At 57.1% G+C, this 225,599-nt stretch carries 224 protein-coding genes, 1 tRNA gene and 1 other RNA gene (1 of these 226 only partly in view); 94 read left to right on the top strand and 132 right to left on the bottom strand.

Going from position 1 to position 225,599, the window contains the following annotated elements:
- The first annotated feature begins 19 nt into the window (after positions 1-19).
- The 8 genes from ahcY (at position 20) to trxA (ending at position 13,125) form a co-directional block, all read left to right on the top strand.
- Positions 20-1,306 (top strand): adenosylhomocysteinase, encoded by a 1,287-nt coding sequence (gene ahcY / locus ACFO5Q_RS13045; RefSeq protein WP_068143315.1) that lies wholly within the window; start codon positions 20-22, stop codon positions 1,304-1,306.
- A gap of 42 nt (positions 1,307-1,348) precedes the next feature.
- A complete protein-coding gene (metK, locus tag ACFO5Q_RS13050) occupies positions 1,349-2,515 on the top strand; it encodes a methionine adenosyltransferase (RefSeq protein ID WP_068143317.1) in 1,167 nt (388 codons plus the stop codon).
- Positions 2,516-2,629: 114 nt separating this feature from the next.
- Complete coding sequence (locus ACFO5Q_RS13055) at positions 2,630-4,999, top strand: PAS domain-containing sensor histidine kinase (protein WP_231727095.1); 2,370 nt, start codon at positions 2,630-2,632, stop codon at positions 4,997-4,999.
- An 11-nt stretch (positions 5,000-5,010) separates the two neighbouring features.
- A complete protein-coding gene (gene tsaE / locus ACFO5Q_RS13060; protein WP_068144056.1) occupies positions 5,011-5,487 on the top strand; it encodes a tRNA (adenosine(37)-N6)-threonylcarbamoyltransferase complex ATPase subunit type 1 TsaE in 477 nt (158 codons plus the stop codon).
- A complete protein-coding gene (locus tag ACFO5Q_RS13065) occupies positions 5,484-6,233 on the top strand; it encodes a nucleotidyltransferase family protein (RefSeq protein ID WP_068143321.1) in 750 nt (249 codons plus the stop codon). Before tsaE ends, ACFO5Q_RS13065 begins: the two co-directional genes overlap by 4 nt.
- A 3-nt stretch (positions 6,234-6,236) precedes the next feature.
- Positions 6,237-9,206 (top strand): double-strand break repair protein AddB, encoded by a 2,970-nt coding sequence (gene addB / locus ACFO5Q_RS13070; protein ID WP_068143322.1) that lies wholly within the window; start codon positions 6,237-6,239, stop codon positions 9,204-9,206.
- Entirely contained in the window at positions 9,199-12,642 is a 3,444-nt protein-coding gene (gene addA / locus ACFO5Q_RS13075; RefSeq protein ID WP_068143323.1) for a double-strand break repair helicase AddA, read from the top strand. The genes addB and addA overlap by 8 nt, the downstream gene beginning before the upstream one ends.
- A gap of 84 nt (positions 12,643-12,726) precedes the next feature.
- Positions 12,727-13,125 (top strand): thioredoxin, encoded by a 399-nt coding sequence (gene trxA / locus ACFO5Q_RS13080; protein ID WP_331709186.1) that lies wholly within the window; start codon positions 12,727-12,729, stop codon positions 13,123-13,125.
- A gap of 166 nt (positions 13,126-13,291) precedes the next feature.
- Here the strand turns inward: trxA and ACFO5Q_RS13085 are convergent, their stop codons facing one another.
- From ACFO5Q_RS13085 to ACFO5Q_RS13130, 10 genes are all read right to left on the bottom strand, one after another.
- On the bottom strand, positions 13,292-14,611 hold the full coding sequence (locus ACFO5Q_RS13085; RefSeq protein ID WP_156431840.1) for a bifunctional folylpolyglutamate synthase/dihydrofolate synthase: 1,320 nt from the start codon (positions 14,609-14,611) through the stop codon (positions 13,292-13,294).
- A gap of 64 nt (positions 14,612-14,675) precedes the next feature.
- Entirely contained in the window at positions 14,676-15,548 is an 873-nt protein-coding gene (gene accD / locus ACFO5Q_RS13090) for an acetyl-CoA carboxylase, carboxyltransferase subunit beta (protein WP_068143327.1), read from the bottom strand.
- 47 nt (positions 15,549-15,595) lie between these two features.
- Positions 15,596-16,423 carry a tryptophan synthase subunit alpha gene (gene trpA / locus ACFO5Q_RS13095; RefSeq protein WP_068143329.1) on the bottom strand — a complete coding sequence of 276 codons (828 nt, stop codon included), beginning with the start codon at positions 16,421-16,423 and terminating at the stop codon, positions 15,596-15,598.
- A 3-nt stretch (positions 16,424-16,426) separates the two neighbouring features.
- Positions 16,427-17,635: a tryptophan synthase subunit beta gene (trpB, locus tag ACFO5Q_RS13100; RefSeq protein WP_068143331.1), complete on the bottom strand. Its 1,209-nt coding sequence runs from the start codon at positions 17,633-17,635 to the stop codon at positions 16,427-16,429.
- Between the two features lie 36 nt (positions 17,636-17,671).
- Positions 17,672-18,316, bottom strand: a complete 645-nt coding sequence (locus ACFO5Q_RS13105) for a phosphoribosylanthranilate isomerase (protein ID WP_068143333.1) — start codon at positions 18,314-18,316, stop codon at positions 17,672-17,674.
- A 43-nt stretch (positions 18,317-18,359) separates the two neighbouring features.
- Positions 18,360-19,193 (bottom strand): crotonase/enoyl-CoA hydratase family protein, encoded by an 834-nt coding sequence (locus ACFO5Q_RS13110; protein WP_068143335.1) that lies wholly within the window; start codon positions 19,191-19,193, stop codon positions 18,360-18,362.
- Between the two features lie 76 nt (positions 19,194-19,269).
- The gene (locus tag ACFO5Q_RS13115; RefSeq protein ID WP_068143336.1) at positions 19,270-20,766 is read right to left on the bottom strand and encodes a hypothetical protein; all 1,497 of its coding nucleotides are present in this window, start codon (positions 20,764-20,766) and stop codon (positions 19,270-19,272) included.
- Between the two features lie 91 nt (positions 20,767-20,857).
- Positions 20,858-21,499 carry a B3/B4 domain-containing protein gene (locus tag ACFO5Q_RS13120; protein WP_068143339.1) on the bottom strand — a complete coding sequence of 214 codons (642 nt, stop codon included), beginning with the start codon at positions 21,497-21,499 and terminating at the stop codon, positions 20,858-20,860.
- 88 nt (positions 21,500-21,587) lie between these two features.
- Entirely contained in the window at positions 21,588-22,241 is a 654-nt protein-coding gene (locus ACFO5Q_RS13125; RefSeq protein ID WP_068143342.1) for a TVP38/TMEM64 family protein, read from the bottom strand.
- Between the two features lies 1 nt (position 22,242).
- Positions 22,243-22,977 carry an SDR family oxidoreductase gene (locus ACFO5Q_RS13130; RefSeq protein ID WP_068143345.1) on the bottom strand — a complete coding sequence of 245 codons (735 nt, stop codon included), beginning with the start codon at positions 22,975-22,977 and terminating at the stop codon, positions 22,243-22,245.
- Positions 22,978-23,057: 80 nt separating this feature from the next.
- On the opposite strand from ACFO5Q_RS13130, the gene ACFO5Q_RS13135 reads away from it, so the two are divergent.
- Positions 23,058-23,597, top strand: coding sequence for a Crp/Fnr family transcriptional regulator (locus ACFO5Q_RS13135; RefSeq protein WP_068143347.1), 540 nt, complete (start codon positions 23,058-23,060; stop codon positions 23,595-23,597).
- On the opposite strand, the gene ACFO5Q_RS13140 is transcribed toward ACFO5Q_RS13135, so the two are convergent.
- The 7 genes from ACFO5Q_RS13140 to ACFO5Q_RS13170 all read right to left on the bottom strand — a co-directional run bounded on the left by ACFO5Q_RS13140 (position 23,594) and on the right by ACFO5Q_RS13170 (position 32,641).
- Complete coding sequence (locus ACFO5Q_RS13140) at positions 23,594-24,388, bottom strand: formyltransferase family protein (protein WP_068143349.1); 795 nt, start codon at positions 24,386-24,388, stop codon at positions 23,594-23,596. The two genes, ACFO5Q_RS13135 and ACFO5Q_RS13140, sit on opposite strands and share 4 nt — an antisense overlap.
- Entirely contained in the window at positions 24,388-25,743 is a 1,356-nt protein-coding gene (locus tag ACFO5Q_RS13145) for a DUF4910 domain-containing protein (RefSeq protein WP_068143351.1), read from the bottom strand. The genes ACFO5Q_RS13140 and ACFO5Q_RS13145 overlap by 1 nt, the downstream gene beginning before the upstream one ends.
- A 125-nt stretch (positions 25,744-25,868) precedes the next feature.
- On the bottom strand, positions 25,869-26,771 hold the full coding sequence (locus ACFO5Q_RS13150; RefSeq protein WP_068143353.1) for a hypothetical protein: 903 nt from the start codon (positions 26,769-26,771) through the stop codon (positions 25,869-25,871).
- Positions 26,772-26,877: 106 nt separating this feature from the next.
- Positions 26,878-29,094, bottom strand: coding sequence for a 3-hydroxyacyl-CoA dehydrogenase NAD-binding domain-containing protein (locus ACFO5Q_RS13155; protein WP_068143355.1), 2,217 nt, complete (start codon positions 29,092-29,094; stop codon positions 26,878-26,880).
- A 24-nt stretch (positions 29,095-29,118) separates the two neighbouring features.
- Positions 29,119-30,324, bottom strand: a complete 1,206-nt coding sequence (locus ACFO5Q_RS13160) for an acetyl-CoA C-acetyltransferase (RefSeq protein ID WP_068143357.1) — start codon at positions 30,322-30,324, stop codon at positions 29,119-29,121.
- Between the two features lie 30 nt (positions 30,325-30,354).
- Entirely contained in the window at positions 30,355-32,148 is a 1,794-nt protein-coding gene (locus ACFO5Q_RS13165) for an acyl-CoA dehydrogenase C-terminal domain-containing protein (protein ID WP_068143359.1), read from the bottom strand.
- A gap of 49 nt (positions 32,149-32,197) precedes the next feature.
- A complete protein-coding gene (locus tag ACFO5Q_RS13170; RefSeq protein ID WP_068143362.1) occupies positions 32,198-32,641 on the bottom strand; it encodes a MerR family transcriptional regulator in 444 nt (147 codons plus the stop codon).
- A 217-nt stretch (positions 32,642-32,858) separates the two neighbouring features.
- Here ACFO5Q_RS13170 and ACFO5Q_RS13175 point away from each other — a divergent pair, with 217 nt between their 5' ends.
- The 4 genes from ACFO5Q_RS13175 (at position 32,859) to ACFO5Q_RS13190 (ending at position 35,299) form a co-directional block, all read left to right on the top strand.
- On the top strand, positions 32,859-33,224 hold the full coding sequence (locus ACFO5Q_RS13175; protein ID WP_068143364.1) for a DUF962 domain-containing protein: 366 nt from the start codon (positions 32,859-32,861) through the stop codon (positions 33,222-33,224).
- 110 nt (positions 33,225-33,334) lie between these two features.
- The gene (locus ACFO5Q_RS13180) at positions 33,335-34,276 is read left to right on the top strand and encodes a sulfite exporter TauE/SafE family protein (RefSeq protein WP_068143367.1); all 942 of its coding nucleotides are present in this window, start codon (positions 33,335-33,337) and stop codon (positions 34,274-34,276) included.
- A complete protein-coding gene (locus ACFO5Q_RS13185) occupies positions 34,276-35,043 on the top strand; it encodes a TIGR02186 family protein (protein WP_068143368.1) in 768 nt (255 codons plus the stop codon). The genes ACFO5Q_RS13180 and ACFO5Q_RS13185 overlap by 1 nt, the downstream gene beginning before the upstream one ends.
- A gap of 7 nt (positions 35,044-35,050) precedes the next feature.
- Entirely contained in the window at positions 35,051-35,299 is a 249-nt protein-coding gene (locus tag ACFO5Q_RS13190) for a hypothetical protein (RefSeq protein WP_068143370.1), read from the top strand.
- Between the two features lie 3 nt (positions 35,300-35,302).
- On the opposite strand, the gene ACFO5Q_RS13195 is transcribed toward ACFO5Q_RS13190, so the two are convergent.
- The 5 genes from ACFO5Q_RS13195 to ACFO5Q_RS13215 form a co-directional block, all read right to left on the bottom strand.
- Positions 35,303-35,557 carry a sulfurtransferase TusA family protein gene (locus tag ACFO5Q_RS13195; protein WP_068143371.1) on the bottom strand — a complete coding sequence of 85 codons (255 nt, stop codon included), beginning with the start codon at positions 35,555-35,557 and terminating at the stop codon, positions 35,303-35,305.
- Positions 35,558-35,718: 161 nt separating this feature from the next.
- The gene (locus ACFO5Q_RS13200) at positions 35,719-36,501 is read right to left on the bottom strand and encodes a helix-turn-helix transcriptional regulator (protein ID WP_068143373.1); all 783 of its coding nucleotides are present in this window, start codon (positions 36,499-36,501) and stop codon (positions 35,719-35,721) included.
- Positions 36,502-36,763: 262 nt separating this feature from the next.
- Positions 36,764-36,988 carry a hypothetical protein gene (locus tag ACFO5Q_RS13205; RefSeq protein ID WP_068143374.1) on the bottom strand — a complete coding sequence of 75 codons (225 nt, stop codon included), beginning with the start codon at positions 36,986-36,988 and terminating at the stop codon, positions 36,764-36,766.
- Positions 36,989-37,203: 215 nt separating this feature from the next.
- The gene (gene bioD / locus ACFO5Q_RS13210; protein ID WP_068143377.1) at positions 37,204-37,890 is read right to left on the bottom strand and encodes a dethiobiotin synthase; all 687 of its coding nucleotides are present in this window, start codon (positions 37,888-37,890) and stop codon (positions 37,204-37,206) included.
- A 1-nt stretch (position 37,891) separates the two neighbouring features.
- Positions 37,892-39,082, bottom strand: coding sequence for an aminotransferase class I/II-fold pyridoxal phosphate-dependent enzyme (locus tag ACFO5Q_RS13215; protein WP_197420910.1), 1,191 nt, complete (start codon positions 39,080-39,082; stop codon positions 37,892-37,894).
- A 130-nt stretch (positions 39,083-39,212) separates the two neighbouring features.
- Here ACFO5Q_RS13215 and bioB point away from each other — a divergent pair, with 130 nt between their 5' ends.
- Entirely contained in the window at positions 39,213-40,193 is a 981-nt protein-coding gene (gene bioB, locus ACFO5Q_RS13220) for a biotin synthase BioB (protein ID WP_068143379.1), read from the top strand.
- Between the two features lies 1 nt (position 40,194).
- Positions 40,195-41,457 carry an adenosylmethionine--8-amino-7-oxononanoate transaminase gene (locus ACFO5Q_RS13225; RefSeq protein ID WP_068143381.1) on the top strand — a complete coding sequence of 421 codons (1,263 nt, stop codon included), beginning with the start codon at positions 40,195-40,197 and terminating at the stop codon, positions 41,455-41,457.
- A gap of 3 nt (positions 41,458-41,460) precedes the next feature.
- On the opposite strand, the gene ACFO5Q_RS13230 is transcribed toward ACFO5Q_RS13225, so the two are convergent.
- The 5 genes from ACFO5Q_RS13230 to ACFO5Q_RS13250 all read right to left on the bottom strand — a co-directional run bounded on the left by ACFO5Q_RS13230 (position 41,461) and on the right by ACFO5Q_RS13250 (position 48,207).
- Positions 41,461-42,645 (bottom strand): DUF547 domain-containing protein, encoded by a 1,185-nt coding sequence (locus ACFO5Q_RS13230; protein WP_068143383.1) that lies wholly within the window; start codon positions 42,643-42,645, stop codon positions 41,461-41,463.
- A gap of 182 nt (positions 42,646-42,827) precedes the next feature.
- Entirely contained in the window at positions 42,828-43,913 is a 1,086-nt protein-coding gene (locus ACFO5Q_RS13235) for a DUF547 domain-containing protein (protein ID WP_068143385.1), read from the bottom strand.
- Between the two features lie 154 nt (positions 43,914-44,067).
- A complete protein-coding gene (locus ACFO5Q_RS13240; protein ID WP_068143388.1) occupies positions 44,068-44,796 on the bottom strand; it encodes a Bax inhibitor-1/YccA family protein in 729 nt (242 codons plus the stop codon).
- A gap of 139 nt (positions 44,797-44,935) precedes the next feature.
- On the bottom strand, positions 44,936-47,470 hold the full coding sequence (locus tag ACFO5Q_RS13245; RefSeq protein ID WP_068143391.1) for an ABC transporter permease: 2,535 nt from the start codon (positions 47,468-47,470) through the stop codon (positions 44,936-44,938).
- Positions 47,467-48,207 carry an ABC transporter ATP-binding protein gene (locus tag ACFO5Q_RS13250; RefSeq protein WP_068143393.1) on the bottom strand — a complete coding sequence of 247 codons (741 nt, stop codon included), beginning with the start codon at positions 48,205-48,207 and terminating at the stop codon, positions 47,467-47,469. Before ACFO5Q_RS13250 ends, ACFO5Q_RS13245 begins: the two co-directional genes overlap by 4 nt.
- A 74-nt stretch (positions 48,208-48,281) precedes the next feature.
- On the opposite strand from ACFO5Q_RS13250, the gene ACFO5Q_RS13255 reads away from it, so the two are divergent.
- Positions 48,282-48,959 (top strand): arylesterase, encoded by a 678-nt coding sequence (locus ACFO5Q_RS13255; RefSeq protein ID WP_082719640.1) that lies wholly within the window; start codon positions 48,282-48,284, stop codon positions 48,957-48,959.
- A 68-nt stretch (positions 48,960-49,027) separates the two neighbouring features.
- Entirely contained in the window at positions 49,028-49,630 is a 603-nt protein-coding gene (gene thpR / locus ACFO5Q_RS13260; protein ID WP_068143395.1) for an RNA 2',3'-cyclic phosphodiesterase, read from the top strand.
- Here the strand turns inward: thpR and ACFO5Q_RS13265 are convergent.
- Entirely contained in the window at positions 49,599-50,483 is an 885-nt protein-coding gene (locus ACFO5Q_RS13265; RefSeq protein WP_068143397.1) for an alpha/beta fold hydrolase, read from the bottom strand. The two genes, thpR and ACFO5Q_RS13265, sit on opposite strands and share 32 nt — an antisense overlap.
- Positions 50,484-50,665: 182 nt before the next feature.
- Here ACFO5Q_RS13265 and ACFO5Q_RS13270 point away from each other — a divergent pair, with 182 nt between their 5' ends.
- Positions 50,666-52,222 carry an alkaline phosphatase D family protein gene (locus tag ACFO5Q_RS13270; RefSeq protein WP_068143399.1) on the top strand — a complete coding sequence of 519 codons (1,557 nt, stop codon included), beginning with the start codon at positions 50,666-50,668 and terminating at the stop codon, positions 52,220-52,222.
- Here ACFO5Q_RS13270 and ACFO5Q_RS13275 read toward each other — a convergent pair.
- Positions 52,219-53,091, bottom strand: coding sequence for a fructosamine kinase family protein (locus ACFO5Q_RS13275; RefSeq protein ID WP_082719641.1), 873 nt, complete (start codon positions 53,089-53,091; stop codon positions 52,219-52,221). The genes ACFO5Q_RS13270 and ACFO5Q_RS13275 overlap by 4 nt on opposite strands.
- 7 nt (positions 53,092-53,098) lie before the next feature.
- Complete coding sequence (locus tag ACFO5Q_RS13280; protein WP_068143402.1) at positions 53,099-53,572, bottom strand: low molecular weight protein-tyrosine-phosphatase; 474 nt, start codon at positions 53,570-53,572, stop codon at positions 53,099-53,101.
- 82 nt (positions 53,573-53,654) lie between these two features.
- Between ACFO5Q_RS13280 and cobB the strand changes: the two genes are divergently transcribed.
- From cobB to ACFO5Q_RS13295, 3 genes are read left to right on the top strand one after another with little or no spacing between them, the layout of a single operon-like run.
- On the top strand, positions 53,655-54,368 hold the full coding sequence (cobB, locus tag ACFO5Q_RS13285) for a Sir2 family NAD+-dependent deacetylase (RefSeq protein ID WP_068143403.1): 714 nt from the start codon (positions 53,655-53,657) through the stop codon (positions 54,366-54,368).
- A 1-nt stretch (position 54,369) separates the two neighbouring features.
- Positions 54,370-54,669, top strand: a complete 300-nt coding sequence (locus ACFO5Q_RS13290; protein WP_068143405.1) for a 4a-hydroxytetrahydrobiopterin dehydratase — start codon at positions 54,370-54,372, stop codon at positions 54,667-54,669.
- A gap of 10 nt (positions 54,670-54,679) precedes the next feature.
- Positions 54,680-55,093 carry a cupin domain-containing protein gene (locus ACFO5Q_RS13295; RefSeq protein WP_068143408.1) on the top strand — a complete coding sequence of 138 codons (414 nt, stop codon included), beginning with the start codon at positions 54,680-54,682 and terminating at the stop codon, positions 55,091-55,093.
- Between the two features lie 43 nt (positions 55,094-55,136).
- Here ACFO5Q_RS13295 and ACFO5Q_RS13300 read toward each other — a convergent pair whose 3' ends face one another.
- Entirely contained in the window at positions 55,137-55,577 is a 441-nt protein-coding gene (locus ACFO5Q_RS13300) for a PAS domain-containing protein (protein ID WP_068143410.1), read from the bottom strand.
- Positions 55,578-55,626: 49 nt separating this feature from the next.
- The gene (gene nudC, locus ACFO5Q_RS13305) at positions 55,627-56,604 is read right to left on the bottom strand and encodes an NAD(+) diphosphatase (RefSeq protein WP_068143412.1); all 978 of its coding nucleotides are present in this window, start codon (positions 56,602-56,604) and stop codon (positions 55,627-55,629) included.
- Positions 56,605-56,689: 85 nt separating this feature from the next.
- On the opposite strand from nudC, the gene ffs reads away from it, so the two are divergent.
- The 10 genes from ffs to ACFO5Q_RS13355 all read left to right on the top strand — a co-directional run bounded on the left by ffs (position 56,690) and on the right by ACFO5Q_RS13355 (position 62,986).
- An RNA gene (ffs, locus tag ACFO5Q_RS13310) (signal recognition particle sRNA small type) lies at positions 56,690-56,786 on the top strand.
- 135 nt (positions 56,787-56,921) lie between these two features.
- On the top strand, positions 56,922-58,712 hold the full coding sequence (locus ACFO5Q_RS13315; RefSeq protein ID WP_068143414.1) for a DNA polymerase III subunit gamma/tau: 1,791 nt from the start codon (positions 56,922-56,924) through the stop codon (positions 58,710-58,712).
- A gap of 122 nt (positions 58,713-58,834) precedes the next feature.
- The gene (locus ACFO5Q_RS13320) at positions 58,835-59,158 is read left to right on the top strand and encodes a YbaB/EbfC family nucleoid-associated protein (protein WP_068143416.1); all 324 of its coding nucleotides are present in this window, start codon (positions 58,835-58,837) and stop codon (positions 59,156-59,158) included.
- 17 nt (positions 59,159-59,175) lie between these two features.
- Positions 59,176-59,895, top strand: a complete 720-nt coding sequence (locus tag ACFO5Q_RS13325; protein WP_082719643.1) for a CatB-related O-acetyltransferase — start codon at positions 59,176-59,178, stop codon at positions 59,893-59,895.
- A 56-nt stretch (positions 59,896-59,951) separates the two neighbouring features.
- Positions 59,952-60,494 carry a hypothetical protein gene (locus ACFO5Q_RS13330; protein ID WP_156431842.1) on the top strand — a complete coding sequence of 181 codons (543 nt, stop codon included), beginning with the start codon at positions 59,952-59,954 and terminating at the stop codon, positions 60,492-60,494.
- A gap of 139 nt (positions 60,495-60,633) precedes the next feature.
- Positions 60,634-61,287 carry a DUF5671 domain-containing protein gene (locus tag ACFO5Q_RS13335; protein ID WP_068143422.1) on the top strand — a complete coding sequence of 218 codons (654 nt, stop codon included), beginning with the start codon at positions 60,634-60,636 and terminating at the stop codon, positions 61,285-61,287.
- The gene (locus tag ACFO5Q_RS13340) at positions 61,277-61,726 is read left to right on the top strand and encodes a hypothetical protein (protein WP_068143425.1); all 450 of its coding nucleotides are present in this window, start codon (positions 61,277-61,279) and stop codon (positions 61,724-61,726) included. Before ACFO5Q_RS13335 ends, ACFO5Q_RS13340 begins: the two co-directional genes overlap by 11 nt.
- Positions 61,707-61,988 carry a GIY-YIG nuclease family protein gene (locus tag ACFO5Q_RS13345; protein WP_068143428.1) on the top strand — a complete coding sequence of 94 codons (282 nt, stop codon included), beginning with the start codon at positions 61,707-61,709 and terminating at the stop codon, positions 61,986-61,988. Before ACFO5Q_RS13340 ends, ACFO5Q_RS13345 begins: the two co-directional genes overlap by 20 nt.
- The gene (gene recR, locus ACFO5Q_RS13350; RefSeq protein WP_068143430.1) at positions 61,989-62,594 is read left to right on the top strand and encodes a recombination mediator RecR; all 606 of its coding nucleotides are present in this window, start codon (positions 61,989-61,991) and stop codon (positions 62,592-62,594) included.
- Positions 62,594-62,986, top strand: a complete 393-nt coding sequence (locus ACFO5Q_RS13355; protein WP_068143431.1) for a GFA family protein — start codon at positions 62,594-62,596, stop codon at positions 62,984-62,986. Before recR ends, ACFO5Q_RS13355 begins: the two co-directional genes overlap by 1 nt.
- A 255-nt stretch (positions 62,987-63,241) precedes the next feature.
- On the opposite strand, the gene dapE is transcribed toward ACFO5Q_RS13355, so the two are convergent.
- From dapE to ACFO5Q_RS13370, 3 genes are all read right to left on the bottom strand, one after another.
- A complete protein-coding gene (dapE, locus tag ACFO5Q_RS13360) occupies positions 63,242-64,381 on the bottom strand; it encodes a succinyl-diaminopimelate desuccinylase (RefSeq protein ID WP_068143433.1) in 1,140 nt (379 codons plus the stop codon).
- A gap of 3 nt (positions 64,382-64,384) precedes the next feature.
- Complete coding sequence (dapD, locus tag ACFO5Q_RS13365; protein WP_068143434.1) at positions 64,385-65,224, bottom strand: 2,3,4,5-tetrahydropyridine-2,6-dicarboxylate N-succinyltransferase; 840 nt, start codon at positions 65,222-65,224, stop codon at positions 64,385-64,387.
- Between the two features lie 109 nt (positions 65,225-65,333).
- Positions 65,334-66,026: a pyrimidine 5'-nucleotidase gene (locus ACFO5Q_RS13370; RefSeq protein ID WP_068143436.1), complete on the bottom strand. Its 693-nt coding sequence runs from the start codon at positions 66,024-66,026 to the stop codon at positions 65,334-65,336.
- 116 nt (positions 66,027-66,142) lie between these two features.
- On the opposite strand from ACFO5Q_RS13370, the gene ACFO5Q_RS13375 reads away from it, so the two are divergent.
- Genes ACFO5Q_RS13375 through fumC form a run of 3 tightly spaced genes read left to right on the top strand, consistent with a single transcriptional unit; the run spans position 66,143 to position 70,496 of the window.
- A complete protein-coding gene (locus ACFO5Q_RS13375; protein WP_068143438.1) occupies positions 66,143-67,810 on the top strand; it encodes a sensor domain-containing diguanylate cyclase in 1,668 nt (555 codons plus the stop codon).
- Entirely contained in the window at positions 67,810-69,090 is a 1,281-nt protein-coding gene (locus ACFO5Q_RS13380; protein ID WP_068143439.1) for a DUF2336 domain-containing protein, read from the top strand. Before ACFO5Q_RS13375 ends, ACFO5Q_RS13380 begins: the two co-directional genes overlap by 1 nt.
- An 8-nt stretch (positions 69,091-69,098) precedes the next feature.
- A complete protein-coding gene (gene fumC, locus ACFO5Q_RS13385; RefSeq protein WP_068143441.1) occupies positions 69,099-70,496 on the top strand; it encodes a class II fumarate hydratase in 1,398 nt (465 codons plus the stop codon).
- A 56-nt stretch (positions 70,497-70,552) separates the two neighbouring features.
- On the opposite strand, the gene ACFO5Q_RS13390 is transcribed toward fumC, so the two are convergent.
- The 5 genes from ACFO5Q_RS13390 to ACFO5Q_RS13410 all read right to left on the bottom strand — a co-directional run bounded on the left by ACFO5Q_RS13390 (position 70,553) and on the right by ACFO5Q_RS13410 (position 75,436).
- Positions 70,553-71,413, bottom strand: coding sequence for a hypothetical protein (locus tag ACFO5Q_RS13390; protein ID WP_380084381.1), 861 nt, complete (start codon positions 71,411-71,413; stop codon positions 70,553-70,555).
- A 290-nt stretch (positions 71,414-71,703) separates the two neighbouring features.
- Positions 71,704-72,612, bottom strand: coding sequence for an acetylglutamate kinase (argB, locus tag ACFO5Q_RS13395; protein WP_082719644.1), 909 nt, complete (start codon positions 72,610-72,612; stop codon positions 71,704-71,706).
- Positions 72,613-72,664: 52 nt separating this feature from the next.
- Positions 72,665-73,390 carry a lysoplasmalogenase gene (locus tag ACFO5Q_RS13400; protein WP_068143445.1) on the bottom strand — a complete coding sequence of 242 codons (726 nt, stop codon included), beginning with the start codon at positions 73,388-73,390 and terminating at the stop codon, positions 72,665-72,667.
- Positions 73,391-73,491: 101 nt separating this feature from the next.
- On the bottom strand, positions 73,492-74,796 hold the full coding sequence (locus ACFO5Q_RS13405) for an MFS transporter (protein ID WP_068143447.1): 1,305 nt from the start codon (positions 74,794-74,796) through the stop codon (positions 73,492-73,494).
- A gap of 10 nt (positions 74,797-74,806) precedes the next feature.
- The gene (locus ACFO5Q_RS13410; RefSeq protein ID WP_068143449.1) at positions 74,807-75,436 is read right to left on the bottom strand and encodes a cation transporter; all 630 of its coding nucleotides are present in this window, start codon (positions 75,434-75,436) and stop codon (positions 74,807-74,809) included.
- A gap of 174 nt (positions 75,437-75,610) precedes the next feature.
- Between ACFO5Q_RS13410 and ACFO5Q_RS13415 the strand changes: the two genes are divergently transcribed.
- Both ACFO5Q_RS13415 and hemH read left to right on the top strand, forming a co-directional pair.
- The gene (locus ACFO5Q_RS13415; RefSeq protein ID WP_068143451.1) at positions 75,611-76,693 is read left to right on the top strand and encodes a succinylglutamate desuccinylase/aspartoacylase family protein; all 1,083 of its coding nucleotides are present in this window, start codon (positions 75,611-75,613) and stop codon (positions 76,691-76,693) included.
- 114 nt (positions 76,694-76,807) lie between these two features.
- Positions 76,808-77,830: a ferrochelatase gene (gene hemH, locus ACFO5Q_RS13420; RefSeq protein ID WP_068143452.1), complete on the top strand. Its 1,023-nt coding sequence runs from the start codon at positions 76,808-76,810 to the stop codon at positions 77,828-77,830.
- A gap of 2 nt (positions 77,831-77,832) precedes the next feature.
- Here the strand turns inward: hemH and ACFO5Q_RS13425 are convergent, their stop codons facing one another.
- From ACFO5Q_RS13425 to ACFO5Q_RS13465, 9 genes are all read right to left on the bottom strand, one after another.
- Positions 77,833-78,384: a TIR domain-containing protein gene (locus ACFO5Q_RS13425; RefSeq protein ID WP_068143454.1), complete on the bottom strand. Its 552-nt coding sequence runs from the start codon at positions 78,382-78,384 to the stop codon at positions 77,833-77,835.
- Positions 78,385-78,386: 2 nt separating this feature from the next.
- On the bottom strand, positions 78,387-79,223 hold the full coding sequence (locus tag ACFO5Q_RS13430; RefSeq protein WP_068143455.1) for a macro domain-containing protein: 837 nt from the start codon (positions 79,221-79,223) through the stop codon (positions 78,387-78,389).
- Between the two features lie 79 nt (positions 79,224-79,302).
- Positions 79,303-79,752 (bottom strand): copper chaperone PCu(A)C, encoded by a 450-nt coding sequence (locus ACFO5Q_RS13435; protein ID WP_068143457.1) that lies wholly within the window; start codon positions 79,750-79,752, stop codon positions 79,303-79,305.
- 212 nt (positions 79,753-79,964) lie between these two features.
- On the bottom strand, positions 79,965-80,930 hold the full coding sequence (gene pip, locus ACFO5Q_RS13440; protein WP_068143459.1) for a prolyl aminopeptidase: 966 nt from the start codon (positions 80,928-80,930) through the stop codon (positions 79,965-79,967).
- 124 nt (positions 80,931-81,054) lie between these two features.
- Positions 81,055-81,723, bottom strand: a complete 669-nt coding sequence (locus ACFO5Q_RS13445; RefSeq protein WP_068143461.1) for an HAD family hydrolase — start codon at positions 81,721-81,723, stop codon at positions 81,055-81,057.
- Positions 81,724-81,725: 2 nt separating this feature from the next.
- Entirely contained in the window at positions 81,726-82,523 is a 798-nt protein-coding gene (locus ACFO5Q_RS13450; RefSeq protein ID WP_068143464.1) for a nucleotidyltransferase family protein, read from the bottom strand.
- Entirely contained in the window at positions 82,490-83,680 is a 1,191-nt protein-coding gene (locus ACFO5Q_RS13455) for a hypothetical protein (RefSeq protein WP_068143466.1), read from the bottom strand. The genes ACFO5Q_RS13450 and ACFO5Q_RS13455 overlap by 34 nt, the downstream gene beginning before the upstream one ends.
- 346 nt (positions 83,681-84,026) lie before the next feature.
- Positions 84,027-84,839, bottom strand: coding sequence for a nucleotidyltransferase family protein (locus ACFO5Q_RS13460; RefSeq protein ID WP_068143468.1), 813 nt, complete (start codon positions 84,837-84,839; stop codon positions 84,027-84,029).
- A gap of 41 nt (positions 84,840-84,880) precedes the next feature.
- Positions 84,881-86,281: an MmgE/PrpD family protein gene (locus tag ACFO5Q_RS13465; protein WP_068143470.1), complete on the bottom strand. Its 1,401-nt coding sequence runs from the start codon at positions 86,279-86,281 to the stop codon at positions 84,881-84,883.
- Between the two features lie 158 nt (positions 86,282-86,439).
- Between ACFO5Q_RS13465 and ACFO5Q_RS13470 the strand changes: the two genes are divergently transcribed.
- The 4 genes from ACFO5Q_RS13470 to ACFO5Q_RS13485 are packed head-to-tail and all read left to right on the top strand — an operon-like array spanning position 86,440 to position 89,995.
- Complete coding sequence (locus ACFO5Q_RS13470) at positions 86,440-87,579, top strand: ABC transporter permease (RefSeq protein WP_068143472.1); 1,140 nt, start codon at positions 86,440-86,442, stop codon at positions 87,577-87,579.
- Positions 87,580-87,582: 3 nt separating this feature from the next.
- The gene (locus ACFO5Q_RS13475) at positions 87,583-88,359 is read left to right on the top strand and encodes an ABC transporter ATP-binding protein (protein WP_068143474.1); all 777 of its coding nucleotides are present in this window, start codon (positions 87,583-87,585) and stop codon (positions 88,357-88,359) included.
- 32 nt (positions 88,360-88,391) lie between these two features.
- Entirely contained in the window at positions 88,392-89,363 is a 972-nt protein-coding gene (locus tag ACFO5Q_RS13480; protein WP_068143477.1) for an MlaD family protein, read from the top strand.
- Positions 89,360-89,995, top strand: a complete 636-nt coding sequence (locus tag ACFO5Q_RS13485; RefSeq protein WP_068143478.1) for an ABC-type transport auxiliary lipoprotein family protein — start codon at positions 89,360-89,362, stop codon at positions 89,993-89,995. Before ACFO5Q_RS13480 ends, ACFO5Q_RS13485 begins: the two co-directional genes overlap by 4 nt.
- Here ACFO5Q_RS13485 and ACFO5Q_RS13490 read toward each other — a convergent pair.
- Together ACFO5Q_RS13490 and phaR are read right to left on the bottom strand one after the other, a co-directional pair.
- On the bottom strand, positions 89,992-91,194 hold the full coding sequence (locus tag ACFO5Q_RS13490) for an MFS transporter (RefSeq protein ID WP_068143481.1): 1,203 nt from the start codon (positions 91,192-91,194) through the stop codon (positions 89,992-89,994). The genes ACFO5Q_RS13485 and ACFO5Q_RS13490 overlap by 4 nt on opposite strands.
- Positions 91,195-91,328: 134 nt before the next feature.
- Positions 91,329-91,922, bottom strand: a complete 594-nt coding sequence (gene phaR / locus ACFO5Q_RS13495) for a polyhydroxyalkanoate synthesis repressor PhaR (RefSeq protein WP_068144066.1) — start codon at positions 91,920-91,922, stop codon at positions 91,329-91,331.
- Positions 91,923-92,108: 186 nt separating this feature from the next.
- Here phaR and ACFO5Q_RS13500 point away from each other — a divergent pair, with 186 nt between their 5' ends.
- The 6 genes from ACFO5Q_RS13500 to ACFO5Q_RS13525 all read left to right on the top strand — a co-directional run bounded on the left by ACFO5Q_RS13500 (position 92,109) and on the right by ACFO5Q_RS13525 (position 95,640).
- Complete coding sequence (locus ACFO5Q_RS13500) at positions 92,109-92,273, top strand: hypothetical protein (RefSeq protein WP_156431843.1); 165 nt, start codon at positions 92,109-92,111, stop codon at positions 92,271-92,273.
- Positions 92,270-93,541, top strand: a complete 1,272-nt coding sequence (locus ACFO5Q_RS13505; RefSeq protein WP_068143485.1) for an alpha/beta fold hydrolase — start codon at positions 92,270-92,272, stop codon at positions 93,539-93,541. Before ACFO5Q_RS13500 ends, ACFO5Q_RS13505 begins: the two co-directional genes overlap by 4 nt.
- On the top strand, positions 93,531-94,253 hold the full coding sequence (locus ACFO5Q_RS13510) for a class I SAM-dependent methyltransferase (RefSeq protein WP_068143486.1): 723 nt from the start codon (positions 93,531-93,533) through the stop codon (positions 94,251-94,253). Before ACFO5Q_RS13505 ends, ACFO5Q_RS13510 begins: the two co-directional genes overlap by 11 nt.
- Before the next feature lie 158 nt (positions 94,254-94,411).
- On the top strand, positions 94,412-94,624 hold the full coding sequence (locus tag ACFO5Q_RS13515; RefSeq protein ID WP_068143488.1) for an SMc00767 family acetate metabolism repressor: 213 nt from the start codon (positions 94,412-94,414) through the stop codon (positions 94,622-94,624).
- 5 nt (positions 94,625-94,629) lie between these two features.
- Positions 94,630-95,136, top strand: a complete 507-nt coding sequence (gene rraA / locus ACFO5Q_RS13520) for a ribonuclease E activity regulator RraA (protein ID WP_068143490.1) — start codon at positions 94,630-94,632, stop codon at positions 95,134-95,136.
- Positions 95,137-95,640, top strand: coding sequence for a hypothetical protein (locus tag ACFO5Q_RS13525; RefSeq protein WP_197420912.1), 504 nt, complete (start codon positions 95,137-95,139; stop codon positions 95,638-95,640).
- 69 nt (positions 95,641-95,709) lie between these two features.
- Here the strand turns inward: ACFO5Q_RS13525 and ACFO5Q_RS13530 are convergent, their stop codons facing one another.
- The 5 genes from ACFO5Q_RS13530 to metX form a co-directional block, all read right to left on the bottom strand.
- Positions 95,710-96,531, bottom strand: a complete 822-nt coding sequence (locus tag ACFO5Q_RS13530; protein ID WP_068143492.1) for a flagellin — start codon at positions 96,529-96,531, stop codon at positions 95,710-95,712.
- Between the two features lie 248 nt (positions 96,532-96,779).
- The gene (locus ACFO5Q_RS13535) at positions 96,780-97,967 is read right to left on the bottom strand and encodes a flagellin (protein WP_068143494.1); all 1,188 of its coding nucleotides are present in this window, start codon (positions 97,965-97,967) and stop codon (positions 96,780-96,782) included.
- 136 nt (positions 97,968-98,103) lie between these two features.
- The gene (locus ACFO5Q_RS13540) at positions 98,104-98,973 is read right to left on the bottom strand and encodes a helix-turn-helix transcriptional regulator (RefSeq protein ID WP_380084383.1); all 870 of its coding nucleotides are present in this window, start codon (positions 98,971-98,973) and stop codon (positions 98,104-98,106) included.
- 104 nt (positions 98,974-99,077) lie between these two features.
- Positions 99,078-99,677, bottom strand: coding sequence for a methionine biosynthesis protein MetW (gene metW, locus ACFO5Q_RS13545; RefSeq protein ID WP_082719648.1), 600 nt, complete (start codon positions 99,675-99,677; stop codon positions 99,078-99,080).
- Positions 99,670-100,830, bottom strand: coding sequence for a homoserine O-acetyltransferase MetX (gene metX, locus ACFO5Q_RS13550; protein WP_068143499.1), 1,161 nt, complete (start codon positions 100,828-100,830; stop codon positions 99,670-99,672). The genes metW and metX overlap by 8 nt, the downstream gene beginning before the upstream one ends.
- A 214-nt stretch (positions 100,831-101,044) precedes the next feature.
- Here metX and hisC point away from each other — a divergent pair, with 214 nt between their 5' ends.
- Together hisC and ACFO5Q_RS13560 are read left to right on the top strand one after the other, a co-directional pair.
- Positions 101,045-102,151 (top strand): histidinol-phosphate transaminase, encoded by a 1,107-nt coding sequence (hisC, locus tag ACFO5Q_RS13555; RefSeq protein WP_068143501.1) that lies wholly within the window; start codon positions 101,045-101,047, stop codon positions 102,149-102,151.
- Entirely contained in the window at positions 102,148-103,071 is a 924-nt protein-coding gene (locus ACFO5Q_RS13560) for a prephenate/arogenate dehydrogenase family protein (protein ID WP_068143503.1), read from the top strand. Before hisC ends, ACFO5Q_RS13560 begins: the two co-directional genes overlap by 4 nt.
- A gap of 40 nt (positions 103,072-103,111) precedes the next feature.
- On the opposite strand, the gene ACFO5Q_RS13565 is transcribed toward ACFO5Q_RS13560, so the two are convergent.
- From ACFO5Q_RS13565 to ftsE, 5 genes are all read right to left on the bottom strand, one after another.
- Positions 103,112-103,978 (bottom strand): SDR family oxidoreductase, encoded by an 867-nt coding sequence (locus ACFO5Q_RS13565; RefSeq protein WP_068143506.1) that lies wholly within the window; start codon positions 103,976-103,978, stop codon positions 103,112-103,114.
- Between the two features lie 138 nt (positions 103,979-104,116).
- Positions 104,117-105,067 carry a DUF2125 domain-containing protein gene (locus tag ACFO5Q_RS13570; protein WP_068143507.1) on the bottom strand — a complete coding sequence of 317 codons (951 nt, stop codon included), beginning with the start codon at positions 105,065-105,067 and terminating at the stop codon, positions 104,117-104,119.
- A 2-nt stretch (positions 105,068-105,069) separates the two neighbouring features.
- Entirely contained in the window at positions 105,070-105,684 is a 615-nt protein-coding gene (locus ACFO5Q_RS13575) for a YdcF family protein (protein WP_068143509.1), read from the bottom strand.
- Positions 105,685-105,693: 9 nt separating this feature from the next.
- Positions 105,694-106,572, bottom strand: coding sequence for a cell division protein FtsX (locus tag ACFO5Q_RS13580; RefSeq protein WP_068143510.1), 879 nt, complete (start codon positions 106,570-106,572; stop codon positions 105,694-105,696).
- Between the two features lie 2 nt (positions 106,573-106,574).
- Positions 106,575-107,261, bottom strand: coding sequence for a cell division ATP-binding protein FtsE (ftsE, locus tag ACFO5Q_RS13585; protein ID WP_068143513.1), 687 nt, complete (start codon positions 107,259-107,261; stop codon positions 106,575-106,577).
- A 252-nt stretch (positions 107,262-107,513) separates the two neighbouring features.
- Between ftsE and ACFO5Q_RS13590 the strand changes: the two genes are divergently transcribed.
- Genes ACFO5Q_RS13590 through ACFO5Q_RS13600 form a run of 3 tightly spaced genes read left to right on the top strand, consistent with a single transcriptional unit; the run spans position 107,514 to position 109,755 of the window.
- Positions 107,514-108,650, top strand: a complete 1,137-nt coding sequence (locus ACFO5Q_RS13590; RefSeq protein WP_068143515.1) for a zinc-ribbon domain-containing protein — start codon at positions 107,514-107,516, stop codon at positions 108,648-108,650.
- Between the two features lie 28 nt (positions 108,651-108,678).
- Positions 108,679-109,233, top strand: coding sequence for a phosphoribosyltransferase (locus ACFO5Q_RS13595; protein ID WP_068143516.1), 555 nt, complete (start codon positions 108,679-108,681; stop codon positions 109,231-109,233).
- A 54-nt stretch (positions 109,234-109,287) separates the two neighbouring features.
- Positions 109,288-109,755 carry a response regulator gene (locus ACFO5Q_RS13600; protein WP_068143518.1) on the top strand — a complete coding sequence of 156 codons (468 nt, stop codon included), beginning with the start codon at positions 109,288-109,290 and terminating at the stop codon, positions 109,753-109,755.
- Here ACFO5Q_RS13600 and lysA read toward each other — a convergent pair.
- Genes lysA through argH form a run of 3 tightly spaced genes read right to left on the bottom strand, consistent with a single transcriptional unit; the run spans position 109,695 to position 112,538 of the window.
- Positions 109,695-110,966, bottom strand: a complete 1,272-nt coding sequence (lysA, locus tag ACFO5Q_RS13605; protein WP_068143520.1) for a diaminopimelate decarboxylase — start codon at positions 110,964-110,966, stop codon at positions 109,695-109,697. The two genes, ACFO5Q_RS13600 and lysA, sit on opposite strands and share 61 nt — an antisense overlap.
- Before the next feature lie 23 nt (positions 110,967-110,989).
- Positions 110,990-111,103 carry an LPS translocon maturation chaperone LptM gene (gene lptM, locus ACFO5Q_RS18865; protein ID WP_407928202.1) on the bottom strand — a complete coding sequence of 38 codons (114 nt, stop codon included), beginning with the start codon at positions 111,101-111,103 and terminating at the stop codon, positions 110,990-110,992.
- Positions 111,104-111,113: 10 nt separating this feature from the next.
- Complete coding sequence (argH, locus tag ACFO5Q_RS13610) at positions 111,114-112,538, bottom strand: argininosuccinate lyase (RefSeq protein ID WP_231727054.1); 1,425 nt, start codon at positions 112,536-112,538, stop codon at positions 111,114-111,116.
- Between the two features lie 72 nt (positions 112,539-112,610).
- On the opposite strand from argH, the gene ACFO5Q_RS13615 reads away from it, so the two are divergent.
- Entirely contained in the window at positions 112,611-113,201 is a 591-nt protein-coding gene (locus ACFO5Q_RS13615) for a TlpA disulfide reductase family protein (RefSeq protein ID WP_068143522.1), read from the top strand.
- A gap of 103 nt (positions 113,202-113,304) precedes the next feature.
- Positions 113,305-113,907, top strand: coding sequence for a TlpA disulfide reductase family protein (locus ACFO5Q_RS13620; RefSeq protein ID WP_068143524.1), 603 nt, complete (start codon positions 113,305-113,307; stop codon positions 113,905-113,907).
- Here the strand turns inward: ACFO5Q_RS13620 and ACFO5Q_RS13625 are convergent.
- The 8 genes from ACFO5Q_RS13625 to ACFO5Q_RS13660 all read right to left on the bottom strand — a co-directional run bounded on the left by ACFO5Q_RS13625 (position 113,904) and on the right by ACFO5Q_RS13660 (position 122,616).
- Positions 113,904-114,581: a glutathione S-transferase family protein gene (locus ACFO5Q_RS13625; protein WP_068143525.1), complete on the bottom strand. Its 678-nt coding sequence runs from the start codon at positions 114,579-114,581 to the stop codon at positions 113,904-113,906. The two genes, ACFO5Q_RS13620 and ACFO5Q_RS13625, sit on opposite strands and share 4 nt — an antisense overlap.
- Before the next feature lie 110 nt (positions 114,582-114,691).
- On the bottom strand, positions 114,692-115,354 hold the full coding sequence (locus ACFO5Q_RS13630; protein ID WP_068143527.1) for a glutathione S-transferase family protein: 663 nt from the start codon (positions 115,352-115,354) through the stop codon (positions 114,692-114,694).
- A 20-nt stretch (positions 115,355-115,374) separates the two neighbouring features.
- Positions 115,375-118,827 (bottom strand): DUF3857 domain-containing protein, encoded by a 3,453-nt coding sequence (locus tag ACFO5Q_RS13635; protein ID WP_068143529.1) that lies wholly within the window; start codon positions 118,825-118,827, stop codon positions 115,375-115,377.
- A gap of 168 nt (positions 118,828-118,995) precedes the next feature.
- Complete coding sequence (locus tag ACFO5Q_RS13640) at positions 118,996-119,868, bottom strand: 3-hydroxybutyryl-CoA dehydrogenase (RefSeq protein ID WP_068143531.1); 873 nt, start codon at positions 119,866-119,868, stop codon at positions 118,996-118,998.
- 127 nt (positions 119,869-119,995) lie between these two features.
- Positions 119,996-120,925, bottom strand: coding sequence for an electron transfer flavoprotein subunit alpha/FixB family protein (locus ACFO5Q_RS13645; RefSeq protein ID WP_068143533.1), 930 nt, complete (start codon positions 120,923-120,925; stop codon positions 119,996-119,998).
- Positions 120,925-121,671, bottom strand: coding sequence for an electron transfer flavoprotein subunit beta/FixA family protein (locus ACFO5Q_RS13650; RefSeq protein WP_068143535.1), 747 nt, complete (start codon positions 121,669-121,671; stop codon positions 120,925-120,927). Before ACFO5Q_RS13650 ends, ACFO5Q_RS13645 begins: the two co-directional genes overlap by 1 nt.
- Before the next feature lie 179 nt (positions 121,672-121,850).
- A complete protein-coding gene (locus ACFO5Q_RS13655; protein ID WP_068143537.1) occupies positions 121,851-122,417 on the bottom strand; it encodes a cob(I)yrinic acid a,c-diamide adenosyltransferase in 567 nt (188 codons plus the stop codon).
- A gap of 10 nt (positions 122,418-122,427) precedes the next feature.
- Positions 122,428-122,616 (bottom strand): twin transmembrane helix small protein, encoded by a 189-nt coding sequence (locus tag ACFO5Q_RS13660; protein WP_068143539.1) that lies wholly within the window; start codon positions 122,614-122,616, stop codon positions 122,428-122,430.
- 231 nt (positions 122,617-122,847) lie between these two features.
- Between ACFO5Q_RS13660 and ACFO5Q_RS13665 the strand changes: the two genes are divergently transcribed.
- Positions 122,848-123,372, top strand: a complete 525-nt coding sequence (locus tag ACFO5Q_RS13665; RefSeq protein WP_156431845.1) for a hypothetical protein — start codon at positions 122,848-122,850, stop codon at positions 123,370-123,372.
- Here ACFO5Q_RS13665 and gluQRS read toward each other — a convergent pair.
- Together gluQRS and ACFO5Q_RS13675 are read right to left on the bottom strand one after the other, a co-directional pair.
- Positions 123,356-124,207, bottom strand: coding sequence for a tRNA glutamyl-Q(34) synthetase GluQRS (gene gluQRS, locus ACFO5Q_RS13670; protein ID WP_068143543.1), 852 nt, complete (start codon positions 124,205-124,207; stop codon positions 123,356-123,358). The two genes, ACFO5Q_RS13665 and gluQRS, sit on opposite strands and share 17 nt — an antisense overlap.
- 60 nt (positions 124,208-124,267) lie before the next feature.
- Positions 124,268-126,451: a hybrid sensor histidine kinase/response regulator gene (locus tag ACFO5Q_RS13675; protein ID WP_197420913.1), complete on the bottom strand. Its 2,184-nt coding sequence runs from the start codon at positions 126,449-126,451 to the stop codon at positions 124,268-124,270.
- Between the two features lie 242 nt (positions 126,452-126,693).
- On the opposite strand from ACFO5Q_RS13675, the gene ACFO5Q_RS13680 reads away from it, so the two are divergent.
- Together ACFO5Q_RS13680 and ACFO5Q_RS13685 are read left to right on the top strand one after the other, a co-directional pair.
- A complete protein-coding gene (locus ACFO5Q_RS13680; protein WP_068143547.1) occupies positions 126,694-128,856 on the top strand; it encodes a TauD/TfdA family dioxygenase in 2,163 nt (720 codons plus the stop codon).
- 176 nt (positions 128,857-129,032) lie between these two features.
- Positions 129,033-129,605: an HNH endonuclease gene (locus ACFO5Q_RS13685; protein WP_068143550.1), complete on the top strand. Its 573-nt coding sequence runs from the start codon at positions 129,033-129,035 to the stop codon at positions 129,603-129,605.
- A gap of 152 nt (positions 129,606-129,757) precedes the next feature.
- Here ACFO5Q_RS13685 and ACFO5Q_RS13690 read toward each other — a convergent pair whose 3' ends face one another.
- From ACFO5Q_RS13690 to ACFO5Q_RS13700, 3 genes are read right to left on the bottom strand one after another with little or no spacing between them, the layout of a single operon-like run.
- Positions 129,758-130,354, bottom strand: coding sequence for a demethoxyubiquinone hydroxylase family protein (locus ACFO5Q_RS13690; protein ID WP_068143552.1), 597 nt, complete (start codon positions 130,352-130,354; stop codon positions 129,758-129,760).
- 10 nt (positions 130,355-130,364) lie between these two features.
- The gene (locus ACFO5Q_RS13695) at positions 130,365-130,850 is read right to left on the bottom strand and encodes a disulfide bond formation protein B (protein WP_068143554.1); all 486 of its coding nucleotides are present in this window, start codon (positions 130,848-130,850) and stop codon (positions 130,365-130,367) included.
- 10 nt (positions 130,851-130,860) lie between these two features.
- On the bottom strand, positions 130,861-131,439 hold the full coding sequence (locus ACFO5Q_RS13700) for a YqaA family protein (RefSeq protein WP_068143556.1): 579 nt from the start codon (positions 131,437-131,439) through the stop codon (positions 130,861-130,863).
- A gap of 199 nt (positions 131,440-131,638) precedes the next feature.
- On the opposite strand from ACFO5Q_RS13700, the gene ACFO5Q_RS13705 reads away from it, so the two are divergent.
- Together ACFO5Q_RS13705 and ACFO5Q_RS13710 are read left to right on the top strand one after the other, a co-directional pair.
- Positions 131,639-131,723, top strand: a tRNA-Leu gene (locus ACFO5Q_RS13705).
- Between the two features lie 343 nt (positions 131,724-132,066).
- Entirely contained in the window at positions 132,067-132,612 is a 546-nt protein-coding gene (locus ACFO5Q_RS13710) for a hypothetical protein (protein ID WP_068143558.1), read from the top strand.
- A 21-nt stretch (positions 132,613-132,633) separates the two neighbouring features.
- On the opposite strand, the gene ACFO5Q_RS13715 is transcribed toward ACFO5Q_RS13710, so the two are convergent.
- The 3 genes from ACFO5Q_RS13715 to ACFO5Q_RS13725 all read right to left on the bottom strand — a co-directional run bounded on the left by ACFO5Q_RS13715 (position 132,634) and on the right by ACFO5Q_RS13725 (position 134,693).
- Positions 132,634-133,125: a YybH family protein gene (locus tag ACFO5Q_RS13715; RefSeq protein ID WP_068143559.1), complete on the bottom strand. Its 492-nt coding sequence runs from the start codon at positions 133,123-133,125 to the stop codon at positions 132,634-132,636.
- An 89-nt stretch (positions 133,126-133,214) separates the two neighbouring features.
- Positions 133,215-133,841: a class I SAM-dependent methyltransferase gene (locus ACFO5Q_RS13720; RefSeq protein WP_068143560.1), complete on the bottom strand. Its 627-nt coding sequence runs from the start codon at positions 133,839-133,841 to the stop codon at positions 133,215-133,217.
- A gap of 135 nt (positions 133,842-133,976) precedes the next feature.
- Positions 133,977-134,693 carry a hypothetical protein gene (locus ACFO5Q_RS13725; protein WP_068143562.1) on the bottom strand — a complete coding sequence of 239 codons (717 nt, stop codon included), beginning with the start codon at positions 134,691-134,693 and terminating at the stop codon, positions 133,977-133,979.
- Between the two features lie 148 nt (positions 134,694-134,841).
- Here ACFO5Q_RS13725 and ACFO5Q_RS13730 point away from each other — a divergent pair, with 148 nt between their 5' ends.
- Entirely contained in the window at positions 134,842-135,201 is a 360-nt protein-coding gene (locus ACFO5Q_RS13730; RefSeq protein WP_068143564.1) for a GFA family protein, read from the top strand.
- A 27-nt stretch (positions 135,202-135,228) separates the two neighbouring features.
- On the opposite strand, the gene ACFO5Q_RS13735 is transcribed toward ACFO5Q_RS13730, so the two are convergent.
- On the bottom strand, positions 135,229-136,962 hold the full coding sequence (locus ACFO5Q_RS13735) for a sensor histidine kinase (protein WP_068143566.1): 1,734 nt from the start codon (positions 136,960-136,962) through the stop codon (positions 135,229-135,231).
- Positions 136,959-137,855, bottom strand: a complete 897-nt coding sequence (locus tag ACFO5Q_RS13740) for an ABC transporter substrate-binding protein (protein WP_197420914.1) — start codon at positions 137,853-137,855, stop codon at positions 136,959-136,961. The genes ACFO5Q_RS13735 and ACFO5Q_RS13740 overlap by 4 nt, the downstream gene beginning before the upstream one ends.
- 273 nt (positions 137,856-138,128) lie before the next feature.
- Between ACFO5Q_RS13740 and ACFO5Q_RS13745 the strand changes: the two genes are divergently transcribed.
- Entirely contained in the window at positions 138,129-139,421 is a 1,293-nt protein-coding gene (locus ACFO5Q_RS13745; protein WP_068143571.1) for a serine hydrolase domain-containing protein, read from the top strand.
- Between the two features lie 87 nt (positions 139,422-139,508).
- Here the strand turns inward: ACFO5Q_RS13745 and ACFO5Q_RS13750 are convergent, their stop codons facing one another.
- The 12 genes from ACFO5Q_RS13750 to pabB form a co-directional block, all read right to left on the bottom strand.
- Positions 139,509-139,925 (bottom strand): ExbD/TolR family protein, encoded by a 417-nt coding sequence (locus tag ACFO5Q_RS13750; RefSeq protein ID WP_068143573.1) that lies wholly within the window; start codon positions 139,923-139,925, stop codon positions 139,509-139,511.
- Between the two features lie 11 nt (positions 139,926-139,936).
- Positions 139,937-140,560: an energy transducer TonB gene (locus ACFO5Q_RS13755; RefSeq protein WP_068143575.1), complete on the bottom strand. Its 624-nt coding sequence runs from the start codon at positions 140,558-140,560 to the stop codon at positions 139,937-139,939.
- 70 nt (positions 140,561-140,630) lie between these two features.
- Positions 140,631-141,221, bottom strand: a complete 591-nt coding sequence (locus ACFO5Q_RS13760; RefSeq protein ID WP_068143578.1) for an NAD(P)H-dependent oxidoreductase — start codon at positions 141,219-141,221, stop codon at positions 140,631-140,633.
- Positions 141,222-141,375: 154 nt separating this feature from the next.
- On the bottom strand, positions 141,376-142,734 hold the full coding sequence (locus ACFO5Q_RS13765) for a tetratricopeptide repeat protein (protein WP_068143580.1): 1,359 nt from the start codon (positions 142,732-142,734) through the stop codon (positions 141,376-141,378).
- A 15-nt stretch (positions 142,735-142,749) separates the two neighbouring features.
- Entirely contained in the window at positions 142,750-143,367 is a 618-nt protein-coding gene (locus ACFO5Q_RS13770; RefSeq protein ID WP_068143582.1) for an energy transducer TonB, read from the bottom strand.
- A complete protein-coding gene (locus tag ACFO5Q_RS13775; RefSeq protein WP_068143585.1) occupies positions 143,364-143,768 on the bottom strand; it encodes an ExbD/TolR family protein in 405 nt (134 codons plus the stop codon). The genes ACFO5Q_RS13770 and ACFO5Q_RS13775 overlap by 4 nt, the downstream gene beginning before the upstream one ends.
- Positions 143,769-143,831: 63 nt before the next feature.
- Complete coding sequence (locus ACFO5Q_RS13780) at positions 143,832-144,248, bottom strand: ExbD/TolR family protein (protein WP_068143586.1); 417 nt, start codon at positions 144,246-144,248, stop codon at positions 143,832-143,834.
- Positions 144,249-144,271: 23 nt separating this feature from the next.
- A complete protein-coding gene (locus tag ACFO5Q_RS13785; RefSeq protein WP_068143589.1) occupies positions 144,272-144,799 on the bottom strand; it encodes a MotA/TolQ/ExbB proton channel family protein in 528 nt (175 codons plus the stop codon).
- Positions 144,786-146,153: a MotA/TolQ/ExbB proton channel family protein gene (locus ACFO5Q_RS13790; protein WP_068143590.1), complete on the bottom strand. Its 1,368-nt coding sequence runs from the start codon at positions 146,151-146,153 to the stop codon at positions 144,786-144,788. The genes ACFO5Q_RS13785 and ACFO5Q_RS13790 overlap by 14 nt, the downstream gene beginning before the upstream one ends.
- A 2-nt stretch (positions 146,154-146,155) precedes the next feature.
- The gene (locus ACFO5Q_RS13795) at positions 146,156-146,923 is read right to left on the bottom strand and encodes a DUF3450 domain-containing protein (protein WP_197420915.1); all 768 of its coding nucleotides are present in this window, start codon (positions 146,921-146,923) and stop codon (positions 146,156-146,158) included.
- Between the two features lie 644 nt (positions 146,924-147,567).
- A complete protein-coding gene (locus tag ACFO5Q_RS13800; RefSeq protein ID WP_156431847.1) occupies positions 147,568-147,774 on the bottom strand; it encodes a hypothetical protein in 207 nt (68 codons plus the stop codon).
- Positions 147,775-148,019: 245 nt separating this feature from the next.
- Positions 148,020-149,879 (bottom strand): aminodeoxychorismate synthase component I, encoded by a 1,860-nt coding sequence (gene pabB, locus ACFO5Q_RS13805; RefSeq protein WP_197420916.1) that lies wholly within the window; start codon positions 149,877-149,879, stop codon positions 148,020-148,022.
- A 180-nt stretch (positions 149,880-150,059) separates the two neighbouring features.
- Here pabB and ACFO5Q_RS13810 point away from each other — a divergent pair, with 180 nt between their 5' ends.
- The 3 genes from ACFO5Q_RS13810 (at position 150,060) to ACFO5Q_RS13820 (ending at position 154,679) form a co-directional block, all read left to right on the top strand.
- The gene (locus ACFO5Q_RS13810) at positions 150,060-152,420 is read left to right on the top strand and encodes a transketolase (RefSeq protein WP_068143597.1); all 2,361 of its coding nucleotides are present in this window, start codon (positions 150,060-150,062) and stop codon (positions 152,418-152,420) included.
- Between the two features lie 95 nt (positions 152,421-152,515).
- Positions 152,516-153,418 (top strand): TIGR02285 family protein, encoded by a 903-nt coding sequence (locus tag ACFO5Q_RS13815; protein ID WP_068143599.1) that lies wholly within the window; start codon positions 152,516-152,518, stop codon positions 153,416-153,418.
- A gap of 103 nt (positions 153,419-153,521) precedes the next feature.
- Positions 153,522-154,679 carry an acyltransferase family protein gene (locus tag ACFO5Q_RS13820; protein WP_068143601.1) on the top strand — a complete coding sequence of 386 codons (1,158 nt, stop codon included), beginning with the start codon at positions 153,522-153,524 and terminating at the stop codon, positions 154,677-154,679.
- Positions 154,680-154,725: 46 nt separating this feature from the next.
- Here ACFO5Q_RS13820 and ACFO5Q_RS13825 read toward each other — a convergent pair whose 3' ends face one another.
- Positions 154,726-155,115, bottom strand: coding sequence for an MAPEG family protein (locus ACFO5Q_RS13825; RefSeq protein ID WP_068143603.1), 390 nt, complete (start codon positions 155,113-155,115; stop codon positions 154,726-154,728).
- Positions 155,116-155,183: 68 nt separating this feature from the next.
- Between ACFO5Q_RS13825 and ACFO5Q_RS13830 the strand changes: the two genes are divergently transcribed.
- Entirely contained in the window at positions 155,184-155,771 is a 588-nt protein-coding gene (locus ACFO5Q_RS13830) for a hypothetical protein (protein ID WP_068143605.1), read from the top strand.
- Between the two features lie 88 nt (positions 155,772-155,859).
- Here the strand turns inward: ACFO5Q_RS13830 and ACFO5Q_RS13835 are convergent, their stop codons facing one another.
- From ACFO5Q_RS13835 to ACFO5Q_RS13850, 4 genes are all read right to left on the bottom strand, one after another.
- Positions 155,860-156,039 carry a hypothetical protein gene (locus ACFO5Q_RS13835; protein ID WP_068143608.1) on the bottom strand — a complete coding sequence of 60 codons (180 nt, stop codon included), beginning with the start codon at positions 156,037-156,039 and terminating at the stop codon, positions 155,860-155,862.
- 122 nt (positions 156,040-156,161) lie between these two features.
- The gene (locus ACFO5Q_RS13840) at positions 156,162-157,298 is read right to left on the bottom strand and encodes an acyl-CoA dehydrogenase family protein (RefSeq protein ID WP_380084399.1); all 1,137 of its coding nucleotides are present in this window, start codon (positions 157,296-157,298) and stop codon (positions 156,162-156,164) included.
- Between the two features lie 231 nt (positions 157,299-157,529).
- Positions 157,530-157,880, bottom strand: a complete 351-nt coding sequence (locus ACFO5Q_RS13845; protein WP_156431848.1) for a hypothetical protein — start codon at positions 157,878-157,880, stop codon at positions 157,530-157,532.
- A gap of 156 nt (positions 157,881-158,036) precedes the next feature.
- A complete protein-coding gene (locus tag ACFO5Q_RS13850) occupies positions 158,037-158,822 on the bottom strand; it encodes a hypothetical protein (RefSeq protein WP_068143614.1) in 786 nt (261 codons plus the stop codon).
- Between the two features lie 244 nt (positions 158,823-159,066).
- Here ACFO5Q_RS13850 and ACFO5Q_RS13855 point away from each other — a divergent pair, with 244 nt between their 5' ends.
- Together ACFO5Q_RS13855 and ACFO5Q_RS13860 are read left to right on the top strand one after the other, a co-directional pair.
- Positions 159,067-159,540 carry a hypothetical protein gene (locus tag ACFO5Q_RS13855; protein ID WP_156431849.1) on the top strand — a complete coding sequence of 158 codons (474 nt, stop codon included), beginning with the start codon at positions 159,067-159,069 and terminating at the stop codon, positions 159,538-159,540.
- A 54-nt stretch (positions 159,541-159,594) separates the two neighbouring features.
- The gene (locus ACFO5Q_RS13860; RefSeq protein ID WP_068143618.1) at positions 159,595-160,074 is read left to right on the top strand and encodes a GrpB family protein; all 480 of its coding nucleotides are present in this window, start codon (positions 159,595-159,597) and stop codon (positions 160,072-160,074) included.
- Positions 160,075-160,082: 8 nt separating this feature from the next.
- On the opposite strand, the gene ACFO5Q_RS13865 is transcribed toward ACFO5Q_RS13860, so the two are convergent.
- From ACFO5Q_RS13865 to ACFO5Q_RS13875, 3 genes are all read right to left on the bottom strand, one after another.
- Positions 160,083-160,610, bottom strand: a complete 528-nt coding sequence (locus tag ACFO5Q_RS13865) for a hypothetical protein (protein WP_068143620.1) — start codon at positions 160,608-160,610, stop codon at positions 160,083-160,085.
- A 21-nt stretch (positions 160,611-160,631) separates the two neighbouring features.
- Positions 160,632-160,931, bottom strand: coding sequence for an SCP2 sterol-binding domain-containing protein (locus tag ACFO5Q_RS13870; RefSeq protein ID WP_068143621.1), 300 nt, complete (start codon positions 160,929-160,931; stop codon positions 160,632-160,634).
- Between the two features lie 73 nt (positions 160,932-161,004).
- Positions 161,005-161,730 (bottom strand): DUF748 domain-containing protein, encoded by a 726-nt coding sequence (locus tag ACFO5Q_RS13875; RefSeq protein WP_068143623.1) that lies wholly within the window; start codon positions 161,728-161,730, stop codon positions 161,005-161,007.
- Positions 161,731-161,904: 174 nt separating this feature from the next.
- Here ACFO5Q_RS13875 and ACFO5Q_RS13880 point away from each other — a divergent pair, with 174 nt between their 5' ends.
- Together ACFO5Q_RS13880 and ACFO5Q_RS13885 are read left to right on the top strand one after the other, a co-directional pair.
- On the top strand, positions 161,905-163,419 hold the full coding sequence (locus ACFO5Q_RS13880) for an EAL domain-containing protein (RefSeq protein WP_068143626.1): 1,515 nt from the start codon (positions 161,905-161,907) through the stop codon (positions 163,417-163,419).
- 65 nt (positions 163,420-163,484) lie between these two features.
- Positions 163,485-164,372 carry a TIGR01459 family HAD-type hydrolase gene (locus tag ACFO5Q_RS13885; protein ID WP_068143627.1) on the top strand — a complete coding sequence of 296 codons (888 nt, stop codon included), beginning with the start codon at positions 163,485-163,487 and terminating at the stop codon, positions 164,370-164,372.
- Between the two features lie 67 nt (positions 164,373-164,439).
- On the opposite strand, the gene ACFO5Q_RS13890 is transcribed toward ACFO5Q_RS13885, so the two are convergent.
- Both ACFO5Q_RS13890 and ACFO5Q_RS13895 read right to left on the bottom strand, forming a co-directional pair.
- The gene (locus ACFO5Q_RS13890; RefSeq protein WP_068143629.1) at positions 164,440-165,414 is read right to left on the bottom strand and encodes a protein phosphatase CheZ; all 975 of its coding nucleotides are present in this window, start codon (positions 165,412-165,414) and stop codon (positions 164,440-164,442) included.
- Positions 165,414-165,800: a response regulator gene (locus ACFO5Q_RS13895; RefSeq protein WP_068143631.1), complete on the bottom strand. Its 387-nt coding sequence runs from the start codon at positions 165,798-165,800 to the stop codon at positions 165,414-165,416. The genes ACFO5Q_RS13890 and ACFO5Q_RS13895 overlap by 1 nt, the downstream gene beginning before the upstream one ends.
- 257 nt (positions 165,801-166,057) lie before the next feature.
- Here ACFO5Q_RS13895 and ACFO5Q_RS13900 point away from each other — a divergent pair, with 257 nt between their 5' ends.
- The 13 genes from ACFO5Q_RS13900 to ACFO5Q_RS13960 all read left to right on the top strand — a co-directional run bounded on the left by ACFO5Q_RS13900 (position 166,058) and on the right by ACFO5Q_RS13960 (position 178,574).
- Positions 166,058-166,186: a hypothetical protein gene (locus ACFO5Q_RS13900; RefSeq protein ID WP_269448945.1), complete on the top strand. Its 129-nt coding sequence runs from the start codon at positions 166,058-166,060 to the stop codon at positions 166,184-166,186.
- A 214-nt stretch (positions 166,187-166,400) separates the two neighbouring features.
- Positions 166,401-167,429: a bifunctional riboflavin kinase/FAD synthetase gene (locus ACFO5Q_RS13905; RefSeq protein WP_068144071.1), complete on the top strand. Its 1,029-nt coding sequence runs from the start codon at positions 166,401-166,403 to the stop codon at positions 167,427-167,429.
- A gap of 36 nt (positions 167,430-167,465) precedes the next feature.
- Positions 167,466-168,188: a TerC family protein gene (locus tag ACFO5Q_RS13910; RefSeq protein WP_068143633.1), complete on the top strand. Its 723-nt coding sequence runs from the start codon at positions 167,466-167,468 to the stop codon at positions 168,186-168,188.
- 146 nt (positions 168,189-168,334) lie between these two features.
- On the top strand, positions 168,335-169,591 hold the full coding sequence (locus ACFO5Q_RS13915) for a hypothetical protein (protein ID WP_068143635.1): 1,257 nt from the start codon (positions 168,335-168,337) through the stop codon (positions 169,589-169,591).
- Between the two features lie 145 nt (positions 169,592-169,736).
- Positions 169,737-170,240 carry a response regulator gene (locus tag ACFO5Q_RS13920; protein WP_068143637.1) on the top strand — a complete coding sequence of 168 codons (504 nt, stop codon included), beginning with the start codon at positions 169,737-169,739 and terminating at the stop codon, positions 170,238-170,240.
- A 107-nt stretch (positions 170,241-170,347) separates the two neighbouring features.
- Positions 170,348-170,881, top strand: a complete 534-nt coding sequence (locus ACFO5Q_RS13925) for a response regulator (protein WP_068143639.1) — start codon at positions 170,348-170,350, stop codon at positions 170,879-170,881.
- Positions 170,882-171,106: 225 nt separating this feature from the next.
- Positions 171,107-173,959 carry an isoleucine--tRNA ligase gene (ileS, locus tag ACFO5Q_RS13930; RefSeq protein ID WP_068143642.1) on the top strand — a complete coding sequence of 951 codons (2,853 nt, stop codon included), beginning with the start codon at positions 171,107-171,109 and terminating at the stop codon, positions 173,957-173,959.
- A gap of 8 nt (positions 173,960-173,967) precedes the next feature.
- Positions 173,968-174,501 carry a signal peptidase II gene (gene lspA / locus ACFO5Q_RS13935; protein ID WP_068143644.1) on the top strand — a complete coding sequence of 178 codons (534 nt, stop codon included), beginning with the start codon at positions 173,968-173,970 and terminating at the stop codon, positions 174,499-174,501.
- Positions 174,498-174,923, top strand: a complete 426-nt coding sequence (locus ACFO5Q_RS13940; protein WP_068143646.1) for a DUF3035 domain-containing protein — start codon at positions 174,498-174,500, stop codon at positions 174,921-174,923. Before lspA ends, ACFO5Q_RS13940 begins: the two co-directional genes overlap by 4 nt.
- A 242-nt stretch (positions 174,924-175,165) precedes the next feature.
- Positions 175,166-175,525 carry a hypothetical protein gene (locus ACFO5Q_RS13945; RefSeq protein WP_156431850.1) on the top strand — a complete coding sequence of 120 codons (360 nt, stop codon included), beginning with the start codon at positions 175,166-175,168 and terminating at the stop codon, positions 175,523-175,525.
- A 5-nt stretch (positions 175,526-175,530) separates the two neighbouring features.
- Complete coding sequence (locus tag ACFO5Q_RS13950; RefSeq protein ID WP_068143650.1) at positions 175,531-175,965, top strand: hypothetical protein; 435 nt, start codon at positions 175,531-175,533, stop codon at positions 175,963-175,965.
- Positions 175,966-176,046: 81 nt separating this feature from the next.
- Positions 176,047-177,969 (top strand): DNA mismatch repair endonuclease MutL, encoded by a 1,923-nt coding sequence (mutL, locus tag ACFO5Q_RS13955; RefSeq protein ID WP_068143652.1) that lies wholly within the window; start codon positions 176,047-176,049, stop codon positions 177,967-177,969.
- Positions 177,970-177,980: 11 nt separating this feature from the next.
- Complete coding sequence (locus ACFO5Q_RS13960) at positions 177,981-178,574, top strand: hypothetical protein (protein WP_068143654.1); 594 nt, start codon at positions 177,981-177,983, stop codon at positions 178,572-178,574.
- Here the strand turns inward: ACFO5Q_RS13960 and ACFO5Q_RS13965 are convergent.
- The 5 genes from ACFO5Q_RS13965 to ACFO5Q_RS13985 form a co-directional block, all read right to left on the bottom strand.
- Positions 178,558-179,694 carry a DUF2891 domain-containing protein gene (locus ACFO5Q_RS13965; RefSeq protein WP_068144072.1) on the bottom strand — a complete coding sequence of 379 codons (1,137 nt, stop codon included), beginning with the start codon at positions 179,692-179,694 and terminating at the stop codon, positions 178,558-178,560. The genes ACFO5Q_RS13960 and ACFO5Q_RS13965 overlap by 17 nt on opposite strands.
- A 112-nt stretch (positions 179,695-179,806) precedes the next feature.
- Positions 179,807-180,028 (bottom strand): hypothetical protein, encoded by a 222-nt coding sequence (locus ACFO5Q_RS13970; protein WP_068143656.1) that lies wholly within the window; start codon positions 180,026-180,028, stop codon positions 179,807-179,809.
- Positions 180,029-180,080: 52 nt separating this feature from the next.
- Complete coding sequence (locus ACFO5Q_RS13975; protein WP_068143659.1) at positions 180,081-180,461, bottom strand: phage tail protein; 381 nt, start codon at positions 180,459-180,461, stop codon at positions 180,081-180,083.
- Between the two features lie 205 nt (positions 180,462-180,666).
- On the bottom strand, positions 180,667-183,054 hold the full coding sequence (locus ACFO5Q_RS13980) for a patatin-like protein (RefSeq protein WP_068143661.1): 2,388 nt from the start codon (positions 183,052-183,054) through the stop codon (positions 180,667-180,669).
- 134 nt (positions 183,055-183,188) lie between these two features.
- Positions 183,189-183,902: a phage tail protein gene (locus ACFO5Q_RS13985; protein WP_068143662.1), complete on the bottom strand. Its 714-nt coding sequence runs from the start codon at positions 183,900-183,902 to the stop codon at positions 183,189-183,191.
- A 296-nt stretch (positions 183,903-184,198) separates the two neighbouring features.
- Between ACFO5Q_RS13985 and ACFO5Q_RS13990 the strand changes: the two genes are divergently transcribed.
- The gene (locus ACFO5Q_RS13990) at positions 184,199-185,209 is read left to right on the top strand and encodes a hypothetical protein (protein ID WP_380084388.1); all 1,011 of its coding nucleotides are present in this window, start codon (positions 184,199-184,201) and stop codon (positions 185,207-185,209) included.
- Between the two features lie 73 nt (positions 185,210-185,282).
- Here the strand turns inward: ACFO5Q_RS13990 and ACFO5Q_RS13995 are convergent, their stop codons facing one another.
- The 3 genes from ACFO5Q_RS13995 to ACFO5Q_RS14005 form a co-directional block, all read right to left on the bottom strand.
- Positions 185,283-188,303: a TonB-dependent receptor gene (locus ACFO5Q_RS13995; protein ID WP_082719654.1), complete on the bottom strand. Its 3,021-nt coding sequence runs from the start codon at positions 188,301-188,303 to the stop codon at positions 185,283-185,285.
- A gap of 640 nt (positions 188,304-188,943) precedes the next feature.
- Positions 188,944-189,495 carry a 16S rRNA (guanine(966)-N(2))-methyltransferase RsmD gene (gene rsmD, locus ACFO5Q_RS14000; protein ID WP_068143666.1) on the bottom strand — a complete coding sequence of 184 codons (552 nt, stop codon included), beginning with the start codon at positions 189,493-189,495 and terminating at the stop codon, positions 188,944-188,946.
- A complete protein-coding gene (locus tag ACFO5Q_RS14005) occupies positions 189,492-190,538 on the bottom strand; it encodes a pseudouridine synthase (RefSeq protein WP_082719655.1) in 1,047 nt (348 codons plus the stop codon). Before ACFO5Q_RS14005 ends, rsmD begins: the two co-directional genes overlap by 4 nt.
- Positions 190,539-190,716: 178 nt before the next feature.
- Here ACFO5Q_RS14005 and ACFO5Q_RS14010 point away from each other — a divergent pair, with 178 nt between their 5' ends.
- The 4 genes from ACFO5Q_RS14010 to ACFO5Q_RS14025 are packed head-to-tail and all read left to right on the top strand — an operon-like array spanning position 190,717 to position 194,530.
- A complete protein-coding gene (locus tag ACFO5Q_RS14010) occupies positions 190,717-192,249 on the top strand; it encodes a serine hydrolase domain-containing protein (protein ID WP_068143668.1) in 1,533 nt (510 codons plus the stop codon).
- A gap of 9 nt (positions 192,250-192,258) precedes the next feature.
- Positions 192,259-192,711, top strand: coding sequence for a nucleoside deaminase (locus ACFO5Q_RS14015; protein WP_082719693.1), 453 nt, complete (start codon positions 192,259-192,261; stop codon positions 192,709-192,711).
- Between the two features lie 9 nt (positions 192,712-192,720).
- Entirely contained in the window at positions 192,721-194,058 is a 1,338-nt protein-coding gene (locus ACFO5Q_RS14020; protein WP_068143670.1) for a mechanosensitive ion channel family protein, read from the top strand.
- Between the two features lie 43 nt (positions 194,059-194,101).
- The gene (locus ACFO5Q_RS14025; RefSeq protein ID WP_068143672.1) at positions 194,102-194,530 is read left to right on the top strand and encodes a hypothetical protein; all 429 of its coding nucleotides are present in this window, start codon (positions 194,102-194,104) and stop codon (positions 194,528-194,530) included.
- Here ACFO5Q_RS14025 and ACFO5Q_RS14030 read toward each other — a convergent pair.
- The 4 genes from ACFO5Q_RS14030 to ACFO5Q_RS14045 form a co-directional block, all read right to left on the bottom strand.
- Positions 194,527-195,384, bottom strand: coding sequence for a D-amino-acid transaminase (locus ACFO5Q_RS14030; RefSeq protein ID WP_068143675.1), 858 nt, complete (start codon positions 195,382-195,384; stop codon positions 194,527-194,529). The two genes, ACFO5Q_RS14025 and ACFO5Q_RS14030, sit on opposite strands and share 4 nt — an antisense overlap.
- Positions 195,385-195,389: 5 nt before the next feature.
- Positions 195,390-196,625, bottom strand: coding sequence for an MFS transporter (locus tag ACFO5Q_RS14035; RefSeq protein WP_197420917.1), 1,236 nt, complete (start codon positions 196,623-196,625; stop codon positions 195,390-195,392).
- A 78-nt stretch (positions 196,626-196,703) separates the two neighbouring features.
- Positions 196,704-197,630, bottom strand: a complete 927-nt coding sequence (locus ACFO5Q_RS14040; protein WP_082719656.1) for an alpha/beta fold hydrolase — start codon at positions 197,628-197,630, stop codon at positions 196,704-196,706.
- A gap of 46 nt (positions 197,631-197,676) precedes the next feature.
- Complete coding sequence (locus tag ACFO5Q_RS14045) at positions 197,677-197,967, bottom strand: HNH endonuclease (protein ID WP_068143684.1); 291 nt, start codon at positions 197,965-197,967, stop codon at positions 197,677-197,679.
- Between the two features lie 134 nt (positions 197,968-198,101).
- On the opposite strand from ACFO5Q_RS14045, the gene ACFO5Q_RS14050 reads away from it, so the two are divergent.
- On the top strand, positions 198,102-200,729 hold the full coding sequence (locus ACFO5Q_RS14050; protein ID WP_231727059.1) for a M14 family zinc carboxypeptidase: 2,628 nt from the start codon (positions 198,102-198,104) through the stop codon (positions 200,727-200,729).
- A gap of 151 nt (positions 200,730-200,880) precedes the next feature.
- Positions 200,881-201,642 (top strand): MipA/OmpV family protein, encoded by a 762-nt coding sequence (locus ACFO5Q_RS14055; protein WP_156431852.1) that lies wholly within the window; start codon positions 200,881-200,883, stop codon positions 201,640-201,642.
- A 3-nt stretch (positions 201,643-201,645) separates the two neighbouring features.
- Here the strand turns inward: ACFO5Q_RS14055 and ACFO5Q_RS14060 are convergent, their stop codons facing one another.
- The 9 genes from ACFO5Q_RS14060 to cysG form a co-directional block, all read right to left on the bottom strand.
- The gene (locus tag ACFO5Q_RS14060) at positions 201,646-202,305 is read right to left on the bottom strand and encodes a hypothetical protein (RefSeq protein WP_068143689.1); all 660 of its coding nucleotides are present in this window, start codon (positions 202,303-202,305) and stop codon (positions 201,646-201,648) included.
- A 97-nt stretch (positions 202,306-202,402) separates the two neighbouring features.
- A complete protein-coding gene (locus ACFO5Q_RS14065) occupies positions 202,403-203,143 on the bottom strand; it encodes a GGDEF domain-containing protein (protein WP_068143690.1) in 741 nt (246 codons plus the stop codon).
- Between the two features lie 65 nt (positions 203,144-203,208).
- Positions 203,209-203,973, bottom strand: a complete 765-nt coding sequence (locus ACFO5Q_RS14070) for a substrate-binding domain-containing protein (RefSeq protein ID WP_068143691.1) — start codon at positions 203,971-203,973, stop codon at positions 203,209-203,211.
- A gap of 4 nt (positions 203,974-203,977) precedes the next feature.
- Positions 203,978-204,901 (bottom strand): transcriptional regulator GcvA, encoded by a 924-nt coding sequence (gene gcvA / locus ACFO5Q_RS14075; protein ID WP_068143693.1) that lies wholly within the window; start codon positions 204,899-204,901, stop codon positions 203,978-203,980.
- Positions 204,902-205,020: 119 nt separating this feature from the next.
- Positions 205,021-205,773, bottom strand: a complete 753-nt coding sequence (locus ACFO5Q_RS14080; protein ID WP_068143695.1) for a phosphoadenylyl-sulfate reductase — start codon at positions 205,771-205,773, stop codon at positions 205,021-205,023.
- Positions 205,770-206,279 (bottom strand): DUF934 domain-containing protein, encoded by a 510-nt coding sequence (locus tag ACFO5Q_RS14085; RefSeq protein ID WP_068143697.1) that lies wholly within the window; start codon positions 206,277-206,279, stop codon positions 205,770-205,772. Before ACFO5Q_RS14085 ends, ACFO5Q_RS14080 begins: the two co-directional genes overlap by 4 nt.
- Positions 206,266-207,921 (bottom strand): nitrite/sulfite reductase, encoded by a 1,656-nt coding sequence (locus tag ACFO5Q_RS14090; protein ID WP_068143699.1) that lies wholly within the window; start codon positions 207,919-207,921, stop codon positions 206,266-206,268. The genes ACFO5Q_RS14085 and ACFO5Q_RS14090 overlap by 14 nt, the downstream gene beginning before the upstream one ends.
- Before the next feature lie 12 nt (positions 207,922-207,933).
- Positions 207,934-208,266: a DUF2849 domain-containing protein gene (locus ACFO5Q_RS14095; RefSeq protein ID WP_082719658.1), complete on the bottom strand. Its 333-nt coding sequence runs from the start codon at positions 208,264-208,266 to the stop codon at positions 207,934-207,936.
- Between the two features lie 17 nt (positions 208,267-208,283).
- Positions 208,284-209,699 carry a siroheme synthase CysG gene (cysG, locus tag ACFO5Q_RS14100; protein WP_068143704.1) on the bottom strand — a complete coding sequence of 472 codons (1,416 nt, stop codon included), beginning with the start codon at positions 209,697-209,699 and terminating at the stop codon, positions 208,284-208,286.
- A 473-nt stretch (positions 209,700-210,172) separates the two neighbouring features.
- On the opposite strand from cysG, the gene ACFO5Q_RS14105 reads away from it, so the two are divergent.
- From ACFO5Q_RS14105 to ACFO5Q_RS14115, 3 genes are all read left to right on the top strand, one after another.
- A complete protein-coding gene (locus tag ACFO5Q_RS14105) occupies positions 210,173-210,862 on the top strand; it encodes a hypothetical protein (protein ID WP_068143706.1) in 690 nt (229 codons plus the stop codon).
- Positions 210,863-210,928: 66 nt separating this feature from the next.
- Positions 210,929-211,636, top strand: a complete 708-nt coding sequence (ung, locus tag ACFO5Q_RS14110) for a uracil-DNA glycosylase (protein ID WP_068143708.1) — start codon at positions 210,929-210,931, stop codon at positions 211,634-211,636.
- 83 nt (positions 211,637-211,719) lie between these two features.
- Positions 211,720-212,445 (top strand): sterol desaturase family protein, encoded by a 726-nt coding sequence (locus ACFO5Q_RS14115; RefSeq protein WP_068143710.1) that lies wholly within the window; start codon positions 211,720-211,722, stop codon positions 212,443-212,445.
- On the opposite strand, the gene ACFO5Q_RS14120 is transcribed toward ACFO5Q_RS14115, so the two are convergent.
- Entirely contained in the window at positions 212,442-213,197 is a 756-nt protein-coding gene (locus ACFO5Q_RS14120) for a hypothetical protein (RefSeq protein WP_068143711.1), read from the bottom strand. The two genes, ACFO5Q_RS14115 and ACFO5Q_RS14120, sit on opposite strands and share 4 nt — an antisense overlap.
- A gap of 95 nt (positions 213,198-213,292) precedes the next feature.
- Complete coding sequence (locus ACFO5Q_RS14125; protein WP_068143713.1) at positions 213,293-214,693, bottom strand: M20/M25/M40 family metallo-hydrolase; 1,401 nt, start codon at positions 214,691-214,693, stop codon at positions 213,293-213,295.
- A gap of 184 nt (positions 214,694-214,877) precedes the next feature.
- On the opposite strand from ACFO5Q_RS14125, the gene ACFO5Q_RS14130 reads away from it, so the two are divergent.
- Positions 214,878-215,540, top strand: coding sequence for a Fe2+-dependent dioxygenase (locus tag ACFO5Q_RS14130; RefSeq protein WP_068143716.1), 663 nt, complete (start codon positions 214,878-214,880; stop codon positions 215,538-215,540).
- A 3-nt stretch (positions 215,541-215,543) separates the two neighbouring features.
- Here ACFO5Q_RS14130 and ACFO5Q_RS14135 read toward each other — a convergent pair whose 3' ends face one another.
- From ACFO5Q_RS14135 to gloB, 3 genes are all read right to left on the bottom strand, one after another.
- Positions 215,544-216,593 (bottom strand): hypothetical protein, encoded by a 1,050-nt coding sequence (locus ACFO5Q_RS14135; protein WP_068143718.1) that lies wholly within the window; start codon positions 216,591-216,593, stop codon positions 215,544-215,546.
- Between the two features lie 150 nt (positions 216,594-216,743).
- Positions 216,744-218,807, bottom strand: a complete 2,064-nt coding sequence (locus ACFO5Q_RS14140) for a prolyl oligopeptidase family serine peptidase (protein ID WP_068143720.1) — start codon at positions 218,805-218,807, stop codon at positions 216,744-216,746.
- A gap of 58 nt (positions 218,808-218,865) precedes the next feature.
- Positions 218,866-219,630: a hydroxyacylglutathione hydrolase gene (gene gloB / locus ACFO5Q_RS14145; RefSeq protein WP_068143722.1), complete on the bottom strand. Its 765-nt coding sequence runs from the start codon at positions 219,628-219,630 to the stop codon at positions 218,866-218,868.
- Positions 219,631-219,766: 136 nt separating this feature from the next.
- Between gloB and ACFO5Q_RS14150 the strand changes: the two genes are divergently transcribed.
- Positions 219,767-221,488: an N-acyl-D-amino-acid deacylase family protein gene (locus ACFO5Q_RS14150; protein ID WP_068143724.1), complete on the top strand. Its 1,722-nt coding sequence runs from the start codon at positions 219,767-219,769 to the stop codon at positions 221,486-221,488.
- Between the two features lie 9 nt (positions 221,489-221,497).
- Here ACFO5Q_RS14150 and ACFO5Q_RS14155 read toward each other — a convergent pair whose 3' ends face one another.
- Both ACFO5Q_RS14155 and ACFO5Q_RS14160 read right to left on the bottom strand, forming a co-directional pair.
- Entirely contained in the window at positions 221,498-222,262 is a 765-nt protein-coding gene (locus tag ACFO5Q_RS14155; RefSeq protein WP_068143727.1) for a hypothetical protein, read from the bottom strand.
- Positions 222,259-223,644 carry an FAD-binding oxidoreductase gene (locus ACFO5Q_RS14160; protein ID WP_068143728.1) on the bottom strand — a complete coding sequence of 462 codons (1,386 nt, stop codon included), beginning with the start codon at positions 223,642-223,644 and terminating at the stop codon, positions 222,259-222,261. The genes ACFO5Q_RS14155 and ACFO5Q_RS14160 overlap by 4 nt, the downstream gene beginning before the upstream one ends.
- 135 nt (positions 223,645-223,779) lie before the next feature.
- Here ACFO5Q_RS14160 and ACFO5Q_RS14165 point away from each other — a divergent pair, with 135 nt between their 5' ends.
- Positions 223,780-225,599, top strand: the 5' portion of a protein-coding gene (locus ACFO5Q_RS14165; RefSeq protein ID WP_068143730.1) for a putative bifunctional diguanylate cyclase/phosphodiesterase. It continues 604 nt past the right edge of the window; only the first 1,820 of its 2,424 coding nucleotides appear in the window; it begins with the start codon at positions 223,780-223,782; the stop codon falls past the right edge of the window.

A 225,599-nucleotide genomic window follows, 5' to 3' on the forward strand; every position in this document is an offset into this window, starting at 1 on the left:
GTTAAGCAGGATCAAATTCATGACCGACTATAAAGTTGCCGATATTTCGCTCGCCGACTGGGGGCGCAAAGAAATCAAAATCGCAGAAACCGAGATGCCAGGCCTGATGGCGCTTAGGGAAGAGTTCGGTGCAAGCCAGCCCCTCAAGGGTGCGCGCATTGCCGGCTGTTTGCATATGACCATCCAGACTGCGGTTCTCATTGAAACACTGACGGCGCTTGGCGCTGAAGTGCGTTGGTCCAGCTGCAACATCTTCTCGACACAGGATCACGCGGCGGCGGCGATGGCAGCTTCCGGTATTCCTGTCTTCGCCTGGAAAGGTGAAACCGAGGAAGAAGCCGTTTGGTGTATCCACCAAACCATCAAAGGCCCTGACGGCTGGGTGCCGAACATGATTCTGGACGATGGCGGCGACCTGACTGTCATCATGCACGAAGACTATCCAGAGCTGATGGATGGTGTGAAGGGCATTTCCGAGGAAACAACAACCGGCGTGATGCGTTTGTATGAAATGGCGAAGGCCGGCACGCTCGCAGTTCCTGCAATCAACGTCAACGACAGCGTGACCAAGTCCAAGTTCGACAACCTCTATGGGTGTCGCGAAAGCCTGGTCGACGGCGTGAAACGCGCCACCGACGTAATGATCGCAGGCAAGGTTGCTGTTGTGTGCGGTTACGGCGACGTGGGCAAGGGCTCAGCCGAATCGCTCCGTAGTCAGGGTGCGCGCGTGATGGTAACGGAAATCGATCCGATCTGTGCGCTGCAGGCTGCTATGGAAGGCTATGAGGTCGTGACAATGGATGATGCCGCGAAGGTTGGCGATATCTTTGTCACCGCCACAGGCAACAAGGACGTGATCACGCTTGACCACATGCGCGATATGAAAGACCGCGCGATTGTGTGCAACATCGGCCACTTCGACAGCGAGATCCAGATCGCAGCGCTTTCCAACATGAAATGGGAAGAAGTGAAGCCGCAGGTGGACGAAGTTGTGTTCCCGGACGGCAAGCGCCTGATCGTGCTCGCTAAAGGTCGTCTCGTGAATCTCGGCTGTGCCACCGGCCACCCAAGCTTCGTGATGTCTGCCTCCTTCACCAACCAGGTGCTGGCGCAGATTGAGCTTTGGGAAAACCATACCAAGTACGACCGCAATGTTTATGTGCTGCCAAAGCACCTGGACGAGAAAGTGGCCGCGCTGCACCTTGGCAAGCTGGGCGCCAAGCTCACGCAGCTCAGTGAAGACCAGGCCAAATACCTGGGCATTCAGGTTGCAGGCCCGTTCAAGCCGGAACATTACCGTTACTAGGGGCGATTGGGGGCGGTAGCCCCCTGTCTCGAGGAGAGAAGAATGAGCGAATATGTTTTCACCAGTGAATCCGTCTCAGAAGGCCACCCGGACAAGGTAGCCGACCGGATTTCCGATAGCGTTGTGGACCTCTATCTGGGTGCAGACCCAGAAGCCCGCGTTGCGTGCGAAACCATGGTTACGACCAACCGGATCATCCTGGCGGGTGAGGTACGCGGCCCTGAAAGCGTTCAGGCGCATATCGAGGAAGTTGCCAGGAACGCTGTGCGTGAAATCGGGTACGAGCAGGAAGGCTTCCACTGGAAGAATGCCGTTTTTGAGAACCACCTGCACGAACAGTCAGCAGATATCGCCATGGGCGTTGACGCCGCTGGCAACAAGGACGAAGGCGCGGGCGACCAGGGCATCATGTTCGGCTATGCCTGCGACGAAACCGAAAGCCTGATGCCGGCACCGATCGATTTCTCGCACCGCATCCTGAAGTCCCTTGCTGCTGCGCGTCATTCCGGTGAGGCGCCAGAATTGGAGCCAGACAGCAAAAGCCAGGTGACGCTTCGCTATGTGGACGGCAGGCCTGTTGGTGCCACATCTGTTGTGGTTTCCACTCAGCATAAGGAAGGCGTCACGCAGGAAGTTCTGCGCGCCCTGGTGCGCAAGCACGTGGAAGCGGTGCTGCCGGAAGGCTGGATGTGCCCTGAAGGTGAGTTTTATGTGAACCCGACCGGCAAGTTCGTGATCGGCGGGCCAGATGGTGACGCTGGCCTCACGGGCCGCAAGATCATCGTGGACACCTATGGCGGCGCAGCCCCACATGGTGGCGGTGCCTTCTCGGGTAAGGACCCAACCAAGGTGGACCGCTCAGCCGCTTATGCTGCCCGCTATCTGGCGAAAAACGTGGTGGCTGCGGGCTTGGCCAACAACTGTACGATCCAGTTGGCTTATGCCATCGGCGTATCCAAGCCGCTCGCGGTGTATGTGGACCTCTGGGGCGATCAGCCGCGGGTGGACCCGCAGCATCTGTCAAACGTGCTGCAGCAGATGGTGAACCTGAGCCCCCGCGGCATTCGCGAGCATTTGGGCCTCAACAAGCCGATCTATACCCGCACGTCGTCCTACGGTCACTTTGGCCGCAAGCCGGCGGAAGACGGTGGCTTCTCCTGGGAGAAGACCGATCTCGTGGACGCGCTGAAAAGCGAATTCGGCGTTTAATCAAATTGGGCCGGTTCGCCGGCCCAATCTCGTCTTGTGCCACCTCGGGCAAAGAGGCTACTCTCTCCTAGTTCAAGATGATTTTCTGTCTTGGTCCAAGGGGAGATTTTGGCTGTGCCGTTTGGTGACCTGCCATCATATGTAATCTGGATCGTCATTGGTGTTGCTGCAGCCGCGTGGGTTGGTCTGGCGCTATATGCCTTGTGGCGCACCGGGCGGGCGACAGACAGGGCGCGGTCGCTGCAGGACCTTGCCAACTTCCTTGATAGCATGATCCAGACAGACCGCCGTCACCCCATCTGGCTGTGGGCGGATGGGCGCATGCAGGCTGATGCCGATACGCTGGATCTTGTGGGCCTGGACGACAGCGCGCGTACCCTTGATGAGCTTGTCACAGCAGAAAACGGCATTCCGGACCGCACAGTCGCGGATATCAAGCGCAGCCTCTCTTCCGGTGGGGATATTTCCACACCGCTGATCATTGATCGCGGCAAGAACCAGCCGCGCCTGATCCTTGATTTTCAGTGGCTGCCTGCCCGCGATGACCGCTGGCCCGCGAGCATCCTGTGGATCGAAGAAAGCATGGACCGCGCAACGCGGACCAACCGCCAGGGCGTGCGGGCGCTTGAATTGAAGCTCAAGGACCTCACGCGGGTTTTCAACAACCTGCCGTTCCCGGTGTGGGTGCGGGGGCCGGACTATGGCATCGTGGATGTCAATGAAGCCTATGTGAAAGCCGTGGACGGCAACAGCGTCTATGATGTGACCGAACGCAACCTGGAGCTCTTTGACCGTGGCAGCCTGGCTGCTGCCCGCAAGGCGCGTGACAAAGGCGAGCGGGTGCGCGAACGCCGCTTCGGTGTCACGGACGGCCAGCGCCGGGCCTTTGCCGTTACCAATATTCCGCTTGATGATGAAGGCCATGTCATGGGCATCGCTGTGGATGTCACAGGTGAAGAGGAAGCCCTCTCGGAGCTCGCGCGTGTGCTGGAGGCTCAAAACGAAACGCTCAACCGGCTTCGAAGCCCGGTAGCGATTTTCGGACCGGCGCAGACGCTGAGGTTCTACAACAGTGCGTTTGCCCGGCTGTCGCATCTGTCCGAAGACGTGCTCTCAAGCGAGCTTCGCCACAGCGAAATCCTGGATGCCATGCGTGAAAAACGCCGCCTGCCAGAGCAGGCTGATTTCCAGCAGTGGAAGAAGAATATCCTCAAGCATTACACCACGCTTCTGGAGCCGTTCGAGGAAATGTGGCACTTGCCTGACGGCACGGCCCACCGGGTGGTGACCCAGCCGCACCCGTTCGGCGGGCTCCTGATCCTTTTTGAGGATGTTACCGACCGGCTGGCGCTTGAGCGGTCCTACAACACGCTGATGGCGGTGCAGCAGGAAACGCTGGATAATATGGTTGAAGCGATCGCCGTGTTCGGCACGGACGGGTTGTTGCAGCTTTCGAACCCGGCGTTTCGGTCTTTGTGGAACCTGACGGCAGACGATATTGACGGCAACCCGCACCTGACCGAACTGACTGCCAAGGTGCCTGCGATTGCGGACGAAAAAGACCCACGCTACAGCGATTTCAAGGATCGTCTGGTCAGCTGGATCAGCGAACATAAGCACCGGAGCGGCCGTTGGTACCGCACCGATGATGCGGTGATCGACTTTGCCATCGTGCCGCTGCCGGACGGCGGCGTGATGCTGACGCAGTCGGATGTGACCGACAGCTTCAAGGTGGAGCAGGCGCTGAGGGAACGGTCCTCGGCCCTTGAGGCAGCCGATCGGCTCAAGAGCGAATTTATCACCAACATGTCCTATGAGCTCAGGACGCCACTCAACAGCATCATCGGCTTCGCTGAAATGCTGGACCAGAAGATGTTCGGTGAACTCAATGACCATCAGGCGGACTATGTCAAAAATATCCTGACAGCGTCGGGCGAGCTCAAGGACCTTATCGCAGACGTGCTTGACCTGGCGGTGCTGGATGCGGGCGAGGCACACCTGACGCTCAAGCCCATGAATGTGACTGAGGCAATCAACGACACAGGCCATCTGGTGGTTGAACTGGCGCGCAAGTCGGAAATCCAGATCAAGCTGGACAAACTGCAGGATGTCGGTGTGATTGAAGCCGACGAGCGCCGCATTCGGCAGGCATTTTACAATATGGTTTCCTCCATGCTCAACTTTGCCCGCCATGGCGGCAAACTGTCGATTGAGCTTTCAGGGAGTGATGATCTGGTCACCATCAATATCAGCAACCCGGATTCCGGGCTGACCGAGCGGGAACGCGACCGGCTGGTGACCACCGTGCGCATGGGCGCTTCCCCGGGCGGCAAGCTTGCGACAGGCCTTGACCTGGCGCTGGTGCGTTCCATCGTCAATCTGCATCATGGCAGCATTCGGCTTGACCCGCTTGGCGAGGAAGGGCTATCGCTGAGCTGTGATCTGCCGCGTACCCAACCGGCTGACGCCGAACCCGCCAAATAGACTTTATGACCATGAGCGACACAGTTTCCCGGACCATAAAATGCCGAACCGAAGCAGACACACTGAAGCTGGCCGAGGCCCTGGCGGACCGCGTTCCCGCGGGGCGTCTCATCGCGCTTGAGGGCGACTTGGGGGCGGGCAAAAGCACGCTCGCCCGCGCCTTCATCCGCGCGCGCCTGCATGACCCGGAAGCCGAAGTACCAAGCCCCACCTTCACGCTGGTGCAAACCTATGGCTGCGATGATGGTGTTGAGGTCTGGCACGCTGATCTCTACCGCCTCACGGACCCCGAAGAAGCCTTCGAGCTTGGGCTGGACGAAGCGCGGGATGAGGCCATCTGCCTGATCGAATGGCCGGACCGCATGCCACAAGACTGGTGGGTTGGTGCGCTTACGGTGCGGCTGACGATTGGTGAGCGCGGCGAACGCACAGTCGTTCTGTCGGGCGATGCTCGCTGGCAGCCGCTCGTGGAAGGGCTTGAGGCATGAGCGCACCCCAAAACGCCATAAAGAATGCCATGGTGCTGGCGGCGGGCAAGGGCACACGCATGGGTGCGATCTCTGACACCACGCCGAAACCGCTTGTGCGCGTCGCTGGCGTGCCGCTGCTGGACCGCATTCTGGCGCACCTCTGGAAGGTGGGCTGTGAAAAAATCGTGGTCAATGTGCATCATCTGGCTGACCAGATCGAAAGCCACCTTGCCCCGCTTGTGGCAGAGGGGCATGTGGCTATATCTGACGAACGCGACGCGCTTCTTGAAACCGGCGGCGGCGTGAAAAAAGCGCTGCCGATGCTCGGGCGCGACCCGATCTATGTGATCAACAGCGACGCCCTTTGGGTCGATGGGACGGGCGGCACACTCACCCGGCTTGCGCAGGTGTTTGACCCCAAGCGCATGGATGTGCTGCTGTTGCTGGTGCCCACAGCGGAGGCGCTTGGTTATCATGGTGCAGGAGACTTTATTCCGGACGGTGATCCGTCTGGTCCAACACCTATTCGTTTCCGCGGCTCCGCTGCGTCTGCGCCTGTTATGTTCGGCGGCATTCAACTGGTGAACCCCGCGCTTTATGATGATATGCCGGAAGGCAGGTGGTCAAATGTGGAGATTTTCCGCAAGGCTGAAAAGGCTGGCCGGCTGTTCGGACTTTTGCACACCGGGCACTGGATGCATGTGGGCACGCCCGAAGCCATCAAGGCGGCGGAGGACAAGCTGGCCTCCCTGCGACTGGGCTAGGCCATGGCTGATCGCGACCCCACTATTTTCACGGTTGATCCCGCCTATCCCTTCGTGGATGCGCTCGCAGCGGGCCTGATCAGCCGCGCAGGCGGGGACCCTACAGCGCTCGCGGACATGACAGTGTTGGTGCCTAACCGGCGGGCCGGGCGGTCGCTCCGCGAAGCCTTCCTGCGCCAGCTTGGTCAGAAGCCCACGCTCCTCCCCGCCATGCGCCCGATCGGCGATGTGGACGAAGACGAAATCACTTTCCTTGGGGCTGGCTTGGGCCTCGACCCATCTGACCTTAAGCCCGCCATTGGTGGCACGCGGCGACAGGTTCTCTTGATGCAGCAGGTGATGCGCTGGATTGCGCTCAAAGGCGAGCGGCTCGCTCCCGCACAAGGCTGGCGTCTGGCCGGCGAGCTTGCCAAGCTGATGGACAGTATCGACACGGAAGGCCTGTCGTTTGACGGCCTCAAGGACCTGGTGCCCGAAAATCTGGCGCACCACTGGGAAGATACGCTCGCCTTCCTCAAGATTGTGTCAGAGCACTGGCCTGCGATCCTCGAGGCAGAGGGTGCGATGAACCCGGCGGCCCGGCGCGATGCCATGCTGGATATTGTCGCTGAAGCCTGGGCCCAGCGCCCGCCTGTTGGGCAAGTGTTTGCGGCCGGTTCCACGGGCTCGATTCCGGCAACAGCGAAGCTTCTCTCAGTTGTCGCGCGGATGCCGAACGGGGCGGTGATCTTGCCGGGGCTGGACCGCGACATGCCCGACCGCGCCTGGGACGCCATCGATGCCACGCACCCGCAAGGCGTGCTGAAAAGCCTGCTTCTTACCATGGGCGCAAATCGGCACGAGGTAGCCCACTGGCCTGTGCCCAGTCTGCCTGTCGGGCCGAACCGGGGGCTCCTTCTCAGGCACGCGTTGCTGCCTGCCAAGGAAACCGATGGCTGGCGGGGTCTTGGCCTCGCGGATGCTGATGACCCCTTCGCGGGCCTGAAGAAACTGGTGGCGCCCACGCGCCGCGAGGAAGCCGACGCCATTGCGGTGATGATGCGTGAGGTTCTTGAAGAGCCATCAAAGACCGCGGCGCTTGTGACGCCTGACCGGGCGCTTGCCCGCATGGTGCGCGCCAGCCTGTCGCGCTGGGGCATTGAGGTGGACGATTCCGGTGGTGACCGGGTGCTGAACACACTGCCCGGTCGTTTTATGGGGCTTTTGGCATCTGCCGCATCTGAACAGTTTTCGCCTGTTGCGCTGCTCTCGCTCCTGCAGCATCCGTTTGTCGCTGTGGGGCTGGATCGCCCGGCGTTCCTTGCGAGCCTCCGGCGGCTGGATACCTTTGTTCTGCGCGGCGTGCGGCCGGCGGGTGGCCTCCATGGCCTGATGGCCCGTGCCCGCGTTGTGGCCCAGGACACTAAGGCTGGCTTCAACGACGATGACATTGCGGTGCTTGAGTGCGTGATCAAGGCGCTTGCGCCGCTTGAACAGGGCCTCGCGGAAGAATTGCCGCTCGATGCGCTGCTGCGCCGCCATGTGGGTGTGGCCGAAGCGCTTGCCTCGACCGAGGCTGAAGCTGGCGAAGCCATCCTGTGGAAGGGCGAGGAAGGCCAGGCGCTGGCGGATGCGCTGGCGGACCTGATTCAGGAAACAACGCCAGTGACCGGTGTGATGGCAGACGGCTATGCCGCCCTGTTCGATGAACTGCTGGCTGGCGTCAGCGTGCGGCCCGTGTGGCGCCAGCACCCGCGCCTGTCCATTTGGGGGACGCTGGAGGCCCGTCTGCAGCGGGCTGACCTGATGATCCTTGGCGGTCTCAATGAAGGCACCTGGCCGGGCGAGGTGAAGCCCGAGCCCTGGATGAACCGCCCGATGCGGGCAGAGTTCGGCTTGCCGCCGCTTGAACGCCGGATTGGGCAGTCTGCCCACGATTTCGTGCAGGCGGCTTCAGGCGGTGATGTGGTGCTGACGCGCGCGGAAAAAGTGGGCGGCGCGCCAACGGTGCCAAGCCGCTGGCTGTTCCGTATTGAAGCCCTCGCAGGCCGCGAGGTCCCAAGTGCAGGGCCTTATCTTGATTGGGCGGCAGCGCTTGACCGCAGCGCGGTGGTGACACCCTGCCTGCCGCCGCGGCCTACGCCGCCACTGGATGCGCGCCCCTCCAAGCTTTCGGTTACACAAGTGGAAACCTGGATGCGTGACCCATATGGCCTTTATGCGCAGAAGGTGCTGGGCTTCCGCCCGCTTGACCCGGTGGACGACCGACCGAATGCAGCCACCAAAGGCACGCTGCTTCATGAGGCGCTTGAACGCTTCCTTCTTGAAGACGGCCCCACGCGCGGTGATGCGGGGCTCAAGCGCCTGATGGAAGTAGGCCGTAAGGTGTTCGAAGACGTCCTGACCATGCCCACGGTTTATGCTTTTTGGTGGCCGCGGTTCGAGCGTATTGCCGACTGGTTCGTGAAAAATGAGGCCGAGCGCGCGGAGCTTTATGACGTGGCAGCGGTGGAAAGCTGGGCAGAGGCGAAGCTGCCGGGCGCCGATTTCACGCTGATCGCCAAGGCAGACCGGATCGACCGCCGGCGGGAAGGCGGCGCGCTGACCATCATAGACTATAAAACCGGCAACATTCCCACCAAACGCCGCATGGAAGCGGGCTTCGCGCCCCAGCTGCCGCTTGAGGGCTGGCTAGCTGAGCGCGGCGCGTTCGAGGGCGTGGACGGGACAGAGGTTGAAGACCTTGTGTTCTGGGAACTGAAGGGCGGGGAGCCGGTGCAGAAACAGCACCGCCCCATCAAAGACGTGCCGGATATTATTTCGGACGCGGAACAAGGCTTAACCGGCCTGGTGAAAGAGTTCTCGAAGCCCACGACACCATATCTTTCCAACCCGCGGCCCAAGGAAGCCGGTTATGGCGACTATGACCATCTTGCGCGGGTGAAAGAATGGCGTAACGCCGATGATCCGTTCGGGGGAGGCAAAGATGGCTAAACCCCGCATGACGTTTGAACAGGCGCGTGCCACGCACCCGGAACTGACAGCCTGGGTGGGCGCATCTGCCGGAACGGGCAAGACCCACGTTCTGACCGCCCGCGTGCTTCGGCTGATGCTGACGGGTACAGACCCTGAAAACATCGTCTGCCTGACCTTCACCAAGGCTGCGGCAGCGGAGATGAAAAACCGTATCTTCGAGGAACTCGGGCGCTGGACCCTGATGGCCGATGACGTGCTGGCCGCAGAGATCAATCGCCGTACCGAAGAATACCCGGACGCTGACATGCTGACCCGCGCGCGTCAGCTGTTCGCAAAGGTGCTTGATCTGTCTGGTGGACTGCAGATCCAGACGTTCCACAGCTTCTGTCAGGCGCTTCTGGGCCGTTTCCCGCTGGAGGCTGGGATGGCACCGGGGTTCGAGGGCATGGACGAAGCGGACGCCGCAGAGACCATGGCGTCGGCCAAGGACCAGATGCTGGCTTACACCCAGACGCCAGCTGGCGCGGCGGTCAAGAAGGCGCTCGACAAGGTCGCGGGGCTGGTAACGGAAAACACCTTCGATGAGGTGATCGAGCGGCTGTCGTTCGAAGCCTCCACCCTCCGCCGTGCGGAGCAGGCATACGGCAGCATGGGGCTGGTGCCCGCCCTATACCGCGCGCTTGACCTGACGCCGGGAGAAACAAAAGCCGCAGTGCTTGAGGCGGCGATAGCGGACGACGCGTTCGACCTTGGGGGCATGCGCACTATCGGGCCGGTTCTGCTTGCAGGCAGCAAGACGGAAGCGAAAGCAGGGGAAGCGATCACCGCATTCACGGCAGCGGAAGGGGACGCGCGCAAAGCATTGTTTGATGACTATGCGCTGGCCTTTCTGACTGCCACCGGTACGCCCCGCGCCCGGATCGCGGTCAAGAAAACGCTAACAGACCATCCCGAGTTTGAAGCGATCATTGAGAAAGAACAGACGCGCCTCATGCGCGTGACGGACCGTATGGCACGGATCGAGGCGGCAGAGGCCACAACGGCGCTGTTGCAGCTTGGGCTCGCGCAGCTTGGGCGCTATCACGATATCAAGTCTGAGCGCGGGCTTGTGGATTTCGACGACATGATCGACCGCACGGTGGGTCTTCTGAGCCGCGGGGACGTGGCGCCGTGGGTGCTCTTCAAGCTGGACGCGCAGGTGGACCATATATTGGTTGATGAAGCGCAGGATACCAACCGCGACCAGTGGCGGGTGGTGGAGGCGCTGGCGGCTGAGTTTTTCTCAGGCGAGGGCGCGCGTGACCGGGATGTGGTGCGCACCATCTTTGCCGTGGGGGACGCCAAGCAATCGATCTTTTCTTTCCAGCGCGCCGACCCGCGCGAGTTCGTTGCTGCGCGCGACCGGGTGTTCCACCGTGCCTGGCAGGCGGAATGCGAGGCCGAACCTGTACCGCTTAATCTGTCGTTCCGCTCGGGTGGTGCTGTACTGTCGCTTGTGGATGCTGTGTTCCACCGGGAAGCAGACGCGTGGCACGGACTTTCCGCGGACCTTGAGCATGTGGAACACCAGTTTATCCGTTCTGGCCATGGCGGCCTTGTGGAGCTGTGGCCGCTCGAGGCACCAGCCGCGGATAATGAGGGCGACGAGGAAGCCACATGGGTGCCGCCTACCGTTCAGGAACAGGCAGATGACGCGGAAGGCCGCACGGCCTGGCGCATCGCCCGACGTATCAATGACATGATCCGCAACCGTGAGATTCTGGAAGCGCAGGGCCGCCCCATTGAGGCAGGCGACGTGCTGGTGCTGGTGCGCCGCCGGACGGCGTTTGTCGACCATCTGGTGCGCGCGCTCAAGTATCTGGGCGTGCCGGTGGCGGGCCGCGACCGGATGGTGCTGACGGACGAGCTGCCGGTGATGGACTTGCTCGCGCTGGCGCACGCGGCGCTTCTGCCCACCGATGACCTGACGCTGGCGACCGTGCTCAAAAGCCCGTTCGTGGGCTTCGATGACGACTTGTTGTTTGATCTCGCTTACGGCCGTAAGGGTGCCTTGTGGCACGCGCTCCAGAAGAAAGCGGGGGAGAGGCCGGAGTTCGCCCGTGCACTGAAGTTCATGCAGGACGTGGTGAAGGGCGCGGATATCCTGACGCCGTTCGAGTTTTTCTCTCATGTGCTCACTGACCTGGGCGGTCGGAAAAAGCTGACATCCCGTCTCGGGGAAGAGGTGCATGACCCGATCGATGAACTTCTGGAGGAAGCGCTGCGGTTCGAACACACGCAGGCCGCCAGCCTGCAGGCCTTCATTCACCGGGTGGAGCATGGCGGCACCCAGATCAAGCGGGATATGGAAGCTGCGGGCGGTGCCGTGCGCATCATGACAGCCCACAGCGCCAAGGGCCTTCAGGCGCCGATTGTGTTCCTCTCGGACCTTGTGAGCATGCCGGATGTGAGCCGTGACGGACGCGTGCTGCCCTTGGAGGCAAAAGACCCGGATATGCCGCCGCTATTGCTGTGGACATCGCCTGCCAAGAACCTGGCGATCGTTGAGGAGATGAAAGCGGCGCTGAAGGAGAAGCAGGTTCATGAATATAGGCGGCTTCTTTATGTGGCGCTGACGCGCGCCGAGGACCGGCTTTATATCGCGGGCTGGCAGGACAGGCGGGAGCCGAACGAGCACAGCTGGTTCAAGGCCATCGAGGCCGGTTTTGAGCGCATCGGGGCGGAGGACGTGACGCTTGCGGACGGGCGTGAGGTGAAGCGCCTGACGGTCGAGCAAACTGCCGAAGTGCCACCCGCGAAGGCGAAAGCAAAAGCAGACGCTGTGGCTGCGCTGCCGGATTGGATCACGCAAAGAATGCCCGATGAGCCTGATCCGCCGCGACCGCTGGCGCCCAGCCGCCCGGACGAGGACGAACCTGCCGCCACAAGCCCGACTGCGCGCGGTGACGGCAAGCGGTTCGAACGCGGACGCTTGATCCACACACTGCTAGAGTGGCTACCTGACATGCCTGTGGATACCCGGGCAGACGCCGCGAAAGCCTATCTGCGGCGCTCGGGCGGCTTGCCCGAAAGCGATGTGGATGCCTTCTGGGGCGAGGTGGAAAATATCCTGAATGATCCGGTCTTCAGCCCCTTGTTTGCACCAGGCAGTCGCGCCGAAGTGCAGGTGGCCGGCAGCGTGGGCAGCCGCATCATTTCTGGCCAGGTGGACCGCCTTGTGGTGACCGAATCAGATGTGCTGATTGTCGACTATAAGACCAACCGCCCGCCACCGAGGGATGCCGCGGGTGTGGCGCCAATTTACCTCAAGCAGATGGGGCTCTATAAAAGGGCACTCGAGGGCATATACCCTGGGCGCACGGTCCGTACTGCCCTTTTGTGGACGGACATCGCGCTTCTGATGGAACTCAGCAAAACCCAGATGGATGAAGCACTTAATACCATGGGGCTTTAGCCCATATCTGGTTTGTTTTCACGACCGTGTTACTAAACCTTGACCCCGCGCGGGCCTGTTCTTACGTTAGCTTTCAAGCCGCCAGTGAGGCGGACAAAAGAGGCAACATTCCGCTCGGGCCTTGTAGCGTTCCGGCCCGGCGAGCAAAAGAAAGAAGACAGAGTTATGGCGACTATCACCATCACCGACGACAATTTTGAAGCTGAAGTGCTGAAATCCGACAAGCCAGTTCTGGTTGATTTCTGGGCGCCATGGTGCGGCCCCTGTAAAATGATCGGCCCGGTTCTGGAGCAGATCTCCGGCGAGCGTGACGACATCGTGATCGCGAAGATGGACATCGACGAAAACCCAGAGACGCCAACGTCTTTCGGTGTGCGTTCGATCCCAACCATGCTGATCTTCAAGGGCGGCGAAGCCGTGGCGACCACCATGGGCGCCAAGCCGAAAGCCCAGCTTGAGCAGTGGATTGACAGCGCGCTCTAAGCGTTCGCTTCATCGAGACTTGAGAAAGGCGCCCTATCAGGCGCCTTTTTTTGTTGCGGAAGGCGTCACCCTGAACTTGTTCCAGGGTCCATTGCTTTAGGTGTCAGCGCGGAAGACGAACTGTATGGATACTGAAACAAGTTCAGCATGACAGTTTTTATCCTATTTAGCTCGGCAGGATGCCTGCTTCGCGAAGCACCTGGCCCGCGAGATAGAGCGAGCCTCCGATCAGGACAAAAGGCGGGCGTTCGTCCTGGGCCTTTTCACCCGTCATCTTGAGCGCCGCTGTTACGTCCTTGGCCACCAGTCCATTGATGCCTGCGTCGGTAGCCGCACCCGCAAGGAAGCCGGGTTCCGCGGCACCCGGCTCACCCGGGATCGGCACGGCGATCACTCGGTTGACGATGCCCGAAAGGGGCTTCAGGTAGCCCTTGGCATCCTTGTTCCCGAGCATACCAAGGATCAGAATGATCTCGCGCTCCACCGGGTCCACTTCTGATAGGAACGACCGGATCACTTGCCCTGCCGCCGGGTTATGGCCACCGTCCAGCCACAGGTCATGGCCTTCCGGCAGCATGGCGTTAAGCGGGCTGTTCTTGATCTCCTGGAGGCGCGCTGGCCAGCGCACCCAACCAAGCCCCGCCTTGATTGCGGCATCGGGGATGGTGATGGCCTGTTGCGCGTGCGCAAGGGCAATGGCCATGCCCGCGTTTGTCACCTGGTGTTCGCCCACAAGGTTCGGCATGGGCAGGTCAAATTCGCTTTTCCAGTCACCATAATTGAAGCCGTCACCGCGTGGTTTGATGCTGGCCTGCCAGTCACGCTCAAAAAGTTTCGGCTGTACGCCTTTTTTCTCGCACACGCCCAGGATGGTCCTTGCTGCTTCACCCATTTGTGGGCCAACGACCGTGGGGACGCCTTCCTTGATGATGCCGGCTTTTTCAAACGCGATTTTGGCGAGCGTGTCGCCCAGGAACTGTTCGTGATCCATGCTTACGGGCGTGATGCCCACGGCGGCAGGCTTTGCCACGACATTGGTGGCGTCAAGACGCCCGCCAAGGCCGACCTCGAGGATGCAGAGGTCTGCCGGCGTGCGCGCGAACGCAAGGATGGCAGCGGCAGTGGTCACTTCAAAGAAAGTGATCGGGTCTTCGCCGTTCGCTTGCTCGCATTCTTCCAATAGTTCCGTCAGCGCGTCTTCGGAAATCAGCTTGCCTGCAACACGGATGCGCTCTGCGAACCGAACCAGATGAGGGCTGGTGTAGACATGCACCCGGTGCCCGGCGGCCTCGGCAATCGCGCGCAGGGTAGCGGTGGTGGAGCCCTTGCCGTTTGTGCCGGCGATATGGATCACGGGTGGCAGCTTGTCCTGCGGGCGACCAAGTCGTTCGAGCAAGCGTTCCATGCGGCCAAGCGACAGGTCGATCTTCTTGGGGTGCAGGCGCATCAGGCGCGCCAGAACAGCATCGCTGGCCGATGTATCCACGAATGGGCTCCCTAAAGAAAGGCCGCCTGGCTGGATGCCGGCGGCCGGTCAAGACTTACAAAATTTATTCGGCGGCCTTTTTCTTATGCCGCCCGCCCATCAGGAGGCGGATCATAGTACCCAGCTTTTCGCCCAGCTCATGCCGGTGCACAACCGCGTCCACCATGCCGTGTTCCTGCAGATATTCTGCTGTCTGGAACCGTTCCGGCAGTTTCTCACGGATGGTTTGTTCGATTACACGCTGGCCTGCAAAACCGATCATGCAGCCCGGCTCAGCGATCTGAACGTCGCCCAGCATGGCATAGGATGCAGACACGCCACCTGTTGTCGGGTCTGTCAGCACAACAATGTAAGGCAGGCCCGCGTCGCGGAGCATCTGGATCGCGACCGTGGTGCGCGGCATCTGCATCAGGGAAAGAATGCCTTCCTGCATGCGTGCGCCACCCGAGGCGGTCATCATTACATATGGCGCGCCGATCTTCAGTGCATGGCGAGCGCCGGCAATGATGCCTTCGCCCACGGCCATGCCCATGGAACCGCCCATGAAGAAGAAGTTCTGAACCGCGACGACAACCTGTTCGCCGCCGATCTTGCCCACAGCAACCTTGATGGCATCTTCATCGCCGGTTTTCTTGCGCGCGTTCTTGAGGCGCTCGGAATATCTTTGCGTGTCGCGGAACTTCAGCGGGTCCTGCGTCACGTCTGGCAGGTCGATAAGATCGTAGGTGCCATGATCGAAAAGATTGTCGAACCGGTCGGTGGGCGGTACGCGGTCGTGATGGTCGCAGTGCGCACACACATATTGGTTGGCGACAAATTCTTTCTGGAAGATCATCTGGCCGCAGCTTTTGCACTTGTGCCAAAGGTTGTCTGGTGTTTCCTTTGGGTTCAGTACTTTTTGCAGCTTCGGTTTTACATAGTTGGTGAGCCAGCTCATGCGTCTCAACCCCTTCTCTTATCTGCCTTTTTGGCGCTTGGCGCCCTTCAGCCTTTTGTCCCGGCCCGCACACCTTCTGCGAGTTTCCCGGTAAAGTCCAGCACGTCCTTGACCATACCCTCTTTCGGCATGTGGGTGTCATCGAGCCCGGTTTCAATCAAGGAGACGATTGCGGACCCGACCACAGCCCCATCCGCCACGCGGGCGATGGCTTCGGCCTGTTCAGGCGTGCGGATACCGAATCCGACGGCAACTGGCAAGTCTGTATGTGACTTGATACGCATTACCGCCGATTCGATATCATCTGCCGTAGCAGATTTGCCGCCCGTCACGCCGGCTACGGCTACATAATAGACGAATCCGCTCGCGCCATCCAGTACTGTAGGCAAACGGGCGTCATCGGACGTTGGTGTGGCAAGGCGGATCACGTCGATCCCGGCCGCATTTGCGGGCAGGCGAAGCTCCTCATCTTCCTCGGGCGGCAGGTCGACGACGATCAGCCCGTCAACGCCCGCGGCGGCTGCGTCCGTGCAGAATTTTTCGGTTCCATAAGCATAAATGGGGTTGAAATAACCCATCAGGACAATCGGCGTACTGTTGTCGTCTTTGCGAAACTCACGCACGATTTCAAGGGTCCGATTCATGTTTGCGCCAGCCTTCAGCGCGCGCTGGGCCGCTTTGTCGATTGCTGGGCCATCGGCTGACGGGTCGGTGAAAGGCATCCCCAGTTCGATGATGTCGGCACCTGCGCCGGGCAGGCCTTTCACGATTTCCATCGAGGTCTCATGCGTTGGATCACCGGCGGTTACGAAAGTAACGAAGGCAGCGCGTTTTTCTGCGGCCATGCGCTCAAAGCAATTTGAAAGTCTGCTCATGCTTTAAATCTCCGCACCCAGGGCGTCTGCCACTGTGAAGATGTCCTTATCGCCGCGACCAGACAGGTTCATGACGATGATATGGTCCTTTGGCAGGTCTGGCGCCATGCGGATGACTTGCGCCAGCGCGTGGCTGCTCTCGAGCGCTGGGATGATGCCTTCCGTGCGGCACAAAAGCTGGAAAGCCTCAAGCGCCTCATCATCGGTGGCGGAAACATAGTTCACCCGGCCCGCTTCATGCAGCCACACATGCTCCGGCCCGATGCCAGGGTAATCGAGCCCGGCCGAGATCGAATGCGCTTCGGTGATCTGGCCGTCATCGTTTTGAAGCAGGTACGTGCGGTTACCGTGCAGGACCCCGGGTGTGCCACCGGCGATGGAGGCAGCGTGCTTGTCTGTATCCAGGCCGTGGCCTGAGGCCTCGACCGCATACATCTGCACGTCCGGATCATCAAGGAACGGGTGAAACAGCCCCATGGCGTTCGAGCCGCCACCCACACAGGCCACAAGGCTGTCGGGCAGGCGGCCTTCCTGGGCTTGCAGCTGCTCGCGGGTTTCGCGGCCGATAATGGATTGGAAATCGCGTACCAGCATAGGGTAGGGGTGCGGGCCCGCCACTGTACCGATGATATAGAAGGTGTCATGCACATTGGTGACCCAGTCGCGGAGCGCATCATTCATCGCGTCCTTCAGGGTCGCGGAGCCGCTGGTCACCGGTTTCACCTCTGCGCCCAACAGCTTCATGCGGAACACATTCGGCTTCTGGCGCTCGATGTCCACCGCACCCATGAAGACAGTGCATTCAAGGCCGAAGCGGGCGGCCACGGTGGCGGTGGCAACGCCGTGCTGGCCCGCGCCAGTTTCGGCGATCACGCGGGTCTTGCCCATGCGTTTCGCCAGCAGTACCTGGCCGATGGCGTGGTTGATCTTGTGCGCACCGGTGTGGTTGAGGTCCTCGCGCTTCAGGTAAATCTTGGCGCCGCCCAGATGCTCGGTCAGGCGCTCAGCAAAATAGAGCGGGTTCGGACGGCCAATATATTGGCGGTTCAGTTCGTCCAGCTCGGCCAGATAATCCGGGTCCTTGATGGCGTCGCGGTATGCCTTTTCCACCTGGTGCACCAGTGGCATCAGGGTTTCCGAGACATAGCGTCCACCGAATTTTCCGAAGTGACCCTTTTCATCAGGGCCGGTACGATAACTGTTAAGCGACATTGGTACGTCCTAACTCACATAAAACCACCGGAAACCCTACCTTACGGCTTTCGCAGCACTAAGGAAGGCTTCAATTTTCTCACCGGACTTCTTGCCCGGCGCATCTTCAACGCCCGAGGAGACATCCACGGCGTGGGCACCACTTTCCTGAACCGCCTGCCGGACATTCTCTGGCGTCAGGCCACCTGCCAGCAACCAGGGGTACGGCAGGTCCCTGCCCGACAGCAGGTTCCAGGGGAAGCTGTGCGCGTTGCCGCCCGGGCGGTCAGACCCTTTCGGCGGCTTGGCATCAAACAGGATCGCGTCCACGTGGGGGGCGAACATGTCAGCCTGATCGATATCCTCTGCCGTTGATACCCCGATTGCCTTGATGATTGATACGCCAAGGCGGTTCTTCAGGATCAGTGCCTCATTGGGGTATTCGTCGCCGTGCAGCTGCACCCAGTCCAAATCCAGCGCGTCGCAGGCATCCTCAATGAAATCATGATCCGCGTTAACGAACAGGCCCACCCGTTCAGTTGAGGACGGCAGCTGACGGCGCATGGCAGCAGCGTCCTTGAGCGTCAGGTTCCGGGGCGACTTATCGAAGAAAACAAAGCCAAGCCAGCGGGCGCCATAAAAGGCTGCCAAGTTGGCGTGTTCAGGCTTTGTAATGCCGCAAATCTTTACCGAAACAGACATGCCCCATGGGTTCCTCAAAACCGGCGTGGGGCAGGGTGCGCCCTTAGGCCGGATCGTCGCTTTTCATCAGATCGTCGAATTCCACGCTTTGGCGCGTCAGCGCAGCCGTTGCGGCCTTCATCAGATCTTCGCCAAGGAGCATCCCGCTGTTCCAGGTGGCGACATAATCAAGGCCGTCCGCAACCGAATGATCCCGTGCATGATTGAGTACAGCTTTTGTGCCTGCAACCGCAAGAGGACTTTTGGAAGCAATTTCTTGCGCGATCCGTAAGGCCTGCTGGTGCAAGTCGTCACGGTCTTTCGCGATATGATTGAGGAAACCTAACCTGTGGGCTTCGTCCGTGTGCATCTTGCGGCCCGTGTAGGCCAATTCCTTGACGATGCCGAACGGGAGCACGTGCGGGGCACGCTGCAGCGTGCCCACATCCGCCACGATTCCCACGTTGATTTCCTGGATGGTGAAATAGGCGTCCTCAACCGCCAAACGGATATCGCAGGCGGTGATCACATCCACGCCCGCGCCGATGCAGGCACCGTGGACAGCGGAGATTACAGGCACGCGGCAAGTGTCAATGGCGGTGAAACAGTCCTGCAGCCAGAGGATATGACGGCGGAGCTTTTCACGGATGCGCGCGGGGTCGCCTTCTGTTGCCCCCAGCACCGCGCCGCTTTCCTTCAGGTCCAGCCCAGCGGTGAAATGCTTGCCGTTGCCGGACAGGATCACTGCCCTTACGGAAGGGTTTTCATCAAGCTCGCGGAAGGCTTTGCCGATCTCGCCGAACATGGTGCCGTTCATGGCATTAAGCTTGTCTGGCCGGTTGAAGGCCACATGGGCGATATGGTCCTTGATCTCAACAGTGATGGTTTCAAACGTCATGCGTGGCTCCTCCCGGCTGTTCTGCTCCATTATATTGGGCGAAACAGCCGGGGGGCCACCTTGCTGCCGTGATTTTTTACCGGTAGAGCGCGACCAGCTCTTCGAAGCTTCCGGCCTTGGCCATATCCTTGCCGATGCGGCCTTTCTGGAACCAGTTGTTCGCGAATTTGCGGGCCTTTTTGTCTTTGATGTGCATATCCAGATGGTCTGCGACAGACTGCATATCGGCATAGCCGACGCTCAGGTCCGCGCGCATACTGCGCACCAGGGCGAAGAACTCGTCGCGGCCGAGGAGTTCATCTAATACATTGAAGGTAAGTGTGCTGACGGTATTGATCTTGCTGTCAAATCCTTCAACTGCATACTCGGTCAAAGGTGTCTTTGAAAACATTGGGTCTTTGGACGCGAATTCTCTGACGGATCTGTAAGCGCCTTTTCTCAAGTGCGGGAGGGCGACCTCTTCATTCAGTCGAATCTGAAGATACCGATCAATCCCAACAGCCCAATGATCCTGCTTGCCTCTTGGGTTCAAACGCCATAGGTCGATCAAGTTTGATCGTACAAATCCTTCGGACAGGTGACCAGTGACACCATTGGCCTGAAAGATATCGTCTGTATTGTCTTCAATTGGATGGACCCGTCCTGTTTTTTGCGCCAAATCAGGGACATTGATCTGATCCAGAGTTAGCAGGGCAAGGCCGGTGTCGCGCGGGTGTTTAAATCCATCGGGGATTTCGGCGATTGTAAGGTGTTTGGAATTTGGCAGTGGACCCAGAATATTCGACAGGCTCGATATTTCCCTTTCCAGAGATACGGCCACAGCTGCTGCAGATGATTGGTCCATAGTCATATACGCCAGGCTTGCCGCTGGTTGCGGCATGAACTTATAAGGCCCTATGGCGAGTGTCATCAGGCCGGTGGGTTGCTCGCTTTTCATTTCGAACTTGGTGATGTCGCCATCGGTGGTTTTCTGGGCAATCTTCAGGTTGCCGACCACGGAGTTCAAGCCGGGCACGTCAAGGAAGGCGACCTGATAAAAGGGTTTGTGGGTCCACGCCTCTTGGATGGACAACCTATCTGCGTCTGCGAACACAGGATAGCCGAAGCTTTGGGCGCGGATCATGGTGAAATCTGGGTGCAGCGTTTCCTTGACCCCCACGAGGCCGGTCTGCGAGAGGTCCTGCAGATACCCGCGGTAATGCACTACGATCTCCAAGCGGCTTTCACCCTTGCGCAGCGATTTTGGCAGGGTCACCTCGGCGACGTTCAGCTCTAACGGACGCATACCCGTTGCGGACGCAACCCGGCTGGTCAATTTGAGCGTCTTGCCGCCTGGACCCACAACTTTGTCGAATTGCAGGCCGGGGTTGAGAAGGAGGGAGATCTTGCTTACCGGCGTGTCGCCAATGTTGCGGAAGCTGACCTGATAAGCCCCCACCATCTGGCCGTCAGGTGCCTCTTCCGCGAAATGGAACTTGGCCACCAGTGTGGCGTTCAGAAGCTCGATATCGCTTTCCGCCCTGGCGCTGACAGCCCCCAGCAACAGCAACAATGCCCCAACCAACAATCGCATGATGTTCCCCAACTTCATTAACGTAATAGAATAACATAATGATAATTGGAGGGAAGGATCAAGCTAAAAAATGCGGGTGGTTGCCCTGGGGTCAGTCCGGTGCGCAGAAACGGGTGATCAGCGTATCGCCGATCTCGGCTGCCGCTTCCACGTGCGCGATATCGATATTCAGGCCAAAAAGCACCATTACGATGTGCGTGGTGTCTTCCGTCACCGCCGTGCGGGCGCTGTCGGAAAAGGGGGTGCCGAAGGGGCCTTTGTCGTCCTTCAGGACCGGTAGGCCCTCAAGGTTGATCGGCCCGCGGCCGATGCCTTCGTATGTGTCGCCTTTCGCACCGATGGTCAGCGTCATATCGCCATCGATTTTGGCGGTGTCATAGATGCCGATCGGGATGCCGGTCATCAGCGACACAAGGTTGCCGCTGTCGACCACATTATTGACCTGATATAAGGGCTTGCCCGCGATCACTCGGCGGGTCAGGGATTCAGATGACGGGCGGTAGCGGCTCGGGTCCTTGCCGCAGGCCTTGAAGGCGGCTCGCACGTTCGCGATCACCGGGTCGCTCGCCGCCGCTTCGCCCAAAAGTTCCTGCAGCCGCATCTCTGCGCCGTCCTCAATGGAGGTAACAAGGCCCGGCGGTGACGGCCGCACAGCGACATCATAATCAAGCGCGCCCACATGGACGGCAAAACCAAGTTCCTGAAACCGGGGATCGATGGATAGCTGCGGCATAATATACTCCCTGACTACCTCCATCTTAACGGGCGGTTTCCGTAAAGGCCATAATCTCCGCAGCACAAATTTCCGGCCGCGTGTGGGCTCAGATTTTGGCCCATATCCGCCGGTGAAAATAGAACCAGGCGCCCCAAAGGGTGGCCGAGAGCGTAAGCGCGGCATAGATGGCGGGCATGGGGTCATCCACCGTGCTGACTGAACCGGCATAGGCCGCGATCAGGCAATAGGGGACGGTGCCCAGCCACCATGCTGTCAGGAAGCGGCTGAAGCGCATCCGCGTGATACCCGACATGCAGGCTGACACTTCCGGGATGATGGGCATGGCGCGCCCGATCAGGATCATCAGGAAACCGTGCTTCTGGAACATGTCCTTGGCTTCAGCCACTTGCTGTGGGTTTCGGGCAATGCGCGCGAGAAGCTTGTCGCCATACAGGCGGCTCAGGCCGTGGCCCGCTATGCCTGCCAACGTCAGGCCGGTGATAGACGCCATGCTGCCGACGCCAAAGCCCAGAAAATAGCCCGCGAGCAGGCATAGCGTCAGGGTTGGCATGGCGATGAACAGGTCTGCAAACAAAAGGGCGGCGATGATGGCGGCGACAAGGCCCGGCGACAGGTTCGAGGCGGCATCAAGCCAGCCTTCGATCTGCGCGACAGAAAGAATGCCAGTGGCTTTCAGCACCACAAATGTTGATGCGAAGGCGAGCGCCAGCATCAGGAATATTTTCACAAGGGCTGCCATGTCATGCTCCCTTCAGGATGCGTGCGGCCAGTGCCGGGCTCAGGCGGCGGATGAACATCAGCAATTTCACTTTGCCAATGAAGTTGTCCGGAGTCCCGCGCTCAAGCCCCTTTAGGATGCCCTGCGCGGCCTCCAACGGGGATATCTTGCCGCTGCCCCGGCCTGTGGTCATGGCCGTGTCAACAAGGGGCAGGAAAGCCTGCTGAATCTCAACCCCCGTGTCTTCAAGCTGATACCTCAGCGACTGCGTCAGGATGTTGAGCGCGCCTTTGGTGGCGCAGTAAACAGCAGAGCTTTTCTTTGGTACCAAGCCGAGGGCTGAGTTGATATTCAGGATGCGGGCGTCTCCTGCGGCCTCAAGGCAGGGCAGCAGGCCATGGATCAGGTAGCAGACGCTGGTGAAATTGGTCGTGACCTCTTCCGCGATGGATGCTGGGTTGAAACCCGGGTCCGTGAACAGGGGCGTATGCTGGATGGCGGCATTGTTGATCAGGACATCAATTGGCCCCAAAGTTTGCAGGTGCTTGATTGCGGCGCGCAAGGCCTGAAGGTCTGTAAGGTCGGCGCGGATGGTCGTAACATTTGGCGCGGCCTGTGCCAGTTTCTGAAGTTTCTCTTTGCTACGGCCCAGTACGATCACCTGGTTTTCATGGCAGAGCATCTCCACAAGCGCGCGCCCCACGCCCGACGTGCCGCCCGTGACCAGAATCCGCTTATCCTTCAATTGAAATTGCATTTTCGCCTCGCTTGTTCCTTATTTGTGTGCGGACCATAAGGCGCGGCCAATGGGGCGGCATTAACCTGGGTTAAGAGGCGATGGATTTTTCCGAATTCCTGAATGAGCATGCAGAGACGCGCCAGTTTGTGCGGGGTGACCATGTCTTTCGGCAGGGCGACGCGGACCGCAGCCTTTATTTCGTGAAGGCGGGTTTCCTCAAGGCCTATTACCTGACAGAAAGCGGTGGGGAGCAGATCAAGTCTTTCATGGATCAGGGCAAGGTGATCGGCAGCCTGACGGCAGCGGTTGCGGCGGAACCCAATACCTTCAGCCTTGTGTGCCTTGAGGATTGCACATTGATGCGCTTCTCTTTTAGTGCCCTGCGTGAGAAGGCAGCGCATTCGCCCGCATTATCAGACATGGTGACCGGCCTGCTCCTGGAACTTGCGATGAAGAAAGAGCGCCGGGAATATGAACTTCTGTGCCTGTCGGCCGAGGAACGCTACCGACGCCTGCTAAAGCGCATGCCTGAGCTGACGTCACGCGTGCCCCAGCAGGACATCGCGCTTTATCTTGGCATCACGCCTGTGGCCCTTAGTCGGATCAAGAAGCGGCTTGCTGAACGGGGCGCGACTTAAAGAGGCTGGCGATGCAGGCTCGGCGCGCGCTGTTCGATCTTGCCGTCTAGATACATATCGACAATCCGATCACCGTACACTTCATAGACCATCCTAAGGTGTTCGGGCCTCCAATCTCCGGATGGCCAAAGCTTGCCGGATGTCTTGTGGTCTTTTTTGGCAATCTCGTGCCCGGCCGCGAGGCGCGCGACAAGCGCAGGCAGGTCGGCTGCCAGGCTCAAAACGGCGCGACAGGCCAGGTCATGCAGGCCATCGCCGCGAACCAGTTCGGCGACGCATTGGTGAACTACGGCACCAGCGTCCAGTTGGTTGGTCAGATCATGCAGTGTCATGCCGGTCATCTGCGGCTCCAGCATGTAACTGGGCCAGAAATGAGTAATAGCGCCCTTGTACCAGGGGGACAGGCCGCCATGGATGTTCCAGCGCTCGCTCGTGGCACAAGCCAGCGTTTCGTCCGACAGCTTGTGGCAGCCATAGGACAACAAGAGATCGGGTGCCTGCTTCTTGATGAAAGCCTGCACTTCTTTGCTATTACAGTCGGCCGGGTCAATGGACATCAGCGGCACATCGGGCCATTCGGCCAGGCCGTAGAACTTTTCTTCGCTGGCGATATGGCGTTCGAAATGCGTTCGGTACAGGGCCTGCAGGTCGGGTGCGAGATCTTCCGGCGGCTCCGGCAGGAACAAGGCGCGCTCCTCGCGAATGATGGCTGCCAGGTGGCCGGTGGCGGCTAGGGTGCGAGCCATGAAGGCGTGACGCCTGTGATTGCCGGTGAAGAAAACGATTTTCATCAGACAGGGTCCTTCTGGTGATAGGAAATCAGCTTTTCTTCTTCCAACCGTTCAATGATGCCCTTCAACTCGCCAATGCTGCAACCGCACTTGTCGGCAATTTCCGCAAGGGAGGTTTGCCCGTCCGCCATATTGAGAACCCACAGAAGCCGCTCCAGGCTGGTTCGACCGTCTGACAAGGCATCGTTTGAATCCGATCGTGTCTTTTCGGAATTCATGTTGGGGTAGAGATTACGTTTCCCAAGCTGTGGTTCGCCAAAAGGCGAATGATTGACCGGGTTGCCAGCAATCTCACCAAGTGACAGGAAGTGTTCTAGCGCGTCAACGCTTTCCACAAGATTGTCGATGCCCATGAAGTCTTTGGTGTCGTGCGAATTGTGGTAGCCGTCATAAAATCCATATGCTGCGCGTGCCACCTGTCCCATCGGCAGGTTAAAGCCGGGCGCACAATATTGCCGTTCATCACTGCCGCCGGTGGGGGTGAAATCCATATAGCTGAATGGCAAAGGGCCTTCTTCTTTCCCATTCGTGAAGCGCATGGCCAACGAATCAAAAAGGCTGTTGCCGCGTCGGCTGGCCTTATAGCGCAGGCCGGGTGCGCCGCCGCCGATACAGGTCACAATCAGGCCCGCTTCCAGCTTTTCCCGAAGGTGGTTGTGATAATCATAGAGGAAGCAAAGAGACCCGATGGTCTCTGGATTTAGCACGAAGCGATAGCTATAGCGCCGCTTGGGCCAAGCCTTGATGCGGCGATAGAGTGCGAGAAGCGTCAGCGGACCGCTCAGCTCATTGTTGGCCAGCGACGGGTGGCACAGATAGCTTGTCAGCATGATTTCCCTGTCGCTGTCGCCGGGCAAAACGCACGTGGCGTAGGGAACGCCGCCGTCCTTGAAGTCGCTCTCGATCAACACACGGTACTGGCCGGGCTGCAACGATTGCCGCGTCTCGTGGCTCATGCAAAAGCCCCAGGTGCGCTTATAGTAGCTTGTCACATACGGGATGGCGTCGGGAAGATCGGGCAGGCTGTGGAGATGCGGCTCTAGTTCTTCAAGGCTGAAGGTGCCGTCCACCGGCTCCGCATAGTTCACGACCGACAGGTTGTTCACCTCTGTGTCGCATAGAAGCGTGCCGTCGGGCGCCCAAAGGCGGGCTCGCTTGCAGTGCCACTCAGGCGGCACCGTCCAGTCGAACACCTCCGAACCGGTAGGAATCTTTTTGACTTCCAGGGGCATAAATTGCCTGAAATAGTCGATGGACGCCTCAATTCCCGGCCCGGTGATCGAACGGAAAAGCGGAAAAAGGTGGTCGAAACTCTGGTCAAGGAGGTCGAAATCCGTCTGAAAGCGGTCAAACATGCAAGAAGCCTACACTCAAATTTCTGAAAAATATGGTTTTCTTCGATCTAAAGCTCAGCAAGCACCATGCCAACGATGTCGTAAGGTCAAAACAAACAACTAACAGGGCTGTCCTTCCCTAGGGCTCACTTTGTCTGAATGGCGGCCAAAAACTCAGAGAAATGGGGCCGATTATGCTGGTATGTACCGTTTATCCCCATATATGCGACGCCGATAACGCCATTCGATGTAGGCCAAGATACAAATTCTTTGTGCAAAGCTGTGGCCTCATCCAGAATATGATCGCTGGTAAGTGGTGTGCTTGGGATTTTCAGTTTGGTTGTCCCAGCGGACATTCCAAATTGCTGCGTCCAGAAAGACTTGAACTTTTCTTCGTCAGAATCTGCGGTGTAGATAAGCATCAGGGTCGCTTGTGAATGCCCGTCTTTGCCTTCATGGTGCGCCGAGCCCGTGGATATAATCGCCAATTGGGTCTGTTGGCCATTGTTGGCTGTGAAATCGCGCAAGTCGCCAACCATAAAATAGTAAGGAACTCGCGTATGCCATGCTCCTGTTTTGGAGCCAACTTGAAGCATGCCATTTTCAAAGGTGAGAGTGAATGAATCTGGTACATGGCGAGAAGAGGGGATTGGTCCCATCTTCAATGGCTTGACTGCTTCATAAACCATAGACCCACCATAAACACCTAACCGCTCCGCCCATGAAAAGAGCGTGGCCAATATAAGGTCCGGTTCGCCTATTGGTGCGGTTGCAACCCCGCCATATTGGTTCTTATTGTGAGAATTGATCAGGTAATACAGGTGTTCACGAATTTGGGGTAGGCGATCTTCTGAGATTCTATCAATGTTTGCGTTGAGCCAATTATTGAGTTTCGCTGTGTAAACTGCGACCTCGGCCTCAGAATAAATTGCTTTGAGCGGTGTTATAGCTGTGTAGTTAATTTGTTCTAGCGAGGCAGGGTTTTGTGTCGCGGTGGCGGGCGAGTTTGTGATCAGAAAACCGGCGATCAGAAAGAGCAAGAATTTCATTATTTCCCCCATGGTTTCCAGCACGCTAACAAAAAGGGGCCGCCTAAGCGACCCCTTTGATACTCGATACAGCGCCAGAAACTGACATTTAACTGGCTGATCTGTTTTACGCAGCCTTGGCCGGGATTTTCCCGCGGCTGTCGCCCTTCGTGTAGAAGGTCTCGCCCTTGTCGGCCATGTCGCGCAGAAGCTGCGGCGGCGTGAAGCGGGCACCGTAGGCTTGCGCCAGGCGGTCGGCTTCTGCCACGAACTCATCCACGCCCATGGTGTCGATGAAGCTGAACGGGCCGCCGGTGAAGGGCGCGAAGCCCCAGCCGAAGATGGCGCCGATGTCGCCCGAGGCCGTGTCGCGCAGGACGCCTTCCTCGAAGCAGCGCGCGCATTCAACAGCCATGCGCACCATCAGGCGGGATTTCACCTCGTCAACGCTTGGCTGGTCGTCCGCCAGCGGGAAGTGCTCGGCAAGGCCAGGCCACAGGTGCTTGGGGCTACCGTCGGTCGGATAGTCATAGGCACCCTTGCCGTTCTTGCGGCCGAAGCGCTCCAGCTTTTCCACCATGGTTTCAACGAACCCGTCAGCAGGGCTTGGGACATATTTGTCGCCAAGGGCTTTCCTTGTCGCCATGCCCACTTTGTAGGAAAGGTCGATCGCCACTTCGTCGCCAACCGCCAGCGGGCCAACCGGCATGCCGGCCATCTTGCCTGCGTTCTCGATGAGCGCCGGGTTCACGCCTTCCTTGACCATCGCATAGCCTTCCTGCACGTAGGTGCCGAAGCAGCGGCTGGTGTAGAAGCCGCGGCTGTCGTTCACGACAATCGGGGTCTTCTTGATCTGGGAGACATAATCGAGCGCGAGCGCAAGCGTTGCGTCGTCGGTCTTTTCACCCATGATGATCTCAACAAGCGGCATTTTGTCCACCGGCGAGAAGAAGTGAATGCCGATGAACTGGTGCGGGCGGGTGAAGTTTTTCGCCAGGCCCGTGATCGGCAGTGTGGAGGTGTTCGAGGCGAACACTACATCCTTGCCGATAACCGCTTCGGTCTTTTCCGTAACGTCCTTCTTGATGTCTTCGGCCTCAAACACGGCCTCGATGATCAGGTCGCAATCCTTCAGGTCGTCGTAATTGTCGGTCGGGATGATGCGCTCAAGAAGGGCGTCGCCCTTTTCCTGGGTTACCTTGCCGCGCTCCATGCCTTTCTTGACCAGGTTGCGGCTATAGTCCTTGCCTTTTTCAGCAGCGGCCATGTCGCGGTCCAGAAGCACCACTTCCATGCCGGCTTTTGCGGAAACATAGGCAACACCTGCGCCCATCAGGCCCGCGCCCAGCATACCAAGGCGCTTCACTTTCTTGCGCTCAAACCCAGCGGGGCGGAGCGAACCCTTTTCAACGGCCTGCTTGTTGATGAACAGGCTGCGGATCATGTTCGGTGCCACAGGGCCCGAGAGGAGCTTCATGAAATATTTGCTCTCGATCCGGATTGCGGTGTCGAAATCAACAATGCCTCCTTCATAAAGGCACGAGAGAATCGCTTCCACAGCTGGGTAGTTGTGCTGTGTCTGCTTTTGCGCCATGGCGTTCGCGCCAATGAAGGTCTGAACGGCCGCCGGGTTCATGGCACCTGCACCGCCCGGATATTTGAAGCCTTTCTTGTCCCATGGGGCAAGCGCGGATGGCGTTTTCTTGACCCATTCCTTGGCCTTAGCGACAACCTGGTCGGTGGGCACCATTTCCTGAACGATGCCAAGGCCCATGGCGATCTGGCCATTATATGGCTTGCCGGTGGTGATGGCTTGCGCCGCTGCCTGAATGCCCGTCAGGCGTGGCAGGCGCTGAGTGCCGCCAGCACCAGGCAGCAGGCCAACCATCACTTCTGGGAAGCCAAGTTGCATGGCAGGGGTGTCGGAGATCACGCGGTGGTGGCAGGCAAGCACCAGCTCGAACCCGCCGCCGAGCGCGAGGCCGTTCACGGCTGCTGCGAAAGGCTTGGTGCCTTCCTTCATCAGTACCTTGCGGTCTTTGTCGCCAGTTTCCATTTTGCGGAAAATTTTGTTCAGACGGAAAGCGTTCTCAAACGCCTGCTCAGGCGTCTGGTTGGCGTCCGCGCTGCCGAGCATATTGAGGTCAGCGCCAGCGAGGAACGCATCCTTGCCGGAGGTGATTACAGCGCCCTTGACGTTTTCGTCGGCCAGCACTTTGTCCACACACGCGTCCAGATCTTCAATGAGTTGCGCGTTGAAAACATTCATGTTGGCGTTTGGCAGGTCGATCGTCAGAAGCGCGATGCCGTCGCCGTCTACTTCATAGCGGATGGTCTCAGTCATTGGTTTAAACTCCCCTTGCGCTTCTTAAACACGTTCGATGATGGTTGCGGTGCCCATGCCGGCGCCGATGCAAAGTGTTGCGAGCGCGGTGGATTTGCCGGAGCGCTCCAGCTCATCGAGAACCGTACCCAGGATCATTGCGCCGGTCGCGCCGAGCGGGTGGCCCATGGCGATTGCGCCGCCGTTCACGTTGATGTCGCTATGGTCGATATCCAGCGCTTCCATGAAACGCAGAACAACAGACGCGAAGGCTTCGTTAAGCTCCCACACATCAATATCGGATTTGTCCATGCCGGCGCGCTTAAGGGCTTTCTGGGCCGCGAATTCAGGGCCTGTCAGCATGATAGTTGGCTCAGAGCCGATAGACGCCATTGAACGGATGCGGGCACGAGGCTTCAGGCCGAACTTCTCCCCCATTTCCTTGCTGCCGAGAAGGATAGCAGCGGCACCGTCCACGATGCCGGAAGAGTTGCCCGCATGATGCACGTGGTTGATGCGCTCATACTCAGGGTATTTCTGTAGGGCCACATTGTCGAAGCCGAACTCGCCCATCTGCACGAAGCTTGGCTTCAGGGCGCCAAGGCTTTGCATGGTTGTCTCTGGGCGCATGAACTCGTCATGGTCCAGCACAGTCATGCCGACAACGTCCTTGACCGGCACGATGGACTTGGAGAAACGGCCTTCGTCCCAAGCCATTTTCGCACGCTTCTGGCTTTCAACAGCATAGGCATCTACGTCATCGCGGCTGTGGCCGTATTTGGTGGCGATAAGGTCAGCCGAAACACCTTGCGGTACGAAATAGCTGTGGAAAGCGACAGATGGGTCAACTGGCCATGCGCCGCCGTCGCTGCCCATAGGCACGCGGCTCATGCTTTCGACACCGCCGCCGATGGCCATGTCGGCCTCGCCTGACATGATTTTTGCGGCCGCGATGTTGGTTGCTTCAAGGCCAGAGGCACAGAAGCGGTTTACCTGAAAACCAGCTGTCGTCTCAGCGTAACCTGCGTTGATCGCGGCAACGCGGGCGATATCCGCCCCTTGCTCACCTACAGGGGAAACACAGCCAAAAGCGATGTCATCCACATTTTCAGTGTCGATCTCGTTCCTGTCACGCACCGCCTGCAGAACCTGTGTCGCCAGCTGGATCGGTGTGATTTCGTGAAGGCTGCCATCCTTGCGGCCACGGCCCCGTGGCGTCCTGACGGCATCATAAATATAGGCTTCGGTCATTTTGGATTAACTCCCCTTGGATCCCTATGCTTAGAAGTTCGCTGCGTCGAGCGCCATGACGTCGTCGGCGCCAGTCTCAAGCTCAGCGAGCAATGCTTTGATCTCTGGCATGCGGCGCTTCATATAGTAGCGACCCGTGGCCAGCTTGTTCTCATAGAAGGTAGGATCGGATGTGCCCGCGTCCAGCGCATCAGTGGAAACTTTTGCCATCTGGGTCCACATCAGGCCCAGAAGCACATGACCAAAGAGGTGCATGTAAGGCGTGGAGGCGGCCCCGGCATTGTCCGGGTTGGCCATGCCGTTTTGCATCAGCCACATGGTGGCTTGCTGAAGGTCTTTCAGGCCAGAGCCAAGCGCGTCAGTGAATGGACGCAGGCGGTCGTCGCCCTTGGCGCTTTCGCGGATTTCACCGGCATATTTGAAGAAGGCCTGCATCGCGCGGCCACCGTTGGCTGGCAGCTTGCGGCCCACCAGGTCAAGCGCCTGGATGCCGTTTGCGCCTTCATAGATTTGTGCAATGCGGGCATCGCGCACGAACTGTTCCATGCCGGTTTCAGCGATATAGCCATGGCCACCAAAGATCTGCTGGCTGGACACGCAATACTCAAAGCCGCGGTCGGTGAAGACGCCTTTGATGATTGGCGTCAGGAGGCCGATCATATCGTCCGCCCATTGGCGCTCTTCTTCGGTTTCGGCCTTGTGCACAAGGTCAACGAGCAAGCCACACCATAGGCTGGCGGCGCGGGATGCCTCATTGAACGCCTTGGCGTTCATCAGCATGCGGCGCACGTCAGGATGTACGATAATCGGGTCCGCCGGGCCGTCCGGGTTCTTCGGCCCCGTGAGCGAGCGGCCCTGGATGCGGTCGCGGGCGTATTCAACAGCGTTCTGGTAGGCGACTTCAGAGTTCGCAAGGCCCTGCATGCCAACGCCGATCCGTGCTGCGTTCATCATGATGAACATGGACTTCAGACCCTTGTGCGGCTCGCCGATCAGATAGCCTTCGGAGCCCTCATAGTTCAGAACGCACGTGGAGTTGCCGTGAATACCCATCTTTTCTTCGATGGAGGCCACATTCACATTGTTGAATTCACCCGGCGTACCGTCTGCGTTCAGCTTGTATTTCGGCACAATAAAGAGGGAGATACCCTTCACGCCCTTCGGGGCATCGGGCAGGCGCGCCAGCACCAGGTGGATGATGTTTTCCGCCATGTCGTGGTCGCCGGCGGAGATGAAGATTTTCGTGCCGGAAATGGCGTAGGAGCCATCTGCATTGGGCTCGGCTTTGGTGCGCAGCATACCCAGGTCGGTACCGCAGTGCGGTTCCGTCAGGTTCATGGTGCCGGTCCATTCGCCGGTGATCATTTTCGGCAGGTAGGTCTGTTTCTGTTCGTCCGACCCGTCGATGCTGATCGCAGCTTGCGCGCCGGCGGCCAAGCCTGGATACATGGCAAAAGCGTGGTTCGAGCTGATCATCATTTCTTCAAAGCAGAAGCCCAGCACATGCGGCATGCCCTGACCACCATATTCAGGGTCAGACGTCAGGCTTGGCCAGCCGTTCTCAATGAACTTCTGATAGGCTTCCTTGAAACCCTTGGGCGTGGTGACAGAGCCGTCTTCATGACGGGTGCAGCCTTCGCGATCGCCGGAATAATTGAGCGGCTGAAGCTCGTTCTCACAGAATTTGGCGCCTTCCTCAAGGATGGCGCTCACAAGGTCTGGGGTCGCTTCCGAATAGCCCGGCAGGTTGGAATATTTGCCGATATTCAGCACTTCATTCAGGATGAAGAGCTGGTCTTTCACAGGGGCGCGATAGATTGGCATTTTAGGTCCTCAACTATGTTGTGTGTTCTGATGAATCGATGAATGTCTGTTACGGCTGATATTTACCGAGCGGTTCACCGGTGTCCCGGCGTACCCAAAGGCCGCGGTCCTTGTCGCGGACCAGATTGGAGATCAGCTCGCTGAATTCTTGAAGCTCCTCGATGGTGGCGTTGATGTCGTCCCGCTGGGCTTCCAGTGCGCGAATACGCTCGCGGCAGCGCTCAGCCGTCACGGCGCGCTGGGTCTCGCGGCCATCGCCGACATTGTAGAGATCAAGCATCTCGCCGATCTCTGACAGTGAAAAGCCCACGCGCTTGCCGCGCAAAATCCAGGCAAGGCGCACGCGGTCCTCAGCGCTGTAGATGCGGTTCTGGCCCTGGCGCTCGGGCGAAATCAGGCCCTGGTCCTCATAGTGACGAAGCGTTCTTGGCGTCACGCCGAAGTCGCAGGCCAGCTCTTTGATAGAGTATGTTTTTGGCTTGTCTGCAGGCATGAAAGGTTCCCTCTAATGTGCCCCATTAGATAGTTGACGTTTACGTTAACGTCAACCTTGATCCGATCACAATTGCTAGACTCTTGGAAATCCTTTATATTTTCTGGACGCATGAGTTTGATTTCGGCCGAAATGGTATATTTCAATGGCTGAAGAAGGTGCGACTCGAGGCCTTGGGGGAGGCTTTGGCCGCAATAGCCTGCGAAGGGGAGAGAAAATGGCACCAAAATTTGACAGTTTCCGGGAGTTTTTCCCTTACTATCTGGCCGAACACGCCGACCCGGTGTGTCGGGCGCTCCATTATATGGGCACAACATTGGCGACACTGGTTTTGCTTTATGCCCTTTACAGCCAGAATTGGTGGCTGCTTCTGGTGGTGCCGCTGTGTGGCTACAGCTTTGCCTGGGTTGGCCATTTCGTGTTTGAGAAGAACAAGCCTGCGACATTTGATTATTGGAAATGGTCCCTGATCGGGGACTATAAAATGTACAGCCTTTGGATCACTGGAAGGCTTGGCCCGGCACTTGAAGATGCGCTTGCACAGTATGGTCGCCGCAACAGCAAAGGCGTCACTGGCGCGTAAAGGCACATAAAGGCCCTATTTCGTTAGGCCTTTGTTTGCATTTTACAATTAGTTTCGGTAGGTCTTAGCCTTAAGTCGTCCGCGGTCCATCTTTTGGAATCCGAAGCAGCATGCCTCTGTATCTACCCATTGCAGAACTGTCGATGAATGTCTTTGTTGTCATGGGCATGGGCGCCCTTGTGGGCCTTTTGTCCGGCATCTTTGGCGTGGGCGGCGGCTTCCTGATGACACCGCTACTGATTTTCGCAGGCGTGCCGCCGGCCGTTGCTGTGGCGACCCAGTCGAATCAGATTACCGCAGCGAGCGTATCGGGCGTGATTGCTCATTGGCGCCGTCAGGGCGTCGATGTGAAAATGGGCGTTGTGTTGATTGCGGGCGGCGCGGTGGGCGCTTTCATCGGCGCTGAAATCTTCACCTATTTGCGATCGCTCGGGCAGGTCGATCTGATGATCTCGATCGCCTATGTAGTGTTCCTCGGGCTCATTGGCGGCCTGATGTTCTGGGAAAGCATGCGGGCGATCATGCGCCAGCGGCGCGGCTATGTGCCGCCGCGGAAACCCCGCGAGGAAAGGCACAAGGCCTGGATTCACGCGCTACCTTTCAAGATGAGGTTTCGCAAATCCCGGCTCTATATTTCGGCGCTGCTGCCGCTGTTGATCGGCTTCTTTGTTGGTGTGCTTTCAGCCATCATGGGCGTGGGCGGCGGTTTCGTGATGGTGCCCGCCATGATCTATATCCTTGCGATGCCAACCAACGTGGTGATCGGCACCTCGCTGTTCCAGATCATATTTGTGACGGCCCTGACCACCATTTTCCATTCGGTGAATACCCAGACGGTGGACATCTTTCTTGCGATCCTGTTGCTGCCGGGGGCCGTGATCGGCGCCCAAATCGGCGCCCGGATCGGTATGAAGCTGAAAGCTGAACAGCTTCGCGCGCTTCTGGCGCTGATGGTGCTACTTGTGTGCGCAAAGATGGCTGTGGCGCTGGTGGTTGAACCGCCAGAGCTTTATTCGGTCGCAGACCTCGAGGAAATCGGGGAGCGGCACTGATGGCGATCAGGAAGGCAATGGCCCTCATGTTGCTGCTTGGCCTGGCACTGGTGCCAAGCTCATCTGCGCATGCCCTGGTGACGGATCTATCGAACAAGCGGATCGAAATTCGCTACAGCTTCTCTGGCGCCGAACTGATCCTTTTCGGCGCTGTCGGGTCCACCAACATTGATGTGCGGCAGGAAGACTATGACGTGGTCATTGTGGTGCGTGGTCCTGAAGCGCCTGCGGTTGTGCGCAAGAAGGCCAGGGTAGGCGCCATCTGGGTCAACGCAGATGATATGCGCTTCCCAAGTGCGCCTGGTTATTATGCGGTGGCGGCCACGCGCCCGCTCAATGAAATTGCCAATCCGGTTGCTTTCGCGTCATACGGCATTGGTTTCCATAACTTGCCGCTGGTGGCAGACAGTGGCAATGGCCTGATGATGCCTGATCCAGAATTTCGCGAGGCGCTTTTCCGTCTCAGAAGCGGTGATGGCCTTTACCGGCAGGAAAAGGACGAAGTCGCGATTATCGGCCAGGGTCTGTTTCGCACCAATGTGCACCTGCCCGCCAATGTGCCGGTTGGCGAGTTTATTGTGGAAACCTTTATTTTCCAGCACGGTAGCATGCGGTCCAGAAACCGGATCAGCCTGACTGTGGACAAAGAAGGCTTTGAGCGGGCGGCCTATAATTTCGCTCACGGCTATCCCTTCTGGTACGGCATTGTGGCCGTTATTGTGGCGCTTGCTGCCGGTTGGCTTGCTGGTGTGCTGGGCAAGAAATAGAATTTTCATGAGCCGCGCGAACAAACTTTTTTTCTTGCTGTTGCTGGTGATTACGGTTGCTGGAGTATCACACTGGCCCTCTGTTTGGTTTGCGGTTTTTTGCTTCTTTGCGTGGGCGGCACTGTTTGCGCGTCTATATGCCGAGCAACAGAAAAAATGCCCGGCTTGTGGGCTTGAGGTTTACAAAGATAAGAACGGTATCTTGCACGCCTGGAACAAACGCTTTGCCTGCCCCCATTGCGGCGCAAAGCTATAGCGATTAACGCTCGCTACTGCCTTTCCTGATCTCAAATAAATATTTGTCACCTTCAACGCGTGCCATCACCAGTGTATGGCCAGCCATTGAACAAAAGGCTGGCATATCCTGAACCACGGCCGGATCAGTTGCGGTCAGCAGCAGCATATCGCCGGGGGCAAGATCATCCAGCTTTCGCCGGGCGCGAAGGATCGGCATCGGGCATAACATGCCTGAAACGTCCAGATGAGCTGCGAACCGTTCGTCGGTATCATCCATTATTCATAACCCTAACCCAATGGGTGACAGGATCGCCGCGGTTTAACCGGGCGCTACCTTGGCTTTGAGTTTAATGGCCATTTCTCAATAGCGCGTTAACAGGCGCGCTATATAGAAGCCGGGCGGGGGTATGGCAAGGCGGTCTTCGCCGTTTGATGAGGTCAGTCTTCGAGAATGCCAAGGCGAAGGGCGCTTGGTAGGATCTCGCGGGTGGAGGTGACCTCAAGCGCGTCTTTCAGTTCCTTGATGTGAAAGGAGACCGTTGGTGCGCTGACGCCAAGGCGTTCGGCGATCTGGCCGTTTGTAAGGCCCGCGTTCAGTTGCTGCAGGACTTCGAGCGGGCGTCCCTTGATGCCGACGCTTGCGGCACGCTCGGTGCGCTCCAGCGGCTGATAGAAGGTGTGCATATAAAGGCTTGCCAGATGCACCTCGTCGCCGTGCATTCGCATGATGTTCTTGAGGTCACCAATCCGCTTTTCGCAGTGCAGTGTCACTTCCCCATGGCCGCGCCCAAACGGATGCCTGAGCGGGAAGCCGACGGCAGAAAAGATGCCATAATGCTCGGCTCGTTGCAGAATGAAATCGAAGCCTTCGAAATTGGGATCGCGAGGGTCCAGAAGGTCGCGCGCCATGTAAAGTGGCTGCATGGACCGGCGTTCGATCTGGTGGATCATCGGGTCCACCTTTTCGTATTTGCGGCTCAGATATTCCTCGACGCCTTCTTTGGGCATGCTGGTGATCCAGGTTCTGCCTGCCAACGACACCCGGACGTGTGTATCTTTGCCGTTTTCAGTTACAATTCGGGAATTGATGGGTGCATAGCTATAGCCATAAGTGGCGCATTTAAAGCCACGCTCGCCAACAAAATCAAGAAACAGCTGCCATACATCATGGCTGGTATCGACCGCCTCCAGTTGGCCGATCAGGGTGCTGACACTTTCCACAAAAGAGTCTCCGTTTGGTGATCGGTATTGCTTTATTATTTGTAACAATGAGCAGAACAGCCGCCAATTAAACGAAATATATACATTTCACCGAACAATGTCGCCCCTTGATCGTGATTATTTCTGGTGGCCATAAATAAAGCCCGCCCTGGGTGAGGGCGGGCTTTTACCGGGTTGGGTGTTCCCGGTAAAACGGACGGAACGGTTGGGTGCCGGGTGCTGAGAGATGTTCCGTCCGCAAACTCAAAACTGAAACTGGTGCCTAGTGAACAACGGCCCGGTTGGGTTTGAACGAACCTGCTGCGATCGTGGTCAGATGCTCATGAATCGATAGCCACAGGTCGAAACCCTCGTCGTCACCAATTGCCTTCATCTTGGAAAGCGCCTCATCCGCATAGTCGAGCGCCTTGGGGCCCAAATTCTTCAAAAGGTTCTCGGCGACGAGACCAAAATAAAAGTTTGGGTCGAATGGCTGGGACTGTTGCATCTGATTAACTCCTCGAAGCGGCGTTTGAAACTTGCCCTCCTTATGAGCAACAGGCGTGCCAACTTTTGGCCTTTAGGGTTTTCAAGGGGTTGGGGGGATATGCCCGCTATTGTGTCACCCGTCAGGCGTGAGAGCGGACAAAGCTGCCGGGTGAAAGCTGCCGCCTGTTGGTAAGGCTTGCCGTGTCAAATTGGGGCAGGAGGGTGCTTGCCCGTTCAGGCCTCAAGCAGATGCAGTAGTGCTGGCGCATGGCGCCACGGGTCGGTTGCCTGAATACGGGGAATAGTCGCAACCGGTAGGTTGGTCAGGCCCTCGATCTCCTCTGCCGTCTCGGACAGGTCAGGGTTGTCATAGATCGTGCCGGGCGCGCTTTCACTGACAATGATACCCCGCACCTTTAGCCCGCGCGCCTGCATGGCCTCCACTGTACTGATGGTGTGGGAAATGGTGCCCAGGTAACTGCCGACCACCAGCAGGCTTTCAAGCCCAAGGTCCGCGATCCAGTCGGCCACAAGCCGGTCGCCGGTGAGCGGCACAAAAGATCCGCCAACGCCCTCGATAAGCGTGAAAGTATCAGCCTCAAGGGCTTTCCTGCATGTGCTGATCACGGCATCATATTCAAGCGTGCGGCTTTCTGCCTTTGCCGCCATCGTAGGGGCCAGCGGGGCCTTGAAGCGGAACGGTGAGATCTGGTCCAGCGTGTCGGCGTGGATGGGCAGTCCAAGCGCTTTGGCGATCACAGCCGTGTCGCTTTCAGCCATGGTGTTGTCGTCAAAGCCGCTGATAATGGGCTTCAGGGCTGTCAGATCCATGCCCATTTCGCGGGCCTGATGGCACAGTGCTGCGGTCACAAGTGTCTTGCCGATCTCAGTGCCGGAGGATGTGATGAAAAGTCCAGCCATATCAGTCTCCCAAACCAAGTTTTTTGCATACGGCAATCAGCCTGTCGACGTCAGCATCCCGGTGGCTCGCGGAAAAGCTGAACCTGAGCCGCGACGTGCCTTCAGGCACAGTGGGCGGGCGGAAGGCGATCACCTTGAAGCCTTCAGTGGCCAGTGCGTCGGATGCCCCTAGCGCGTCAGCCTCTGTACCAATCACAAGGGGAACGATGGGCGTGTCGGGTGCTGGAAGGCCAAGTGCAGCCGCAAAGGTTCGCGCCAGTTTGACGGGGCGCGCGACCTTTTCCTGGTCGTTTTCGATGAGTTCAAGCGCTTTCAGGCTGGCACCAACGGCGGCAGGCGGCAGGCCCGTCGTATAGATGAAAGACCGTGCGCGGGTCTTGATCAGGTCAATCACAGGCTTTGATGCAGCCAGGTATCCGCCGTACGAGCCAACAGCTTTCGAGAGCGTTCCCATCTGCAGCGGCACCAGGCCTTCAGCGCCAGTGGCGTGCATGGACCCGCGCCCGCCACCGATGGTACCCAGTGCGTGGGCGTCATCTGCCAGAAGCCAGGCATCATGGTTTTGTGCAAGCAGGCCAAGTTCCTTCAGGGGGGCGATGTCGCCGTCCATGGAATAGACGCCGTCCACAACCATTAGGCAGCGGCCATGAGCTGCTCTGTGCTCCGCCAGCAATTCTGCCGCGTGGCCCACGTCATTATGGCGGAAGAATTTCACGGTGGCGCGTGAAAGCTGGACGCCCGCGTGGATGCAGGTATGCACCAGCTCATCTGCGATGATCAGGTCTTCCTTGCCCACAAGGGTTGGGATAATGCCCACGTTCGCCAGATAGCCTGACCCGAACACGGCAGCATCTTCTGTGCCTTTGAGGGCAGCGATCTTCTGTTCCAGTTTGCGGTAAAGCGGGTGATTGCCGGTCACGAGGCGGCTGGCCCCGGCCCCGGCCCCGAACTGGTCTGCGGCTGCCTTGGCAGCGTCGATAACGTCTGGGTGGGTTGACAGACCCAGATAGTCATTGTCCGTGAAGCTGATAAGCGGCGCACCACCATCAACTGAAAGCGCCATGGCCATGGACCGCGCCGTGTCCACAAGCGTGCGCCGCTGGTTTTTTGCTTCAAGTGAAGCCAGCTTTCCAAGGGCAAAATCTGACAGGCTGTCTGGCATGGCGGGGTGGGGCTTTTTGATCTGTTGCATGGGGGCTGACTTAAGGCCTGCGGAAGGCCCAGTCAATGCCCGTTTTTCCTTGACTTCCCAGCCTATCCCTTCACATTAGCGCCCGCAAAAAGACCACCCGCACACAGGCGTGCGGCAAGGAGAGAAACGCATGAACGCCCCAGCTAAAATCGACACTCAGGACGCCCCGATCCGCCATGACTGGACACGGGAAGAGGTTATGGCCTTGTTTGAAAAGCCGTTTATGGATCTGGTGTTTGAGGCCGGGCGTGTTCACCGCCTTTATCATGACCCCAACAAGGTGCAGCTTAGCCAGCTGATTTCGATCAAGACGGGCGGTTGTGCCGAAGATTGCGGCTATTGCTCCCAGTCAGCGAAGTACAAGAACGGTACCGGCCTTGACGCGACCAAGCTGATGGAGGTCGAGCGCGTGGTGGAAGCCGCGAAGAAAGCAAAAGCCGGTGGTGCGTCACGCTACTGCATGGGGGCGGCATGGACGAGCCCCAAGGACCGCGACATGGACACCATTGTCGCTATGGTCGAAGGCGTGAAGGAATTGGGCATGGAAACCTGCATGACACTGGGCATGCTCTCCGATTGCCACACAAAAAAGCTGAAGGACGCGGGCCTCGATTACTATAACCACAATGTGGATACGTCCGAGGAATTTTACGGTGAAATCATTACAACACGGACCTATCAGGACCGCATCGATACACTGAATCGCGTCCGTGAGGCGGGAATCAATGTCTGCTCCGGCGGTATCGTCGGCATGGGCGAGCGCGTTGAAGACCGTGCGGGTATGTTGCAGACGCTCGCGAACCTGGACCATCACCCGGACAGTGTGCCGATCAACATGCTGGTGGCTGTGCCGGGCACGCCGCTTGAACATGTCGAACGGCTCGATCCGCTTGAGTTCGTGCGCACCATCGCGGTCGCGCGCATCATGATGCCGAAATCTGAGGTGCGGCTTTCTGCAGGCCGTCAGGAAATGACGGAAGAGGCGCAGGCGCTGTGTTTCCTCGCGGGCGCCAGCAGCATATTCTATGGCGAGCAGCTTTTGACCACGCCGAACCCGGAAAACAACAAGGATATGGCCCTGTTCCAAAAGCTCGGCCTCAGCCCGGCATAAGATGACAGGCCAGCCAACATGGTTTGACGAGGGTATCGGGCATATATGGCTGCCCTATACCCAAATGAAAACCGCTACCCCACCGCTGCCGGTGAAGGCGACAAACGGCGTGCGGATCACGCTTGAGGACGGGCGCCAACTGATCGACGGCATCTCCAGTTGGTGGGCTGCGGCGCACGGCTATAACCACCCGCATATCATTGAAGCCATGAAAGCCCAGCTGGATACCATGCCGCACGTGATGTTTGGTGGTTTGGTGCATGAGCAGGCGCTGAAGTTGTCGAAGCGGCTGGCCGATATGCTGCCGGGGGACCTGAACCGTGCATTCATCGCCGAATCCGGTTCTGTGTCGGTCGAGGTGGCCATGAAGATGGCGGCGCAATATTTCATGAACCGCGGTGAAAAGCGCACCAAGTTTGTTCATTTTCGCGGCACCTACCACGGTGACACGCTTGGCACCATGGCAGTGTGTGACCCGGAAGAGGGTATGCACGGCCTCTTCAAAGGCATGCTGGCGGAAAACCTGCTAACGGATTTGCCGCGCACCCCGGAAGATGCCGAACGCTTCGCCGCCTTCCTCAAGGTGAATGCCCCCGACGTGGCCGCGGTTATTACAGAGCCACTGGTGCAGGGTGCGGGCGGCATGGTGTTCCACACGCCTGAAACGCTCAAGTGGATCCGTATGGCGTGCGATGCAGCGGGCGTGCTGATGATCGTGGACGAGATTTTCACAGGCTTTTACCGCACAGGCACCCGCTTCGCCATCGATCAGGCCGACATCGTGCCTGATATGGTAACGCTGTCGAAAGCCTTGTCTGGGGGTGTGGCGCCGCTCAGCGTCTGTGTGGCCCGGGACGCAATATTTGATGCCTTCTATGACGACGATCCGATGAAGGCGCTGATGCACGGGCCCACCTATATGGCGCATGCGCTTGGCTGTGCGGCGGCCAATGCGTCGCTTGATCTGTTCGAGCGGGAAGATTACGCCGCGCGGGCAGAAGCTATCCAGCATCAGATGATGGCGGAGCTGGCGCCGTGCGGGTTTCTGGACAATGTGAAAAGCGTGAGGGTGAAGGGTGCCATCGGTGTTGTGCAGCTTGAAGACGCGTCAGGCATTGAAGCGCTGAAGCCGAAGTTTGTGGCAGAGGGCGTGTGGATCAGGCCTTTCCGCGACATTGTCTATCTGACGCCGCCACTTATCATTGAGCCGGCGGACTTAACGAAGCTCACCGGCTCAATCTACAAGGTATTGTCTGAGGTTTAAGGCTTAGCGGCCATCTGGTTCGCCATCCTCCGCCTTGGTTGGCGCAACCTCGATTTCCTCATCCATTTCTGTTTCAGGTGCTGCTTTTGGATCCAGCTTTACTTGCTGGATGCTGACATTTCCGGCGCGATTCATGTTCCGCCTGACAACGTCCACTAACAGGCGCTGCACATGTGGCGGATACATGCTGACATCAAGGTTTCGGCCATTTCGACCAACTGACTGGAAGTTGGCGCCGCCGTTGGCAGCGCTAAGATAGCCATTATAGAGATCGGCGATATGCCAGTCCTCCAGCTTCACCTCGATGCTGGTCACGGGACCAAGCAGGAAGCCGAAATCACGTCGGGCGTATTTGTTGATATGTGCCAGAAGGTCGCGTTCGAAATTCGGGAACTTTTGCGCGACATCCCGATAATAGGTAGAGACGCGGAGAATATAATCATCCTTGATACGGGTGCCGCGAATGCTGTTCACAAAGTCTCGCGCGTTGTCTTCAAGGTCGGCATAGACGGTCTCTCCAGTGTAAGCTTTGGTACGCAGGTTGGGCGAACCCACCGAGCCCAGGAAGAAGCCGTAAATGACAACCGGGTCATCCCAGTTATCGAGCACATGCTGGCGGATGTCATAAGGTGAAACCATGGTGCCCATGACATCAAATTGGCGGTCGCAATAGAAACGGTCTTCATGGTCTGGGTCTGTGCAGTCACCATACAGGCGGTCAACAAGCGTGACCGGATAGCGGTCAGCAATCTTGGCATAGACAATCGCGTTGTGCAGGTTCAGCCAATAGGCCAGTTGCTCGTTTTTGTTCAACCTTGTGAGGTCAATTTTCTCCGGCAGGTCCAAGAGCACGTCCCGCACCTCGCGTACCACGAACTCCTGCTCGCTGGTCTTGATGTCATGGAACATGATCCGGTTGCCCTCAAGGCGCGAAGGTTCGGGGTTGTCGCGCACGAAACGTGTCCCGGTGCCAGAGCCCGGCCAAACGCGCCGGGCTGGCTTATGGTCGGACCGTCCCAGTGGCAGGACTGTCTTTTCCAGAAGATAGTCCATGTCCTCATACTTGAGGGCAGTTTGTGAATTCGGATTATAGGCTGTCGGCAAAAGCGGCTCAGAAGCCGTTGCAGAGATGCTTACGGTCAGAATTGCGCCGGTGATGGCCGCGCAGGCACCCTTGATGATGTTCATTGAAATTCCCCACTATCTCGCGTCAATGAAGTTGTTTTAATTATAAGAAAAATATAGGGGCAGTATTCCAAGTCTACAAGTATGACTGGTCTGAAACTATGCTTTGCGGAGTATTTTTATAACTTTAGCTCGGTGTAGTAATCGGTCAGGCTGCGGGTGTCACACCAAATACGGGCTATGAGCTATTGATCTGCAATCTCTCCTGGGTCGAGCTCTTCAATCCCAACCTCTGCTTCCCGCAGGTGTCGCTTCCGCTCAACCAACTCTGTCAGGAATTCCTGCACATGCCTGGGGTATTTTCCGGATGATGAAGTTTTTCGGATTATAGCAGCGATGTCTTGTGGGGACGCATTTGGGTTTGATGCGGTGGCTAAAACAATTCTTGCCGGGTTCGTGTTGGCGGAGGTCGTCAGACCGAGATGTCCGTTATAGAGATCGGCTATGTACCAGTCTGAAATGTCAGGCTCGAATGTGCTCAGATTGGCAATCAGGCTGGTCATGCGAACGTCTGTATAGCGCATCAGGTGAGCTTTCAGGTTCCGGTCAAAGTCGGGAAATAAGGAGGCATAATTGGCATAAAGCGTTGAGACGCGCGCACCTTCATCCCACAACTGGATGCCGCGCAGGCTGTTAACAAATTCGCGCGCATTATCTTCAAGGTTGGCCCAAACATTTTGCGCGGTATAAGCCTCGCGTCGCAGGTTTGGCCCGCCGATGGTGCCCTGGTAGAAACCATAAAGCACCCGGGGATCCTGCCAGTGGTTTACCACATAGGTTTCAATATCCTTGAGCGACATCCGCTTGCCTGCAACGGTTAGTATCTTTCTTGTCCAGTTTTCTTTGTGAAAGCCCTTCAAGTTTGATTGGGGATACACTTGGGCGATCTGGGTGAAGGCCGTGGCGTTATGTAGGTTCAGCCAGTAGGCGAGCTGCTCATCTGGTGAAAATTCGGTCAGCGGAACATCATCTGGCACGCGGGACAGACCGTCTACAATCGCAGCCACATAGGCTTTGTTGCTGTCCCCAAGTGCATGGAAAAACACTCTGTTGGCTTCAAGTCGGGTGGGGTTGGGGTTGGTTTTTGTGAGCCTTGACGCTGGGGCGGTTTTAATACGCGCTGCGGGTTTGCGGTCAGACCGCCCTGTATCCATCACAGTTTCCTTCAGAACCATGTCCCAGTCGGCATAGCTGATGGATAGTTTTTCCTCTGCGAGTGCAGGGTGCGCGAATAATAATGCGATTGTCAGTATGGCTAAAAGCGGTCGCATGCAAAGTCTCTCCCCCAGTATCGAGTTGAAGAGATGTTAGCCTTAAAGTGTTATTAAGACAACTATTGCGATGAGGAGCTGTCTACACGCACAGGCCAAAGAAAAAGCCCGGCGGTGAGGCCGGGCTTTGTGTGTTTCTTATGCAGCTTTTCGCCTATTCGCGATTGCCAAGGAAGCTCAGCAGATACATGAACAGGTTCACGAAATCGAGGTACAGGCTTACAGCACCCATGATCGCGCCTTTGGCGACAGCTTCGCCCGTGGCCATCATATAGTAGCTGTGCTTGATGCGCTGCGTGTCATAGGCAGTGAGGCCAGCGAAGATCAGTACGCCTGCAACAGAAATAACGAACTGCATCATCGAAGACTGCATGAACATGTTCACAACGCTTGCGATGATCAGGCCAATCAGGCCCATGAACAGGAAGGTGCCCATGCCGGACAGGCTTTTCTTCGTGGTATAGCCGTAAAGGCTAAGCGCACCGAAAGAAGCTGCAGTGATGAAGAAAGTCCGTGCGATACTCTCACCGGTGTAAACTAGGAAAATCGACGCCAGCGACAGGCCCATAACGGTGGCGAACGCCCAGAAGACCATCTGCAGTGTGCCGGAGCTCATTTTTTGAACACCGAAGCTCATCACCATAATGAAGGCTAGCGGCGCGAGCGCCAGAACCCAACGAAGCGGCGAGCCGTATACAGTTTGAACCAGCTCCTGGCTGCCCATCAGCATGTTGCCAAAAACCATGGCAACAATGCCGGTCAGCAGAACGCCGGACGCCATATAGTTATAGACCTTGAGCATGTAGGCGCGCAGGCCTTCATCGAACTCAGCAGTTTGGGTGGCAGAGCCAGCCCGGAAAGTAGTATTGTATCGTTCCACGATAGTTGCTCCCCATGGGGTTACAGTCAGTTGCAGCTAATATGGGCATTCGCCCTTTTGCTTGCAACCGTATTCGCAAGAATTTGATCGCAGAATTTCCAAGGCGATAGACTTTATCTATCACTGAAAATCCTGCATTTGATCACTCGGTCCGCAGGACCGCGTTCGGCTTGATCCCCAGTGCCCTGTAGCTAGAGCCCAAACCGAACAGAATGGTCACCAACAGGCTTGTGACCACGGTGAAAATCATCGGCGCGGGCAGGAAGCTGAATTCCATATCCATGACGAAATCCACCACGATCCATCCCGTAAGGCTGCCAAGCCCCAGCGCGATGGCGGCTGTAATCAGGCCGATAAGGGTATATTCCAACAGGTATGCCCTGAGAATCTGGCCCCTGACGGCGCCCACCACCTTCAGGATCACGCTTTCATAGACCCGCTGGCGGAAACCGGCAGCAATCGCGCCCGCCAACACCAGAATGCCGGCGATGATGGCAACAGCGGCTGTCGCCCGCACGGCAGTGCCGATCTGGTCCATCATGGTGTTGACGCTTGAGAGCACCTCTTTCATGCGGATGGCCGTGACATTGGGGAAAGCGTTCGTCAGCACTTTGTGGGCTTCCACTTCCGCTTCGTTCGACGCCTTCAGTGTTGCCATATAGGTGTGCGGCGCGGCCTTGAGCGTGTTCGGGTCAAACAGGATCACGAAATTGAAGCCGAAGGTGCCCCAGTCAATCTCCCTGAGCGACCGGACTGTCGCTGTGATCTCACGCCCCAGCACAGAAACGCTGATGGTGTCGCCTATTTTGAGGCCGAGGCCGTCTGCAGCTTCCTTGCCTAGGCTGACTTCAGGTTCACCTGCATAGCCAGCGGGCCACCAGTCGCCTTCAACCAGATGGCTGCCGTTGCCCAGCTCTTCCATATAGGAAAGGCCGCGGTCCCCGCGCAAGATCCAGCGCACATTCTGGGCCACTTCAACTTCAGACGCGTTCACGCCGTTCAGTTTGGTCACCCGGCCCCTGAGGTTCGGCACACTCACCAGCTCCTCAACCCCGTCGATGCCCTTGGCTTTCGCTTCGAATTCCGCAAGCTGATGGCCCTGAATGTCCAGAAGGAAGAAGGCCGGGGCCTCTTCCGGCACCTGTTCAGTCAGGCGTTCTGACAAGTTGCCTTCAATCAGCGCCAGCGTGGAAAAGAGCGTCAGGCCAAGCCCGAGCGAGATCACGACCGCACCCGTGGCCGCCCCGGGCCGGTGCAGGTTCGCAACGGCCATGCGGATCAGTGGGTTTCGTGACCGCGGCGCCTTGGATGCCAGCCGTTCAATCAGCCAACTGGTGAACCTTAGAAGGCCAAGTGTCAGCCCAGCGCCGCCCATGAAGCCTGCCGCGAGCATACGGTTGTCTGACATGCCAACCGCCAGCAGCACTACAACGGTGGCGGCACCGAAGATGGTGGCAACATAGATGAAGCGCGGCCAGCGGCTCTCAGGTGCCACGAGCGCCCGGAACAGGCGCACCGGCGGCAGGTCCCGCGCTTTGCCAAGCGGCCAAACCGCGAAGGCGACGGTGATCATCAGGCCATAAAGGGCAGAGAGGAAGAGCGCCAAAGGGTAAACCCCGCCATCGGGGCGGACCGGGAGCGTGTCAGGCAGGAACATCGCCAGCACGCTCGGTAGCATTGAACCCACGATCATGCCAACCGCGATGGCGATCAGGCCAATCAGCAGTATCTGGAAGAAATAGGTTTTGAAAACTGTGCTGCCGTCCGCACCCAGTATCTTGAAGGTGGCGATGGTCTTGGTCTTGCGGTCCATATAGCCGCGCACCGCATTGCCCACACCCACACCGCCAACAACCAGCGCGGAAATGCCGACGAGCGTGAGGAAGATACCCATCTGGTCAATGAAGCGGCGAAGTCCCGGCGCACTCGTGGACCGGTCACGCACCCGCCAGTTGGCGTCCGGGAAAGCTTCCTTCAAATCTTCGCGCACGGCCTTGATATCGGTGCCTGCAGGCATTTTAAGTTTGTAATAGAAGTTCACCAGGCTGCCGGTTGTGATCAGGCCGGTTTCTTCAAGGGCTGCGCGGCGGATCATCACGCTGGGGCCAAGCTGGAAGCCCATGTTGGCCTTGTCGGGTTCCTTCTCAATGAACGCGCGGATATCGGCTTTCACGTTGCCGAAGATCAGTGTGTCGCCGGGTTCAACGCCCAGGCGGTCAGCCAGCAGCGGGTCAATCGCCACGCCCCATTTACCCGCGCGCTTTTCAAACAGCGCTTCGTTATCGAGCATTGGTTTGGTGACGAAATCCCCATAAAGCGGGTATAGGCCATCGACCGCCCGGAGTTCCACAAGGGTGGACCGGGGCGCGCCGTCAACCCGCGCCATGGTGCGAAGGCGCGCGCTATCGGAAAGCGTGCCGCGTTCATTCAGCCATGTTCTGGCTTCAGGCCCCAGTTGAGCCTGGAAAATGTTGATCTCCATGTCGCCGCCAAGGATCGATTGTCCTTCGCGCTCCATGCCTTCCTGGATCGCGCGGGTGAGCGAGCCGACGGCGGCGATGGCAGTCACGCCCAAAATCAGGCAGGCCATGAAGATGCGGAAGCCCGAAAGGCCGCCACGAAGTTCCCGAAGCGCCAGCCTTAACGCCACTGGCAGGGCGGGGTTGCGGCTGATCATTTGTTTGACACCTTGCCCATAACGCCCATGTCGCCAGTGACGGACTTGGTGTTGCCCGTATCGTCCACCACTTTACCATCGGCCATTGAAATCACACGGTCGCAGCGGTCGGCGAGCTCCGGGTCGTGGGTCACCAGCACAAGGGTGGACCCGCGCGCTTCGGCGAGATCGAAGATCAGTTTGATGATGGCATGGCCGGTCTTGCCGTCCAGGTTGCCTGTGGGTTCGTCACCAAACAGGATTGCGGGCTCAGGGGCCAGTGCGCGGGCCAAAGCCACTCGCTGTTGTTCGCCGCCCGAAAGCTGCGCCGGGTAATGGTCCATCCGGTGCGCAAGGCCCACAGCCTCAAGTTCCTTGGCCGCGCGGTCGAAGGCGTCGTTGACGCCCGCAAGTTCAAGTGGCACGGCCACGTTTTCCAATGCCGTCATGGTGGGGATCAGGTGGAAGGCTTGCATCACGATGCCCACGCCCTTCAGCCGGTGGCGGGCAAGCGTGTCTTCGTCTGCGCCCTCGAATGTCAGGCCGTCAACTTCTACTGATCCGGTCGTTGCCTGCTCCAGGCCGGTCATCAGGCTCATCAGCGATGATTTGCCGCTGCCCGATGGGCCAACAATGCCCACAGTTTCGCCTTTTTCGATGCCGAAACTGATGCCCTTCAGGATATTCACAGGGCCCGCGCCGCTCTCGAGCGTCAGCGTGACATCGGATAATTTGATGATGCTGGAAGTGTCAGCCATTGTAATTGTCTCTCTTCGCTGCCAGATATTCTGATTATGGTTTTAAACGTCTCTATAAGCTGGGAGTTTGCCTCGTGAAGGTCAATCAAACGCTCAAACTTTTTTTCTATACGCTTACTGCGGTCATTTGGACGACTTTTGCGCCCGGAAGCACCGTAAGCGCGACGGATGGCGAAAGTGCGGCAGATACGGTTGAAATACTGGCGTTTGGCGACAGCTTGACCGCAGGCTATGGCCTTGAGGCAGGAGACGGTTTCACGGACCAGCTTGAAGACTGGCTGAATGCCAATATGAATGTCCCGGTAAAGGTGACGAATGCGGGCGTGTCTGGTGATACCACATCGGGCGGCCGGTCACGGCTTGAGTGGGGGCTTGCACCTTTTGAAGGCGGCAGGCCGGATCTCGTGATCCTGACACTGGGCGGCAATGATGGCCTTCGGGGGATCGACCCAAAAATCACTCGCGACAATATTGATGCCATGGTCGGGCTTCTGACCGAACGCGGTATCCCGGTGTTGATTGGCGGCATGATGGCGCCGCCAAACCTGGGCCCGGATTATGCTGAAATCTTCAATCCATCCTACAAGGCAACGGCGGAAAAATACGGCCAGCCGCTTTATCCCTTCTTTCTTGAAGGGGTGGCAGCCGATCCGGCGCTTAACCAGACTGACGGAATTCACCCCAACGCCGAGGGCGTAAAAATTATCGTGAATAATATCGGACCAGTAGTCAAAGACCTGATTTTACGCTAGAGTTAGTGTGTCGTGGGTATGTGACCCACGAAATCTTGTCGCTTACGACTCTTTTAGGGAGGTCGACCATGGTTCGTTTATTTGTCGGCCTGGAAATTCCCGAAAATGTGCGATCTGCGCTCGATGAGGCGCGCGGCGGTGTGGAATGTGCACACTGGCAGCGGGATGACCAGCTCCATCTAACCCTTGCTTTTATCGGCGATGTTCCCAAGCGAACAATGCATGAAATCGAAAGCGAGCTTTCCCGGATAATTGTGACGCCCTTTGAGCTCGACCTCAGGGGCGTTGGTCTTTTTGGGAAGCCCAAACAGCCCAAGAACCTGTGGGCCGGTGTGTCTGACAGAAAGCCACTTGTACATTTGCATGAGAAGATTTGCTTCGCGCTGGAAAGCGTGGGGGTGGATGTGGAACGCAGGAAATACAAGCCGCATGTTACGCTGGCGCGGTTTCGCCGGGGGGCGCAGGCTCGCATCGGCGACTGGCTGACGGAGCATGAAATCCTGCGGACACCCGCGTGGACGGTGGATCATTTCACGCTGTTTTCCAGCCAGCTGACGTGCGAGGGGTCCTTCTACACCGTCGAAAGCCGGTTTGGCCGTGCCTATGAGGGCGAGACCGAGGACGAGGATTTCACTGCCTTCAGCGGCTTTGAACTGGAACCAGCCTGGTAGCAGGCAGCCTGGACGCCATGTCGGTTATGGCGTCCAACAGCGCGCCGCGCGCATTCCAGGGCAGGAAATGGTTGGTGCCTTCAAGGGTAACCAGCTTTGGCACCGTGTCCGTAAATTCCCGCAGCATATAATCCGTGTTGGCATAGGGTACCAGCTCGTCTGCCGTGCCGTGCACGATGGTGACCGGCACATGGATGTTCTTGAGGCGTGGCTCAAGGGCGCGTAGTTCATCTTCAAGGCCGATCAGCTCAAGATTGGCATTCCTGAGTTCCCGTTGCAGCAGCCAGGAAAAGGGTGGCACGGCCCCCAGTCGCTGTATCCACATGACTTCTTCAAGGTCAGGATCCAGTGCACCCGCTGCGATGATGATACCGCCAACCTTGTCACCATACAGCGTGGCCGCTGCAGCCACAATCGGGCCGCCCAGCGAGTGGCCGACCAGAATGGGCTTGCCGCGTTCCGGCATGGTAATGAGCGGCCCCAGCGCCTGGGCCTGTGCCATGATGGATGTCTGGGCACGGTCAGGTCGGGTCTGGCCAAAGCCGGGCCGATCAACGGCGATAAACTGAAACCCATCGGGTGCGTTCTTCAGCATGTCATACCAGTCTGATGAATCGCCGGGCGTGCCATGCACAAAAATAACCCGCTGACCCGTAGGGGCTCCGCCCTCAAGATAGCTGAGCTGGTAGAGCTCCTCGGCCTTGGTGGCAACAGCCCGGCGCATGGCGAATTCGTCATGATCGAACCGCGGCTGCATGGAGATATAAGCGGAGGCGCAACCAACCAGAAGAAAGGGAAGCGCCAGGAGACAGCACCAGAATTTCTTTGATTTCAGGATCGCCAGTATGCGCATGGGTAGTCCTCGCTTTATGCCTTTATGCCTGCCCCATTCAAATCATAGGCGGTCAGGACCATGCAGCCAGTGACATCATCTCAACTTTGCGTGACGCGATTGCTTCCCATTTGGTCATAAATCTGTGACACTCGCCGCGTAATCCTGACTGTTCAGACAAGATTTTCCAGAAGGGGGCTTTCATGGGCAATTTTTCACGGCGTCAGATTTTGCGGGGGGCTAGCCTTCTTGGCTTGGCGGCATTTTCGAAACCGCTCTTGGCTACGCCAGCATGGTTGACGGGTAAACCTCGTTTTGCCAGCTATCCCTTCACATTGGGCGTGGCATCGGGCGACCCGCTTCCCACGGGTTTTGTGATCTGGACACGGTTGGCCCCCAACCCGCTTGACGCGATGGCTGTGGGCGGCGACCCGGTCCCTGTGCGCTATGAAGTGGCTGTGGATGACCGGTTCAGGAAAGTGGTGCGACAGGGAAGCGCCATTGCTTACCCTGAAAATGCGCACGCGGTGCATGTGGATGTAACGGGGCTGGAGCCGGGCAGGCCATACTTTTACCGCTTCATGGCGGGGGATGAGGTCAGCCCGGTGGGGCGGGGCCGCACCACGCCAGCCTTCATGGCACCAACAGACTGCTACCGTTTTGCTTTTGCCTCCTGCCAGAATTACACTGTCGGTTATTTCAAGGCATACCGCGATATGATCGCGCAGGATGTCGACCTGATCGTGCATCTGGGCGACTATATCTATGAGCACTCCTATGACCCGATATTGCGGCATGTGCCGACGATGCTGGCCCGATCGCTTGATGACTATCGCGCGCTGCATGCGGCCTATAAGCTTGATACAGACCTGCAGGCCGCCCATGCCCATACAAGCTGGCTGCTGACATGGGATGATCATGAAGTCGCCAATGATTATGCCGCAGACCAGGATGCGCTTTATGAAGACCCGCGCACCTTCCTGATCCGAAGGGCGGCTGCCTATAAAGCCTATTTTGAGCATTTGCCGCTGCGCCGGGCAGCCACGCCGGCAGGGCCCGATATGCATCTCTATCAGCGGGTCAATTTCGGTGACCTGATGGAAATCAGCATGCTGGATACGCGCCAGTACAGGTCAGACCAGCCGTGCCAGACACCGGAAGACGGGGGTTGGCAGCAGGTGAATTGCGCGGAGCGGTTTGACCCCAATCGCACTATTCTGGGCGAGGCCCAGGAAAAGTGGCTGGGCTGGGGGTATGGCCGGTCCGGGGCGAAGTGGAATGTGATGGCCCAGGGCATGCTGTTTTCCAAGCATGACTATCAGTTGGGCGAGGGCGAGCTGATTGGCAGCGAATATTGGGACGGCTATGTGGCCTCGCGCGACAAGGTGCTTGACCTGATCGAACAACGGCCCGTCTCAAACCCGATCATTATCGGCGGCGATGTGCATGCGTCCTACGTGTGTGACGTGAAGCAGGACTTCAGCGACCCGGCATCGAAAACACTGGCCAGTGAATTTGTCGCAACCTCGATTACAAGCGGCAACAGCCATTGGCCGAAAAACGTCAGGTCCTTGCCGGAAAACCCGCATATCAAGCTCTATGAAGGCAGGCACCGTGGTTATACCCTGTGCGACCTGACAAAGGACACATTCACAGCCGACTTGCGCGTGGTTAACGATGTGCTGAAGCCGGACCTGGAGGCCAGCAGTTTCAAGCGATATGTGGTGGAAGACGGCGTGGCTGGCCCACAGGAAGCTTAAACGCCGAAGCGCTCCAGAATGTTGGCTGTTTGGTGAACGTACCCGCCACCGAACAGCCGTACGTGGACCAGAAGCGGCCATAGCTGATAGAGCGCCGTGCGTTCTTCCATAAAGCCGGGCTCGATGGCGAAATGCGCGTGATAAGCATCGAAGAAAGCCGGGTCCATTCCGCCCATCAGCTGAATGAAGGCCAGGTCCATTTCGCGGTGGCCATAGGATATGGCGGGGTCGATAAAGCCAGCGGCACGGTCACCATCAATCAGCATGTTCCCGGCCCACAGGTCACCATGCAGCAGGCTAGCGCCGGGGTCGGCAGGGATTAGGTCTGGCAGTTTGACGGCCAGCGCCTCAACCCTTTTCATGAAGGCTGCGTCAATGCGGCTGGTGTTGAGGCATGACCGCGCCATGGCCAAGAGGCGGTTGTCACGGAAAAAAGTGATCCAGTCTGCGCATAGCGTGTTCTTCTGCGGCAAGGGGCCGATCACGGTGTCCGCCTTGAAGCCATAGGGCTTCTTGCCTGTGTCTATCACGCGGTGAAGTGCCGACACGTGCTTTGCCACATCCTCAGCCGCCGCGCGCGGGTCAATGATGCCCTTGTGGTCTATATGGCTGATCACCAATATGCCGGCTTCCTGGAACAACACGTCCGGTACCGGCAGATCGCTCGCGGCCCGAAGATGCTTCAGCATCATGGCTTCAAGCTTGGTGGTGTCACCCTGATCGGCGCGTGGGCGCTTGGCCACTACCTTGCGTCCGTCCCCCAGTGTCAGGCAGGAGACATCGGCGATGTCGCCGCCGCGCATGGGTTTTGAGGCCGTCACGGGGCTACCAAGTGCTTTCGCGAGTTTCTGTGCGAGCGGGGAAGCCATGGCGCGTCTAAAGGTGTCGCGCTTTGATGGCTTCAAGAAGGCCCGCGGCAGCTTCCGCTGCTGCCTCAAAGCACAGGTCGAACTGGTTCACTTCACCATAGTATGGGTCTGGCATTTCTTCATAAGGGTGGTCGGGCGCGTAGCTCATGAACAGCTCGATCCGGCCCTGGTGTTCAGGTGCTGCGCGGTCCATCAGGTTCTGCAGGTTGTCGTGGTCCATCACCAGGATATGGTCGAAGGTGTGGAAGTCGTCGTCGCGCACCTGTCGTGCCCGCTGGCCGGAAATATCGATGCCGTTCTTTTTCGCGGTGGCCTGGGCGCGACGGTCGGGCGGGTTGCCAGCGTGATAGCTGATGGTGCCGGCGCTGTCGATTGTGATGCGGTCTGAAAGCCCCGCTTTGTCGACGGCAGCACGGAACGCACCTTCCGCCATCGGGGACCGGCAGATGTTCCCCATGCAAACAAACAAAACTTTCACCATCTGGATTTGCTCCCGCGCCGCTTTTGCCTATAAGTATCCCTTGTTAACCAGTAGCGTATCTTGACGGGGAGAGAAAGAGCGCATGGGGCCATACAGGGACATCGTCATACTGACCGGGGCGGGTGTTTCCGCCGAATCCGGCGTGCGCACCTTTCGCGACAATGACGGGCTGTGGGAAGAACACCGGGTGGAAGATGTGGCCACACCTGAAGCCTTCGCGCGTGACCCCAAGCTGGTGCAGCGCTTCTATAACCTTAGGCGCGCTCAGCTGCCTACTGTTCAGCCCAATGATGCTCACAAGGCCATCGCCCGTCTCCAAAAGGAGCTGGATGGCCGCGTGACGGTGGTGACCCAGAATGTCGATAACCTGCACGAGCGCGGCGGAGCAGAGGGTGTGATCCATATGCACGGCGAACTCTGCCGGGTCAGGTGCGTGCACTGCGGCATGCGCCATGATTGGACGACCGATTGCACGCAGGCAACACCCTGCCCATCATGTGGCGCTGCACCCGGACTTCGGCCCGACATCGTCTGGTTCGGCGAGATGCCATACCATATGGACCTGATTTATACGCGCCTCAGGGCCTGCGACCTGTTCATATCGGTTGGGACCAGCGGCAATGTCTATCCGGCGGCCGGCTTTGTGGCAGAGGTGCGGCGGATCGGGCACGCACATACAATTGAAGTCAACCTGGAGCCCAGCGCGGGCGTCAGCTATTTTGAAGAATGCCGCCACGGCATGGCAGGCGAACTGATGCCGCCCCTGGTGGATGAGTTATTGAAGAAGGGACAGTAAAATGAGTGACAGACCAACAAAGATGACAGACGCCGAACGCGATGCAGCCCTGGCTACAGTTTCCGGCTGGGTCTATGATGCGGATGAGAAAGCCATCAAGAAGACTTTTCAGTTTGCCGATTTTTCCGAAGCCTGGGGCTTCATGAATCGTGCTGCTCTTCTGGCCGAAAAAATGGACCATCACCCTGAATGGTTCAATGTCTATAACCGGGTTGAGGTGAAGATGACCACGCACGACGCCGACGGTGTCACAACCCTTGATTTCCAGATGGCGACCGCGATGGATGGTTTCGCCGCTTAAGGAGACTGCCATGAAAACCACGGCAATGGCCCTTGCGGTCAGCATGTTTGTTGCTGGACCTGCAATAGCGGGGGCGGATGTGAAGCTGAAGGGCACAGAAGACGTTCTGGGGAACAAGATCGGTTACCCGGAAGGGCAGGCAGAGATCACAGGTGTTGACGTGGTGCAGAAGCCCGGGGAATGCAACGGCTGGCATAGCCACCCGGTGCCCACCTTCGGGCTGGTGAAATCAGGGGAGCTGACCGTCACTTACGCCACGGGTGAGGTGAAGCTGTTCAAGGCCGGCGATATGCTGATCGAAGCGCAGCATGTCGCGCATGAGGGCTGCAATACAGGTAATGCGGACCTGGAAGTCCTGGTGTTTTACGCCGGGTCCAAAGGTGTGCCTAACACGAACATGCGCGAAGACGAACGACCGCAATAGCGGCTGGGACCCGGGGCTGGCCGAGCTTCACCCCCTTGGGTGGTCAGGCAGTCTTGGAAATGAAGTTGCTCACCAGCAAAATTTTGTCCGGTGTCTGGTGGTCGTTCGCAAGTGGCAGGAAAAGAAGCGTGGAGCGCAGGAAGGCCTTTTGCGGCCCGACATAGGGCACTTCGCGGAAAAGCGGTTCCTTGCTGGTGCGCACGGTGTCCAGAAATTCCCAAATCTTGCTGCCGGGGCCCTTGCCTTCCATCTCGCTCAGTTTCATGCCTGTATAGTCGCCGTGCGTATGGGCGCGAACTTCGGTGCCCACAAGGCGATAATGAAAGTCGAGCGGGTCATCAAGGATGTCAAAGATGACAACATGCGGCAGATATTTGCCGACAGTGCGCACGTCCAGATCTCTGCGCGCGGGCAAGCCGCCATGGTTGGCGTGCCAGTCTTTCCAATAGTCCAGCAATAGATTTTGTATGCGGGAAAGATCCATCACAGAGGTCCAGCTTTGCTAAAATCGGGTCAGCCACCCATGGCTGACGTTACTCTTCCAGCCACGCTTTAACAAGGTTATGCGCAATTGCAAAGGGTGGCGGTACCAATCGGTAGGCGCTTTCACCTTTCTGGCTTGCACGGACATCGTCTTTAGAAATCCAGAGCGCTTCGGCGATCTCAGCCTCTTGAAGGCTGATTTCGCCTTCTTCCACCCAGGCTTCCACACCGATCATCAGGGTCGATGGCCAGGGCCATGGCTGGCTGGTGACATAGCGCACGCTCACAGTCTTCAGGCCGACTTCCTCAAAAACTTCCCGCGCAACGGCTTCTTCCATACTTTCGCCCGGCTCCATGAAACCCGCGAGCGCAGAAAAATTGCCTTCGGGCCAGCCTTTGCCACGCCCCACAAGTGCCATGTCGCCGCGCCGCACCAGCATGATCACCACGGGGTCCGTGCGCGGAAAATGATGGGCGTGACAAGCCGGGCATTCACGTTCGTAGCCCGCTTTGATCAATTCGCTTTCCACGCCGCATTTGGCGCAGAAACGGTGGCTTTCATGCCACATCAGCATGCTCTTGGCCTGCGCGACGATCCCCAGCGAAGGATGTGGTTCACCCACCGGATCGGTCAGTTTGTGAGCGACATTGCGGCCATCACGAAACTTGGCGCCCTGTGGCTCGAAAAATGGGGTGAAATCATCAGTTGTGCCATCAAGCAGGATGGCATAACGGGGCGCACCCTCAGCGGTAAGGCCAAGAAAGATGGTGTTCTGTGCGGGCAGCAGGCGGATCGCAGAGGGTTTTTGCCAGGCGATGTCGCCGGCCGGTTCTGTCAAAATCCAATAGTCATTGCGCGGCAGGAAGCTGCTACTGTCCTCATCCCGCGCACCTTCCGCGGCGAACAGCACGACTCGGGCATCGTCCCGGTCCATGCAGGTGCCGAATATTTCCGGGTCTTCCCTCATGTGCTCGGCACGGTCAAGCGGATTGCCGGAAAAAGCGGTCGGTACGGGCGAAAGCGCCATAAAAAGCTCCCAAATTAGACAACCCATTACCTAGGGCGGACACATTACTCTTGCAAGTCACTTCAAGAATCGCCATATACACCCCCGGGAGAGCCGGCGGACATTCCGCTCGCCAACCCGGTCAGGTCCGAAAGGAAGCAGCCGTAACGAGTTAGGCATGGGTCGCATTGGCCCTCCCACCCTTTCAGGGGATCAAGATGAACGCGCAAGGAATTTGCGGGTTCATTTTTTTTGCCTGCAACACCCATGCTAAAGCCTTTTCCCCCGCTTCCAGACCTGCTAGTCATATGCCCTCAGTATTACAGGGATGAGGCTTTATGAGCGATAGCGCACCAAAGACTGAATATCAGGTTCTGGCCCGTAAATACCGGCCGTCGGATTTCGACAGCCTGATTGGGCAGGAAGCCATGGTGCGGACGCTTTCGAACGCCATCGATACAGGCCGCCTGGCGCACGCTTTCGTGCTGACGGGCGTTCGCGGTGTGGGTAAAACCACCACGGCGCGGATCATCGCCAAGGCGCTCAACTGTACAGCCCACGACGGCCCCACCATCAACCCATGCGGCAAATGCGAAAACTGTAAGTCCATTGCCGAATCGCGCCACGTTGACGTGCTCGAGATGGATGCCGCGTCGCGTACAGGCGTGGACGATATCCGCGAGATTATCGAAAGCGTGCGCTATGCGCCGGTGTCCGCGCGCTACAAGATTTACATCATCGACGAAGTGCACATGCTGTCGAAAAACGCCTTCAACGCACTTCTTAAGACGCTTGAAGAACCGCCTGAGCATGTGAAGTTCATCTTCGCCACCACGGAGATCCGCAAGCTGCCTGTGACGGTTCTTTCCCGCTGTCAGCGCTTTGACCTGAAGCGGGTGGAAGCCGAAACGCTGATCGCGCATCTGGCGAAGCTTGTGGAAAAGGAAGGCGCGAAGGCAGACGAGGGCGCGCTGAAGCTTATTGCGCGAGCCGCCGAAGGCTCGGTGCGTGACAGCCTGTCGCTTCTGGACCAAGCCATCGCCCACGGCGGTGGTGAGGTGTCGGAAAGCCAAGTCCGCGATATGCTTGGCCTCGCGGACCGCGCCCAGGTGCTGGACCTGTTTGAGCAGGTGATGAAAGGCGAGATCAAGGAAGCCCTTACCACGCTTAGGTCCCAGTATGACTCCGGCGCTGACCCGGCTGTTGTGCTGAATGACCTTCTGGAAGTTACCCACTGGCTGACCCGCCTCAAGGTGACGCCGGATACCGGCACAGATACTCTTGTTTCGGAAGCGGAACGAAAACAGGGTGGCGCCATGGCTGAAACGCTTGGCATGCCGCACCTGACCCGCGCGTGGCAGATGCTCTTGAAGGGTGTGGGCGAGGTGAAGGTTGCCCCAAGCCCGATTGCGGCGGCTGAGATGGTTCTCATTCGACTGGCCTATGCTGCCAACCTTCCGGCCCCGGCCGACCTGGTGAAGCAATTGCAGAACGGTGGCGGTACGCCCGCGGCTGGTGGCGCTGCACCTGCCGGTGGTGGCGGACCAGGAGCAGGCAACGTGACCGCCATTGGCGGCCAGCAGGTCCAGGCCGGCGCGCAGGGCGGCCCAACGGCCAATATGCAGAGCGCGCAGGTTGTGGCGCTGAGGCAGGACCAGTCGGGCGACCACCCAATGCATCCGATGCCGGTTGATTTCGAGAAGCTGGTGGCGCTTTTTGAAGCCGAGCGCGAACCCACGCTTGCGGTCGTGCTGAAGGACCATGTGCGGCTGGTGGACTATAAGCCTGGTCGGGTCAGCTTCAACACCACGCGCCAGACACCGCCTGATTTTATCATGCGTACCAAACAGTGCCTGAAGGCCTGGACCGGCGTTGATTGGCAGATCACCATCACCAAAGAGGTGGAAGGTGACGACACGATCCGCACCAAGGAAATCCGCCGCGACAAGAAGCGTCGTGACGAAGCCATGGCGGAGCCGATAGTGAAGGCGCTGTTGTCGACCTTCCCAGACGCCGAATTGTTGGCCGTGCGCGACAGCCGCACTGAAGAAGAGCTTGAAGCCGATCTGGCGGATGACGCGATGGAAGGCATCAGTTTCGATGACGACGCCAGCGAATTCGATTTTTAGCGCACTATAGATGATAGCGACGAGTACAAGGCTCCGCCGTTGATGAAGGGCGGGCCGCAAGATAAGCGACGAGAACAGGACACGGTTGGGGATGTCGCGCCAGCCGCAAGGAGCAAACAACAATGAAAAATCTTTCCGAAATGCTAAAGAAAGCCCAGGAAATGCAGGCCCGGATGGGCGACATGCAGGCCGAACTTGACCATGTTGAGGTCGAAGGCACGGCGGGCGCCGGCATGGTGAAAGTGGTGCTGACGGGCAAGGGCGATATGAAATCCGTGTCGCTCGACCCGTCGATCTTCTCAAGTGAAGACAAGGAAGTGGTCGAGGACCTGATTGTCGCAGCGCACAACCAGGCCAAAACCAAAGTGGCTGACGCAGCGGCAGAGAAGATGAAAGACCTCACCGGCGGCCTGGACCTGCCACCCGGTTTCAAGATGCCTTTCTGAAAGTTGGATGTTACCCGATGCAAATTAGCACAACGGCCGCCAAGACACTTGAAGAGCGATATCAGTTGCGGTCTTCGGGGTTTCGTCTGACGGGGCCTCTCAAGTTTGAGCCTGAAGCCCGTATTTGGAACGCACGCCGTATCCAGTCGGTTCAGATCGGTAAATTCAGTTCAATAAGCCCGCAGGCAGTAGTGGTCAGGGTACGAATGGGGCGTTATTGCTCTATCGGGCACCAAGTGGAAATCGGGATGTCTCGTCATCCTGTGGGCTGGCTGACGACGTCCGCAGCTACTTACGCGCCGGAAAAAATCTCACCGAAATTGTCTCAAGAGAGTAATGATTTCGACAGCAAGCCGGAAGATACCTTCATCGGGGACGATGTATGGATTGGTGCACATGTGTTGGTCCCTGGCGGGATTAAAATTGGCACAGGCGCCATCGTCGCTGCAGGGTCTGTGGTGACCAAAGATGTTCCCCCTTATGCCATAGTTGGCGGAAATCCAGCGCGAGTGATCAAATACCGGGTGGATGAAGAGTTGATTGAGCCGCTGCTTGAAAGCAAGTGGTGGGAATATGACGTCTTTAGCGCTGGCAAACGCGAGCAGATAGATTTCGAAAATCCAGCTGAGGCTCTGGAAACGATTGAAAAGTTGAAGCAGGCAGCCGAGCTTGAGCTATTGGAGCAGGTTTGGTTTCGCGTATATACCAAAGGTGAAAATCTTCACGTTGTGTCATGATCCAGCGAGATGCTTCACCTACTGACCAGCTTCAAGATGCCGTTATAGAGGAACATGTGTTTACACATCTGATCGAGCAGCATTTCACAATATTAGTGATCGTCTTTGTTGCGGGCTATCTGCTCGCGAAGATACCAGCAGTTTTGTGGGCTATCAGACAAGATCAAGACCGTCAGAAACTTTTGGCTTTGGGAAAGGCTGAAAAAAAAGTCCGCCAGCGCGCTTGGATTCTGGATCCGTTTGAAGCCAAATCGTCGACTTCCTTGCCCGAGACTTTAAAAAGCCAGATTGCGCTATTGACACCGCAAGATGGTATCCTGATGGCCAATGTTGAGGCAGACAGGCATGATTATGCCGCCCGAGAACTCCAAGCGTCAGATTTCTTTGAGGTCTATCCGGATGCCAGCAAGGAGTCCATCGCAAATGCGCTTATACTCGCTAACGCACTGATGGCCAAGGTCACTTGGATTGGAGAGGCCTGCCGTAGTGAACTTGTTGCTGCCGAGCAAATAAAGGGCTATCTAAAACAGCACCATCCGGGGTTTGAGGCGGCAAGTTACGATGCGGTAATCCATTATAGCATTGTTGCAACCCGGTAGGTGTCATGGCGGACAAAAGCTTCACTTACATTCTTGGTAGTGTGAAAGACGGCAAGGCCCGTAATTTGTTGCCTTGAAAAAGCCGGCTTTTTCCCCCTATCGTTAGCGACAGCGTGATTGTCAGTGATGGGGGAATGACATGGCAACCAATCAAAATCTTCTGCAATTTGTCGAAAAGGCGCTCGGGAAAGGCCAAGGCCGCGAGGATATAGCGACTGCCCTTGAAGCTGCAGGCTGGGACAAAGGCGAGATCAAAAAGGCCCTGGCCGCTTTCGCCCCGATGGATTTTCCGGTTCCCGTTCCAAGCAAGCATTATTCACTGGCCGCGCGGGACACAGTTTTCTACCTGTTCCATTTCTGCGCCCTTTATCTGGCGAGCTGGGGCATCATTTTCCTGTTCTTCAATATCCTTGATTTCACTATTCCAGATGCGTCCAATTCCATGAATGCCGATTATATCGAAGGCAATATTCGCTACTGGGTCGCTTGGTCGATTGTTTTCGTTCCAGCTTACCTCATCGCTGCATGGAAAGCAGAGCAGCGCACAAAGCAGGACCCTAATTGCCCCATGTCCAGCGGCCGACAGTGGCTGACCTATCTGACCTTGTTTCTGGCCGGGATGACGGCGCTTGGTGATCTGGTAGCCCTTATTTACCACTTTCTGGACGGCGCCGCGACGATGCGGTTTTTGTTGAAGGTGGCTGTGGTTGCTGGCGTGTCCGGTGGTGTTCTTCTCTACTATTTTCGGTCAATCAAGGCGGTTGAAGATGCGGAGGCTGGTGATGCAGCCTAGTTCGTCCGCTAAACTGTTCCTGGGCATTGCAGCAGCCCTGACCCTTTTGTTGGTCATTGTTGGCACCGTGCTGGTGCGCTCGCCTTCTGAAATGAAGCTGGTGAAAATGGATCAAAAGCGGGTGCAGCACTTGCAGCAGCTTGCCCAATCGGTGCGTGTTTTTTATCGGGGCGAAAAGGCCTTGCCGGAAACTTTGGTTGCCCTGAAGGAACGAGATGACCGCGTCAAGCTGTCTGCCGATCCTGTTTCGGGGAGAAGCTATCAGTATCATTCTATCGGCGAGACTTCGTTTGAGCTTTGCGCTACATTTTCTTTGTCCACCCTTGAAGGCGACCGGCCAATGTATGGATTGATATATGACGTGGACTGGCGGCACCCTGCCGGTGACTATTGCTTCAAAATCGATATTGATAGCCAGAATGACCTGCGCGGGCTTTGAGTATCCCTGCTTCGTTTATGTCCTCGGGAGCGTGAAGGACGGCAAGGCTCGCACCTATGTGGGCTGGACCAGGGATGTGGAGGCGCGGCTTGCGTCCCACAACGCGGGCACCGGTGCCAAATCCACCCGCGGGCGAGAGTGGGTGGTTTTGCATACAGAAGAGTTTAAAACACGCGGCGAGGCCATGAGCCGGGAATGGCACTTGAAACGCGACCGGAAATTCCGCAAAAAGCTGGTGGAAGAGTTTTTGAAAGGCCAATAGATGCCCCGTTCCCACGGCAGTGAAATTGATACGCTTATCCAGCTCCTGGCCAGGCTGCCCGGTCTTGGGCCACGGTCTGCACGGCGGTCCACGCTGCAGCTTCTCAAGAAACGCGACACCGTGATGAAGCCGCTCGCGGACGCCCTTCACATGGTGGCGGACAAGATTGTCATCTGCGATACCTGCGGCAATATCGATACCCACAATCCCTGCCATGTGTGTGAAGACACGCGGCGTGACCGCAGCCTGGTGTGCGTGGTTGAGGATGTCGCCGACCTTTGGGCGCTTGACCGGTCCGAGACCTTCAAGGGGCTTTATCATGTTTTGGGCGGCACACTTTCGGCACTCGATGGTGTGGGCCCAGACGAGTTGAATATCACCCCACTGATTGACCGCGTTCAAACAGGCGAAGTGCAGGAGGTGATCCTGGCGCTTAACGCCACAGTAGACGGGCAGACCACCAGCCACTATCTGGCGGAGCGGCTGTCGGGTAGCGGGGTAAAGGTTACGGCGCTGGCGCACGGCGTGCCCGTGGGCGGCGAGTTGGATTATCTGGATGATGGTACGCTGGCGGCAGCGCTGCGTGCCCGAGGGAGTATAAGCTGATGACAGACCATGTGAAGCACAAGGGCGGCTGCCACTGCGGCGCAGTGACGTTTGAACTGACAGCCCCGGCAACACTCAAGGGAAAGCGCTGCAACTGCAGCATCTGCAGCATGACAGGCTTCATCCATGTGTTTGCAACAAAGGACGAATTCCGCATCACATCAGGCGCGGACAACCTGACTGACTACCGTTTCAATACAGGCACTGCGCAGCACCTCTTTTGCAAAACCTGCGGTGTCAAAAGCTTTTACGTGCCCCGCAGCCATCCGGACGGCTGGTCGGTCAACCTCAACTGTATCGACAAAACGACGGTTACGGACATTGATGTCGCTGATTTTGACGGCGCTAACTGGGAAGCCAATATTGCTGGCCTGCGCTCCGAAGGCGCTTAAGGTACAGCAAATCCCCCAAAAAGAGGGTCGGGGCCTGCGCGCTTTGGCAACAGACCCCGAGGGGAGCCCAGGCGTCAGCCAGGGGCTCGGGAGTGTGAAACGTCTCTCTAAGGGGAATATCCCCACCTATCATCGCAAATCGGAAGGCCGAGTTGGGCGGCCAACCATCGTCACTCGGGAATATTCTCATCCGCTTGAGATTGAAAATACTCTTCCAGTGCGAGCATCAAAACTAGAAAGAATTTAGGTGGGGTTTTAGCCCAGCAGGCGGTTGATCACGTCTTCATAGATGTCGGTCAGCGCTTCGATGTCGGCTACGGCCACATGCTCGTCGATCTTGTGCATGGTGGCACCGACAAGGCCGAATTCCACCACAGGGCACATGTCCTTGATGAAGCGGGCGTCCGATGTGCCGCCGGTGGTCGATAGCTCGGGCGTTACACCAAGCCGGGCGCTTGCGGCTTCCTGCACGGCGTCCGAAAGCGGCCCCGCGGGTGTCAGGAAGCTGTCGCCACTGAGCCACCAGTCGATCTCATAATCCACACCCGCGCCATCCATGCGGCGGGTTAGTTCCGCGCGCAGGGCTTCGGGGGTGAATTCATTATTGAAACGCACGTTGAAGCGCGCCTTGGCCTCGGCGGGGATCACATTGTGGCTTTCGTTGCCCACGTGAACATTCACGATCTCAAGGTTAGAGGGCTGAAAGCGGTCGTTCCCGTCATCAAGTGGGCCATCCAGCGTGGCCAGCAGCTTGACCATATCCGGGATCGGGTTCTTGGCCACATGCGGGTAGGCCACATGGCCCTGCGTGCCCTTGACCGTCACGATGCCGTGCAGGCTGCCGCGGCGGCCTATCTTGATCATCTGGCCCATCTCCGTCGGGTTGGTGGGCTCGCCCACCAGGCACATGTCTATCTGCTCGTTGCGCTCGCGCATCCAGTCCAGCACCTTTTTGGTGCCATTGACCGCGTCGCCTTCCTCATCGCCTGTGATCAGAAGCGAGATCGAGCCTTTCGGCGTTCCCTTGGCAAGGCGGCGCTCAACCGCAACCACGAAGGCGGCGATGGCGGATTTCATGTCAGAGGCGCCGCGGCCATATAGCTGGCCGTCGCGCACTTCAGCAGTGAAGGGGTCAACTGACCAATGGTCCTTCGCACCCACGGGAACCACATCTGTGTGACCGGCAAAGCAGAAGTTCGGGGCCTCACTCCCTAGCCGGGCATAGAGGTTCGGGACAGGGGCATAGCCTTCTTCCTCGAACACCAGTTTTTCGCACTTGAAGCCCATCTCGGTCAGGTAGCTTGCAAGCAGATCCAGCGCGTCGCCCTTGTCTGGGGTCACGCTTTCAAGGCGGATCAGTTCCTGGCTGAGGGTAATGGGGTCAAGGCCTGCCATGGGTTAGTCTCTCAACAACTCGTTCACCGAGGTTTTGGATCGCGTGCGCTCATCCACCCGTTTCACGATTACGGCGCAGGCCAGATTGGGGCCCGGTGTGCCGTCTGGAAGCGGTTTGCCCGGCAGCGTGCCAGGCACCACAACACTATAGGCCGGAACGCGGCCCATGAACACTTCGCCGGTGTTGCGGTCAACAATCTTGGTGGATGCGCCGATGAACACGCCCATGGAAAGGACAGCGCCTTCCTCAATAACCACACCTTCCGCCACTTCGGAGCGCGCGCCGATGAAACAGTTGTCTTCGATAATCACCGGGCCTGCCTGCAGGGGCTCCAGCACGCCGCCAATACCTGCGCCGCCTGAGATATGCACATTCTTGCCAATCTGGGCACAGCTGCCCACGGTGGCCCAGGTGTCAACCATGGTGCCTTCGTCCACATAGGCGCCCAGGTTCACGAACGACGGCATTAGTACTGCACCCTTGCCGATAAAGGCAGAGCGGCGCACGATGGCGCCCGGCACGGCGCGGAAGCCTGCGTCGCGGAAGCGGTTTTCACCCCAGCCTTCGAACTTGGAGGGCACCTTGTCCCACCAGTTGGTATTTTCACCCGGGCCGCCGGCGATGGTTTCCATGTCATTGAGGCGGAACGACAGCAGCACGGCTTTCTTCAGCCACTGGTTCACCACCCATTCGCCACTTTCCTTGCTGGCCACGCGGGCTTCGCCACTGTCGAGCAGGTTCAGCGCGGCTTCGACAGCGTCGCGGATTTCGCCGGTGGTTGCGGCAGAGGCCTGGTCGCGATTGTCGAACGCGTCGTTGATGATGGTTTCCAGTTGGCTCATGGGTGCGGTTCCTTGGGCTTAAGGTCGTTCACAAAAATCGCAAGAACAATAGCGTCCGCGCCCCTCAAGTCAATCGCGGGAACAGGCTGGCCGCCCTAGAATTCCTAACCTACCGGTTTAAAAAAGCGTGCAGCCAGGTTGCCAGATTGCCGGTTTCCGCATGCACGGTTTCCGGGTCGTGGTCTGCCTTGCCCCAGATATTGCCTGTGTTGATCCACACCGTGGCCATGCCCATGGCGTGCGCTGGCACAAGGTTGCGGGCCATGTCTTCAAACATCACGGCGCGCTTGGGGTCAATGTCGTATTTGGCGACGAACTTGTCGTACACTTGCGGTTTCGGTTTGGGCTCCAGGTCCGCTTCGTGAATGTCGAAGATATCTTCGAACAGGTCGTCAATACCAAGGCGGTCCAGCACCTTGGCGGCGTATTTCGCGTCTGCATTGGTGAATACCACCCTGCGGCCATCCAGCCGGGTGATGGCATCGCGCAGATGATCGTCGCGCTCAATCGGTGCGAAGTCGATATCATGCACGCTGTCCAGATAATGGTATGGGTCCACCGAATGGTGCGCCATCAGGCCCTTCAGCGTGGTGCCGTGTTCCAGCAGATACTGTTTCTGTACCTTGCGGGCGTCCTCGGCGTTCAGGCCAAGAAGCGTCTGCACATATTCGCCGATCTTCTGGTCGATCTGGCTGAACAGGTTGCATTCCGCCGCATAAAGCGTGTTATCAAGATCGAAAACCCAGGCATCGCGCGGGGTGTCGAAGGTGGGGTGAAAGCTTTGCTTTTTAAAATCCAACATGGTGCATATGATACTGCAATAATTGTCATTAAAGCTAGATTAACCGCAAGCAACATAGTTTTTATGACAGGGGGCCAGATTTCAGGCAATCTGGAGCTGGAAGCGAAAGGGAAAATGTGGCGCCACTGAAGAAAATGGCAGGTATTTCAGGCAGTTTGAGCCGGTCGAAGTCCAGCGCCTTCCGCGTTGCGGCAGGTGGAGATGTGCTGGACCAAAGCCCGTCTGCGGGCCCGCTAGTGGCCTTGTGGCAGCAAGATGAGGGTCCGCTGCATCACACGGTTCATGAAGCACTGACATCCGGCCTGCCAACGGACGCCCGCATCGAGGACGGTAAGGGCTCAACCTACTGGCTGGTGGCCGTGCCGCAGGGCAATGAGGTCGTGGTGGTGACGCGCGATACAACTCTGCCCGACAAAGTGACCGAAGCGCTTCTGAAAAGCCGCACCATGCTGAAGGAGCTTTTGGACGGCGCGGTCGATTTGTCTTTCGAGCTTGATGAAAACTACAGGTTCCGCTTTGTGTCGCCTCACGAAGCGTTCGGGCAGGATACGGAACAGTGGCTTGGCCGGAACGCCACGCGCATTTTCTGGCCGGATGGCGAGGCACCTGTACGCAATCCTTTCACAGCAAAGCGCGAGGCGCAGTTTGATAATGTCCCGGCTCTGTTTGAAGGCGATAGCCGTCGCTGGCTGCATTTCAATGTGCATCCGCTTGTAAATGAACGCGGTGAGCAGACCGGCCTTCGGGGCACGTGCCGCGACATGACAGACCGCTATATGGCCGCCCGAAAGACAAAGCAGGACGGCCTGCGGTTCATGCTTTTGCAGCGGATCACCCGCATCCTGAATACGGCTGAAAGCGCCGATGACCTGTTCGACAGTGCGTCGGCCGCACTTCAGGAAGTGCTGCGAGCCGATATGGTATGGGCAGCGATGCATTATGAAGAAGGCCTCGTGCCCAGTTCCATCGTCGGCAGCTATCAGGAAATACTGGATATGGACTCCATCTGGGCCAGCCTGGTTGCAGCTGAAGACCATGTGTTGCCATTTGAAAGCACGGGAGAGCGCCAGCATCTTGCGCTCAGGATGCAGCGGGGGGACAAGAGCCTCGGCATGATGATTGTCAGCCGGGATACGAAAGTCAGCCCTTGGTCGGACCTTGAAGTGGAGCTTTTGAGCGGTGTCGTTGAAGTGCTGACAGCGGCGTTTGGCAAGGCGGAACTCATCGACACACTTTACCGCCTGTCCAGCAAGGACGAGCTGACCGGGCTGATGAACCGTCGTGCGCTTCTGGAAGCGGTGGAACGGCGCCTTAAGCACCAGTGCCGCACAGGCCTTTCAGGCTGTCTGGTTTTTATTGATCTGGACCATTTCAAGGAAGTCAACGACACACTGGGGCACCGGGCGGGTGATCAGGCGCTCAAGGGTGTCGCCAAGCATATGCAGGCCATGATCAGGCCGTGCGATTTTGCGGGGCGCTATGGCGGTGATGAATTCATCCTCTGGCTGGAGGATATGGATAGCGACGTTGCGGCCAAGAAGGCCGAAAGCCTGATCGCGGCCATGCCTGCCATTCGGAGTGAGATCGGCGGAGACGGTCTGCGGCTGAATGCATCGATCGGAGTTTGCCCATCGGTTGCGGGGGTGGATTTGACGTTCGAGAAATTGGCCGATCGCGCCGATGCGGTTCTGTATGAAGTTAAAGAAGCGGGGCGTGGCCATGTGGCTATTGCACCGACAAGCGAGGCCCCGGGTGATACCGCGGCGGGGGAAGAGGAAGACTGATGCTGGGTAAATTGAAGGCATTGCTTGGGGGCAAGTCCGATAAAGATAAAGCGTTGCCCGAAACGCTGACCAAGGAAGACGAGCAAAGGATTCTGGAGACCGGGTCTGAGGGGCAAAAGCAGGCCCTTGCGAACCGCACAGATGCCCGGCCAGAAGTGCTCTATTTTCTAGCCGAGGATGCATCGCCAGAAATTCGCCGGGCGATTGCCCAGAACCCGTCCACGCCGATCCAGGCTGCAGAGAAGTTGACGAGCGATGAGGATGAAGAAGTCCGTTCAGAACTCGCCCGTAAGATCGGCCGGCTGATACCGGGCCTCAAGCCGGGCGAACAGACCGCCCTCAGGGAAAAGGCCATCAAGGTGCTGGAAGCCCTGGCGGCTGACCAGCTGCCGAAGGTGCGGGCCTATGTGGCGGAAGAGATCAAGAGCGCAGACAGCGTGCCGAAGGCCATTGTCGACAGGCTGGCGCGCGATGTTGAAGAGATTGTCTGTGGGCCGATCCTCCAGTATTCGCCCCTTCTGAACGATGATGACCTGCGTGAGATCATTGCGGCTGGTGTGTCTGGTGGGGCGCTGAAGTCCATTGCCAGCCGAGCCTTGGTCAGCGAAGAGATTTCCCAGGACATTGCGGCCACGTTGGATGTGCCAGCAATTTCCACGCTCCTGACCAACCCAAACGCGCAGATCCGCGAAGACACGCTGGACCAGATTATCGATCACGCCAAGACAGTGGAAGACCTGCACGCGCCGGTGGCGCTGCGCCCGCAACTGTCGATCCGGGCGATGAAGCGGATCGCTGGTTTTGTGGCTTCAGCCCTTGTTCACGCCATGATGGAGCAGGCGGAACTGCCTGAAGAACAGGCGGAAGAGCTCCTGGAGAGAGTGCGAGACCGGCTGCACAGTGAACGCGTCGGCGATGAAGAAGAGGACAAGCTGGCGAAGCAGGCCATGGAGTATTTCGAAAAGGGCGCGCTGGATGACAAATTCGTCCATGACCAGATCGAGGAAAACCGGCGAGAGCTTTTAATGCAATGCCTTGCCGTAATGGCTGATATCCCGGCAAAAACCGTACGCCAGATTGTTAATTCCAAGAGCGGCAGGGCCGTGACGGCACTGGCCTGGAAAGCGAAGCTTTCAATGCGCACGGCCTATGAACTTCAGACAAAGTTCGCCTTGGTGCCCAAAGCACAGCTTCTGAATGCCAAGGATGGCAAGGACTATCCGATCGACGACAACGAGCTTGAATGGCATCTCAGCTATTTTGTCGAGCAGGCTGATTAGGTCGGGCTATGGCAGGAACCCGACAGGAAAGCGACTCTTTAGGCACCATTGATGTGCCGGCGGACCGTTTGTGGGGTGCGCAGACCGAACGGTGCCTGATGAATTTCCCGATCGGGACTGAGGTGATGCCCATACCGTTCGTTCGTGCTCTGGGGTATCAAAAAAAGGCTGCCGCACTGGCGAACAAGGATATTGGTCTTCTGGATGGCAGGCTGGCTGACGCCATTGCGGCGGCAGCGGGCGAGGTAGCGGCCGGCCTGCATGACGCCGAATTTCCTTTGCCTGTATGGCAGACCGGCAGCGGTACCCAGAGCAACATGAACGCCAATGAGGTGATCGCCAACCGTGCGAGCGAAATGCTTGGCGGCAAGCGGGGCGCCAAGGAACCGGTGCACCCGAACGATCACGTCAATATGGGGCAATCGTCGAACGATACGATTCCCACCGCGATGCTTGTCTCAGCCGTGCAGGAACTATCTGGCCGGTTGTTGCCTGCACTGGACGGCATGACCGCATCCATCGCTGCGTTTCGGCAAAGATTTGGTGATGTGATCAAGCTCGGGCGTACCCATTTTCAGGACGCCACACCCATCACGCTCGATCAGGCCTTTTCGGCCTATCAGGCGCAGCTGGAGGCTGTGTTGGCCGCGTTCACGCAGCAATTGCCACGCCTGAGCGAATTGCCGCAAGGTGGGACGGCAGTGGGTACCGGGCTGAATTGCCATCCGGATTTTGCGGCGGCTTTCTGCCGCCATATCTCCGACCTGACGGGCCTGTCCTTCAGCCCGGCCCCCAACAAGTTCGCGGGCATCAGTGCTCATGACGAACTTGTGGCGCTTTCAGGTGCCTTGAATGGTGCAGCGGCGGCGCTGATGAAAATCGCGGGCGATATCCGGCTGATGGGGTCTGGCCCGCGCGGCGGGCTTGCGGAGCTTCTATTGCCCAAGAACGAACCTGGCTCGTCCATCATGGCGGGCAAGGTGAATCCAACACAGGTAGAGGCGCTGACCATGGTGTGCGCGCAAGTGATGGGCAACCATACCACTGTCACCATTGCAGGCAGCCAGGGGCAGCTGGAGCTGAACGCCTATAAGCCGGTGATTATCTATAATGTGCTTCAATCGATCAGGCTTCTTTCAGATGCGGTGGATAGTTTCACCAAGCGCTGTCTTGATGGGTTGAAGCCAGACCGTGACCGAATTGACGCGCTGCTCAAAAGCTCGCTGATGCTTGCCACGTCACTGGTGCCTCACATTGGCTATGACAAGACGGCGGAAATAGCCCGTTTGGCGAACGATGAAAAGCTGCTCTTGAAGGAAGCGGCGCTCAGACTTGGCTATATTTCGGAAGAAGATTTCGACCGCTGGACAGACCCATCGAAGATGATCGCCCCATCAGGGGATTGAGTGAGAAGCACGACGTACCGTGCTTCTCCTGTTTGCCATAGTATCGCTAAAGGCCTTTAGAAGTCGATCATGGCCGACGCAAGATCGGCTGATGAGACGCCATCCAGATACACGCTGGTACCTTCACCGGTTTCGATATAGACGCCAAACACCACACCTTCATCCACCTGATCAAAAGTGTGCGCAAGCAGGCTCTCGAGGTCGGTGAAGTCGATCTCAGTTCCAGAGAAATCAAGCCGATCCTCTGTCACGTCAAACCCATGGACCGTATCGTTGCCATGCCCTGCTTGGAAAATGAAGGTGTCGGCTTCTTCGCTGGCGATGAAGGTGTCATCGGCCTTCGTGCCTTCGCCGCCGCCTTCAATGATGTTTTCCTCAACAGGATCAATGTCCGCGTCTGGTGGTGGTCCTGCACCGTCGCCGATTCCGCCACCGGGTTCTACAGGCATGATGGTTACTTCGCCATCATCTGCACCGGTTTCGCCTTCGCCGTCTGGAATGGGGCCAGCGCCGTCTCCGATGCCGCCATCGGGTTCTACAGGCATGATGGTTACTTCGCCATCATCTGCACCGGTTTCGCCTTCACCATCGGGAATGGGTCCGGCGCCGTCTCCGATGCCACCATCGGGTTCGACCGGCATTGGATCTTCAAGCGGTATTGGTCCGGCGCCGTCTCCGATGCCACCATCGGGTTCGACCGGCATGGGGCTTCCAAGTGGTATTGGTCCCGCCCCATCTCCGATGCCACCATTGGGCTCCACGGGGAAAACAAGCTCACCGCCACCTGCGGTTTGCCCTATCAGCCCCCTGATTTGATCACCCGACACGTCTGATGGCATGTCGAGCGTCACCGTGGTTTGGGGGATGGCAAAACCGCCAGGCCCTCCAAAGTTCCACGCCCCAGTCATGTAGATCAAAAGTCCTCTCCTTATTTTGATCAATTGTCCAGAATGTCCGGCCGTGATTACGGCCAGGGGTTGAATTGTGGAAATCAGGGGCTGAACCCAATATGAACGGAAAATTCAGAAAAGCCTTTTCCTGTTAAGGAATGGCATTCTTCTTCGATGTGTCTTGTGGAAAAAGGCTGATTTGAGCCATTTTCTCCTGGAGGTTGGGTCACACCTGCTTCTCTGCAGCCCATGCTCCAAGACAAAGGAGGCCGAAAGGGCCCCCTTGTTCCTTCATTTTGCCGCTTATCGCGAAAGGGTCAGTGCGCAGGCCGTATCAGCGTACCTGCACCGCGCTCGGTGAAGATTTCAAGCAGCATGGCATGCTTGACCCGGCCGTCCAGGATAACCGCACCTTTAACGCCGGCTTCCACGGCCTTGATGCAGGTTTCCACCTTGGGGATCATGCCGCCGGTGATGGTGCCGTCCGCCTTGAGGCGCGCGATGTCCTCCGGGTCCAACTCCGTCAGCATTTCCTTGTCTTTGCTGAGTACGCCCGGCACGTCTGTCAGCAGGAAGAAACGCCGTGCGCCCAGTGCCCCGGCGATGGCCCCCGCCATTGTATCGGCATTGATGTTATAGGTATTGCCGTCTTCGCCAGCCGCGATGGGTGAGATCACGGGGATGATGCCGTTGGCCATGCTTTGCTTGAGGACGGTCGGGTCGACATGCGTGGGTTCGCCCACGAAACCCAGGTCGATTACCTTCTCGATATTGCTGTCCGGGTCTGGCTTGGATTTTTCCATCTTGGTGGCGGTGACCAGCTTGCCGTCTTTGCCTGACATGCTGATGGCCCGGCCACCTGCCGCGTTGATGTCAGCGACGATGGATTTGCTGATAGAGCCACACAGCACCATTTCGGCGATATCCACAGTTGCTTTGCAGGTCACGCGAAGGCCGTCAACAAAGTCGGTCTCGATCGAGAGCTTCTTGAGCATTTCGCCAATCTGTGGGCCGCCTCCATGGACAACCACTGGGTTGATGCCCACCTGTTTCAAAAGCGTGATGTCCTGGGCGAACTGGCGTGCCAGCGCGTCATCGCCCATGGCATGTCCGCCGTATTTGATAACGAAGGTTTCGCCAGCATATTTGCGCATGTAGGGAAGCGCTTCGACGAGCGTGGCTGCTTTCTTCTGCAGAATTTTCATATCGCGGTCCACTGTGATCATGGCCTTGTTCCATCAATGAGGGTGACAAAAAGATGTAAGGCCAAGGCTGGCCCTAGTCAAATCGATACCCGCCAAAGTTTGTTGGTCGGTCGTCCGTCAGCATGACCCCCATCGTCATCATAAGCTGTGATGCATAATAAGCGGCCCATATGAAATAGCCGACATACTCTGGGGCTCCCATGAACTCGCGTGCGCCAATAGCGGCATCCGACAGCACGAACAACACAGCCCCGATGCCAGTCAAGCGGAACGGAAATTTGCTGAGCAGCGCAGAGGTTGCCATGGCAGTCAGGACAGCGGTGTAGACATACACATACATGCGCATCTCGCCCAAACCGTCATACAGCATGTAGCCGGAGAAGAAGGCGAACAGCCACAATAGCGACGACAGCCTGACAGGCAGCGTGCTTATGTCGCTCATGGGTTGGCGGTTGGTAAGGTACAGAACGATGAAGAAAATGTGGCCAACCATGAAGCCCATCATGCCGCGCAGGAATGCCTGCCCAGGCGGGTCGGTTGGAATTTCCAGGAGCACATCCCCTGAAACAGAGAATATGAGCGCGAAAAACAAAAGGGCGTGCCCGAATGTGCGTATATTCACGGCAACAAACAGCGCCAGGAAAGACACGGCACTGGCTTTGGAGAGAACGCTCCACAGGATGCCGTCCGGGTGCCATCCGGCCCCGTGAACCACAGCGCCAATGAATGACAGAACAATGAAGATCTGCCCCAGCGCTTCCAGGACCGGTCGTTTGCGGCGGCTAAAGATGCGTGTCACGTGATGCTCCTCCTCGCGCCACTATATGCAGGCTGCTGGGGTTGTCACAAGTCTTTGATTCAAATGTATCAATTTTAACCGCTGCTGTGTAGGGACAGTTTTCAATTGGCATTCTCAATGCGTGCCTTCAACCGCGCGGCGGGGCGCAGCAGCACAAGGTTTGCGGCGGCATACAGGATCAGGATCTGGATAACCGTCAAGCCTGTCGCCAGGAGGGCTGCGGCGATGATGGTACCGCCCGCCATGAAGGCGCTGTTGAATACATTGTTGGCGGCAATCGCACGCGACCGGGCCTCGCGCGGGGTATATTCCTGCAAAATGGTGTAAAGCGGCACGATTACCATGCCTGCCATCATGGCCACACCAATCAGCGCGATAAGCATCGGCCAGTTGGATGGAGCGGCGATAAAGGCCTTCAGACCAACGACAGTTTCAGCAGAAAAGGGCACACTGGGCACTTCTGGTAGGGCCCAAATAAAGGCCAGGCTGACAGCGCCAAGCCCCACAAGGGCACGGGGCGCCAGGCGGGCTGAAATTTCGCCCTTCAAAATGCGGCTGCACAAAAGCGCGCCCGCGCCAATACCGACCGAGAAACAGGCGATCACCAGCGTGATGACTGTTTTGTCCCCGCCCATGCGCGCGTAAACGATTTCGGGTATCTGCGCGATATAGATGGAACCATAAAGCCAGATCCAGCTGATGCCGATGATGGCTGGGCGTGCGATATCATTTTGCCATGCGCTTTTCAGAAGCGTGCCGGTTGAGGTGAAGATATTCACCCGGATGTCCAGGTTGGGCGCGGCCTGCCCGGTTTTGGGGACCAGCCGCCCTGTCAGCGTGCCGATGACGGCGAAAGCGATCATGATGCCGGAGATGATGAAATTGTCACCGTCCTGGCTGATCACCAGCCCACCCACCAGGATGCCAAGCAGGATGGCAACAAAGGTGCCGGCTTCGATAAGCGCGTTGGCGCCCAGAAGCTCATCTGTTTTCATCAGGTCAGGCAGGACACCATATTTGATCGGGCCGAAGAAGGTGCTCTGGAGCCCCAGCCCGGAAAGCACAGCCACCATCATGTAGAAATTCTGGAAATAGATGGCAAAGCCGCCCACCACCATCAGGCCAATTTCCCAAATCTTGATCCACACGATCTGGTTGGTTTTCTCATACTTGTCGGCAAGTTGCCCGGCAAGCGCGGAAAACAAGAAGAAGGGCAGGATGAACAGCCCGATCGCCAGGTTGGTCAGGATGGACGGCTGGATACCCATCTCGGACGCCAGCTTGACGGTGATCAGGATAACAAGCGCCTGCCGGAACAGGTTATCATTCAGCGCACCAAGAAACTGTGTGATGAAAAGCGGCAGGAAGCGCCTTGTGCCAAACAGCTGCCACTGCGTGCGTCCCACGGGCCCCGGCCTATTCTGCGGCCGCAGTGCGGTGGTGCGAAAGCTCGTGGCTGGCCTGCCGGATAATCTGGAACGAGCCGGACAGGAACAGCGATGCCATGATGCCTGCCACAATCAGGTCCGGCCAGCCGGTGCCGGAAATCCACACGCCGGACGCCGCCACCATCACCATCACGTTGCCGATGGCGTCATTGCGGCTGCAAAGCCACACGGACCGCACGTTGGCGTCACCGTCCTTGAAGCGCATCAGCAGAAGCACGCTCGCAACATTGGCGGCCAGCGCCGCTGCCCCAACGCCGCCCATAATCGCGGCGGTTGGTTGGTTCAGATAGAAAACCGTATAGATGGTGGACCCCAATACCCACAAGCCCATTACCGAAAGGCTGATGCCTTTGAAAAGCGCGGCCTTGGCGCGCAGGCTGCCGGCCTTGCCAATCACATAAAGCGACAGGCCGTAGGTGAAGGTGTCGCCCAGGAAATCAAGCGCATCTGCCTTCAGCGCCTGGCTCTGGCCCACAAAGCCCATGGGCATTTCAAACAGGAACATGGCCGCATTGATGAGGATCACATAGATGAGCGCACGCTTATAGCGCGGGTCCATCCCTTCAAACTTCACATCATGACAGCAGTTCGCACCCATAACAGTCCCTCTGGTTTCGCCCTTATTTGGCCCGATAATATGTTGGTGTGCAAGGCAAATTTCTGGATGATATTCCATTACATGGCTGGATGATATTGCATTACATATTTGCAATTGAAGCCGGTCTGTTGCGATGATAGGCGATGCTTTGAAAGCAAACGGAGCAGTAACCACATGATGCCAGTTCGCACGATAACCCTTGGCCTTCTTGTCAGCCTTTTTGTCGCGGCGCCGTCACGCGCCTCTATGATGCCGCCCATGGAAGACACGGGTGACCGTGTGGGCGGCGTTACGGTGATCACCAGGCTTGAGGCCGAGCGGCTGCCCGAAGGGCGGCATGATTTCTATTTCCGCGCGGGCTGGCGCAACACCGGCGCGCCCATTCATGTGCCGGTTGTGGTGGTGCGCGGCGCGAAGGATGGCAAGACGCTTCTGTTGACCGCCGCGGTCCACGGTGATGAGCTGAACGGCATCGCCGTGCTGCACCGGCTTCTGGAAAAGCTGGACCCAAAGACCCTTTCAGGCACGGTGGTGGCAGTGCCGGGGCTGAACCAGCCGGGCATCAATGCCAACAACAGGCGCTTCCCGGTGTCTGCGGGCGGTGGCTCGCTGGTTGATCTGAACCGTAATTTCCCAGGCAGTGTGGGCGAAAGTGGCAGCACATCCGGGCGCTATCTTGGTGCCCTGTGGCAGGGCCTCATTCGCCAGAACGCTGATTTCGCCGTGGATATCCACACCCAGACGCGGGGCGCTGCCTATCCGCTTTTTGTGTTCGCCGATTTCGGCAACAGCACAGCGCGCGCGGCGGCCCATACCCTTGGCCCCGACATGATCAAGAATGACGCGGGCCAGCAGGGCACGCTGGAGACCAGCCTGATGAAAGAGGGCATTCCGGCTGTTACGCTTGAAGTGGGCGCGCCAAAGCAGTTCCAGGGGGAGCTGATTGACCGCGCGGTCTGGGGCCTCCAGAACCTGATGCGGGCGCACAGGATGGTGCCGGGCAGTGTGGAACAGCCGCCGGTGAAAGCCATCGTGGGGTCGAACTACACCAATGTGTATGCCGACCGGGGCGGCATTGCCGTTTTGCATGTGGGCCTGAAGGACGCGGTGAAGAAGGGCCAGGATGTAGCCACGCTGTATGACGCGTTCGGGCATGAAATTCGCACCTACACGGCCCCGCATGACGGCTGGGTGCTGGCCGTGGCCACAGACCCGGTGCGCGAGGCCGGAAGCATGCTGGTGCGTATCCTGCAGTAGGCACACGAGCGAGATACGCGCCAGATGACAGATATCTGATTTTTTCATGAGCCATTTCGGCGCCGCTGTCGTAGAAACGGCGCAAGCAAAGTTAAGAAAACGGCGAACAGACCTATGACCAGCGAAAAACCGACAGATCACCCCACCGTGGCCCACGGCAAGCTGGGCATCCTGATGATGTCCCTTGGCACGCCCGACGCCCCCACCTATGGCGCGGTTCGGAAATATCTGGCGGAGTTCCTCTCGGACCCGCGCGTGGTGGAAACGCCGCGCCTGATCTGGCTGCCGATCCTTCATGGCCCGATCCTGACCTTCCGGTCTGGCAAGTCCGCCAAGGCCTACGCCAAAATTTGGGACAAGGAGCGAAACGAAAGCCCGCTTCGGACCTACGCTAGAGGCCAGGCCGAAAAGCTGCAGGCCGCCTTCGGGGAAGAAGCCGAGGTTGAATGGGCCTTCCGGTACGGCACGCCGTCCACCAAGGATGGCCTCACGCGCCTGCGCGAAAAGGGTTGTGACCGCATCCTGTTGTTCGCGCTCTATCCGCAATATAGCGCCACGACGACTGCGACAGCTTATGAGAAAGCTTTCGAGGTAATGGGCGAGATGCGCTGGATGCCATCTGTGCGCACGGTGCCGGCTTACTTTGATACGCTGGAATACCCTTCCGCGCTTGCCGCGAGTGTGAAAGACAGCCTGAGCACATTGGATTGGGAGCCGGATAAAATCCTGGCGTCCTACCATTCGATCCCAAAGGCCTACTGGGATAAGGGGGATCCATACCCCTGCCACTGCCATAAGACCAGCCGTTTGCTGAACGACGCGCTTGATCTGCCGGAAGGCAAGCTGGTGACCAGCTTCCAGTCGCGCGTCGGTCCCACCGAATGGGTGCAGCCCTACACGGACAAAACGGTCGAGCAGATGGCCAAGGACGGCGTCAAAAAGCTCGCCGTGCTCGCCCCGGCCTTTTCACAGGACTGTCTGGAAACCCTTGAAGAAATCAATATGGAACTTCGGGAAACCTTCCTTGAGAACGGCGGCACCCACTTCCACTATATCCCGTGCCTGAATGACACAGAGCAGGGCATGTGGGTGCTCGAGAGCGTCGCAAGGAACGAGCTCAAAGGCTGGCTGGGTTAGGGCTATGTGCAACCTAGCTCGGAGTGGGCTTTTGCAGAATAAAAATTGAGAGGTCCAGTCAATGCGTTAGCATGTACCGTAAATTGGCTAATAGAATCTAAAATTGCCCCCTTTTTAAATGGGATATGAATAGCATAAGCAGTTTCCTGGTGAACTCTCTCCGTTAGCGCTTCTGGCCAACGATTTTTCAACAATATTGGTTTGGACACAATGTTGAAGCCGGGATAGGTGATAATTAGAGGCAGCTCATACCTATCAACGGCTTGTTCAATTTCATAGCTGAGCATGCTGCCGGAACTCCTCGTTTTATCGCTTAAAATAACGAGGCAGTTTTTTGATTTGGCAAGGCGCTCTCTTATCCTCGATTCTAGGGTAGATCTTTGGCTGCTATCTCTAACTGCATACGTCTTCTCGTGGCTGTTCACGAATTTGAATTCGATATGCTTTTTTGAACTCCAGGCTTGTATGGTTGAGTAATATCTAAAGTCCGACTTGCTCGGGTCGGTTTGTCCAAGGCCGTCAAAAGCAATGTAGGTTCCATTGCGATAAGCCATATCTACTTCCAATCTTGATAGATTGATCCCAAATCGATTTCAGGCTTCTTGTCTTTTGGCAAAACTATTTTTATGGAATTTGAGACCTTTCCCTGTTTAGTTTCTTCAAACACCGCGGTGAGTATTAAGTCGACAAGAATAGCGTTTTTGATACCAATGCGGGCAAGCCCAGAACCTAGCAGCGGGATGTAAATAGTTTCGTTGGAACAGGAGTTTCGAGCTTTAACTAGAAGCCCCCGAACTGCTTTAATTAGGTCTTCCGCTGTAGCCGACGTTCGATGAGTTGTTTCATCGGTTCGGCCAAGCGCGACAAAAAGGAACTTATTTTCGTTAACAATAGCTGTCGCGGTTGTTCCAATTTCATAGCGTCGTGTACGCCCAGGATTCCTTGTAATGGTTGTAAAGGGCGTTTGAGAGAGTGCTGTGTCGACTTGGTTTCGCCAATTGCCACTATTTCCTCCCCAGAATTTCTGAATGACCTGGCCGTGAAGGCTCTTGGATGATACTATTATGTCATCAACGATGTCATCAAAACAGTCGTTCACCCCAATGGCTTTCCAGCCTTTTTGATCAAAAAAATCGCCAAAAAGCACGGATATTTTTGTGTCGAAACTATTGCTGGAAATAACGATTTCGTTTTTGAAGAAACCTTCTAAGAAAAGACCATCTGCAAAGAATAGAAGTAGCCCGAGGAGAGTAGAGCTTAACAAAAAATCTTTGTAGGAAAGGTCTAATTCCTGATTTGTGATGCCCTCATATGACTCGATAAAGAGCCATATAATGCCGATAGCTGTGAGCAAAGCTCGAAAAAAGCATAGCCACTTAGAAAACGACTTCATAGTAATGCACACTCCAAGGTATCATGAAGTTAGCATAGCATACGATATTGGACTTTTTGCAATTTATACTGGTTTTTGACTACTGCATCCCCATCATGCCGGTGACTTCCACAATCACCTCGCGCTCATGCTCGCCGTCGAACTCCAGCGTCAGCGGGAAGACATCGCCTTTCTCAAGCGGCTTTTTAAGGCCCATCAGCATCACATGATAGCCGCCGGGCGCGAGCGTGAAGGTCTCGCCCGGCTTCAGCGGCACGCTCATCACATGGTCCATCTTCATGATGCCGCCTTCCTCATAGGACCGGTGGATCATGGTGGTGTTCGCAATATCTGTATCCGCGCCCGTCAGCTCAATAATGTCGTGCGTGTTGTTGCGGATGGTCAGATACACAGCGGCAGAGACCGTGCGGCTGGTTTTGCGCGCCCAGACCTTTTCAATTTCAATGCCTTCGCCATCATGCTCGCCGTGGGCGAACGCGGTGACGGAAAAACTGAGGGCCAGAATAAGGGCGGACAAAATTGCTTTCACGGGTGTTCTCCTTTGTCCTGCTCATAGCCTGACTATATAGGCTCAGGCAAGGGACATCACGTCGCAGGGGGCAGGTAGTTTCGAAATGGACCCTGAAACAAGTTCAGGGTGACAGATGAGTGGGGTGGACGGCTTAAGCAACTCAGGTCGTCATGCTGAACTTGTTTCAGCATCCATACAGCAGTTGGCGAATGACGACCTGTTAACTTGGCCTACGCCGCGTCTGTGGCGCAGATCAGCTCATGCTGGATCGCGGGCTCGAACGCCGAATGGCCTGCCACCGGCACCATCTTCAGCGTCGCCCACGGCATGGCCTGCGCCAGCTCCCACGCGCTTGTCGGTGGGCAGATGGCGTCATAGCGGCCCTGCACAATGGTGGTGGGCACGCCCCTGAGCTTATGGGCGTCGTCCAGAATCTGGTTGTCGGCCTCAAGGAAGCTGCGGTGCTTGAAATAGTGGGCCTCGATCCGCGCGAAGGCGAGCGCGAAAACAGGATCCACCGAATGGGCGCGTTGTTCTTCATCGGGCACCAGTGTCACGGTGCTGCCTTCCCACAGGCTCCATTCCTTGGCGAAGGTCAGGCGGTCTTCTTCCCAGTCAGGGTCCACCAGGCGCTTATAATAGGCGCTGATCAGGTCACCGCGCTCTTCTTCCGGGATCGGGCCGCAGAAACGCGCCCAGGCTTCGGGGAAAATGCTGCTGGTGCCGCCACGATAGAACCAGTCCAGCTCGCGCTGGCGCGACAGGAAAATGCCGCGCAGGATCAGGCCACGCGTGCGTTCTGGAAAGGCCTGGCCATACAGAAGCGACAGGGTGCTGCCCCAAGACCCGCCAAACAGGAACCAGCTGTCGATATTCAGATGTTGCCGGATGGCTTCCATGTCGGCCACCAGATGCTGGCTGGTGTTGTGGTCGAGGGACGCGTGCGGGCGGCTTTTGCCGCAGCCGCGCTGGTCAAACAATATGATGCGGTATTTCGCCGGGTTGAAGAAACGCCGCTGGATCGGGCTGGTGCCGCCGCCAGGGCCGCCATGGACAAACACAATCGGTGCGCCCACCGGGTTGCCGGACTGCTCCACATAAATCTCATGCCCGCCTGGCACTTTCAGGCGTTCGCTCGCATACGGCTCGATGGATGGATAAAGAGAGCGGAGGGTTGTTGTACTGTCTGCGCGCACCGTGCTGTCCCGATTTTTTTTGTCTTAGGTTTCAGCCAGAATAAGCCGCAGAAGTTAATAATACAAGAAACACAGGTTGCCCGGCCCCATCCGCAGGGTCGCGCCAGCCGACGCCGCTTAGGCGTCAATGCCAGATGGCTGTTTCCACCCGGTCGTGCTGGCTGGCATACTGGCGCAGCTTGCGGGTTGGGTTCACTGCAACGGCTGAATCCACCAGATCAAGGGTCGGTATATCGCTGTGGTCATCGGTATAGAAAAGGGTCTCCAGGCCGCCCAGTTTCTGCCCCTGGATCAACTGCTGAACCATGGCCCGCTTTGCGTCGCCATAACAATTGTCACCCTGGATGCGGGGGATCACCATGCCGTTCCGCGTCTCCAGCCTCGTGGCCACCAGGTGGTTGAAACCAAGTTTGTTGGCGATGGGGGCGGCATAGAAGGCATAGCTGGCGGTGGCCAGCACAAGGATGTCGCCTTGGGCCTTGTGCCTGGAAATGGCGCTCAGCGCGTCCGTATAGCATTTCCCGCGCACGATCATGTTGGCGAAGGCATCGGCTGCGCCCTCTAGGTGGGCAAGCGGTTTAGTGCCAACCAGCAGGTGGAACATGACTTCCTTCAATCGGCTGCGGGAAAAAGCCTTGAGCTTGTAGGCCGCCATCACCAGCAACATCACCGGCGTCAACAGCAGGCGGTGGGGAGCATAATGCCATGCGTACCAAAGCAGAAAAGGCGTGTAGCTGCCAAATCTGATGATGGTTCGGTCCAGATCGAAGATGACAAGTCTTTGGCGCTGCATAATCAGGTATCCAGAATCTCGCTGGCGATCATGACATCCGAAGGCTTGTCTACATCGATGGACAAATGGGCTTCCTTGAGGATGACGGGGTGGACCGTGGCACCAATGGAGTGGGAGGCGCGGCTGAAAGCGCTTTCCAGGCTCAAGAGGCGCAAGGCAAAAGCGATAAAGACCAGTGGGCCGAAATGCCAGGCAAGCCGCCAGACGCGCTTGCGGTTATGTTCGATACCAGCCCAGAAGGCCAGGACCGAGCGGGCGCGTTGTCCCTTCAGCAGGAACAGGTTGCAGCTGGTGTAGGCCGCGCCCCGCGCGAACTTCAGCCATGTGCGGCGGGCCGCCGGTATCTTGGCCAGCACTGTTTCCGCCGGCACCAGCCCCACGGCGATATCGGTGTCCAAAGGCTGGCCGTCGAGGAAAGCCGCGACATCGCTACCCGTCAGCAATACATGATCGCATGTGGTTACCAGGGTCGGCTGGTTGCTTGGGTGACTGTCGAGGAAATCCACGATGCTGCCACAGATGGAATCGCCGCTGGCGACAAAAGTTACATCGCGCCGTGCCTTGAACGGCTCGAAATCTTCGAGCGCCGCCATGTCTTCGGGCGACTGGGTCAGGATGAAGATATCTGACACACGCCCCGATGCATCGAGCGCGTCCACGACACGGTTGAGCATGGCGCGTCCGCCGATATGGGCGGCGGCCTTGTATTTGACGTTGAACATGTCCGCGACCGGGTCGCCCTCCGGGCGGCGGCCAGCAAGGACAATTACCCGTATTTTTTCAGCGGTACAGGTTGACACGTATCTAGCCCCAGAAAGTTACAATAGGCTTCGGCGGCACGCTGTGCGGATGATTTTTGCTGAAGGTCGATAGACGACTTGAAGAGCTTCTGTTGCTCCGCCCTGTAGGCGTGAGGCGTTTCAAGTGCGGCCTTCAAAGCTTGGTCGAGTTGGTCAATTGAGGACGCAACGGGGCCGAGGGTCCAGAATTTATATTTCGGGTCGCGCTGCCAGTCCGCGCCGTGTCCGTTAAGGAAGATGCAGGGCCGTGGACGGGCAATGAATTCATACACCTGACTGGAGACGTCACCCAGATAGATGTCGGCCGAGCGTATGTGGGTCATGTCCATGCAGGCCGGGCTGCCGGTGTCGATCAGGATATTGTCGCTGTTCTTGAAACGCTTGGCCAAATCCTTCCGCCAGCGCACCACCCGGTTGGTCAGTGACGTATGGATGCGGCGCTTGTAGAGCATCACATGAGGCGCAAAGATCAGGTTGAAATCCTTGTTGTTCGCGAAATAGTCCAGAACCTCTTCGCCCATGGTGAACCAGGAAGACAGGTAAGGATCGAAGTGTGGGTTATAGAGCACGATCGGTCGCTGGTTCTTGAACGGACGGTGGACGATATTTTCCTCCGCCAGAGCATCGAACTTCATATAGCCGATCACGGCGCTGTTTTCCGGCTGCACGATGCCAAGGGCGATCATCCGGTCGCGGTGTTTGTCACCAGGCAGGAAAACATAATCGAATTTGGAGATATTGTCCGACCAGGCGACGTCCCGGTCGCCAGCACCATGGCAGACACGGACCATTTTCAGGTGGGTCAGGCCAAAGACCTCACGCAGCATCAGGCTGGTGCGCTCCGGCACCACCAGGGTGTCCAACTGGCGGAAATGGTCGAGGTTGTTTTTCAAAACAGCGATGCGCTTGAATGGCGCGACTTTGTTCAAGAGCTTGTCGAGCACTTTGTAGACAAGCGGCACATCAAGCAGCGTGAACTGACAGCGGGGCGTATCGCCCGCAATTTCGCGGACCATTTCAAGTTGTTCTTCAGTGGAGGCGAAAACCTCAATTTCCACATCATCAGCAGTGCCTGCCAGCGCCGGAATCATGGGCGCAAGATGGCTGACCTGATGAGCGGCATCATGGTTGAACAGAAATCCAATGCGGTGTGGCATAAGCGGCTTCTTTTTTTCTTTCTGCTTTTTATGAGGCCTTACTTAACTCGCGGCCGTCGCGGACATTTCAGACTAAAAAATAAACAAAGATCAGAACAAAACACTCTGACAAAACGTCGCATAAGGGCTGATTTTGCCCCAAATAAGGCAATTCGACAACCGATATGCTTCAAACGGGGGCGTTTTCGCTTCAGGACCGAAACAATAAAAAGGCCGTAAACGTTCGTTACACTAGCGTTTCAGAAATGTTTCGTCTTATCGGGGACGGACCTGATTTAACTAATTTCAGGCTGCAGAAGCGAAAAAAGGTGCCAATGGACGCCTTTTTCTGGATTAAGCTTGGTTGCTACTGTGCAGCCATGCGGCGGGACTTCAGGATTTGATCCGTCAGTTCCATGTCGCCTGGGTTGTCCACATCAATTGGTGCATCGGCGAATGGCATGCGGATCACCTGCACCGTCAATTTCCAGCGCCGTGACAGGCTCGCGGCCAGCTCGTGAATGGTGGCCAGCTTGTAGCGGTACTTGAGCATGAACATCAGGCCAAAGGCCTTCATGATACGCTGCGGTTTCTTGCCGAACTGGCCGCCACCCTCGAAAATCTTGGCGGTTTCCAAGGCTTTCTCGTTGGCCAGCGCATAGAGGTTGCAGCTGGACCAGCCACCGTCCTTGAGATTATGGAAGGCGCGCTTGCCTTCGGGATATGCTTCCAAGATAACGGATGCTGGGGTCATGGCAACGGCTGCATCGGGCTTGTGCTGCTCAATTTCCTTGCAGAAATGGTCAACCATTTCAGTGGTGTGCAGGGCGTTGTCCCCTGTGGTGATCACGAGTGGGTACGGGTCCTCGATCCGGGCGGCAGCGTCCGCGACCGAAAGATAGAGGTTTTCCGCGCTCGGCACATACTGAATTTCGCCCTTGTCCAGCATTTTAGCGAGCGCGGGCACAGTCCTGAGCAGCTCTTCGCTTTCGATTGAAACAAACACACGGTCGATGCCACGGGCGTTTTTTATTTCGCGGATGACGCGTTCCAGCATCACGACACCATCAAGTGTTACCAGGCACTTGTGGCTGACCCCTTGGGCTTGGGCGACAACGTCGGCGGCGCCGCGACGGCTGGCAGCCAGCACCAAAGCTGTGGCTTTCTTGGTTACAGTCATAGGGTTATCCCTCCTACCCAACGGGCATAGTTTAAATCAGACTAGGCCGTTAAGGAAGACATGAGTTTACGAGCGCTTTCGCCCTTCGGAAGTGCCATCAATGTCTCTCTTGCGGTCTTGTATCTCTCTTTGTCCAGAAGGGTGCCCACACAGCCGTCGAATTTGTCCCAAAGCTGGTCCAGCGTCAGGGGTGCAGCACTTGAGCCCACCGGCATTTCAACTTCAATGCTCATGGTGGTGCCAGACTTCAGCGTAACATGAACCTGTGTCGGGAAATCGCTCTCCAGTTTCTCGACATACTCTTTGCGCACAAGCGGCAACAGCGCGGTAACTTCCGGGCGACTGATCGCGGCCTCTTCATAGTCCGCCAGCGTCGCGTTGCCCGTCAATAGTCCAACAGCCAGTCCATATTCAAGGCTGAATTTGGCTTCCATCGAATTGGTTGGGCGCTCATACATCAGGTTCCGGAGGTGCGCAGCCGGCGCACGCACAAAAATTTCCGCCACATCAGGGGCTTCAAAGCCATGTTTTTCGCGCAGGAAAAGAAGGCCGTCGAGCGCACGGTGGACGCTGCCACAGTTGGGGAAACGCTTCAGTTTCAGGCCATATTCTTCAATATGCAGCGGCGTGCCGATATCCTTGGTCGCGAACTGGACTTTCTGACCATATTCATCCTTGTCTGCCATGGTGGCGCGCAGCTCTTCCACATCCTGGCCGACCATCAGCGTTCCCATGCCGTTCGCGGCATGCAGCGTGTTCGCGCCTGCTGTAATGCCGGCCTCGGCGAACTGGGCGGCCTGAACCGCGCCTGCGGCTGCAAGCCCTGCATGCAGCGGTTTGGTCATGGTGCCGAACTGGCTCATGAAGCCACCGGCAAGGCTTGTTGAAAGCGAAATGGCGTGGGCTGTTTGCTCGGCATCCAGGCCCATCAGTCGCGCGCATCCGGCAGCCGTGCCTACGGTGCCAACCGTTGCCGTGGCGTGCCAGCCGCGGCTGCGGTGGTAAGGGTTCACGCCCTGGCCCACACGGCCAACCATCTGCAGGCCAACGATATAGGCATCAAGAAGCGCTTCGCCCGTTAGGTCGCGTTCGTCCGCAATGGCCAGAAGGGCAGGTACCAGAACTGCGCTGGCGTGGGCTTTTGCTGGATCGAAATTGTCGTCAAAATCAAGGGCATGGGCGGCCGTGCCGTTCACCAGGGCGGCCATGGGGGCAGACAGGCCGCCTTCAAAGCCAACCGCGCGGCAGTCGCCTTGGCCCCACCTGCGGGCGAGAGTGAACACTTTGTGTGTAACGTCCTCGCGCGCACCGGGCACCATGACAGCGATGGTGTCAATGAAGGCGTCTCGCGCGCGGTCAAGCGCCAGGCTCGACCAGGAGGCGTCTACGCCAGTCGTCCAGGCTGCAAAAGCGTGCAGCGGGTTATCCGAATTGACCTTCATATGTCCCTTGGTATCTTATATGACTTGTGTGTTGGTCTGAATTCAGCAAGATTTATTTATAGTTAAATAAAACCGGCAGATAAAGCCTGTGTTTGTTTTCCAGGCGGCCTCTATTTGCTGTTTTGGGTTTTTGAAATCAAGAGGGAAGTGGCAAAAAATTGGCGGATGCCCGGACAGGTAACGGCTTTGTAACGGTGGAAAGTGGCAGCCCCAGCGCCTTGGTGCGCCTGCGCGGCGACTGGATCATCGATAATGCTGTCGATATCGACAATGCCATGCCGGGCATTGTGGCGGCCTGTGAAGCGGGCGCCGTTGTCGACTGTTCGGAAATCACAAGCCTTGATACCACGGGTGCCGTGCTGATCCGCCGTTATTGTGCCGCCATCGAGGATGCCGGTGCCGCAGTGCTCACAGGCGTTCTGGCGGCCCACAAAACCCTTTTGGAAGTTATCTCCTGCTGCCCGCCGCCTGCCAAAACAGAACCCGATCATGTCGCCTGGTATCTGATGCCTCTCCTTCAGGCGGGTGAAGCCACCATGACGGCGCTCCGGTCGTCAGCCCGGCTCCTGGGGTTCCTTGGGTTTGTGCTGATGCGCCTTTTTGGCTCGTTGTTTGACCTGGGGCGTATTCGCCTGGTGCCGGTGGTGCACCAGATGGAAGTGGTGGGGCTGCAGTCCATGGGAATCGTGGGGCTGATTTCCTTCCTGATCGGTGCCGTGATGGTGAACCAGGGGGCTATCCAGCTGGCCAAGTTCGGCGCCGATATTTTCGTTATCGACATGCTTGGCATTGGCCATCTGCGGGAACTGGGTATTCTTTTGACCGCTATTATTATAGCGGGCCGGTCCGGCAGCGCCTTCACGGCCCAGATCGGATCGATGGTGCTGCATGAAGAAGTGGACGCCATGAAGACGCTGGGGATGGAACCCATTGATGTGCTGGTGCTGCCGCGCCTTGTGGCGCTGACGGTATGCCTGCCGCTTCTGGCATTCTATGCCGATGTGGTGGGGATCGCGGGCGGCGCGTTGATGGCATGGATCCAGCTGGATATCACGCCCGCCAATTTCCTGACCTATTTCCGGGAAGTGATCTCGATCGACCACTATTGGGTTGGCATCATCAAGGCGCCTTTCTTTGCCGCAGTTATCGCCACAACCGGCTGCTACCACGGCCTCAGGGTACATGGCAGCGCCGATGCGCTGGGTATGCGCACAACCAGAAGCGTGGTGCAATCCATCTTCCTGGTGATCGTGCTTGATGCCCTGTTCGCTATCTTTTTCACCAGTGTGGGGCTATAGGCGGTGGCTAACAAGAAACCGGACATCGTTGTAAAGGTGCGGGACCTCAAGACCGCCTTCGGCACCCATGTGGTGCATGACGGTCTCAATCTGGATGTCAGGCGCGGGGAAATTCTGGGTGTTGTCGGTGGCTCGGGCACGGGTAAGTCAGTGCTGCTGAAGGCCATTATCGGGCTTCTGAAACCTCAGAGCGGCACGATCGAGATCAATGGTCAAGACCGGGCCACGATGAGCAATGAAGAAGACAGGCTTTCCCGGCGGGACTGGGGGGTCTTGTTTCAGGATGGGGCGCTCTTTTCATCGCTGACGGTGGCGCAAAACATCCAGGTGCCGCTTCGGGAACATTTTCACATGTCCCACAGCCTGATGAAGGACTTGGCGCTTTCGAAGTTGCAGATGGCAGGCTTGTCGCTGGATGCGGCGGCCAAGTTCCCCAGCGATCTTTCTGGCGGCATGCGCAAGCGCGCCGCACTCGCGCGCTCATTGGCGCTCGATCCGGACCTTCTTTTTCTCGATGAGCCCACAGCCGGGCTCGACCCTATCGGCGCAGCGGCGTTTGATGAACTGGTACAGGAACTCTGTCGCTCGCTGGGGCTTACGGTTTTTCTTGTGACCCACGATCTCGACACACTTGTCAGAGTATGCGACCGTATCGCGGTGCTAGGGGATCAGAAAATCCTGATCAACGCGCCGCTTGAGGAAGTGATGGCGTTTGATCACCCTTGGGTGCAGGAATATTTTCACGGTCCCCGTGCGCGGGCCGCAGGCGCAAAAGACTAGTGCCAAAGACGAGATAGGACAGGCAACGGCTTATGGAAACACGGGCATCGCATATATTGGTTGGCAGTTTTGTTCTGGCGTTCCTTGCCGGGCTGATCGCCTTTGCCATCTGGATCGCCAAGGTCGATTTGGATGCCGAATATCAGGAATATGACATCTTTTTCGATGGCTCCGTGTCCGGCCTTTATAAGCGCAGTATCGTTTACTATCTGGGCATTCCGGTTGGAGATGTGCGGGACATTACGCTTGCTCCGCACGATAGTGAGAAGGTTCGCGTGCTCGTGCGGCTCAGAAGCGAAGTGCCGGTCAATGAGGAAACCTACGCACGGCTTGAGTTTCAGGGGCTGACCGGCGTTGCCTATATCGAGATCAAGGGCAGCCCGCAGGGCAGCGCCCCCCTTAAGGCCAAGGCAGGGCAGGAACGGCCTGTGATCCGGTCTGAGGCCTCGCCCATTCAGGAAGTGTTCGAGACCGCACCAAACCTGATCAATGAGGCAATCCTGACGGTTGGCCAAGTCAAGAAGATGCTGGCAGAAGAGAATTTGGAACGGGTCAGCAATATCCTGGAGAATACCGAGCGGGCCACCCGCAATATTGCAGACGGCACGGAAGACCTGGATGCCTTGATGGTTGAAGTACGCGAGGTGATGGCCCGCGTGAATGAAACAGCTGCCAAGCTGGGCACGCTCGCGGACAGTGGCAACAAGCTGCTGGCTGAGGACGGCGAACGGCTTGTGGCTGAGGCGATTGAAACCATGAACGCCGCGCAGGCGATGCTGGAACGTGTCGATGCGCTGGTAGCCGCCAATGAGGACAGCGTCACGCAATTCGTGCAGGGCAGCCTGCCTGAGGTTACCCGGATGATCATGGACTTGCGAAGCACAGCCCGCAGCCTTTCGCGGCTGGTCAGGAAAATAGAGCAAAATCCGGCTGAAACGCTTCTGGGCCCGAAAGAGAGTACATACGACCTTGACGCCCGCAAGGTGAAGGAGACGAAAGAATGAGGCAGCTTTTTAGAAAAAACGCGCTTGGTCTTGTCGCTGCTTCTGCCCTTTTGGCGTCATGCGGGCCGCTTATCTCCTTCGGCGATGAAGGCCCGGCGGATGAGATTTATACGCTTCGCTATCAGGGCAGCTATCCCGCAAGCGGGTCGGGCCCTGTTGTATTCATTGATGAGCCCGCCGTTGCAGACAGCCTCAAGGGCGACAAGGTTGCGGTTGCGCTGCCGGGTAACCGCCGTTCAACCATTGACGGCGTACGTTGGTCGGCGCCTCTGGCGGACTTGATCAGAGACTATGTGTTGAGATCTCTTGCAGCAAGCTCAGAGGCCCGGATGGTCGGCGATGGTGGGCTGGATATCCAGTCCAGCTGCCGTCTGGGTCTGAAGGTCTGGGAAATGGACTTTGTTCCCGGCGCCCGTGCTGCGGACGACAAGGTCTCTGTTGTTTTGGAATTCACGCTCGTGCGCCTGAAGGACAACCAGCTCCTTGGTATGCCGACCATTGCGAAACAAGTGAGTACCCGCGGTAGCGGTACGGATGCCGTGATGGCAGCCTTCCATGAAGCCATGGGTGACGCGGCCGGGGATGCGGCCAGTTGGTTCGGCAAAGCCCATGAAGCTTGCGATGCGGGCTAGGCAGCAGGTTTCCTGAGTTCCCAGAAACTCCAGGCCAAAAGCAGGCAGCTTGTGACCGCGATAGCGTAAAAGAGCGGCTCTGGCGCTTCTTTTGTATACAGCAGGCCCGCGGCCAGCGGCCCTGCCACCCGACCAAGGGCCGAAATCCCGCTTGAAAGTCCAAGGGCCGCGCCCTGGTGGTGTCGGTCCGTGCGGCGCGACAGCAGGCTGTTGAGTGCGGGGAATGAAATGGTCATGCCGCTCATGATCAGCGGGAAGGCAATCAGCGCCACAGTGAAGGACGGCGTGCCGAAAATGATGACCAGGCAGCCAATAAAATGGATGCTGCCACCAAGCACCAGCGATTTCAGTTCACCAATGCTTTTGAACAGCGGCCCTGTCGCCAGCGACTGGATCGCAGCAATGCACAGGCCGATGGCCCCCATCAGGTTGCCGACTTCCTGCTGGCTCCAGAACAAGAGGTCCTTGGTCCAGAAGGGCATGATGGTGAAGGCCATGATCTGCCCTGCGGAGGTCACGATAAACATGGAAAACAGCGCCAGCTGGGCCGGGGTTTTAAGGAAGGTGGACCAGGGAGGACGCACTGACACGTGGCTGGTTTCTGTCTCACTCTCGTCAGAATTCGTTTCGGATATGAAACGATAAGCCATGAAAGCGGCGATCAGCGATAGGCTGGCTGCCACAAGGCCGGGCAACAGAATGGCTGATCCGCCACTCGCGCTACTGAGGTGGCTCAGTTGCCCACCTACCAGCGGGCCGAACGCGAACCCCAGCCCGAACACAGCACCGATCAGGCCCATGGCCCGGCCACGGTTGCTTTCATCGGTCAGGTCGGCCATGGCAGCCATGGCGATGCCTACATTACCGGCCATCGCGCCAGAGAAGGCGCGGGCCAGGAAAAGCATCAGAAGGCTGTCTGAAAACGCCAGGATGACATAGGAAACCATCGCGCCGATGAAAGTTGCGGCAAGGGCAGGGCGCCTGCCGATGCGGTCCGACAGCCGCCCCCACAAGGGGCCGGCGGCAAAAGCGGTCAGCGAATAGATGGAAAAGAGCGCCGCCCCCAGGGTCGCTTCATCCAGCACCATGCCCCCAACTGTTACGGTGCCCGCATAGGGGCCAACCAGAAACGGCAGGATCGGCACAATGATGCCGAAACCCAGGAGGTCGATAAAGATGGCGAACAGGATGGCTGGCATTGCCGGTGGTCTCTCGCTGCGGAGTTTCATTTAAATTGGGGCGCTCACTTGAGCATACTTTCTCGCCTTCGTGTATCACGAAGTTGCGAGATGGGGATGAAGCGTGCGCCCTGCGCGTTAATTCGATCAGCGCGTTAGTCCGAAAGCGCGTCGACTTTTTCCTTGAGGGCGGCCAGTTGGGCCTGGAGGTCTGCGATTTCCCGATCCTTCTCGCCGCCTTTGGGTGCCTGTTCTGCAGGTTTTGCAGCAGGTGCGTGCGTGGTCTGGGCGCTTGCCGTTAGGGCACGCATGCTCTGTTCAAAGAGCGCCAGGTTCTGCCGTGTCAGCTCCTCGAAAATCGGCATGAAATTGCTGCTGTCCACTGTTTCACCGCACGCGGAGCGGATCTGCTCCTGATGCCGGGTCAGAACTTCCATGGCGCTCTGCAGATAGCTTGGCACCATGGCCTGAAGGCCGTCGCCATAAAGGCTGATCAGCTGCCTGAGAAAGGCGATGGGCAGCATGTTTTTTTCGCGGGTCTCTTTCTCGAAGATAATCTGGGTTAGGACAGCGCGGGTGATATCGTCGCCCGACTTGGCGTCGCGCACCACAAATTCCTCGCCGGACTTGATCATGTCAGCCAGGTGGTCGAGCGTCACATAACTAGAGGTTTCAGTGTTATAAAGCCGCCGGTTCGCGTATTTTTTGATGATGATCGGTTCGCCTTGATCGCGCTTTTTCCGTGCCATCTTCTGTCCCATCCTGCCTTTTCGGATACCCCTTCCTCGCATGTGCGAAAAATCCGAAAACACGGCAATTCTTTAATTAATTGGCCGAATTAAATGGTATTTGGTGCGCTGCCGCAAGGAAAATTGTGCATATGCACAAAGAAAATGACTTTGCGCCAAATGCAGGCATCCTATAGTGAAATTGTCATGCGCGATGAAGATATTGAACAAGCGGCCGACCTGTTCCTGACCCTGTGGCAGGAAAATATCCGTCTTTGGGCAACCGAGAAGGATCTGCTGCCGCACGCCGAGCTTGCGGCGCTTCTTGAGGTGCCGCTTGAACGGTCACCAAGTGTGGGGGAAGACCCATGACCGCGCAGCCAAAAGAACACGCCAGCCGGATGGCAGATGTGGAAGCACAAATCCGCGGCCCCCGGCCTATGTCGCTCCATCTTGCCAACAGCTTGATGATCTGGCGCGAAGCTGGCGCGGGTGCCAGGCGGCTCCGTGCGGGCACTGGCATATGGCACACTGGCGTACGCGACAACCTGGATGCGCTCAAGGGCTTGATGCGCTCTGAGGATGACTGGCAGCGCTTTTTCACCGCGGTGGAAAGGAAGGCGTCAGGCCGCGCCGATACCATGCTGGCGGGTATCGCCAAATATCTGGCGCATCCTTACCGTCGTCCGGAAAGCAAGGCGGCTGAGGCAGTGCGTATTGGCAATTGCCGATTGCTTGATTTTGGCGCGCCTCAATCAGGAAACAGGGGCAAACCGATCCTGCTGGTGCCCAGCCTGATCAACCCGCATTATGTGCTGGATCTGATGCCGGGCCGTAGCCTGGTTGAATTCCTGAAAGGGCATGGTTACAGGCCCTATCTGGTGCACTGGTACGAGCCGGGCGAGGAAGAGCTGGGCTTTGGTATTGGCGATTATGTAATGAAGCGGTTGAAGCCGTTTCTGGATCATGTGGCGGGCGTGGCTGGCGCCCCGGTTCCTGTGCTTGGCTACTGCATGGGCGGGACGCTGACAACCGCTTTGGCCGCGCGCGCGGGTGATATGGTGTCAAAGCTTGCCCTTGTGGCCGCGCCGTGGGATTTCGATACCAAAAAGCCTCATGCGGGTAAGAAATATGCGCCAGTGATGGTGGAGGCGCTGGCCAAACTACCTACCAACATGCCGCTTCCGGTGGATGCGGTGCAGACGTTTTTCACAAGCGTGGACCCCACGCTCAATGATCGCAAGTTCCGGAAGTTTGCCACCATGGACCCATCTTCCGAAGCCGCCGAGTTTTTTGTCGCGCTTGAGACCTGGGTCAATACCGGCGCGCCGCTGCCGCGCCGGGTGGCGGATGAAGCCATGGTCGGCTGGTACCGGGACAATACCACAGGCCGGGAAGAATGGTATGTGGACGGCGCGCCCGTGCGGCTTGAGGATGTCACATGCCCGGTCTGGATCGCCGCGCCTGAGGAGGACCGGCTCGTGCCGCAGGAAAGCGCCTATTCCATGCTGAAAGGCCTGCCGAATGCCACCGTGCACGACCCGGGCGCCGGGCATATCGGTATGATGGTCGGGTCAAAGGCGCGGACGGGGCTTTGGGAACCACTTCTCAAGTGGCTGGAGACTGACCATGCGGCCTGATGTTCTGAAATTATACCGTTTCTATGCAAGCGCGATCGGCCGCGCCACCTGTCCGATTATTACCGCGAAGCTGATGCGCCTGACAGCACCGCCAACCGATGGTGTCACCATCGGTTTTGGCTTTACCCTGCCGTACCTTGACCTGATTGCCAGGGCAGAAGGCAGGGCCGGTGGCCGCTTTCTGGCTTTCATGCCCGCGCAGCAGGGTGTCTGCCATTGGCCCGCGCATTTGGGCAGCCGGACCGCCTTGGTCGAGGAATATCATCTGCCGCTTGCTGACAGTTCCGTTGACCGGATCATTCTGGTGCATGCGCTGGAGCATGCCAACAGGCCGGTAAATCTCCTGCGCGAAATCTGGCGGGTGCTGGCACCGGGCGGCCAGATGATCGCCGTGGTGCCCAATCGCATGCGCAGCTGGGCAGCCTATGAGGGCACACCTTTTGGTCACGGCAGGCCTTATTCGAAAGGCCAGTTGTCGTCGCTTCTGGAAGAACAGATGCTGCCGGTGGATGGCTGGGACACGGCGCTGATGATGCCGCCCTTCATTCGCCCGATGGCTTCGAAGCTCCTGAGATACGGCGAACGCCCCATTGGCTTTCTGGGCAAGAACCTGGGAGGGGCGCTGATTGTCTCGGCTCGCAAGCAGGTTTATGGCACTTTACCCAAAAGTGCCCGCAAAGCGGCAATCATGCCGGCTCTGACCGGTTCATGATATCTGTACGAACAACCCTGTGACCATAGAGCACCACCAAGCCTTTTCCAGCGAGGCGAGCGAAAATTCTTCAGATTTCTGGTCTTGTATTATTATTGCGCAGACAATATTGTTTGGGTCATAAAATTATTCGAAACGTCAAGCTAGTGGAGAGCAATATGACGAACGAGACCCCTAAAGATTCGACGATGGAAGAAAGCAAGGAAATGGCGATCCGTCAGGTAGCAAACGCCCTGCACCGCCTGAACGATGCTGTTATCTCCGCCGTGGGCAAGGGTGTCACGGTCGAGCTGATGCGTGCTTCCCGCTACCACAATGAAGAAGGCGCCTGGGGCGATATGCTGGTGCCGATCATTCACAAGCAGGACTAGGGCTCATGCCAAACGGGGAGATTGTCACGCCAAAACTGGCGACAGCGGACGTGTGCGACGCCATGGGCCGCGCCGTCTCTGTGCTCCCCGTTGACTTTCAGGATTTCGGCGGGCGCGTGGATTTCGCCGGGCCTGCCGTTACCCTTCGCACGCTGGATGACAATACCAAGGTGCGTGCGCTTCTTGAAGGCAAGGGCGAAGGCCGGGTGTTGGTGGTGGACGGCGATGCTTCTACCCGTGTGGCACTTCTGGGTGGGAACCTTGCGGCATTGGCGGCCAAAAATGGCTGGGCTGGCGTGGTGATATATGGCTGTGTCCGTGACCGGCACGAATTGCTGGGCGAAGACGTGGGCATCAAGGCGCTCAGAAGCTGCCCCAGGAAATCCGAAAAGCTGGACCGGGGCGATGTGAATGTGGAAATCGCCATTTCCGGTGTGCCCATCCACCCGGGCGACTGGGTCATCGCGGATGCCGACGGTGTGGTGATCGCCAAGGAACTCCCGAGTTTGTAGGTGGCTTCCTCTGATCCGCATATCGACCTCAGTCAATTGCCTGCGAGCAATTTGCTGACGTTGCATGCACAAATCACGGAAGAACTTCGAAGGCGTGAAATTTTAAGAAGCTCAAACAACCCTGTTGGCGATTTGGCAGAATTTCTATTCGTTAACGCCTTTGGATGGTCTCAAGCACCGAACTCTCAGAAGGCGATTGATGCCTTTGATGCCAAAGATCGTACTTTTCAAATCAAGGGGCGCCGTCCAACTCGTCATAATAAATCACGCCAACTTAGCTTCATTCGCGAATTGGATAAGAAGCATTTCGACTGTCTTGCTGGTGTCATTTTCCGTGAGGATTATTCGGTCTTTAGGGCGGCACTCATCCCATATGATGTCGTCATTGCCCATTCTCGCTATTCTTCGCACGCAAATGGTTGGTTGTTTCAATTGAAAGATGACATCTGGGACATACCGTCAGTTGAAGATGTCACGCTTCGGCTGCTTGAAGTTTCCTACTAAAAAACGGCCACCGCCCGCATGGGGTCAGTGGCCGAGTGCTCTCAGATAGTATTTTTTCTGAATTCCGTTTTACCTGAACAGGGACAGCACAGCCTGTGGTGCCTGGTTGGCAATGCCGAGCGCCTGAAGGCCGAGCTGCTGTTTGGTCTGGAAGGCCTGCAAGTTCGCGCTTTCCTTGGCCATGTCCGCGTCCACCAGGTTGCCGATCCCAGTCTCGATCCCGTCGCTGAGCTTGCTGTTGAATTCAATGAGTCTGTCGATCCTTTTAGCCGTGGCGCCAAAGTCCGACAGTGCTTGGTTGACCAGATCTATGCCATCCTCCAGATAGCCCACACTCGCTGCAGCGTTTGAGGCACTGTCAAGGTTGGCGTCTGGTTGGCCAAACTGCAGGACGATGGCCTCGATTGGATGAGCCGCCATGGTAATTGTTGCGCCATTCTTGCCGGAAAGAACCGTGGTATCTGTGCTGGTTTGCATAACGAGGTTAACGCCGTCAAATTCCGCATTCAACGCAATGGCGTTGATCTGGTTCCTGAGTTCCAGAAACTCTTCTGCAAGCGCGGATCGTGATGTTGCATCCAGAGATGTGTCCCGTGCCGCAACCGCTTTTTCCTTCATTTCAATCAAGAGATCCGAGATTGATTCGCCAGCCGCCATCGCGACATCAAGTATCTGACCGCCGCGATTCAAGCTGTCCTGGACAGCACGCAGTTCAGCAAGATCGCCTCTCATGGACTGAGCAATAGAATATATCGCCGCATTATCCTTGGCGGACGCGACTTTAAGGCCGGTATTGATGCGGGATTGGGTCTGGTCCAAAGCGCCTTGGGTGGCATTCAAATTTTGCAATGCCGCGAACGCACCAGCGTTGGTGTTAACTGAGAATGACATATTCTATGTCCTGCAATACGGTTCTGTATTCATGGGCCCATCGAAACCCTGACTCCTTTTGAGCCAGCTTTTATCCTACCTTAAGGTGTGCCTCGAGTCGACTCTGTTAGTTAAAATTTTATCTATTGGCTGCAGTTTTCCTTGGTTGGCCAACGGTTTGACTGCCGGAACTTCAAAAAAACGACCGTTGCCTGATTAAGGGACAACGGTCGAGTACTCTCAGATAGTATTCTTATCGAATTCGATTTTTACCTGAACAGCGACAGGACGCTCGATGGCGCTTGGTTGGCGATCGAAAGCGCCTGAAGGCCCAGTTGCTGCCTGGTCTGGTAGGCGGTCAGGTTTGCGCTCTCGCGCGCCATGTCCGCGTCCACCAGGTTGCCGATGCCCACTTCAAGGCCGTCTGACAGCTGGCTGGTGAATTGTTTCTGGATATCAAGCCTCTGTGACGTGGCGCCAAGGTTCGAGAGCGTCTGGTTGACGGCTTCAATGGCTGCATCAATGGAGGTTACGGCTGTTTGCGATGCAGCCGGTGATGACGGGTCTTCGCCTGCTGCAGGGTTGCCGTTTACAAGGTATGAGGACGCTCCGTTTCGAACCAGATAGAGGTTACTGCCGGCGTCAACATTGGGGGCGAAGGCAAAGCCATCGACCGTGGTGCCGTTAATCTCGGACGCGCTGATGCCGAGTGCTGCTGCAACGCCCTGCTGGAAGTCGTTGCTGACCGGGAATGTGTAGTTGGCATCTGTGGTGACGCCGGTGGAGGGATCGATCGTTTCGCCGTTCAAATTGCCGCCATTGTCGTTCTGCAGATTGACAAGCGCTGCCCGGAATTCGGCATCAGTGCCGGCACTAATGGTTACACCCGCCAGCGCCACAGGCGTGCCGGTAACAGATACAGTGGAGCCAACCAAGTTGGAGTCGGTGAGGCCCAAGGTGCCCAGTGTCAGGTCGCTGGCAGCAGAACTGATCGTGCTTGATCCGCTGTCGTCCGTGATGGCGGTGATGGAATTGGTACCGTCAACCACATTGCGCCCGTTGAAGGTCGCATTGCTCACGATGGATTCGATCTGGTCCCTGAGCTCAGTATATTTCTGGCTCATGGCAGTGCGGCTATCGGCGTCCAGACCTGCGTCGGAACCGGCCACGGCAAGTTCCCGCATTTCGATCAGGAGATCGGAAACGGATTCTGCGGCAGCGAGGGCGATATCGGTTTCGGACATAGCCCGGTCGAGCGAGCTTTGGACAGCATTCAGCCCGGACACATTGCCGCGCATGTTTTGGGCGATGGAATAAATGGCTGCGGAGTCTCGGGCACTGGCGACTTTGAGCCCCGTGTTTACACGCGACTGGGTCATTTCCAGCAGCTTGGTGCTGGCACCCAGATTTTGAAGGGCGGCAAAAGCGCCCGCATTTGTGTTCACACTGAAAGACATCTTCTATGCCCACATTAAATGTTTTCGCCCGTTCTGAGCGGCGCGCACCTTTTGTGCACTATCGACATCAATAACGTGAACAGTGGGTGTGAGTCCCGCCTTTGCGTCTCAAACTAGAGTCAATTTGTCTCAGATTTTATCTTTTTAGATTTCGCAATTCCGATGGCGTCATGCCGAAGGCTTCCTTAAAGGCACGTCGGAATGCGGTTTCTGTGCCGAAGCCCAGATCAAAAGCCAGATTGGAGATGGAGCCGGCCTCGTTACCTCCATGCCGCAATTTTTCATGGGCCAGTTGCAGGCGTTTGGTGCGGATATATTTCCCAATGCCACCCAGTGGCTCGGCCAAGCGGTACAGGCGTGCGCGGGACAGGCCCAAGTGTTTCGCGACCATATCTGGGTCCAGGTCTGGGTCCAGCAAATTTTTGTTGATGAAGATACAAACCTTGTCCAGTTGGCTGTCGCCGGTTGAGCCCTCATTGCCTGCATGGCGCTTGAAAATAGTATTCAGCATCATCAACAGGGGCGGCAGCAGTTCCTCAACGTCTTCCCCCTGCATAAGGTTCGTGTAGGTGCGGAAACAGATGAACTGTTGATAGAGAAGGCTAGTTGCGGGCAAGAGCGCAGAAAGAATAATGGGTGCCTCGTCACTAAGGCCAGTGGGCAGGAGGGGCTTTAGTTGCTCGTCGATAACCAGACAGTCGAGCTCGCAATCCGCACCTCTGAAGGTCACGTCCGCACCCAGCGGAATAATAGCGAAGTCGGCTGGTTTCAGTATTTCTTTCTGGCCGGCGCTCAGGATGGTTGTTTCACCGCGCCGCAAGGTGGTCAATATCAAGCCACGACCGCTTGATACCAGGGGCTGTGCCTGACGGACATGAAAATCTTGCCCATTAACATTCAGCGTCACGGCAGCAAAGTTCTGGAAGCAGTGGACTTGGTGCAAGCTAGCATATGCAGAAAAGTCCTTTTTCTGCATGGAGTTAGAAGCTGAATGCTCGGTCTGCATGATTTCCTGATCGAGTTGGGTCAAGATTTCTCCACCTGGTGCCGATATCTCCGAAAAAGCAAAGCAAAGGCAGTGCCAGTTTAGGAGAGACTAGAGCGGTGGGTTTACTTTTCCAGCAGGAACAGTGCCTGGTCGGCAGCCCAGTTGGCACGGGTGCGGCCATACTTCAGCGGCGTGCCGTCCGCCTTGTGGGGGACAAATTCCCGAACGCGGATGCCTTCTTCCTCGATCAGGTCAAATAGGTCGAGAATGGTACAGAAGTGGATGTTGTCCGTGTTATACCATGTTTTGTCGAGCGCCTTGGTCACCGGCATGCGGCCCCGTCCAACCAGGCTCATGCGCACTTTCCACTGACCGAAATTAGGGATGGTGACAACGGCGCGCTTGCCGATGCGCAGCAGTTCCCGAAGCACTAGCTGGGGCCGATACACAGCCTGCAGGGTTTTGGACAGCACCACATAATCAAAGCTCTGGTCCGGATATTCCTTCAGGTCGTTGTCGGCGTCGCCCTGAATCACGAACAGCCCCTTGGCGACGCATTCATTCACGCCAGCCTGGCTGATCTCAATCCCGCGGCCGTCGACACCCTGTTTGTGCACAAGATAATCCAGTAGCTCGCCGTCGCCGCAGCCTACGTCCAGAACGCGACTGCCGGGCTCGATGAGTTCGGCGATCAACTTCAGGTCGGGTCTGAGGTTATGCATCATCCGCCTCCTGTTCGCTGACCGTCAGCCCGTTGGTTTTCGCCGCGGCCTTCACGAAGCCCGTCAGCATATGGTCCATCTCCGGCACGTCCAGGAGGAAGGCGTCGTGGCCAAAGGGGCTTTCGATTTCGGCGAAGCTTACCGGTACGCCCGCTGCGTTGAGCGCATGCACAATCGACTTGTTCTCAACCGTTGGATAGAGCCAGTCTGAGGTGAAGCTGATCACGCAGCAGCGCACATGGGCCGCGGCCTTAAAGGCATCCGCCAGCCGTCCACCGTGGCGCGCGGCAATATCCAGATAGTCCATCGCACGGGTGATATAGAGATAGCTGTTGGCATCGAACCGGTCGACAAAGCTGGAGCCCTGGTGCCTCAGGTAGCTTTCTACCTGGAAATCCGCCTCAAACCCGAAGGTGACTTCCTCGCGGTTCTGCAGGTTGCGGCCGAATTTGGCTGTTAGCGCGTCTTCCGACAGATAGGTGATATGCGCCGTCATGCGTGCGACAGACAGGCCCTTGGCGGGTTTGACGTCATGGTCATAATAGCGCCCATCGCGCCAGTCCGGGTCGGCCATGATGGCCTGCCGCCCCACTTCATGGAAGGCAATGTTCTGGGCTGTGTGGCGCGGGGCGGTTGCCAGCATTACGGCGCTGTGCAGCTTTTCCGGGTAGGTGGTCAGCCATTCCTGAACCTGCATCCCGCCCATGGACCCACCAATGATCATCATCAGCTTGTCGATGCCTAAGTGCGCCACAAGCCCGGCCTGCACACGCACCATATCGCGCACTGTGATCACCGGGAAGCTGGTGCCCCAGGGCTTGCCGGTTTCCGGATTGTCCTGCCAGGGGCCGGTGGTGCCAAGGCAGCTCCCGAGCACATTGGAGCACACAACGAAATACCGGTCGGTATCGATCAGCTTACCGGGGCCCACGAGCCGTTCCCACCAGCCTGGCTTGCCGGTGATCGGGTGGGTCGAGGCCACATACTGGTCACCGGTCAGCGCGTGACAGATCAGCACGGCGTTGGTGCCCGCGTCGTTCAGCGTGCCATAGGTCTCGTACCCCACTGTCACAGGCGACAGCACAGCTCCGCCGTCAAGCTCAAGCGGCTTGTCGGTGAAAAGCGTTGCGGTTTTGCCAGCGGTTGGTGTCACGAAACCTGTCCAAATCCTTTGAGCCAAGGGCTGGTTTTGCCCGGGCCTTGTGGATGCACAGAAAAGCGGGCGCAGGCCCTTATGTCAATCGCCCTAAAACTTACCCGTGAGATTAGGAAAGTTTCCTTTGCCTTTAGGGGGGCGGCGCTTTATCCCTTTTTCTTGTATTTCTTAAGGGTTTTCCGGGTATTTTCCGGCTTTTTGGAGGTTTTTCATGGGTGCGCCCAAAGCACATGACTGGATTATGGACCTGGAGGCCTATGTGCCTGGCAAGGCGAAGGCTGAAGGCGTCAAGAATCCGGTGAAGATGTCGGCAAACGAATCCGCGCTGGGGCCAAGCCCCAAGGCTGTGGAGGTCATCAAGGCGTCAGCAGGCGGCGTGATGCGCTATCCAGACCCGGCTTCCCATGACCTGATCGAGGCCATCGCCAAGGTGCATGGCCTGAAGGCAGAGCGCATTTTGTGCGGCACTGGCTCTGACGAGCTTCTGACGCTTCTTATCCATTCCTATGCAGGTGTGGGCGACGAAGTGATCTTTTCAGAGCTCGGCTTTTCAGTATACCCCATTCAGGCGCAGGCCGCCGGCGCAACGCTGGTGCCGGTGCCGAATAAGGACTGGGCCGCAGACGTGGACGGCATGCTGGCCGCGGTCACCGACAAGACCAAGCTTGTGATTGTCGACAACCCCAATAACCCCACAGGCGCCTACCTGCCGTGGTCTGAGGTTGAGCGCCTGCATCAAGGCCTGCCGGACCATGTATTGCTGGTGCTGGACGCCGCCTATGCCGAGTGTGTCACAGCGGGCGACTATGAAGCCGGTGAAGAACTGGTGGACAAGTTCGATAATGTGGTGATGACGCGCACGTTCTCAAAACTGTACGCGTTGGCGGGCCTGCGGGTTGGTTGGATGTATGCGCCCGATGGGGTGATTGATGTGATCAACCGCTGGCGTATGCCTTTCAATGTGTCGAACCCAGGCCACGACGCCGCGCTCGCGGCCGTTAAGGACCAGGCATATCTGGATGAGGTCGTTTCCTTCACCGCCCAGTGGCGCGACTGGTTGACGGCGGAACTCACGGCCATTGGCCTCGATGTGGTGAAAAGCCAGACCAACTTCGTGCTGGTGGGCTTCCCGGATGAAAGCCCCTTCACGGCGGCTGAGTGCAACGACTACCTGATGAAGCATGGCTATATCGTGCGCAAATTTGGTGTGTTGCCCAATCACCTCAGGATTTCTGTCGGCACGGAAACCCAGAACCGGGGGATCATATCGCTCATCCGCGGCTTCATGAACGGCTCACCAGATGAGGCGCAGGCATGACGGATAAAGTTCACTTTGACCGTATCGCCATTATTGGTGCGGGGCTGATCGGATCATCCGTGGCCCGCGCCGTCATGCGCGCTGGGGCCGCCGGTACGCTTGTGGTATCTGACCGCGATGAGGCGGTCCTGAGTGAGGCCGAAAAACTGGGCTTCGCGCACGAGTTCACAGTGAACGCGCGCGAGGCCGCGCAGGATGCCGATCTGGTGGTCATTGCTGTTCCCGTTGGGGCAATGGCGTCCGTGGGCGTTACGATCGCACCTGTGCTCAAGGCTGGCGCCATTGTCACGGACGTGGGGTCGGTCAAGGAAGGCGTGTTCAAGGCACTTGAACCGCTGCTGCCTGGGAATGTGCATCTTATCCCCGGCCACCCTGTGGCGGGGACCGAGCAATCAGGCCCATCGGCGGGGTTCGCCAGCCTTTTTGACGGCCGCTGGTGCATCATCACGCCGCCTCAAGGCGTTGACGAAGGTGCGCTTGAGAAACTCACCAAGCTATGGGAAGCCATGGGCAGTAAGGTTGAGATCATGACCGCCCAGCACCATGACCTGGTGCTGGCGATCACCAGCCACGTACCGCACCTGATTGCCTACAATATTGTGGGTACGGCCAGCGACCTTGAAGAAGTGACACGCTCGGAAGTGATCAAATATTCTGCGGGCGGCTTTCGGGATTTCACCCGTATCGCCGCCAGTGATCCCACCATGTGGCGCGATGTGTTCCTGAATAACAAGGATGCGGTGCTTGAGATGCTGGGCCGCTTCAGTGAAGACCTTACGGCGCTTCAGCGGGCGATCAGGTGGGGTGACGGCGACGCGCTCTTTGACCTGTTTACCCGCACCCGTGACATCCGCCGCCGCATCATTGACGCCGGCCAGGACGAGGAAGCCGCCGATTTCGGTCGTCACCACGAGGAATAAAAAGATTAAGGCCGGGGAGACCCGGCCTTTTTTGTGTTGGTTACCAGACCTTCATCACTTCGGTAGGCAGGCGCTCGACCACCTCGTCGGGCACGAAGAAATCGGGCACCAGTGGTCCTTTGGCGTGCGGCGCGTACTTGGTGAAGTCGGTCATGCCCTCTGCGCGCAACACTTCTTCATCAATGAAGAAGTTGCCTGAACACTCTTTCGAATGGCGCGTCAGGATAGCAAAGGCCGCATCCGCCATGATCTCGGGCGTGCGGCTCTGCCTGGCCATCTCACCGTCGCCGATCACATTCCGGATCGCCGCCGTGTCGATCGCGGTGAAGGGCCACAGGCTGTTCACAGCAATGCCTGCCGCCTTGAACTCAGCGGCCATGCCTAATGTGCACAGGCTCATACCGTATTTGGCGATGGAATAGGCCACGTGGGGCGCGAACCAGCGCGGGTTCATATCCAGCGGTGGCGACAGCGTCAGGATGTGCGGGTTATCAGACTTCAAAAGGTGCGGGATGCACTTCTTGGACACAAGGAACGTGCCGCGCGTGTTGATGTTGTTCATCAGGTCATAGCGCTTCATGTCTGTCATCTGTGTGTTCGTGAGCGAAATGGCAGACGCGTTGTTGACGCAGATGTCGATGCCGCCGAAGGCCTCGACCGTTTTGGCGACCGCCTCATCCACCTGTTCTTCGAAGCGGATGTCACACAGAAGCGGCAGCGCCTTGCCGCCCGCTTTCTCGATCGCCTCAGCCGCCGTGTAGATGGTGCCTTCAAGCTTCGGGTGCGGCTCTGCCGTTTTGGCGCCGATGGCCACATTGGCGCCGTCCTTCGCTGCCCTAAGCGCGATCGCCAGCCCGATACCGCGGCTGCCGCCGCTCATGAAAATGGTTTTTCCCTTCAGGCTCATGAAATTCCTCCTTTTCCCCGCGAAACCGATTGGCCCGCATCCTTCCTTGCCCTGATAATAGCGCGTTTGGCGCTATGGGCAGCGGAAAAGGCAGAATTATTTTTGGGGCCTGATGGCTTAGATGGGGGCTTAGGGGGCTTAGTCCTCGAGAAGCGGCTTCAAAGGCATGACAGGCTCACCCTCCAGTGTCAGGCTGCCCATTTGCAGCATGACAGACAGGTCGTCTTCACCGGCGCGGGCGATGGCGCTCGCAGCATTCTCAAGCCCCATGTCTTTGAGGGTGGCGGCGATGGCATCGCGGCCCAAGACCCTGAAGGTGGCACTGCCCAGCGGGCGGAAGTCTTCATCGAGTGTCAGGCTGGCGTTGCCGCCAAGGCGCCCGCCGCCTGCATCCAGCTTGATGGCGTCCAGCTCCAGAAGGCCACCTGCGTCGCGCCAGGCGCCAAGGTCGCGGGCAGTCCAGCCTTTGACGATGGGCCCCATGATACCGCCGGACGTTTCAATCTGCGTGGCACCGGTGTCAACGGTCAGCTTGAAATCCAGAAAGCGGTCTTCATAGAGGCCGTTTTCAGGTTCATGATGCGCTGTGTCGGACCGCAGGAACAACTGCCATCCCTTGAGGCGTTTTGGCCCCTCCAGTCCTGGGGCTTTCATCAGGCTGAAGTCTGCCATATTGCCGGAATCAATTGCGATCACCGCCTTGCCGTCGTCGTGGATGCGGTAGCTGCCGCGCATGCTGCCGTCGGTGAAGGCAAGGGCTTCACCCGCGGCCTGAACGCGCACATTGGTGGCTTCGGCCACCCAGTGGCCGGGCGTCCAGAGGTGGCTCACCAGCGTCACGCTTTCGGCGCCAAAATCCAGCCCAGGCCCGCGGGTCTGAACCTGCAGCCCATCCACCGTGATCACGATGCGGTAGGGAAAGCCGGACAGCTTCACCTTGCCGTGCTCCACCTTCAATCCTTTGTCACGCCAGCCGCCGAGCATGGCTTCGGTGTCTTTTCGGGCCTGGAAGCTGCTGGTGTACCAAAGGCCAGAATAGATAATGGCGGCGACAATCAACAGCCCGGCAAAGGTGCGAATCTTGGTCATGGTCAAAGGGTCCCTGTCGCTGATTTGGCTTGCTTGCCCGCATCACCCGGCGCGGGTTTGAAGGCTTCTCCGATCAGCGTAAATACATATTTGTTATATTCATTTGCAAGATACAGCATCGGCCATTCGCCTTTGACCGGGTAGGCGAAAATGGTGGCGTTCGGCATGGCACGCCTGAACAGGATCAGGCTTCTGGGCATGTGATAATCTGCAGTGACAAGCACCAGTGTCTGGTAGCCGTGGGTTTGTGTCCACAGGTTGCTTTCGGTGGCGTTGCCCGCGGTGTTGGGCGCGGCCCGGTCGAGGTCCACACAGCAGGTGAAAAGCGCCTCTTCCGCGCCGGTCAACGCGCTCAGCTCATGGGGTTCTACCACCGGATTAACGCCTGAAATCAACATGCGGTCAGCTACCTTGGCTTCCAGCAGCTTAAGACCAGCTTCCAGCCGTCCGGCCCCGCCTGTCAGCACAATAATGCCGTCGCTTTTCGGGGTCATGCCGTCGGGTATCGCTTTTGGCAGTGTCAGGACGAAAAAGCCGAACCCGAGAAGCCAGGCGGCAACCAGATAGACAGGTGCCTTGATCAGGAGGCGCGCGACTGATTTTCTGTTTCTTGCCATGGTGTGCCGCTACATCATTTGCGCCAGCGCCCGCCGCACGGTAATGCGGGCTGTGACCATGGTGATGAGTGCAGAAAACAGTGGCAGCAAGGCAAGCCAACTAAGGTTGGCATTGTCGGGCAGGGTGGCTGTGATTAGCCCCTGGCCCATTTCACCCGCCAGATAGTTGATCAGATACAGTGTGCCCGCCGCCAGCAGCACACCCACAAGGCCGCCCTTAAGGCCGTGCGCCATATAACGCTCGTCAAAGGCCTTGGAAATCATGGCATCTTCGGCGCCCATCAGGTGCATGATCTCAATGCTTTCCCGGTGGGTGGCAAGGCCCGCGCGACAGCCAAAAATAACGATCGCCACGGTGGACAGCACAACCATGACCACGATGCCCGCCAGCACCAACTGCACGGCCGATGCAAGGTTTAGCACCTGGCTCATCCATTCCTGGTGGTCGTCAAGCTGCGCGCCCGGTGCGGCTGTGGCCAGCCGTTCCTTGAGGCCCCCGATATGAACCGCATCAGGTGATGAAAGTGACACATCGATCAGGGTAGGCAGCGGCAGGCCCGCATCAAACGGCACATCCCCAAGCCACGGGGACAGAAGCTCCAGCACATCTGCTTCCGCCAGCACATAGGCTGATGTGATGCCCGGCGTGGCCCTGAGAAGCGTGAGCGCGTCTTCGGTTTGCCTGGCGCGCTCAGCTTCATCCTCAACCACAATCTGAACAGTCAGGTTACTGCTCAGGCCCGCGCTCCATTGCTCGATGCCCTTGCCAAGGGCAAGGCCGCTTGCGAGCGCCAGCGTGCACAAAAACAGCATCACGCCGATCACCCACGGCAGCAGGCCTTCCCGCTGGTGCTGCTTAGGCAGAAATTGAAGTGTCCGGCCCCACATGCTCATGCTCCCGGATCGATTGGTGTGCCGCCCGGGACGTGCTCCAGATCGCCTTTGTCGAGTTTCAGGATCGGTGCACCGATAGATTTCACCAGTCCTTCATCGTGGGTTGCCACCACGGTGGTGGTGCCTTCCTTGTTGAGGGCGACAAAAAGATGCATCAGGCGGCGCGACATCTCGGGGTCCACGTTACCTGTGGGTTCGTCCGCCACCAGAAGGTCAGGCTTATTGATGATGGCGCGGGCAATCGCGACCCGCTGCTTTTCCCCGCCCGAAAGGGTCGCGGGGCGCGCATGCATGCGGTCCTCCAGCCCAACCCAGCACAGAAGTTCTTCCACATGGTCGGCGACCTGGGCCTTTTTGGCCCCTTGGATGCGAAGCGGCAGGGCGACATTTTCAAACGCGCTCATATGCTCGAACAGCCGGAAATCCTGGAACACCACGCCGATACGGCGGCGCATGCGAGGCAGCGCGTCACGCTCAAGCGTCATCAAATCACGGCCGAAAAAATTGATCAGCCCGCGAGATGGCCGATGCGCCAGATACAGCAGCTTCAAAAGTGTTGTCTTGCCGGCACCCGAAGGGCCAACCAGAAAATGAAAGGACCCGCGATCGAGTGAAAAGCTGACATCCCGAAGGACTTCAGCGCCCATTCCGTACCGCATGCCGACATTTTCGAAGGTTATCATCTGGTGCTCCCGCCAAGTTGCGCGCAGAATTGCATATAGGGGCTTTTGCGTCCAGTGGCATGGTGCACAGCTGGCTGATAATGTTGCCCCGTGTTAACCATGATGTCGGGATGTCAGCCAAGAGAAGCTCTTGGATCGCCCATGCCATGCAAGTGCTTGTGTTATGAGGCAGTTTTCCTATAGTGTTAACACTTATTTTATCGGGTGGGGCCTATCATTGCGGGTCTTTGGTGAGAAAGTTCGGGCGTTTAAATGATCCTTGTTTGTCCTGCATGTGATGCAAAGTTCAAGATTCCGGACGGGGCCATCCCGGCCTCCGGTCGCAAGGTTCGCTGTGCCAAATGCAAGCACAGCTGGCACGCTGTACCCCAGCAGATCGTCAAGGCACTGGCTGCCGCCGCTGCGCCGCCGCCACGACCTCAGTCTGCGCCAAGCGCTGCGTTTCCGCCTCCTGAAGAAATTGACGCCGGCGCCGCTGCGCGTGCTTCGGCCATTCGGCAATCTGTCCAGGGATTTGATGATGCTGCCTCGCCTGCGCCGCCACCGCTTGCGGATGAAGATCGCGATATGTTCGATGAGGACGGCGCACCTGAACCGAAAGTCGCGGCGCCGGGTGACGAATTTGACGAGGATCATGGCGCGACTGACCACGGTTCGTCGGAGTTTGACGGTGACGACTTCGGTGTTGGCGCTGTGGCCAAGGAACATATGGGTACTGAGTTTAGCCTGGATGACGATGACGACCATGAGGGCGGCGATGACGATAGTGAAGAAGATTATGATGCAGGTGATTTTGTCGCCCGTCGCCGCGCCGAGCAGCGCCGGGAGGCAGAACGCAAGGCCCAAGCCCGGAAGCGCCAGCTTCTGGTTGTCGGGTGGGCGCTTCTTGTCGTTATGTGGCTGACAATTCTGGGTGGACTGGTGTTCATGCAGGATACAGTGGTGAAAACCTTCCCGGGCATGGTTGGTTTCTATGAGATTTTTGAAGGTGCAAGCGACGTTGAACGATTCCGTCCGGAAGATGGTGAACCGCTGACGACGCCCCTGACCGAACGCGAGATCTACCTGACGGCAAAGCTCTATAATGACCGGACGCGGGTTGAGACCGTGGACGGTAACCCGGTTCTTATGGTGCGGGGGTTCGTTGAAAACCCAAGTGCCACGGAATTTGGACGAACGGCATCTGTACCGCAGGTACGCGTGGATGTGCTGGACCGCAGCGGCAATGTGCTTGAGACTGTGATCACCGACCCGGAGGGCTTTGCCATCCGGCGGGGCGCACGGATCGATTTCGAGACTAGCATCTATCCCGTGCCGCCGGGGGCTGCGAATGTGTCTGTAAAGGTGCTGGAAGGGACCCGGTCGCGCGTGGTGCGCAGTACTGGTTGACGCATGAAATGGGGGAGAGGGGGCGACAATGGATTACTTCTTCGATTGGAATAAAGCCGGCGATGCACATGTCGGCATAGAGCCCATCTTCACTGCAGATGAAATCGTCAACAAGGTGGATGAATTAGCTGGCAGGCTGACCCGCTGGTTTGATACTGAACCCGTGGCCCAGGTAGCGATGAACGGGGCCATGATGTTCGGCGCGGACCTGAGCCGCGCCATGTCTATGCGCGGCTGTGTGATGGAGATGGATTTCATCCATGTGATCAAGAATAGGCAAAAATCGACCCTGGAACTGAAGGCCACCACAGAATTGCCGGTAAAAGGCCGTGATGTTCTTATAATTGATGATATATTCGAACAAGGCAGGACTTTGAGCGCCATGCGAGAATATTTTCTATCCCTGGGTGCAGAAACAGTGACCAGCGTTGTGCTTCTTGATAAAAGTGGTAATAATCCAACTAGTATTAGGCCGGATTTCATAGGTTTTGAGTGCCCCGATGTTTTTGTCATCGGATATGGAATGGACATTGCATACCGATACCGGGAATTGCCCTTTATAGGCAAAATGGGCCGGGCATAGATCGGCGAAGATGCATTAATTAGGTGTCTTCCGTTTTTTAGGAAGGGTGTCCCCTTGGCACGGGTATTGGTAGTTGAAGATGATGAAGCGGTTCGCGACTTTGTATGTCGCGTCCTTTCGATGCATGGCCACAGTCTTCTGACCGCTCATGACGGCGCTGAAGCTGTGGAGCAGATGAATGCCCACCATTTTGACCTACTGATTTCAGATATCGCGATGCCTGTGATGGACGGTATTTCGCTTGCGCTCAAGGTGCGGGCATCAAGGCCCCATGTGCCGATCATTCTGATGACCGGCTACGCCAACGAGCGCCAGCGTGCTCATAATCTGTCGCTGTTGATCGAAGGGCTTCTTTCCAAGCCTTTCACCATGGAGCAACTGCTTGCGGAAGTTGGCAATGCCCTGAAGGCTGCACGGGCCCGCCAGGCGGAGATGGAGGCGGCAGGCGCCCCCATTGCGGCTCAGTCGTCCGAGAGCCAGGACGGCACGTCGTCAAGCGACAGCAAGTCTTCAAGCGACTGACGTTTCCTGACCACCGAATATCTGTCACCGTCCACCAGCACTTCTGGTACAAGGGGGCGGCTGTTGTAGGTTGACGCCATCACCGCGCCGTACGCGCCGGCGGATTTGATCGCCACCAGGTCCCCTGCTTTCAGGGGGGCAGTGATCCGCTGCTTTGTGAATACGTCACTGCTTTCGCAGATCGGCCCAACGAAATCGGCCCTCAGGGTGTCTCCTGATTTTGGTTCCTCTACCGGCACGATGGCGTGATAGGCGTCATACATGGCGGGGCGGGAAAGGTCATTCATAGCCGCATCAAGGATATAGAAAGTGCGGTTTTCGCCCTGTTTTTCATACAGCATTTCCGTGAGCAAAAGCCCCGCGTTCCCGGCGATCAGGCGGCCGGGTTCCAGGATGATGCTGCAATCCATATCCCCCAGTACATCCTTGATCATAGCGCCATAGTCCGCGGGCGCGGGTGGTGCCTCGGCGTCTGGGTCGTAGGGGATGCCCAGGCCGCCACCCAGGTCGATATGGCGGATGTCATGGCCTTTGGCGCGCAACTCGCGCACCAGGCCGACAACGCGCTCGAACGCCAGGCGGAAGGGTTCGAGATCCGTGAGTTGGGAGCCAATGTGCAGGTCTACGCCCACAGCCTTCAGGTTCGAAAGTTCGCCAATCCGGGCATAGACGTCGTCCACTTTCTGCCAGGCGATGCCAAACTTGTTTTCCGATTTACCGGTGGAGATTTTGGCGTGGGTCTTGGCGTCCACATCCGGGTTTACGCGGATGGAAATCGGGGCAACCTTGCCCATGCTGGCCGCAACCTCATTCAGCACCTCAAGCTCCGCTTCGCTTTCGGCGTTGAACTGCATGATGCCTGCCTCAAGCGCTGCTGCCATTTCTGCGCGGGTTTTGCCGACGCCGGCGAAAGCAATCTTCGAGGCCGGAATGCCAGCCTTGAGCGCACGCTGAAGCTCACCCAGGCTGACCACGTCCGCGCCCGCACCGGCCTTTGCCAATATGCGCAGCACAGCGATATTGCTGTTTGCCTTCACGGCAAAGCACACCAGCGCATCGAGGCCCTCGAAGGCGTCGGAGAAAACGCGGTAGTGCCGCTCAAGTGTCGCGCGCGAGTAAACATAAACAGGGGTTCCAACCTCTGCAGCAATCCTGCTCAGGGGCACATCTTCAGCCATCAGTTGGCCATTTTGGTAATGGAAATGATCCATGGATAAACCTGTCTGGGGAAGGGTCAGTTTGACGTGGATGAATAACCGGCAGGCGGCTTCACGTCGCCCTTCTTGCCGCAAGCGCCAAGGCTGCTGGCTACCAGCAGGATCATGCTAATGGTCAAAATCTTGCGCATCCGGGGCTCCTTATTTCAACGCTTTGCGGGCGGCCGTGACCGCTTTTTTGACATTCTCTGGCGCCGTGCCACCAAACGATGTGCGGCTGGACACGCTTGCCTCAACGCTCAACACGTCGAACACGTCGGACGTGATCCTGGGCTCAATCGTCTGCATCGCTTCGAGCGGCAGGTCCTTGAGGTCCACACCCAGCTGTTCGGCGGCTTTCACGACTGAGCCGGTGACATGGTGGGCGTCACGAAACGGCAGGTTCAAGACACGCACCAGCCAGTCGGCCAGGTCTGTAGCGGTCGAGAAGCTCTGGCCCGCGGCCTCCGCCATTACGTCTGCGTTTGGCTTGAGGTCCTCGATCATCCCGGTCATGGCGGCGAGGCACAGCTCAAAGTCATCGACAGCCTGGAATACGGGCTCCTTGTCTTCCTGCATATCTTTGGAATAGGCAAGCGGCAGGCCCTTCATAACCATCATCAGGCCGTTCATTGACCCGCTGATGCGGCCTACCTTGGCGCGGATCAACTCGGCCGCGTCAGGATTGCGTTTTTGCGGCATGATCGACGACCCGGTCGAATAGGCGTCAGAGAGCGTCAGGAAGCGGAAGGCAGCCGATGCCCACAGCACAATCTCGTCGGCGAGGCGCGACAGGTGCACAGCGGAGATCGACAGCACGCTGAGGAACTCAAGCGCGAAATCGCGCGCCGACACGGCATCGAGTGAGTTGGCCATCGGCCGGTCGAAGCCAAGCGCTTCGGCCGTCATGTGCCGGTCAATCGGGAAACTGGTGCCCGCAAGTGCGGCAGCCCCCAGCGGGCTTTCGTTCACGCGGGCGCGGCAATCAGATAGGCGCGCGCGGTCCCGGCTCAGCATTTCATGGTAGGCCATCAGATGGTGGCCAAGGGTAACGGGCTGTGCCGTCTGCAGGTGCGTGAAGCCGGGCATCACGGTGCCCGCGTGTTTTTCGGCCTGATCAATCAAGGCACCGAGAAGCCCGGCAAACTGGGCGTCGAGCGCATCAATGGCGCCGCGTGTCCACAGGCGGAAGTCAGTCGCCACCTGGTCGTTCCGGGACCGGCCGGTATGCAGCCGCGCGCCAGCATCGCCGATAAGCTCGCGCAGGCGTGCTTCCACATGCATGTGAATGTCTTCAAGGGCAGGATCGAACACCATCTTTCCTGCTTCAATCTCCGCCGCTACCTGATCAAGGCCCTTGTGGATCGCGTCGCAGTCTGGCTGGCTGATCACACCGACAGAGGCCAGCATGCTGGCGTGCGCCTTCGAGCCCGCAATGTCTTCGCGGTACAGGCGTTTGTCGAATCCGATCGATGCATTGATTTCTTGCATGATGGCGGATGGGCCGGAAGCGAAGCGGCCGCCCCACATGCTCTGGCCGCCTGCCTGCTGTTCAACTGCGTCGTTCTTGTCGGATTTGTGATCCACGGTAGTCTTGCCTTTCGTATCAGCCTGACTATTGTCTTGGCCAATTAATAACGGTCCTGTCGGGAGACTAAAATGTCCAAAAAGGCGCTTGTGCCAGCAGTCATCCTTGTCGTCCTTCTGGGCGCTGCAGCTTATCGGCTGTTTTCGCCTACGACAACGCCCTTCCCCACGGGTGCGCCGATAAATTCTTATCTGAAAGGCGAAATGGCAAAGCTTTCCTTGCCCGATACGCCAAAGGGCCTGACGGACCATATCATCATGCGCGAAGATGGCTCGCCCATCAAGCTTTCGGCCATGAAGGGCAAGGCGATGCTGATCAACCTGTGGGCCAGCTGGTGCGCGCCCTGCCGGGCGGAGATGCATGAGCTTGCGAACCTGCAGAAAGAACTGGGCGACGACACGTTCGAAGTTGTAGCCATCACGGTGGACCGTGGCGGCATCCTGCAGGCCAAAGACACGCTGGCCGAATGGGGCGTTGAAGGCCTGAACCTCTATGCTGAACCCACAATGGCGATCGCCCTTGAACTGGCGGACGGCAAACTGCCGACCAGCTATATCGTTGGTGCGGACGGTGAGGTGAAGGCCTATTTCCTTGGGCCCCTGAAGTGGGACGTGCCGGAGGCCATCACGCTCTTTACCGCGCTCAAGGAAGGTGCGCTTTAAGTTTTCATCCCCTCCGGTACCTATTCCCTCTGGGATTGTATTGTGGCATTATAGTTCGTGTAATGAGGTACTAAACATGCACGGCAACCAAGGTGGGGACTATATGATGAAACAGAGCAAGATGTGGATTGTCGCGGGTCTTTTGGCTGCGTCAGTATCCTTTGGGGCAGGCGCAAAGGAGCGGCCGATTGATCAGTATCTAAAGGGTGAGCTTGACGGTATGCATGCCTTTGAAACCAGCCTTAATCTGTCAGACTATCAGGTGGTGACAGGGTTTGACGGTACCGACAAGCAGGTTTCCAAGCTGGCATCCAAGAAGGGCAAGGCCCTGTTGATTACCTTCTGGGACCGGTCTTGTTTGATTTGCCGCAGCTATCTGAAAGACCTTGATGCCCTGCAGAGCCAGATGGGCGATGACAAATTCGAGGTTGTGGCCATTGATATAGGCAAAAATAATTTCACCTATACCGAAAATTCGCTGAAGCGCTGGGGAATTTCATCGCTGGGCGTCTACGGCAGCTACTTCAACAGCATCTACAATGAACTACGTGCCAATCCAATGTTCCGCCTCTATGGCAATGAGCCCACGAGCCTGCTTCTGGATGGGAACGGGGAAGTCAGGGCCTATACCAGCGTGACGCGCGACTGGTTGTCTGACGACGGCAAGGCCCTGATCAATGCACTTAAGGAAGACGCGATCGACTAGCCCAGGCTGGTCGCGTCCGCCGGGATTTCATCCTGTGCGACAACCTGTGTCTCCGTACTCGCGTCGGCCTTCCATTCCTTGATATAGGGGTGTTCAAGCACCGCCTGCATGTAGGCGCGGGAGGTTTCGCCAAGCTGAATGCCATAGCTTTCGAACCGCGACACAACAGGCGCATACATCATGTCTGCCGCGCCAAACTCGCCATAAAGGAAATCCCCGCCCGCGCCGAAGCGGGTGCGGGCTTCTGTCCACAAGGCGTCGATACGGTCGACATTTTTCTGCACGGCATCTGAAAGCGTCAAGCCGGTGCGGCGGTCGCGCATGTTCATAGGCGCGGCACCCCTGAGGGCCATAAAGCCGCTGTGCATTTCCGCTGCGATGGACCGCGCGTTTGCGTAAGCCGCCTTGTCTTCAGGCCACCAAAATTTTTCAGGCGCAATGCGGGCGCAATAGTCGATGATGGCCAGCGAGTCCCACACGCGCACATCGCCGTCGCAAAGGGCGGGCACGCAGCAGGTAGGGGAATAGGCCTTGATACGCTGGTAAAATTCCGGCGTGTCCAGAGGCAGCTTGATTTCCTCGAACGCGAGGCCGGTGTGACGCACCGCCAGCCAGCCGCGCAAGGACCAGCTGGAATATGTCTTGGTGCCGATGATGATCTTAAGGTCTGACATATGTCGTGACTCCCTGATTTTTCTTGGGGTGAACAGGATAGTCCGTTGGCTTTTATCACAGGTCTGCACGGGCGTCGCCCGATTGTTTCTAAGGCTCTGCCTCCAAAAAATTAAGGCAGGTGTGAGACGCGGAGGTCACTGAAAGCGGTCAGGCTGATGCCTTCTTTTTCGCATACCTCACGCACAGTGTTTTGGCCCGCCATGCGCTTCAAATATGCCCCAAGGTGTGGGAAGCTTTGGGGCGGCGTAGGCATATCACTTGCCCAGATGCACAGCATCAGAAGGAAATAGTCACAGACGGTGACCGTATCCCCCACCAGATAGGTGCGGTCTTCCAGCGCCTGATCCAGAATTTTCAGGTCCGCAGCCACGCGCTCGCTGTGGGCGGCTTCAACGGCTTTTGCGCCGCCCGCGTCCTTTGTGTGCTTGGCGGGGTAACAATAAACCATATAGTCCGCTTGCAGCGTGTTCGTCAGATACATCAGCCACTGCAGGAATTTGGCCCGCTCCAGGCTGCCCGGCAGTGGAGCCAGACCGGCTTCAGTATGCTGTTCCGCCAGATACAGGCAAATCGCCGGGCTTTCGAATAAGGCCAGGTCGCCGTCCATCAGGGTGGGGATCCGCCCCGCCGGGTTCATCTTCAGGTATTCGGCCGATTTCTGCGCATCCGATTTTCGGTCCACCAGCACAAGTTCATAGGGCACGCTCAGATGCTTCAGCATGAAATGCGGTGCGAGGCTGGCGTTGCAGGGGTAATAATATAACCGGTACATGCAGAAAGCTCCCCTTGGCGTTACCCGCCCCAATGCAGGTCAAAGGCATCAATTTTTACCCGTCTGCCATTCTTGGCGAAAGCCTCCTGGGCCTTGGGAAGAGCCAGGGCCTTGCGCAGCCTGTTCATCATGATGCGCTCGAACGGTGGTGTGTGTGGCGCTTCCTTGGCTTGCAGGAATTTGGTTAGCGCCATATCCCGGTAGGCATTGTCTGCCAGATGCTCGATCATGAGGTCGGCGGTTTCCGAAGGCCTGTCGGCGCACAGCAGTGTTGAGGCATAGGCGTGGATATTCTTGCGCGGGTTTTCAGCCATGGCATCAAGGATGGCGTCGCCATTATCGGCCTGGCCCAGCATATAGTGCGAACAGGCCTGCACGCTGCGGATGAACATGCGACCAAAGTCGCTGGCATAGTCTTCAGCCACTTCGGCGTTCAGTTCTTGCGCATAGGCCAGAGCCTCTTCATAGCGGCCCACCTGCTGCAGCAGAACGGCCAGGTTGATGCGCATGTTGATGGTATCAGGGAAATCCTCGATCGGCAGAGCTGTGAGCTTCTTCATGATGTCAATCGACTGGTCATACTGCCCCAGGTCACTGAGCGCGCGGGCATAGCTGTCTACTACCCAGAAGGCATCCGTGCCGATGGCCTCTACCGTGCCCCAATCATCGACGAATGGTTTGGCGGCTGCGGCAGCTTGTTCCATTTTGCCGCCGTCGCGCAAAGCCTCCACATAGGCGGCTAATCGCTCTGCATCTTCTTCGTCTTCCTCATAGGCTTTCTTGCGATTTTCGATCTCGCGGTCCAGCGCAAGCCGCAGGTCGGCGCCCGCGCGTTTCTCCACGTCTGGCCATATCGCCTCATAGCGGCGGTCGATCATCAGGGACAGCAGGGATGACGGGTCGCTGATTTTTTCGAGGAACCGTGGGATGTTTGTCAGCCTGTCGCTCTTCACCAGCGCCTGAACCGCATTGGCATAAATCCAGTCAGCGCCCCATGAGTTGGTGCCTTCATAGCCGGCGCCCGCCAGCAGGATGGATAGATTGTCGAACAACTCGCTTTTCCCTGCTTCCGTCAGTTTGAAGTTCAGGTCGTTGATCCACTGGCTGTTCAGGTTTTTCGCAGACGCCGGATGCTTGGCCGCCAGCGTAACCAGAATGCCAACTTCCTTTTCAAGGTCTTCGGCCCCGCGATAAAGCTCAGCCATCCGGAAATAAAGATTGGCGTCGTCGGTATAAAGTTCCGCCGCTTCCTCAAACGCTTTGAGGGCGAAACTATCGCGGTCCAGCTTGTTCAGCGCCATACCACGCTTGAGCTGGATCAGGCCACGCAGGCGATTTGCTTCAGGCACTTGCTTGAGCATGGCGTTCAGTGTCCTGAGTGCCAGAATATGCTTGTTATCATCCATGGCCTTCAGGGCTTTGGTCATGTCTTCCTCAAGGGGGCTAAAGAGCTCTTCGTCGATGTTGAAGCGCCCTGCCATGGAAAGCGGCACCTTTTTGATGCTGAAAGTCAGGTTTGTGTTACTGGCAATGTCGTTCCCGAATTTGATAGCCTCTGCCGCGTCATCTGGCGTGACCGAAAGCGTGGTGTTGGTTACTTCGAAGTCGATCACGAGCGTTTCGCGGTCTTCAGTGAAAGTGCGCTTGAAGGCAGCGCCTTCCAAAGCGCGGCGGACAATTTCGCTGCCGCGCGGCCGGCGGCCTTCGACCTCCATCTTGATCTGATGATGCCGGTTGATACGGTAAGGCATTTTAAGCGGTGTACGCCGCTTGGTTTGATTGGGGGTGTTGAAAAGATCGCGAACACCCCAGGCATTGATCGACATGGAATTCACAGCGCCTGAGCTTTTCGCCGCGGCGCGGGGCAGCCGGTATGCCGCATTGATGGTGATGCGGTTGGCGTCCAGGTCATCTTCGATTGTCAGGTCGCGGGTCTCGACAAGGCCATCATACATGCCCAGATAATAGTCCAGGTAGGATGAGGAAAAATCGTCATAGGACTGGCCGGCAATCGTGCCGCGCTGGATGTCCGCCTCGTCTTCTTCATAGACTGTGGTGACCTCAAGAGTGAAGAAGTCCTCGCCTTTTTTAGGGAAGCTATAGGCTTCCGTGACACGCATAGTTGGATCGGTCGTGGGCTGTACTTCAATGGGCTCCAGGCCCGCGTCTTCGGCGCCGATTGGCAGGCCGTAAGCATAGCTTGGCTGGATCAGTATGTCACCTCGACCGCCCTGGTGCGACCAGGTTGGGTCAAGCCAATAGGCGCGATCACCAATCTCTGCTTTGACGATGGCGTGATCGAAGGCGATCGGGGCGGGCAGGGTGTCGGGCAGGCTGGGGCCTTGCTCGCTGTCCACCAGCGCGGGCCAGGCCTCAATGCCCAGTTCACGCAATACGGCGGTCAGGAGGAGCGCTTTGTCTTTACAGTCGCCATAGCCGCGGCGGATCACCTGCTGGGGCGTCCGCGGAATGTGGGATCCATTGCCAATTTCGATGCCGACATAGCGGATTTTGTCCTGCACAAGTCGCAGGGCTTCGGTCAGCCTGTCTTCGGGCGCCTGCCACTTGTCTGCAATCGCCTGTACCTTGAGCGCAAAGCTTTCAGGCAGGGTCATGTCCACATCATATTTTGGGGCAGCCCAGCGCTGAACATCCTGCCAGCTTTCCATGCTTGAGATGCTGACAAGCGGCCAGCTGACGTGCCACGCAGGGGTGGATTCTTCGCCCGGGATAGGGGTGGGGTCTATGACCGACCATTCATAGATTTTCACGTCGCCTGACTTGCTGATCACAGGGTCCGGCGCATCTTGATAGGTTTTAATAAAGAGTGGTTTGTCTTCAGGCCAGATCAGCCGATAGTGGCGCTCACCGATGGGGACAGACCAGCCCATGTCGAAATAGTCGAAGAACTCACCCGGCCAAAGGCTTGAATGCACAACGCTGGATACGGCATAGTCGATGGTGTCACCCACCTGAATGTCTTCAAGTTCCGCCAGCGCCGTCAGGTCGCCATCAATGATGCCAGCGCTTTCAAGACTTTCCTCTTGCCGAAGCAGTGTGATCTGAACGTCTTGAAGGCGGTCCTGGATTTCGCCGTTCCGGACGACACGGATGTGGTTGAAGGTCAGGTCGGTGTCGTGCGGGTCGAAGGCATATGTCAGGCGCGAAGCCTCTTCGAGGCCTGAGCGGTCAGTCACCGTATAGGAATAACGGGTGTAATATTCATAGCCGTCGGGCCGCCAGGCAACCTGTGTGTCGGCGAGCATATAGAAGATGCCGTCGCCCACGGCTGCGGCCCGGTGTTCCGGCACGCCGGTGCCAGCCTTTCGGTCAACGACCCAATCCGGCGCATCGGCCTTACCGACCGTGACATCTGCTTTGGTCTCGATTGATGCCTGAAGTGGCAGCGTGGCAGCTGGCAACAAAATCAGGAAAAACACAGCAACAATTGGTGCCCATACGCGATAGAACATGACAACCCCCGAAAGATTTTACGTCTGTGCGCGCAAGGCGGCACAAAGTACATCAGAAATTGATAGCGCCCCGGGGCCGCAGTTGCAACATTCGTGTATTTTCTACAAGTCTAACGAAAAAGCCCCGCCAAAGGGCAGGGCTAGTTATCTTTGCGCCGTCATGCGCCTTTAGCGGGTCGGTACAGGTATGTCGCCGCGATAGTCATAGAAGCCGCGGCCAGTCTTGCGGCCAAGCCAGCCGGCTTCCACATATTTCACCAACAGCGGGCAAGGGCGGTATTTGCTGTCCGCCAGGCCGTCATACAGCACCTGCATGATCGAGAGACACGTATCAAGGCCGATAAAGTCTGCCAGTGTCAGTGGCCCCATCGGGTGATTGGCGCCCAGCATCATGGCGTCGTCGATGGCTTCAACGGTGCCCACGCCTTCATAAAGCGTGTAGATGGCTTCGTTGATCATCGGCATCAGGATACGGTTGACGATGAAGGCCGGGAAGTCTTCGGACACCACGGTCGTCTTCTTCAGCTTTTCCGTGAACACATGGAAGCGGTCGAAGGTTTCCTCACTTGTGGCGATGCCGGGGATCAGCTCCACCAGTTTCATCACGGGTACCGGGTTCATGAAGTGAACACCCATGAATTTCTCTGGCCGGTCGGTTGAGGCGGCAAGGCGGGTAATGGCTATCGAAGACGTGTTGGATGCCACCAGCGCATCTGCCTTCAGGTGCGGGCACAGTTCCTTGAAGATGGAGGTCTTGATCTTTTCGTCTTCAACGGCGGCTTCGATCACCAGGTCGCATTTGTTGTGCGCCGCCAGCGTGTCGGCCAGCGTGATGCGGCCAATGGCTGCGTCCATATCAGCGGCCGTGATCTTGCCCTTGGTAACCTGGCGGCCCATATTGCCCTTGATGACTTCAAGCCCGGCTTCCGCACGGTCTATCGAGACATCCGAAAGGATCACATCCATGCCTGCAAGCGCGCAGACGTGGGCGATCCCATTGCCCATCTGGCCAGCGCCGATAATCCCTACCTTCTCAACCATGATATTCTTTCTTTGCCACGTTTTAAGTCGTGACTTTTTCTAACATATTTTTTTGAACAGGGGCAAAAAAGGGCGCGCAATACGTGCGAATTTTCGTCGCACAGGCTGCACGCCCTTTTAGAAATGTTTAGCCGAGGGCTTTTTCAAGCTCAGGTACGGCGTCAAACAGGTCTGCTACAAGGCCATAGTCCGCCACCTGGAAGATTGGGGCTTCTTCGTCCTTGTTGATGGCAACGATGATCTTGCTGTCCTTCATGCCGGCCAGGTGCTGGATCGCGCCGGAGATGCCAACAGCGATGTAAAGCTCTGGCGCCACGATCTTGCCGGTCTGGCCGACCTGATAGTCGTTTGGCACAAAGCCCGCATCCACAGCCGCGCGGGACGCGCCAACGGCGGCACCCAGCTTGTCTGCAACAGCGTCGATGATCTTGAAGTTCTCGCCCGAGCCCATGCCGCGACCACCGGAGATGATGATCTTCGCGGACGTCAGCTCAGGACGGTCAGACTTCGAAAGCTCAGCGCCCACGAAAGAGGATACGCCAACCTTGCCAGCTGCGGCGATGCTTTCAACAGCCGCAGAACCGCCTTCAGCGGCTGCTTTGTCGAACGCGGTGCCGCGCACGGTGATCACCTTCTTGGCGTCGGAAGACTGCACGGTCGCGATGGCGTTACCGGCATAGATCGGACGCTTGAAAGTGTCAGTGCTGACAACCTCAACGATGTCAGAAATTTGCGCAACATCCAGGCTTGCAGCCACACGTGGCAGGAAGTTCTTACCTGTGGTGGTGGCAGGCGCGAGGATCGCGTCGTAGCCATCCGCAACAGACAGCACAACTGCTGCGAGCTCTTCCGCCAGTGGGTGTTCGTAAGTCGCGTCGTCAGCAACCAGAACCTTCGATACGCCGTCGATCTTGGCGGCGGCTTCTGCGGCGGCAGCGCAACCGGAACCAGCCACAAGGGCGTGTACTTCACCAAACGCTTTGGCAGCCGTGACGGTCGCAAGCGTTGCGTCTTTTACGGACGCGTTATCATGTTCTACAACAACGAGAGCGGTCATTAGATTACTCCCTTTTCTTTAAGCTTGCCCACCAGTTCCTCAACGCTTTCAACCTTGATGCCGGCTTCGCGCTTCGGTGGCTCTTCAACCTTCAGCGTGGACAGGCGCGGTGCCATGTCGACACCGAAGTCGGCTGGGGTTTTCTCGTCGATCGGCTTGCGCTTCGCTTTCATGATGTTTGGCAGCGTTGCGTAGCGTGGCTCGTTGAGGCGCAGGTCAGTGGTGATGACAGCCGGAAGGTTCAGCTTCACGGTTTCCAGACCGCCGTCGATCTCGCGCGTTACATTCACGCTGTCGCCGTCTGCAGCAACTTCAGAAGCGAACGTGCCTTGCGGCCAGCCAAGAAGCTGTGCCAGCATCTGGCCTGTCTGGTTGCAGTCGTCATCAATGGCTTGCTTGCCCAGAAGAACGATCGATGGATTTTCTTCTTCCACGATGCCCTTCAGGATCTTGGCAACCGCGAGAGGCTCGCTTTCGCCGTCATGCTCCACCAGGATGCCGCGGTCGGCGCCCATAGCGAGACCGGTGCGCAGCGTTTCCTGTGCAGCCTTAGGGCCGATGGAAACAACAACAATCTCTTCTGCCTTGCCCGCTTCCTTCAGCCGGATCGCTTCTTCGACAGCGATCTCGTCAAAAGGGTTCATGGACATTTTAACGTTTGCGAGCTCAACGCCCGTATTGTCGGATTTAACGCGAACCTTCACGTTATAATCGACGACCCGTTTTACGGGGACCATGATCTTCATGGGGTTCTTTCTCCCAATTTTTGTGCAGGGCAACAAAGCCCCTGAGAACCTTGGTTGACTAGGCCGGGGCAATCAGGCCCCAACCCTTGAAAATATTAGGGGTACACAGCGTTAAACCAGATAAAAACCCGAGTCAATGCGGTGCAGCATTTTGCGCTGCGCCGTAGCGTCAATCCGGGCTATCGTGTTGCGCCAGGCACCCACAAAACGTCCGAAGCACCATCCTTGTTGAGGTGCCTTGAAAGGACAAATAGGTGGTCGGACAGCCGATTCAAATATTTTATCGCCGCCGGGTTGATCGAAACCTCGCGCGATGCAGTGATGGCATGCCGCTCAGCGCGCCTGATCACGGTCCGTGCCAGATGCAGATGGGCGCTGGCCGCAGACCCGCCGGGCAGGATAAAGTTGGTGAGCGGCTGCATGTTCGCGTTCATGCTGTCGATCTCTTCTTCCAGCCGCGTCACCTGCGCGTCCGTGATGCGGAGCGTCATCTCACCCGGCGTGAAATCCTCGCCTGGGGTTGAAAGGTCCGCGCCCAGGTCAAACAGTTCATTCTGGATGCGCGCCAGCATCTCGTCCGCCGCCCCTTCGGTCGTGAGCCGCGCGAGCCCAATCACCGAATTGGCTTCGTCCACTGTGCCGTAGGCCTCAATGCGGGCGTTGTCCTTTGCCACGCGTTCACCGCCGGTGAGCGATGTCTCACCCTTGTCGCCGCCGCGTGTGTAGATTTTGGTCAGCTTCACCATGCCTGGGGCCCTAAATCGTAAAGGCAAACAGGGCGAAGAACACAATGGCCAGTGCCTGTGCGCCTACGCGGGCCTGCATCAGCTTATTGCCGTATTTTTTGTTGAAATCACCGCCCTTCGCCATGGAGCCAAAGCCGGCGAACAGGATGAAAAGGGTGATCAGCATGAACAGCATGCCGAGAACGAGGAAAATAAACATATGCGCTGTCTCTCTTTTGCGTTTCGCACACTATAAAGCAGTACGGATGCAGGGCAACATCAGACCGGTAGGTGCGGCAAAAAGGACGCAACAATATCTATTTCGAAAATCGCGTTATTGTTGTTACATTGTTATCATAAATAGCAACGGGAGGCTGGTTTGAGATTGAAATGGATAGTGTTGGTAGTGGGGAGTTTGCTCTGGTCTACGGCTGCAATTGGGCAGACTACTGTGACAAAAGTAAACGGCGGGAGTGTTAAAGTTGAATTGGGATATGGTATCGCGGTCAATAAGGGGTCTTCACTTAATCGAGAGTGGATCGCGATAAATGATGCAGACCTGCCCCTTAAAATTAAAGGAACCCCGGGAGTTCAGGCTATTTATGATGCTGGAAAAAAGTATTCGAATGGAAGTTTCAAGTTTGTCGCAGCATACACGGTTTCTGCTGATGAGGAGTTGACTGCAGTAGAGGTTCGTTTTTTGACCTTTGATGTTTGGGGTGATCATATTCGAACTCTGACTGCAACGGATGTTATTGACTTGAAAGCCGGAGAGACCAAGAGCTTAGACGGCGAGTGGCGTGTGTATTCTGATAACGACATTATTGAATACTACGCTTCAATTGCGTACGTGGCTCAAGTAAGAACAAAGGATGGGCGCGTCTTAAAGGCTAACGCGAATGCAGTTCTCGAAGAGGCTAAGAAGTTCTCGGCGAAATTTGCCATGACTGATTTGGAGCCTATCGCGGAAAAATAGAATGTATCAGTGCTTCCGGGTCGATATCTCTCGCGCGCAAGCTTTCGAGCGTGACGGATTTGTTCCGCTTGGCGAAGCGTTCGCCGTGCTCGTCCAATAGCAGCCCGTGGTGGTGATATATGGGTGTCGGATAGCCGAGCAACTTCTGCAACACCACATGGATGTGCGTGGCGTGGAAAAGGTCCTCGCCGCGGATGATATGGGTGATGTGTTGCAGCGTGTCGTCCACCACAACAGACAGATGATAGCTTGTCGGCGTGTCCTTGCGCGCCAGCACCACGTCGCCGAGCTCTTCGGGTTTCGCCGTTACCTCGCCCTTGATCTCATCGTGCCACGAGAGCGGCTCGCCGATATGCTCAAGCGCGGCCTTCAGGTCCAGCCGCCAGGCGTGCGGTTTGCCCTCAGCCAGAAGTGGAACTGCGTCTGCCCGCCCCCGGCAGATGCCGGGGTAGATAGGCCCGTCCGGGCCGTGTGGCGCGCTCTCGGCGGCCTCGATTTCACGCTGGATATCTTTCCGCGTGCAGAAGCAGGGGTAGACAACTCCCATGGCCTTCAGCCGGTCCAGCGCCGTCTGGTAATCCGAGAAATGCTCGCTCTGGCGCCTGACAGGTTCTTCCCATGTCAGGCCAAGCCATTTGAGGTCTTCAAAGATACCGTCGACAAATTCGTTTCGGCACCGAACTGTATCAATATCTTCAATGCGCAAGAGGAAGCGCCCACCCTCTTCGCGCGCGCGGTGGTAGGCCAGAAGCGCAGAGTAGGCATGCCCCTTGTGCAGCCGTCCGGTGGGGCTGGGGGCAAAGCGTGTCACGAGTTGTTGCGGATCAGTGCTCATGGCCGCACTTTAGAAAGAAGTGCTGGACAAGGAAACGGCAAAATGACCGTCCGTGGATGTCTATGATGAAACCAAACAGGCGGCCTTGTTGATGGCTGCTGCCAGTTCTTTCTGGTTGATGGGCTTGCCAACGCAGTCGTTCATGCTGGCCTCAAAATAGGCTGCTTTGTTGTCCTCCATCACGTCGGCGGTGAGCGCGATGATGGGGATGGACGCTGCGGCATGTGGCAGGGCGCGAATTTTCCTGGTTGCTTCGGGGCCTGACATTTCGGGCATCCTGACATCCATCAGGATCAGGTCAAAGTCATTTTCCTCTGAAACCAGCCGCAATGCTTCCTTGCCGCTTTCGGCAATTGTCACCTTGTGCCCCATCTTTTTGAGGGTGTTCTGGACAATCATCTGATTGATCTGATTGTCTTCCGCAACAAGGATGGACAACGCCTGTTTTTCCGCTGCCGGGGATAGGGCTGGTTCGGCCTCTTTTGGCAGGTCATCGGCGCTGGCAGGCTCATAGGGCACAGAAAACCAGAAGGCGCTGCCCAATCCCGGCGTGCTTTTGACTGTAATTTCGCCGCCCATACGTTCCACCAGTTTCTTGCATATGGCCAGCCCAAGGCCGGTGCCATGATATTTACGGCTGGTGGAAGCGTCGGCTTGCTCAAATTCCTGGAACAGGCGCCCCAGAAGTTCCCCATCCATGCCGATCCCGGTGTCGATCACTTCAAACTCAAGCCGTTTTTTTGCGGCATTGTGACCGCATACCAGCGTGACCGAGCCACGATCGGAAAATTTTACAGCGTTGCCCATCAGGTTCACCAGCACCTGCCTCAGGCGCGTCGGGTCTGCCTTAACGGCCTCAGGAAAATCCCTGGCAATTTTCGCGGTGATTTGCAGTGTGTCTTTTTTCTCCATCGGGCAGGTTTGATAAAACATCTGCACGACTTCATTTGCCATAATCGCCGGGTTGAAGGGGATCTGCTCAATCTCGAACTTGCCTGCGTCCAGCTTAGAAATGTCGAGAATATCATTGAGAATACGCAGCAGCGCCTGGGCGGCTGATTTGATCTTGTCGACCTTTGCCCGGCTTTCATCAGGCAGCTTGTCTTCCTGCAGCATGTCAGAAAAACCCAGAATTCCTGTCATGGGCGTTCGGATTTCGTGGCTCATGGTTGCCAGGAACGCGCCTTTCGCCTTGTTGGCCAGAACGGCCTGCTGCTCTGCGTGGCGGCGCTCAGCCATCTCCCGTGACAGGCGGTATAGCGCAGCGCCGAACAAAAGTGCTGTGACCAGGGTGGTGATCATGACAGGTGTCAGGGCCTTGATGCGCGCTGCCCAGATGGCTTCAGCCGGGATTTGCGCCACAAGCTTAAGCGCAATATTGTTCGTAACAGTCAGGTGGCTCTCGGTTACGCCGATGGTATCCCACGTCCAGTGGCCTGCGGCAGTTTCCGCGTGTCCTTGGGGTGTGGTGTTTATCTTTTGCCAGGCTAAGGGGTTGCGCGTGCCCAGTGTTTCCGTTTTCCCCAGCATGAAGCCCCATTCATCGGCCGGGTTTGGCGATTTCAGCCAGAATCCATCGGCATTCAGCAGCATGATGTTTTCATTGTCTGAAAAGCTGATGATCTTGTCGAGCATGGGCTTGGCCGAGATGTTCAGCACCACGATGCCGTGCGGTATGCCGCTGTTGTCAAACAGCCGAAGCGCCATTCGGACAACCGGATTGAAGGGTTGCTGGACTACGCCGTTCTCCACGTTCAGGTCAAGCGGGGAAACATAAAGCTCAGAGGGCCCAAGCTGGAGGCCCTGTCGCACATAGGGGCGACTGCTTTTGTCCTGCAGGTCATCTGTTTCCAGCCTACGGACATCGGCGGGGGCGGGTTGATCAATCCTGACAACCTCAACCCCGTCTTCGCCAATCCAGCGGACCTGGGCATAATTGGGGTTGCGCATCAAAAGTGTGGTGAAGGCATTGGCCACTTCATCAAGAGCCGGGTCAGCCTGGCTGACTGCCTGCCGCATTCTTGGTTCAAGGACTGCCACGCTATAGAGGTGGCTGGCAGGAAGCCTCAGGCTTGAATGGAGCGACTGGCTGGCAAGGCGGACAGAGAGCGTCTCGCGGGCAATGAACTGTTCATTCAAGCGTGTGTAGGCCATCTGCCCGGCGTAAAAGCCGAACGCGGCGATCACCGCGAGGCCGAGCAGTAGCCACAGAGTAAAGCGTTTGCCTGATATGTTTTTTGTCACCATCGTATCCAAATAGGGGAACCGGTGCTCAGAACGCCTAAGCAACAGTGCCTTATTTCCTACGCCTGTTCCAGTTGCTTTGGATGAAATTATCAGTTGAATACTTTCAAGGCCGTTAATTTACCCGAGTGAATTTCAACATGGGTGAGAAACCCTGGATGGTTTACTGCAGGCCATGCTTTGGCTTTTGGCCGCTTGCCCACGTCAAAACCCGCGGGTAAGATCGCGCCAAGGGGGCAGGGATGACACTACCGCGCATTGAAGCAAAAGAAATACCCATATATAGGCCGCGCGCGTTGAAAGCGTTGGCGCGCCGCATCGCGCGCACCATTACCCGCTATCCTTATTTCACGGTCGTATCGGGTTTTGATACAGTGGCCAACGAGGAGGAGATCAAGGCGCTCGCCAGCATGCTTGGTACGCTTGGTTGCAGCGCAAAACAGACGCAGCCGCCGCTTTCCTTCACCCGCGTCGCTGTGAACCCTGAGGCTGTCCGGCGCACCAGAAAAGCAACGGCCTACAGCCGGACCCACCTGCCCATCAGCCCCCACACAGACAGCAGTTATCTGCCTGAACCCCATGACCTGGTGGCCTTCCAGTGCGTGGTGGCGGACACGGGCGGCGGTGAAAATGCCATGGTGGCGGTGACTGACGTGCTTACCTGCCTTGCTCCCGCAGACATCAAGCGCCTTCGCCAGCCGGTGTTCCCATTCTCAAGGGGATATTTCCCTGTGCTTGAAGGGGAGGGAGCTGAGACCACGATCCGCTATTACCGCACGCAGGTTGACCAGGCGGTTCTGGACGGCGCGAGCCTGAGCGAGGATGACCGCGCGCTTCTGGACCGGCTGGATGACGTGCTGGCGCATAAGGCACAGGCCTTCACCTTCAAGCTGGAGGAAGGCGAGGCTGTGTTTTTCGCCAACCAAAAGGTGCTGCATGCCCGCACCGGGTTTACAGCAGACAGCAATCGAACGCTTTTCCGGGTGCGTCACACCGTTGACTTGAAGCACGCAGCAGCAGGCGGCCTCAAGAGCTGGCTTTCCGGGTTGCGTGCCAAGCCAGACACTGCGCCTGTGCGGCGGGACCCTGTTCATGACCTTAGGGATCAGGTCGCTGAAAGCCCGGATGATCCGCTTCTGGTGCGGCGGCTTTCCACAATACTGGCCTCGCGCGGTGCTTTTTCAGAAGCCGCTGTGTGGAACCAAAAGGCGCTGGCGCTGGCGCCCACGGCGTATGACAATCTTGTCCTCAAGTCCTGCTTGCGCTGGGAAGAGGGGGACCGCGAGGGTGCGCAGGAAGCCCTACGCCAACTGGCGGAGCATCACCCCTATGAATTCCCGCGCCGCGCTGATCCGGCAGGCCCCAACATTCTTCGGGTGCGGGGCATGAAGAATGTGAAATATCAGCTGCGCACCAAGGCGCGCGGATTTGAACCCTCGCTTGAAGGCGGGCATTTCTCGGTTACCAATTTCCTCCGTGACCGGCGCTATAATGTGTGGCTGCATAATATCTATGATACGCCGGCTGAGTGGCCGGGCGACAGGCCAGCCCCTGACCTGGTGCTGAACACCATTGCCTGCGCCGACAGAATGACCGACAGCCTGAAGGCCCTGTCAAAGTTCCTGGCGGCATGGCCGGGCGTGCCGGTTATCAACCACCCTGACAAGGTGCTGCAGACCACCCGGGAACAGAACTGTCGCCGGTTGGGGGCTATCGACGGTGTGGTGTTCCCGAAAACAGAGCGTGTGCATTGGGACGGCGGCGACACCGGCAGCATGGTGTGTGCGATCACTGAGAAGGGCTTTAGCTATCCGCTGGTGCTGAGGCCGGTTGAGACCCATACCGGGGTTGAAGTGGCTCTGGCGGCGGACACTGAGGCGGTGCAGGACTATTTCAATGCCGCGCGTGCAGGCCGGGATTATTACTTCATCCAGTATCATGACCTGTCGGACGAGAGAGGGTTTTTCCGCAAAAGCCGGACCTTCTGTATCGACGGGCAGTTCCACCCGGTGGCGAGCCTCGTGCACAACGACTGGAATGTCCATTCGGGCGACCGCTACAGCGTGATGGTGGACAGCGAAGAACTTCAGGCCAGTGAACAAGCCTATCTGAAGGATTTTGAAGGCTGGCTGGGGCCGGATAACATGGCGCGGCTTGAAGAGGTGCGCAAGCTCATCGGCCTGGACTTTTTCGGCATCGACTTCTGCAAGCTGGATGACGGACGCCTGTTCATTTTTGAATGCAACGCGGCCATGCGCCACAACTATGACCACGCCGGTGCCTTCCCCTATACCGAACCCTATCTGGACCGGGTATCGGACGCCTTTGACGCCATGCTCACCGCCCGAACGGGGCCGGTGGCGCACGAATGGATGAAGCTGAGCCAGCGCGCCGCGCGTTTCTAGGGCAAATGTTCGACCCGGGGTTGATATGCTGTGCGGGCACAACATAATGCTTTGTCATCCGCGTGTAACACTGTATCTTGTATATATGACCTGTCGGAGTTGAAGCCCTTATGTTGCGGGGCGGTGCCGATGGTGGGCGTCGGTACCCTTTCCGGCTTGTCGGGGGGATATAGACTATGGGTGTTAACTTTACGCCCCACTTGCCTTCGCCGGACAGTTGTCCGGCCCTTGTGCTGAACGCCGATTATCGGCCGCTCAGCTATTTTCCGTTAAGTTTGTGGAACTGGCAAACGGCCCTTAAGGCCGTTTTTTTGGATCGGGTGTCGATCCTGTCGAATTACGAGCGTGAGGTGCACTCACCCTCAATGACCATGCCGCTACCAAGCGTGATCGCGCTGAAGAAATATATCAGACAGCCGAAATATCCTGCTTTTACGCGGTTCAACCTGTTCCTGCGCGATGAATTCACCTGCCAATATTGTGGCTCAACGGAAGACCTGACGTTCGATCATGTCATCCCCAGAAGCCAGGGTGGCAGAACCAGCTGGACCAACATTACGGCAGCGTGCGCGCCGTGCAACCTCAGGAAGGGGGGTAGAACACCGGAAGAAGCGCACATGTTCCCAAGGCGCAAACCCACGAGGCCCTCGGCACACGAGCTTCACGAACACGGTCGCCAGTTCCCGCCAAACTATCTGCATGAAAGTTGGCGGGATTTTCTTTACTGGGACGCGGAACTGGAGCGCTAGGCGAAGCGGGTTTGTTCGTCATGCTGAACTCGTTTGGCGCACCGCCAGCATTGCAAACAGCATCCAAGCTATGTCTGCGGCAGCGACCTTGAGTGATTTGGGCGACAAATAGACCCTGAAACAAGTTCAGGGTGACGGCCTTGCGTGTGATGTCAGACCCGCTTGGAGATCCAGATGGCTGCGCGGCAGCCGGCCTTGATGGCGGCGGAAAGAACCGGGTAACCCACGGCTTCTTCAGCGCCATGTTCTTCGGCGATCTTTTTGTGTTCGACCTCTTCGGCCTGGAACTTCTCAATCACCTCTTCAAGCTCGGCGTCCTTGCCCTTAAGCGCATCGCGCTGGTGCTGGTAATGGTCGTCGATCACTTCTTCGACCGCCTGGGTGCAGGCCATGGCGGCCTTTTCGCCCATCAGCGCGGTGGTGGCGCCAAGCGCGAAGCCTGCCACATGCCAGAAGGGAGTCATCAGCGTGGGGCGCACGCCGCGTTCGGTGATCATCTTGTTGAAGCGGTCCAGGTGAACCTCTTCCTGCTCATACATGTGTTTGAGTAAGCCCGCTTTCGGGTGTTTGTCACCCATCACGGCGCGTTGGCCCGCATAAATCCGCACCGCGCCATATTCGCCCGCATGGTCCACGCGGATCATGCGCTCGGTCTCTTCCTTCAGGCTGCGATCACCCGGCAGCGGGCGCGCAGGCGCTTGTTTTTCAAGCGTTGGCTTCGGAAGTGTCTCTTTTGCGGTTTTGCTCATATCCAGTCCTTCAGGCCGACCTTGCCTTGTTCACGCAAAACAGCGTCATGCCGGTTGCGATCAGGAAATTATAGCCTGCCATGGATATGCCGAAAAGGGACCATGCTATATCGTCGCAGCGAATAAGTGGCGCGTCCATGATGGCCTTCAGCGCGTCATCAATGCTGTCGGTGACATTCACATAGCTTGAGCAGGTCGCAAGGCCTTCCCACCAGCGCTGCTCGACCCCGAAGTGGAAGGCGGCGATGCCTGCGTCTGTCGCGAACAGAAGCGCCAGCAGAACCAGCACCCATTTGCGTGGCAGGCTTTTCATGCCGGTAGCCAACAGGCTGACGGCCATGATGGCCATATAGGGATAGCGCTGCCACCAGCAGAGCTCGCACGGCGGATAGCCCGCAAGCTGGAAGCCGAAGGCGGACCCAAGCACAAGCGTGGCCATAATGCCTGCAAACAATACCGGTTCGCGGTCAGGGAAGGATGTGAGTGTCTCGCTCATGCGGATGGTCCTACAAATATTTCAGCGCAACAAAGCCCAGAATGCCTACCACCATGAAGGCCGTGGTGACAAGCCCGAGGCGCTTTTCAATAAAGTCGCGGATTGGGTCCCCGAACTTCCACAGAAGCGCGGCCACAAGGTAAAAGCGCGCGCCTCGCGCCGGAATGGACGCGCCAATGAACACAAGCGGGTTCAGGCCCACAACGCCGCTTGCTATGGTGACCACCTTGAAAGGAATGGGCGTGAAGCCCGCCACCAGCACAATCAGGATGCCATAATCGGTGTAATAACCGCGGAAGGCTTCAAACTGCGGCCCGTAGCCGTAAAACTCGATGATCGGTCGGCCGATGGTTTCAAACAGGAACATGCCGATCAGATAGCCCGCAACGCCCCCCAGCACGCTGGTGATCAGCGTAATGGTGGCCAGCCGCCAGGCCTTCAGCCGGTCGGCCAAGATCATGGGGATCAGCATGATATCGATGGGGATCGGGAAAAAGCTGGATTCCGCGAAGCTGATCGCGCCCAGCCATTTTTCGGACGCCGGGCTCTGGGCCTTTTCGATCGTCCAGTCGTACAGTTTCCTGATCACGGTGGTTATGTCCCCTCTGAATGCTGGTCCAGCAGCAAACCTCAAACTTCCTTAGCAATGGGGCAAGCTCAAGGCAACTGAATGCGCGTGTGCGGCTGAATAATTTATAAGGGGCCCAAAGGGCGGCCATTGTGCGCTTGACGGGAAAAGAAACGCGTATATTATGCGCGGGCTTTCTACCGCAGATTCTATGCGCAGTGCCCCTGTGGCGGAACTGGTAGACGCGCGGGATTCAAAATCCCGTTCCTTCGGGAGTGTCGGTTCGATTCCGACCGGGGGCACCAAAACAAACGGCGACCATCTGGTCGCCTTTTTGTTTTGTACCTTCCTTGAGGAATAACCGTGTTCGTTCACGAAGCGAATGGAATGAGCGGAGTAGACGTGAGCATGGCAAAGCCTGCGCAACGTCATTCCGACCGGGGGCACCATATCTTCCAGTTGCAATATATCGTGAGCTATCGCGGGCCTTCTTGCACGGCTTGGGCCTATTCAAGCCTCTAGCGCGTCAGCCGCCTCAAATAACCCCATATAATACTGAACTATTTGCCACGATAGCTATCGCAATTTGTGCAGAAATGGCTACAATCACGGGGGATTGGCGGTCATAACTTGAGGGTGGGGGCTTTTATGCTTGGTTTCTTCGCGGATTTTGAAACGCTAAAGACGATCCCTAATATCCCGGCTTCCAGCCGCACGTTCCAGTTGCCCGTTTATGCTCAGGTGGGGGATGACCTGTTCCTCTCATACTATACCGACGAGCAGGCCCCGGGATGGGAAGATGCCCTGGCGCTGGACCCGGCGGGGGCCATGTCCCACATGGCTTATGCCGTGCTCCGCTTTCATGATGTACTGTATTTTTCCTGCGAGACCTACGAAGACGATACCATTCGCGAACACCGGCTGGCGGAGTTCGGGTTGAAGCCTTTCAGCCAATATGTGGTGGAGCATTCGGCGCTGGTCGAGCGCCTGTTCGATCGTCAAGAGAAAAGCACGATCAAGCAGCAGCGGTACCCGCGGGAGGCGAGGCATTTCATTTTTACCATGCATGGCCATGTGTTCGAGCTGGTCGCCGCTGGGTTTGAGTTGGCGCGTGGGCGTGGGTCGCTCGTGGATGCCATCGCGCCCATGGTGACACGCCGGATGAACGGCCACGCTGCCGCGCAGCAGCCCTGAAGTACCCCTTTTTCCGCGGCGCTATTCCGCCGCGGCTTCGGGCGCTGGGGGCGGGCAGAAGCGCTGGCCCTTGTCGAATATGATCTTCCACTCGCCGTCGGCGTTTTTGCGCCAGGTGCTGTGGAAGTAGGCCACAACCGTGCCGTCGGGCGCCATTACCGGGCCAGTGGAGCGGGCGAGCGTACCGCTTTCAAGCACCAGCACGGTCTCAGGCTTCCATGAGAAAGGCGCGGCCTCGCCCTCATAATAGGCTTTCCAGCGTGCCATCACGGCTTCCTTGCCGCGGTCCGGCACATTCGGGCCCCAGAAGACCGTCTCTTCATCCAGGAAGCTGGCGAAGGCTTCGAAGTCGCGGTCGGCCATGGTTTTGGCGAAAGCCGCCTCCACCGCCGCCACTTCTTGTTCGAGCGCCGTGGCCTCATAGCCTGTCAGCAAGTCTGCCGCACTGAGTGCTGGTGCGCCCATGGCCATGGCTGCTGCCAGCACCAAGGATTTGAATTGAATATGGGTCATGCTGTTTCCTCCCCAGCTTATGTCTGGCTACCAGTTTACCGCTAAGCTGGAAGGATTGTCTATTATACGTCCGTTCAGGGCAGGGCCGATTACTCCGGCTTCCTGAGTACCATGAAAAGCGCCTTCTTCGGCCCCGGTTGCCACTTGTAGGCCACGCTGAAGCCAGCGTCCGTGAACTCTTTTTCAAGCTCCGCCGCCGAGAAGAACTTCACAACACTTGGGGCAAAACGCACAAGGCGCATCAGCGGCAGCAGGAACCGCACCCAGCCAAGCCCATCCTTGAGACAGGCGGTGCTGGTAACCATCAGCCCACCGGGCTTCAGCATATCATAGCAGCGCTGGATGACGGCCTGCCGGTTTTCCAGCAGGTGCAGGATGGAATGCGCCATCACCATGTCCTGGCTTTCGTTCGGCACATCCAGATCATCAATGGCGGCAACCTCGAATGACACATTCGTCACGCCTTCCGCTTCCGCCTTGGTGCGCGCAATAGCGATCATCTCTTCGGAGATGTCAGTGGCGCGAATGTGCTTTACATGGGGCGCATGCAGAAGCGCCGTGCTGCCGGTGCCGCAGCCGATCTCAAACACCTCCATGTCAGGCGTGAAGTAACTGCGCGTGACCTCAAGCTTGCGCTCATAAGACGGCATGTCGCCGATTTTGGCTTTGGCATAGCGCGCGGCTACGCGGTTCCAGAATTTGGCATCCTGATGCATGAATGTTCCCCATCGCTGCTGTCGTTTACGGCTTTGGTGCCGATTTCTGTAAATGTGGGGTGTTTGATGCCTGGTGTAAAGGGCTGTTGCGGGGCAGACGCCCCGCGCCGGTTGGTTGACCTCTGCATAGGCGGATCAATCGTTCAGTTTGACGATATCCTCGATCATCACACTGGCTTCGCCAAGGAGGGTGTTGATGGTTTTGGGGTCATCAAAGATACGGTAGACATTGACCGACAGCATATGATCGTTGACCAGGGTTATCCCGATCACGGCACCAACCGGCATCCGGCCATTTTCTGTCGCGACCTGTAGCTGAAGGCCTGCATAGACACCAGCATCGGTTTTCGCCAACAGTGACGGTACGCCGGTGCCGGAAATTTCAATAGGCGCCATGTTGTCCGTGCCCAGAACGCTCTCGCCGGCCTGGTTTACATTTTTGCTGATCTCGGCAACATCCACCTTCACGCCCTTGTCGAATTCCACGGCCAGGGCCTCGACCAGCTGTTTTCGCGTTATACCCTTGATCGGCTGGGCTTTGGTGCCGCCCTGTAGCGGTGACAACAGGATGACCCAGCGGCTTAGATTCAGAGAAACCCCCTCACGCAGCTGAGCAAGCTCATCGCAAAGCAGGTAAGCCCCCGCCACTTCGTTGCTGCCGGCGTTGGCCCTTACCTGAATATCTAGCCAGGCCTTGTCGAAAGGCTGTGCTTTGTCGATGGCGCAGAAGTCATCGTCCGCACGAACCGTCACGCTTGTTTCACCGAAGCTGACCTGATTGTCACCAGCATGGGTGGCGATGGAAAGGGCGATGGCAAGGCTGAAGGCTGTGGCCAGACGAATAAGTTTCATGGTTTCCCCCGAAAAAAAAGATTGAAGGACAGGCTAAGTCATCGGTGTATCAGAGGCAACAGCTTTGGATACAGTGCGGCTTCAAGGTTGATCTTTCATTCATGTTGCAAACTACCGTATTGTTGCCCTGCAAAATTGGGAGGCTGGTATGATCAAGGGAAGTTGCCACTGTGGTGCTGTAAGGTTCGAATTTCCAGGTTCGCCGGAATGGCTGACGGAATGTAATTGTTCCCTCTGTCGACGTCTGGGCGCGCGCTGGGCCTATGCCGATGAAGCGAATGTGACGCTTCATATGGCTTCAGGCGCAACGGAGAGCTATATCCAGGGCGACAGGACGCTGGCGACACACCGCTGCAGGACATGTGGCTGTGTGACCCACTGGGAAGCCCTTGATAAGTCGGAAAGCAGCCGCATGGGCGTGAATATGCGTCTGGCGGACCCCGCGGATGTGGCCGGCATCCGCGTGCGGCATCTGGACGGCGCGGATAGCTGGCAATATCTGGATTAGGGCACCTGGCGGGCCTGCGCGGCCTGCTCAGATATAATCGAAATCGTCTTCCCCATGGTGCGCTTGCGGTGCCTCGGGGTGGATGGGCACGGTCAGGATGACGGTCGTTCCCTTGCCTTTTTCAGACTCGATCTGCATGCCCCCCTTCATCAACAGCATGAAATGTTCCACCAGCGGCAGGCCAAGGCCCGTGCCTTCGCCCTCGGCCTGAACATACATCTGTTTGCTGACCTGGGCAAAAGGCTGCATGGCCAGCTCGATTTCCTGTTTGGTCATGCCGATGCCGGTGTCCGTTACTTTCAGTTCGAACTGGTCTCCCAGTTCTGTGGCCTCGATGGATATATGGCCCTCGGCGGGCGTGAACTTCACTGCGTTCGACACCAGGTTGATGATTACCTGCTTGAGGATGCGCGGGTCCGTAGTGATCTCCAGCGCGGGCACTTTCAGGTGCAACTGCTGTTTCTTGCGGTCCATCAGTGGCTGGCTGAATGCCACGGCTTCTTGAACAATCTGGTCCAGATAGGCGTCATTGAATTGAAGCTCGAACCGGCCGGCTTCCAACTTCGACAGGTCAAGAATATCGTTGATAATATCCAGCAGGTGCTTGCCGCTTTCGCAGATATACCCCAGATATTCGTCAGTTTGCTCCGGCGTGACGGCCATGTCCTTCTGCAGCATTTCTGAGAAGCCGATCACGGCATTCAGCGGCGTGCGCAGTTCGTGGCTCATGGACGCAAGGAAGCGTGACTTGGCGATGCTGGCGGCTTCGGCCTCCTCTTTCGCCTGCGTCAGTTCCATGGTGCGTTCCACCACCATTTGCTCCAGCCGCTCTTTCTGCTCTTCCTGCAGCTTATAATGCAGCCTCAGTTCGTGGATCATGTCCGCGAAGGCGCTTTGCAGTATCCGCAGTTCATCATGGCTGTGGCGTTCGCTGTTGGCCAGCAGGTCGCGGGTGACTTCGTCGTCCAGTTCTTTCTGCAGGCCACCAAATCGGGCCCGCCGGGCCAGGCTCGTGACGGTCTGCAGGGGTTTCAGCCAACGCTTCAGAAGCCATGCGGCGACAATGAGCCCAAGGAGCGCAAGCCCACCCGCATAGAGGCTCGCCTGCTGGATCAGGGCGTTGATGTTGCCGCGCACCCGTTCGGTGGTGACGCCCAGATGCACGATGCCGATCAGCTCCTGCTTTGGCGAGGATGTTGTGGCTGGTGGCTCCGTATCATTGTCCTGCAGTAATTCTTCTTCGAACAGGTCGTCACTGTCGCTTGTCAGCAGATCGCGCCAGATGGGGGCACCAATGTGCATGCCCGCGCCCAGCGTATCCGTATCTTCATCGCTGCTTTCGGAATGCTGCAGCACGATAGGGCCCCGCGACCGTTTCACGCCCGAGGCGACATTGGCGTCTACGGCCTCTGATACTGCCCCGGCGGGCAGGGTGGCGATCACCTGTCCTTCCGGGTCCAGAATGCTGATGTAATTGATGTCCGGGTCCTCAAGGTATGGGCCTAATGTCTGCTCCAGAAGCAGCCGGTCGCGCACCAGAACCCCAAGCTTGACGTTCTTTGCGATGCCAGTTGCCGTGGCTTGGCCGCGGCGCGCCAGGTCGTCTGTGAAAACCTGCGATGATGTCACAACGAAAGCGGCGGCCAAAAGCCCACCAACGGAGACGACTAGCAGCACAAGGAAACCTGTTGCCCTTTGTGTCAGGCTCAGGTTGTCGGCCAGCCAGCGACCCGGCGCCCATGTCCGTCTTTGGGCTTTCATCGCATCACCATTTTCACCCCTGCGGGCGCACCGCCGGTAACATCCGGTGTCTGGCGCAGGGTTTCCTGGTTGACGAGCAATTGAAAGAGGGTTGGATCATCCGAAAGGTCAGGCGGTGTTCCGGTTTCCAGATAGTGTTCAATGGCCTTGCCCAGTTTTTCGCCCAGGCGCTTTGGGTCAATGGTCAGGGCCGCCAGCATGCCGCGGTCCACCAGCCTGTCGCTGTCCACCAATGTGGGGACCTGGTTTTCAAGCGTAAGCTGAAGGATATATTCCACCGTGTCGGCGTTGATCGCCACGCGGTCCTTGATGAAGACGATTGCGTCCATCTCCTGAATCGCGGTGCGCAGGCCCACCGGCACATCATAAGGGCGCTGGACATAATAGAATTTTATCTGCAGCCCCAGTTCCTGCGCGGCCAAGACCGTTGGCTCGCGAATATCGTCCAGCCTGTGCCGGGTGGCCAGGAAGCCGACGCGCTCGATATTGGGGGCCAAGGCCTTGAGCGCTTGCAGCTTCAACTTGGGTGAAGGAGGGACCACCAAGCTTACAACGCCTTTGCTGTATCGGGTGTCATCCATCTCAGACCGGCCCAGGCTGTAGAAGATCGGCACATCCTGAAGTTCGCGGGAAATCATGCGTGTGGCCGGTTTGCCCAGGGTGATCACCAGATCGAGTGCATTATTCTGTCTAAGCTGTGCCAGCTCATAGGAAATCTGGCGGCCGACCCGGACGCTGCCTTTCATATCCATATATTTGACAGGGCGGCAGGGCAGGCAGTGCTCATTAAGCGCTTCTGCAACCGTGATGCTGCGCTCGTGTTTCAGGGTATCGACAATATAAACTTCAGCGGCCTGAACGGTGGCAGGCGCATGCAACCAGCCCAGAAGCATCCATGCACTTCTGCATCCAATAAGCCGCCACAGCGGGCGAAAGAACCCGTCAAATTTCCTGTTTTCCGCCGTCATATGCGATCGGATTGTCCCTTTCCCGACAAAAGGGTTAGCGGCCCCAAGCGAGGCTTGCTTACCTTTTGTAATCATATCAGCCAATAGGTTAGTAGGCCGTTAAGGACAATTTTATCCTTTTTGGCTGATTTCCACCATATGTGACTTGCTTCCCCTCAACTGGGGCCTATTGTTTTGGTGAAGCTGGAAGGACGTCCTATGAACAAGCTGCGCCTGATTGCCCTGTTGTTTGTTGCCTGGTCGGTGATGCCAACCGAAGCGGCGGATATGCCGACTGCCGCCCCCGAAGATGTGGGCCTTTCGGCCACGGTGCTGGATGACATGACCCGTCATTTTGACGCTTATGTGCGGGAGGGAAAGCTGACCGGCCTTACGACGCTTGTGGCGCGCCACGGCAAGGTGGTGCACTTCAAGGCCTATGGCGACCGGAAGCTTGCAAGCGACGTGGCGCTTGGAAAAAATGACATCTTTCGGATCTATTCCATGACCAAGCCAGTCACGGGTGTGGCCCTGATGATGCTGTATGAAGAAGGCCGCTTCAGCCTTGATGATCCGGTTGGCGCCTATCTGCCGGAGTTTGCAGGCGCGCGGGTTTTCAAGTCGGAGCGTGAAGATGGCACAGTTGAAACCGTTCCGGCGAAGCGTGAGATCACCATCCGGGACCTGATGCGCCACACAGCCGGGCTGACATACGGTCTTTTCGCCGATACGCCGGTGGACAAGCTATACCAGAAGAATGGCGTTCTTGAATCTGGCCTGTCGGCCAAAGAATGGATTTCGCGTCTTGCGCGCCAGCCGCTTCTTTACCAGCCGGGGGACAAGTGGGTTTACAGCTTCGCTGTGGATGTGCAGGGCCGCCTTATCGAGGTGCTCTCCGGTCAGCCGCTGGACCAGTATTTTGAAGAACGCATTTTCGCGCCGCTGGGCATGAAAGACACAGGTTTCTATATTACCGACAGGCAGGCGGAACGGCTTGTGGATATGGTAAAACCCGACAAGGACAAGGGGCTTACGGTCATTGTCGATCCCTATTTCCCGGACTATACCAAAAAACCCTCCAGCTTTTCAGGCGGTGGTGGGCTGGTGTCCACCACAGTGGACTATTGGCGCTTCGCCCAGATGCTGGCGAACGGCGGCGAGCTTGACGGCGTGCGGATACTGAAGGGTGAGACCATTCGCCTGATGGCGACGGACCAACTGCCAGCGCCCGCGGCTGCGTCCTGGGGCGGTGATCGCGGGCTCGGATTCGGGCTGGATTTTGCGGTAGTGAAAAACGTCCAGAAATATGGCGGCTACGGCAGCGAAGGCCTTTATTATTGGAGCGGCATGGCCAATACCAATTTCTGGGTTGACCCCAAGGAAGACCTGGTAGTGGTGATGATGACCAACCTGCAGCCATATGGTGCCCTTCCGCTCAAGGAAGACCTGCACAAATATGTCTATGAAGCCCTTGGGCAGACGGGCGGCGCAAACGCCGCCCAGGCGCGTTAGTCTTTAGCAGCATTGATAATAAAGAAAAGCGGCGGGGCAAAAGCCCCGCCGCGCGCCTGTCGATCGCTCACAACTGAAGACCCCCATCTACTCAGGGCGAACGACAATGGCGACTTTACCCGCTGGCATACCTGCCTTGACGGCTTCGTCATGGATGCGGATGAACCGGCCCATGGCGGCGTCTTTGTGGGTTTCCACCAACACGGGCGCGTTTGGCCGCGCGGTGTGGGCTTCCTTCACGATTGCCTCAATCGACCAGTGGTCAATCATGCGGCCTGCGTGAAAAATGCGGCTTTGGGCATCGACGGAGAAGCCGATCGGCTCGGTGGGCGACTTCGGACCCGATAGCGGCTTCTGGAAGTTGGGCTCAATGCCGTTTTCCCGGACAAAGCTCGCCGTCACGATGAAGAAGATCAGCATGATGAAGACGATATCCAGCATCGGCGTCATATTCGGCTGGGCTTTGGCCTGTGTCTTCGCCTGTGTGCGAATAGGTGTGCGCATAGCCTGCCTCCTTACCCGTTTTCGGCCATTTCAAAGACCATGCGGAACTGGACACCCGGTGTGGCGCGGGCTTGCCCGTCTACAACGGTGGGCTTGTATTTATATTTCTTGATGGCGGCGAGCGCGGAGCGATCAAACCACCCCTTCGGATTTGCATCCACCACAACGGCGTCTTCTACATCGCCTGACTCGGAAACCGTGAATTCCAGAATCACCCAGCCTTCAACGCCTTGTTCCAGCGCACGGCGTGGATATACCGGCTGCACGCGTACTAGCGGCAAGCGTTCGCCGTCAGACAAGCCCAGCGCCAGCTTGGTTTTGCCGGGAGTAACGATCTGGGGCTTTGGCGCCCGTCCGACCGTGACATTGATACCTTCGAGCGAGGCAGAGCGATCCACTGTTATTTCCGGTTGAGGCTCGACTTCTGGCGGCGGTGTTACCCGGTCGATTTCCCGGGCCTTGAGCTCGGTGATCTTTTCGATTGTGAAATCGCGGAATTGCTTTCTGGGGGTCTCCTGAAAGTCGAGATCATTGGAGGCAACAAGCCCCTGCATCAGATAGAAGAGCCCGAAAGTGGCGGCCATAGCGCCGCCGGCAATGGGAACAAATTTGGATTGGTTGGTAGCTGCAAACATAACGCCCTCCATCAATGTTATGATGTAACATTAACAGACTTTTGGGCACCTGAAAAGTTATAATATAACTTTATTGAACAGAGGCCCCAAGGCGACGCATTTTGGCGAACCAGCGCTGTTTTTTGGTGTCCGTCGCACGGTCGACCATGCCGAAATAGCTGGTGCGGATCGGCCCACAACCGGAAAAGGCCAGCACATTGCGCGCGAAGAATTTAACCCCGTGGGAGAGATAGAAGAGGCGGTAGGCGAAAGCGGGCATGCCCATGGTGACCACCAGGCGTACCGAGCGGCCTTTCAACAGGCTGCGCCATGCCGTCAGCTCATCTCCCTCAGGCAGAAGGGTAGGGCGGAAGATCTGCTCGAAGAAACCTTTCAGAAGGGCCGGCAGGCTGCCAAGCCATAGCGGGAAAACGATCACAAGATGGTCTGCCGCCAGAAGGGTGGCCTGCACATCCAGAAGGCCGGCTGGTGTGGCCCCGCTGTTCCAGTCGTCGGGTGAGCGCAGCATGGGGAAATCCAGATCCGTGACCGCGACGGTCGTGACCTCATGTCCGGCGTCCCCGGCACCTGCTTCGTATGCGCTTGCGAGCGCATGACACAGGTGGTTTTTGGCGCTGTCAGGATGGCCCTGCAGGATGACGATTTTCTTCTTTGTGTCCATGATACCGGTCTCCGTGTTGGAAACTGGCAGTATAGTTCCAGGGCCAGACGATGTCCTTGATGCCGGTCAACCGGGGCGCAGGTGTTCATAGTGGGGCCAAAGAAAAACGGCGCCCCGTATGGGACGCCGTTTCTCGATTTTTCTGTGAAGGCCGTTAGCCGTTCAGCATTTCTTCGCGCGCTTCCTCAGCTTTGAGATAGCTCTCCCACTGAGTAACCATGCGCTTGTCTCTGCGGTCGGTTGCCATGCGCTTCGCGGTCTTGAAGGCCTCACGGGCTTCCTTGAACCGCTTCAGCTCGGTAAAGGCCTGACCCCGCTGCATGGTCGCAGACAGTGTCTTTTCCTTGGCCTTTTCCGACTTGTCCTTTTCGAACGCTTTTATAACGCTCGCGAAGGAATCAAGGGCATCCTTATAGTGACCAAGCTGCATCTGCACCTGACCGATCTGGAACCAGAGATCACCGTCTTCATCGCCAGCTGCAGCCTTGGAGAGAGGCTCGAGCGCCTTCTCATACTCATAGGCCATCATATAGCACTGACCGAGGATCTTCTCGTTCTTCGGGGATTTCTCGACACGGTTTTCCTTGAAAGCCTTTTCGAGAATCCAGGCACATTTGATTGGTGCACTACGCGCCAATTGGATTTGGGCAACATTCACAAGCTGTGTCTCGTTATCGTCGAGGAAGCCTTGCTTGTAAGCTGCTTCCGTCAGCGAGTAGGAGGTCTGCTCGTCACCCAGTTCCTGATAGATACCTGCCAGCTGGGTCCAATAGCGAGGCTTTGGCCAGTTGATCAGCAGGATCTCCAGCACGTCACGGACTTTTTCGTATTGGCCGAGTTCCCAGTGAGAGGAAAGAGCAATGCTGTACCAGCTTTCTTTCACTTCCACAGTTTCAAGGGAATTGCCAATTTCGATGGCCTGATAGATATACTTCAGACACTCTTCGAACTCGTTCCGTACATAGTGCAGGTTGGCGATGAACTGCAGGTTGCTGACGCTGATCAGCGTCGGGTCAACACGGTTCTGCCAACGCTGGATATATTCCAGCGCCTTGTCGAAATCTTCCTCACTATAATAGAGTTGCCCCAGATTATAGATGATGCCGATTTCAAGAGCTTCCGGAATGGAATCTGCGAACTGCAAGATTTTTTCGTAGGCACTGATAGTGCCGCGAACGTCATCCTGCTCGTAGAAAACCTGTGCCTTCAACTGCCAAGCGACGGCGCGCTCGTAGTCGTTGGCCTTGCGCGCAAGCGCATCGTCCAGGATTTCCATACCTTCCGCATAGTTTTTGGCGTCGATGGCTTCCTGAGCCTTCTGCAGCTTCTTGTGGAAGTCTGCAGTCAGCGCCTGAACCTTGCGGGTGCTCTGTTTCTTGTTTGATTCCGCCCGTTGGGCGAAAGCAGTTTGCTCACCAAAGATTGGCGTACCTTCCGGCATTGGCAGGGCAGCGAGTACCGCTGCCGCAGCCACAGCCATTGGAAGAGATTTGATGGTCTTGATCATGCTCATGACTTTTCTCCTCCCCTAGTCTGCCAGATCGAAGCTGAACCGGTATTTAACGCCGGTCACCTTCTGCGGTTGGCCATTGACGACTTTCGGCTTGTATTTGAACTTCTGCGCAGCTTTCGTTGCGGCACGCTCAAAGTAGCCTTTCGGGTCGGCCTCGATGATGATGATGCTGTCAGCCGGTACAGTACCGTCTTCGTTCACCGTCAGTTCCACAATCACATATCCTTCGATGCCGCGCTCCTGAGCCCGACGTGGATATTGTGGTTGCACGCGTACGAGCGGCAGATAGTCACCATCCTGGCTTGGGCCGAGGTCGATGGAACCCAGATCTACGCCAGCGCCACTGTTGGCACGGCCGATCGCCAGGTTCATCTTGTTCGGACCCTGAACGTCCACTTGCGGAGCTTCGATCTCCGGCGGTGGCGCCTCCACTTCTGGTGGCTTCTCTACTTTACGCTCCATGCGTTGTGGCGGTTGCTCCTCGATGTCTTCAACGACATCGACAAAGCGTACGCGGGTCTGTTCTTCAAGATTCACTTCCTGACCGAAATCAACAAGCGCCTGCATGACATAGAACAGACCGAAGGTAACGCCAGAAGCGGCTATAAGAGCTGTTACAAATCTTGCAATCATGAACTCTGCTCCGCTGCTATGGCAATTGTTGGGACGCCAGCATCGCGCACGGCGTCATAGACTTTCATTACCAAACCGGCCTTCGCACTTTCGTCTGCCTGGATAGCCACAGTCCCTTTCGGGTTTTCACTGTGCAGCTTCTCAACCGCCGTCCGCAGAGCATCAAGCTCTACCTCTTCACGGTTGATCCAGATTTCGTCCGTTGGCGTGACAGCGATCAGGATACTAACCTGTTTCCTGGGAATCGCTGTTTCGGCCTCGGGTTTCGTCACCTGGACCCCGGCTTCCTTTACGAAGACCGCAGTAACGATGAAGAAGATCAGCATGATAAACACGATGTCGAGCATCGGCGTCATGTTGATATCCGCTTCTTCTTCCTGTTTTTGTGCGTGGTCTCGCATTGTTTTCTCCACTATGCCCCCGAAGGGACTGCCCTTGAGGCAGGGGCGAAGCCCCTACCGGCTTTACTTCTTGGGCGTCATCACGACTTTGTCAGAGCTGATCCCGATGGCCATCGCCGCATCATAGATGCGGAGGGAAAGGCCAAAATGGGAATCTGCGCCAGCCTGAATTACAACCGGTGCCTCCGGACGCTCTACGCTTTCTTTCTTGATGATCGATGACACGGACGAGATATCCACATAACGGAACTCATGCATGATCCGGCCGTTGTTATCGATAATGAAAGCGATAGCGCGCTTGTCATCTTCCGGTGGCGGAGGAGTTTCACTATTGTTGTCCTCCGGTTTGTTGATCTCCAGACCAGACTCTTTGACAAAGGTTGCGGTCACGATGAAGAAGATCAGCATGATGAATACGATGTCGAGCATCGGCGTCATGTTGACTTCGGCTTCGTCGCCCCCTTTTGCAAATTTACGCATTGGTAAATACTCCGATTCTGGTCTTAGTGATCCGTTGTCAGGCTGTCTTCGAGCCGCTCGGATTCGCGTTTTGCACGACGTTCGATATAGGTGCTCAGGAAAATGCCGGACAGTGCAGCAACCATGCCCGCCATAGTCGGGATTGTTGCCTTCGACACACCTGCCGCCATGGCGCGAGCGTTCGATGAACCCTGTGTCGCCATAACTTCAAACACCTCAATCATACCCGTAACCGTACCCAGCAGCCCGATAAGCGGACAAAGGGCAACGAGCGTCTTGATCATGCCAACACCCTGATTCAGGTTGTTGTTGACCTCGGAAATCATGGCTGTGCGAATTTTATGCGCATACCATGACCGACGCTCGGCACGGGATTCCCATGCATCGACAACGCGATTCTTCTGCTTGTTGTACTCCAGTGCGAAGTACCAAATACGCTCGATGATCAGCACCCACATGATGAACGTGACGCCAAGCACCAGGAACAGGACGTTACCGCCCCGCTCCATGAAGGCTTGGATCGCGCCGAATGCTTCATTAAGCGCTAGCATTCGCGTGCTCCTTCTCTGCGTGAACCGCGATGATACCAGCGGACTGTTCTTCCAGTACGTGAATCACGGACTTGGAAGTGCCGGCAACAAAGCTGTGCAGGAGCAGAGTAGGGATTGCAACCACGAGGCCCTCTACCGTCGTCATCAGAGCGGCGGAGATACCTGCGGCCATCATGCTTGGGTCACCAGTACCGAACAGGGTAATCGCCTGGAAGGTCTGGATCATACCAGTCACTGTACCCAGCAGACCGAAGAGCGGTGCTACTGCGGAAATCAGCTTGATCAGCGTCAGGAAGCGCTCAAGGGCAGGCGTTTCCTTCAGGATTGCTTCGTCAAGCTTCAGTTCCAGTGTTTCGACATCAACATTCTTGTTGCTGTCGTAAACAGACAGAACACGGCCCAGTGGGTTGTTGGTGTCAGCAACTTCGGAGCGAATCTGCTTCTTCACTTTGCCGGAAACCATCATCAGATAGAGCCACTGAACAACAGCCATCAGAACACCGATCGCCCCCAGAGCAAGAGTGAGGTAACCGATGAAACCACCCTGAGCGAGATACTCAGGCAGTGTTGGCTTTTCAACTTCCAGGCTCAGGATCTGACCACGGGATGGGTCAAGAGCGATTTCAGAGAAGCCGCCGGATGCGTTCTGGAACGTGTCAATTGTACCAGTCAGACGACCGGAAGGCTGACGCTGCAGCTCTTCAACTTCGCCAGTGCTTGGCTTGTAGATGTAGAATTTGCCGTCGCCTACGATGCCGAAGTCACCGATACGGGTTACGTCGGTTTCGTAGGTGTTGCCATCTACGCCGCGAACAGTCTGGTTGAAAGTCACGATTTCAGACGAACCGATCATTTCCTGAACCATCACTACTGGCCATGCGCGGATTTCTTCAATCGTTGGCAGTTCAGCAGAGTCAGAAGCTTTTTCTACCAGCGTGTTGATTGGGCCCATACGGCCAGGGTTGTCGATTGTCACGTGAGACGTGGAGATAATCGACTTGGCGTCACCAGCGTTTTGTTGAAGAACACCGAAGAGTTCCTGAAGCTGACCGAGACGCTCGCGCTGGACTTCCAGTTGACGGGCGATTTCAGCTTCGTTGTTGCGGCGTGTTTCTTCAAGACGCGCGGATTCACGCTCAAGGCGTTGCTGCGTCTGGCGCTCTTCGGCCAGAAGCTGAGCTTGTTGCTCTTTGCGTGCCATGAACTCACGCTCACGCTCTTTGTGCTGTTGCGTTTCAGTAGCACGGCCTTCTTTCACTTTGTCCAGAAGGCTATTGAGGTCTGCGGTCTGGGCGTTCGCTACGGCGGACAGACCCATGACGAGAACTGCAGCAGAGGTCAGAATCTTTTTCATTGTTATCTCCCCTTCTGAACCGGTGCTTTGACAGGCAGTACCAGTACATCTACAGGCATCTGGCTGCGTGCCATGCGAATGAGCTGCTTAACTGGCGTTGCATATTCTGCGTCCAGTTGAACCCAAGAACGGGAGTCCTGATCCCAGGTAGCAGTCTCTTTACCGTCTTTCGTCTGGTAGTAGAAACCAACGCGACCGATACGAACGAAGTCAACACTACGACCGTCAGCCAGCTGACCTTCGTAGGCGTTACGCGTACGACCGTACTGAACTTCAGCTTTGTAAGCTTCAAGAATCACACGGAAACGCTCTGGGTCGCTTACGTTTGGATCGTCAATGACGTCCGTCAGGTTTGCGACACGCTCGCGGCGCTCTTCGATCTGGAATGGGATATCGAGCTCAACAAACTCAGACAGGTCTTTGACCATGTCTTCCATGAGCGGAATCACCTGACGTTTGATTTCGTCAATCTGCCCGATGGAGCGTTTGATTTTCTCGATTTCTTCTTCCTGCTTGGTGATCACACGGCGCTGTTGAGCATTGTAGGCGCGCAGGCCTGCATTGGTCTTCAGAACCGTTTTGAAATCCGTGTAAAGTTTGGAAGTAGCGTCGGCTGTTTTATCAATAGTAGCCTGGGACGCTTGTGCGATTTTATTGGCCTGGTTTACCTCTTCAACAATCGACTTCAGGCGTGCGTCTTGTGCGTTTGCAACAGTAGCACCCAGAAGGATCGAGGCAACCGCAGCCGTCGAGACAGCTATACGTTTCACTTTAGCCTTATCCATTTTCTGCCCACATGGGTTTTAACAAAGCTACCAGCCTCCTCGGAAACCGAGGCCGCCAGCAGCGGATTAAACCTTGCAAAGAAAAGGTGCCCGAAGGCTCCTAACCTTTACCCTTTCAAAAATTGGGAGCAAGCCGACAGCTATGCATAGTCCCGGACCCAAGAGCCCGTTCAGTCAAAGTGTCGTATCAAAAGGCTTTCCCGTACCTCTCCCAATTGTGCCGACCACCACACGGATTTTCTCCGCTTCTAATCTCATTGTCTCGCCGTCTAGGTTCCGACCTCGGGGAGGCAGGAGGACGATTTATTATGATTTTCCCCGCCTCCAGAAACTGTCGTCTCTGAAAGTGGAGATGAGACGGGCGGTCCGGCTCGGAGCCTATCATCCAAGAATCTTCTGTGATTCCAAGCAAAAATTTCACTTTTCGTGTCAGAATCCCGTCAAGCATATAATTTTACTGCTTTCATTCCTGTGGATGAATAGGTGAAACTAGTATGTAATAATATAACTATTGCAATGCAAAGTCAATTGTTTAGCAATGATCTATGCAAGCAGATGGGAATGTATCGGATGCATTCGGACTTTGATTGGCACCTGAGTGCGCTCGCCAAACCATGGTTTAGAAAGTGTCAGGAACGGGTAGCGTTTTTCTGCTGCAACTCCATCAGCGCGGCAACGACGCCGTGCCACTGATTCTCGGTAGATACCTGAATTGCATGTTCAATTCCCATATGGCTGGACAAGCGACTGGCCAACATCCGGCTATCTTCAGAGATGTGTCCGGTGTCAAAATCGCTCGCGCCGCCGTGGGGTGAAGCACAAGATGTTGAACGCATACTGTAACCCTTAACTAAGCACTTACCTCTCGCAGCCAGCTACTGCCGACAAGCAAAGATGCTAGCAGTCAGTTCTAAAAATCGGGTTAACAGTTGCCGACGAATTGATCCAAAGCAGGTGAAAATTTATTCAGCGCTGATCAGCTTTTTTCCACCAAATTGCATGCAAAACCTCCCCTGAGGGAGGGTGATTCGGTGTCACGGTACATAAAAATCGGCGCAGCAGGGAGAATCAGGAGCCGTTTCTAGCGGGTGTCGTCAGAGACCGTGACCCGCCGCAGGCCCCGTACGCTGTTGCCGATATATACCTCGTCTGCCGCCAGAAGGTCCTCGCGGCGAATCATCTGTTCTGCGATGGCGGGTGTATGGTCTGCCAGAAGCGCTTGCCTGAGCGTGCCAGCCAGAAGACCGCATGCAAGGGGCGGGGTCAGCCACAGGCCGTCCTTGACAATAAAGACATTGCTGATGGCGCCTTCCGTCAGTTCATCCTTTTCATTGAAGAAGAGGATATCGTCGTACCCGGCCTTGAAGGCGCGCGCGAAAGCGCCGTCATAGAGCTCTCGTCTCGTTGTCTTGTGGTGCAGGAAGGTATCGTCTGACTTCACGCGGTCTTTCGCCAGACAGACCCGTCCTGTCTGCGCCTGGGGCAGAAGCGGGGCACTGGTCACGGTGACAGCGCCAGTTTGGCCTAGCAATAGGCGCACCCGGCGCGGCGCATCCAGTGGCATGCAAGCCTCGCCGTGCTCATCAAGCATGGCCAGCGCGTCGGCGCGGTCTAAAGCGAAATCGAAATAGCGGGCGCTGGCCTCAAGCCGCGCCAGATGCTCGTCCAAAAGGTCGAAGTTGCCGTCCACCTCAAGCTTCATTGTTTCAATGAGCGAGAAATCCTTGGCTTCTGTGCGGGTGAAGCGCGCCTTCAGCAGGCATTCTTCATATTCGCCCGTCGGGTCGCTGTCCGCCACGACGCCGCTGCCCACGCTCAGGCGGCCTTTGCCGTCAGGCCCGAAGGTCAGGGTGCGAATCGGCACGTTGAGGGACCAGTCCATCTGGCCGTTTTCGCCCGCAGACGGATCAGGCGGGCTGAAGTGGCCGATGGCGCCGCAGTAGATACCGCGCGGCGCGGCTTCAAGCTCAGCGATGATCTCCAGTGCCCGTACCTTCGGCGCGCCGGTTACAGACCCGCAGGGAAACAGCGCGTTCAGAAGCCCTGATGGTGTCAGGCCTTCGCTGGCCTTTGCCGTGATGGTGGAAGTCATCTGCCACAGGGTCGGGTAGCATTCAGTCTCGAACAGGCCCGTGACCTGCACGCTGCCGGGCTCGCTGATGCGGCTCAGGTCATTCCTGATCAGGTCGACGATCATCAGGTTTTCGGCGCGCGATTTCTCATCGCTCTTGAGCGCGGCGGCCACGGCTTCGTCCGCTTCAAGGGTCAGCCCCCTGGGCGCTGTGCCTTTCATCGGCTTGCCGGTCAGCCTGTCGCCCTCGCGCCTGACGAACAGCTCCGGCGAAAGCGATAGCACCTTGTGCCCGCCATGATCCGCCCCTGTGTCGATATAGGCCCCGAAGGGCACCGGCTGGCTGGCCCGCAGGCGCTCGTAAAGCGCAAGCGCGTCGCCTTCAAGGGTGCAGGGAAGCGGGAAGGTGTAGTTGATCTGATACACATCCCCCGCATGAATATAATGATGCACCTTCTCGATCGCGGCCAGATAGTCGACTTCCGTGACGGGCGAATCACCGATCTCAAGCTTTGCCATATGCCGGTTGCCGCGCCGGGCGCTGAAAAGGGCTTCCGTCATATCTGATGGCGTCAGGGTCTTGCGGTGGCGGGTGGCCATCATCCAGATCAGCGGCTCATCGGCGCGCTTGGTCATCCGGGGCTTCAGGCGCGGCTCGAAATGGGCAGCGCATTCGTATGATATCCAGCCCGCCAGGTGCAGGCCGGATGCGAGCGCGGCGTCCATGGCCTCAAGCGCAGGGCCGACTTCCTCGAGCGTGTGTGCCACAATCACCGTTTCCGGGTCATGAAACAGAAGCGACCGACCCGCCCGGTGCGCCGGGCGGCTATCATCAAGGAGCACCATCGGCGCGTGTCTCAGGTCGGTCACATTCATGTCTCAAATTCGGGCACGCCGGTGGATTGGCGCGCTGGCCTGCTTTCCAATATTTAGTTACTATTGAAACTGTTGGGCTGGCGGATTAGAACCAGTCCCGAAATCCGGGTCCTTATGTGACACAGCTTCAGGCGCGTCAATATGCGTGCCCCATAATATAGAGGGAAAGTCCCGATGCCCCCAATAACTGATGCCGCAGGGAGCCAGCACGCCACCGTTGATCCGGCTGAGCTTGAAACCATCACTGATCTGTATGATCGGGTGCAGTGGCTGTCGTCCTGGACCATCCATCACGCCAACAATATCCGCGAAAGCCGCGACGGCCTCAAGGTGGGCGGGCACCAGGCCTCAAGCGCTTCGCTGGCGGCGATCATGTGCGCGCTTTATTTCGGGGTGCTTCGGCCCGAAGACCGGGTGGCGGTAAAACCGCACGCAAGCCCGGTGTTCCACGCCATCCAGTATCTGTTTGGCAAACAGACGCGCGAGCAGCTGGAGCGCTTCCGGGCGCTGGGCGGCGCGCAAAGCTATCCCAGCCGCACCAAGGATATCGACGATGTGGATTTCTCCACCGGGTCTGTAGGGCTTGGCGTGGCCATGACGGCTTTTGCCTCCATGGTGCAGGATCATCTGATCGACCGCGGCCTGATGGACGCCAGCAAGGCTGGTCGCATGATCGCCCTTATGGGCGACGCTGAGCTGGACGAGGGCAATATCTATGAAGCACTGATCGAAGGCTATAAGCATAACCTCAGGAACTGCTGGTGGGTGATCGACTATAATCGCCAGAGCCTCGATTCGATCACATCCGACCGCATGTTTACCCGATTCACTGACATCTTCGAGACAACGGGCTGGAAGGTGATCAATATCAAATACGGCAAGAAGCAGCAGGCGGCGTTCAAGAGGCCCGGCGGTATCGCGCTCCGTGACTGGATTGATGCCTGCCCCAACACGCTTTATAGCGCGCTGACCTACAAGGGCGGTGCGGCCTGGCGCGAGCGCCTGATGGCAGACATCGGCGCGAAGCGCGGCGTGAAGAAGCTGCTGGAAGGCTATTCAGACACTGAACTGCAGGCGCTGATGACTAACCTGGGCGGTCATGACATTGAACTCCTTTTGGAGACCTTCCGATCTATCGACAGTGACCAGCCACACTGTTTCATCTGCTATACGGTCAAGGGTTACGGCCTGCCGTTCCAGGGCCACAAGGATAACCATTCTGGCCTGATGAACCCATCCCAGATGGCGGAGCTGCAGGCGCAGATGGGCGTGCCGGAAGGCAAGGAGTGGGACCTGTTCGCCGGCATGGAAGACAAGGCAGCACACCTTGAGAAATTTCTGACGAAAGTGCCGTTCAACCAGCCGGCCACCCGCCGCCATGATGCGCCGACACTGAAGCTTGAAGACGCGCTTGAGCCCGGCTCAGGCAAGCAAAGCACGCAAGTTGCGTTTGGCAAGATCATGAACGCACTTGGCAAGGGCACCAGCAAGCTCGCAGACCGCATCATCACCACCAGCCCGGACGTGACGGTATCGACCAACCTGGGCGGCTGGGTGAACCAGCGCGGCATCTACAGCCGCGACCTGATGGAAGACGTTTTCAAGGCAGAAAAGGTGGTCAGCCCGCAGATATGGCAAGGCCACGGCAAGGGCCAGCATATGGAACTGGGGATCGCCGAAAACAACCTCTTTCTGGCGCTTGCTGCCATGGGGCTGGCGGGCAGCCTGTTCGGCGAACGGCTGATCCCGGTGGGCACGCTATATGACCCCTTCATTAACCGCGGCCTGGATGCCCTCAATTACGCCTGTTACCAGGACGCCCGCTTTATGCTGGTGGCCACGCCAAGTGGCCTGACGCTCGCGCCGGAAGGCGGCGCGCACCAGTCAATCCATACGCCGGTGATCGGCATGGCGCAGGACAAGCTGGTGTATTTCGAGCCCGCCTATACCGATGAGCTGGCGGCCATTATGGCCTGGGGGTTTGATTACATGCAGGCGCCGGACGGCAGCTCCGTCTATCTGCGTCTTTCCACCCGCGCGCTCGAACAGCCATCGCGTGATGGCGATGCCTGGCAGGCCGATATGCTCAAAGGCGCCTATTGGGAACACGCGCCGGCCCAAGGTGCGGAGCTGGCGATCATCTACACAGGTGCGGTGGCGCCGGAAGCAAATGCCGCCCTTCAGGAAATTCTGGAAGACGTCCCAGGCGCAGGCCTGATGGCTGTGCCGTCGCCGGACCTGTTGCACAAGGACTGGTCGGAAAGTGTTCGCTCGCTCGGGCGTGACGGCGTGCGGCGGGAAAGCCATATTGGCCGTCTGCTTGCCAGCCTGTCGCCGAACGCAGGGATCGTGACGGTGATTGACGGTGCGCCCACCACGCTCAGCTGGATAGGCGGCGTGAAAGGGCACCGCACCATGCCGCTGGGGGTCGATCAGTTCGGCCAGTCGGGCGACATTGATGACCTGTACGACAAGTACCGTATTGGCACGGATGCGATCCTTGATGCCTGTGCGTCGGTGTATGTGGTGGATTGATTGACACATTTCGCGAAAAATTTTCCCTTCTGAGTTGTTTTGTGTAGTCTGCCCTCATAAACAGCCCGACGTTTGGTGAAGGATAGGCAGTGCAAGTGTTTAGTTTGAAACGGCTTCAGGCGAATACCTGGTGGAAGAAGCTGGCCATGGTGCTGCCTGCCTTTTTTACGGCTGCTGCTTTTGCTGACAGCGACACGTCAGAACCTGTCGACATCTCATGGTATCTGTTTGACTATCCGCCCTCCTATATCACCGAAGGCCCCTATGAGGGACAGGGATACCAGGACCAGATTCTGGCAGATATCGAACGGTCCGCGCCTTCCATTCGTATCCACCGGATTGCCACGTCAATGGCACGGGTCATATCGAACATGGAACATGAAAAAGGCGCCTGTGCCGGGGCACTGGCGAAAACGCCCGAACGCATGACCTACATGGTTTTTTCTGATCCTATTCTTGTCTCCATGCCGCTCCGGCTGGTGATCAGGAAGGATATGATGGCAACCTTTTCGCCATTTCTTGATGACAAGGGCCAGGTGATGTTGTCGGCGCTTTTAAACACCGAAGCCGGACTGAAGGGCGGAGTTGTGAAGGGGCGTGCCTATGGTCAACAGCTGGACGTCGCCATGGATAAAGAAGCCCGGTTGGGCAATGTGGTGCGCGCGGGGCAGGGGCATCTGGTCCTCCGCATGCTGGCCCGTGGCCGCATCGGCTATACCTTCGGCTATCCGGATGAGATTGGGTTCTACGCCCGTATGCTGGAGAGCGAGGGTGTGGAAGCGAAATTTGCGATGCTTCCTGTTGCTGGTCATTCCACAAACTCTCACAGCCATATTGGCTGCACGAAAGATGCGGCGGGCAAAGCTTTCATTACGGCCGTGAACCGCGTCATCGCGGAACCAAAAACGCATGCAAGATGGCAGTCTTACTATCTGAACTGGGTGGACCCTTCGGCGCGCGCTGCAGTTACCGCCACAATTGATCAAGATATTCAATAGCAGTAGCCCATACAGCGCGCGGTACCATTTCAGCTAAATTGACAGCGCTGTCCTTAAGCGTATGATCGTCAAATAATACAAAAACATCAGCGAGGAAAATTAAGTGAGCGACCGTCAGGCGGGCTATTTGCCGTCATTAACCGCCATGCGCGGCATTGCCGCCACCTGGGTAATGCTGTTTCATATCGATGTAAGTCTGTTCTATCGCAATTTGGGGCCCTTGGTTCCGCATGAAGTGACGGGGCTGATCACCGGTGGCTACATGTGGGTGGACTTCTTTTTCGTGCTAAGCGGCTTTGTTATTACCCACGTCTATGCAGGTCATTTTGAGACCGGGCTGGGCCTTCCGGCGGTGCGTGCTTACCTGAAGGCCAGGTTCCTTCGGATTTACCCGTTGCATCTTTTTACACTGCTGCTGCTGATCCTTTTCTGGCAGGGACTGGAAGCGTTCCAGCCTCATCTGATGGATGACAGCATGCGAACCTATTTTTCGCCCGCAGCCCTGCCCAGCAACTTTCTGCTGACTAACGCGATGGACCAATATGTGTTTCTGTCTTGGAATATTGTGTCTTGGTCTATCGGTGCAGAATGGTGGACCTACTTTGTGGGCATGTTGATGCTGGTTCTGATTGGCCGGGGCAGGGCAGCGGCAGCGCTTGTCATTATGGGGTTTGCAGGCGTCTGCCTGCTATCTCTTGTGCATCCTGAAGGTAAGCTGGACATCACTTTCAACTATGGCTTCTTCCGGTGCCTGTTTGAATTTTCGATGGGGGTGGGCCTTTATCGTTTTTACAGGCAGGGGGTGTGGCAATCCTGGTTGAAGACGGACGGTGTTGTCTTCATCGTTCTCGCTCTGATTGCCCTGGCGCTGCATTACGACTGGAGCGACCTGACATTGCCGCCGCTTTTCGCCTTGCTGGTGATCGCGGGCGCAAGCAACCGGGCCAACTTCTCACGGATAATGGAAACAGCTTTGCCGCGCTATTTGGGCAAGATTTCCTACTCTGTCTATCTGATGCATGGGGTCTGGTTCATGGTTTTCTGGGCGTACTTGCCACAGCTGAAACAGGTCTTTGGATTTGACGCACTGCCGCTTCAATACCGGACTGTCTATCTGGTGGCCTTTGTGGCTGTGTCTGTTGTTTCGGCGACGCTGACTTACCGGTATGTCGAGGTGCCTGGCCGCACCCTGTTCAGGCGGCAGGCTGCCATCGCCAGGCCACAGCCTGTTGTTGCCACTGCGGACGTGCCTGAGAAATAGAAAAAGCGGCCGCAGCCGCTTCTTGATCTGCTTTTGCTGCAACTGACTAGATTACGCCGTAGCCGCTCAGAAGCCCTACGACGCTGGCGATCAGGATCACCAGCCAAGTGAAGACGGTGCCCCAAAAGCGGAACGGGTTGCGGCCTTCGAATTTGCCGAAAGTCAGCCCGTGCATATAGCGCCCAACCACAAAGAAGGCAGACAGCACGATCAGGAAAACGCTGTTCACGCCCCGATATTCCAGAAGCCCGATCAGGATCATGGCCATCGGCGCGTATTCGATAAGGTTGGCGTGTGCCCGGATGGCGTTCTGCAGGCCTTCGTCGCCGCCGTCGCCGATAGAAACTTTGGCGCGCCCTCTGTTTTTTGCAACGTTATATGATAAATAGAAAAGAAGCAGGCCCAAAAAGCTTGCAGAAATTATGGTAATAGTCATAAGCCCTCCCCGGTTGCTATGGGAGAAGGGTGGTGCCAGAAGGCATGAAGGTCAAGTAAGGAATACAAGTGGATCGGAAAGTCAAAGATCGGTTCAGGGACTGGAACTTGCTGCACAAATCCGTTGTGGCATTGATCGCGGCCTTTTTCGTAAGCGTTGCCTACCGGGCGGTCATCGTGATCGATTCCGCCTTCGAAGTGCAGCAGGAAGCCGTGCTGCCCTACGCCGCAGAAACTATCTGGCCCTGGATATATACACCCGAGCGCCGGAGCAACTGGCAGGCGTGGCAGATCGATTATGCGCCCTATATGGGGGCGCCGGATAAGGTCGAGTCGACACGCCTCGCGCGCTGGAAGAAAGAATATAAGCGGTGGCATGCCGTTGAGCGCACGACCGAAGTCGTGCAGGCCCGCGTCTACGCCACGGTTCAGGAATCGGACAAGGATACACGCTGGTTCCGTGTCGAGCTGACGCCGGAAGGGCCGTGCAGTACCCGCGTACGCCTTTATGACATGGTGCGCCCCAAGGGCTATGAAGAGCGGTTCTGGTTTTTTACCAGCCTGGACGACGAGCAAAAGAGGGTCGACGCATCGCTTAAGGCGCTGGATCGATGGGTAGACGGAACGTCAGAGGGATGCGCAACCACCGAAGAATAGATGGCGGTGAAGCTACTGTCTCGTGGGAGATATGGATGGATGTGGTTGTGGCAAGCGCCAGCCAGAACGCCCGGCAGTTACAGAGGACCTAGTCGTCGGCCACGTCAAAATCAGTGAATTCCCATTCGTCGATGTTTTCCATCTCGGCCAGGAACAGGTTCTCGGCCGCGACAACAGCTTCCTCTTCTGAGGACGCTTCAACATCGGTAACCCAATAGAAGGTGCCATGTGGAAGTGCTGCTTTCAGGGTAACTTTGCGGCGAGCCATAGGGGTGTCCTTAATTCTGCTTGTTTGGTGTTTTAAAAACATCTCACAAGCGCCGGTCTAGCATGAAGCAAAAGCCCCTGCAATCACCCCGATGGCTATTTTCGCCTTTTTGGTCGGGCAGGCTATAGCGAGCGCCCGATCAGTTCCTTCATGATCTCAGACGTACCGCCATAGATGCGCTGGACCCGGCTGTCTGTATAGTGGTGCGCGATCTCATATTCGGCCATGAAACCGTAGCCACCGTGAAGCTGCACGCAGGTGTCCACAACGCGGCCCTGCATCTCGGTTGTCCACAGCTTGGACATGGCGCCGCCCACAGCGTCCAGTTCGCCTTTCACATGGCGGGCAAGGCACTGGTCGATGAAGGCCCAGCCCACATCAATCTCGGTTTTCATTTCCGCCAGCTTGAAGCGGGTGTTCTGGAACTTTGCGATCGGACGTCCGAACGCCTGGCGTTCCTTGACATAATCCAGCGTGATATCGAACGCACGCTGCGCGCCAGCCATGGCAATCACGCCGATCGACAGGCGTTCCTGCGGCAGCTGCTGCATCAGATACATGAAACCCGCCCCTTCATGCCCGATCAGGTTGGTGGCCGGGACACGGACCTCGTCGAAGAACAGCTCTGACGTGTCCGATGAATGCTGGCCAATTTTCTCGAGGTTGCGACCGCGGCGAAAACCCTCGCGGTCGGCCTCCACCACAATCAGGCTGACGCCCTTCGCGCCTTCACCCGGGTTGGTTTTGCAGGCCACGATGACAAAGTCGCAATTCTGGCCGTTTGAAATGAAGGTCTTCTGGCCGTTCACCACATAATGGTTGCCGTCCAACTTCGCGGTGGTCTTGATGCCCTGCAGGTCAGACCCGGTGCCTGGTTCCGTCATGGCGATGGCGCCGACCATCTCACCAGTGGCCATTTTCGGCAGGATGCGTTCTTTCAGGTCGTCGGACCCATAGTGAAACAGGTATGGCGCCACGATGTCTGAATGCACCGCCAATGCTGCACCACCCGCGCGGGTGTAGACTTGCTCTTCGTTGATCACGCAGTTGAAGCGGTAGTCGCCGCCAACGCCGCCATATTCTTCCGGCATCTGCGGGCACAGGATTCCGGCTTCACCCGCCTTGTTCCAGAATTCGCGGGGCACCTGCCCGGCCTTTGACCATTCCGCTGTATAGGGGGTGGCTTCGGCTTCAAAGAATTTGCGGACAGCGTCCCGGAAAATATGGTGCTCTTCGTCATAAACTGCACGGCGGGCCAGCATGTGGTTTCCTTCCCATTTGTTCCCTCTGGTCTATGAAGATGGGGCGGGGTCGGGGAGCTGTCAAATAAAATGGACGGAACAGTCCACTAATTGCCGGTTTGTCAAGGGGAAGTAGCGAGCGTGCGGGCACAAAAAAAGGGACCGATTGGTCCCTTCCGTTCGTTGATAGGGCTTTTTGTTCCCTATGGGTGTGCCCCCCGAGTGCCCTTTTGCATTCGGAGTGCCCTTTTATCCGTCCTGTGACCGGCGGTAGGCGCGGATCGCTTCGTTCATGCGGATCTGCAGTTGGCGGCGGCGCTCGTGGACGGCGGCCAGGTCTTCATCCCAGCGCGCCTGCTGTTCTTTTGTCAGGTAAGGCATGATTTTCGCGGCCCGCTGGTCCATGCAGGTGAGATATTCATCCACCTTTTTGGAATATTCCACGATGGCATCGCGGCTGTCGCGAATCTGGTCGGCGGTTGCAACACTGCCGTCGGGAACGGGTGGCTGGTCCATCGGGGGCTCGCCACAATCGGCTGCAGTCGCAGGCGCGCTCATCACCAGGAAGCCAGCAAATACTAGAGACAGGGTTTTCATCATCGATTTCTTATCCTTACCAGTCAGAGACCGCATCATACAAAGTTTGGCTCATAGAACAACTGCCATAACAGCTTGGCCAAAATTGGGCGGCGACAGGTGGCGTTGAATGAAGAAAGGGCCGGCACTGGGCCAGCCCTTCTTTGATTGGTCGGCGTTCTAGTCAGCCTTCTTGGCCGCAGCTTTCTTCTTTGGTGCTGGTTTCTTGGCTGCCGGCTTTTTCTTCGGAGCCGCCTTTTTCGCAGGCTTTGCCTCTGCTTCGGCTTCACCGCCGGAGAGGTCGATCGGCTCGGGCGCTACGTCATTCGCCGCCGGTGCCTCGGCTGCCTGTGGCGCTGCAGATGGTTGCTGTGCTGCCGCGGCTGCTTGCTGGGCTTCCATTGCTTTCGCGCGGGCTTCGTCTTCCGCCTTGGCATGCTCCGGGAACAGTTGGCGATAGACGGCATTTACGCGGCCGCCAACGTCCGAAAGGGCTTTCGCCACGGCCTGTAGGTTATACCCGACGCCGCGATAGTAGAATGTATGTGTGTTCGGGTTATAGGCGCGGTAGATGCATTCTTCCGGCGTATTGCCGTCACCTATCTGGGCAGGGTCGCCGACGAAATCGAAAATAACCTGGCGGCCTTTGGTGTTGCCGATCCACTCCTCGACCTTCTCATCAGCGCGTTCCCAAAGCTCGGCCAGACGGCGGTCGTTCAGCGGGTGCTTCTCAGGCAGTTGCAGTGCTTTACGCAGCGCTTCTCCCCGACCGCGGGCACGGGCGCGCGTTGGCCACAAGAGCAATGAAATCTGGCTCGACGGCATCAGGACCATCTGGCCGCCGTAAAGGACACCATTGGCTGCCTGGTTCATAACAGCCTGGTTGAAAAGGTCGAACGAAGCCTGCGCGTGAAGGCACTGGTTCCTCAGTTCGTGAATGTAAATGGCAAGCGTATTATTATCCATGTCAACTATTCGCTTTATTCTTGAGTTTGTTCGCAGCTGTCCCTCTGCACCTCCTCCCAGATGGTGCGCCTGAATAGCCTATTCAAGCCAGAGACTGCCCCCTATGGCCTGAGCGATAGCACAAGCGATCCCCCAAATACCAGCACGGAATCGCGCCTTTTGGCACAAGACATCACGTTGCCTCATTGCCAGAACAGGGCGAAGACTGTAAACTGCCAGTGGGTGAAACAAGTTGGGTGCAAAAATGGCTGATGCTGCTTTTGCTGCAAGTTCGCGGGGTGCGAGCCCTGTTTCCCGTGCGGAACGTCCTTCCGCGCGCCCCAGCAGTGCGTCTTCAGGCCAGTCAGCAGACTTCAGTCGGAGCCTGAACCAGGGTCAGGGCGAATCGGGGCGTCTTCTGCCTGGGCAGGGCACGCCACCGCCACAACCCGGTCGAGGTTTGCTTGGTAACGGCGTTTCGTTTCTTCTGGCCCAAACAAGAACGCAGGAAGCCAACGCTCCCTTGCCGCCAGTCTCCAACTTCGAGCGGGCAAAAAACCGCTATCTGGCGACACAGTCCAACATCAAGGATACGATCGCGGCCAACAGCATCTTGCGTGGCGAAGCCAGCGATGCTTCCGTGGCCGAAGATGCGGCATCTCATGCTCATGTCTATGATGATGATGTCGAAGAAGCCCAGTCGGGCCCTGTGCAATATGCTTCCGGCAGCCTGATTTAGGCGCTGTTTTTTTTCCAGTCCCCTAATTCGTCCCTCAATCTTTTGAGCTAATCCATGACCGAAAAATTTTACATTCAGCACTGGGATGCTGCCTTGTTGAAGCGGCAGGCAGAGGCTACGGCGTCTGCCGTCAAGGCGATCTTGCCGGATGCGGATGTTCGTGAGGTCGGCAGTACCGCAGTGGCCGGTGCAATCGGCAAACAGGATATTGATCTTTTGGTGCGTGTAGCTCCAAACGCATTTACCGAGGCCCGCGATACTCTTGATGAAGTTTTTCCACGGAACTCTGAACAGCTTTCGACATGTGACTTTCAGGGCTATTTGATCCCCGATGATTTGGACGTTGCTGTGCAACTGACTGTCCATGGCGGGCAATATGATGTGTTTCTGCCTTTTCTGGATGCACTGACTTCAGATGCAGTGCTTCTCGAGGCCTATAATCAGCTAAAGCGGGATTGGCACGGAAAGTCCATGCAGGACTACCGTACGGCAAAGTCAACCTTCATTGAGGCTGTTTTGGCAGACCTTGGGTAAAGTGACAGTTAGGACGCGAGTTGGGAAGACAGGATCGTGAGCCAACGGTTTACCCGTTTCTCATGTTCGCCCGGTTTGCTGTCGCCAATCGGCTTGCGGCTATAGATTGCCAAGGCGCTTGTATAGTTGTCGATTTCGATGACCCGAACCGTCAGGACCGCTGGAATGCTCTCGCCAGGCAGGCGTTCGAGGAAGTCAAACTGGTTATTGACGGGATCAAAGCCATAAGTGCGGATCGTGGGCATGCCGTCCACATAGTCGGCAAGAGCGAGGCGGAGCGTACGGGCATCCACCTCGAAGCGGGCTGCTGGACCGTTGGTGATTGCTGCCTCGCACAGGGTGGCCGGGCACAAAAGGTACCCGCTATCGTCCCCCTCGAAGGCCAGCGTCTCAAACTCAACGGTCTCAAGCGTGCCGCTTTCATCGCCGAAAATACTATCGCCCCCGCCGATCTGGACCAGGAAATAGACTGCCAGTCCAATGACTATGACAAAAAGACAAAGCCCGATGGCGAGGGAGCGAAATTTTTCCAGCATGATAACCTTTAAACCAGTTGCTTAACCCAGGATCGAGCCAAGCTGCATGGCAAGGCTCATGTCGCCTTCTACACGCAATTTACCGGTCATGAAAGCCATCTGTGGATTGAGATTTCCTTCGGCGATCTGGACGAAGTTGTCCATGGTGACTTTCACAGTGCAGTCAGCCTCGGAATCCTCATTATCAACAACAGTTGGAGACGCTTTGCCGTCAATGCGGACAACGCCGTCGTCGCCGAAATCGAACTTGATAATGGCGGCGAGTGGGGAATGCGAACCAACGCGGCCGCGGATTTCTTCAGTGATTTTTTCCAGTGACATAATGTCCTCCCTTGCAACTGATAGTGAATATTGGACTTAACAGTCCAGAAATCAATCAGTTATTGCTTATATCTCAGTTCTGGTCGTCTTTTTTCTTCTTCAGCTTACCAACGAGGCTGGTGATGCCTTTTTCAAGCGACCCTTCCTTGTCTTTTACAAGCTCTTTCAGTTTGTCGGATGCGCCAGCTTTGATGAGGGCCTGCGCAATCTGTGGCTGCAGCACGGACATGACGTGGCGCGCGATCTCTGCTGGCGCCATGCCTTTCTCATCTGTGCCAAGGTCGGTTATGGTGAAGTCAGCGAGCTCGATTGTCTTGTCCACACTCAGCGCGCCTTCGGTTTTCACGGCAACCTTAGGCGCCCTGATCACCATTTTCTTGATGGTGAGGGTAATGTTTGACGGCTTGGTATCGTCTGCTGGGCCCACATTCTGCTGCAGCTGCTCGAAATTGGTTTTGCCGTCGATTCGGCGGGCATCCAGCATGGGAGAATCAATCACGATACTGTCGATGATTACATGGTCAGACAGGAGCGTGCTTGGCTGCAGCTGCATGTCGAAACTGCCAAGGCTGGCAATCTGGCCTTCCCCATAGCCTTCGGGCTGGCCGATCTCAAGCCCCTTGAAGCTGACTTTTCCGGAAAAGGGCGACAAGTTGATGCTTTCAACTGTCACAGGAACCTTGAGGGTTTTTGGCCCACCGGTTTCAACGCCGGCTTTTACGATGGTGTTGATCTGGCTGTAGGCGACGCCTACGCCTACCAGCAGAATAACCACCAATCCAAGAAATAGTTTTTTCATTGTCGTGCCTCCGTCCCGCTTCGATCCGATTGGCGATTATGATGGCACTGTTTTACGGCCTTGTTAAGGCATAAGGCTGAGGGAATGCGTGAACAAAAGTCTTAACGAATCCCGTCAGTTATGCCAGCATGGCGGCAAAGCTTGGCAAGTTGACCGATAAAGGGTGGTGATTTCATGGCTGTGCTGACGCAAGTTCTCCTGCTGGTGTCCTATATGATCTTGGGGCTCGCGGTGATGATAATCCCACCGCGCCTGTTCGGGATGCCTGAACAATTGGCGCAGCTCCTGGGGGTCGTGGTTTTTTTCGGGGCCTGGCAGATACAAAATCTTTTCACCGTAAGGCGGATCGAAAAAGAAACGTCCGCTCGGGTGGCCGTTCTTGAAGATGTGACAACCATCCTTCGTGGGGACTTGGAACGGACCCGACGCAAGACGGAGCAAGGTGACGAAAAAAGCGATGAAGTCGTCGGTGAACTGAAGGTACTGCATACCCTTCTGACGCAGCTGATGAAGCGCGAGGTGGAGCTTGAAGCCAAGGTGCCCAAGGCTACCAGAATCGCACAACGGGGCGGTAAGGCTGGTATCCTTGAGCCAACCGATGAAGAGGCGCTGGCGCTGAGCGCAGACCATGTGCCGGAAAAAGTGGTCGACACGAAGGCTGAAACCAAACAAGGCAAGACACCGGAATCGGCTCTTGAGTTGGAGCCTGAAGGTGACGTGGACGATGATGGCGGGCTTGAGCTTGATGAAATCGAACTGACGCCGGAAGAGGCCGCGATGGCAGTTGTGGACGAGGGCGACGGTGAAGAGATGGAGCCTTTGCCCCAGGATGAAGAGGGTGAGGATGAGGGCGTAGAGCCGGGCTCCGATGCGCCGCGGCCAAACCGCCCAACCCCCAAAGCGCCGGTGCGCGGTAAGAAAGCGCAAATTCGCCTGATCAAGCGCGAGGATCAGCTTCTGTCTGTGATCCGAAGTTCGCTTGCAGAGAACCGGGTTGACCTTTACCTGCAGCCGATTGTGACACTGCCTGCCAGGCGGTCGGTCCATTATGAATGTTTTTCCCGTGTGCGGGACGAAGAAGGTCGTATCATCCTGCCGCGCCAATATATGAGGGTGGCTGAAAACAAGGGGCTGATCGGGACAATCGACAACCTCCTGCTGTTCCGCCTGATCCAACTGGTGCGCCGGCTTGGCAAGCGGCGCCCGAAGGTGCGCTTCTTCATCAATATGTCCCGTTACTCAATGGAGGATGAAGAATTCTTCCCGCAGTTCATCGATTTCATGTCGGCCAATTCGGAGTTCCGTGACCGCCTGGTGTTTGAAATCAGCCAGGAAGATTATTATATGCTGCCAGGCGAGGTGAAGGAACGGCTTCTGGCGCTTGGGCGCAAGGGGTTTGGTTTCTCAATGGATCTGGTGAAGGATTTCAATAAGGACTTCACCTATTTGGGTGAGAATAAGTTCCAATTCATCAAGGCCGATTTGGGTGATTTGATGGCTGCGCATCCTGAAGAAGGGGATGTGGAAGCGATCAAATCGTTCCTGCGACGGAACGGCATGCAGTTGATTGCGAGCCGGGTTGAGAGCGAAGATGATGTGCTAATGGCGCTGGAGTCCAAGGTGGAATATGCCCAGGGATATCTGTTCGGCGAACCAACATCTGCCGCTAATCTGAGCAGCGAATTTTAATTTGTAACGAGTAGGTCATTCGGGTGTCCGCCTAAGCCCTAGCTCCAAAATCTGGAGGCAGTTTCATGCCGAACTCATCCGGTACCAGCGTGCATATAGCCGCTGGACTAAGTGAATTGATGGACGAAACAGACCTTGTGATCTGTGATCTTTGGGGCGTGATGCATGATGGCCTGAAGCTGCATTCTGGTGCGGTTGACGCGATCCAGAAGGCACGCGCTGCAAGGGCGAAGACCGTTTTCCTTTCCAACGCTCCGCGTCCGCGCGGCTATGTAAGGGATCATTTGCTTGAAATGGGTCTGCCTTCTTCGCTGACGGATTTCGTCGTGACCTCGGGCGGCTTGGCACGCGATGAGGTGCGCGAGCTGTATTCGGGTGCGAAGCTCTATCATCTTGGGCCGGAAGGTGATCGCAACACTGTTGAAGGCCTGCCAGTTCAAGAGGTGGGGCACCCGGATGATGCCGAGATCATCCTGGCGACTGATCTGGACTTCCGCGATATTGATGCCCATGGCCCCTGGTTGCGAACCGCCGCAGAGCGGGGTGTTCCCTTTTTGTGCGCGAACCCTGACAGGATCGTGCATGTGGGTGATCGCCTTTACCCCTGTGCCGGCGCTGTGGCGGACCTCTATGCCTCAATGGGCGGGGATGTGCATTGGTTTGGAAAGCCCACCCCGAAAGCTCTGAGGTCTTGTGTCAAGGAAGTCGGCCTGGACGCGGACACCACCGGCGAAAGGGTCATGATGATCGGGGACAGCCTGCAGACAGATATAGCGGGAGCAGGTGCCGCAGGTTATCGGGGGATCTTTATCACAGGGGGGATTCACCGCAATGATGCCCCGCTTCTCGACCAGGCCTCGAACAAAGGGCGTGTGCCTGTGCATGCCTTCCGAAAGATATTTGGTAAGGAAAAGGCTGTACCGCATGCTGTCATGCATAGCCTGAAGTGGTAGGAGCCCAAAGAAAGAACCGGGCCGAAGCAAGCTCCAGACCCGGTTCCTTTTGAACTGTCAAGCTGGCCTAGCCGAACAGGGCGTCGATATCGTCCTGGCTGACCTCTTCACCTTCGGGAAGATCGATCTCTTCCTCTTTGGCTTCTTTGGCCGGCTCGGCTTTCTTTTCAGCCTTTTTCTTTTCTTCCTCGGCTTTTTTCGCCTCTTCCGCTTTCTTCTCGGCTTCCTTTGCCTCGTGCTCGGCTACCGGATCGAAATCCTCCTCGAACATATTGTCGAGTTGTTTGGGCGAAACGGCCTTCGGAGCTTCTACTTTAGGTTCCGGTTTTGGCTCAGGTTTCGGGGCAGGCTCTGGAGCAGGCTCAGGGGCTGGTGCTGCAGCCGTTTCCGCAGCCTTGGCCTGGGTGCCCATGAGGGCGTCAACCTCTGACTGGTTGATGCCTTCGCCTTCGAGTGCAGGGCCGGACAGCAGCGATCTGTCTTCCGGAATAGGGCCTGCGGCTTCCTTGGCTTCCTCGATGTCCTGTTCGGTAACACCAAGAAGGTCACGCAGTTCCATGACGCGGGTTTCAATGTGTGCGAGCGTCTCAACGACCTTGGAAATGCGTTGGCCTGTGATGTCCTGGAAGGAACAGGCTTCAAAAATACGCATCACGGCGTCCTGGCTGGTGGCGACATAATTGTCTTTGTCGTCAGGGTCCAGCGCCATGATTTCCTCGGCAGCCTCCATGATGGTATTGGTGGCTTCCTCGGTCTGCTGAACAATCGCATCCAGTTCCAGGCCAGCGCGTGGAATCCTGGCGCTTTCCAGATCGCCCGGCTGCAAGGATGCAATCTCTTTCCGCGCGTTGGAGATATAATCGCTCAGCGATCGGCATTCCCGGTAAATAGACGTATCGATTGATTTGAAGAAAACCGACATTGTTCCGATCAGCACTTCGGTTACCGATGCGACATCGGTCAAAGACAGTTGCGTCGTATCTTGCTTCCGTAAGCTGTCGACTAGCAGTTGGATCTGCTTCGGAAGCGCCGGATTGGTCATCAGAAGTCTCCGAGCACCGCTACCAATTTGGTTTTCAGCGTCGCAGCGTTGAACGGCTTAACAATATAGTTGTTAACGCCGGCCTTTTTCGCCGCAATCACGTTATCCGTCTTGGATTCTGCCGTAACCATAATGAATGGTGTGTTTTTGATTACGTTGTCGGCGCGAACCTCTTTCAGGAACTCGTAACCGGTCATCGGCTCCATGTTCCAGTCGGAGATGATCAGGCCATATTGTTTGGCCCGTGCTTTTTCAAGCGCCATAGCACCGTCGGTTGCTTCGTCCACATTGTTGAAGCCAAGCTGCTTCAAAAGGTTGCGGACAATCCGCAGCATTGTCTTGTAGTCGTCGACGATAAGGATCGGCATACCCATATCAACGGCCATGATAATTCCTCAATATTATTGATTACGCACCCTCAGTGCCAACGTGACACCGCTAAATTCCTAAACAGGACACTAGCCCCGATAGCATGAAGAATTGGTTAACCCATCGCTGCGTAAGTTTCAAACACTAACTCGTTCATTTGAAACCATATTATTGCGCGCCAAAGCTATCATACCCAAGAAAAGGTGGACAAAATGCAAAGAATTCCGCCATTTAGGTCGATATTCCTGCTTCAGTATGCCTGAAGGAGGCATAAATGGTACAGCAGCTTTTTTTTGAAGATATAGCCATTGGCCAGAGCGAGTCGATCACAACAGCCGTTACGGCTGAAATGTTTGAGGCGTTTTCGGAAGTTTCCGGTGACGTTAATCCTTTGCACCTGTAAAAATTGGGGCACTGTCGTCGCAACGGTGGAAGTAACGTCTTTGGAAAAGAACCGGGTGTCTTCCAAAACCAATTGTATGGTAGGGGACAAAACAGTGGTGACGGGTGACGCATTGGTGTATGTCCCGAGCCGACCAGCCGCTTAAATTGCGGCAACTGAACAACCGGGCCCCAGAAAACACAGCGGTCGGGTAGCAACGAGGATGGTTCACACCATGCGCCTTCTGAGGCACATCAATGAGGTTGGCGCCGAGCATCGCGGCAATGTTGTTGCGCTCGGCAATTTCGACGGCTTCCACCGGGGGCACCAGGTGGTCATCGGTGAAGCAGGGCGTCTGGCACGTGAGATGAAGCTGGGCCTTACGGTGGTGGTGACAGAACCTCACCCGGTCAGCTTTTTTGCTCCCAAGGCGCCGCCGTTTCGCCTGACCCCATTTCGTGAGCGGGCACAGCTTTTAGAACAGTTTGGCGTTGACCAACTTCTGGTTCTGCCTTTTGACAAGTCTCTGGCCGGCATGCCTGCCCAGGATTTTGTTACTGAAATTCTCCTGAAGGGCCTTGATACCAAACATGTGTTCGTGGGCTATGACTACCGTTTCGGCAAGGGGCGCGGAGGCGGCACGGATGTGCTGGCCTGGATGGGAGAAATGGAAGGCTTTGGCCTCAGTGTCATCAAGCCTGTCACAGTTGGGCTCGAAGGCTATGCCGGAGAAGTCTATAGCTCTACCCTGGTTCGGCAGGCGCTGCAGGCCGGTGAGGCACGCAAAGCCGCCGCGCTTCTTGGGCACTGGTGGTCGATCAATGGCCGGGTAACGAAGGGCGATCAACGTGGCCGTACCATTGGATTTCCGACAGCCAATGTAGAGTTGGGGGAGAGCCTTCAGCCGAAATTGGGCGTCTACGCCGTGCGGGTGCATATCGAAGGCGATGATCGGGTAATCCACGGTGTTGCCAATGTCGGAAAACGGCCGACTTTCGATAAACGTGATGTCCTTCTTGAAGTGCATATGTTTGACTTCGATGAAACCTTGTACGGCAAGCATTTGCGTGTCGAACTGGTCGCTTTCCTGCGTCCGGAACAGAAGTTCGAGGGGATTGAGGCGCTCAAGAATCAGATACACCGGGACAGCCGTGTGGCGAGGATTGTCCTGGCAGAGCCCGAAAATGCCCGTGACCGCCTTGAGGCGCCAACACTTGATCGCTATCTCAACCTCTTTCCAGAGCCACATATCCGTGCCCGTTAGGGGTTTTGAAGCGCACAAATTCATACGGGGGACGCAATGGAACTTCTACTTGATTATCACATTTGGGTCAGCTTTCTGACACTGACATCGCTCGAAATCATTCTGGGCATCGACAATGTGGTCTTCATTGCGTTGCTGGTAGGGCATTTGCCGGAAGGTCAGAGGAAACGGGCCCGCATGATTGGCCTGACACTGGCGCTCCTGATGCGAATTCTGCTTCTCCTGGGTGTTGCCTGGATTATCAGCCTGCAGACACCCTGGCTGACGCTCTTTGGCCAGGAGTTTTCCGGTAAGGATATCCTGATGCTCCTTGGGGGTGGATTCCTGCTCTATAAAGGCACCAACAGTATTCACGACGAAGTAACGGGGGACTATAAGGCAGAGATCAAAGCCGCTACAGGCGGTATGGCTGCAGTGATTGCGCAGGTGGTGTTCATCGATATAATTTTTAGTTTCGATTCCGTAATGACTGCTGTGGGCATGACAAAAGTCATCCCAGTCATCATTGCTGCCATGACCATCGCCATGCTGGTGATGATGTTCTCAAGCGGCTATATCGCCAGCTTCATCGAGCGTTTCCCTACGCTCAAGATTCTGGCGCTTAGCTTTATCATGCTCATTGGTGTGTTCCTTGTGGCGGAAGGGCTCGGCTTCCATGTGCCCAAAGGTTACATTTACTTCGCGATGGCCTATTCCCTGGGTGTTGAATGCCTCAACCTTCTCAGGCGCCGCCGCAAGCTGGCAAAGCAAGAAAGCTAGTTCAAACCGCAAATGCAAAAGTGGAAGCCTGGTGCCGGAAGGGGCCGGGCTTCTTTGTGCCTGTGGTTCACAGAGGCCTCCTGTTTCCGTTTCTATTCAAAAGCGCCGCCCTCTTGGCGGCTTGACCAGGATCAGGGAGAGCGGAAATGATTATCACCTTCAATGGCGAAGATGCGGTACCAGCCTACGGCCCAGGGACAGAGGGCAACCCACCAACAGCTGCCCAAAGTCGGACCAATGTTGTCAACGCGGTCAATACGGCGATCAGCAACCGGATCAAGGCGGTGGGCGATGTCGCGAACGTCCAGGTGATTGATGTTTTCGGTGACCTGAAAGGGGCCGAGCTCCTGAACAGGGGGGAGCCGGAGCAACTGATATTCACGCAGTTGAATTATTTTTTCCGCGCCTCGACAGATGTGTCAGGACTTGCGCCTTTGCAGGGCGTTGAAGGATTGGCCGATGGTGGCCGTCGCAGGTCGATTGGACTGACTTCGTCGAGCTTGCAGCGAAGCCAGCTGACTTTTGCCGACTTCAATACAATCATTGAGATTGGCACTTTCTATTCGGTGGCCCGCCGTGGTGCCAGCCACAAGAAATACGGTACTCGGATTGTGGGTTTCTATTTCAAGGGCACGAACAATGACGGCCAGTTACTGCGACTGTATCTGCCCGATGATTGCGGCCGTATGAGGCCCATTCAGCAGCTGGTTGACCCAACAGTTGAGGATATTGAGGGTGAACTGGTGGGGATCAATACAGGCAGCGACTATCAGGTTGGTATCTTTAAAACGCCGCTATCTCTCAAGCTTCGCGATGGGCTCGATATCTGGCGCAACATTATCAATATCGGCGCGACAAGCTTCTCAGGTGATTCCAGCAAATATCTGGACAGCTTCGGCATGGTCACCAGCTTGACCCCTACGGGCAACTACATCGATGCCGGGTCAACGAGCGAAGTGATCTTTGCCTTGGACTTCGAGCTTGTGGATCGAGACGGGGAGGGCCCTTTTGGGACTTACGAAATGGATTTCCAGTCCTCCAACACAAACAGGAATCTTCTGGTGGACCAGCAGGGCAAGGAACGCACCTGGAGCATTCCGTCCGTGTCCGCGCTGGATGTCGAAATCGGAAGCCCTTTTTCGCAAAAAACAACCCATACCCGTACGCGCCAGCAGGAGTCCTCGGGCCAGAAGCAGATTCTGGAGAAACTGATCCAGAACCTGCCCGCCAAATATTACAAGCTCGTCAACTTTACCGGCACGGAAGTGGGTAGTGTTGATGCTGCAATCTGGGTGACAGACAACCTAGACCGCAAAACCAAGATCACGGTGCCTCTTGGTAAGAAGCTGCTGCTTGTTGAAGAAGAGGTCGAAGTGGTACAGGCCATTATTGATGCCATCTAGCGCCGGGGTGCCCGCGCTATTTGGTGGTGCTGTTCAACGTGATTAACGCACCTTTAATCATGGCACCTTAGGCTGGTCGTGAAACCACTTTGGAGGTGACGCGATTAGCGGTCCAATAGACAGTCTGGCCAATCTTCATGTCTTAATGGCGCTTGGGAACGCTCAAGCGGCTGCAAGCCTGAAAGATATCCTGCTCAGGCGGCGGGTGGGCGTCTTTACGCCCGCCAATAACCGCGACGCGGTGGAGATGATGCTGGATCATAGCTATAATATGCTGGTGATCGACGAGCATTTCCCTGACCTGGGGGGCATAGATTTCTGCCGGTTCCTCCGCCTGACCAACAGCCCGATGGCTGTGGCGCCGGTTATTTTCGGCATTCATGAGCCGAACCAGAAAAAGGTGATTGCGGCTCGGGATGCCGGAGCCACCAAGATTGCAGTGATGCCATTCTCCGGCGCTAGCCTGATCAAGGCAATGGAGGATGCGGCAAATGATCCGCGTCCCATTATCCAGGACACCAGCTATAATGGGCCGGATCGCCGGACCCGGAGTGTGCCACCCCCAGGTGGTGTTGACCGTCGCTCGAAAACGCCGACTTCAATCGACCGGGCCACCCAAATGAAGATTCTCCGTGGCGTGAAGAGCTGATCCCGGCAAGTCCATTAATGAAAATTATAAGCCGCGCTTGAGTTAGCTGCCTGCGTCTTATATGACGAAAGACGTCAAACATATAAGTCTGTCTGGGAGGGCCGCGCGTGAGGCTGGGCGAGAAATCCGATCTTCGAGTGCTGATCGCTATGGCCAATGGCCAGGCTGCCATTGGTGCGCGGGCTGTGTTCAAGGAACAAGGGGCCATAAGCTATCAGGTTGCTGAAAACAATCGCGATGCCATGGAAAAGATGAAAGCGGAACAGTTCAACCTTCTGCTAATTGAAGACACTTTCCCTGACATAGGCGGCATCGATTTCTGCCGTTTTATCCGCATGATGAATGCGCCAATCTCTGTTGCGCCCATCATATATGCGCTTAAGGACCCGGACCGTGAAAGCGTCCATCAGGCGCGTGATGCAGGTGTCAACAAAATGGTGGTGATGCCTTTCACCACGGCAAGCCTGGTGAAGAATCTGGAAGATATCCTGTCGCACCCAAAGCCCTTCATTCGTGTGACAGGCTATTATGGCCCTGATCGCCGTGTGGGTGGGGGAAGCTATTCCGGGCCCGAGCGCCGGAAGAAGCAGCAAGGTGTTTTCCCGGTTGCCAACCAGAAAAAGGTCTTCAAGGGGCTTTAAAAGACCGCCTTTCCGCTCGACACTTCCGGTCAAGATTGATAAAAGTGCGGCCATGCAAACCCACAGTAAATATGGCTGGCCTCGCGCTGGCATCATTATTCGAATTACTGGCCCGGCGCTAATAGACTAGCGACCGGGGTTTTAAGTTTACACATTTTCCAGAATTCAATTGGGTGCGACGCAATTTCAAGGCGGCCCCATTTATCAAGAGCGAGACAAACAGTCATGTCTGCCGACAATAGTGAAAAGCGCGATTATCGCGATACCGTCTTCCTGCCGAAAACAGATTTCCCCATGCGCGCGGGCCTGCCGCAGCGCGAGCCAGAGTTTCTGAAGCGCTGGGAAAAAGATGCCATCTACAAGACCCTGCGCGAGGACGCGAAGGGCCGCGACAAGTTCGTGCTGCATGATGGCCCTCCGTATGCCAATGGCAACATCCATATCGGCCACGCGATGAACAAGATCCTCAAGGACGTGATCGTCAAGTCGCAGCAGATGCAGGGCAAGGATGCCCCGTATGTGCCCGGCTGGGATTGCCACGGACTGCCGATCGAATGGAAGATCGAGGAAAAATACCGCAAGAAAAAGAAAAACAAGGACGATGTGGACCCTGTTGAGTTCCGCAAGGAATGCCGCGCCTTCGCCGACGAGTGGATCGATGTGCAGCGCGAAGAGTTCAAGCGTCTTGGCATCTTCGGCAACTGGGAAAAGCCCTACCTGACGATGGACTTTGACGCAGAAGCGCAGATCGTTGAAGAACTTCTGAAGTTTTCAACCTCTGGCGCGCTCTACCGCGGTTCCAAACCGGTGATGTGGTCGCCAGTTGAGAAAACAGCACTAGCGGAAGCTGAGGTCGAATACCACGACCATACAAGCGTGCAGATCGATGTGGCTTTTCCATTCCTTAAAGCGACACACGAGGATCTTGAGGGTGCGCGGGTTGTTATCTGGACCACCACCCCTTGGACCATCCCGGCAAACCGTGCTGTCTGCTATGGTCCCGATATCGACTATGTGGTGGTCGAAGCCACAGAAGTGGGCGAGGGCGCCCTGATGGCGGAAGGTGACCGTGTTGTCGTTGCCGAAGCTCTGCTTCTGGATTTCGTCAAGCGTGCGGGCATTGAGAACTATCTTGTGATCAGCCACCTGAAGGGCAGCGCCTTTGAGGGCGCTATCCTCGCGCACCCATGGCGCGGTCACAAAGACGGCAACCGGGGTTATGACTTTGATGTGCCGATGCTGCCGGGCGACCATGTAACCACCGAGGCTGGTACCGGTTTCGTGCACACAGCCCCTGGCCATGGTGACGACGACTATCAGGTTGCCCATGTGAAGTTCGGTATTGAAGTGCCTTACACGGTCGACGAAAGCGGGTGCTATTATGAGCATGTTCCGCTGGTGGCAGGCGAGCATGTCTATAAGGTTGCCGAAAAGGTATGTGAGCTGCTTACTGATGCCAGCGCGCTGATGGCGAAAGGCCATCTGACGCACAGCTACCCACACAGTTGGCGCTCCAAGGCACCGCTGATTTTCCGCAATACGCCGCAATGGTTCATCTCCATGGAGAAAACGGACCTACGCGCAAAGGCGCTTCAAGGCATTGAAGATACCAACTGGTACCCTGCCATTTCCAAGAACCGCATCAGGGCCATGGTTGCGGACCGGCCTGATTGGGTAATCTCGCGCCAGCGGGCCTGGGGCGTGCCGATCACAGTCTTCGTGAACAAGGCGACCGGCGAGCTGCTACAGGACGCAGATGTCAATGCCCGCATCATTGCCGCCGTCAAGGAAGGTGGCGCGGATGCATGGGTTGCTGTACCAGCGCAGGAGTTCCTGGGCGACAAATATGACGCCGAAGATTTTGAGCAGGTGCACGATATCCTGGATGTTTGGTTCGATAGTGGTTCGACGCACGCGTTCGTCTGCGAACAGCGTGAGGAGTTGCAGAGCCCAGCGGACCTGTATTTGGAAGGGTCAGACCAGCACCGCGGTTGGTTCCAGTCGAGCCTTCTTGAAAGCTGCGGTACGCGTGGCCATGCGCCTTACAAGAATGTTCTGACCCACGGCTTCACCATGGACGGCGAAGGCCGCAAAATGTCCAAGTCGCTCGGTAACACCGTGGCGCCACAGAAAATCATCCAGCAATATGGTGCAGATATCCTGCGTCTTTGGGTGACGTCGGTGAACTATATGGAAGATGTGCGCATCGGCGACCAGATCATCCAGGGGCAGGTAGATGCCTACAGGAAGATCCGCAATACCATGCGCTATCTGCTGGGCAATCTTGACGGCTTCACGGAAGAAGAGCGGCTGCCGGCAGCCCAGATGCCAGAACTTGAGCGGTATGTGCTGCATCGCCTGGCGGAGATTGACGCCCTGATCCGGGATCGTGCGAACCATTTCGATTACAACCCGATTTTCCAGGCGCTCTATCAGTTCTGTATCGTTGAGCTCTCAAGCTTCTATTTCGACATCCGCAAAGACGCGCTTTACTGCGATGCAGCGAACAGCAGTCGTCGCCGCGCTGTGCGCACGGTGCTGGATGAAGTCTTCATGCGTCTTACTACCTGGTTCGCGCCGATCCTTGCCTTCACGGCCGAGGAAGTCTGGCTGTCCAGGTTCGGAGATGACGCCCAGAGCGTGCACCGTCAGATGTGGCCTGAAACACCAGCCGACTGGAAAAACGACGCACTGGCAGAGAAATGGACCATGATCCGCCGCTTGCGCCGTGTGGTCACTGGTGCGCTTGAACTGGACCGCCGTGAGAAACGTATCGGCTCCAGTCTGCAGGCGGATGTGGCCGTTTATGTGGCCGACCACGCTTATGTGGACGCACTGGCGGGTCTTGACCTCGGGGAGCTGATGATCACTTCCTCAGGCCGCATCATTGAGGCAGATGCCCCAGAGGGTGCCTTTACCCTCGAGGATGTCAAAGGGGTTGCCGTGGTAACGGCGGCTGCAAGTGGTGACAAATGCGAGCGCTGCTGGGTGGTGTCCGAAGAAGTATCCGCCCACGGTGAGCTGTGCAACCGCTGTGCGGATGCTGTAGCAGGGCTTGATGCCCAGGCTGCGGGCTAATCACCCTGATGGCGGGGCCATATTTCAGAAAAGGGCTTTTGGCGGCTGCGGGTTTGCTTGTGGCCGACCAGCTCTCGAAATGGTGGATTCTCGAAGGCCTCCGTTTGCCAGAGAAAGGCAGTATTGAGCTGCTGCCTTTCCTGAATTTCTCCATGGTCTGGAACCGTGGCATTTCAATGGGTATCCCGCTTGGCGAATCCCTTGGGAGATGGGGCATCATTGTTCTGACCGGGCTAATCAGCCTGTGGGTGGCGAAATGGCTGTTTGATACGGCCAAGAAAGTGGAAGCCTGGGGGCTCGCGTTGATCCTGGGCGGCGCCATTGGCAACATCATTGACCGCTTCCTGCATGGTGCCGTGGTGGACTTTGTGCACCTGCATGCGTTGGGCTACAGCTTCTATGTTTTCAATGTGGCGGACGCGGCAATTACCATTGGTGTGGTGCTTCTGCTTATTGATGGGTTGCGGCCAGACAAGAAAGGCCCTAAAAATGCCCAAAAGGTCGGCGACAGTACGGCCGACCACAAAGGAGAGAGTTCATGAACCTCAAGTCTGTTTTGTTTATCGGTGCGGCTGCCCTGACGCTTGCGGCATGCGGTGGCGGTAAAAACAGCCCCGACGAGTTTGAAGTTGTCAGCCGTGCGCCGCTTGTGGTGCCGCCGGAAGCAGACCTGTCGCCGCCACGTCCGGGTGAGCCGAACGCTCAGACGATTGATGCCAGCGGCCAGGCTTACGAAGCGCTGTTCCCAGGTAAGAAATTCAAGCGGTCTGAGCCAAAGTCTGACTCTGAGCGTGATCTCTTGTCCCGCGTTGGCCCAAGCGAGCCGGACGTGCGCTCCAATGTTGGCCAGAAGGACCTGGCTGTCGTGAAGAAAACTCTCCTGCTGGCGGATATTCTTGACGCCGAAGAGCGTGAGTTCCGGACCGACAATGTGTCTGTACGCCGGGTGTCTTCTGGCAGCTGAAACTAGCGCTATAGAGTATGGGAAAGCCGCAGGCGTTGATGCTGCGGCTTTTTTTGTGCCTGCTCTCCTGGCTGAACGCCTCGTCCATCCTCAACCAAAATGCTATGCGCATTTGGCACGCCCGTTGCTTATAGAATCGCGCCGGTTGCGTTACGAGGACAAGTGATATGGACATCGCAAAAACAGACGCCAGTACGCAACATACTGAATCTTTTGGAAGAACCGGAACCAAGACGGGGGTCATGGATACAGTTCGAGATTTTCGCGCTCTCATGGAGCAGTTCGACGGGACGGGTGAGACGCGCATTATTGCCCACCAGAGGAACGGTATTGCCGAGTTGGGCGTGGTTGGGTGGGCAATGCGTGCCCTAGAACTTGACGCCTATATGGTCGCCAAGAAGGACCTTCTGGAAGAAGAAGGCCTGACCGTTGATGACCTCTATGAAATGAAAGCATCCGAGCGCGCCGTTTTTGAAGCTCGTGTTATCAACAGTATGCGCAAGGAAGACATGGCGCAGGCGGTCAGGGCGTATGAAGAGCTCGAGCTGGAGCGGAAAAAGCAGAATATGTACAGGGTGGTTACAATTCCGGATCCGGAGTAGGCCCCATGAAAATAATTCCATCATTTCCAGGCCTGGCTCCTTCGCCTGACAGCACAGCGGACACAAGCGCGCCTCAACCCAAAGAAGGCACCCGAGAAGCCTTCAGTGAGTATCTGCAGGCTTTTGATGCCGCGGGAAAGGCGCGTGTGAAGGCCGATTTTGCCCAGAAAGCCGAGGGGTTTGATCCCATTGCCTGGATGTTGCGTGTTCGGCATCTTGGCCTTTATGACCAGGCCCGCCATGACCTGATGGCCGAAAAGAACCTCGACCATAGCGACCTCGAAAAAATGAGCGAAGAAGACCGTATCATCTTCGAATCACAGGTTTATGACCGTGTGCGCGATAAGCTTGTTGAGCGCATGGGCAGGCACCATCACTGCCACTGTGACGAGGAAGAGATCAGGCTTTATCGCGCCGCGCCCTTCCTGATTTCAAACTAAGTTTCAGCCCCTTTTGCTGCTGGCGATAAATTGCGCTTGGCGGCTCTTCCATGGCCCAGAAAACCCTGATAGGGTCGCGCCATGACAAGCCAGAACAGACATGATCTTCCGAAACAGGCAGGCATCATCCACCTGCTGAGCGAACGCACCATCAACCGCATTGCGGCAGGTGAGGTGGTCGAACGGCCCGCGAGTGCCGTCAAGGAACTGGTGGAGAATTCGGTCGACGCTGGCGCTACCCGCATTGATGTTGTGATGCGCGATGGCGGCAAGGCGCTTATCCAGGTGGTGGATGATGGCCGCGGCATGGATGCTGAAGAGCTGAGTCTTGCGGTGGAGCGCCACGCAACTTCCAAGCTGAAGGATGACGATCTGGTCAATATCGCCTCGCTTGGTTTCCGGGGCGAGGCGCTGGCGTCCATTGGCGCGGTAGCTCGGCTCACCGTTACATCGAAAGCCAGGGGCACAAATGAGGCCTGGGCCGTGCGCGTAGAAGGCGGGCAAAAGCACGCGGTGGAGCCCGCGGCGCTCACCACAGGCACCCGCATCGAAGTGCGGGACCTGTTTTATTCCACGCCCGCGCGGCTGAAGTTCATGAAAACGGCGCGCACGGAATATGCCCAGGCAGGCGACGTGATCAAGCGGCTGGCGATGGCGCACCCGGATGTGGCCTTCACCCTGTCTGACGGGGACCGCACCACCTTCCGCGCCCCGCAGGTGACAAGCCTCACGGGTGATGTACGGCTGGAGCGGCTGGGCGCGATCCTTGGCAAGGAATTCCGTGAAAACGCGCTTGAGATTGATGCCGAGCGAGAGGAGCTTCGCCTGACCGGTTTTGCGGGCCTGCCAACCTATTCGCGCGGCAATGCCCAGCACCAGTATCTTTTCGTCAATGGCAGGCCGGTCAAAGACAAGCTGTTGAACGGGGCCGTACGCGGCGCGTACCAGGACTATCTGGCGCGGGACCGCCACCCCATTCTGGCGCTGTTCCTCGATGTACCCTCAAGCTTTGTGGACGTGAATGTGCACCCCGCCAAGGCAGAGGTTCGTTTCAAGGACGCTGGCCTTGTGCGGGGCCTTATTGTCTCCGCGCTCAGGCACGCGCTCGCTGCAGCCGGGCACCGGGCGTCGACGACCGTCGCAGGCGCAGCGCTTGGTGCCATGCGCCCACACACGGGGCTTTCCTCCCTGCCGATGGGTCGCCCGCACGAGCGCCCAACCTTGCCTGCTGGATTTAACGAAGTCGCCGAACAGATGTATAGCCCGTCCGCCGGGTCATATGGCGAGATGCGGGAAAGCCAGCTGGCGTTCGACCGCACGGGCGATATGGCAGCACCTTCCGCCCGCCCGATTGACGAGCAGGCCACCTATGGCGCGCGGGCGGCGGATGTGCCGCAATCTGCGCCGCAGGACCTCCCCCAAGATTTCCCTCTGGGGACCGCGCGGGGGCAAGTGCACGCCACTTATATCGTTAGCCAAACCGCCGACGGCATCGTGATCGTTGACCAGCACGCGGCCCACGAACGGCTGGTTTATGAACGCATGAAAAAACAGATCGCAGCTACCGGCGTGGCGCGGCAAAGCCTGCTGCTGCCGGAAGTGGTGGAACTTGAAGACGGCCCGGCGGAGCGCCTTCTCAAGCGCATTGATGAGCTTGAAGCTTTGGGGTTGGTGATCGAGCCTTTCGGTGAAGGGGCCGTGGTGGTGCGTGAAGTGCCCGCGATGCTCGGCAAGCTGGACGTGCCGGGCCTTGTGCGCGATCTGGCCGATGAGCTGACAGACCTTGATGAAGCGCTGAGCTTAAAGGAAAGCCTTGAAGAGGTGTGCGGCACCATGGCCTGCCACGGCAGCGTGCGCGCGGGCCGCAGGCTGACCGTGGACGAGATGAATGCATTGTTGCGCGAGATGGAAGCCACGCCGCATTCCGGCCAGTGCAACCATGGCCGCCCGACATACGTGGAGCTGAAGCTCAGCGATATCGAGAAGCTGTTCGGGAGAAGATAGGGAGACGGAGAATGAGCATTCCTCAATCCGAAGTGCCGAAGCATTGGAATTACTTTTTGATGCTAGAAAATGACCTTGCCCAGATTGCTCGGTATATAGAATTCCACGAGGACAACTACGAGACCTATTCACTCGAATTATCCCGACTTTTAGTGTCTGCATGTGGCGAAGTCGACGCTGCCATGAAGCAAATTTGTAGTTCTTTGGGAAAAAAGCTTCCCGCAAATCCTAACATTGAAACCTACCGAGAGGTTGTTAGTGAACTCCTTCCAAAGTTTGCCTCTAAGGAGGTGAGTATTCCCCGATTTGGGTTGATGCTAACTCCTTGGTCAAATTGGCTGGACGATGAACCAAAGCGGCCAAATTGGTGGAAGGGGCACAATGGTATAAAACATAGTCGGCATACAGAATTCCAAGAAGGCAATCTTAAGAATGTCCTCAATGCAATGGGCGCATTGTACATTGCACTCGCTTGTTTCTATTCTAGGAGAGGTGAGGAGCATCGATTGCCTCCTGTGCCAAGTTTATATTTCCCAAAAGGCTTTTACGGCGGAGAAACGTTCGCGGCAGGCTTTTTTTTCTATAACTTCATAGATTTTCATTAATCCCCCGTTTCGTCTCCAGATAGGTTGCGAAGCTGGCGAGCCAGTGGCTGCCGGCATAATGCTCGTCGCTTACGGCCTTGATGCCGGTGTCCTTATGGATGCTGGCGGCGGCAAGAAGCGACGCCTTGCGGGGGTCGCCTTGCGGCAGCGCTGAGGCAATGCCTTCCAGCGCCCAGGCGCGGGAAAGGTTCACGCCGTCCAGATGCACCAGCTTGCCGTCCGTCGCGTCTTTCACAATCGCGGGCTCAAGCCAATCGCCCTTGCCGTTTCTGGGGATGCGCGGCAGGAAGCGCCCCAGCCAAACGGCGAAGTCCGCCTGGTTCATCACCCGGCGCATCAGGTCAGCCTCCATCAGGCAGGGGGAGAGGAAATCTTCGCCCGAAGGCTCATAGCCGATGGGGCAGCTTGTATCGTCCTCATAAAAATCCAGCGTGCGTTCGGTAAGCAGCGCCTCAAATGCACCGTCATCCACCGTGCGGGCGTAATCCAGCATCAGGCCAAAGGCGAAAGCACTTTGGTTGTGGGTGCCAAGGCGCACGGGATAGGCAAGCTTCGGCAGCCATGCAGTCATCTTGGCTACAATCGCGTCTTCAAGCGGGCGCAGGGTTTCCCGCCATTTCTGGTGCAACGGGTCACTGCTTTCATGCAGTTCCGCCACCAGTTGCAGGTACCAGGCGATGCCGTAGGGGCGCTCGAACCCCTTGCGGCCTTCCGCCATATAATAAGCGACTTCGGCTTCGATGTTCTTAGCCGTGAAGCTTTCTGCCAGCGCGTCTGTTGCAATCTCTGCAAACGGGCCTTCTGGGTCCTGTTTGATCAGGCGCACCAGAAGCCAGTGGCCATGGACTGAGGAGTGCCAGTCGAAGCAGCCATAGAAGGCGGGTGTCAGGTCCCGCGGCGCACCTACGTCAGCATCGGAATTCAACACATGGCTGATCTTGTTCGGGTATTCCCGGTGAATGCAGCCAAGCGCCATACGGGCGAACCGGTCTGTCACCACGCCTTCGCGGGCAGGCGGCAGGGAGATGTCCGCTGTATCATGTTTGGCGCCATCGTCGCAGGCCGTCAGCGTCAGCCCGCCCAGAAGTGCAAGTGTGAGTGCTGATTTTTTCACCGGTATCCTCCCCGTGGATTGCTTTTCCAACCCATAGCACCATAGCGGGCGAGACGCCACGGTGAAGGGGCAGATTGGCCCGGCCAGCACTTGACCGGGCCAAAACATATTCAGAAGATCATTCAGGAGATTTTTCGGCGTCGTCTTCAAAGCGGGGCGGAAAGTCACCTTCCAACATGACGCAGTAATTGACTGTCAGGCGTGGTCCCACGATGGCCATATCCGAGCCAGAACCAGTGGGTGCGATGGTCACGGTGGTTGTTTCCTCCGGAGAGCTCATTTCCTCTGCCTCGGTTTGCATGTCAGGTTCGGGCGCCATATGGGCATGAGGGGCGGTCATCGCCGCGTCCGATGAGACCGTAGCTGTGTGCGTATGATACGCTAGTTGATTTTCATTTTGATTGACGTACACGCGCCCAAGGTTGACTCCGACACGGGTTCCGTAGGCTCCCCCCTCCATATGGTGTGGGGACAAATTCGCCAACCCCAACAGGGGAACGCATGGCAAGATTTGGCAGGGCAAATGTCTTCACGCCGTCCCCGCCATAACTGTTGCCATATACGGCATAAAGTTCCGGGTTTGCGGTAATTTCAATCAGCTGCCCCCTGGCCTGAGCAGTGCCGACAGGACAATAACTCGCGCCGGTCATGCAGATGTCGCCAATGTAGGAATACTCTGGCTTGCAGCCTGCCTGGGCCTTGTCAGTGGTGAAAAGGCTGGCGGCGGTGCCGATGACAGCGCATACGGCTAGGTGGGTGATCTTAAGTGTCATTGTTGGTCTCCGTGCAGGGGGAGGGAGGGCAGCGTGCGCGCCCATATATGCAACTCAAGACAGGGGGCAGTGCCGCCCCCAAATGCGGTACTGCAAAGCGATTGTAGGGTGAAGCGGAACAACCAAAAAGGGCATTAAATAAATATATGCTTTTTCAGGTTGTGCTTTCGGGTGATGTCATTGGGCAAGGTTTCGGCAAGGAAGGTCAGGCACTGAAGCGTGCTTTCAGACCCTTGATCAGGGCTTTGCTTTCTTCCATGTGGGCTTCTTCGGTCTCTAGGATCGTCAAGAACAGCCGCTTCTTGAAGCCTTCAAGGTCATAGTCCGCCGGTAACGGGTCGTCGCCTGCGGCATCCAGCATAAAGTCGACCAGCCTGCTGGCAGCATGGAGGCGGCCCCAGATATAGTCATTTTCGCGCGCCTTGCGGCTGAAGAAGGCGCCAAAGTTATAGAGCTGCGTGCCCAGAAGCGGTTGCTGGTCGTGGGTTTCCTGCATGTTTTCACAGTCCAGCGGGCTGATGCGCGCGACACGGATTTCATCCACCTCCAGCAGGTCGGCGCCTTGGCTCATGGGCAGCATAAGCACGTCATAGAAGGCATACCCCACATAGGCGCGGAACAGCGTCAGGCGAAGCGCATTCTGTGGCAGTACGGAAAGCGCCAGCGCGAAAGTTTCGTCCTGCTCATAGTCCAGGTCTTCAAGTTCCATCGCCTTGGCGACGGAATCAAGAAAGGCTGTGATGGCCATGTCATCAACTGGTTGTGTGACCAGACGCTCGAAGATGGCCTCGTCAAAATGCTCGGGTGCCCAGCGGGTACGGTAGCTTTCCAGCATGGTATAGATCTGGCGCTTGATTTTCTTGACCGGTTCCACCAGGTGGCTCTGGTTGTCTTGCTGCATGAAACGGTTCAGCTTCATGATCACAAAGCGCAAGCGCCGGATGCGGTAGTCTACATCCAGTTCACGCAAACGCCGCACATGGTGCTGCTGACCTTGTTCAGGCACGATATCCACGACGCCGCCTTCGGGGCACAACATGCCTTTGCGTTCGGCCCACTGCCGCAGGGCCTCAAACATGTCGGATTCTGATAACTTCACGCCGCGAAGTGCCGCACCTTCCACCATCAGCTGCGCGAGCCGCTCGAACATGCGAACGGTCTTTGACTGCATATAGCTTGAATAGCTGAAGCCTGTGTGCTTGTGCGCTTCTTCGTGCGCGCGCTCACGCCAGCTGGCAAGCATGGCGGTGTCCACCTTGCGCTCCTGGTCCAGGTTCAGCACCTTGTCAACTAGGCGGTTGACCTGTGCTTCTGCCGATTGCAGCGTGGCCTCGAACCGGCGGGCGTTTTTATTCTGCTTGTCGATGGCGCGCAGGTCCTCATATATCGGCTCACGGCGCGGGATTTCAGCAAGAGCAGACAGGATCGTGCGGAAGAAACCGGGCAATTCCTTGTGGCGCTGACCCTCAAGCAGGCTTTGCGGGTCGTCCGGCAGGGGGTCGACATAGATGATGCGGCGGTCTACCTCGCGGTGAGCCGGGCGCTCATACACCGCCCCGATCGCTGCGCCAAATGGTTTGTTGTTGGTGACACCGCCATCAATGAAGGACATGTCATAAAGGGTGTCCATATCGCTCACGAGCGCGGGGAAGTTCTTGGTCATGAAGGCATCACGGCCAGGCCATGGTTGCCGCCTTGCCTTCAGGCGTTCTTCCAGGTCCTTGAACCTGAGCGGGGGGAAGGCGCCCGGGAAGCTGGATGTCGCCCTTGCGGCAAAACCAAGGCCGGGGATGTTGTCGTCGCCAAAGTCACTTACCATGGCGCCGGTGGCGGCCTGGCGGAAGCCGAAATTAAGCGTGACACCGTGCTGGTGCTCAAGCACTTCCTTGGGGTCATGAAGCTTGATGCGCCGCGGCTGGCCGAAAAAGTTGGTCAGGCTGACGAACAGGTCCAGCTTGTGACCTGGCGGCATCAGTGTGTGGCCACTATCTACCTGGCCCATATTTTCGCAGGCGTTCAGCATCCATGTCAGCATATGGGTGCCGGAAAAAGGCGGCTGGAACCAGCGGGAGCGAACAAAACGGAAGAGCTTGCGCTTTGTTTCCTGGTCAGGCGCATGGTCCCCAAACGCCTTGCCGCCGAAAAGCCAGATGAAGGGGTAAAACCACAGTTTGCTGGTGCGGTCGGCGATGGTGTCTTCTTCCATCAGTTCTTCAATGTCTGCCAGGTTGAGCCACATGGTTCGTAGGGGATCGAAATCCAGGTCGTGCGCCAAGGCTCGGGCCAGGAAGATGCCGTTGATGCCTCCGGCTGATGCACCTGAGACAACATCCACAATCACCCGAAGTTCAAGTTTGCGCCCGATGGCCTGGAACAGCTCAAAATAGAGGCTTTCCGTGTCGGTACGGTAAGGGCGTTTCGGCGCTGCTTTGTCAAAGGTGGTCGCAGCACGTTCGATCCGGTCGGATACGCCGTGATAGGCTTTTGAGGCGCGCACAAGTTTCAGGACCTCGCTTGAGATGCCGTTCATATAGATGGCGAGCGATGCCCCGCCATAACATACAAGCGCCAGTCTGAGTTCCTTTTCCCGCATATCCGCCTAAATCCTTATGCGAGCTGCGGTGTCCGCAACCCTATGGATAGTTTGCGGTTTTTTGCGCGAAACGCAAATGGTTGTTTGGCCGGACGAATGGGTCCGGCCAGAACGCATTTCTCTGTATCGTGATTTTAGTCCGGGCGCACGGGGTATATGCCACCCGTGACGATACAGTACCGAAGGCCAAGTTGTGGGCTCACGACATTGATTGATTGCCCGCTTCCTGTGCTCGAAACCCTCACTGTCCCGCCGGTGTTGGTGCCCCCGGAAACGCCGGCCAGTGGGATGGTCGTATTGCCTGGGCCAGAAAACAGATTTACGTCGTCGCCAGGCTGCAGGCCGGTGTTTGGCTCGGCAAGCATGTTCTTGTCTGTCACTTTATGGGCGGTGGCGTCTTGCGCAGCGACTTCGACTTTGACTGGCTCACTTGGGTTTGGCGTAAAGAGAGCCTGATGGGTATGCGGTGGCATTTGGTCAACGGTTTGGTACACGCTTTCTGCGCCCCGCTGTTCGCCAAGAGTAATGTTTGTCAGGCCCGGGGCTTGCCCAACGCCTACGGGTGTCCTGCCGCGCAGGTCTGGCAGTCGGAAAGTGCGGACACCATCGCCGCCATAGGTATTTCCAAGCAGGGAATAGAGCGTCATATTTTCCTTGATTGGCAGTATTTGGCCGTCGGCTTCCAAAGTACCTCTGGGGCAATAGCTGGCCGCAGTCAGGCAAACCGATCCTGTGTAAGACTCCATATTGCAGCTGGCCCCGGCAGCGCTGGAGAGGGCAAGAGATGCAATCCCAAGCGTGAAGGCACTTAAGCGCATGTAGTGACGGTACTTTGGTGTGGTGTTCATCGAGTTTTCCTTGTTGCTGGACCTTGCATGATGTCGGCCATCAGAAAATGTTGCCGAAATTCGTGTCCGCCCTCTGCCGCACGCCTGCGTTCTGGGCGGCAAATGAAAATGTCTTATAGATTGTATTTTGGTGCAAATTATTTGCGCAAAAGTTGTTATGCGTGAGTTGTACAAGCATTGGCAGATGTCGGGCGTGTGCGCTCAGTTGGTCTAAACCTAAGATTAAAAAGGGTTTTACCCGGTGACGGCTTAGGCTTGCTGCGCTAGATTGCGGAGAAACTCAGGAGCAGTGAAACTTGACGGATTCCATGGTAGTAGATCCCAATTGGTGGCCGCACCGGTATGACCCGGCGCGCGGGCATGTGCATTTTATTCGCGCCTCCCGCGATGATCACCGGGAGGCTGTGTTCCTGACGGACGAGTATCTGAAGGATGCGGCAAACCCGAGGGCGACCGGTCTGGGGGTGGCAGCCCAAGCAGGCGATAGCGCTCCCCTCCATTTTATTTTTCATTCGGCCTATTGCTGTTCCACATTGCTGGCGCGCGCTTTCGACCTTCCGGGCGTTTCTATGGGGCTGAAGGAACCGCAGATACTCAATGATTTGTCGGGATGGAGGATGCGCGGGGCAAAGCCACAGGAGCTGGCGAGCGTGATGTCGGGCGTGCTGTCAGTTCTGGCGCGCCCCTTCGCTGATGGTGAAGCCGTTGTTGTGAAGCCGTCCAATTTGGTGAACGGCCTTGCCGGACTGATGCTGTACGTTAAGCCTGATTCAAACGCCGTATTCCTGTATGCGCCCCTTCGGGATTTCCTGGGCTCGATCGCTCGCAAGGGTATGTTTGGACGCCTATGGGTTCGCGAATTAATGGTCAAGCAGATGCGCGAGGGGCTGATAGACCTCGGGTTTCAGGGCGAAGACTACCTCCAGCTTACCGACCTGCAGGCTGCTGCTGTCGGGTGGCTGGCACAGCACGCCATGTTTGCCCAGATTGTGCAGAAGTTTGGTCCGTCAAGAATCCGGACACTCGACAGCACAAAGCTGATGGGCGCGCCGGGGGAGATGATGGCGGCTTTGCTTCGACACTTTGGCCTATCCATGGCGGATGACGAGCTTGAAGCGCTTGTTGATGGGCCTGTGTTCAGGCAGCACTCCAAAAACGATCAGGCCTTTGATGCCGACGCCCGCGATGCGGCCCGTCGGGAGGGCGAGAGGCTTTATGCCGATGAGATAGACAAGGTTCATGCCTGGGCTGAGGCTGTGGCGAAAAACGCCGGTGTACCCCTGGCTTTGCATGCGCCTCTTATTTGACCCCCTTTATTGATCCCCAAAGAAAAAGGCGGGCCAAAAGCCCGCCTTCCTTTTTTGCTATGTCACATCAACCTTAGAAGGTGATGCGTGCCTGGATGCTGAAGCGGCGACCCAGGGCGTCGAACGTGGACGGATATGTGTTACCGCTGTTGAAGCCTGTTGAGCCGATGAAGGAACCAGTCAGTGGTGGTTCTTTATCGAACAGGTTGGAAACCGTGCCGGTGAGGGTCACGTTTTCCAGAACGCGGTAGCGTACCGACATATCGAACAGGTTGTAGGCTGGTGTCTTGCCGAAAGTAGATTCTTTCGTCAGGCCCTCAGGAACACCTGTGAACGTTGGGTCGGTTGGGTCGTCGTAGAACTCATACTTGTTGCTGCTGATGTGGCGCCAGTTCAGGGACACATCAAACTTGTCGAACGACAACGTGTTCCGCCAGTTGAAGCTGAACTCAGGCTGGATCGAAGCACAGTTCGCGCTGTAGAGGCCTACACACTCACGGTCGAGCGATACGCCGGTTACAGCCTGGAACGTGGAGCTGTTGGTCCAGTTACCAGATACGCGGGAATCCCAGTCGATATCGTCAGTGATCGCCATACCGTAAGATACGGAGAAGTCAATACCGTCTGTCGCGATGTTACCGTTGTTCGACGTGAAGAGGTTCAGACCGGAAACAACAGCGCTGTCACCAGAAAGACCACCATCAATCGGCGAACGACCGATTTGCGAACAAGCTGGGTTGTCAGTGCTTGGGTTGTTGAAGCAAGCATCAATCACGTCGTTTGGTGCTGGTGCGTTGATCGCGCCGTCAACCTTGATGTTGTAGTAATCCGCAGTAACCGTAAGGCCTGGAATGGCTGCAGGCTGCAGAATAATACCGATCGTCCAGCTGTCAGATTTCTCTGGCTGCAGGTTGAGGTTACCACCAAAGGTACCGTTAGCTTGACCAGCTGCTGGCTGTGGAATGAAGCCAATCGCACCTGCTGGAGCACCCTGAGCGATACAAACATCGCGCAGTGCGCCAGTTGGAACATTGCCGCTGTTTACGCCCTGGTCGTTCACGCTTGCACATGGATCACTTTGCAGGTTGGTCAGACCAGTGTTCTGCGGAGCAAACAGCTCAGTGATGTTTGGTGCACGAACAGCGCGTGAGAACGTACCGCGGACGGTTACGTCATCAATCGGCGTCCAGCTCAGACCCAGTTTCCAGGTCGTCGTGTCATACTTTGGGCTGGTCTCGTCATCCACAGTATAGTTGGAATAACGAATGCCGGCTTCAAAAGTAAGTTCCTTGGCAAAATCGGCGTCCTGCACGATTGGCATAAGAACCTCAGCCACGGCTTCATAAACGCTGTAACCGCCGTAGGTGTTTGGCTGGGCACCGCCTGCACCACCAAGGTCGCCCGACTGCGACAGCAGATCGGATTCGATGGATGCGGAGTAAGTACGCCACTCGCCACCAACAGCGAAGTTCAGGCCATCGGAAGCCCATGGCGTTGTGAAGTCGAGCTCACCAGACAGGGAGCCGACAACCTGACCCATGTCGAACTTGGTAGTGATGTTACTTTCACCGCCAGCCAGGAAGGCATTCATTTCTTCAGTGATCGAACCTGTTGGGCCGAAGTAGTCAGCTGGTACACAACCGTTTGATGAGTCGTTACAGCCGTTCGGGCCTGCAAGCAGCGCCTGGCGGAAGCGGGACTTCATCCAGTAGCCTTTTTGAACCTGCGTCTGGTCACCTTGGCCATAGGATGCGTAAACATCCCAGTTCATAGTGTCGCCCAGCTCACCGCGGATACCAGCCTGGTAGTCGAAGTAAGTAGAGTTGAAGTCGCTGATCCGTGGGCCACCCTCTACGTTACGACGGCGAAGCTGAGTGTTCACGGTGCGGTAGTTCGGGTCAGTCGCATCAACAGCGGCACCTGCTGCGTCACACTCTGCCTGAGTGTAAAGTGGCGTATAGACGCCTGCTGTCGGGTCAGTATCGAACGCACAGAATGCGTTACGCTGAGCGTCGGACAGATATGGATGGTTCAGGGATACAACAACCGAATCACCAAATGCGCCGGATGGTGCAATCAATGTGCTTACAGTTTGTTTCGAGAAGATTGCCCGAGTGTAAACCTCAACGCCGTCAGCGATTTCATAGTTTGCGGACGCATAGATATTGTAACGATCAAATGGCGTCTGGAACACGTTGAACGGTGCGTAGTTGAATGGAGTGAAGGCCGCAGCGAATGTGCGGTCATCCTGAACGCCGCCCAGTGGCAGGTTGGCATTGTCTGCGCCTGTTGGGTTTACGTTACCGAAGCGGGTGTTGAAGGGGCCAAGGCCGGAACCGCCTGCAGTACCATCCCAATAGAAGAGCGTGTCTTCGGAGAAGTCACGGTCGCCCTGGAATACAGCGTCAGACTTCTGGTAACCGATGCTCAGCACTGCGTTGCCGCGACCGTCATCCAGGTCAGCACCAACAGTAATTTCGTAGCGCTTCGTGTCGCCATCGCCTTTTTCAGTGGTGCCGTATGCAACATTGGCTTCCACGCCGGTGAAGTTCTTTTTGGTGATGAAGTTGGTAACACCGCCAACGGCGTCAGCACCATATGTCGTGCTTGCGCCACCAGTCAGAACGTCAACGCGGTCAACGATTGCGAGTGGGATGTTGTTCAGGTCAGTACGGCCTTGAAGTTCGGATGGTGACATCCGACGACCGTCAAGAAGTACAACGTTCCGGTTGGAGCCGATACCGCGCAGGTTCACGTATGAGAAACCGCCGTTACCGTTGTTTACCTGGGCACCAATCGAAGGAACCATGCCAGGAATTTCACGGAGAAGTTCCTCAGCAACGCCAGCCTGCTGGTAGTCCATTTCGTCTGTAGAAACCACCGATACCGGTGCTGAGCGTGTCAGGTTTGGGTTTTTAATAAGGGAACCCGTTACCACGATTTCTTCAAGGTTGATGTCGTCCGTGTCGGCGTCAGCGTCCTGCGCATAGGCAGTGCTTGCACCCATTGCCATCAGCGCTAGCGCTGTGGCGGTGCCGCCGAGAAATTTGGATCGCGCCCCCTTAAGGCGATCCGGGCCAAATGTGTTTGCCATGAGTTTTCCTCCTCTGTGAAATGGCAGAACTATGTTCTGTGTCCGCCGCTCTTGCGGGCGGCGCGACATACAGGAGAAAAGACCCTCTTGTTCGATTGGTTTCAAATGAAATGAAGCTTTTTTACTTAATAAAAAGTTCTTAAATTTCAAATACGTAGTAAAAAAATCACATCAATATTTAGATTATATTTAGCGTTTATTTAATTGGTTTAGTTTAGTGTCGACATTAGCACCAAAGTATATTTTATTATACGTTAGTTGCTATTGTTGGTTAGGTAGCAAAAATAGGTTTATGCGGATAAGACAATTCGCTGGTCGCCATCCCTCCCGAAAAAAGAACTTTTGTGGAAAAAAGTTGGAGTCGTGGGTGTGAGAGGCCCGCATTCTGGTTTGTTTCATCGGGCGGTCGGGGTCGTCTGGTGCAAAGGAGGTTGGCGCATCCACCCTGGATGGGGGGCGCAGGGCAGATGCGCCGGAGAATGTGTTGCCTCGGCATGCCATTACAATTTCGGACACGACAGGGTAAAGGCAACCTTGGCAAACAGGCGGTCGAGTGGACATGGTGTTGGCCTCCGGCCGCCTGCCATGACTGTTACGTGTGTCTGACGGGGTGTCCTTCGTGCAAAAGTCGCCGGAAGTGCTATTTTCTGAGCAAGAACAAAATCCGTTGCTGGCCCTGGCTGCGGTCATCTATGACCTCAAGCTTGTCCGGAATATCAAGTGGCTCGTCGGAAGCCTGTTCGCACACAATCACGCCGTCTGCTGCCAGCCAGCCTTGCGCCAGGATAGCGTCGAGTGTTGGGCGGACGAGCCCTTTCCTGTATGGTGGGTCCATAAAAATGAAATCGCAGGGCTCTGTCGCAGTGGGCAACCTCGTTGCATCTTTGGACAGGACGGTGGTTTTTGGGGCCACGCCAAGCGTTGCGATGTTGGCGTTGATGCAGGCGATTGAAGGGCGGGCTTGTTCGACGAAAGTGACCTTGTCGGCACCTCTCGATAGCGCCTCAAGCCCAAGCGCGCCGGTTCCCGCGAAAATGTCCGCCACCACAGCGCCGGTCATATCCGGATACCGGGCATGCATCAGCATGGAAAACAGGCGCTCGCGCATACGGTCCGTGGTGGGGCGCACGTCGCGCCCTTTTGGCACTTCAAGCCGCCGTCCGCGAAACTGCCCGGCGACGATGCGTGTCATTTCTTAGGCTCTCGGTTCGGACGTCCCTTCGGTGCAGGGCCTTTGCCGCGTGCTTCAGGCTTGCCGGTTGGCCGTCCAGTTGGCATTCCTTTGTCTTTCCCCTGAGGCTTGCCGTCTGCTTTGGTGCGCGGTTTGCGCATGCCAGGCTTGGGAGCATCGGCATCTGCAATGCGGCTCTTGCGGCGGCGCTTGGCGCCGGGCTTCGGCTTGTCGTCTTTCTTTGCCTTGGCCCATTTGCTGGGGTCATGTTTCTTGATGGGCGCCGCTACGCTACCTGTCGCTTCGGCGAAGAAGCCTGACAAGGCATCGCGTAGCTGTTTGTCGGGAACCGCTGCGACCCCTTCAAGTGGTAGGTTGCCAAGGGCAAAGGGACCATAATGGGTGCGGATCAGGCGGTTAACCTCGAGCCCCAGATGTTCCATCACGCGCCGGACCTCGCGGTTCTTACCTTCACGAATGGCTACAGTGATCCAGGCGTTGGCGCCAGCCTGACGCTCCAGCTTGGCCTCAACCGCGCCATAATGGACGCCGTCTATGGTGACACCGTCCTTGAGGCTCGCTAATGCCTTTTCGTCTACGCGGCCATAGGCGCGCACCCGGTAGCGGCGCACCAGTGCCGTGGACGGCAGCTCCATCCAGCGGGCAAGTTCGCCATCGTTGGTGAGCAACAACAGGCCCTCTGTGTTCATGTCCAGTCGGCCGATGGCGATCACCCGGCCAACGTGGTTCGGCAGGTTGTCGAACACTGTCTGTCGGCCTTGCGGGTCCTTGTGGGTGGTCAGCGTGCCGCGGCGCTTGTGCATGCGCCAAAGCTTGGTTTCGCGCACGTCGCCGATAGGTTCGCCGTCAACCGTGATGCCTTTGAGGCTGGAGACCAATACGGCCGGGGTTTCCAGCTTCTTGCCGTCCAGCCAGACGCGGCCTTCACCGATCATGCGTTCCACGTCGCGGCGCGAGCCAACGCCAGCGCGCGCCAGTACTTTGGCGATGCGTTCAGCAGGCATGTCTGGGGCAGTCTCTTCTGTTTTATTTTCGTCGCTCATTATCAACCGCTTTCTGTTGCGCGGACCATAGGCGCAGCCAAGGCTGCTTGCAAGATATTCGTCTTCATGCGCTCAGGCAATCGACTTGACTTCTACGACTAATGTAGTAGAAAGCCACTGCTACATAGATAGCGAGAGAGCCCATAAGGGCCGAAATAAAAACGATAGCGAGTGAAAAATGAAAATATCCCAAAAGCTGGGCTGCTGCATTGCGGCCCTCAGTCTTTCCATTTCTGCGTCCGCCGATCAGGATGCTGCCCCGTACAATAGCAAGCTTGACGCCTTTCTGGCGGAGGCTGAGGCAAGCCCGCTGGCGCCGCCCAGCTACAGCTTGGCAATCGCAAATGGTGATAAACTGCTATACAGCCGACTGAAGGGGCCACGTATTCTTGGCCAGGATTCCCCGCTTGAGCTGGATTCCCCGCTTTATATTGCCTCTGTCACCAAAAGCTTTGTCGGTCTCCTGGCCGCCAGGCTGGACGCGGAAGGCGTGCTATCCCTTGATGCCACGCTTGCTGATGAATGGCCGAGCCTTGAGCTGCCCGCGCCCATCGATGCAGCGGGCATCACGATGCGCGACCTGCTGACCCACAATTTTGGATTTGAGAACGACCCGCTTGTGGTGCGCACTGCCTATGTGGGCGGCACGAGCCTTGCGGATTATGAGGCCATCCTTGAAGGCAGCAGCGTTTCCATAGAGCCGGGGTTTTCCTACGACAATCTTGGGTATCTGATCTATGCGGCGGTTCTGGAGCAAAAAACCGGTCGCAGTTGGCATGACTGGCTGGCAAGCGATATTTTCCAGCCGCTTGGTTTGGCAAGCGCCTCCACAAAGCCAAGTGAAATTTCATCAGATAAGATCGCGCTCGGGAACCACTATGATCCCAATGCCAAGGAGGGCTGGACACCGGCAAAAGCCAAAGCTGACGACCTGATGCATCCGGCAGGCGGCCTGTTTGTTTCCACCGGGGACGCAGTGCGCTGGCTTCAGGCCAATGTGACGCGCAAGGTGTTTGCGGACGCCATATATGAAGTCGCACAAACGCCGTATGTAAAACGTGAGAAGCCCAAGAAGTATGCCGACATGACGTGCACGGGATATGCGCTGGGCTGGCAAACCTGTGATTATGCTGGTCACCGTGTGCTCTACCACGGCGGGACCTATGACGGCATGATGATCTTTATGTTGTATCTGCCGGATGACGACCTTGTCGTCTCTTCCATCAACGGGGCACGTGCCTTCGGCTGGACATTTGGCTGGAACGCCGTGCAGCAGGGGCTTGATTATGCCCTTGGGCTTGAAGGCGCGGACGACAAGGCAATAGAACGCCTCGCGGGCCGGGTCGAAAGCCAGTTGGGGTATGCCAATTTTCGTGGCCGTATTCGCGAGCAGGCCCTCCGGGGCGCCACAATGGCAGGCGCTGCAAAGCTTCGGCAGGATCTGATCGGCCTCTATTCGTCTGATGCCTATGGTGAGGCCAGCTTGTGTGAGGCTGACGGTAAACTGACCTTCAAAATTGGCCGTTTCAGCGCGGAAGTCATCTCTGGGCCTGACGGTGTTGCCCGCATTATGGAGCGCGCGTACGGCGAACCAAGCAAGCTCAAGGTCGAGTATAGCGAAGCTGGCATGCCATCTTTTGAATGGGAAGGTGGTCAATTTGAGAAGCAGGCGGGCAAAGCTTGTGTTGGCGAGGTCGATCAATCGCGCTAAAGAATGGGCATGATTGATACATTCCCGCATATGCACCGGGCGCTTGACGAAGCCCGGAAGGCTGCCGACCGTGGTGAGGTTCCCATCGGTGCTGTCGTGGTGGGGCCGAACGGCCTCGTCCTCGCAGCCGCGGGCAATGATGTGGTGGGGGCCAAGGACCCCACCGGCCATGCGGAACTGATCGCGATCCGGCAGGCAGCGAAGCTTCTTGGGTCGGAACGGCTGGAGGGCTGCGATCTTTATGTCACGCTCGAGCCCTGCGCCATGTGCGCCCAGGCCATCGCCTTCGCGCGCATCCGCAGGCTTTATTATGGTGCTGACGATGAGAAGGGCGGCGGCATAACGGTGGGGGCGCGGATTTTCAGCCAGAAGACAACTCACCATAGGCCCGAGATTTATGGTGGAATTCTTGAGCGGGAAAGCGCTCAATTGCTTAGAGACTTTTTTAAAACAAGGCGTTAAACTCCTGTCATGGGAGAAGAACTCAAGGCACAGATTATCGCATTGTTGAGCGAAAGCTGGGTGTGGGCAAAGGCCAATGTGCTCGAGCCTGTCCGCCTCCTTGAGCTTGCCATCATAATTTTTTCGGTCCTGCTGTCGCGCTTTGCCTCGAGCCGCATCCATGGCGGATTGATGAAGGCCTTCGGCGAGCACAAATGGATGCTGAAGATCGAAGCCCGGCTACAGCCGATCCTGTCGACAGCGCTGGCGATCATGCTCTTGTGGACGGCGATCCTGGTCATGAGCCCTTGGGTGGCATCGCCCTATCTCCTGTCTATAGCGACAAGCCTGTTTTCTGCGTGGCTGGTGATCCGCCTGGCAGTCAGCCTGATTCAGAACCGGGAATTGGCGCGCCTGGTTGCTGGCATTGCCTGGTCTGTTGCGGCACTAAACATAGTTGGGCTTCTCAGCCCGATTGTGATTGTGCTGGACGATGCCCATCTGCCGCTCGGGGAAGCATCTATCAGCGTTCTCGATATCATCCAGGGCGTCTTCACCTTTGCGGTTGTCTTGTGGGTAGCTCTTGCACTGTCAGCACTGCTCGAGAAGCAGGTCAGGGGGCTATCCAGCGTGCCGCCCAGCGCACGCGTGCTGATGACCAAGTCAGGCAAGATCATCCTGGTATCTCTTGCTTTCCTGGTTTCCCTGAATGCCACGGGTATTGATCTGACGGCTCTAGCAGTCTTCGGTGGTGCGCTTGGTGTGGGTATCGGTTTCGGTCTGCAGAAGGTTGTAGGTAACTTTATCTCCGGCATCATCCTGTTGATGGATCGCTCCATCAAGCCTGGCGATGTGATTGAGACGCAAGGCACCTACGGCACCATCAACCGCCTTGCTGCGCGCTACACCAGTGTCATCACGCGTGACGGTACAGAATTCCTGATTCCGAATGAGGACATGATTACCCAGCCGGTGATCAACTGGTCGCATAGCCACCGTCTCGTGCGCCGCCGTGTGCCTGTGCAGGTATCCTATGACAGCGATATCAGGAAGGCGATGGACCTGATGGTGGAGGCCGCCGGCAGGGAACAGCGCGTTCTGAATAACCCGGCGCCCAGGACCTTGATCAAGGGGTTTGGCGCTGATGGCGTGGATCTTGAGCTACGGATGTGGATAGAGGACCCGCAGCATGGCGTTTCCAACATCGCCAGCGATGTGATGCTGCACATTTGGGACCTGTTCCACGAGAATGACATTGAATTTCCGTTCCCGCAACGTGTGGTACACTTGCGGCACGATGAAGGCCATACCGTTCACAAGGATGGCCTGGAGACTTTTGGGGATAAGCAAAAAAAGGGTGCTGAGTAACGACAGAAGGGGATAGATCATCCAACAGTTAGGGGAGGGACCGATGAATGTTGGAAAATTTATCCTGAATATAGTTGTTGCGTTTATTGCCTTTGGCATTCTCTACACAGTAGGGCCGATGATGTTTGCGGATGCCTTTGAAGCCAGCATGATGGCTTTGAAGCCACAAGAAGAAACAGTGGTACCAATAATGGGCTATCACCTTGTGCAGACAATCGCCTTCGTGTGGCTGTTCGGCAAGGCTGTCGGCAGTGCAGACCTGAAGGCTGGTGCCATGTTCGGGTTCATGGTGGGGCTTTACCTGCTGGCAACTGACAACATTTGGTACACCATGCTGAAGGATTTCCCGCAGGAGACACGCTTGCCGCTTGATATCATGCATCTGGTGTTTGGTGCCATTGTCGGCGCGCTGATGTCCTTCATGTGGGGCAAGGGCATGGGCTTTGGCGCAGGCGAGGCCGCTGCTGATTAGGTGCCCATGAAGGCCTTGTAGGCTTCAACCAACCGTTTGGCGACGGGGCCCGGGGTGCCGTCGCCAATCTTTTGCCCGTCAAGCGTGATGATCGGCATGGCGCAGCTGGTGCTGGATGTGAGGAACATCTCAGCGGCGCCCAGTGCTTCCTCCAGCGTGAAGGCGCGCTCTTCCACTTTCATCTGCAGGTCTTTGGCCACCTTCATCACGCTTGCCCGTGTAACGCCGGGCAGGATGTTGTCAGCCGTTGACCGTGTTACCAGCGTGCCGTCTTTCGTTACCATCCAGATATTGGTGCTGCTGCCCTCAGTCACATGGCCAGCCTGGTCATACATGACAGCCTCAAACGCGCCTGCCTCGCGCGCGGCCTGCTTGGCCAGGATATTCGGCAGAAGTGATGTGGATTTCACATCGCACCGGCCCCAGCGGATGTCCGGCTGACTTGATGCCGCGACGCCCTCTTTCAGCGCGCGCTCGGTAATCGCGTCGAAGTTCAGCCGTTTGGCTGTAACCACCATTGCGGGCCAGGGCGTCTGCGCTGGGAACGGATGGTCCCTTGGGGCAACGCCGCGTGTGATCTGGAGATAGAGGAATCCATCCTTGATGCGGTTCCGGCGCACTACTTCCTTAAGTACAAACCGCATGGGCCCACGGTCCATCGGGGCCATCATCTGAAGTTCTCCCAGCGATCGCCATAGCCGGTCGAGGTGAGGCTCGAGGTCGATCAATTTACCATGCCTGATGGATACGCCCTCATAAACACCGTCGGCAAACTGGTAGCCGCGGTCGTCAATATGAACATAGGCTTCCGACATGGGCACATAGGCACCATTTACATAGGCAATGCGGGACATGGGGGTTACTCCTGACCGGGCTCTAGGATCTCTTGTTCGCCTTCATCTTCAAGCGGCTTGATGGCGAGAATGAGAATAACCGCAGGGAAAATTATGGCAACCACGGTGATGGTCAGTGCCATCAGTCCCTTGAGGATAAAGGGGGCGACTATGGCTGTGCCAAGTGCCGCGATCCCGGTGGTCGCCAGGATGATGATGGCAGAGGCGCGCTCATCATCGCCGTGGCTGGCCGAAAGCGCCCGCACGAACCCTGCGCCGCCGCGGATGCCAAGGCCTGTATTCAATACCCAGAAGAGCGTGGCCAGGTCTGTCGGATCGTTTTTGCCTGTAACGGCATAGACAGCCAGAAGCAGTGTCCCCAGAAGGGACAGCCAGGTTCCGGCTGTGATGATGGCTTCAACGCCCCAGCGTTTGACAAAATTACCTGCAAGGTTTGCCGACAGGATGAAGCAGCTGACGCCGATGAACTGCATCAGGATAAAGTCGTCGATCGTGCCGTCCATTGTCTGGATGATTACTGCGGGCGCGGAGAAGACGAACGTCAGCAGGCCGCCTAGGATCAGCGCATGGCTCAGGCCATAGCGCAGGAATGTAGGGTTCGAGATTACTTTCATATAGCTTGAGGGGGCGTCGCCTATCTTGCGGCCGATATGCGGCAATAGGGAGGGGATGACAAAGACGATCAGGCAGATAATCAGGCACAAGACGCCTGTCAGATTGAACGACATCTGCCAGCCGTAAGCCTTGTGCATCCAGGCGCCGGCGATGGGGGCGAGGCCGGGCACCAGGGCTTCGATACTGCCCATAGCGCTGATGGCGCGCACAGCACCCAGTTCGGAAAACAGGCCCCGGATCAGGCCGGGAGCCAATACGGCTGAACCACTGGCCGCCGCCCCCTGCAGCAGCCTGAGCGCGTTAAGTGTCCAGATATCGGTAGCGAAACTTGCGGCCAATGAGACAAGAGCAAAAGCCGCAAGGGATGCGATAAACAGGCGTCTGCGCCCAAAATAGCTGGCAAGGGTGCCAAACAACAGAAGCCCAACCGTCGAACCTGCAACATAGGCTGCCAACACAAGCTGCGCATTTGCCTGGGTAGTGCCGAATATTTCCGGCATGAAAGGCACCGACGGCAGCACCAGATCAATCCCCGCGAGCCCCATCACTGTGCCTGCGACAATTGTCAGGAAGGCAAGGATTGCCCTTGTAGGCGGGTGCTTTTTATCTTTGGTGTGGCTTGTCATGCCCTTCTCCATCGCGCAATTTTCAGCGTCGTTGAATCGGGCTTATATCAGCATTTAAAATATAAAGAAATCTTTATATTATGATGTCCGAGCTGAGTGTTTGAGTGGCGTTGGCTGCACATAGCCGTTCCGTACAATGCAGTCCTGGAACTGATGCACCAGTTCCACGATGGTCTCTGGTGCTTCAATCTGCGGGAAATGACCAATGCCCGGTAGGCGCACAACTTTCATGCCGATCTCGCGCTCGATACCGTCCGCGGCGTGCGCACCGGACACAGGGTCAGCCAAGCCGTTGATCAGCATCATCGGCGCGATGGTTTGTTTGAGAGCGCCAACCCAGCGGTCAGCGTGCTCCTGCCGTTCATGCATGTAGCGGATGCGGCGGGCAAAAGCGCCGCGACCATTCACGCCGAGCATGGCGGGCCAGAATTCTTCCAGCATCTTGCCGCTTGGCCGGGTGTTGGGGCCAAAGACATCTGCAAAACCAGTAAGGAATTTCTTCTTGGATGCAGAGCGCGCGATCAGCGGCCCGGCCTTGCCGGCAAGCAGCGTCTGGACGGTGCGGGGACGGTGCAGGTGCGGCAGCATGCCACCATTCAGGAACAGTACGCTCTTGATCCGGAAGGAGAGCTTGCCCTCGTTTTGGCGCGCCAGCAGTTCCTGCGTTACGGTGTCGCCCACGTCGTGCGCTAGGATATGTGCTTCATTCACTTCCCTGTGCGCCATCAAGGCTTCAAGCATATCTGCCTGGTCCATGATGGTGCAGGTCTTCTTGCGGCTGTTGAGCGACCGGCCATAATCCATCAGGTCCGGTACGATCATATGGAAATCCTTGATCAGGTCTTTGGAAACCCAGGCCCAATCCCAACTGCAGGTGGGGAAACCATGCAGGGTCAACAGCACCTCGCCGCTACCGCCACGCTGGTAGTAGATATGGTGATCCTGCCACTCGAAATATTTGCCGCACTTGCCCCATTTTTCGAGCGTCATTGGCGCTTGTTGCATGTTTCCATCCAGCTTAGTTTCTTTTTCGCTGGCGGGGACATACCCTCTAACGGCGCCTTTTTCCACCCTTGGGCTTGGTCTTGCGGTAAAAATCGGCGGGTTTTCCCTTCAGCCACTCTATGAACAGGCTGATTTCCTCCGATTGCCGCAGAGCCTCAATGGTTGAGAAGCGTTTTGCCAGCTCTTTCTCGTTAAATAGGGCGTGAATCTTGCGGTGGCAAATCGGATGTAGCGGAATGGTTTCCCGGCCGCCCTGACTTTTCGGGATTAGGTGATGCATTTCAACGGCTTGGCCGAGCGGGCGATCACATAACGGACATGTGTTTTTCTCTTCCATCGCTCTATATGTATACCGTGTGAGAGAATTATAAAGTCCGGACGGGGGTCTCCCGGTTGCGCACTGGGAAGTCTGGATGTCAGTTGCCGCGTCGACTATGATGCGCGCAAGCAAATCAATTACAGGGGACAGGGATGATCAAAAATATCGTCAATCGTTTGGTTAGTCGGAGTGTCGGGGCCAGTGTCGCGGTAGTGCTCATGGCGACAGGCGCTTTCGCCGAACCGCTGGACTATTTCCTCATTGAAGGCACCGACTATGACCAGACTGTGGCCAAGCCAGCAGAAGTGTTTGGTCATGACATCGGTGACCAGCCAATCCGGCATGACCTGATGGTGGCCTATATTCGCGAGCTCGCGTCCGCCAGTCCGCGCATGGTGGTGGAAACCATTGGCTATAGCCATGAGCGTCGGCCGATCCTTTTCATCACCGTCTCCAGCCCGGAAAACCTCGCGCGTCTCGAAGAAATTCGCCAGAATCATCTGTTGCGCAGCAACCCTGAAACCGCATCGCAGGCCTCTGATGACCTGCCGGTCGTTACCTGGCTGAACTACGGTGTGCATGGCGCTGAATCCAGCGGTATGGATGCGGCGGTCCCGGCGCTTTATCATCTTGCGTCGGCTCGCGGCGACAAAATCAACGATACGCTTGAGAACAGCGTGATCCTGATTACCGCGATTTTCAACCCGGACGGTCACGCCCGCCGTGGTGCCTGGGTAACGCAGTATGGCTCTGACGTAAGAGCCACCGACCCGGAACACGAGGTGCATAAACAGATCTGGCCGGGTGGGCGCACCAACCACTATTGGTTTGACCTCAACCGCCAGTGGCTGTTGCAGACCCAGCCTGAAAGCCGCGCGTGGCTGACCCAGTGGCACAAGTGGAAGCCGCAGGTGTCGGCTGACTTCCACGAGATGGGCCCCAACAGTACCTATTATTTCCACCCAGGTGTGCCGACGCGGAAATACCCGCTGATCCCTACCAGGGGGCGGGAACTTCTTGTTGAGCTCGCGGACTATCACCAGCAAACGCTTGACCGCGAAAAGTCGCTCTATTTTTCCGAAGAGGGCTTCGACAACTATTATATCGGCAAGGGGTCGACCTACCCGCAGGTCAACGGCTCTCTCGGTGTTCTCTTTGAAGCCGGTGCCCAGATGGGTATTGCGCGCGAAAGCGACCAGGGCATCAAGACCTACGCCAACAACATCCGCAACCATCTTCTGACCAGTCTGTCGACTATTGAGGGTGCGGCTGCTATGCGGGCCAGCCTGCATGCATATCAGCGCGAGTTCTATGAGACCGCGATGGAAGCGGCCAAGCATGATGATGTAAGTGGTTATGTGTTTCAGGCGCCGGAAGACCCTGTTCGCCTGCACAAATTTATCGAGCTTTTGGGTCGCCATGACGTGAAAGCCTACGCGCTGAATGGTAGCTTGAGGGCAGATGGCCGTATTTTTGGCGAAGGAGCTTTTGTTGTGCCGATGAACCAGCGGCAATACCGCATGGCAAAAGCGCTCTTTAACCGCATCACGGAGTTTCCAGACAAGGTCTTCTATGACGTGTCGGGCTGGACGCTCCCGCTCGCCTACGGCCTTGATTATGCCGAATTGAAAGGCAGCCTGCGTGGCAAAATCGGCGATGAGGCACCTGATGCATACAAGGTGGCGGCCGAGCCGCAGGAAGCGCCTTACGCCTATGTGTTCCGTTGGTCTGACTATTACGCGCCGCGCGCTGTGTCGCGGCTTCTTGAAGCGGGCGTTATGGCGCGTGTTTCCAAGGAACCTATCCGCGTTCAGACAACCAGTGGCGTTATTTCGTTCGATCGGGGCGCCATCATTGTGCAGCGTGACTTGCAAACCGTTCCTGCCAACGACATTCATGCGCTGATGAAAGAGATCGCGGCTGATAACGATCTGATCATTCACGCCGCGACATCGGGCCATACGCTGGATGCCGGCGCAGACCTTGGCGGCCGCAATTCTGTGACTGACCTCAAGCCCATCAAGCCGCTTCTGGTAGTGGGCGGCAAGATGTCCCCCTATGACGCGGGCGAGGTATGGCACCTTCTGGATCACCGGATGAATATGCCGGTCACGCTTGTGCGCCAGGACCGCCTCAAAAGTATCGACATGCGCCGTTATACGCACCTCATTCTTGTTGGCGGTCGCGGCGACGTGTTGCCCAAAGATATGGCGGATGACCTCAAGGCGTGGGTGAAGGGCGGAGGCACAATTATAGCCTCCCGCCAGGGGGCTGACTGGGCCGCCAAATATATCACCGGAAACGGCAAGAAGGACGAGAAGGATGAGAACAAGGATGATGCAGTGCCTGCGCGCCTCGCCTACGCTGACAAAGGCCAGAAGGATGCAGAGCATGTCATTGGTGGCGCTCTTTTTGAGAGTGACCTGGACATAACGCACCCGATGGGCTTTGGTCTTGTGCGCCGCATGATGGCGTCCAACAAGAACACCGCCACTAAGCTTCCCGTGCCGAAAGACCCATACGCTCAGGTCGCCGTTTATACGGAGAGCCCGCTGTTGTCTGGCTATGCGTCTGAGCGGCGGATTTCAGAACTGAAGGGCACGCCGATGATGACGGCTGAGCGCATGGGGGAAGGGGCGATTATTCTGTTTGCAGACAACCCCAATTTCCGGGCCACCTATCTGGGTACGGAAAAGCTGTTCCTGAATGCGCTCTTCTTCTCGACAGCCTTTGACCGGTCATACGCTGACGAGGCAGATGAACAGGCCGTTGAAGAATAGTCACCAGCTATCAGTCTGGACCTTTCAAAAGCCGCGGTTCGCCGCGGCTTTTTTTGTGTGATCCATGCGGGCATTTCGCGACGTATGACGGGTAAGAAGGTTGAAAAATATCGCGGCCGAACGGCTGCCAACAAGACAGCGCGAGGTAGTTATGCTGAAATGCTTTCAGGCCGCATTGGTGGGGATTGTGGCGATCTTTTTGTCTGCCCCAGGTCAGGCTCAGGGCGGGCCTCCGAAATGGTCGGTGGGTGCAATAGGCATCTATGGAACTTCACCGTTCGCGGCGGAGGACGGCGAGTTTAACGCGTTCCCCTATATCTCTTATAACGGGGACCGGTTCTTCATTCAGGGGCTGCAAATGGGATATCATCTGCTGAAGCCCGCAGACGACGTGCCTCTTGCGTTCTCAATCGACCTCGTCGGTGCGGCACGGATGTTGCCCGGTTCCAGCCGTAACAAGGTGACAGCAGACGCCGGTGTTCGTTTCGGCCTTGAGGGTACTTTCGGTAAGCTGACAGTCTCGGGGCTTCATGACGCTACAGGGACGTCAGGCGGCATGGAGCTGCAGGCTGCCTATAGCTATACCTTCCGCTCCGACAAGCTCGATGTCACGCCTAGGGTTGGCGTCAGTTGGCAGGACCAGGACCTGACGAATTACCTTTGGGGCACGACGCCGGAGCAGCAGGCCAGAATGATTGAAAAAGAAAAGGCGGTTATCCTGCCGGTTTTCCAGCCGAACACCAAGGCTCTCAACCTGGAGGCTGGCGTTATGGCCATTTATAAGCTCAGTGGCAGCGTAAGCCTGATCAGCCTTGTCAATGCCATCTATCTGGACAAAGACATCCGCGTCAGCCCAGCCATTGACAAAGACTATCAGCTTTCTGTGGCGCTCGGGCTGTCCTACAGTTTTTAGGTGTCAGGCGTTGGATTCTTCCGGCAGCTTGCCAAATGGTAGTTTGCTGGGCAGGGAAGGTCGTTCGATGGGATTGTTTGAAACGCCGTAAACATCCAATGGTTCGATCTGCATGCTTGCGGCACTCTCATCAAAGAGGCGAGCCTCTTCCTCTGTATCAAACTCGAAAACAATACCAAGGCAAGTATGTGATTTGGCTCCGGGGTCAAGCCAAACATCAATGGTATTACTAGCCCTGTCGGCTAGGTTGGATGGATTGACAGTCTGCAGCCGGACGCGAGCAACATAGACCCCAGTGTCTTTGTTTCGGAACGTGGCCGAAACGAACCGCCGGTATGGCGTGTATTCGCTTGTGCCAAAGGCGCAGGCACTGAATTCGTCATGGACACGGATGTCGGAAAATTCGACCTGGGCAGCTTGTGAAACTGCATAGCCATTGGTGCAGTGGCCCTTGATCTGGCGGTCGCTGCGCCCTTGTGCGAGTTGCAAGCCCGCCTTGCGGCATGCCTGCCATCCGGTCAGTGTGCCTTCCATGCCGTCAGGGGTATAGAATCGGTTTGGGGTTTGCGCTTCGGGGAGCGCAAGCGGCATCAAGGCTTCGGCAATGCTGACGCCAATAATCAGCGTCAAAATGAAAAGTCCCTGAAGAATGGCTTTGGTCATGGCTCGACTCCCCTTTTTGTCGGGCTTCAGAGTGATGCCAAAATGTAAAAAAAGGTTGAATGTTGGCTCGATATTTCAACTTTTACGATGAAGGGCTTTACGCAGTGAAAACGCGGTCACGTCCCAGGCGCTTGGCTTCATACATGGCGGCGTCGGCGCGCTCGGCGAAGGATTTTGCGCCTTCGTCTGTCGCCAGTGTGACCACGCCCAGAGACATAGTGACGGACAGCTCTGTGGTCCCGTCAACCGTCACGGTCAATTCATGCATGACTTCCCGGAGTCGTTCGGCCAGTTGGGTGGCCTGCTCGAGCGATGTGTGCGGCAGGAGGACGGCAAACTCTTCCCCGCCGACCCTGGCCAAAAGCTCGTTCCGGCGCAGCACGCCTGAAACGCATTCTGCAACGGCCAAAAGCACCATATCGCCCGCGCCGTGGCCATAGGTATCATTGACCCGTTTAAAATGATCCAGGTCGAAAAACACCAGCGAAAGCGGCGTGCCCTGGCGGCGGGCATCAATGATTTCTGCATCAAGGCGATCGCGGAAGTGCCTCAGGTTATAGAGGCCCGTAAGCGTATCCCGGAGCGACCTTTGTTGCATCAGGCTTTCCTGTTTGCCGACATAGGACCCAAAAACAGCGAAGACAAGCATGGTGCCGAAGAGCATATAAAGATAGAGAGGCAGGTTTTCGGAAATGTCGGTTCGCAGGTTGATGCCGCGCAGCAGCTGAATGCAGGCCCAACCAAGGGGTGCGCCGCTGCCCATGATCATGCCTTGAAGCGTGCGCCATATGATCAGGCGGCGTGCTGTGCGGTTGGATAGTACCTGCCTGTAATGCATGGGCCCCTCATTTCCCCTTGCCCCCGTTGATGTTTTTTAGCGCGGTCCGGTTGTGATACCAACCTTTAGTTTCCTGTTCGAAGCGGCACAGCGATTACCCCAGGCATGGTCAGGTGGCTCTGCATGTCACCGTCCCTTATCATATCCTTGATAGCCTTTGTCAGGGCGGGGATCTTGTCTGCGTGGCGGGGCTGTAGCAGGTGATAGAAGGGTTCTGTGGCCCAACGGGTGCTGGTCAGTTTGTCTGCGTCTTCGCCAAAGGCAGCTATGACGTTGGGTTCATGGGCACTGCTGGTGGCGTAAACCTGGATGCGGCCATGCTCCAGAAGGGCTTTCACCTGGCTGCCACCAGTGATGGCGAAGGGCTTGCCACCCATGAGCGGAATATGGGTTTCAATCCAGCGGAATCCCGCCCGGTAGCCCACGGTAAGCCCCTTGAGGTCTGCGGGATTACCAGAAAAGCCACTTTTCTTCAGCCAGATCAGGCGCGCCTCAAGGCCAAAAATGGCCTGCTGTACAATCTGCTGCTCAAGCCCGCGTGTGGTTATATATTCCGATGGCCGAAACCAGTCGCCGTCCAGCTCACCGTTTGCCATCAGTTGCTCGATCCGCTTTGGCGACATGGCGATGGAGTTGGCGCACAGGCCGGCGCGGCTATAAAGGTCGGTCATGAGCTTTTCGAAAGCTGCATAATGGGCGCCGAGTGTCTCATCGGCACCCAATTTCAGGCAGAGTGGGCTGCTTGGAGAAGGCGTGGATTTTTCAGGTTGGGCAAATGCTGCACCCCCAAACACCAAACCGGCAAGCAGGCAATGCAGCATCTGTTTCATGGGCTTACTCCTCGATTGGCGCAGCCTGGTTCCCTGTCTCTGAACGGATCCAGTCGATAAAGTCCTGAACGCGTTCATTCTTCAGCTTATCTTCCGGGCAGACGATATAGTGCGCGAAATTGATCGGCACTGCCTCGCCAAACGGCTTAACCAGCCTTCCGGCCTTCAGGTCTTCCTCGGCAATGGCTGACCGTGCGAGCAGAACGCCGCGACCGGCAACAGCAGCCTCAATCGCTAAGGCGTGGTTGTTGAAGTGCAGCGCAGGCATGCCCTCTGGCACTTCAACGCCTGCAGCCTTCATCCACATGGCCCAGGTGGGGACGCTGTCGTCTTCGGCTGTGCTGTCATCATGGATCAGTGTGTGCTTTAAAATGGCGCATGGGCTTGATGCATCGGGTTGGCCCTCAAGCAGTTCCGGTGCGCAAACAGGGAAGACCGTTTCCCGAAGGATTTCCTCCTGGTAAAGGCCAGTATAGTTTCCAAGCCCATAGCGGATCGCGATATCAACATCCTCGGCCTTGAAGTCCGTGATTTGCATGGTGGCTGAGATTTTCACAATCGCATCCGGGCGACGCTCATAATAGCTTGCAAGCCTTGGCACCAGCCATTTGCTGGCGAAGGAGGGCGACACGCTGACCTTCAGTACATTAGAGGTTTTCGATTCCGTCAGGATATCGACGGCTTCTTCCATACGCTCGAAGCCTTCCTTGAGGGGCGCGAGCGACAGTTGCGCGGCCTCTGTAAGGACAAGCGAGCGGTTGGTGCGGCGGAATAGTTCCACACCCAGGAAGTCCTCCAGCGAGCGAATCTGCTGGCTGATCGCCGCTGGCGTTACCGAAAGGTCATCGGCGGCGAGCTTAAAGCTCATATGACGGGCAGCAGCATCGAAGGCACGTAAAGCATTCAGGGGTAACAGGGAGCGTTTCATAAACAAACCTGCGTTAGAAAAACTAATTCACTACATCATAGGCACTTGATGCGCGAGCGCAAAGATTTTCTTGATGAACTGGCGATTTTTTTGACCGAAAAATGGACTTTTCGGTCAGGTTAGCCCTTTGAAAGAATACGGCTATTCTCAGCCAAGCTTAAGTGAATGCCGCATTCGGTCTTGGTCTGACCGCGCCAGCGACCAGCCCGTTCGTCCTCGCCGTCCGATACTCGGTCGGTGCAGGGCATGCAGCCGATCGATGCGAAGCCTTCGGCTACCAGGGGGTGGTCTGGCAGGCTCACACGCTCTTTATAATCAAGCACGTCATCCTTGGTCCAGAAGGCCAGCGGGTTCACCTTTACCCGGCCATCGGATGCCTCAAAATGCGGCAGCAGGCTGCGGACGCCGCCCTGATAGCGCTTGCGGCCAGAGCCCCAACCCTCAAAACCCTCAAGAACACGGGCCATTGGTGCCACCTTACGGATATAGCAGCATTTGTTCGGGTTCTGGTTCCAGAGTGCGCCCTTTGGGTCGTCGCGTTGCACGTCATTGACGTCAGGCGAGATGGAGCGCACGTCCGTCAGGCCTAAAAGGTCGATCAACTGGTCGCGGTAGCGCTTGGTTTCGCCAAACAGCTTGCCGGTATCCAAGAACAGCACGGGGATGTCCTTTGATACTTGCGACGCGATGTGCAGGAGCACGGCCGATTCCGCCCCAAAGGAAGACACCAGAGCGAACCGGCGGCCGAAGTATTTGAGCGCCCCGTCGATTACTTCTTCCGGCTCTACGTTGGCGTAGCGCGCGTCGAGGTAATCCACAGCGGTGAGCGGATCAAAAAAGTCAGCTGTCTTCAGGGCGGGGGCGGCGGTCACGATGCTTTCCTCTCCTGATCTTTGCCGTGGCGGGCATGCGCCAGCGACACCTGACCGGTATAGTCGGTCTGGTAGAAGGCATCGAAACGCTTGAGCGCTGCCTTGAACGAGGCTTCGCGGGTGTCAGCCACTTCGACAGTGTCGAAGCCTGCGCGCAGAAGGAACAGCGCTTGATCGGGGATCACGGGGCCTGTGGCGCGGATTTCGCCCTTGAAGCCCAGGTCTTTCCGAAGCCGTACGGCCAGTGAAAAGCCGCGGCCATCACCAAATGCCGGGAAGTCGATCACGACAAAGGCGAGCTTGTTCATCAGTGGTGCAAGGTCTGTGTAATTGGTGTCCGTTGCCAGCACGGCACCCACGGGGCCCGCGACCTTGAAGAAGTCGTCACCTTCATCCTTGAGGCGCGAAAGCGGCACGGCAACAGCCGCTGCTTCGTATGGCGTCTGGTCTTCAGCGAGGACCGCAAAGTCCCCTGCTTGAATACCTGTCAGATTAACGAGTGCCATAAACAGCCTCCTTGAATACGTCTGGGCCCACTCGGCGGTATGTCGCCAGGAATTCTTCGCCCTCATTGCGTTCGCCAAGGTAAACGGCGACTACTTTTTCAACGGCATCGATGATGCCAATCTCGTCAAAGCCGGGGCCGAGGATCGCGGCTTTGGATGCGTCTTCCGCGCCCGAGCCACCGAGCAGAAGTTGGTAGTTTTCCTCGCCCTTGCGGTCGACACCCAGGATGCCGATGTGGCCGGCGTGGTGGTGCCCGCAAGAATTGATGCAGCCGGAAATCTTGATCTTCAGCGGGCCGATGTCCTGCAGGCGCTTGAAGTCGTCAAAGCGCTTGCCCAGTTCCTGCGCCAGCGGGATCGACCGGGCATTCGCAAGCGAGCAATAGTCCAGCCCCGGGCAGGCGATCATGTCGGTCAGCAGCCCGGCGTTTGGAATGCCCAGGCCAGCTTCGTCTAGGTCCGTCCAGATGGCGGGCAGGTCCTTTTTCGCCACATGGGGCAGGATCAGGTTCTGCTCGTGGCTGATCCGAAGCTCGCCTTGGCTATATTCGTCAGCCAGTGCTGCAACCAGGTCCATCTGCTCGGCTGTAGCGTCACCCGGGATGCCACCGTGCGGTTTCAGGCTGATCGTCACATTCACATGGCCGGGCACTTTGTGCTGATTGGTGTTGTTCTTGAGCCAGGCGTCAAAAAGGAAGTTCTTGCTTGCTAACTCGTCCACGGCAGGAACATTATCTGACAGCACCTGCAGCGGTGGAGGCGCGAAGAAGGCCTTGATGCGCGCGGCTTCCTCAGCCGGGAAGTCGATCGGCAGGTCTTTGATCTTCTGCCATTCTTCTTCCGTCTGACGGGCATACTCGTCTGCGCCTAGCGCATCCACGAGAATTTTGATCCGCGCCTTGTATTTATTGTCGCGGCGGCCCTGTTCGTTATAAACGCGCAGGATGGCTTCAAGGTAACTCAGCAGGTCGGCTTCCGGGAGGAAGTCGCGGATGGTTTTCGCAATCACCGGCGTCCGGCCCATGCCGCCGCCGACAAGCACTTCAAAGCCGATCTCGCCCGCGTCATTCTTTTTCACCACAAGGCCAATGTCATGCCATTTCACCGCTGCGCGGTCGATGTCCGCACCCGTGATGGCGATCTTGAACTTGCGCGGCAGGAACGAAAATTCCGGGTGGAAGCTGGACCACTGGCGGATCAGTTCGGCATAGGGGCGTGGGTCGGCGACCTCATCGGCGGTCGCGCCTGCGAACTGGTCGGTCGTCACGTTCCGGATACAGTTGCCGGACGTCTGGATAGCGTGCATTTCCACGTCTGCCAGTTCCTGCAGGATATCCGGCGTGTCCGACAGTTTCGGCCAGTTATATTGGATATTCTGGCGCGTGGTGAAATGGCCATAGCCTTTGTCATACTTGCGCGCGATGTGTGCCAGTGTGCGCATCTGGTCGGCGGAAAGCGTGCCGTATGGCACGGCCACACGCAGCATGTAGGCATGCAGTTGAAGGTAAAGGCCGTTCATTAGGCGGAGTGGCCGAAACTCTTCTTCCGTCAGTTCGCCGCGCACGCGGCGCTCAACCTGGTCGCGGAATTCCGCGACGCGGGAGTTCACAAGGGCATGATCATATTTATCGTAAGCATACATGTCTGATCGTCCTTAAAGGTCGGTTTGTTCCCATGTCGGCGAAACCTGGTATCCCAGATCCGGGCGCACACTTGGGCCCTGTGCCTGCATGGCGAATTTGATATGCGCGGGGTAGGGTTTGCCGCCCTTTTCCGTGGCGTCGATCACCTCAATCGACAGCACGTAGTTCTCGTCTGCGGATTTTTGCGCCAGGGCCTCAAGTGCCTCAACACCCGCTTCATCTGCGGCGACAGCAGCTTCGCCCGCAATGGCAGACCATGTGCCGTCGGCTTTCATGAACACCACGCGGCCGTCCAGAAGGCGGTTCGCGACAATCATTTGTGGCCCTTTGATTTTTCTAGCCATCTCAATACTCCATATCCTCAAGCTGTCGCGACCAGGCGATCAGTTTCTTTTGCGGCCCAGGCAAGGTCGGCAGCGGTCGAGACCACATCACCGATCAGTAGAAGCGCAGGGCTCTTCACATTGTTCTTGGCAACCACTTCAGGCAGCGTCGCGAGCGTGCCGTAGAAGCGGCGTTCGTTGGCGCGGGTGCCGTTTTCAACCACGGCCACTGGCGTTGACGCCTTCACGCCTTCACCGATTAGGCCGGCGGAAATCTTTGGAGCGCCTTTGACACCCATATAAACCGCAAGCGTCTGGCCGTCGCCCGCCAGGCGCGCCCAATCCTTGTAGGCGCCATCCTTCAGGTGGCCTGTGACAAGCGTGATGGAGCTTGCGTGCGCGCGGTCCGTTAACGGGATTTGCGTGGTGGCGGCAATGCCCTGAAAGGCGCTGATGCCGGGCACGACTTCCACATGAATGTCGTGGGCGCGGAGAGCGTCGAGTTCTTCACCTGCGCGGGCGAACAACAGGGGATCGCCACCCTTCAGGCGTACAACACGGCGGCCCTTGAGGGCTTCTTCCACGATTACGCGGTTGATGCCGTCCTGGCCGATACCGTGGTCGCCTTCGCGCTTGCCAACAAAGATCAGGTCTGCGTCGCGGCGGGCGAGGGCCAGCACGTCGCGGCTCACTAGCCGGTCGTAGACAATCACGTCTGCTTGTTGGAGTGCACGGTGCGCCTTGATGGTCAGAAGGTCCGGGTCACCTGGGCCTGCGCCCACAAGCTGTACCTGGCCGGTGGTGGCACCCACACGGTGGCTTTTAGCGGCCTCTAGAACCAGGCGCTCCACCTCATGCTGGTCAAGGTCGGCATAGGTGCCGGCGTTGTCATAGAGGCGATCATAAAATAGTCTGCGGCGGGTTCCGTCAGGGATGATGGTCTTGACGCGAGCCCGGACAGCGCCCGCCGCAGCAGCAAGCACGCCAAGAGAAGGGGGCAGGAGTTTCTCAAGGCTGCTACGAAGGCGGCGCACAAACACTGGTGCGTCACCCCCGGAAGAGAAGGCCACCTGCAGCGGCCCGCGGGCAAATTGAGCAGGTGTCGTGAAATTCGATTTGGCTGGCTTGTCGATCACATTGACCGGCAGGTTGCGGGTGTTGGCGAGCCGAAGGATGCGTTCCTCGGTGATCTCGTCATCGGCGCCGATATAGACAAGCGTCTTGCCCTTCAGGTCATCTTCTGCAAACGGGCGGTCGTGGACCAGAAGGTCCCGGCCTGTGTCTTCAGGCAGCAGCCCGGCTTCCCGAAGCGCGTCTGTGGCGCCTGGCGCAATCACGCTGATGCGGGCTTGTGTTGGCGTGAACAGGCCCACCTTCGCCATGGCAGCCGATGTGGCGCCAACGATCAGGATGTGATGCTTTTCAGCGGTCAAAAAAACAGGGATGCTCGACATAGCCCTATACTCCTCGCGTCAATCCTGCACGCTTCAGCTTCAATTCCTGCCAGGGGCCGAAGGGTGCTTCTTCAGTGGTTCCATACATAGGCGTGGCTGCCCAGCGAAACAAACGAGAAGAATTTAGGGGTATCAGTAGAAAATTTATACTCAATAAATAGTGATATCACCTATTAATAAAAATAATATTCTAAAATAACTGATTTTTTAAAATGGTGAATTTGAGAAAAGCTGCTCGCTAGAATGGATGGCGACGGAATGGCGCTGGAATGAAATGCCAGTGTGAACATAATTTTAGCGTGAATAATCCAAAGTCATGCTTGTGAAGGGTTCTGAGTAGAAATATTTTCTTCGTCGATTCTTGCGAAAAGATAAAAAGCACGCCGAAGGCAGGATTCAAACAACGAAGTTCCCGATTGGCAGGGGAGCGGAAATCTGGCAGCTTTCCCTATGGGGAAAAGGGGAGAATAATTATGGGGACCACGCAAACCGGTCGCAGTTTCTATGTGGGTATGGGTGTCGCCCTGATCCTGCTGTCCTTTCTGGGCTTTGGCCCTTTCATGTATGAACGGTTCGCCACTGGCGGCGAGATGAGCCCGATGCTGGCGATGCACGGTGTCTTGTTCTTCGGTTGGCTTGTTCTTTACACCTATCAGGCCTCGCTGGTCCGTGCGCGAAACCTCAGGAAACATATGGTGCTTGGCAAGGCCAGTATTGCTCTCGCTATTGCTATGGCGGTGGTTTCGGTTGTTGTGACGGGGGAGGTGTTCGCCCGCGGCGAAAGCAGCGCAACGCCGTTTTCGCCCGAGCAGTTCGTCATGCTGCCGCTGATGGATATTACGCTCTTTGTCGTCTATTACAGCTTGGCTGTTTTAAACCGGAAAGTGCCTGAGACCCACAAGCGCCTGATGCTGCTTGTCGGCATCATGATGATGGACCCGGCGACAGGCAGGCTTGGCCTGACGCTTGGGTTTGCGCCAATCGGTCTTTTGTTCCACTTCGGGCTTATCGCTGCCTTGTGCGTCTATGACCAGAGGACACTTGGGCGCGTGCATAAGGTGTCATTGATCGCTGGGCTCGTGCTTGCGGCGCGGTATGTGGCCTTTTTCGCCATTGGCCCGACCGAGGCCTGGGCCAGCTTTGCGCGAATGCTTCTGGGCTAGGCAATCTAGCTGTTTCCTCCGCCGCCCTCTCTCGTGTAAGAAGGGCTTTAGGCAGGGGAGTATTGTATGCAGATCAACGAAGCCGGTTGGCAAAAGGCGCTCGGCGACGAATTCGGCAAAGACTATATGCAGGCGCTGGAGGCGTTCCTCGCGTCCGAAAAGGCTGCGGGCAAAACCATTTATCCTTTGGAAGAAAACATCTTTCATGCGCTTGAGGTCACGCCGCTTGACGATGTCAAAGTGGTGATCATCGGGCAGGACCCTTACCACGGCCCGGGGCAGGCACACGGGCTTTCCTTTTCGGTCCAGCCTGGTGTGGATGTGCCGCCGAGCCTCAGGAATATGTATAAGGAACTTGAGGAAGACCTGGGTGTCACGCACCCGGGCCACGGCTATTTGGAAGGTTGGGCCAAACAGGGTGTGCTTCTTTTGAATGCCGTCCTGACGGTGGAGGCCGCGAAGGCTGGCGCACATCAAAACAAGGGCTGGGAAAAGTTCACGGACCGGGTGATTGATGAGCTCAACAGTCATCACGACGGACTCGTGTTCATCCTGTGGGGTGGATATGCACAGAAAAAGGGTGGCGGGATCGACAAGGATCGGCACATGGTGCTTGAGGGCCCGCACCCGTCACCGCTCAGCGCCTATCGCGGTTTCTTCGGCTGCGGGCATTTCTCCAAGGCCAACGACTATCTGAAGGCGAAGGGCAAAACACCGATCAACTGGCAGCTTGACCCGATCACCACGCCTGGAGAGCAGCTGGGCTTGCTATAAGGAACTACGAGGGACCGCGGCATTGTGTCGGCTTGCCGGATGGCTGTTTGGCTGCGAGCGTGGCAAATGAGAGGGGATACCAGATGGGACTAGCCGGGTATTTTGTTATTCTCATTGTTTTTGTGGTGGTTTTCACCTTCGAGGTGATTGCGCCCGCGTCGGGTAATGACTGTGACAAGCGCTGGCAGATATATGCGGGGGCGATCAGCGCGGTGCAGATGGCCGTGACGCTTGCAGCAGGCTATCTGTTCAATGATTGGTTCGCGGCTCATGCGGTTTTCCAGTTGAATCCCGGCATCCCGGTATTTGCGGCTGCGCTTCTTGTGTTCCTAGTTGTCAGTTTCATTGCCTACTGGTGGCACCGGGCGACCCACCGGTTCGATTTGCTGTGGCGGGTGTTTCATCAATTGCACCATAGCCCGGCACGGATTGAAGCGCTGACAGCTTTTTATGTGCATCCCTTCGACGGCCTGGCCGCGAATATCCTTAATGTCGGCGTGGCGTTCTGGCTATTGGGGGTGTGCGTGGATGTTGCAGCTATCGCGCTTGTTTATGCGGCTGTCTATAACATCTATATCCACTCTGATACCCGCTCTCCCCATTGGCTGAGATACATTGTCCAGAGGCCAGAAATGCACCGCATACACCATAAGGCGGGGCATCATGCAAACAACTATGGCTTGCCGATATGGGACCTCTTGTTTGGCACTTTCACAAACGTGTCTGGTGCAGATTTTCCATGCGGCTTTGAAAAGGCAAAAGAACAGCAGATCAAGGACATGCTGCTTCTGCGGGATATCAAAGGCTAGGATGCTTCAGTTTCGCCGTCCTCATCTTCCTCATAAGGCATGTCCTTGAGGATTGCTTCGCCCTTGACGTACCACGACAGACCAAAAGCCCAGACGGAGATTGTCTCCAGCCAGAAGGTGGGGCTCCTGGCCTCAATCGCTGTGACCTGGTCTGCGCTCAGCACATATTTCCCCAAAATCAGATAGGCCGCGCCCAGGCCGATCATAGACAGCATGGTCCAACCGCAAAGCCGGTAGATTTTGTTGCGGCGGCGTTTTTGCAGGGTGGGCTCCGTCTCTCCGGATTTGGTGAACAGGCACAGGCAGAAATAGGCCAGGACCAGGAAGAAGGCGAGCGAGAAAAACCAGTGCAGATAGCTTGAGACGCCAAAGGGAACGCCTGCCAGCACGTCTTTGGTCTCAAGCGTTGGGAAAAGCGCGGTGCCCACTGCCGCCACAGCTGCGATGTTGCCCGCCGCATTGTCTGAGATATGATACCACGGGCGCCTGGCGGCCTGTTCGGGCGTGTCTTGATAACCCTGATAGGCATAGAGGAAGATCGCTTCTGCGCACAGCACGCCCACGAACACGTCTCCCATGGGGGAATGGTAATATTGGCTGATTGACAGGCGCATCAGGTCGCCGTTCAGATTGACCATATCGCCAAACAGGATGCTGCCGATGACCAGGATAATGGGAAACAGTAATCCGAGTCGGCCAATGGCCCGCCGCATACTCATATAGTGAATGATAAGCCCATTGGAGCCTGCCATGGAAACCTCCCCGTTTCGCTGAAAGCATCACTCCGAACAGGTGCATGATACACGGTATGGGCGCAGCCGCCAATGGGGGCTGCGCCAGACTGTGCTTACTTTCCTGCAATCTCTGTCAGCAGGATATGCCAGTGTTCAAGAGACTCATAAAAGGCCTTTACCGGCACCCGTTCATTGAGGCCGTGGGCATACATATCACTGCCCTTCATATAGATGCCGGACACACCATAGCTATCCATGCCCGCAGCGCGGAAATGCATGCCGTCTGTGCCGCCTGATTCCATATAAGGGACAATTTCCACGCCGGGGTGTAGGGTGTGGACGGCTTTTGTCAGTGGGCCAAGCACATCTTCGCGCAGTGGCGATGCAGGGCTTTCTGTTGGCTCATAAATGACCTCCCACTCGATGGCAGGGTTCGCAACGACCTCCTTGAGCATGCTCAGCGTGTTGTCAACGCCCGTCCCCGGGAACACCCGGCAGTTTACCGTTGCTGTGGCGCTTTGTGGCAGGGCGTTTTCCGCATGCCCGCCGCGCAGCATGGTGGCCACACAAGTTGTGCCTGTGGTGCCGACATATTCAGGATAGGACCGCAGTGTCTTCAACGCCCATTCGTCGTTCGGGTTTTCTGCGAAGGCGGCCATTGCCTTGCCCAGATCACCTTCCGACCGCTTTGATGAAGCCTTGAAGAAAGCACGGGTCAGATCGCTATAGGATACCGGGAATTTGTAGGCCTGGATTTTCTTCAGCGCGTCGGCCAGATCATAAATCGCGTTGTCTTCACGCGGACGGCTGCTGTGGCCGCCTGGGTTGGTGGCTGTCAGTTCAAAGGTGACATAGGTTTTCTCGGCGGCCTGCATGTTGAAGCTGATCACGCTGCCGTCGTCTGCCAGGGCCCCGCCGCCCGCGTCGGCGATCAGCACGAACTCGGCGTCCGTCAGGTCACGGAAATCATTGGCCAGGGCTTCTGTTGTCACCATGCCGGACTCTTCGTCGCCCGAAAACGCGATGATCAAGTCGCGCGTTGGCACAAAACCTTCAGCCTTCAGACGCAGGAACGCAGATGTAAGCGACGTGGTGCCCATTTTGTTGTCAACAGTGCCGCGGCCAAAGAAATAGCCGTCTTCCTCGATCAGCGTGAAAGGGTCGCGCTCCCAGTCTTCGGGGCGCGCGTCCACCACATCCATATGGGCGGACAGAAGGATCGGTTTTTTGCCCGATGACCCATCACCCCGGTAGCGCACGATCAATGCGGCAGTTTCGCCCATTTCCTTGATATGGATATCGGCGTCGTCAAAGCCGCCCGCCCGGAATTGATCAGCCAAGTAATTGGCCAGCTTGGGCACATTGCCGAATCCTTCGGCGGTGCGCATGGCAATGGAAGTGCGGTATATCTCCAGCGCTTTCTGTTCATGCGCTGTTGGGTTGTCCTGGCTGGCGTGCCCCTGTGGCGTCAAAATCGTTGCCGCAAGGGCAAATGCGGTGAGTGTCTTTTTCATGGGTATTCCCTCTGTTTCCCCTGTTTGAAAAGACGGTAGCTCAACAAAGGCAAGGGAACACCATAGAAATTCTGCGGCTGAGTATAAGAAATCCCAAAGTGGGTGATCCAGTGCGACTTTCGTCTAATTGAACGACTCCTTCTAGCATGCTAGGCCTTGCCCATCACACACACTGGAGAGCCCCATGTTTCATATTATTGATCCGCTTCTGCTGCCTGAAGAGGTTGCGCGCCTGAGAGAGTTGGCGCAGACGATCAAGTTTGAGGATGGACGGCAAAGCAACCCGGGCTTTTCCAAGAAGAATAACCTTCAGCCTAACCATGGTGACGAAGGCTATAAGGAAGCGGCAAGCATTGTTCAGGCGGGACTTTCCCGAAACGAATATTTCCGCGACTATTGCATCCCCAAGTCCATGGCTATTCCGATGCTGACCAAATACCAGCCGGGCATGAACTATGGCGAACATATCGACAATGCCATGTTGCCATACCGGCCGGCCATCCGGTCGGACATCAGCTGCACGGTTTTTGTGTCTGACCCCGAAAGCTATGAGGGCGGCGAGCTGAATGTACGCATGGGGGACAAGAACCTGCAGATCAAGGGCAAAGCCGGGACGGCAGTTGTGTATCCCAGCACCACTTATCATCAGGTGTTGCCGGTCACAAAGGGTGAGCGCATTGTTTCCATCACCTTTATCGAAAGCATGGTGCGTGACCTTCAGCAGCGCGAGATTTTGGTTGAACTGACGGAATTCCTGCATGCCAACGCTGCCAAGGTGGGGGCGGACGAGCAGATGCGGCTTGAATATGTGCGCCAGAACCTGACGAGGATGTGGAGCGGTACCTAGGCGCTAGTTCGCGTACCCGAATGCCCTGAGCTCGCTTGCGGTCAATTCGTGGGTGCGGGCGAAATCAACCAGCCAATTCATTCCCTTGGTGATTTCCTCGCTGTTTTCAGCGCGGGATGCGGCCAGCCGGTCGCGCCTATCCTGCGCGGAAAAGCTATAGTCCGTGGCTTTCGAATACCGCCCCAGGACAGGGTTGCTGAGCGCATTGGCTATGTTTTGTTCATCGGCTGGGTGGTCAAAATGCCGGGCCAGCGCCGCAAGGGACGCTGCCGGGTCTTTCAGATAGCGGTCAAAATCCAACCGATGTACCCGGTCGCCTGCTACCTCTGATGCAAGCTGCATGTTGGTCATTTCCGCCAAGTAGGTCATGGCCGCCAACTCTCCGGCTGACATCGAATGCAGAGGCGGCAAGCTTGCGCCTGTCGCTTCCATCAGGGAAGCCATGCGAGGCTTGGCGCCGCCCGCGAGGTCGGTGATATAGGCCGGTGCCCCCAGAACCGTGCTGATATAGATTTCAGGCGCCATGGAAAGGCACATGGCCCGGTCCTTTGGGAACTGCGTCAGCCACGGCGCCGCCAGCAGGCTGCAGAAGCTGGTGGCCTTGAGGACGCTTGTTTCGCCCTTCTTTGGTGTGCGGGACCAGAGCGCGCGCATAAGCGCCATGTCTTCCATGATAGATGCACTGTTTTTCCGGCTCCAGACGGTATCGCGGTCGGTCCAGAAATGGGCAAGGTCGCGAAGCGGCAGTGGTTCGCGCAGGCTGAACATGCCGTCCAGAAGTCCAAGGGCGCGTGAAATCAGCGTCGAGCCGCAATGGCCGACATGGAAGATCAGCCCCATTGGCTGTGCAGGCGCTGCGCCGGTTTGCGCGCGAACCTCTTCAAGGCTGGCCCAGTTGCCCTGCATGCCGGGGCGGATGGCACGCTGGTCCAGAAAGGCTGCATCACTATAGAAGGCTGTGTCAGCGTCAATCAGATAGACCTGATCGCTTTCCCAATTCACCTGGAAGGGATAAAGCGCGGGGTCGTCCATCAGGTTTGGCGTGGCCTGCATCGACTTTATGCATCCGTTTCATGTTAGGGATTGGGCTGTGGGCGAGAGGATAGGCGGCGATTTCGCAGATAACAATATGCTGATGGTTTATCTGCCATCGTGGATATGGGGACCGGGAGGCGGCGGGTACCACCTCCCGGCATGTTGTTTTTAGTCCATCAGTTTTTTCAGAACATAAACCGTCTGCAGGGCATCAGTGAAGGCTCTCTGCTTTAGGTTCGCGGCGGCTGAATGCCCGCCTTCGGTGTTTTCATAATAGATCACCGGCTTGTCCATGGAGAGCATCCGTGCCGCCATCTTGCGGGCGTGGCCCGGGTGCACGCGGTCGTCCTTCGTGGACGTATAGAAGAAGACCTCCGGATAGTCCTTGTCAGCACTGAGGTTCTGGTACGGTGAATATTTAAGGATATAGTCCCGCTCTTCCGGGATATCCGGGTTGCCGTATTCGCCCATCCAGCTTGCGCCGGCCAGAAGCGTATGGAACCGCATCATGTCCAGAAGTGGTACAGCACAGATCACAGCGTTCCATAGGTCCGGGCGCTGGGTGGTCATCACACCCATCAGAAGGCCACCGTTTGACCCGCCGCGGATACCCAGGTGCTCAGGGCTGGTGAGGCCGCTGCTGATCAGGTCTTCGCCCACGGCGATAAAATCGTCATAGGCGCGCTGGCGGTTTTCCTTTAGGGCCGCCTGGTGCCATTTCGGGCCAAACTCGCCGCCGCCACGGATGTTGGCAACAGCATATGCGCCGCCTTCTTCAACCCAAAGCTTGCTGAAGCCGGACAGGTAACCAGGCGACAAGGAAATCTCAAACCCGCCATAGCCATAAAGAACGGTCGGTGTCTTGCCGTCCATCTTGGTGTCTTTGTGGCGGATCAGGAAATAGGGTACGCTGGTGCCGTCAGCCGACGTGGCGAACTTCTGTTCGGTCACCAGGTTCGAGGCATCAAAGCGCGTTGGCAGGCTTGTCACTTCTTCTGGCACCTTACCGCGTTCCACGACATAAAGCGTGTCGGGCTGCAGGAAGCTCTCAAAATTCACGAAAGCTGCGTCGGTCCATTCATCGGCGCTTACTACATTCAGGCTGCCGTTTTCCGGCATGCCCAGGTCCGCCACCTGCCAGCCTTCGGCGTCGGGGCGGGCGGACTTCAGGTTGCCGGTTACTTCGTCAAGCACGGTCAGGAAAACGCGGTCCTTCCCGATGGTCACGTCGTCGATTGAGTTACGCTCGCCCGGCTCGAAGATCACCTTGAGGCTCAGGCCTGGGCGGCCAGCGATTGCGTCGGCCACCTTGATGGATACCAGCGAGCCAGCCTTCACTTCTTTGGCGCCCACGGTCCAGTCCTTGCGCATTTGCAGGAGGAGCATGTCGGCGAAGAAGCCCTGGAAGGAGATGGTCTTTGGCAGGTCCAGCGTGCGCATTTCCGCCTCAAGGCCTTCGCCTTCCATGATGTGGATCACTTCGGTGAAAAAGTCAGGCGCCTGCACAACGCCCACATACGTGCCGTCAGGGCGGTGGCTCGCGAACGGGAAGCTACCTACGTCCTTGCGGTCGCCTTCATGCATCAGCTTGGCCATCGACAGCGGTTCGTTCCGCTTCCAAAGCTTGATCTGGTTGGCATAGCCAGAATCCGTCATGGTGCCGTCACCAAAATCTGTGCCGATCAGCACGGTGTCAGCGTCCACCCACACAACTTCCTGTTTGGCTTCTTCGGTGATGAAACCGCCATCCACGAAGCGTTTGGTGAAGGCGTCAAATTCGCGCACCACAACGGCGTCACCGCCGCCGCGGCTCAGTTCAATCAGGCAGCGGCCAAAATCGGGTGCCAGGCACTTACGCGCCTTATAGACCCAGTTCTCGCCTTCTTCTTCGGCCAGCTTGTCAAAGTCCAGAACGTCCACCCACTTGGGTTCGCCGGATTTGTATGACTTCAGGCTGGTACGGCGCCACAGGCCACGGACATTCTTTTCATCCTGCCAGAAGTTGTGCACGGCACCGCCCGTGAGGCGGCCATAGGCGATTTTGTCCTTGGCGTTATAGTCCTTCAGTGCGCGTTCCTTCAGGGCCTCAAAACGCGGGTCTTTTTCCAGCATGCCAAGCGAATGGGCATTGCGTTCATGCACCCATTCAAGCGCCTTGTCGCCTTCAACCTCTTCAAGCCACAGGAACGGATCATCGTCCGCACCCACGGCAACCGTAATGGCTGCAGCCATAACTACTCCTACTGTCACTGATTTCATTTTGTCCCCCCTTGGACTGTTTTTGTTGCGTTTAGAAATTGTCTTTCCGCGCCCGCACTTCGGCGAACACTTTGGGTAGCGGCGCGCCAATCATGCCCACCGTTTCCTGGATGTTGTCGCTCATGGGCCTGAGGAACGGGTTGGTTGCCTTCTCCAGCCCGATGGTGGTCGGGATGGTGGGTGTGCCTGCTGCGCGCAGTTTTTCCACTTCCGCCATGCGGGCCTGAAGGTATGCATTGCCGGGCTCCACCGTCAGGGCGAAATTGCCGTTGGCCATGGTATATTCGTGGGCGCAGTAGACCTTCGTTTCGTCCGGCAGCTTCAGGAATTTCGACAGCGATTGCCACATCTGGTCTGCCGTGCCTTCAAACAGACGGCCGCAGCCCATGGCGAACAGCGTGTCACCGCAAAAAAGCGCGGCGTCGCCAGCAAAATGATAGGCAATATGCCCGGCTGTGTGGCCCGGCACGTCATAAACGTCTGCCGCCACATCGCCCAGATAGGCTTGGTCCCCGTCGCCAACCGCTATATCAAGGCCCGGGATGCGCTCGCGTTCCGCCGCCGGCCCGACAATGGTCACACCAAAGCGTTCCTTCAGCGCCAGGTTGGCGCCCGTATGGTCCCAGTGGTGGTGGGTGTTCAGGATATGGGTCAGCGTCCAGCCGCGCTTCTCAAGCTCCGCGACCACTTCATCCTCAACGGCAGGGTCAACGACCGCCGTGTCGCCCGACCTGGGTTCATGGATCAGATAAACATAATTGTCCGACAGGACCGGTATTTGAACGATCTCAAGCATAGATAACTCCCACTCCGGGCGACACTATAGCCGCGCTCGACAGTCGGGCCAACTCAGAAACGGCAGTGTGTGCTTGCACCCATGTGCCATGCCCCCTTACGGTGTTGGCTGATTGCATCACAAGAAAGGGACGGCCATGGGCATCACGCGTCTGAATTTCCTAAAACTGATGGTGGCGGTGGCCTTCCTGGCGCTCAGCGGGTGTGGCGACAGCGGACAGACGCCGGAACGCTATGATGTTCTGATCATGAACGGCACCGTGTATGACGGCACAGGTGCGCCGGGGCGCGAGGTTGATGTGGGGGTGCGGGATGACCGAATCGTCGCCATCGGAGACCTTTCGGGTGCGGAGGCCGACACGGTTATTGATGCTGCGGGTAAGGCGGTCTCCCCCGGCTTTATCAATATGCTGTCCTGGGCAACAGACAGCCTGATCATCGATGGCCGCGGCCTGTCGGACACCGTTCAGGGAGTAACGCTTGAAGTGTTTGGCGAAGGCTGGTCCATGGGGCCACTGGCGGATCATACGAAAGCAGATTACCAGAAGAAAATCAGCGCCACGCCCCAGCCCTATGACGTCAACTGGACCGGCTTTGGCGAATATCTTGAGATGCTGGAAGCAAAGGGCATTTCGCCAAATGTGGCGTCCTATGTGGGTGCCACCACCGTGCGGATCAATCATGTCGGATACGCCAACCGTGCGCCGACAGCGGATGAGCTTGAAGCCATGAAGGCCGAGGTGGCGACCGCGATGGAGGAAGGTGCCATGGGCCTAGGCACGTCGCTTATTTATGCGCCGGCCTTCTATGCTGATACAGATGAGCTGATCGCGCTGGCGAGCGTCGCGGGCCAGTATGGAGGTCGCTATATTTCGCACATGCGCAATGAAGGCAGCCAGATCATGACCTCGCTGGAGGAGCTGATCACCATCGCCCGGGAAGCCGGGCTTCCGGCGGAAATTTATCACCTGAAGGCAGCGGGCAAGGAAAATTGGGGCAAGCTGGATGAGGTGATCGCCCGGGTTGAAAAGGCGCGGGCTGAGGGCTTGGATATCAGCGCGGATATGTATAGCTACACGGCTGGGGCCACCGGGCTTGATGCGGCCATGCCGCCCTGGGTGCAGGAAGGCACACACGATGATTGGGCGGCCCGCCTGAAGGACCCGGAAATCCGCAAGCGGCTGCAGGTGGAAATGACCACGCCGTCTGACGATTGGGAAAACCTGATGCTGGCGGCAGGCCCGGAGGGGGTGTTGCTCCCATACTTCCAGAACCCGGAGCTGAAGAAATATACAGGCATGCGCCTTTCGGAAGTGGCAGCGGCCATGGGCAAAACGCCCGAAGAGGCCGCGATGGATCTGGTGATCGCGGACGGCACGCGCGTGAGCGCCATCTATTTCCTGATGTCTGAGGAGAATGTGAAAAAGAAAATCCGACAGCCCTGGGTGGCTTTCGGGTCTGACGCCGAAGCGGTGGACCCTATGGTCGCGAAAGAATTTGGCGGCAAGCACCCGCGCACCTACGGTAACGTCGCGCGGTTGCTTGGGCACTATGTTCGGGACGAAAAGGTCATCCCTCTTGAGGAGGCAATTTTCCGGTTGACCGGACTGCCAGCGGCACGGCTGAAGCTAAGGGATCGTGGCCATATTCTTGAAGGGGCTTTCGCCGACATTGTTGTTTTCGACCCGGCGACGGTTGCTGATCATTCAACCTTCAACGATCCACACCAACTTTCCACGGGCGTCAGTAATGTATTCATCAACGGTGTACAAGTGATCAAGGATGGTGAGCATACGGGCGCGACCCCAGGACGTGTGGTGCGTGGCCCCGGCTGGACCGGGCGGATGGGAAGCCAGTAAGCGAGCGTATCAGACGTTCAGAAGCCAGGCGCCGACCTTCAGACGCACGTCAAGATCGGGGGCCACCTCACCCTGTGGGGCAATGGGCCAGTCCCATTCTTCAATCGGGTCGCCCGGCAACAGGGTGCGATCAACGGTCTGGATAATATGCGGTGCAGTGCCAGTGACTTCCACGCGTTCATAATCCGTGATCAAAAGCACCGGGCAATCCATGGCCAGAAGCGCCCGCACATGGGCCTTTTGCACAGCTGAGGTGATTTTTTGTTCCTGTTCGTCCGCGGGTGGGCTGGAGGCAAAAGCAAGAGGCAGTTGGCTCAGCACATTGCAACTGATGGCCATCCCGAAGCCCACAAGCGGCAGCGGTGCCATATCCGGTGGGCTGAAGGCCGTGTTCTTGTCGCCCAACCAGAATTCCTCAAGCATGCCTGTGAGATCAGCGCGCTCGAACTCTATGTTCCCAAATGATCGGATAGCCCGGCGGGTACGGCGGGTTTCAACGGCGTCCATCAGAAGCGCTCCTGCCGGGTGATCATTAAGCGCTGCCAGTGGCACGTCAAGGCATAGCCCAGCGCCCATCAAGAGGATCGGTTCATTTGGGTCTGCCTGATGAAGGTGGGCAGTGATACATTCCTTGGTGTGCTGCAGATGCTCTGCCCAGAAGGCTTTTTGCCTACGGTGGCGACCAAGGATGCCCGCAATTTCGCGCACCAGCCCTCCTTCACGGGCACCGGGCACCGCGCGAACGGTCAGGACGGTCAGGAATTCTTCAATCATGGTTCACTATCCATCCCAGGCAGAAGCTTGCCTGGGTTCATAATGCCGATGGGGTCAAGAGCCGCCTTGATCTGGCGCATCAGGTGAAGGGCAGGGCCCTTTTCCTGCTCCAGATACTTCATTTTGCCAAGGCCAATGCCGTGTTCGCCCGTGCAGGTGCCACCCATCTCAATCGCGCGGGTTACCATGCGGTCGTGCAGATCGTCGAGCGCGCGCATTTCCCCCAGATTGTTCGGGTCCGCCAGCAGGATTGTGTGGAAATTGCCGTCGCCCACATGGCCTACCATGGTGCCAACGATGGGGCTTTCATCCATGTCAAAGCGGGTTTCGCGCATACAGTCCCCAAGCCTTGAGATAGGCACGCATACGTCTGTTGTCATGATGTGTTTGCCTGGAGCCATGGCGCGGGTGGCATAATAAAGCTGGTGGCGCGCGTGCCACAGCTTGTTTATGTCTTCCTGCCTCTCGGCGAATTCAATGTCCGATCCGCCCATCTCGGACGCTAGTTCAGAAAAAGCGCTGACCTCTGCGTCGACTGCGGCGGCACTGCCGTGAAATTCCAGGAACAGGGTGGGCGCTTCCTTGTGCTCGAGGCCTGAGTATGTATTCACAGCCTTGACGGACAATTCGTCCAAAAGCTCAATCCGCGCGACCGGCAGCCCCATCTGGATGGTGGCAATCACCGCACTTGTAGCCGCATCAAGGTTTGGGAAGTGGCACACCCCCGCCATCAGCTTTTCTGGCCTACCATAAACCCGCAGACTCATTTCCGTCACCACGCCAAGCGTGCCCTCAGACCCAGCAAAAAGGTGCGTCAGATCATACCCTGCAGCCGATTTGCGTGCGCGGTTCCCGGTCTCAATGATTTCGCCTGTGGCGGTGACGACCTGCAGGGACAGCAGTTGTTCACGCATGGTGCCGTACCGGACTGCATTGGTGCCAGATGCGCGGGTGCCCACCATGCCGCCCAGCGTGCAATCGGCCCCCGGGTCGACCGGGAAGAATAGGCCCTTGTCGCGCAGATGCGTATTGAGTGCCTGTCTGGTAACGCCCGCCTGGACACGGACATCAAGGTCGGCTTCGTTAACGGCAAGGACACGGTTCATCAGGCTTAGATCTATGGTCAGGCCGCCATGAGGGGCGGTGACATGCCCTTCGAGCGACGTACCGGCCCCAAAGGGGATCACCGGCATGCGGTGGCGGGCGCAGATGCGCACAGCGTCGGCGACCTCTTCCGTGGTGCCTGCATGAAGGACGGCATCCGGCATCATCACGGCATGCGAGCTTTCATCCGCGCCATGTTGCTCCCGGTCAGCGGATGCCAGGCTCAGCTTTGCGCCGAAGCGTGCTGTCAGGTCAGAAATGGCCAAGTCTTTGTTCATAGGGTCATTTTACAGAAGCTGAATTATTTGGCGAGAGTAGAATGAATTATGCAGGCCAACCCAAGTCTGTTAACAGAACATCAAGCCTTGGGACTTAGGGTGTTAGTGCAAATGTGGGGGCAGGGGCGGTTTTATATGCTGACGCAAGTCATAACAAATATCCTCAACGAGCATGATTTTCGCGTCCTCGGCCTTGCCGGTCTTATTTCGCTGATGTGCGCCTTTACCGCGGTTCTGATGGCTCAGCGCGCAAGAGAGTCCGCCGAAAAGGACCGCTGGCGCTGGCTTTTGAAATCTGCCGTTGTGGTGGGTGGCGGTTTCTGGGCAGCTCATTTCATAGCGATACTGGGGTGGGATCAGGGCATGGCCATTGCCCATGGCTTCTGGCTGAACGTGATGTCAGGCGCCGTGATGATCGGGTCTGTTGGCATAGGCCTTTATATCGCCACCTATAACCGGACCAAACGCGCGCGCCTTCTGGCTGGGCTGATTGTAGGCGCTGGGCTGGCGCTGATGCATTTCGTAGAACAGCAGTCCCTGATGCTTCAGGGCACGATCTTTACCGATGTCTGGTTCAATGCCGTTGCCGTTTTGGCCACGCTTCCGTTTACCGGTATCGGTTTTGTGGTCATGAACAAGACCTACGACCGGGTCAGGCTGCTTCTTGCCACAGCGCTTCTTGCAGGCGCTCCTCTTGTGCTTCATGTGATTGCCATGGCGGGGACAACCATTGTGCCTGATGCCATGCAGCCGGTCCCCGACCGGATATTCACAGATGTGGTACTGGGTTTTGGCGTGTCCCTTGGGGCGTTTGCGGTTCTGGGTATAAGCTTGGCCATGGTGATTATGGATATTCACCTGACCGAGCATCAGTCGGTTGAGGTTTCGCGCCTTCAGGGGCTTGCGGACGCTGCCATTGAAGGCATCGTGGTGGTGGATTATGGCGGGCATATCGTTGATGCCAACCCAAGCTTCCTATCGCTTGTCTGCCATAGCGCGCGCCAACTGAGGGGGCAGGATTTCGCCCGATATTTTCATGATTTCCCGCGCGGGGAAACAGTCACCAACCTGTCGGAACGGGCGGAGCATGTTGAAGAGACCACGCTTGTCAGCTCTGTTGGTGAAGAGATCCCGACGGAGCTGTTTTTCAAGTGCGCGATTGTTCGCGGCGAACCCCACAATGTGGTGATTGTCAGGGACCTGCGTGAACGCCGCGCCGCCGAACAGCGGATCAATTATCTGGCCAACTATGACATGCTGACCGGCCTTGCCAACCGCCAATTGATGATGGACCGGTTGGGGCAAAGCATCCCGACGGCATTGGCGCACGACCAGAAAGTCATCCTTCACTTCATCGACCTGGATTCCTTCAAAGAAATGAACACAACCATCGGCCAGCATAACGCGGATCAGCTTCTGAAGTTTATCGCTGGGCGCATTTCAACTGTGATGCGCGGTATGGTGACGGTATCGCGCCTGGGCGCCGACCAGTTCTGTGTTGTTCAGGAAGGGGTCGCTAGTACGGAGAGTGCTGTACTTCTGCTTGAGCGCCTGCGCCGGAAGCTCAGTCAGCCGTTTTCTGTGGCCGGGCGCGAGGTAAAGGTTACAGCCTGTGTTGGCACAGCCGTCGTCCCAGATGACGCGGATGACCCGAGCACACTTCTGGCGCGCGCAGAGATCGCCATGAAGAAGGCGAAATCCATTGGGCGAGGCACCTATTGCTTCTATGAAGAAAGTGTCGACAAGGCGCAGGAGGATCGCCGCAAGCTGAAGCTGGAACTCTCTGGGGCGCTTGAACGAGGAGAGCTGTTCCTTTTGTATCAGCCACAATTTGACTGCGACACTGGCGTTGCTACCGGCTTTGAGGTGCTGGTGCGCTGGCGACATGCGGAACGCGGCATCATCTCACCCGCTGAGTTCATCCCACTAGCCGAAGAAACGGGGGCAATTGTTGA

It is taken from the genome of Kordiimonas lipolytica, assembly GCF_042651265.1.
Classification (GTDB): Bacteria; Pseudomonadota; Alphaproteobacteria; order Sphingomonadales; family Kordiimonadaceae; genus Kordiimonas; species Kordiimonas lipolytica.

Coding starts and splice junctions, on each gene's coding strand:
- ahcY (WP_068143315.1), top strand. CDS start 20: ATGACCGACTATAAAGTTGCCGATATTTCGCTCGCCGACTGGGGGCGC.
- metK (WP_068143317.1), top strand. CDS start 1,349: ATGAGCGAATATGTTTTCACCAGTGAATCCGTCTCAGAAGGCCACCCG.
- tsaE (WP_068144056.1), top strand. CDS start 5,011: ATGAGCGACACAGTTTCCCGGACCATAAAATGCCGAACCGAAGCAGAC.
- ACFO5Q_RS13065 (WP_068143321.1), top strand. CDS start 5,484: ATGAGCGCACCCCAAAACGCCATAAAGAATGCCATGGTGCTGGCGGCG.
- addB (WP_068143322.1), top strand. CDS start 6,237: ATGGCTGATCGCGACCCCACTATTTTCACGGTTGATCCCGCCTATCCC.
- addA (WP_068143323.1), top strand. CDS start 9,199: ATGGCTAAACCCCGCATGACGTTTGAACAGGCGCGTGCCACGCACCCG.
- accD (WP_068143327.1), bottom strand. CDS start 15,548: ATGAGCTGGCTCACCAACTATGTAAAACCGAAGCTGCAAAAAGTACTG.
- trpA (WP_068143329.1), bottom strand. CDS start 16,423: ATGAGCAGACTTTCAAATTGCTTTGAGCGCATGGCCGCAGAAAAACGC.
- trpB (WP_068143331.1), bottom strand. CDS start 17,635: ATGTCGCTTAACAGTTATCGTACCGGCCCTGATGAAAAGGGTCACTTC.
- ACFO5Q_RS13105 (WP_068143333.1), bottom strand. CDS start 18,316: ATGTCTGTTTCGGTAAAGATTTGCGGCATTACAAAGCCTGAACACGCC.
- ACFO5Q_RS13110 (WP_068143335.1), bottom strand. CDS start 19,193: ATGACGTTTGAAACCATCACTGTTGAGATCAAGGACCATATCGCCCAT.
- ACFO5Q_RS13115 (WP_068143336.1), bottom strand. CDS start 20,766: ATGCGATTGTTGGTTGGGGCATTGTTGCTGTTGCTGGGGGCTGTCAGC.
- ACFO5Q_RS13120 (WP_068143339.1), bottom strand. CDS start 21,499: ATGCCGCAGCTATCCATCGATCCCCGGTTTCAGGAACTTGGTTTTGCC.
- ACFO5Q_RS13125 (WP_068143342.1), bottom strand. CDS start 22,241: ATGGCAGCCCTTGTGAAAATATTCCTGATGCTGGCGCTCGCCTTCGCA.
- ACFO5Q_RS13130 (WP_068143345.1), bottom strand. CDS start 22,977: ATGCAATTTCAATTGAAGGATAAGCGGATTCTGGTCACGGGCGGCACG.
- ACFO5Q_RS13135 (WP_068143347.1), top strand. CDS start 23,058: ATGGATTTTTCCGAATTCCTGAATGAGCATGCAGAGACGCGCCAGTTT.
- ACFO5Q_RS13140 (WP_068143349.1), bottom strand. CDS start 24,388: ATGAAAATCGTTTTCTTCACCGGCAATCACAGGCGTCACGCCTTCATG.
- ACFO5Q_RS13145 (WP_068143351.1), bottom strand. CDS start 25,743: ATGTTTGACCGCTTTCAGACGGATTTCGACCTCCTTGACCAGAGTTTC.
- ACFO5Q_RS13150 (WP_068143353.1), bottom strand. CDS start 26,771: ATGAAATTCTTGCTCTTTCTGATCGCCGGTTTTCTGATCACAAACTCG.
- ACFO5Q_RS13155 (WP_068143355.1), bottom strand. CDS start 29,094: ATGACTGAGACCATCCGCTATGAAGTAGACGGCGACGGCATCGCGCTT.
- ACFO5Q_RS13160 (WP_068143357.1), bottom strand. CDS start 30,324: ATGACCGAAGCCTATATTTATGATGCCGTCAGGACGCCACGGGGCCGT.
- ACFO5Q_RS13165 (WP_068143359.1), bottom strand. CDS start 32,148: ATGCCAATCTATCGCGCCCCTGTGAAAGACCAGCTCTTCATCCTGAAT.
- ACFO5Q_RS13170 (WP_068143362.1), bottom strand. CDS start 32,641: ATGCCTGCAGACAAGCCAAAAACATACTCTATCAAAGAGCTGGCCTGC.
- ACFO5Q_RS13175 (WP_068143364.1), top strand. CDS start 32,859: ATGGCACCAAAATTTGACAGTTTCCGGGAGTTTTTCCCTTACTATCTG.
- ACFO5Q_RS13180 (WP_068143367.1), top strand. CDS start 33,335: ATGCCTCTGTATCTACCCATTGCAGAACTGTCGATGAATGTCTTTGTT.
- ACFO5Q_RS13185 (WP_068143368.1), top strand. CDS start 34,276: ATGGCGATCAGGAAGGCAATGGCCCTCATGTTGCTGCTTGGCCTGGCA.
- ACFO5Q_RS13190 (WP_068143370.1), top strand. CDS start 35,051: ATGAGCCGCGCGAACAAACTTTTTTTCTTGCTGTTGCTGGTGATTACG.
- ACFO5Q_RS13195 (WP_068143371.1), bottom strand. CDS start 35,557: ATGGATGATACCGACGAACGGTTCGCAGCTCATCTGGACGTTTCAGGC.
- ACFO5Q_RS13205 (WP_068143374.1), bottom strand. CDS start 36,988: ATGCAACAGTCCCAGCCATTCGACCCAAACTTTTATTTTGGTCTCGTC.
- bioD (WP_068143377.1), bottom strand. CDS start 37,890: ATGGCTGGACTTTTCATCACATCCTCCGGCACTGAGATCGGCAAGACA.
- ACFO5Q_RS13215 (WP_197420910.1), bottom strand. CDS start 39,082: ATGCAACAGATCAAAAAGCCCCACCCCGCCATGCCAGACAGCCTGTCA.
- bioB (WP_068143379.1), top strand. CDS start 39,213: ATGAACGCCCCAGCTAAAATCGACACTCAGGACGCCCCGATCCGCCAT.
- ACFO5Q_RS13225 (WP_068143381.1), top strand. CDS start 40,195: ATGACAGGCCAGCCAACATGGTTTGACGAGGGTATCGGGCATATATGG.
- ACFO5Q_RS13230 (WP_068143383.1), bottom strand. CDS start 42,645: ATGAACATCATCAAGGGTGCCTGCGCGGCCATCACCGGCGCAATTCTG.
- ACFO5Q_RS13235 (WP_068143385.1), bottom strand. CDS start 43,913: ATGCGACCGCTTTTAGCCATACTGACAATCGCATTATTATTCGCGCAC.
- ACFO5Q_RS13245 (WP_068143391.1), bottom strand. CDS start 47,470: ATGATCAGCCGCAACCCCGCCCTGCCAGTGGCGTTAAGGCTGGCGCTT.
- ACFO5Q_RS13250 (WP_068143393.1), bottom strand. CDS start 48,207: ATGGCTGACACTTCCAGCATCATCAAATTATCCGATGTCACGCTGACG.
- thpR (WP_068143395.1), top strand. CDS start 49,028: ATGGTTCGTTTATTTGTCGGCCTGGAAATTCCCGAAAATGTGCGATCT.
- ACFO5Q_RS13265 (WP_068143397.1), bottom strand. CDS start 50,483: ATGCGCATACTGGCGATCCTGAAATCAAAGAAATTCTGGTGCTGTCTC.
- ACFO5Q_RS13270 (WP_068143399.1), top strand. CDS start 50,666: ATGGGCAATTTTTCACGGCGTCAGATTTTGCGGGGGGCTAGCCTTCTT.
- ACFO5Q_RS13275 (WP_082719641.1), bottom strand. CDS start 53,091: ATGGCTTCCCCGCTCGCACAGAAACTCGCGAAAGCACTTGGTAGCCCC.
- ACFO5Q_RS13280 (WP_068143402.1), bottom strand. CDS start 53,572: ATGGTGAAAGTTTTGTTTGTTTGCATGGGGAACATCTGCCGGTCCCCG.
- cobB (WP_068143403.1), top strand. CDS start 53,655: ATGGGGCCATACAGGGACATCGTCATACTGACCGGGGCGGGTGTTTCC.
- ACFO5Q_RS13290 (WP_068143405.1), top strand. CDS start 54,370: ATGAGTGACAGACCAACAAAGATGACAGACGCCGAACGCGATGCAGCC.
- ACFO5Q_RS13295 (WP_068143408.1), top strand. CDS start 54,680: ATGAAAACCACGGCAATGGCCCTTGCGGTCAGCATGTTTGTTGCTGGA.
- ACFO5Q_RS13300 (WP_068143410.1), bottom strand. CDS start 55,577: ATGGATCTTTCCCGCATACAAAATCTATTGCTGGACTATTGGAAAGAC.
- nudC (WP_068143412.1), bottom strand. CDS start 56,604: ATGGCGCTTTCGCCCGTACCGACCGCTTTTTCCGGCAATCCGCTTGAC.
- ACFO5Q_RS13315 (WP_068143414.1), top strand. CDS start 56,922: ATGAGCGATAGCGCACCAAAGACTGAATATCAGGTTCTGGCCCGTAAA.
- ACFO5Q_RS13320 (WP_068143416.1), top strand. CDS start 58,835: ATGAAAAATCTTTCCGAAATGCTAAAGAAAGCCCAGGAAATGCAGGCC.
- ACFO5Q_RS13325 (WP_082719643.1), top strand. CDS start 59,176: ATGCAAATTAGCACAACGGCCGCCAAGACACTTGAAGAGCGATATCAG.
- ACFO5Q_RS13335 (WP_068143422.1), top strand. CDS start 60,634: ATGGCAACCAATCAAAATCTTCTGCAATTTGTCGAAAAGGCGCTCGGG.
- ACFO5Q_RS13340 (WP_068143425.1), top strand. CDS start 61,277: ATGCAGCCTAGTTCGTCCGCTAAACTGTTCCTGGGCATTGCAGCAGCC.
- ACFO5Q_RS13345 (WP_068143428.1), top strand. CDS start 61,707: ATGACCTGCGCGGGCTTTGAGTATCCCTGCTTCGTTTATGTCCTCGGG.
- recR (WP_068143430.1), top strand. CDS start 61,989: ATGCCCCGTTCCCACGGCAGTGAAATTGATACGCTTATCCAGCTCCTG.
- ACFO5Q_RS13355 (WP_068143431.1), top strand. CDS start 62,594: ATGACAGACCATGTGAAGCACAAGGGCGGCTGCCACTGCGGCGCAGTG.
- dapE (WP_068143433.1), bottom strand. CDS start 64,381: ATGGCAGGCCTTGACCCCATTACCCTCAGCCAGGAACTGATCCGCCTT.
- dapD (WP_068143434.1), bottom strand. CDS start 65,224: ATGAGCCAACTGGAAACCATCATCAACGACGCGTTCGACAATCGCGAC.
- ACFO5Q_RS13370 (WP_068143436.1), bottom strand. CDS start 66,026: ATGTTGGATTTTAAAAAGCAAAGCTTTCACCCCACCTTCGACACCCCG.
- ACFO5Q_RS13380 (WP_068143439.1), top strand. CDS start 67,810: ATGCTGGGTAAATTGAAGGCATTGCTTGGGGGCAAGTCCGATAAAGAT.
- fumC (WP_068143441.1), top strand. CDS start 69,099: ATGGCAGGAACCCGACAGGAAAGCGACTCTTTAGGCACCATTGATGTG.
- argB (WP_082719644.1), bottom strand. CDS start 72,612: ATGATCACAGTGGACCGCGATATGAAAATTCTGCAGAAGAAAGCAGCC.
- ACFO5Q_RS13410 (WP_068143449.1), bottom strand. CDS start 75,436: ATGGGTGCGAACTGCTGTCATGATGTGAAGTTTGAAGGGATGGACCCG.
- ACFO5Q_RS13415 (WP_068143451.1), top strand. CDS start 75,611: ATGATGCCAGTTCGCACGATAACCCTTGGCCTTCTTGTCAGCCTTTTT.
- hemH (WP_068143452.1), top strand. CDS start 76,808: ATGACCAGCGAAAAACCGACAGATCACCCCACCGTGGCCCACGGCAAG.
- ACFO5Q_RS13425 (WP_068143454.1), bottom strand. CDS start 78,384: ATGGCTTATCGCAATGGAACCTACATTGCTTTTGACGGCCTTGGACAA.
- ACFO5Q_RS13430 (WP_068143455.1), bottom strand. CDS start 79,223: ATGAAGTCGTTTTCTAAGTGGCTATGCTTTTTTCGAGCTTTGCTCACA.
- ACFO5Q_RS13445 (WP_068143461.1), bottom strand. CDS start 81,723: ATGCAGCGCCAAAGACTTGTCATCTTCGATCTGGACCGAACCATCATC.
- ACFO5Q_RS13455 (WP_068143466.1), bottom strand. CDS start 83,680: ATGCCACACCGCATTGGATTTCTGTTCAACCATGATGCCGCTCATCAG.
- ACFO5Q_RS13460 (WP_068143468.1), bottom strand. CDS start 84,839: ATGACTGTAACCAAGAAAGCCACAGCTTTGGTGCTGGCTGCCAGCCGT.
- ACFO5Q_RS13465 (WP_068143470.1), bottom strand. CDS start 86,281: ATGAAGGTCAATTCGGATAACCCGCTGCACGCTTTTGCAGCCTGGACG.
- ACFO5Q_RS13480 (WP_068143477.1), top strand. CDS start 88,392: ATGGAAACACGGGCATCGCATATATTGGTTGGCAGTTTTGTTCTGGCG.
- ACFO5Q_RS13485 (WP_068143478.1), top strand. CDS start 89,360: ATGAGGCAGCTTTTTAGAAAAAACGCGCTTGGTCTTGTCGCTGCTTCT.
- ACFO5Q_RS13490 (WP_068143481.1), bottom strand. CDS start 91,194: ATGCCAGCCATCCTGTTCGCCATCTTTATCGACCTCCTGGGTTTCGGC.
- phaR (WP_068144066.1), bottom strand. CDS start 91,922: ATGGCACGGAAAAAGCGCGATCAAGGCGAACCGATCATCATCAAAAAA.
- ACFO5Q_RS13500 (WP_156431843.1), top strand. CDS start 92,109: ATGCGCGATGAAGATATTGAACAAGCGGCCGACCTGTTCCTGACCCTG.
- ACFO5Q_RS13505 (WP_068143485.1), top strand. CDS start 92,270: ATGACCGCGCAGCCAAAAGAACACGCCAGCCGGATGGCAGATGTGGAA.
- ACFO5Q_RS13510 (WP_068143486.1), top strand. CDS start 93,531: ATGCGGCCTGATGTTCTGAAATTATACCGTTTCTATGCAAGCGCGATC.
- ACFO5Q_RS13515 (WP_068143488.1), top strand. CDS start 94,412: ATGACGAACGAGACCCCTAAAGATTCGACGATGGAAGAAAGCAAGGAA.
- rraA (WP_068143490.1), top strand. CDS start 94,630: ATGCCAAACGGGGAGATTGTCACGCCAAAACTGGCGACAGCGGACGTG.
- ACFO5Q_RS13530 (WP_068143492.1), bottom strand. CDS start 96,531: ATGTCATTCTCAGTTAACACCAACGCTGGTGCGTTCGCGGCATTGCAA.
- ACFO5Q_RS13535 (WP_068143494.1), bottom strand. CDS start 97,967: ATGTCTTTCAGTGTGAACACAAATGCGGGCGCTTTTGCCGCCCTTCAA.
- ACFO5Q_RS13540 (WP_380084383.1), bottom strand. CDS start 98,973: ATGCAGACCGAGCATTCAGCTTCTAACTCCATGCAGAAAAAGGACTTT.
- metW (WP_082719648.1), bottom strand. CDS start 99,677: ATGCATAACCTCAGACCCGACCTGAAGTTGATCGCCGAACTCATCGAG.
- hisC (WP_068143501.1), top strand. CDS start 101,045: ATGGGTGCGCCCAAAGCACATGACTGGATTATGGACCTGGAGGCCTAT.
- ACFO5Q_RS13560 (WP_068143503.1), top strand. CDS start 102,148: ATGACGGATAAAGTTCACTTTGACCGTATCGCCATTATTGGTGCGGGG.
- ACFO5Q_RS13565 (WP_068143506.1), bottom strand. CDS start 103,978: ATGAGCCTGAAGGGAAAAACCATTTTCATGAGCGGCGGCAGCCGCGGT.
- ACFO5Q_RS13570 (WP_068143507.1), bottom strand. CDS start 105,067: ATGACCAAGATTCGCACCTTTGCCGGGCTGTTGATTGTCGCCGCCATT.
- ACFO5Q_RS13575 (WP_068143509.1), bottom strand. CDS start 105,684: ATGGCAAGAAACAGAAAATCAGTCGCGCGCCTCCTGATCAAGGCACCT.
- ACFO5Q_RS13580 (WP_068143510.1), bottom strand. CDS start 106,572: ATGTGGGGCCGGACACTTCAATTTCTGCCTAAGCAGCACCAGCGGGAA.
- ftsE (WP_068143513.1), bottom strand. CDS start 107,261: ATGATAACCTTCGAAAATGTCGGCATGCGGTACGGAATGGGCGCTGAA.
- ACFO5Q_RS13590 (WP_068143515.1), top strand. CDS start 107,514: ATGATCCTTGTTTGTCCTGCATGTGATGCAAAGTTCAAGATTCCGGAC.
- ACFO5Q_RS13595 (WP_068143516.1), top strand. CDS start 108,679: ATGGATTACTTCTTCGATTGGAATAAAGCCGGCGATGCACATGTCGGC.
- lysA (WP_068143520.1), bottom strand. CDS start 110,966: ATGGATCATTTCCATTACCAAAATGGCCAACTGATGGCTGAAGATGTG.
- lptM (WP_407928202.1), bottom strand. CDS start 111,103: ATGCGCAAGATTTTGACCATTAGCATGATCCTGCTGGTAGCCAGCAGC.
- ACFO5Q_RS13615 (WP_068143522.1), top strand. CDS start 112,611: ATGTCCAAAAAGGCGCTTGTGCCAGCAGTCATCCTTGTCGTCCTTCTG.
- ACFO5Q_RS13620 (WP_068143524.1), top strand. CDS start 113,305: ATGATGAAACAGAGCAAGATGTGGATTGTCGCGGGTCTTTTGGCTGCG.
- ACFO5Q_RS13625 (WP_068143525.1), bottom strand. CDS start 114,581: ATGTCAGACCTTAAGATCATCATCGGCACCAAGACATATTCCAGCTGG.
- ACFO5Q_RS13630 (WP_068143527.1), bottom strand. CDS start 115,354: ATGTACCGGTTATATTATTACCCCTGCAACGCCAGCCTCGCACCGCAT.
- ACFO5Q_RS13635 (WP_068143529.1), bottom strand. CDS start 118,827: ATGTTCTATCGCGTATGGGCACCAATTGTTGCTGTGTTTTTCCTGATT.
- ACFO5Q_RS13640 (WP_068143531.1), bottom strand. CDS start 119,868: ATGGTTGAGAAGGTAGGGATTATCGGCGCTGGCCAGATGGGCAATGGG.
- ACFO5Q_RS13645 (WP_068143533.1), bottom strand. CDS start 120,925: ATGACCGCTCTCGTTGTTGTAGAACATGATAACGCGTCCGTAAAAGAC.
- ACFO5Q_RS13650 (WP_068143535.1), bottom strand. CDS start 121,671: ATGAAGATCATGGTCCCCGTAAAACGGGTCGTCGATTATAACGTGAAG.
- ACFO5Q_RS13655 (WP_068143537.1), bottom strand. CDS start 122,417: ATGGTGAAGCTGACCAAAATCTACACACGCGGCGGCGACAAGGGTGAG.
- ACFO5Q_RS13660 (WP_068143539.1), bottom strand. CDS start 122,616: ATGTTTATTTTCCTCGTTCTCGGCATGCTGTTCATGCTGATCACCCTT.
- gluQRS (WP_068143543.1), bottom strand. CDS start 124,207: ATGAGCACTGATCCGCAACAACTCGTGACACGCTTTGCCCCCAGCCCC.
- ACFO5Q_RS13680 (WP_068143547.1), top strand. CDS start 126,694: ATGACACTACCGCGCATTGAAGCAAAAGAAATACCCATATATAGGCCG.
- ACFO5Q_RS13685 (WP_068143550.1), top strand. CDS start 129,033: ATGGGTGTTAACTTTACGCCCCACTTGCCTTCGCCGGACAGTTGTCCG.
- ACFO5Q_RS13690 (WP_068143552.1), bottom strand. CDS start 130,354: ATGAGCAAAACCGCAAAAGAGACACTTCCGAAGCCAACGCTTGAAAAA.
- ACFO5Q_RS13695 (WP_068143554.1), bottom strand. CDS start 130,850: ATGAGCGAGACACTCACATCCTTCCCTGACCGCGAACCGGTATTGTTT.
- ACFO5Q_RS13710 (WP_068143558.1), top strand. CDS start 132,067: ATGCTTGGTTTCTTCGCGGATTTTGAAACGCTAAAGACGATCCCTAAT.
- ACFO5Q_RS13715 (WP_068143559.1), bottom strand. CDS start 133,125: ATGACCCATATTCAATTCAAATCCTTGGTGCTGGCAGCAGCCATGGCC.
- ACFO5Q_RS13720 (WP_068143560.1), bottom strand. CDS start 133,841: ATGCATCAGGATGCCAAATTCTGGAACCGCGTAGCCGCGCGCTATGCC.
- ACFO5Q_RS13725 (WP_068143562.1), bottom strand. CDS start 134,693: ATGAAACTTATTCGTCTGGCCACAGCCTTCAGCCTTGCCATCGCCCTT.
- ACFO5Q_RS13730 (WP_068143564.1), top strand. CDS start 134,842: ATGATCAAGGGAAGTTGCCACTGTGGTGCTGTAAGGTTCGAATTTCCA.
- ACFO5Q_RS13735 (WP_068143566.1), bottom strand. CDS start 136,962: ATGAAAGCCCAAAGACGGACATGGGCGCCGGGTCGCTGGCTGGCCGAC.
- ACFO5Q_RS13740 (WP_197420914.1), bottom strand. CDS start 137,855: ATGCTTCTGGGCTGGTTGCATGCGCCTGCCACCGTTCAGGCCGCTGAA.
- ACFO5Q_RS13745 (WP_068143571.1), top strand. CDS start 138,129: ATGAACAAGCTGCGCCTGATTGCCCTGTTGTTTGTTGCCTGGTCGGTG.
- ACFO5Q_RS13750 (WP_068143573.1), bottom strand. CDS start 139,925: ATGCGCACACCTATTCGCACACAGGCGAAGACACAGGCCAAAGCCCAG.
- ACFO5Q_RS13755 (WP_068143575.1), bottom strand. CDS start 140,560: ATGTTTGCAGCTACCAACCAATCCAAATTTGTTCCCATTGCCGGCGGC.
- ACFO5Q_RS13760 (WP_068143578.1), bottom strand. CDS start 141,221: ATGGACACAAAGAAGAAAATCGTCATCCTGCAGGGCCATCCTGACAGC.
- ACFO5Q_RS13765 (WP_068143580.1), bottom strand. CDS start 142,734: ATGAGCATGATCAAGACCATCAAATCTCTTCCAATGGCTGTGGCTGCG.
- ACFO5Q_RS13770 (WP_068143582.1), bottom strand. CDS start 143,367: ATGATTGCAAGATTTGTAACAGCTCTTATAGCCGCTTCTGGCGTTACC.
- ACFO5Q_RS13775 (WP_068143585.1), bottom strand. CDS start 143,768: ATGCGAGACCACGCACAAAAACAGGAAGAAGAAGCGGATATCAACATG.
- ACFO5Q_RS13780 (WP_068143586.1), bottom strand. CDS start 144,248: ATGCGTAAATTTGCAAAAGGGGGCGACGAAGCCGAAGTCAACATGACG.
- ACFO5Q_RS13785 (WP_068143589.1), bottom strand. CDS start 144,799: ATGCTAGCGCTTAATGAAGCATTCGGCGCGATCCAAGCCTTCATGGAG.
- ACFO5Q_RS13790 (WP_068143590.1), bottom strand. CDS start 146,153: ATGAAAAAGATTCTGACCTCTGCTGCAGTTCTCGTCATGGGTCTGTCC.
- ACFO5Q_RS13800 (WP_156431847.1), bottom strand. CDS start 147,774: ATGCGTTCAACATCTTGTGCTTCACCCCACGGCGGCGCGAGCGATTTT.
- ACFO5Q_RS13810 (WP_068143597.1), top strand. CDS start 150,060: ATGCCCCCAATAACTGATGCCGCAGGGAGCCAGCACGCCACCGTTGAT.
- ACFO5Q_RS13825 (WP_068143603.1), bottom strand. CDS start 155,115: ATGACTATTACCATAATTTCTGCAAGCTTTTTGGGCCTGCTTCTTTTC.
- ACFO5Q_RS13835 (WP_068143608.1), bottom strand. CDS start 156,039: ATGGCTCGCCGCAAAGTTACCCTGAAAGCAGCACTTCCACATGGCACC.
- ACFO5Q_RS13845 (WP_156431848.1), bottom strand. CDS start 157,880: ATGATGAAAACCCTGTCTCTAGTATTTGCTGGCTTCCTGGTGATGAGC.
- ACFO5Q_RS13850 (WP_068143614.1), bottom strand. CDS start 158,822: ATGGATAATAATACGCTTGCCATTTACATTCACGAACTGAGGAACCAG.
- ACFO5Q_RS13855 (WP_156431849.1), top strand. CDS start 159,067: ATGGCTGATGCTGCTTTTGCTGCAAGTTCGCGGGGTGCGAGCCCTGTT.
- ACFO5Q_RS13860 (WP_068143618.1), top strand. CDS start 159,595: ATGACCGAAAAATTTTACATTCAGCACTGGGATGCTGCCTTGTTGAAG.
- ACFO5Q_RS13865 (WP_068143620.1), bottom strand. CDS start 160,610: ATGCTGGAAAAATTTCGCTCCCTCGCCATCGGGCTTTGTCTTTTTGTC.
- ACFO5Q_RS13870 (WP_068143621.1), bottom strand. CDS start 160,931: ATGTCACTGGAAAAAATCACTGAAGAAATCCGCGGCCGCGTTGGTTCG.
- ACFO5Q_RS13875 (WP_068143623.1), bottom strand. CDS start 161,730: ATGAAAAAACTATTTCTTGGATTGGTGGTTATTCTGCTGGTAGGCGTA.
- ACFO5Q_RS13880 (WP_068143626.1), top strand. CDS start 161,905: ATGGCTGTGCTGACGCAAGTTCTCCTGCTGGTGTCCTATATGATCTTG.
- ACFO5Q_RS13885 (WP_068143627.1), top strand. CDS start 163,485: ATGCCGAACTCATCCGGTACCAGCGTGCATATAGCCGCTGGACTAAGT.
- ACFO5Q_RS13890 (WP_068143629.1), bottom strand. CDS start 165,414: ATGACCAATCCGGCGCTTCCGAAGCAGATCCAACTGCTAGTCGACAGC.
- ACFO5Q_RS13895 (WP_068143631.1), bottom strand. CDS start 165,800: ATGGCCGTTGATATGGGTATGCCGATCCTTATCGTCGACGACTACAAG.
- ACFO5Q_RS13900 (WP_269448945.1), top strand. CDS start 166,058: ATGGTACAGCAGCTTTTTTTTGAAGATATAGCCATTGGCCAGAGCGAG.
- ACFO5Q_RS13905 (WP_068144071.1), top strand. CDS start 166,401: ATGCGCCTTCTGAGGCACATCAATGAGGTTGGCGCCGAGCATCGCGGC.
- ACFO5Q_RS13910 (WP_068143633.1), top strand. CDS start 167,466: ATGGAACTTCTACTTGATTATCACATTTGGGTCAGCTTTCTGACACTG.
- ACFO5Q_RS13915 (WP_068143635.1), top strand. CDS start 168,335: ATGATTATCACCTTCAATGGCGAAGATGCGGTACCAGCCTACGGCCCA.
- ACFO5Q_RS13920 (WP_068143637.1), top strand. CDS start 169,737: ATGGCGCTTGGGAACGCTCAAGCGGCTGCAAGCCTGAAAGATATCCTG.
- ileS (WP_068143642.1), top strand. CDS start 171,107: ATGTCTGCCGACAATAGTGAAAAGCGCGATTATCGCGATACCGTCTTC.
- lspA (WP_068143644.1), top strand. CDS start 173,968: ATGGCGGGGCCATATTTCAGAAAAGGGCTTTTGGCGGCTGCGGGTTTG.
- ACFO5Q_RS13940 (WP_068143646.1), top strand. CDS start 174,498: ATGAACCTCAAGTCTGTTTTGTTTATCGGTGCGGCTGCCCTGACGCTT.
- ACFO5Q_RS13945 (WP_156431850.1), top strand. CDS start 175,166: ATGGATACAGTTCGAGATTTTCGCGCTCTCATGGAGCAGTTCGACGGG.
- ACFO5Q_RS13950 (WP_068143650.1), top strand. CDS start 175,531: ATGAAAATAATTCCATCATTTCCAGGCCTGGCTCCTTCGCCTGACAGC.
- mutL (WP_068143652.1), top strand. CDS start 176,047: ATGACAAGCCAGAACAGACATGATCTTCCGAAACAGGCAGGCATCATC.
- ACFO5Q_RS13960 (WP_068143654.1), top strand. CDS start 177,981: ATGAGCATTCCTCAATCCGAAGTGCCGAAGCATTGGAATTACTTTTTG.
- ACFO5Q_RS13970 (WP_068143656.1), bottom strand. CDS start 180,028: ATGACCGCCCCTCATGCCCATATGGCGCCCGAACCTGACATGCAAACC.
- ACFO5Q_RS13975 (WP_068143659.1), bottom strand. CDS start 180,461: ATGACACTTAAGATCACCCACCTAGCCGTATGCGCTGTCATCGGCACC.
- ACFO5Q_RS13980 (WP_068143661.1), bottom strand. CDS start 183,054: ATGCGGGAAAAGGAACTCAGACTGGCGCTTGTATGTTATGGCGGGGCA.
- ACFO5Q_RS13985 (WP_068143662.1), bottom strand. CDS start 183,902: ATGAACACCACACCAAAGTACCGTCACTACATGCGCTTAAGTGCCTTC.
- ACFO5Q_RS13995 (WP_082719654.1), bottom strand. CDS start 188,303: ATGGCAAACACATTTGGCCCGGATCGCCTTAAGGGGGCGCGATCCAAA.
- rsmD (WP_068143666.1), bottom strand. CDS start 189,495: ATGACACGCATCGTCGCCGGGCAGTTTCGCGGACGGCGGCTTGAAGTG.
- ACFO5Q_RS14005 (WP_082719655.1), bottom strand. CDS start 190,538: ATGAGCGACGAAAATAAAACAGAAGAGACTGCCCCAGACATGCCTGCT.
- ACFO5Q_RS14010 (WP_068143668.1), top strand. CDS start 190,717: ATGAAAATATCCCAAAAGCTGGGCTGCTGCATTGCGGCCCTCAGTCTT.
- ACFO5Q_RS14015 (WP_082719693.1), top strand. CDS start 192,259: ATGATTGATACATTCCCGCATATGCACCGGGCGCTTGACGAAGCCCGG.
- ACFO5Q_RS14020 (WP_068143670.1), top strand. CDS start 192,721: ATGGGAGAAGAACTCAAGGCACAGATTATCGCATTGTTGAGCGAAAGC.
- ACFO5Q_RS14025 (WP_068143672.1), top strand. CDS start 194,102: ATGAATGTTGGAAAATTTATCCTGAATATAGTTGTTGCGTTTATTGCC.
- ACFO5Q_RS14030 (WP_068143675.1), bottom strand. CDS start 195,384: ATGTCCCGCATTGCCTATGTAAATGGTGCCTATGTGCCCATGTCGGAA.
- ACFO5Q_RS14035 (WP_197420917.1), bottom strand. CDS start 196,625: ATGACAAGCCACACCAAAGATAAAAAGCACCCGCCTACAAGGGCAATC.
- ACFO5Q_RS14040 (WP_082719656.1), bottom strand. CDS start 197,630: ATGCAACAAGCGCCAATGACGCTCGAAAAATGGGGCAAGTGCGGCAAA.
- ACFO5Q_RS14045 (WP_068143684.1), bottom strand. CDS start 197,967: ATGGAAGAGAAAAACACATGTCCGTTATGTGATCGCCCGCTCGGCCAA.
- ACFO5Q_RS14050 (WP_231727059.1), top strand. CDS start 198,102: ATGATCAAAAATATCGTCAATCGTTTGGTTAGTCGGAGTGTCGGGGCC.
- ACFO5Q_RS14055 (WP_156431852.1), top strand. CDS start 200,881: ATGCTGAAATGCTTTCAGGCCGCATTGGTGGGGATTGTGGCGATCTTT.
- ACFO5Q_RS14060 (WP_068143689.1), bottom strand. CDS start 202,305: ATGACCAAAGCCATTCTTCAGGGACTTTTCATTTTGACGCTGATTATT.
- ACFO5Q_RS14065 (WP_068143690.1), bottom strand. CDS start 203,143: ATGCATTACAGGCAGGTACTATCCAACCGCACAGCACGCCGCCTGATC.
- ACFO5Q_RS14070 (WP_068143691.1), bottom strand. CDS start 203,973: ATGAAACAGATGCTGCATTGCCTGCTTGCCGGTTTGGTGTTTGGGGGT.
- gcvA (WP_068143693.1), bottom strand. CDS start 204,901: ATGAAACGCTCCCTGTTACCCCTGAATGCTTTACGTGCCTTCGATGCT.
- ACFO5Q_RS14085 (WP_068143697.1), bottom strand. CDS start 206,279: ATGGCACTCGTTAATCTGACAGGTATTCAAGCAGGGGACTTTGCGGTC.
- ACFO5Q_RS14090 (WP_068143699.1), bottom strand. CDS start 207,921: ATGTATGCTTACGATAAATATGATCATGCCCTTGTGAACTCCCGCGTC.
- ACFO5Q_RS14095 (WP_082719658.1), bottom strand. CDS start 208,266: ATGGCTAGAAAAATCAAAGGGCCACAAATGATTGTCGCGAACCGCCTT.
- cysG (WP_068143704.1), bottom strand. CDS start 209,699: ATGTCGAGCATCCCTGTTTTTTTGACCGCTGAAAAGCATCACATCCTG.
- ACFO5Q_RS14105 (WP_068143706.1), top strand. CDS start 210,173: ATGGGGACCACGCAAACCGGTCGCAGTTTCTATGTGGGTATGGGTGTC.
- ung (WP_068143708.1), top strand. CDS start 210,929: ATGCAGATCAACGAAGCCGGTTGGCAAAAGGCGCTCGGCGACGAATTC.
- ACFO5Q_RS14115 (WP_068143710.1), top strand. CDS start 211,720: ATGGGACTAGCCGGGTATTTTGTTATTCTCATTGTTTTTGTGGTGGTT.
- ACFO5Q_RS14120 (WP_068143711.1), bottom strand. CDS start 213,197: ATGGCAGGCTCCAATGGGCTTATCATTCACTATATGAGTATGCGGCGG.
- ACFO5Q_RS14125 (WP_068143713.1), bottom strand. CDS start 214,693: ATGAAAAAGACACTCACCGCATTTGCCCTTGCGGCAACGATTTTGACG.
- ACFO5Q_RS14130 (WP_068143716.1), top strand. CDS start 214,878: ATGTTTCATATTATTGATCCGCTTCTGCTGCCTGAAGAGGTTGCGCGC.
- ACFO5Q_RS14135 (WP_068143718.1), bottom strand. CDS start 216,593: ATGCAGGCCACGCCAAACCTGATGGACGACCCCGCGCTTTATCCCTTC.
- ACFO5Q_RS14140 (WP_068143720.1), bottom strand. CDS start 218,807: ATGGCTGCAGCCATTACGGTTGCCGTGGGTGCGGACGATGATCCGTTC.
- gloB (WP_068143722.1), bottom strand. CDS start 219,630: ATGCTTGAGATCGTTCAAATACCGGTCCTGTCGGACAATTATGTTTAT.
- ACFO5Q_RS14150 (WP_068143724.1), top strand. CDS start 219,767: ATGGGCATCACGCGTCTGAATTTCCTAAAACTGATGGTGGCGGTGGCC.
- ACFO5Q_RS14155 (WP_068143727.1), bottom strand. CDS start 222,262: ATGATTGAAGAATTCCTGACCGTCCTGACCGTTCGCGCGGTGCCCGGT.
- ACFO5Q_RS14160 (WP_068143728.1), bottom strand. CDS start 223,644: ATGAACAAAGACTTGGCCATTTCTGACCTGACAGCACGCTTCGGCGCA.